Origin of the sequence: Urinicoccus timonensis (genome assembly GCF_900232945.1) — a bacterium.
GTDB lineage: Bacteria > Bacillota > Clostridia > Tissierellales > Peptoniphilaceae > Urinicoccus > Urinicoccus timonensis.
The window spans coordinates 57,672-288,357 of sequence record NZ_OCTU01000001.1 but is presented as its reverse complement, the minus strand read 5'-3'; the positions used below and the strand labels follow the sequence as shown (position 1 = coordinate 288,357).

219 protein-coding genes, 3 tRNA genes, 2 rRNA genes and 9 pseudogenes (2 of these 233 only partly in view) are annotated in these 230,686 nt (G+C 38.2%); 63 read left to right on the top strand and 170 right to left on the bottom strand.

The window, feature by feature from the left end:
* The 6 genes from CS898_RS01340 to CS898_RS01315 form a co-directional block, all read left to right on the top strand.
* Nucleotides 1-642: the 3' portion of an ABC transporter permease gene (locus tag CS898_RS01340; RefSeq protein ID WP_083815389.1), read on the top strand. It extends 27 nt beyond the left edge of the window; 642 of the gene's 669 nt are visible here — the last part of the coding sequence; its start codon lies off the left edge, out of view; its stop codon occupies nucleotides 640-642.
* The gene (locus CS898_RS01335; protein ID WP_099207841.1) at nucleotides 639-1,379 is read left to right on the top strand and encodes an ATP-binding cassette domain-containing protein; all 741 of its coding nucleotides are present in this window, start codon (nucleotides 639-641) and stop codon (nucleotides 1,377-1,379) included. The genes CS898_RS01340 and CS898_RS01335 overlap by 4 nt, the downstream gene beginning before the upstream one ends.
* Nucleotides 1,336-1,992 (top strand): ABC transporter ATP-binding protein, encoded by a 657-nt coding sequence (locus CS898_RS01330; protein ID WP_099207840.1) that lies wholly within the window; start codon nucleotides 1,336-1,338, stop codon nucleotides 1,990-1,992. Before CS898_RS01335 ends, CS898_RS01330 begins: the two co-directional genes overlap by 44 nt.
* Before the next feature lie 43 nt (nucleotides 1,993-2,035).
* Nucleotides 2,036-2,803 carry an ADP-ribosylglycohydrolase family protein gene (locus CS898_RS01325; protein WP_099207839.1) on the top strand — a complete coding sequence of 256 codons (768 nt, stop codon included), beginning with the start codon at nucleotides 2,036-2,038 and terminating at the stop codon, nucleotides 2,801-2,803.
* 95 nt (nucleotides 2,804-2,898) lie between these two features.
* A complete protein-coding gene (locus CS898_RS01320; RefSeq protein ID WP_099207838.1) occupies nucleotides 2,899-3,690 on the top strand; it encodes a stalk domain-containing protein in 792 nt (263 codons plus the stop codon).
* A gap of 122 nt (nucleotides 3,691-3,812) precedes the next feature.
* Nucleotides 3,813-4,346, top strand: coding sequence for a helix-turn-helix domain-containing protein (locus CS898_RS01315; RefSeq protein WP_099207837.1), 534 nt, complete (start codon nucleotides 3,813-3,815; stop codon nucleotides 4,344-4,346).
* 82 nt (nucleotides 4,347-4,428) lie between these two features.
* Here the strand turns inward: CS898_RS01315 and CS898_RS01310 are convergent, their stop codons facing one another.
* Nucleotides 4,429-5,301 carry an NAD(P)/FAD-dependent oxidoreductase gene (locus CS898_RS01310; RefSeq protein ID WP_099207836.1) on the bottom strand — a complete coding sequence of 291 codons (873 nt, stop codon included), beginning with the start codon at nucleotides 5,299-5,301 and terminating at the stop codon, nucleotides 4,429-4,431.
* 133 nt (nucleotides 5,302-5,434) lie between these two features.
* On the opposite strand from CS898_RS01310, the gene CS898_RS01305 reads away from it, so the two are divergent.
* The 8 genes from CS898_RS01305 to CS898_RS01270 all read left to right on the top strand — a co-directional run bounded on the left by CS898_RS01305 (nucleotide 5,435) and on the right by CS898_RS01270 (nucleotide 13,600).
* Nucleotides 5,435-6,127 carry a M48 family metallopeptidase gene (locus CS898_RS01305; protein ID WP_099207835.1) on the top strand — a complete coding sequence of 231 codons (693 nt, stop codon included), beginning with the start codon at nucleotides 5,435-5,437 and terminating at the stop codon, nucleotides 6,125-6,127.
* A 68-nt stretch (nucleotides 6,128-6,195) separates the two neighbouring features.
* Complete coding sequence (locus tag CS898_RS01300; RefSeq protein ID WP_099207834.1) at nucleotides 6,196-6,753, top strand: manganese efflux pump MntP; 558 nt, start codon at nucleotides 6,196-6,198, stop codon at nucleotides 6,751-6,753.
* 105 nt (nucleotides 6,754-6,858) lie between these two features.
* Nucleotides 6,859-7,257, top strand: a complete 399-nt coding sequence (locus CS898_RS01295) for a secondary thiamine-phosphate synthase enzyme YjbQ (RefSeq protein ID WP_099207833.1) — start codon at nucleotides 6,859-6,861, stop codon at nucleotides 7,255-7,257.
* Complete coding sequence (locus CS898_RS01290) at nucleotides 7,258-8,574, top strand: DUF2254 domain-containing protein (RefSeq protein WP_099207832.1); 1,317 nt, start codon at nucleotides 7,258-7,260, stop codon at nucleotides 8,572-8,574.
* Nucleotides 8,575-8,626: 52 nt separating this feature from the next.
* Nucleotides 8,627-10,339 (top strand): putative basic amino acid antiporter YfcC, encoded by a 1,713-nt coding sequence (gene yfcC / locus CS898_RS01285; RefSeq protein ID WP_099207831.1) that lies wholly within the window; start codon nucleotides 8,627-8,629, stop codon nucleotides 10,337-10,339.
* 9 nt (nucleotides 10,340-10,348) lie between these two features.
* Nucleotides 10,349-11,557, top strand: a complete 1,209-nt coding sequence (iadA, locus tag CS898_RS01280; protein ID WP_099207830.1) for a beta-aspartyl-peptidase — start codon at nucleotides 10,349-10,351, stop codon at nucleotides 11,555-11,557.
* A gap of 111 nt (nucleotides 11,558-11,668) precedes the next feature.
* Nucleotides 11,669-13,015 (top strand): MATE family efflux transporter, encoded by a 1,347-nt coding sequence (locus CS898_RS01275; protein ID WP_099207829.1) that lies wholly within the window; start codon nucleotides 11,669-11,671, stop codon nucleotides 13,013-13,015.
* Nucleotides 13,016-13,093: 78 nt separating this feature from the next.
* On the top strand, nucleotides 13,094-13,600 hold the full coding sequence (locus CS898_RS01270; RefSeq protein ID WP_099207828.1) for a GNAT family N-acetyltransferase: 507 nt from the start codon (nucleotides 13,094-13,096) through the stop codon (nucleotides 13,598-13,600).
* On the opposite strand, the gene CS898_RS01265 is transcribed toward CS898_RS01270, so the two are convergent.
* Both CS898_RS01265 and CS898_RS01260 read right to left on the bottom strand, forming a co-directional pair.
* Entirely contained in the window at nucleotides 13,601-14,080 is a 480-nt protein-coding gene (locus CS898_RS01265; protein ID WP_143614547.1) for a hypothetical protein, read from the bottom strand. It abuts the gene before it with no gap.
* A 129-nt stretch (nucleotides 14,081-14,209) separates the two neighbouring features.
* Entirely contained in the window at nucleotides 14,210-14,740 is a 531-nt protein-coding gene (locus CS898_RS01260; protein ID WP_099207826.1) for a methylated-DNA--[protein]-cysteine S-methyltransferase, read from the bottom strand.
* A gap of 73 nt (nucleotides 14,741-14,813) precedes the next feature.
* Between CS898_RS01260 and CS898_RS01255 the strand changes: the two genes are divergently transcribed.
* The 3 genes from CS898_RS01255 (at nucleotide 14,814) to CS898_RS01245 (ending at nucleotide 16,812) form a co-directional block, all read left to right on the top strand.
* Entirely contained in the window at nucleotides 14,814-15,815 is a 1,002-nt protein-coding gene (locus CS898_RS01255; protein WP_099207825.1) for a DMT family transporter, read from the top strand.
* A gap of 33 nt (nucleotides 15,816-15,848) precedes the next feature.
* Nucleotides 15,849-16,550 (top strand): hydroxyacylglutathione hydrolase, encoded by a 702-nt coding sequence (gene gloB, locus CS898_RS01250; protein ID WP_099207824.1) that lies wholly within the window; start codon nucleotides 15,849-15,851, stop codon nucleotides 16,548-16,550.
* Between the two features lie 73 nt (nucleotides 16,551-16,623).
* Entirely contained in the window at nucleotides 16,624-16,812 is a 189-nt protein-coding gene (locus CS898_RS01245) for a hypothetical protein (protein ID WP_234975994.1), read from the top strand.
* A gap of 108 nt (nucleotides 16,813-16,920) precedes the next feature.
* Here the strand turns inward: CS898_RS01245 and nox are convergent, their stop codons facing one another.
* From nox to CS898_RS01215, 6 genes are all read right to left on the bottom strand, one after another.
* Entirely contained in the window at nucleotides 16,921-18,264 is a 1,344-nt protein-coding gene (gene nox, locus CS898_RS01240) for a H2O-forming NADH oxidase (RefSeq protein WP_099207823.1), read from the bottom strand.
* Between the two features lie 186 nt (nucleotides 18,265-18,450).
* A complete protein-coding gene (locus CS898_RS01235; RefSeq protein ID WP_099207822.1) occupies nucleotides 18,451-19,578 on the bottom strand; it encodes a sensor histidine kinase in 1,128 nt (375 codons plus the stop codon).
* Nucleotides 19,575-20,249, bottom strand: a complete 675-nt coding sequence (locus CS898_RS01230) for a response regulator transcription factor (protein ID WP_009431744.1) — start codon at nucleotides 20,247-20,249, stop codon at nucleotides 19,575-19,577. The genes CS898_RS01235 and CS898_RS01230 overlap by 4 nt, the downstream gene beginning before the upstream one ends.
* A 10-nt stretch (nucleotides 20,250-20,259) precedes the next feature.
* Nucleotides 20,260-21,132 carry a 4Fe-4S binding protein gene (locus tag CS898_RS01225; protein WP_009430106.1) on the bottom strand — a complete coding sequence of 291 codons (873 nt, stop codon included), beginning with the start codon at nucleotides 21,130-21,132 and terminating at the stop codon, nucleotides 20,260-20,262.
* Complete coding sequence (locus CS898_RS09870) at nucleotides 21,125-21,283, bottom strand: CD1871A family CXXC motif-containing protein (RefSeq protein ID WP_009430250.1); 159 nt, start codon at nucleotides 21,281-21,283, stop codon at nucleotides 21,125-21,127. The genes CS898_RS01225 and CS898_RS09870 overlap by 8 nt, the downstream gene beginning before the upstream one ends.
* Before the next feature lie 5 nt (nucleotides 21,284-21,288).
* Nucleotides 21,289-22,416: a TlpA family protein disulfide reductase gene (locus CS898_RS01215; RefSeq protein WP_099207821.1), complete on the bottom strand. Its 1,128-nt coding sequence runs from the start codon at nucleotides 22,414-22,416 to the stop codon at nucleotides 21,289-21,291.
* Between the two features lie 147 nt (nucleotides 22,417-22,563).
* On the opposite strand from CS898_RS01215, the gene CS898_RS01210 reads away from it, so the two are divergent.
* Both CS898_RS01210 and CS898_RS01205 read left to right on the top strand, forming a co-directional pair.
* On the top strand, nucleotides 22,564-23,757 hold the full coding sequence (locus CS898_RS01210) for a dicarboxylate/amino acid:cation symporter (RefSeq protein WP_099207820.1): 1,194 nt from the start codon (nucleotides 22,564-22,566) through the stop codon (nucleotides 23,755-23,757).
* Between the two features lie 124 nt (nucleotides 23,758-23,881).
* Nucleotides 23,882-24,130: a hypothetical protein gene (locus tag CS898_RS01205; RefSeq protein WP_099207819.1), complete on the top strand. Its 249-nt coding sequence runs from the start codon at nucleotides 23,882-23,884 to the stop codon at nucleotides 24,128-24,130.
* A 215-nt stretch (nucleotides 24,131-24,345) separates the two neighbouring features.
* Here the strand turns inward: CS898_RS01205 and CS898_RS01200 are convergent, their stop codons facing one another.
* On the bottom strand, nucleotides 24,346-25,044 hold the full coding sequence (locus CS898_RS01200) for a cysteine hydrolase family protein (RefSeq protein WP_009431025.1): 699 nt from the start codon (nucleotides 25,042-25,044) through the stop codon (nucleotides 24,346-24,348).
* Between the two features lie 80 nt (nucleotides 25,045-25,124).
* The gene (locus CS898_RS01195; protein WP_099207818.1) at nucleotides 25,125-25,694 is read right to left on the bottom strand and encodes a biotin transporter BioY; all 570 of its coding nucleotides are present in this window, start codon (nucleotides 25,692-25,694) and stop codon (nucleotides 25,125-25,127) included.
* 99 nt (nucleotides 25,695-25,793) lie between these two features.
* Here CS898_RS01195 and CS898_RS01190 point away from each other — a divergent pair, with 99 nt between their 5' ends.
* Together CS898_RS01190 and CS898_RS01185 are read left to right on the top strand one after the other, a co-directional pair.
* Nucleotides 25,794-27,125 carry a CCA tRNA nucleotidyltransferase gene (locus CS898_RS01190; protein WP_099207817.1) on the top strand — a complete coding sequence of 444 codons (1,332 nt, stop codon included), beginning with the start codon at nucleotides 25,794-25,796 and terminating at the stop codon, nucleotides 27,123-27,125.
* A 68-nt stretch (nucleotides 27,126-27,193) separates the two neighbouring features.
* On the top strand, nucleotides 27,194-28,054 hold the full coding sequence (locus CS898_RS01185) for a polyphosphate kinase 2 family protein (RefSeq protein ID WP_099207816.1): 861 nt from the start codon (nucleotides 27,194-27,196) through the stop codon (nucleotides 28,052-28,054).
* Here CS898_RS01185 and ppk1 read toward each other — a convergent pair.
* Nucleotides 28,051-30,201 (bottom strand): polyphosphate kinase 1, encoded by a 2,151-nt coding sequence (gene ppk1, locus CS898_RS01180; protein ID WP_099207815.1) that lies wholly within the window; start codon nucleotides 30,199-30,201, stop codon nucleotides 28,051-28,053. The two genes, CS898_RS01185 and ppk1, sit on opposite strands and share 4 nt — an antisense overlap.
* The gene (locus tag CS898_RS01175; protein ID WP_099207814.1) at nucleotides 30,188-31,126 is read right to left on the bottom strand and encodes a Ppx/GppA phosphatase family protein; all 939 of its coding nucleotides are present in this window, start codon (nucleotides 31,124-31,126) and stop codon (nucleotides 30,188-30,190) included. Before CS898_RS01175 ends, ppk1 begins: the two co-directional genes overlap by 14 nt.
* A 157-nt stretch (nucleotides 31,127-31,283) precedes the next feature.
* Here CS898_RS01175 and CS898_RS01170 point away from each other — a divergent pair, with 157 nt between their 5' ends.
* Nucleotides 31,284-32,846, top strand: coding sequence for a ClC family H(+)/Cl(-) exchange transporter (locus CS898_RS01170; RefSeq protein WP_099207813.1), 1,563 nt, complete (start codon nucleotides 31,284-31,286; stop codon nucleotides 32,844-32,846).
* A gap of 44 nt (nucleotides 32,847-32,890) precedes the next feature.
* On the opposite strand, the gene CS898_RS01165 is transcribed toward CS898_RS01170, so the two are convergent.
* Genes CS898_RS01165 through CS898_RS01155 form a run of 3 tightly spaced genes read right to left on the bottom strand, consistent with a single transcriptional unit; the run spans nucleotide 32,891 to nucleotide 34,925 of the window.
* A complete protein-coding gene (locus CS898_RS01165; RefSeq protein WP_099207812.1) occupies nucleotides 32,891-33,457 on the bottom strand; it encodes a pyridoxamine 5'-phosphate oxidase family protein in 567 nt (188 codons plus the stop codon).
* Nucleotides 33,458-33,466: 9 nt separating this feature from the next.
* On the bottom strand, nucleotides 33,467-34,351 hold the full coding sequence (locus tag CS898_RS01160; RefSeq protein WP_009431371.1) for a YitT family protein: 885 nt from the start codon (nucleotides 34,349-34,351) through the stop codon (nucleotides 33,467-33,469).
* Nucleotides 34,344-34,925: a DsbA family oxidoreductase gene (locus CS898_RS01155; protein ID WP_159459098.1), complete on the bottom strand. Its 582-nt coding sequence runs from the start codon at nucleotides 34,923-34,925 to the stop codon at nucleotides 34,344-34,346. The genes CS898_RS01160 and CS898_RS01155 overlap by 8 nt, the downstream gene beginning before the upstream one ends.
* A gap of 201 nt (nucleotides 34,926-35,126) precedes the next feature.
* On the opposite strand from CS898_RS01155, the gene CS898_RS01150 reads away from it, so the two are divergent.
* Genes CS898_RS01150 through CS898_RS01135 form a run of 4 tightly spaced genes read left to right on the top strand, consistent with a single transcriptional unit; the run spans nucleotide 35,127 to nucleotide 38,304 of the window.
* Nucleotides 35,127-35,819, top strand: coding sequence for a SagB/ThcOx family dehydrogenase (locus tag CS898_RS01150; protein ID WP_099207810.1), 693 nt, complete (start codon nucleotides 35,127-35,129; stop codon nucleotides 35,817-35,819).
* A 47-nt stretch (nucleotides 35,820-35,866) separates the two neighbouring features.
* The gene (locus CS898_RS01145) at nucleotides 35,867-36,409 is read left to right on the top strand and encodes a flavodoxin family protein (protein WP_099207809.1); all 543 of its coding nucleotides are present in this window, start codon (nucleotides 35,867-35,869) and stop codon (nucleotides 36,407-36,409) included.
* Between the two features lie 12 nt (nucleotides 36,410-36,421).
* Complete coding sequence (locus CS898_RS01140) at nucleotides 36,422-37,726, top strand: aldehyde dehydrogenase family protein (RefSeq protein ID WP_099207808.1); 1,305 nt, start codon at nucleotides 36,422-36,424, stop codon at nucleotides 37,724-37,726.
* The gene (locus CS898_RS01135) at nucleotides 37,723-38,304 is read left to right on the top strand and encodes a DNA-3-methyladenine glycosylase (protein ID WP_099207807.1); all 582 of its coding nucleotides are present in this window, start codon (nucleotides 37,723-37,725) and stop codon (nucleotides 38,302-38,304) included. The genes CS898_RS01140 and CS898_RS01135 overlap by 4 nt, the downstream gene beginning before the upstream one ends.
* Before the next feature lie 277 nt (nucleotides 38,305-38,581).
* Here the strand turns inward: CS898_RS01135 and CS898_RS01130 are convergent.
* Nucleotides 38,582-38,657: transfer RNA gene (locus tag CS898_RS01130), tRNA-Val, on the bottom strand.
* Between the two features lie 108 nt (nucleotides 38,658-38,765).
* Here CS898_RS01130 and CS898_RS01125 point away from each other — a divergent pair.
* Nucleotides 38,766-39,005: a hypothetical protein gene (locus CS898_RS01125; RefSeq protein WP_009431269.1), complete on the top strand. Its 240-nt coding sequence runs from the start codon at nucleotides 38,766-38,768 to the stop codon at nucleotides 39,003-39,005.
* 29 nt (nucleotides 39,006-39,034) lie between these two features.
* On the opposite strand, the gene CS898_RS01120 is transcribed toward CS898_RS01125, so the two are convergent.
* A complete protein-coding gene (locus CS898_RS01120) occupies nucleotides 39,035-39,451 on the bottom strand; it encodes a copper amine oxidase N-terminal domain-containing protein (RefSeq protein ID WP_009431340.1) in 417 nt (138 codons plus the stop codon).
* Between the two features lie 123 nt (nucleotides 39,452-39,574).
* On the opposite strand from CS898_RS01120, the gene msrA reads away from it, so the two are divergent.
* The 4 genes from msrA to CS898_RS01100 all read left to right on the top strand — a co-directional run bounded on the left by msrA (nucleotide 39,575) and on the right by CS898_RS01100 (nucleotide 43,761).
* Complete coding sequence (gene msrA, locus CS898_RS01115) at nucleotides 39,575-40,510, top strand: peptide-methionine (S)-S-oxide reductase MsrA (RefSeq protein ID WP_009430800.1); 936 nt, start codon at nucleotides 39,575-39,577, stop codon at nucleotides 40,508-40,510.
* On the top strand, nucleotides 40,507-41,325 hold the full coding sequence (locus CS898_RS01110) for a tRNA lysidine(34) synthetase (protein ID WP_009430494.1): 819 nt from the start codon (nucleotides 40,507-40,509) through the stop codon (nucleotides 41,323-41,325). Before msrA ends, CS898_RS01110 begins: the two co-directional genes overlap by 4 nt.
* Before the next feature lie 93 nt (nucleotides 41,326-41,418).
* The gene (locus tag CS898_RS01105) at nucleotides 41,419-42,639 is read left to right on the top strand and encodes an FprA family A-type flavoprotein (protein WP_009431732.1); all 1,221 of its coding nucleotides are present in this window, start codon (nucleotides 41,419-41,421) and stop codon (nucleotides 42,637-42,639) included.
* Nucleotides 42,640-42,705: 66 nt separating this feature from the next.
* Nucleotides 42,706-43,761, top strand: a complete 1,056-nt coding sequence (locus tag CS898_RS01100; protein ID WP_099207805.1) for a copper amine oxidase N-terminal domain-containing protein — start codon at nucleotides 42,706-42,708, stop codon at nucleotides 43,759-43,761.
* Between the two features lie 76 nt (nucleotides 43,762-43,837).
* Here CS898_RS01100 and CS898_RS01095 read toward each other — a convergent pair whose 3' ends face one another.
* The 11 genes from CS898_RS01095 to glmM form a co-directional block, all read right to left on the bottom strand.
* A complete protein-coding gene (locus CS898_RS01095; protein WP_141558234.1) occupies nucleotides 43,838-44,692 on the bottom strand; it encodes an IS3 family transposase in 855 nt (284 codons plus the stop codon).
* A complete protein-coding gene (locus CS898_RS01090; protein WP_009430694.1) occupies nucleotides 44,656-45,222 on the bottom strand; it encodes a helix-turn-helix domain-containing protein in 567 nt (188 codons plus the stop codon). The genes CS898_RS01095 and CS898_RS01090 overlap by 37 nt, the downstream gene beginning before the upstream one ends.
* 52 nt (nucleotides 45,223-45,274) lie before the next feature.
* Nucleotides 45,275-48,133, bottom strand: a 23S ribosomal RNA gene (locus tag CS898_RS01085).
* 154 nt (nucleotides 48,134-48,287) lie between these two features.
* Nucleotides 48,288-48,364 (bottom strand) — tRNA-Ile (locus CS898_RS01080).
* Nucleotides 48,365-48,444: 80 nt separating this feature from the next.
* Nucleotides 48,445-49,967, bottom strand: a 16S ribosomal RNA gene (locus CS898_RS01075).
* Together the 16S and 23S rRNA genes with 1 tRNA gene alongside form the textbook arrangement of a ribosomal RNA operon.
* Before the next feature lie 409 nt (nucleotides 49,968-50,376).
* Nucleotides 50,377-51,363: an LCP family protein gene (locus CS898_RS01070; RefSeq protein WP_099207804.1), complete on the bottom strand. Its 987-nt coding sequence runs from the start codon at nucleotides 51,361-51,363 to the stop codon at nucleotides 50,377-50,379.
* A 109-nt stretch (nucleotides 51,364-51,472) separates the two neighbouring features.
* Nucleotides 51,473-51,670, bottom strand: coding sequence for a type II toxin-antitoxin system antitoxin (locus tag CS898_RS01065; protein WP_009430039.1), 198 nt, complete (start codon nucleotides 51,668-51,670; stop codon nucleotides 51,473-51,475).
* Entirely contained in the window at nucleotides 51,670-52,725 is a 1,056-nt protein-coding gene (locus CS898_RS01060) for an SPFH domain-containing protein (protein ID WP_099207803.1), read from the bottom strand. Before CS898_RS01060 ends, CS898_RS01065 begins: the two co-directional genes overlap by 1 nt.
* Before the next feature lie 125 nt (nucleotides 52,726-52,850).
* On the bottom strand, nucleotides 52,851-54,044 hold the full coding sequence (tuf, locus tag CS898_RS01055) for an elongation factor Tu (RefSeq protein ID WP_009431250.1): 1,194 nt from the start codon (nucleotides 54,042-54,044) through the stop codon (nucleotides 52,851-52,853).
* A 102-nt stretch (nucleotides 54,045-54,146) separates the two neighbouring features.
* A complete protein-coding gene (locus tag CS898_RS01050) occupies nucleotides 54,147-54,983 on the bottom strand; it encodes a DegV family protein (protein WP_159459097.1) in 837 nt (278 codons plus the stop codon).
* Complete coding sequence (gene glmM / locus CS898_RS01045; RefSeq protein WP_099207801.1) at nucleotides 54,983-56,320, bottom strand: phosphoglucosamine mutase; 1,338 nt, start codon at nucleotides 56,318-56,320, stop codon at nucleotides 54,983-54,985. Before glmM ends, CS898_RS01050 begins: the two co-directional genes overlap by 1 nt.
* 205 nt (nucleotides 56,321-56,525) lie before the next feature.
* Here glmM and CS898_RS01040 point away from each other — a divergent pair, with 205 nt between their 5' ends.
* From CS898_RS01040 to CS898_RS01025, 4 genes are all read left to right on the top strand, one after another.
* Nucleotides 56,526-57,203: a hypothetical protein gene (locus tag CS898_RS01040; protein ID WP_099207800.1), complete on the top strand. Its 678-nt coding sequence runs from the start codon at nucleotides 56,526-56,528 to the stop codon at nucleotides 57,201-57,203.
* Nucleotides 57,204-57,226: 23 nt separating this feature from the next.
* On the top strand, nucleotides 57,227-58,198 hold the full coding sequence (locus CS898_RS01035) for a copper amine oxidase N-terminal domain-containing protein (protein ID WP_099207799.1): 972 nt from the start codon (nucleotides 57,227-57,229) through the stop codon (nucleotides 58,196-58,198).
* Between the two features lie 64 nt (nucleotides 58,199-58,262).
* The gene (locus tag CS898_RS01030) at nucleotides 58,263-58,802 is read left to right on the top strand and encodes a helix-turn-helix domain-containing protein (protein WP_099207798.1); all 540 of its coding nucleotides are present in this window, start codon (nucleotides 58,263-58,265) and stop codon (nucleotides 58,800-58,802) included.
* Nucleotides 58,736-59,659 carry an IS3 family transposase gene (locus CS898_RS01025; protein ID WP_141558280.1) on the top strand — a complete coding sequence of 308 codons (924 nt, stop codon included), beginning with the start codon at nucleotides 58,736-58,738 and terminating at the stop codon, nucleotides 59,657-59,659. The genes CS898_RS01030 and CS898_RS01025 overlap by 67 nt, the downstream gene beginning before the upstream one ends.
* Before the next feature lie 72 nt (nucleotides 59,660-59,731).
* On the opposite strand, the gene brnQ is transcribed toward CS898_RS01025, so the two are convergent.
* From brnQ to tnpA, 7 genes are all read right to left on the bottom strand, one after another.
* Entirely contained in the window at nucleotides 59,732-61,027 is a 1,296-nt protein-coding gene (brnQ, locus tag CS898_RS01020; protein ID WP_159459096.1) for a branched-chain amino acid transport system II carrier protein, read from the bottom strand.
* A gap of 134 nt (nucleotides 61,028-61,161) precedes the next feature.
* Nucleotides 61,162-61,608: a tRNA adenosine(34) deaminase TadA gene (gene tadA / locus CS898_RS01015; protein WP_009430207.1), complete on the bottom strand. Its 447-nt coding sequence runs from the start codon at nucleotides 61,606-61,608 to the stop codon at nucleotides 61,162-61,164.
* A 9-nt stretch (nucleotides 61,609-61,617) separates the two neighbouring features.
* Nucleotides 61,618-62,124 (bottom strand): NUDIX domain-containing protein, encoded by a 507-nt coding sequence (locus CS898_RS01010; RefSeq protein ID WP_099207796.1) that lies wholly within the window; start codon nucleotides 62,122-62,124, stop codon nucleotides 61,618-61,620.
* On the bottom strand, nucleotides 62,102-62,812 hold the full coding sequence (gene cuyB, locus CS898_RS01005; protein WP_099207795.1) for a cysteate racemase: 711 nt from the start codon (nucleotides 62,810-62,812) through the stop codon (nucleotides 62,102-62,104). Before cuyB ends, CS898_RS01010 begins: the two co-directional genes overlap by 23 nt.
* Nucleotides 62,813-62,823: 11 nt before the next feature.
* The gene (locus tag CS898_RS01000) at nucleotides 62,824-64,275 is read right to left on the bottom strand and encodes a TrkH family potassium uptake protein (RefSeq protein WP_099207794.1); all 1,452 of its coding nucleotides are present in this window, start codon (nucleotides 64,273-64,275) and stop codon (nucleotides 62,824-62,826) included.
* Between the two features lie 9 nt (nucleotides 64,276-64,284).
* The gene (gene trkA / locus CS898_RS00995; protein WP_099207793.1) at nucleotides 64,285-65,673 is read right to left on the bottom strand and encodes a Trk system potassium transporter TrkA; all 1,389 of its coding nucleotides are present in this window, start codon (nucleotides 65,671-65,673) and stop codon (nucleotides 64,285-64,287) included.
* A gap of 198 nt (nucleotides 65,674-65,871) precedes the next feature.
* Nucleotides 65,872-66,345, bottom strand: a complete 474-nt coding sequence (tnpA, locus tag CS898_RS00990; protein ID WP_099207792.1) for an IS200/IS605 family transposase — start codon at nucleotides 66,343-66,345, stop codon at nucleotides 65,872-65,874.
* Nucleotides 66,346-66,822: 477 nt separating this feature from the next.
* Here tnpA and CS898_RS00985 point away from each other — a divergent pair, with 477 nt between their 5' ends.
* Nucleotides 66,823-67,908, top strand: coding sequence for an A/G-specific adenine glycosylase (locus tag CS898_RS00985; protein WP_143614543.1), 1,086 nt, complete (start codon nucleotides 66,823-66,825; stop codon nucleotides 67,906-67,908).
* Complete coding sequence (locus CS898_RS00980) at nucleotides 67,895-68,410, top strand: NUDIX hydrolase (RefSeq protein WP_009430344.1); 516 nt, start codon at nucleotides 67,895-67,897, stop codon at nucleotides 68,408-68,410. The genes CS898_RS00985 and CS898_RS00980 overlap by 14 nt, the downstream gene beginning before the upstream one ends.
* Here CS898_RS00980 and CS898_RS00975 read toward each other — a convergent pair.
* The 6 genes from CS898_RS00975 to CS898_RS00950 are packed head-to-tail and all read right to left on the bottom strand — an operon-like array spanning nucleotide 68,388 to nucleotide 75,779.
* Entirely contained in the window at nucleotides 68,388-69,653 is a 1,266-nt protein-coding gene (locus CS898_RS00975; protein ID WP_099207790.1) for a M18 family aminopeptidase, read from the bottom strand. The two genes, CS898_RS00980 and CS898_RS00975, sit on opposite strands and share 23 nt — an antisense overlap.
* Nucleotides 69,643-70,548, bottom strand: coding sequence for a patatin-like phospholipase family protein (locus tag CS898_RS00970; protein WP_099207789.1), 906 nt, complete (start codon nucleotides 70,546-70,548; stop codon nucleotides 69,643-69,645). Before CS898_RS00970 ends, CS898_RS00975 begins: the two co-directional genes overlap by 11 nt.
* A complete protein-coding gene (locus CS898_RS00965) occupies nucleotides 70,526-72,262 on the bottom strand; it encodes a bifunctional homocysteine S-methyltransferase/methylenetetrahydrofolate reductase (protein WP_159459095.1) in 1,737 nt (578 codons plus the stop codon). The genes CS898_RS00970 and CS898_RS00965 overlap by 23 nt, the downstream gene beginning before the upstream one ends.
* Before the next feature lie 10 nt (nucleotides 72,263-72,272).
* A complete protein-coding gene (locus CS898_RS00960; RefSeq protein WP_159459094.1) occupies nucleotides 72,273-74,600 on the bottom strand; it encodes a homocysteine S-methyltransferase family protein in 2,328 nt (775 codons plus the stop codon).
* Nucleotides 74,590-75,207: a vitamin B12 dependent-methionine synthase activation domain-containing protein gene (locus tag CS898_RS00955; protein ID WP_099207786.1), complete on the bottom strand. Its 618-nt coding sequence runs from the start codon at nucleotides 75,205-75,207 to the stop codon at nucleotides 74,590-74,592. The genes CS898_RS00960 and CS898_RS00955 overlap by 11 nt, the downstream gene beginning before the upstream one ends.
* A 26-nt stretch (nucleotides 75,208-75,233) precedes the next feature.
* Nucleotides 75,234-75,779 (bottom strand): phosphatase PAP2 family protein, encoded by a 546-nt coding sequence (locus tag CS898_RS00950; RefSeq protein ID WP_099207785.1) that lies wholly within the window; start codon nucleotides 75,777-75,779, stop codon nucleotides 75,234-75,236.
* An 86-nt stretch (nucleotides 75,780-75,865) separates the two neighbouring features.
* Here CS898_RS00950 and CS898_RS00945 point away from each other — a divergent pair, with 86 nt between their 5' ends.
* Nucleotides 75,866-76,426 carry a hypothetical protein gene (locus tag CS898_RS00945; protein WP_009431065.1) on the top strand — a complete coding sequence of 187 codons (561 nt, stop codon included), beginning with the start codon at nucleotides 75,866-75,868 and terminating at the stop codon, nucleotides 76,424-76,426.
* Here CS898_RS00945 and CS898_RS00940 read toward each other — a convergent pair.
* From CS898_RS00940 to CS898_RS00915, 6 genes are read right to left on the bottom strand one after another with little or no spacing between them, the layout of a single operon-like run.
* Nucleotides 76,408-76,884 (bottom strand): pyridoxamine 5'-phosphate oxidase family protein, encoded by a 477-nt coding sequence (locus CS898_RS00940; RefSeq protein WP_009430559.1) that lies wholly within the window; start codon nucleotides 76,882-76,884, stop codon nucleotides 76,408-76,410. The two genes, CS898_RS00945 and CS898_RS00940, sit on opposite strands and share 19 nt — an antisense overlap.
* A gap of 11 nt (nucleotides 76,885-76,895) precedes the next feature.
* Nucleotides 76,896-77,597, bottom strand: coding sequence for an alpha/beta fold hydrolase (locus CS898_RS00935; protein ID WP_009431072.1), 702 nt, complete (start codon nucleotides 77,595-77,597; stop codon nucleotides 76,896-76,898).
* 4 nt (nucleotides 77,598-77,601) lie between these two features.
* On the bottom strand, nucleotides 77,602-78,276 hold the full coding sequence (locus CS898_RS00930) for a uracil-DNA glycosylase (protein WP_099207784.1): 675 nt from the start codon (nucleotides 78,274-78,276) through the stop codon (nucleotides 77,602-77,604).
* Entirely contained in the window at nucleotides 78,273-79,628 is a 1,356-nt protein-coding gene (locus CS898_RS00925) for a TrkA C-terminal domain-containing protein (protein ID WP_099207783.1), read from the bottom strand. The genes CS898_RS00930 and CS898_RS00925 overlap by 4 nt, the downstream gene beginning before the upstream one ends.
* 9 nt (nucleotides 79,629-79,637) lie before the next feature.
* The gene (locus CS898_RS00920; RefSeq protein WP_099207782.1) at nucleotides 79,638-80,792 is read right to left on the bottom strand and encodes a cation diffusion facilitator family transporter; all 1,155 of its coding nucleotides are present in this window, start codon (nucleotides 80,790-80,792) and stop codon (nucleotides 79,638-79,640) included.
* Between the two features lie 2 nt (nucleotides 80,793-80,794).
* The gene (locus CS898_RS00915; protein WP_009431389.1) at nucleotides 80,795-81,007 is read right to left on the bottom strand and encodes a DUF896 domain-containing protein; all 213 of its coding nucleotides are present in this window, start codon (nucleotides 81,005-81,007) and stop codon (nucleotides 80,795-80,797) included.
* 153 nt (nucleotides 81,008-81,160) lie between these two features.
* On the opposite strand from CS898_RS00915, the gene CS898_RS00910 reads away from it, so the two are divergent.
* Both CS898_RS00910 and CS898_RS00905 read left to right on the top strand, forming a co-directional pair.
* On the top strand, nucleotides 81,161-82,759 hold the full coding sequence (locus tag CS898_RS00910; RefSeq protein ID WP_099207781.1) for a Na/Pi cotransporter family protein: 1,599 nt from the start codon (nucleotides 81,161-81,163) through the stop codon (nucleotides 82,757-82,759).
* Nucleotides 82,760-82,839: 80 nt separating this feature from the next.
* Nucleotides 82,840-83,250 (top strand): helix-turn-helix domain-containing protein, encoded by a 411-nt coding sequence (locus CS898_RS00905; RefSeq protein ID WP_234975993.1) that lies wholly within the window; start codon nucleotides 82,840-82,842, stop codon nucleotides 83,248-83,250.
* A gap of 54 nt (nucleotides 83,251-83,304) precedes the next feature.
* Here the strand turns inward: CS898_RS00905 and CS898_RS00900 are convergent, their stop codons facing one another.
* Entirely contained in the window at nucleotides 83,305-84,630 is a 1,326-nt protein-coding gene (locus CS898_RS00900; protein WP_099207780.1) for a C1 family peptidase, read from the bottom strand.
* The gene (gene htpG / locus CS898_RS00895; protein ID WP_099207779.1) at nucleotides 84,627-86,498 is read right to left on the bottom strand and encodes a molecular chaperone HtpG; all 1,872 of its coding nucleotides are present in this window, start codon (nucleotides 86,496-86,498) and stop codon (nucleotides 84,627-84,629) included. Before htpG ends, CS898_RS00900 begins: the two co-directional genes overlap by 4 nt.
* 232 nt (nucleotides 86,499-86,730) lie before the next feature.
* Here htpG and CS898_RS00890 point away from each other — a divergent pair, with 232 nt between their 5' ends.
* The 6 genes from CS898_RS00890 to CS898_RS00865 all read left to right on the top strand — a co-directional run bounded on the left by CS898_RS00890 (nucleotide 86,731) and on the right by CS898_RS00865 (nucleotide 92,178).
* Nucleotides 86,731-88,026: an ABC transporter substrate-binding protein gene (locus CS898_RS00890; RefSeq protein ID WP_099207778.1), complete on the top strand. Its 1,296-nt coding sequence runs from the start codon at nucleotides 86,731-86,733 to the stop codon at nucleotides 88,024-88,026.
* 10 nt (nucleotides 88,027-88,036) lie between these two features.
* Nucleotides 88,037-88,912, top strand: a complete 876-nt coding sequence (locus CS898_RS00885) for a carbohydrate ABC transporter permease (RefSeq protein ID WP_009430386.1) — start codon at nucleotides 88,037-88,039, stop codon at nucleotides 88,910-88,912.
* A complete protein-coding gene (locus tag CS898_RS00880; RefSeq protein ID WP_099207777.1) occupies nucleotides 88,902-89,723 on the top strand; it encodes a carbohydrate ABC transporter permease in 822 nt (273 codons plus the stop codon). Before CS898_RS00885 ends, CS898_RS00880 begins: the two co-directional genes overlap by 11 nt.
* A 65-nt stretch (nucleotides 89,724-89,788) precedes the next feature.
* A complete protein-coding gene (locus tag CS898_RS00875) occupies nucleotides 89,789-90,871 on the top strand; it encodes an ABC transporter ATP-binding protein (protein ID WP_099207776.1) in 1,083 nt (360 codons plus the stop codon).
* Complete coding sequence (locus tag CS898_RS00870; protein WP_099207775.1) at nucleotides 90,872-91,648, top strand: sugar phosphate isomerase/epimerase family protein; 777 nt, start codon at nucleotides 90,872-90,874, stop codon at nucleotides 91,646-91,648.
* Nucleotides 91,649-91,959: 311 nt separating this feature from the next.
* Entirely contained in the window at nucleotides 91,960-92,178 is a 219-nt protein-coding gene (locus CS898_RS00865) for a hypothetical protein (RefSeq protein ID WP_099207774.1), read from the top strand.
* Nucleotides 92,179-92,267: 89 nt separating this feature from the next.
* Here CS898_RS00865 and CS898_RS00860 read toward each other — a convergent pair whose 3' ends face one another.
* From CS898_RS00860 to CS898_RS00545, 65 genes and pseudogenes are all read right to left on the bottom strand, one after another.
* Entirely contained in the window at nucleotides 92,268-93,122 is an 855-nt protein-coding gene (locus tag CS898_RS00860; protein ID WP_141558234.1) for an IS3 family transposase, read from the bottom strand.
* Nucleotides 93,086-93,454 (bottom strand): helix-turn-helix domain-containing protein, encoded by a 369-nt coding sequence (locus tag CS898_RS10105; RefSeq protein WP_306345821.1) that lies wholly within the window; start codon nucleotides 93,452-93,454, stop codon nucleotides 93,086-93,088. Before CS898_RS10105 ends, CS898_RS00860 begins: the two co-directional genes overlap by 37 nt.
* Nucleotides 93,455-93,637: 183 nt before the next feature.
* Nucleotides 93,638-94,582: pseudogene (locus CS898_RS10100) on the bottom strand (ABC transporter permease family protein); the annotation flags it as partial.
* Nucleotides 94,569-95,258 (bottom strand): ABC transporter ATP-binding protein, encoded by a 690-nt coding sequence (locus CS898_RS00850; RefSeq protein ID WP_070609640.1) that lies wholly within the window; start codon nucleotides 95,256-95,258, stop codon nucleotides 94,569-94,571. The gene CS898_RS00850 and the pseudogene CS898_RS10100, both read right to left, overlap by 14 nt.
* A gap of 100 nt (nucleotides 95,259-95,358) precedes the next feature.
* Entirely contained in the window at nucleotides 95,359-96,336 is a 978-nt protein-coding gene (locus CS898_RS00845) for a sensor histidine kinase (RefSeq protein WP_099207773.1), read from the bottom strand.
* Complete coding sequence (locus CS898_RS00840) at nucleotides 96,323-96,988, bottom strand: response regulator transcription factor (RefSeq protein ID WP_099207772.1); 666 nt, start codon at nucleotides 96,986-96,988, stop codon at nucleotides 96,323-96,325. Before CS898_RS00840 ends, CS898_RS00845 begins: the two co-directional genes overlap by 14 nt.
* Nucleotides 96,969-97,183: pseudogene (locus CS898_RS00835) on the bottom strand (helix-turn-helix domain-containing protein). Before CS898_RS00835 ends, CS898_RS00840 begins: the two are co-directional and overlap by 20 nt.
* 146 nt (nucleotides 97,184-97,329) lie before the next feature.
* Entirely contained in the window at nucleotides 97,330-97,986 is a 657-nt protein-coding gene (locus CS898_RS00830; protein WP_099207771.1) for a DNA-binding protein, read from the bottom strand.
* A 43-nt stretch (nucleotides 97,987-98,029) separates the two neighbouring features.
* A pseudogene (locus tag CS898_RS00825) lies at nucleotides 98,030-103,888 on the bottom strand (helicase-like domain-containing protein); the annotation flags it as partial.
* A 1,771-nt stretch (nucleotides 103,889-105,659) separates the two neighbouring features.
* Nucleotides 105,660-106,625, bottom strand: a complete 966-nt coding sequence (locus CS898_RS00820; RefSeq protein ID WP_099207769.1) for a DNA cytosine methyltransferase — start codon at nucleotides 106,623-106,625, stop codon at nucleotides 105,660-105,662.
* Complete coding sequence (locus tag CS898_RS00815) at nucleotides 106,618-108,339, bottom strand: DNA topoisomerase 3 (RefSeq protein ID WP_099207768.1); 1,722 nt, start codon at nucleotides 108,337-108,339, stop codon at nucleotides 106,618-106,620. Before CS898_RS00815 ends, CS898_RS00820 begins: the two co-directional genes overlap by 8 nt.
* Before the next feature lie 92 nt (nucleotides 108,340-108,431).
* A complete protein-coding gene (locus tag CS898_RS00810) occupies nucleotides 108,432-109,415 on the bottom strand; it encodes a nucleotidyl transferase AbiEii/AbiGii toxin family protein (RefSeq protein WP_099207767.1) in 984 nt (327 codons plus the stop codon).
* Nucleotides 109,408-110,019, bottom strand: a complete 612-nt coding sequence (locus tag CS898_RS00805) for a DUF6088 family protein (RefSeq protein ID WP_099207766.1) — start codon at nucleotides 110,017-110,019, stop codon at nucleotides 109,408-109,410. The genes CS898_RS00810 and CS898_RS00805 overlap by 8 nt, the downstream gene beginning before the upstream one ends.
* Before the next feature lie 73 nt (nucleotides 110,020-110,092).
* Complete coding sequence (locus tag CS898_RS00800) at nucleotides 110,093-110,956, bottom strand: CD1107 family mobile element protein (protein ID WP_099207765.1); 864 nt, start codon at nucleotides 110,954-110,956, stop codon at nucleotides 110,093-110,095.
* Between the two features lie 14 nt (nucleotides 110,957-110,970).
* Nucleotides 110,971-112,554 (bottom strand): stalk domain-containing protein, encoded by a 1,584-nt coding sequence (locus tag CS898_RS00795; protein ID WP_099207764.1) that lies wholly within the window; start codon nucleotides 112,552-112,554, stop codon nucleotides 110,971-110,973.
* Complete coding sequence (locus tag CS898_RS00790) at nucleotides 112,541-112,780, bottom strand: hypothetical protein (RefSeq protein WP_002838498.1); 240 nt, start codon at nucleotides 112,778-112,780, stop codon at nucleotides 112,541-112,543. Before CS898_RS00790 ends, CS898_RS00795 begins: the two co-directional genes overlap by 14 nt.
* Before the next feature lie 14 nt (nucleotides 112,781-112,794).
* On the bottom strand, nucleotides 112,795-115,374 hold the full coding sequence (locus CS898_RS00785) for a C40 family peptidase (RefSeq protein WP_099207763.1): 2,580 nt from the start codon (nucleotides 115,372-115,374) through the stop codon (nucleotides 112,795-112,797).
* Nucleotides 115,375-115,381: 7 nt separating this feature from the next.
* Nucleotides 115,382-117,805, bottom strand: coding sequence for a VirB4-like conjugal transfer ATPase, CD1110 family (locus CS898_RS00780; protein WP_099207762.1), 2,424 nt, complete (start codon nucleotides 117,803-117,805; stop codon nucleotides 115,382-115,384).
* Nucleotides 117,696-118,106, bottom strand: a complete 411-nt coding sequence (locus CS898_RS00775; RefSeq protein WP_099207761.1) for a PrgI family protein — start codon at nucleotides 118,104-118,106, stop codon at nucleotides 117,696-117,698. Before CS898_RS00775 ends, CS898_RS00780 begins: the two co-directional genes overlap by 110 nt.
* Before the next feature lies 1 nt (nucleotide 118,107).
* A complete protein-coding gene (locus CS898_RS00770; protein ID WP_099207760.1) occupies nucleotides 118,108-118,398 on the bottom strand; it encodes a hypothetical protein in 291 nt (96 codons plus the stop codon).
* 9 nt (nucleotides 118,399-118,407) lie between these two features.
* Entirely contained in the window at nucleotides 118,408-119,271 is an 864-nt protein-coding gene (locus tag CS898_RS00765) for a VirB6/TrbL-like conjugal transfer protein, CD1112 family (RefSeq protein ID WP_000466914.1), read from the bottom strand.
* A gap of 10 nt (nucleotides 119,272-119,281) precedes the next feature.
* Nucleotides 119,282-119,362 (bottom strand): Maff2 family mobile element protein, encoded by an 81-nt coding sequence (locus CS898_RS00760; RefSeq protein ID WP_115354505.1) that lies wholly within the window; start codon nucleotides 119,360-119,362, stop codon nucleotides 119,282-119,284.
* 6 nt (nucleotides 119,363-119,368) lie between these two features.
* Nucleotides 119,369-121,015 (bottom strand): recombinase family protein, encoded by a 1,647-nt coding sequence (locus CS898_RS00755; RefSeq protein WP_099207759.1) that lies wholly within the window; start codon nucleotides 121,013-121,015, stop codon nucleotides 119,369-119,371.
* 3 nt (nucleotides 121,016-121,018) lie between these two features.
* Nucleotides 121,019-121,243, bottom strand: a complete 225-nt coding sequence (locus CS898_RS00750; RefSeq protein WP_099207758.1) for a hypothetical protein — start codon at nucleotides 121,241-121,243, stop codon at nucleotides 121,019-121,021.
* Nucleotides 121,244-121,396: 153 nt separating this feature from the next.
* Nucleotides 121,397-122,098, bottom strand: a complete 702-nt coding sequence (locus CS898_RS00745) for a replisome organizer (RefSeq protein ID WP_099207757.1) — start codon at nucleotides 122,096-122,098, stop codon at nucleotides 121,397-121,399.
* Nucleotides 122,099-122,180: 82 nt separating this feature from the next.
* The gene (locus tag CS898_RS00740; RefSeq protein WP_099207756.1) at nucleotides 122,181-123,251 is read right to left on the bottom strand and encodes a PDDEXK nuclease domain-containing protein; all 1,071 of its coding nucleotides are present in this window, start codon (nucleotides 123,249-123,251) and stop codon (nucleotides 122,181-122,183) included.
* A 449-nt stretch (nucleotides 123,252-123,700) separates the two neighbouring features.
* The gene (locus CS898_RS00730; protein ID WP_099207755.1) at nucleotides 123,701-124,222 is read right to left on the bottom strand and encodes a PcfB family protein; all 522 of its coding nucleotides are present in this window, start codon (nucleotides 124,220-124,222) and stop codon (nucleotides 123,701-123,703) included.
* 182 nt (nucleotides 124,223-124,404) lie between these two features.
* Entirely contained in the window at nucleotides 124,405-124,578 is a 174-nt protein-coding gene (locus CS898_RS09865; RefSeq protein WP_062551877.1) for a hypothetical protein, read from the bottom strand.
* A gap of 73 nt (nucleotides 124,579-124,651) precedes the next feature.
* Nucleotides 124,652-126,292, bottom strand: coding sequence for a MobQ family relaxase (gene mobQ / locus CS898_RS00725; RefSeq protein WP_099207754.1), 1,641 nt, complete (start codon nucleotides 126,290-126,292; stop codon nucleotides 124,652-124,654).
* 333 nt (nucleotides 126,293-126,625) lie between these two features.
* A complete protein-coding gene (locus tag CS898_RS00720; protein ID WP_099207753.1) occupies nucleotides 126,626-126,916 on the bottom strand; it encodes a DUF3847 domain-containing protein in 291 nt (96 codons plus the stop codon).
* Nucleotides 126,917-127,070: 154 nt separating this feature from the next.
* Complete coding sequence (locus tag CS898_RS00715) at nucleotides 127,071-127,262, bottom strand: helix-turn-helix transcriptional regulator (RefSeq protein ID WP_009430407.1); 192 nt, start codon at nucleotides 127,260-127,262, stop codon at nucleotides 127,071-127,073.
* A gap of 5 nt (nucleotides 127,263-127,267) precedes the next feature.
* Nucleotides 127,268-127,594, bottom strand: a complete 327-nt coding sequence (locus CS898_RS00710; protein WP_099207752.1) for a hypothetical protein — start codon at nucleotides 127,592-127,594, stop codon at nucleotides 127,268-127,270.
* A gap of 224 nt (nucleotides 127,595-127,818) precedes the next feature.
* Nucleotides 127,819-128,922 carry a helix-turn-helix domain-containing protein gene (locus tag CS898_RS00705; protein WP_099207751.1) on the bottom strand — a complete coding sequence of 368 codons (1,104 nt, stop codon included), beginning with the start codon at nucleotides 128,920-128,922 and terminating at the stop codon, nucleotides 127,819-127,821.
* Between the two features lie 13 nt (nucleotides 128,923-128,935).
* Nucleotides 128,936-129,703 carry an ABC transporter permease gene (locus CS898_RS00700; protein WP_099207750.1) on the bottom strand — a complete coding sequence of 256 codons (768 nt, stop codon included), beginning with the start codon at nucleotides 129,701-129,703 and terminating at the stop codon, nucleotides 128,936-128,938.
* Nucleotides 129,700-130,614, bottom strand: a complete 915-nt coding sequence (locus tag CS898_RS00695) for an ABC transporter ATP-binding protein (protein ID WP_099207749.1) — start codon at nucleotides 130,612-130,614, stop codon at nucleotides 129,700-129,702. The genes CS898_RS00700 and CS898_RS00695 overlap by 4 nt, the downstream gene beginning before the upstream one ends.
* Nucleotides 130,614-130,817, bottom strand: coding sequence for a PLD nuclease N-terminal domain-containing protein (locus CS898_RS00690; RefSeq protein WP_099207748.1), 204 nt, complete (start codon nucleotides 130,815-130,817; stop codon nucleotides 130,614-130,616). Before CS898_RS00690 ends, CS898_RS00695 begins: the two co-directional genes overlap by 1 nt.
* 486 nt (nucleotides 130,818-131,303) lie before the next feature.
* The gene (locus tag CS898_RS00685; protein ID WP_001207345.1) at nucleotides 131,304-131,522 is read right to left on the bottom strand and encodes a helix-turn-helix domain-containing protein; all 219 of its coding nucleotides are present in this window, start codon (nucleotides 131,520-131,522) and stop codon (nucleotides 131,304-131,306) included.
* Nucleotides 131,523-131,832: 310 nt separating this feature from the next.
* On the bottom strand, nucleotides 131,833-133,692 hold the full coding sequence (ltrA, locus tag CS898_RS00680) for a group II intron reverse transcriptase/maturase (protein WP_099207747.1): 1,860 nt from the start codon (nucleotides 133,690-133,692) through the stop codon (nucleotides 131,833-131,835).
* Nucleotides 133,693-134,414: 722 nt separating this feature from the next.
* On the bottom strand, nucleotides 134,415-134,546 hold the full coding sequence (locus tag CS898_RS00675) for a Maff2 family mobile element protein (RefSeq protein WP_000394205.1): 132 nt from the start codon (nucleotides 134,544-134,546) through the stop codon (nucleotides 134,415-134,417).
* 1 nt (nucleotide 134,547) lies between these two features.
* A complete protein-coding gene (locus CS898_RS00670; RefSeq protein ID WP_050265718.1) occupies nucleotides 134,548-134,859 on the bottom strand; it encodes a single-stranded DNA-binding protein in 312 nt (103 codons plus the stop codon).
* Nucleotides 134,860-135,201: 342 nt separating this feature from the next.
* Complete coding sequence (locus CS898_RS00665) at nucleotides 135,202-135,846, bottom strand: ABC-2 transporter permease (protein ID WP_099207746.1); 645 nt, start codon at nucleotides 135,844-135,846, stop codon at nucleotides 135,202-135,204.
* 3 nt (nucleotides 135,847-135,849) lie between these two features.
* The gene (locus CS898_RS00660; protein ID WP_234975991.1) at nucleotides 135,850-136,725 is read right to left on the bottom strand and encodes an ABC transporter ATP-binding protein; all 876 of its coding nucleotides are present in this window, start codon (nucleotides 136,723-136,725) and stop codon (nucleotides 135,850-135,852) included.
* Nucleotides 136,725-137,054, bottom strand: a complete 330-nt coding sequence (locus CS898_RS00655) for a GntR family transcriptional regulator (RefSeq protein ID WP_255348613.1) — start codon at nucleotides 137,052-137,054, stop codon at nucleotides 136,725-136,727. The genes CS898_RS00660 and CS898_RS00655 overlap by 1 nt, the downstream gene beginning before the upstream one ends.
* Nucleotides 137,055-137,257: 203 nt before the next feature.
* Nucleotides 137,258-137,533 (bottom strand): hypothetical protein, encoded by a 276-nt coding sequence (locus CS898_RS00650; RefSeq protein ID WP_099207744.1) that lies wholly within the window; start codon nucleotides 137,531-137,533, stop codon nucleotides 137,258-137,260.
* Between the two features lie 18 nt (nucleotides 137,534-137,551).
* Nucleotides 137,552-138,367: pseudogene (locus CS898_RS00645) on the bottom strand (VirD4-like conjugal transfer protein, CD1115 family); the annotation flags it as partial.
* A gap of 11 nt (nucleotides 138,368-138,378) precedes the next feature.
* Nucleotides 138,379-138,564 carry a transposon-encoded TnpW family protein gene (locus CS898_RS00640; RefSeq protein WP_007894730.1) on the bottom strand — a complete coding sequence of 62 codons (186 nt, stop codon included), beginning with the start codon at nucleotides 138,562-138,564 and terminating at the stop codon, nucleotides 138,379-138,381.
* A gap of 111 nt (nucleotides 138,565-138,675) precedes the next feature.
* The gene (locus CS898_RS00635) at nucleotides 138,676-139,665 is read right to left on the bottom strand and encodes an ORF6N domain-containing protein (protein ID WP_005957950.1); all 990 of its coding nucleotides are present in this window, start codon (nucleotides 139,663-139,665) and stop codon (nucleotides 138,676-138,678) included.
* Between the two features lie 21 nt (nucleotides 139,666-139,686).
* On the bottom strand, nucleotides 139,687-140,010 hold the full coding sequence (locus CS898_RS00630; RefSeq protein ID WP_001222545.1) for a hypothetical protein: 324 nt from the start codon (nucleotides 140,008-140,010) through the stop codon (nucleotides 139,687-139,689).
* Between the two features lie 182 nt (nucleotides 140,011-140,192).
* Nucleotides 140,193-140,951: a phage replisome organizer N-terminal domain-containing protein gene (locus CS898_RS00625; protein ID WP_099207742.1), complete on the bottom strand. Its 759-nt coding sequence runs from the start codon at nucleotides 140,949-140,951 to the stop codon at nucleotides 140,193-140,195.
* A gap of 2 nt (nucleotides 140,952-140,953) precedes the next feature.
* Entirely contained in the window at nucleotides 140,954-142,606 is a 1,653-nt protein-coding gene (gene mobQ, locus CS898_RS00620) for a MobQ family relaxase (RefSeq protein ID WP_099207741.1), read from the bottom strand.
* Between the two features lie 245 nt (nucleotides 142,607-142,851).
* On the bottom strand, nucleotides 142,852-143,181 hold the full coding sequence (locus tag CS898_RS00615; protein ID WP_000712033.1) for a DUF3847 domain-containing protein: 330 nt from the start codon (nucleotides 143,179-143,181) through the stop codon (nucleotides 142,852-142,854).
* Between the two features lie 84 nt (nucleotides 143,182-143,265).
* The gene (locus CS898_RS00610) at nucleotides 143,266-143,682 is read right to left on the bottom strand and encodes a sigma-70 RNA polymerase sigma factor region 4 domain-containing protein (RefSeq protein ID WP_001074478.1); all 417 of its coding nucleotides are present in this window, start codon (nucleotides 143,680-143,682) and stop codon (nucleotides 143,266-143,268) included.
* 265 nt (nucleotides 143,683-143,947) lie between these two features.
* A complete protein-coding gene (locus tag CS898_RS00605; protein WP_000791750.1) occupies nucleotides 143,948-144,532 on the bottom strand; it encodes an MptD family putative ECF transporter S component in 585 nt (194 codons plus the stop codon).
* A gap of 10 nt (nucleotides 144,533-144,542) precedes the next feature.
* Nucleotides 144,543-145,247 (bottom strand): energy-coupling factor transporter transmembrane component T, encoded by a 705-nt coding sequence (locus CS898_RS00600; protein ID WP_000567178.1) that lies wholly within the window; start codon nucleotides 145,245-145,247, stop codon nucleotides 144,543-144,545.
* Nucleotides 145,237-146,754, bottom strand: coding sequence for an ABC transporter ATP-binding protein (locus CS898_RS00595; RefSeq protein ID WP_099207740.1), 1,518 nt, complete (start codon nucleotides 146,752-146,754; stop codon nucleotides 145,237-145,239). The genes CS898_RS00600 and CS898_RS00595 overlap by 11 nt, the downstream gene beginning before the upstream one ends.
* Before the next feature lie 2 nt (nucleotides 146,755-146,756).
* On the bottom strand, nucleotides 146,757-148,466 hold the full coding sequence (locus CS898_RS00590; RefSeq protein WP_000488162.1) for an ABC transporter ATP-binding protein: 1,710 nt from the start codon (nucleotides 148,464-148,466) through the stop codon (nucleotides 146,757-146,759).
* On the bottom strand, nucleotides 148,459-150,198 hold the full coding sequence (locus tag CS898_RS00585; RefSeq protein ID WP_099207739.1) for an ABC transporter ATP-binding protein: 1,740 nt from the start codon (nucleotides 150,196-150,198) through the stop codon (nucleotides 148,459-148,461). Before CS898_RS00585 ends, CS898_RS00590 begins: the two co-directional genes overlap by 8 nt.
* A gap of 140 nt (nucleotides 150,199-150,338) precedes the next feature.
* Nucleotides 150,339-150,857: a ClbS/DfsB family four-helix bundle protein gene (locus tag CS898_RS00580; protein ID WP_000708365.1), complete on the bottom strand. Its 519-nt coding sequence runs from the start codon at nucleotides 150,855-150,857 to the stop codon at nucleotides 150,339-150,341.
* A 50-nt stretch (nucleotides 150,858-150,907) separates the two neighbouring features.
* The gene (locus CS898_RS00575; protein ID WP_000079884.1) at nucleotides 150,908-151,480 is read right to left on the bottom strand and encodes a TetR/AcrR family transcriptional regulator; all 573 of its coding nucleotides are present in this window, start codon (nucleotides 151,478-151,480) and stop codon (nucleotides 150,908-150,910) included.
* Between the two features lie 75 nt (nucleotides 151,481-151,555).
* Nucleotides 151,556-153,394, bottom strand: a complete 1,839-nt coding sequence (locus tag CS898_RS00570; protein ID WP_050139254.1) for a recombinase family protein — start codon at nucleotides 153,392-153,394, stop codon at nucleotides 151,556-151,558.
* A 96-nt stretch (nucleotides 153,395-153,490) separates the two neighbouring features.
* Nucleotides 153,491-154,486 (bottom strand): annotated as a pseudogene (locus CS898_RS00565) (type IV secretory system conjugative DNA transfer family protein); the annotation flags it as partial.
* On the bottom strand, nucleotides 154,479-155,213 hold the full coding sequence (locus tag CS898_RS00560) for a phage antirepressor KilAC domain-containing protein (RefSeq protein WP_099207737.1): 735 nt from the start codon (nucleotides 155,211-155,213) through the stop codon (nucleotides 154,479-154,481). The gene CS898_RS00560 and the pseudogene CS898_RS00565, both read right to left, overlap by 8 nt.
* A complete protein-coding gene (locus CS898_RS00555; RefSeq protein WP_000606600.1) occupies nucleotides 155,210-155,695 on the bottom strand; it encodes a PcfB family protein in 486 nt (161 codons plus the stop codon). Before CS898_RS00555 ends, CS898_RS00560 begins: the two co-directional genes overlap by 4 nt.
* The gene (locus tag CS898_RS00550) at nucleotides 155,688-156,515 is read right to left on the bottom strand and encodes an ATP-binding protein (protein WP_099207736.1); all 828 of its coding nucleotides are present in this window, start codon (nucleotides 156,513-156,515) and stop codon (nucleotides 155,688-155,690) included. The genes CS898_RS00555 and CS898_RS00550 overlap by 8 nt, the downstream gene beginning before the upstream one ends.
* A complete protein-coding gene (locus CS898_RS00545) occupies nucleotides 156,512-157,285 on the bottom strand; it encodes a replication initiator protein A (RefSeq protein ID WP_099207735.1) in 774 nt (257 codons plus the stop codon). The genes CS898_RS00550 and CS898_RS00545 overlap by 4 nt, the downstream gene beginning before the upstream one ends.
* A 299-nt stretch (nucleotides 157,286-157,584) precedes the next feature.
* Between CS898_RS00545 and CS898_RS00535 the strand changes: the two genes are divergently transcribed.
* The gene (locus CS898_RS00535) at nucleotides 157,585-157,917 is read left to right on the top strand and encodes an arginine deiminase-related protein (protein ID WP_234975990.1); all 333 of its coding nucleotides are present in this window, start codon (nucleotides 157,585-157,587) and stop codon (nucleotides 157,915-157,917) included.
* A 142-nt stretch (nucleotides 157,918-158,059) separates the two neighbouring features.
* On the opposite strand, the gene CS898_RS00530 is transcribed toward CS898_RS00535, so the two are convergent.
* From CS898_RS00530 to nhaC, 3 genes are all read right to left on the bottom strand, one after another.
* Entirely contained in the window at nucleotides 158,060-159,433 is a 1,374-nt protein-coding gene (locus CS898_RS00530) for a sigma-54 interaction domain-containing protein (protein ID WP_159459093.1), read from the bottom strand.
* A gap of 106 nt (nucleotides 159,434-159,539) precedes the next feature.
* Nucleotides 159,540-160,457 (bottom strand): agmatinase, encoded by a 918-nt coding sequence (gene speB / locus CS898_RS00525; RefSeq protein WP_099207733.1) that lies wholly within the window; start codon nucleotides 160,455-160,457, stop codon nucleotides 159,540-159,542.
* On the bottom strand, nucleotides 160,441-161,841 hold the full coding sequence (gene nhaC, locus CS898_RS00520) for a Na+/H+ antiporter NhaC (protein WP_099207732.1): 1,401 nt from the start codon (nucleotides 161,839-161,841) through the stop codon (nucleotides 160,441-160,443). The genes speB and nhaC overlap by 17 nt, the downstream gene beginning before the upstream one ends.
* Before the next feature lie 342 nt (nucleotides 161,842-162,183).
* Here nhaC and rpoN point away from each other — a divergent pair, with 342 nt between their 5' ends.
* Complete coding sequence (gene rpoN / locus CS898_RS00515) at nucleotides 162,184-163,518, top strand: RNA polymerase factor sigma-54 (RefSeq protein ID WP_099207731.1); 1,335 nt, start codon at nucleotides 162,184-162,186, stop codon at nucleotides 163,516-163,518.
* Between the two features lie 38 nt (nucleotides 163,519-163,556).
* On the opposite strand, the gene CS898_RS00510 is transcribed toward rpoN, so the two are convergent.
* Together CS898_RS00510 and CS898_RS00505 are read right to left on the bottom strand one after the other, a co-directional pair.
* Nucleotides 163,557-165,323 (bottom strand): ABC transporter ATP-binding protein, encoded by a 1,767-nt coding sequence (locus tag CS898_RS00510; protein WP_099207730.1) that lies wholly within the window; start codon nucleotides 165,321-165,323, stop codon nucleotides 163,557-163,559.
* Complete coding sequence (locus CS898_RS00505) at nucleotides 165,310-167,028, bottom strand: ABC transporter ATP-binding protein (protein ID WP_099207729.1); 1,719 nt, start codon at nucleotides 167,026-167,028, stop codon at nucleotides 165,310-165,312. The genes CS898_RS00510 and CS898_RS00505 overlap by 14 nt, the downstream gene beginning before the upstream one ends.
* 120 nt (nucleotides 167,029-167,148) lie before the next feature.
* Between CS898_RS00505 and CS898_RS00500 the strand changes: the two genes are divergently transcribed.
* Nucleotides 167,149-167,223, top strand: a tRNA-Arg gene (locus CS898_RS00500).
* A gap of 157 nt (nucleotides 167,224-167,380) precedes the next feature.
* Here CS898_RS00500 and CS898_RS00495 read toward each other — a convergent pair.
* The 6 genes from CS898_RS00495 to CS898_RS00470 all read right to left on the bottom strand — a co-directional run bounded on the left by CS898_RS00495 (nucleotide 167,381) and on the right by CS898_RS00470 (nucleotide 172,519).
* Nucleotides 167,381-168,457, bottom strand: coding sequence for a M23 family metallopeptidase (locus CS898_RS00495; protein ID WP_099207728.1), 1,077 nt, complete (start codon nucleotides 168,455-168,457; stop codon nucleotides 167,381-167,383).
* 124 nt (nucleotides 168,458-168,581) lie between these two features.
* Nucleotides 168,582-169,469, bottom strand: coding sequence for a diacylglycerol/lipid kinase family protein (locus CS898_RS00490; RefSeq protein WP_099207727.1), 888 nt, complete (start codon nucleotides 169,467-169,469; stop codon nucleotides 168,582-168,584).
* On the bottom strand, nucleotides 169,459-170,046 hold the full coding sequence (locus CS898_RS00485; protein WP_099207726.1) for a cyclodeaminase/cyclohydrolase family protein: 588 nt from the start codon (nucleotides 170,044-170,046) through the stop codon (nucleotides 169,459-169,461). Before CS898_RS00485 ends, CS898_RS00490 begins: the two co-directional genes overlap by 11 nt.
* The gene (locus CS898_RS00480; protein ID WP_099207725.1) at nucleotides 170,039-170,920 is read right to left on the bottom strand and encodes a PhzF family phenazine biosynthesis protein; all 882 of its coding nucleotides are present in this window, start codon (nucleotides 170,918-170,920) and stop codon (nucleotides 170,039-170,041) included. The genes CS898_RS00485 and CS898_RS00480 overlap by 8 nt, the downstream gene beginning before the upstream one ends.
* Nucleotides 170,907-171,758, bottom strand: coding sequence for a ParB/RepB/Spo0J family partition protein (locus CS898_RS00475; protein WP_099207724.1), 852 nt, complete (start codon nucleotides 171,756-171,758; stop codon nucleotides 170,907-170,909). Before CS898_RS00475 ends, CS898_RS00480 begins: the two co-directional genes overlap by 14 nt.
* Nucleotides 171,755-172,519: a ParA family protein gene (locus CS898_RS00470; protein ID WP_099207723.1), complete on the bottom strand. Its 765-nt coding sequence runs from the start codon at nucleotides 172,517-172,519 to the stop codon at nucleotides 171,755-171,757. Before CS898_RS00470 ends, CS898_RS00475 begins: the two co-directional genes overlap by 4 nt.
* A 189-nt stretch (nucleotides 172,520-172,708) precedes the next feature.
* Here CS898_RS00470 and CS898_RS00465 point away from each other — a divergent pair, with 189 nt between their 5' ends.
* From CS898_RS00465 to CS898_RS00450, 4 genes are all read left to right on the top strand, one after another.
* Nucleotides 172,709-173,275: a helix-turn-helix domain-containing protein gene (locus tag CS898_RS00465; RefSeq protein WP_009430694.1), complete on the top strand. Its 567-nt coding sequence runs from the start codon at nucleotides 172,709-172,711 to the stop codon at nucleotides 173,273-173,275.
* Nucleotides 173,239-174,093, top strand: coding sequence for an IS3 family transposase (locus tag CS898_RS00460; RefSeq protein WP_141558234.1), 855 nt, complete (start codon nucleotides 173,239-173,241; stop codon nucleotides 174,091-174,093). The genes CS898_RS00465 and CS898_RS00460 overlap by 37 nt, the downstream gene beginning before the upstream one ends.
* 292 nt (nucleotides 174,094-174,385) lie before the next feature.
* Nucleotides 174,386-174,742 carry a plasmid mobilization protein gene (locus CS898_RS00455; RefSeq protein WP_099207721.1) on the top strand — a complete coding sequence of 119 codons (357 nt, stop codon included), beginning with the start codon at nucleotides 174,386-174,388 and terminating at the stop codon, nucleotides 174,740-174,742.
* A gap of 1 nt (nucleotide 174,743) precedes the next feature.
* A complete protein-coding gene (locus CS898_RS00450) occupies nucleotides 174,744-176,075 on the top strand; it encodes a relaxase/mobilization nuclease domain-containing protein (RefSeq protein WP_099207720.1) in 1,332 nt (443 codons plus the stop codon).
* A gap of 38 nt (nucleotides 176,076-176,113) precedes the next feature.
* Here the strand turns inward: CS898_RS00450 and CS898_RS00445 are convergent, their stop codons facing one another.
* The 32 genes and pseudogenes from CS898_RS00445 to CS898_RS00290 form a co-directional block, all read right to left on the bottom strand.
* On the bottom strand, nucleotides 176,114-178,630 hold the full coding sequence (locus CS898_RS00445; RefSeq protein ID WP_099207719.1) for a Spaf_1101 family AAA-like ATPase: 2,517 nt from the start codon (nucleotides 178,628-178,630) through the stop codon (nucleotides 176,114-176,116).
* A gap of 156 nt (nucleotides 178,631-178,786) precedes the next feature.
* Nucleotides 178,787-178,987, bottom strand: coding sequence for a helix-turn-helix domain-containing protein (locus tag CS898_RS00440; RefSeq protein WP_035112633.1), 201 nt, complete (start codon nucleotides 178,985-178,987; stop codon nucleotides 178,787-178,789).
* Nucleotides 178,988-179,136: 149 nt separating this feature from the next.
* A pseudogene (locus CS898_RS00435) lies at nucleotides 179,137-180,825 on the bottom strand (FtsX-like permease family protein); the annotation flags it as partial.
* Between the two features lie 51 nt (nucleotides 180,826-180,876).
* Nucleotides 180,877-181,227: pseudogene (locus CS898_RS10210) on the bottom strand (response regulator transcription factor); the annotation flags it as partial.
* Between the two features lie 459 nt (nucleotides 181,228-181,686).
* On the bottom strand, nucleotides 181,687-181,944 hold the full coding sequence (locus tag CS898_RS00425) for a hypothetical protein (RefSeq protein WP_099207718.1): 258 nt from the start codon (nucleotides 181,942-181,944) through the stop codon (nucleotides 181,687-181,689).
* A 20-nt stretch (nucleotides 181,945-181,964) separates the two neighbouring features.
* Nucleotides 181,965-184,400, bottom strand: coding sequence for an ABC transporter permease (locus CS898_RS00420; protein ID WP_099207717.1), 2,436 nt, complete (start codon nucleotides 184,398-184,400; stop codon nucleotides 181,965-181,967).
* Nucleotides 184,393-185,073 (bottom strand): ABC transporter ATP-binding protein, encoded by a 681-nt coding sequence (locus CS898_RS00415; protein WP_099207716.1) that lies wholly within the window; start codon nucleotides 185,071-185,073, stop codon nucleotides 184,393-184,395. Before CS898_RS00415 ends, CS898_RS00420 begins: the two co-directional genes overlap by 8 nt.
* Nucleotides 185,074-185,119: 46 nt before the next feature.
* Complete coding sequence (locus tag CS898_RS00410) at nucleotides 185,120-185,980, bottom strand: sensor histidine kinase (protein ID WP_099207715.1); 861 nt, start codon at nucleotides 185,978-185,980, stop codon at nucleotides 185,120-185,122.
* Between the two features lies 1 nt (nucleotide 185,981).
* Entirely contained in the window at nucleotides 185,982-186,632 is a 651-nt protein-coding gene (locus CS898_RS00405) for a response regulator transcription factor (RefSeq protein ID WP_099207714.1), read from the bottom strand.
* A 326-nt stretch (nucleotides 186,633-186,958) separates the two neighbouring features.
* Nucleotides 186,959-187,276, bottom strand: a pseudogene (locus CS898_RS00400) (class I SAM-dependent methyltransferase); the annotation flags it as partial.
* Between the two features lie 51 nt (nucleotides 187,277-187,327).
* The gene (locus tag CS898_RS00395; protein ID WP_099207713.1) at nucleotides 187,328-187,594 is read right to left on the bottom strand and encodes an ArsR/SmtB family transcription factor; all 267 of its coding nucleotides are present in this window, start codon (nucleotides 187,592-187,594) and stop codon (nucleotides 187,328-187,330) included.
* Between the two features lie 135 nt (nucleotides 187,595-187,729).
* Nucleotides 187,730-188,440: a succinate dehydrogenase/fumarate reductase iron-sulfur subunit gene (locus CS898_RS00390; RefSeq protein WP_234975987.1), complete on the bottom strand. Its 711-nt coding sequence runs from the start codon at nucleotides 188,438-188,440 to the stop codon at nucleotides 187,730-187,732.
* The gene (locus CS898_RS00385; RefSeq protein ID WP_099207712.1) at nucleotides 188,437-189,981 is read right to left on the bottom strand and encodes an FAD-binding protein; all 1,545 of its coding nucleotides are present in this window, start codon (nucleotides 189,979-189,981) and stop codon (nucleotides 188,437-188,439) included. The genes CS898_RS00390 and CS898_RS00385 overlap by 4 nt, the downstream gene beginning before the upstream one ends.
* Nucleotides 189,978-190,517: a hypothetical protein gene (locus CS898_RS00380; RefSeq protein WP_009203875.1), complete on the bottom strand. Its 540-nt coding sequence runs from the start codon at nucleotides 190,515-190,517 to the stop codon at nucleotides 189,978-189,980. The genes CS898_RS00385 and CS898_RS00380 overlap by 4 nt, the downstream gene beginning before the upstream one ends.
* Nucleotides 190,518-190,527: 10 nt before the next feature.
* The gene (locus CS898_RS00375) at nucleotides 190,528-191,046 is read right to left on the bottom strand and encodes a DUF6921 family protein (protein WP_099207711.1); all 519 of its coding nucleotides are present in this window, start codon (nucleotides 191,044-191,046) and stop codon (nucleotides 190,528-190,530) included.
* Between the two features lie 16 nt (nucleotides 191,047-191,062).
* Entirely contained in the window at nucleotides 191,063-193,417 is a 2,355-nt protein-coding gene (locus CS898_RS00370; RefSeq protein ID WP_099207710.1) for a heavy metal translocating P-type ATPase, read from the bottom strand.
* Between the two features lie 56 nt (nucleotides 193,418-193,473).
* Nucleotides 193,474-193,785 carry an ArsR/SmtB family transcription factor gene (locus CS898_RS00365; RefSeq protein WP_442478222.1) on the bottom strand — a complete coding sequence of 104 codons (312 nt, stop codon included), beginning with the start codon at nucleotides 193,783-193,785 and terminating at the stop codon, nucleotides 193,474-193,476.
* A gap of 453 nt (nucleotides 193,786-194,238) precedes the next feature.
* Nucleotides 194,239-195,321: a hypothetical protein gene (locus CS898_RS09860; RefSeq protein ID WP_200807598.1), complete on the bottom strand. Its 1,083-nt coding sequence runs from the start codon at nucleotides 195,319-195,321 to the stop codon at nucleotides 194,239-194,241.
* A gap of 149 nt (nucleotides 195,322-195,470) precedes the next feature.
* Nucleotides 195,471-195,956, bottom strand: a complete 486-nt coding sequence (locus CS898_RS09855) for a DUF262 domain-containing protein (protein ID WP_200807597.1) — start codon at nucleotides 195,954-195,956, stop codon at nucleotides 195,471-195,473.
* 480 nt (nucleotides 195,957-196,436) lie between these two features.
* Nucleotides 196,437-197,342: an ATP-binding cassette domain-containing protein gene (locus CS898_RS09945; protein WP_234975986.1), complete on the bottom strand. Its 906-nt coding sequence runs from the start codon at nucleotides 197,340-197,342 to the stop codon at nucleotides 196,437-196,439.
* Nucleotides 197,343-197,595: 253 nt separating this feature from the next.
* Nucleotides 197,596-198,039, bottom strand: a complete 444-nt coding sequence (locus CS898_RS09935; RefSeq protein WP_234975985.1) for an ATP-binding cassette domain-containing protein — start codon at nucleotides 198,037-198,039, stop codon at nucleotides 197,596-197,598.
* 116 nt (nucleotides 198,040-198,155) lie between these two features.
* A complete protein-coding gene (locus tag CS898_RS00340; RefSeq protein ID WP_442478225.1) occupies nucleotides 198,156-198,368 on the bottom strand; it encodes a terminase TerL endonuclease subunit in 213 nt (70 codons plus the stop codon).
* Nucleotides 198,369-198,625: 257 nt separating this feature from the next.
* On the bottom strand, nucleotides 198,626-199,507 hold the full coding sequence (locus CS898_RS00335) for a M23 family metallopeptidase (RefSeq protein WP_099207709.1): 882 nt from the start codon (nucleotides 199,505-199,507) through the stop codon (nucleotides 198,626-198,628).
* A gap of 9 nt (nucleotides 199,508-199,516) precedes the next feature.
* A complete protein-coding gene (locus tag CS898_RS00330; RefSeq protein ID WP_054253891.1) occupies nucleotides 199,517-199,717 on the bottom strand; it encodes a helix-turn-helix transcriptional regulator in 201 nt (66 codons plus the stop codon).
* Complete coding sequence (locus CS898_RS00325; protein WP_099207708.1) at nucleotides 199,710-200,075, bottom strand: DUF3796 domain-containing protein; 366 nt, start codon at nucleotides 200,073-200,075, stop codon at nucleotides 199,710-199,712. The genes CS898_RS00330 and CS898_RS00325 overlap by 8 nt, the downstream gene beginning before the upstream one ends.
* A 622-nt stretch (nucleotides 200,076-200,697) precedes the next feature.
* Entirely contained in the window at nucleotides 200,698-201,216 is a 519-nt protein-coding gene (locus CS898_RS00320; RefSeq protein ID WP_099207707.1) for a hypothetical protein, read from the bottom strand.
* 227 nt (nucleotides 201,217-201,443) lie between these two features.
* Nucleotides 201,444-202,790, bottom strand: a complete 1,347-nt coding sequence (rlmD, locus tag CS898_RS00315) for a 23S rRNA (uracil(1939)-C(5))-methyltransferase RlmD (RefSeq protein WP_234975983.1) — start codon at nucleotides 202,788-202,790, stop codon at nucleotides 201,444-201,446.
* 155 nt (nucleotides 202,791-202,945) lie between these two features.
* Nucleotides 202,946-203,413, bottom strand: coding sequence for a DUF4342 domain-containing protein (locus CS898_RS00310; RefSeq protein ID WP_099207706.1), 468 nt, complete (start codon nucleotides 203,411-203,413; stop codon nucleotides 202,946-202,948).
* A gap of 105 nt (nucleotides 203,414-203,518) precedes the next feature.
* On the bottom strand, nucleotides 203,519-204,688 hold the full coding sequence (locus CS898_RS00305; RefSeq protein ID WP_099207705.1) for a GNAT family N-acetyltransferase: 1,170 nt from the start codon (nucleotides 204,686-204,688) through the stop codon (nucleotides 203,519-203,521).
* Between the two features lie 20 nt (nucleotides 204,689-204,708).
* Nucleotides 204,709-205,626, bottom strand: coding sequence for a DMT family transporter (locus tag CS898_RS00300; RefSeq protein ID WP_099207704.1), 918 nt, complete (start codon nucleotides 205,624-205,626; stop codon nucleotides 204,709-204,711).
* Nucleotides 205,627-205,749: 123 nt separating this feature from the next.
* Nucleotides 205,750-207,936, bottom strand: coding sequence for a 5'-nucleotidase C-terminal domain-containing protein (locus tag CS898_RS00295; RefSeq protein WP_099207703.1), 2,187 nt, complete (start codon nucleotides 207,934-207,936; stop codon nucleotides 205,750-205,752).
* A gap of 24 nt (nucleotides 207,937-207,960) precedes the next feature.
* Nucleotides 207,961-208,482 (bottom strand): YcxB family protein, encoded by a 522-nt coding sequence (locus CS898_RS00290; RefSeq protein ID WP_099207702.1) that lies wholly within the window; start codon nucleotides 208,480-208,482, stop codon nucleotides 207,961-207,963.
* 173 nt (nucleotides 208,483-208,655) lie between these two features.
* Here CS898_RS00290 and CS898_RS00285 point away from each other — a divergent pair, with 173 nt between their 5' ends.
* Nucleotides 208,656-209,012 (top strand): YccF domain-containing protein, encoded by a 357-nt coding sequence (locus CS898_RS00285; RefSeq protein ID WP_009431781.1) that lies wholly within the window; start codon nucleotides 208,656-208,658, stop codon nucleotides 209,010-209,012.
* A 59-nt stretch (nucleotides 209,013-209,071) separates the two neighbouring features.
* Here the strand turns inward: CS898_RS00285 and mnmA are convergent, their stop codons facing one another.
* Nucleotides 209,072-210,172 carry a tRNA 2-thiouridine(34) synthase MnmA gene (gene mnmA, locus CS898_RS00280; RefSeq protein ID WP_009431279.1) on the bottom strand — a complete coding sequence of 367 codons (1,101 nt, stop codon included), beginning with the start codon at nucleotides 210,170-210,172 and terminating at the stop codon, nucleotides 209,072-209,074.
* Between the two features lie 11 nt (nucleotides 210,173-210,183).
* Nucleotides 210,184-211,305, bottom strand: coding sequence for a cysteine desulfurase family protein (locus tag CS898_RS00275; RefSeq protein ID WP_099207701.1), 1,122 nt, complete (start codon nucleotides 211,303-211,305; stop codon nucleotides 210,184-210,186).
* Nucleotides 211,306-211,424: 119 nt separating this feature from the next.
* Between CS898_RS00275 and glpK the strand changes: the two genes are divergently transcribed.
* The 4 genes from glpK (at nucleotide 211,425) to CS898_RS00255 (ending at nucleotide 216,163) form a co-directional block, all read left to right on the top strand.
* On the top strand, nucleotides 211,425-212,912 hold the full coding sequence (gene glpK / locus CS898_RS00270) for a glycerol kinase GlpK (protein WP_009431895.1): 1,488 nt from the start codon (nucleotides 211,425-211,427) through the stop codon (nucleotides 212,910-212,912).
* Nucleotides 212,913-212,960: 48 nt separating this feature from the next.
* Nucleotides 212,961-214,550: a gamma-glutamyltransferase family protein gene (locus CS898_RS00265; RefSeq protein ID WP_099207700.1), complete on the top strand. Its 1,590-nt coding sequence runs from the start codon at nucleotides 212,961-212,963 to the stop codon at nucleotides 214,548-214,550.
* Nucleotides 214,551-214,614: 64 nt separating this feature from the next.
* A complete protein-coding gene (locus CS898_RS00260) occupies nucleotides 214,615-215,502 on the top strand; it encodes a fructose bisphosphate aldolase (protein WP_009431580.1) in 888 nt (295 codons plus the stop codon).
* A 49-nt stretch (nucleotides 215,503-215,551) separates the two neighbouring features.
* Nucleotides 215,552-216,163 (top strand): arginine deiminase-related protein, encoded by a 612-nt coding sequence (locus CS898_RS00255; protein WP_099207699.1) that lies wholly within the window; start codon nucleotides 215,552-215,554, stop codon nucleotides 216,161-216,163.
* A gap of 31 nt (nucleotides 216,164-216,194) precedes the next feature.
* Here CS898_RS00255 and CS898_RS00250 read toward each other — a convergent pair whose 3' ends face one another.
* The 6 genes from CS898_RS00250 to CS898_RS00225 all read right to left on the bottom strand — a co-directional run bounded on the left by CS898_RS00250 (nucleotide 216,195) and on the right by CS898_RS00225 (nucleotide 223,022).
* Nucleotides 216,195-217,688, bottom strand: a complete 1,494-nt coding sequence (locus tag CS898_RS00250; RefSeq protein WP_099207698.1) for a recombinase family protein — start codon at nucleotides 217,686-217,688, stop codon at nucleotides 216,195-216,197.
* Nucleotides 217,681-219,351: a recombinase family protein gene (locus CS898_RS00245; RefSeq protein WP_099207697.1), complete on the bottom strand. Its 1,671-nt coding sequence runs from the start codon at nucleotides 219,349-219,351 to the stop codon at nucleotides 217,681-217,683. The genes CS898_RS00250 and CS898_RS00245 overlap by 8 nt, the downstream gene beginning before the upstream one ends.
* Nucleotides 219,351-221,021: a recombinase family protein gene (locus CS898_RS00240; protein WP_099207696.1), complete on the bottom strand. Its 1,671-nt coding sequence runs from the start codon at nucleotides 221,019-221,021 to the stop codon at nucleotides 219,351-219,353. The genes CS898_RS00245 and CS898_RS00240 overlap by 1 nt, the downstream gene beginning before the upstream one ends.
* Before the next feature lie 100 nt (nucleotides 221,022-221,121).
* Nucleotides 221,122-221,343, bottom strand: a complete 222-nt coding sequence (locus CS898_RS09850) for a hypothetical protein (RefSeq protein ID WP_000924587.1) — start codon at nucleotides 221,341-221,343, stop codon at nucleotides 221,122-221,124.
* A gap of 477 nt (nucleotides 221,344-221,820) precedes the next feature.
* Complete coding sequence (locus tag CS898_RS00230; RefSeq protein ID WP_099207695.1) at nucleotides 221,821-222,231, bottom strand: sigma-70 family RNA polymerase sigma factor; 411 nt, start codon at nucleotides 222,229-222,231, stop codon at nucleotides 221,821-221,823.
* A 269-nt stretch (nucleotides 222,232-222,500) separates the two neighbouring features.
* Complete coding sequence (locus tag CS898_RS00225; RefSeq protein WP_306345819.1) at nucleotides 222,501-223,022, bottom strand: hypothetical protein; 522 nt, start codon at nucleotides 223,020-223,022, stop codon at nucleotides 222,501-222,503.
* Nucleotides 223,023-223,210: 188 nt separating this feature from the next.
* Here CS898_RS00225 and CS898_RS00220 point away from each other — a divergent pair, with 188 nt between their 5' ends.
* The 5 genes from CS898_RS00220 to CS898_RS10205 are packed head-to-tail and all read left to right on the top strand — an operon-like array spanning nucleotide 223,211 to nucleotide 225,735.
* Nucleotides 223,211-223,612, top strand: coding sequence for a helix-turn-helix domain-containing protein (locus CS898_RS00220; RefSeq protein WP_004026815.1), 402 nt, complete (start codon nucleotides 223,211-223,213; stop codon nucleotides 223,610-223,612).
* Nucleotides 223,613-223,620: 8 nt separating this feature from the next.
* Nucleotides 223,621-224,169, top strand: a complete 549-nt coding sequence (locus CS898_RS00215) for an ImmA/IrrE family metallo-endopeptidase (protein WP_099207694.1) — start codon at nucleotides 223,621-223,623, stop codon at nucleotides 224,167-224,169.
* Nucleotides 224,170-224,177: 8 nt separating this feature from the next.
* The gene (locus CS898_RS00210; protein ID WP_099207693.1) at nucleotides 224,178-224,660 is read left to right on the top strand and encodes a ligand-gated ion channel; all 483 of its coding nucleotides are present in this window, start codon (nucleotides 224,178-224,180) and stop codon (nucleotides 224,658-224,660) included.
* Entirely contained in the window at nucleotides 224,653-225,549 is an 897-nt protein-coding gene (locus CS898_RS00205) for a virulence RhuM family protein (protein WP_234975982.1), read from the top strand. Before CS898_RS00210 ends, CS898_RS00205 begins: the two co-directional genes overlap by 8 nt.
* Before the next feature lie 9 nt (nucleotides 225,550-225,558).
* Nucleotides 225,559-225,735: a hypothetical protein gene (locus tag CS898_RS10205; RefSeq protein WP_234975981.1), complete on the top strand. Its 177-nt coding sequence runs from the start codon at nucleotides 225,559-225,561 to the stop codon at nucleotides 225,733-225,735.
* An 86-nt stretch (nucleotides 225,736-225,821) separates the two neighbouring features.
* Here the strand turns inward: CS898_RS10205 and CS898_RS09925 are convergent.
* From CS898_RS09925 to CS898_RS00190, 4 genes and pseudogenes are all read right to left on the bottom strand, one after another.
* A pseudogene (locus CS898_RS09925) lies at nucleotides 225,822-225,987 on the bottom strand (sigma-70 family RNA polymerase sigma factor); the annotation flags it as partial.
* A 9-nt stretch (nucleotides 225,988-225,996) separates the two neighbouring features.
* The gene (locus tag CS898_RS00200) at nucleotides 225,997-227,733 is read right to left on the bottom strand and encodes an ABC transporter ATP-binding protein (protein ID WP_099207692.1); all 1,737 of its coding nucleotides are present in this window, start codon (nucleotides 227,731-227,733) and stop codon (nucleotides 225,997-225,999) included.
* Nucleotides 227,726-229,447 (bottom strand): ABC transporter ATP-binding protein, encoded by a 1,722-nt coding sequence (locus tag CS898_RS00195; protein WP_099207691.1) that lies wholly within the window; start codon nucleotides 229,445-229,447, stop codon nucleotides 227,726-227,728. The genes CS898_RS00200 and CS898_RS00195 overlap by 8 nt, the downstream gene beginning before the upstream one ends.
* A gap of 37 nt (nucleotides 229,448-229,484) precedes the next feature.
* On the bottom strand, nucleotides 229,485-230,686 hold the 3' portion of the coding sequence (locus CS898_RS00190; RefSeq protein WP_099207690.1) for an MATE family efflux transporter. The gene runs 151 nt beyond the window's last position; the window shows 1,202 of its 1,353 coding nt (coding positions 152-1,353); its start codon lies off the right edge, out of view — the gene reads right to left on this strand; it ends in the stop codon at nucleotides 229,485-229,487.

Sequence of the window (230,686 nt, the reverse complement as noted above, 5' to 3'; positions counted from 1 at the left end):
CTGGGACGTGATCTTTATAGTCGAATAATGATTGGTTCTTTTTATTCTATAGGCCTGGCGATCCTATGCCTAGTTTGTGTTTGCTGCCTTAGTCTCTTACTTGGGGGACTGGCAGGCATGGAGCTGGGGTTGGTCAGTAAGACTATTTTAACTTTTGCAGATATCCTGTACTGTCTACCTTCGATTCTTTTAGCCCTGGTCTTTGTTGGATTGTTTGCTAATTCTGTCTGGACAGTCATTCTGTCCTTTGTCCTAAGCTGGAGTGGAAAATACATTCGCTATATACGAGGGCTTGTAATTGATATCCGCAGGCAAGAATACATTCAACTCGCCTATCAAAGAGGATGTGGCAAGATGCAGACCCTACTTCGACACATTCTCCCAAACTTAATGATTGCCCTAACCTCACTCTTTATTACAGACGTAGGAAGAATTGTTCTAAGCATTTCAGGACTGTCTTTTTTAGGGATTGGTGTTCAACCACCTCAAGCAGAGCTTGGGACAATTTTATATGACGCCAAGCAGTATTTTATGGGCAGCCCCTGGCTCTTACTTCCGCCGGGACTGGCGATTACAATCATTCTCATGGCTTCGCAGGGCCTAGGTGGTCTTTTTCAAAAGCGTTGGGAGAAAGTATTATGATTCAAATTAAGGACCTATCTGTTTATTTTCAAGACCTATGTTTGCTAAAGTCGATTAACTTAACCATTGAGAAGGGGCAATTCTATTGCCTGGTAGGAGAAAGCGGCGGGGGCAAATCTTTACTTAGCAAGGCGATTTTAGGGACCCTACCAGAAACCATGAGGACACAGGGATCCATTCAAAGAGAAAGTGAAAAATTAGACTTTATCCTACAAAATCCTAGGGGAAGTCTCCAATCTCAAGTTACAATTAAGCGGCAACTCCACCATCTTTTAACTTCCTATGGATATCCCCAAAAAGATTGGGAGGGGCTCATTTACAAGATGTTGGCCTCCGTTCAATTGGACCACCACAAGAACCTTTTAGACAAAACCCCCCTCCAACTGAGTGGGGGTATGTGTCAAAAACTTGCCCTGGCTTGTGCACTTTTTTCCAAACCGGACTTTTTAGTAGCCGATGAAGTAACCAGTGCCTTGGACCAAGAGAGTAGGCAAGAGATCTTAGACCTGCTCTATAAATTTTACCAAGATAATCAAGTAACCCTCTTGTGCATAACCCATGACCTAGATGTAGCGGAAAAATACGCAAGCCATCTAGGAATTATCCACCAGGGAGCCTTAATTGAGTCTGGAGAAAAAAGAAAGATCTTAGCCCACCCTCAAAAAACCTATACGAAGGAGTTGATCCAAAGCTTTGAAGAGCACAAATCTTTTATTAAAAGTGGAAAACCTATCTAAGGCCTATGGAGACAACAGGTTGTTTTCCAACCTATCCTTTTCTTTATATGAAAAAGAACGCTTGGGTTTATTGGGAAAGAATGGGACCGGGAAGTCTACTCTGGCCAAAATTCTGATTAAATATGAAGAGCCCACAGCAGGTAAAATCTATCTCTATGGGAAACCAGCTCAAGACTATTCAAAAGAGGCTTGGTCTAAAAAAGTTCAATACATTGGACAGTACACAAGAAACACTCTAGACCCGACAAAGACCATTGAGGCTTGCTTGAAAGAACCTTTAAACAACTTTAAAATTGCAAACAAGCAAGAACAAAATCAAATCATCCAAGGATATTTAGAAAAACTTAATTTAGATAGTTCAATTTTAAAGAAACGCCCATTAGAGTTGAGTGGGGGTCAATATCAAAGAATTTGTATTGCCCTGGCCCTACTTCCCAAGCCGGCACTTATTATCTGTGATGAAATGACGGCCAGTTTGGACAAGATTTCAGAAATAGCCATTTTAAAATTTTTCCGAGAAGAAGTAGATAAGGCCTTGATTGTTATTTCCCATGATCCCTATGTTGTAAACTATCTTTGCCATAACACCCTTCGACTCGAAAATTTTAAATAAAAAAAATAGGGTAAATAGATTTGTAGAGAAAGGAAGGGATAAAATGGCACAATTAAGAGATGGAATCTATGGCCTGGCAGTGGCGGATGCCTTGGGGGTTCCCTATGAATTTAAGAAAAGAGGGACTTTTACCTGTAAGGATATGGTGGGTTTTGGGACCTGGAATCAAGAGGCGGGAACCTGGTCGGACGACACCAGCATGACCCTGGCTACCTGTAAGTCCATCCGGGACAAGGCTTGTATTGACTTGGAAGACATCCGCAGAAATTTTGAAAGCTGGCTCTATAAGGGGGACTTTACGGCCAATGGGGAGACTTTTGATGTGGGGACCACCACCCAGGAGGCCATAAGCCTGGGCCATGGCTTGGATGATTTTTATTCCAACGGCAATGGGTCCCTGATGCGGATTTTGCCCCTGGCCTTTACCAAGGCGACGGACCAAGAAATCCGGGATGTGTCTGCCCTGACCCATAGCCACGAAATCGCCCAAAAGGCCTGCGTGGACTATGTCCATATTGCCCGAAAATTAATGGCTGGAGAGGGTCTGGGCCTCAAGATGGACCAGGAAGAGGACCAAGTAGAATCCAGCGGTTTTGTCCTCCATACTCTGGAAGCCTCTCTCTGGTGCCTTGCCCGGACGAGCTCCTACAAGGAGGCAGTTCTAAAGGCCATTAACCTGGGAGACGACACCGACACCACCGGGGCTGTGACAGGAGGTCTGGCTGGGATTATCTATGGCTATGAGGCCATTCCTAAAGACTGGATCGACCAATTGAAAAATAAGGACCTAATCGAGGCTTGCTTGTTTTAGCCCTATTGAATTGGTTAGAAGTTGAATTTATCCTGATAAAGTGATATCCTAAGCCTAGAAGAAAATACTTATTAAAAAAAGAAAGAAGGGATTCAATGAAAAAGAAAAACCTGGCCGCCTTAGCTCTGGCCCTAACCTGTCTACCAGGTTTGGTTTTTGGTCAAAAAGACTTGAAGATTCAAATTAATGGAAAAACGGTAGAAAGTAAGCCTGCTGCCTTTGTAGAGGATAACCGGACCCTGGTCCCCCTACGCTTTGTAGCAGAAAACTTGGACTACCAGGTAACCTGGTTCCATACTAGCCAAGAAATCCTCATTAGCAAGGAAAATCCAGAGCAAAAAAGCTTAGACCGGGTAATCTATTTAAAGTTGGGGCAAAAGGAAGCCTTTGTCCTGGCCCAAGAAGACCTGGACGCTATTTATAAGGCTGGAAGTGAAGAAAAACACCAAAGAGAAAAAATAATCCAAGCCCTGGCTCGGGCAAAAAAAGTCCCCCTAGATGTGAAACCTGTCATCCGGGAAGAAAGAACCTTCGTCCCTCTCAGGGCCGTAGTTGAGCTTCTACAAGAAAAGATTTCTTGGGACCAAGAAAACTACACCATCAAAATCCAAGCCAAGGAAGTCAAGACCGATGAAGAAATTGCCTATACCATGTTGTATACCAAATTGTCCTCGGATTACAAAAAGCCACCCTACAAGCTATTTGTAGTAGAGGCAGATGACCTTAATCCACCCATTAAGACTAATTTTTACCGCTTTGACCTAGTAGAAGACCATCCCAGTCATAGGTTGACCCTGGTCCGCTATGGAGTGGACTTAAACAAGGGCCACTTCTATTCCTATGATGTAAGCTCGGACCAATGGATTTTGGATCCTAAACTTAACTAAAAGAGAAATGAAATGGCTAAAAATAGCCCCGCAACCAAAAGTTGCGGGGCTATTTGCTTGTAGGCTGGGACCATTTTTGCTATAGTAAGGCTAGAAAATGACTTTGAATAAGGAGGCATCAGATGTACGGAAAGAAAATTAAAGAAAAGAGACAGGCTTTAGGTCTATCCCAAGAAGACCTAGCTCAAAAATTAGATCTTACCCGGCAGGCGATTTCCAAGTGGGAAATGGACAAGGCCCAGCCCACCATGACCAACTTAAGGCAATTGGCCCGGGTCTTTGATGTAGATATGGCCTACTTTATTGGTCATGGTGAAGAAGAAAATAAGGAGTCAGCCCAAGGACTAGGTCTTTGGAGACAGTTTGTGGACTTCTTAGTCTGGATGATTTATTGTTTAATAGGCTTTGTCTTTTTCTTTTTTTATTATTATCTTTTTATGGAAGACTATCTTAAGAAAAATCCCTGGGACATGCCATGGTTGGTCCTAACCATCTATATGATGGTGGCTCTGATTTCTTTTCCACAAGCCAATAAATATGTAGGAGACCGGCTGGCAGACCTGGACTACAATTCATTTAGGTTACTGGGTTTGCCCTTAACCTATCTTTGTGGTCCGGGAATTTTGGTCTACCATTTACTAAAAAAACAGGACTAAAGCATGTTAAGATAAAAGATAAACAACAAGAAAGGCAAGAGAAAAAAGCTCCCCAAGGGGAGCTTTTAAACGTTTTACAGATTTATTTACAGGCTTGGATGCCGGTCAGGCAACCGTCACTAACAGCGGTGGCCACTTGTTTAACAGCCTTGACCCTTAGGTCGCCGGCAAAGTAAAGGCCTTCTAAGGAAGAGGCTAAATCTTCTTTGACAAAGGATCCTTCAAGGTGAGCTAGGTCTTTTAAGTAGCAGGTATTTCCATTTTGCCCAATTTGGACATAAATTTCTAAGCCTTGGGGGTCTTGGACGCCTTGGCCTGCAAAGCTTGCTTCCAGGCAAAGGCCGTCTTTAACCTTGACAGACTCCAACTGGGCAGATGTATGAACGAAAATATTGGGGGAATTTTTAATTTGTTCCCTAAATTCGTGGATGCAAAGCAGGTCTTCTTGGACTTGGATGATGTGGACTTCCTTGGCATACTTGGCCAGGTAAAGAGCTTCTTTACAAGCTCCGTCAGATCCACCGTTCATAAGGACTATTTTTCCTTTGATCTGGTCTTCCTGACCTAGAGGCCAGTGGTGACAGGGAATTTCTTCCTCTTGCTTTAGGGGCAGGTCTTTTAAGCTGGACCCCGAGGCGCAAATAACCTTTTTAGCCCGGTAGCTGTCTTTATTTGTTTGGACAAGAAAGCCTTGGTCATCTTTTTTTAGAGAGAGAACTTCTTCGTAGTGGACAGGGATTTGGGCCTGGGCCACTTGATCAGCTAATTTTTTTGCAAAACTGGGTCCGGTTTCGTCCTTTTCCAAAGAAAGGTAGTGGCTTACTTTAGAAACATTTGCAATTAAACCACCAATTTTATCTTTTTCAAGAAGCAAGACATTCTTGCCTCTTGCTTTTACATATAAGGCTGCACTAACTCCTGCAGGGCCGGCGCCTATAATGATAATATCAATCATATTTATATAACCTCCAGTCACTCTTCATTATGATAGTTTTTTAAAAAAAGTGCAAGGTCAAGAAAGAATCTTTTAGAGTTTATTTTTTTCTTATATTTCTCTTATAATAGAAGGAGGAAATAAAGGAGAGGACATGAAGGAAAAAATAAATTTCTACGGCTACCCCATTGACCTGACCTATGGCAAGGGACAAAAGAATATTTACTTACGGATTCATCCCAGTCAAGGAAAAATTTCCCTATCCTTGGACCAAAGGCTAGGAAAACAGGGGGCCTTGGCTTTTTTAGAGGATAAGAAGGACTGGCTCTTTCAGAGGATTTCTCCAGGCCAGGTCCTGGAGGACCCGGCCTATATAGGGGGTGAGAGGCATTTTTTATGGGGAAGGACCTATCCCTTAAGGATAGTCTTGGGCCAGAAAAGAAACCAGGTGGATCTAAGGGAAGGTGAACTGCTCATGAGTCTGAAAGAAGACCTGGACCGGGAGGGGAGAGAGGCCTTGCTTTTGGAATTTTACCGGAGCCAGGTCAAGGCCCAGGTTCCGGACCGACTGGCCTATTGGTCAAAAATCCTGGGCCTTTATCCCAAGGACTGGAGGGTGAAAAAGATGACCAGTCGTTGGGGGACCTGTAATCCACGAGACCAGAGGATTTGGCTCAGTCTCTACCTGGCCCAAAGACCCTACCAGGCCCTGGATTATGTCTTGGTTCATGAGTTGGTCCACTTCATGGAAGACCACCACAACCAGGCCTTTTACGCCTACCTGGACCAGTTTTTTCCACAATGGAAGGAAGTGGAGAAGTCCTTAAACCGGCCTCTAAAGGGCTAGGAGGCTTGAATTATCTTCTGGCAACTTATATAATAGAACAAGATTTTGTCTAGAGAGTGGGGGAAGGAATGGATTTTATTACATTATTGGTAACAGCAGTGGGCCTATCTATGGATGCATTTTCTGTGGCCCTGTGCAAGGGTTTGACAGTGAAGAAAGCCCAGGTCAAGCAAGGGCTTATTGTGGGCCTTTACTTTGGCTTTTTCCAAGCCTTTATGCCCCTTATCGGTTATTTTTTCGGCGCTCGTTTTTACCGGACCATCCAAGCCTGGGACCATTGGATTGCCTTTATTCTCCTGGCTATTTTAGGCCTTAACATGATTCGGGAGGCGGATAGCCAAAAAGACCTGCCTGGGGGTTTTTCCTTTAAGGAGATGTTACCCTTGGCCATTGCCACCAGCATTGATGCCTTAATTATCGGGGTGAGCCTTGCAGTTTTAAAGGTCAATATCTACCAATCAGCCTCCTTTATTGGGCTATGTACCTTTCTTTTGTCTTTTGTGGGCTTTTATCTGGGCCATTATTTCGGGCAAAAATGGGAGAAATGGGCCCAGGTCTTGGGGGGAATTCTCTTGATTTTAATAGGAAGCAAGGTTTTATTGGAACATTTGGGTTATTTGCCTTAAGTACATCGGAAGATGTGCTTATTTTTTTACCATTTTATCTGGAAAAAGGATATAATAAAAGAAGATAAAAATCTTAAAATAAGTTTATTGGAAGGGAGATGGGACATGTTAAAAAGCTACCAGCTGAAAACAAAGAGAGAAGAAATGATAGATATTACTGGACTGGTAGAAGATTGCTTGGAAGAATCTGGGGTCCAAGAGGGGATTTGCCTGGTCTATTGCCCCCACACCACTGGGGCCATTAGTGTCAATGAAAACACAGACCCAGCCGTTCAAGAGGATATTTTTTTAGCCCTGCAAGAAAACCTTCCAGACAATCCAAACTTTAGCCACCTGGAGGGAAATTCCAGGGCCCATCTCTTGTCCAGTCTCTTTGGAGCCAGTCAAGGCTTCATCATCCAGGACGGTAGGCTCCTTTTGGGGACTTGGCAGGGAATTTATTTTCTAGAATTTGATGGACCCAGAACCAGGTCCTTTTATGTAAAGATCTTAGGAGGCAAGTAAATGAAGGCAAAAATTACCCTTTGGTACAACAACCATAGAAATGGAATCAATACAACAAAATTTACCTTTTTATCCTTTGTCTTGCTAGTGGTTGTCTGGATTGTAGATATCCAGTATCCGGACTTAAATAAGGCAATTCCGAAATTTTTTCTCCTGACCAAGGATGTGTCCAAGGGCTTTTTATCCAATCTGTCTGGAGTCTTCCTAACTGTTACCACCTTTACCCTAACAACCATCCTAACGGTTTTAACCACCTATGCATCTAATTTCACTCCACGGGTTGTACAAAAATTCATCGATAAGCCCCATGTTTTGAGTTTGATTGGAGTTTTTGTTGGAGGCTTTTTTTATACAGTCTTATCCCTTTTAATCATCCAAGATGTGGCAGAGGACCAAAAACTTTTAGCCGGAAGTTTGGGGATTATCTATGCCATCTTAAGTATGGTTTACTTTATGAAGTTCGTCCATAAAGTACTCTATTCCATCAAGGAAGTCAACGTCATCCAGGATGTCTACGAGGAAGCGGAAAAGCTAATCCAAGAGGAATCCGACCTGCGGAAGAAATCCACCCGTTATTTGGAGGATGAAATCCAATCGGGTTTTCCCATCTATTCCTTGGAAACTGGCTATTTTTACGATTTAAATGAAGATGAGCTCTTAAAGATCCTGACCAAGTATCCTTGTGAACTAGTAACCAAGGTCAAGATAGGGGAATATGTCCTAAAAGACATGGAAATTGCTGAAATTCACAGTAAAAGAGGAACAGGCCTCCCCCAAGGCCAGGACCAAGAAGATTGGTTAGATGCCATTGCCAAGACCTTTTTGCTCAATCCGGCTAAAAATGACCAGGCAGACTACCACCACGAAATGACCAATTTGGTGGAAATTGCCCTGCGAGCCATTAGCCCTGGAATCAACGACCCCAATACGGCCATCAACTGTATTGGTAAGATTTGTAACCTCCTGGGCCAGCTATTTTCTACCAAAAATAATTTTATCCTATTAAAAAATCAAGATGACTCTAATGTGGTCTATGTAGCCTATTCTGTAGAAGAAGAACTCTATTTAACCTTTTATCAATTAATCCACTATGGCAAGGAGGACCCCTCCATTGCCAAGGCCATTTTAGAGGGAATCCTCCATATGTACCTCAATGCAAATGATGAGGTCAAGGCCAGCATCGCCAGCTATTACCATGATTGCTACCAGGTCTTTTATGACTCCTTGACCAATAAGAGGGACCGGGAAAAAATTCAAGACCTCTATCAAAACTTCAAAAAGCAGGAAGAAAGAAATTCTAGGAATTCCCCCTCTTAAAAGGGGTTGATATAGATATAAAGAAAAAGGTCAATGACCAAGGAGGAGAAAAATGACAAAGAAAGACTTGACTAAATTCAAGACCCCCCATACCTATGCCATTATCTTTGTGGTGGTTTTACTTTGCTGGGGACTGACTTTTTTAATCCCTGCTGGGAAGTTTTCAACCCACGAAGTGGAATATACGGATGCCAATGGGGAAACAGCTAGCCGGACGGTCTTACAAGCCGAAACTTTCCGCTATATGCACCCCTTAAATACAGACTTTTTGGCCAGTCAACTACCGGCCTTGGCCCAAGACCAAGCCAAGTTGGAAGAACTGGACTTGGATCAAGAAGCCCTGGGAGCATTTTTGAAGACAGATGCCAAGGACTGGACCCAAGAAAGCTTGGACGAGCTGGGCTTAAGTGATGACGTTCTCTATGGTCTCTATGGGGACCAAATTTATGATCAAACGGTGAAGCTCAATAAAACAGCTGGTGTTTGGGGAACGGAAGATTTTAATGGCTTTGGTTTTCTAAACTACCTCTTTGAAGGGCTGGTATCCGGGGACAAGTATGGGTCTGCTGTAGGGATTGTAGCCCTCTTGTTGGTCGTTGGTGGATCCTTTGGAATCATCATGGCTACTGGAGCCATCGATGCAGGAATCTATGCCGTAATTGACAAGACCAAGGGCTTGGAACGCTTTGCTCTACCGATTTTATTCTACCTATTCTCTCTGGGAGGAGCCACCTTTGGCATGTCGGAAGAGGTCATTCCTTTTTCCATGGTCATGGTGCCCTTTGTTATCGCCTTGGGCTATGACTCCATTGTGGCTGTAACGGTTACCTTTGTGGCCTCCCAATTGGGAAATGCTGTTTCTTGGATGAGCCCCTTTAGTGTGGCCATTGCCCAAGGGATTGCTGGAATTCCTGTCTTATCTGGAGCTGGATTCCGCCTGGTTTGTTGGCTTGTGGTAACGGGTCTTGGTGCAGCCTATACCATGGTCTATGCCGAAAGAATCCGGAAGAACCCAGAAAAATCTGTCATGTATAGTTCAGACAATAAGTTTAGGACCCAATTGCAAGAGGACGATTCTGCCCGGGACTTCCAAGTAGGCCACAAGTTAATTTTACTAGAAATGCTCCTGGTCCTCATTTGGATTGTTTGGGGAGTAATGAAAAAGGGCTACTACATTCCTGAAATTGCATCCCAATTCTTTGTGATGGGTCTTGTAGCCGGTTTGACTGCTGTCATCTTTAAGCTCAACAACTTAGGGATTAATGACATTGCTTCTAAGTTCCAATCTGGAGCTGCCGACTTGGCAGGAACAGCTGTCGTTGTAGGGATGGCCAAGGGGATTTTAATCGTCTTGGGAGGCAGTGATGCCAATAGTTTTTCAGCCTTAAATACTATCCTCTACTCCATTGGAAATGCCCTTCGGGGAGTTCCAAAAACAGCAGCTGCCATTGGTATGTATGCCTTCCAATCCTGCTTCAACCTAGTCGTTACATCCAACTCAGGCCAAGCCGCCTTGACCATGCCCATTATGGCACCCCTGGCCGACCTGGTAGGAGTTTCCAGGCAAATTGCCGTTTTGGCCTATCAAATGGGAGCAGGATTTATGGATGCCTTTACACCGGTTTCTGCCAGCTTAATTGGAGTTTTAGGAGTTGCTGGTATTGATTGGTCCAAGTGGGCCAAGTTCCAAATCAAGATGCAAGGATTTTTCTTCCTTATTGGTTGTATTATCTTGATTATTGCCGTCGCTATGAATTTCCAATAGGAGGTTATTATGGTTAAAATCATTCGAAATGTTCATGTTTATAGTCCTCAAGACTTGGGAATCAAGGATGTCTTGGTTTTGGGAGATAAAATTGCAGCCATTGAGGATGAAATTAAAATTGACCTGGGAGGTCTGGTAGACCTGGAAGAAATCGACGGGAGTGGAAAAATCTTAACACCGGGCTTTATTGACTGCCATGTCCACATCCTAGGAGGGGGCGGAGAGGGAGGCTTCTCCACCCGGACTCCAGAAATTACCCTATCTACCTTGACTTCTGCTGGGGTTACCAGTGTTGTGGGAACCCTGGGAACCGATGGAATTTGCCGGGACATCAACGCCCTTTTGGCCAAGGCTAGGGGCCTGGAGGAAGAAGGGGTTTCTTCCTATATCTATACAGGGGCCTATCAAATTCCCACCCCCAGCCTAACAGGGGATGTCATGAAGGATATCATGGCCATTGACAAGGTCATTGGTGTAGGGGAAATTGCCCTATCCGACCACCGGTCCAGCCAACCCACCTTTGAAGAATTTGTCCGTCTGGCAGCCAATGTCCGGGTGGCGGGCATGTTATCTGGTAAGGCTGGAATCATAAATATCCACATGGGAGATGGAAAGACCAACCTGGACTATCTCAACCGGGCTGTAGAAGAAACAGAACTCCCCATTTACCAATTCCTGCCCACCCATATGGGTCGCAATCCTGATCTTTTTGAAGAGGGGATTAAATATATGAAAAAGGGCGGCTACTGCGACTTTACCGGAGCTGACGACCCTGACCTTTGGGAAAGAGAGTACGGAGAAGTACGGATTTCCAAGGCCTTAAAGAGGATTATAGACGAAGAAATTTCCTATGACCTCTTTACCTTTACCTCAGATGGCCAAGGATCTTTCCCCATGTTTGATGAAAACAACAACTATATTGGCCTGGGCATGGGAAAATCCTCTTGTCTCTTAGAAGCCATCCAAGAATGTGTCTTTAAAGAGGATATCCCCTTGGAAATCGCCTTGAGGGGCCTGACAATCAACCCGGCCAAGATTTTAAAACTCAAGGGCAAGGGGGAAATCCTTCCAGGCTATGATGCAGACTTCAACCTCTTGGATGAAAAAACTCTTGAAATTCACAGTGTTTTTGCCAAGGGAAAAACCATGGTCCAAGATCGGAAATTAAAAGTCCTGGGGACCTTTGATCCAGGACAAGAAGGCTTTCCCAAGGCCTAGCCTTTGGAGAGATAGAGGGCCTGTCAGCAGGCCATGAAGTATTTTTAGAAAAGTTATAAAAAGGCAAGAAGGGTCCTAAGTAGTAGGGACCCGTCTTTGAAGGAGGTTTAAATGGAGCAATCCTTGGGAAAAAAACTATGGTCTCTTTCCTATCCAACCATGCTGTCTTTTGCCCTCCAGGCTATCTACGACATGGTAGACATGGTTTGGGTGGGGAGGATTTCCAGCAAGGCTGTGGCTGGAGTGACCATATTCACGACAATTTTTTGGATTTTTGACGTTTTAAATGAAATCATCGGGTCCAGTTCTGTGTCTATGATTAGCCAAAGTTATGGCCGTGGAGACCGGAAAAGAACTTTGGAAATAGCAGAGCAAACCATTAGTTTTAAAATACTTATGTCCTTGCTGACTATGGTCCTCTTGCTGGTATTCCTTCAACCTCTTTTATCCCTTTATACAAAAGATCCCGAGGTAATCCAGGCTGCAAAGGACTATGGCTATTTACGGATTTATTTTTTGCCGGTCTTTTTTGCTTCTTTTTCAGTCAATACCATTTTTCGTTGCCAAGGAGATGCCAAGACCCCCATGTATATCATGGGACTGTCCACTCTGGTTAACCTTATCTTGGACCCGATTTTGATGTTTGACACCATCCCCTTTCTGGGCCTCAAGGGCTTCGGTTTAGGAGTTTATGGGGCGGCCCTGGCCACGGTAATTTCCATTTGCCTGAGCTTTTTAGTGGGATTTTTCCTCTTGTTGAAGGGCCACAAGGGAATCTATATTCGCTGGAAGGGACTCTTTCGATTGATTCCCTCTATTGACAAAAAGCTCTTGAAAATTGGGGTTCCCAATGGACTTCAGCAGATGCTCCGCTTTATTTTTAATGCCCTGGCAGTGCATTTTGTGGCTGACTATGGGGTAGATGCCATTTCAGCTTTTGGTATTGCCGGGAAAATCTATAGCACGGCCTTTTTGCCCCTAAATGGCCTGATGATGGGTGGGTCCACCCTGGTAGGCCACTATTTGGGCCAAGAGGACGTCCCCACAGCCCAAAGGGTCTCTAAGATAGCTTCTAGGATGAATGCAGGAATTATGGGGGGTTTTCTTGTGACTGTCCTGGTCTTCCACCAAGGAATTATGGGCCTCTTTATCCAGGATGCCAATGTCAAGGCCATCGGGTCCCAGATGTTGATTTTTTCTTCCTTCTGCTTGCCCTTTTTGGGCTATGGTTTTGGCTGTGGGGTGGCCTTTATGGGAAGTGGCTACAACAGACCCTTGCTCTATTCGGGACTTTTGGCTGACTGGTGCATCCAGCTTCCCCTCCTCTATGGGATTGTTCGGATTTTCCACCTACCCATCTCTTATCTTTTCGCATCTTATATGCCGGCAGACCTGACCATCTTCCTGATCCTTTTCTTTGCCTATAAAAAAGGGTCTTGGACCAAGAAAAGAGTTTAAAAAAGAAGTCCTGTTAGGGGACTTCTTTTTAGGGTATATAGACCAAACAAGATGATTCATCAAAATCAGGAGGTAGCTATGGATATCATACAAACATCGTTAGAAGACTTTAGCATTCGCAAGGCAGAAAGAGGGGACATTCCTACTATCCTCTCCCTCATCAAGGACCTGGCCCAATACGAGGACCTCTTAAAGGACGTCAAGGCCACAGAGGAAATTTTGGAAAAATCCCTCTTTGAGGAAAAAACGGCCCACATGTACCTACCCCTTTACAAGGGCAAGGCCATTGGCTACTTTATCTTTTTCTACAACTTTTCTACCTTTGAAGGTCGACCGGGCCTTTACTTAGAAGACCTCTACATTGACCCCCAATACCGGGGTCGGGGATATGGAAGAAAGTGTCTGTCCTTTATGGCCAAACATGCCTTGGAAAAAGATTGCCGCCGCTTTGAGTGGACCTGCCTCAAGACCAACACCCCCTCCTATGAACTCTATAAGAGCCTAGGAGCCGATGACCACACAGAATGGGTTATCTTTCGCCTAGATGGAGAAGACCTTAAGGCCATGGGGACACCAGACCTTTAATTATTTAAAATAGGCAGAAAAAATCTGGTCCATCCGGTAAAGATCCATTTTTTTGACAGAATACCACTTGCCATTTATGGCAATTTGGTTGCCAGTTTGGGAAAGCTCGATGGGGTCTTTTTGGTTTAGATACAAGTGGATAAAACGAACCTGGCCTCCAGCTTGCCCCTGGAGGTCTTTTGGATGGCCGGAAAATTTTCTGACCTTTTTTCCAATCCAGACCAGGTCCTTTTTATTGTCCACATGGACCAGCTGTTGGTCTGGCATGAGGTAGAGGTCTACAGCCACCAGGTCATCCATATCCAGGTCAACCAAGCGGTATTTGGCAACCCAAAGGCCATGAATCAAATAACAAGCAAAGAAAAAAAGACAGAAAAACAAAAGACGCCTTCTTCGCATCTTTTGCTGTCTCTTTTTTTTACTGATTTTTTGCCGCCTTCTTTCCATAGCCTTTTCCTCTTTCTTTTTTTCTACTACCATCTTACACAATAATGCCCCGTTGTCCAAGACCCTGGGAGAAAATAATGCTTTTGACCTTAAATTTTTAAGGATTTTATTTGACAAAAGAAGAAAAACAGAAGCAAGGTCTTTCTGTTTTTCTATATCAATTTAGAGACCTTTAAAGAGGGCAAAAGAAGGCTGGATGACCTTGTTTTGGATAATCTTTAGGCCCTCGCCTTTCAAAAGAGCTTTTTTTCTTTCCAGTCCCCAGGCATAGCCCCGGAGGAAGTTTTTTCCATCCAAGACCCGGTGGCAGGGCAGGACAATAGCCAGGGGATTTTTGGCCAAGGCAGCTCCTACAGCCCGGGCAGACATTTTTTCCCGTCCATATTTCTTGGCCAGGACCCGGGCCAGGACGCCATAGCTGGTAACCTGGCCATAGGGGATCTCCCTTAAAAGAGTCCAAACATCCCTTTGGAAGGGGGTCCCTTGGGGGGCCAAGGGGAGGCCATCCAAGTCCAGGGGGTCTCCCTGGAAATAGGCCCTAAGCCAGAGGGCACCGGCTTGGAGGTCGGGACTTTCTTTTTCTGGATAGGAGGGGGGCGTTTGGCCATCTAAAAAGTAAATAGAAGAGAGGGCTCCATCCTGGCCCAAAAGGACCATGGGGCCCAGGGGGGATTGGTAAATAAACTGGTACATGGTTATTTCCTTTCTAGGATAATTTCTTATTTTATATTATACTATATAGAGAAGAATAGAAGGGAAACGGTTTATGAATAAGAAGATAAAAGCTACAGGCCAAGCCCTTTTGGCTGCCTGTCTCTATGCCTTAAATATCCCCCTGTCCAAGGTTTTTTTACAGGCCATAGGCCCCATGACCATGGCGGGGTTTTTATACCTGGGAGCCGGCCTTGGCATCGGGCTCATCTACCTATTTTACGACAAAGATAAGGAGGACTTGCTAGACCGAGAGGACTTACCCTACACCTTGGGGATGGTAGTTTTGGACATCCTGGCCCCTATTTTATTGATGATGGGTCTGGTTTGGACAAAGTCAGCCAATGCCTCCCTATTGAATAATTTTGAAATTGTAGCCACCAGCTTGATTGCCTGGATGGTCTTTGGCGAAAAGATTTCCGGTCTCTTGGCCCTGGCCATCTTTCTCATGACCCTGGCCAGTGGGATTTTGTCCTTTGAAGGAGCCCAAAGCCTGGAATTTTCCAAGGGGTCTATCCTGGTCCTCTTGGCGGGCCTGTCCTGGGGCTTTGAAAATAACTGCACTCGGAAGATTGCCCATAAAAATACCTTTGAAATTGTCATGATTAAGGGGATTTGTTCCGGCCTGGGGTCCATCATCATTGCCCTGGTGGCTGGAGAGACCCTTCCTGGCCTGGGAGACTTGTGTAAAATTATGGTCTTGGGTTTTCTGGCCTATGGCTTGAGCATCTTCTTCTATATCCGAGCCCAAGACGTTATTGGAGCTGCCAAGACTTCGGCCTGGTATTCAGTCGCGCCCTTTGTGGCAGTCCTCCTGTCGATAATCTTTTTAAAAGAAGGCCTCAGTGGACAATTCTTAATAGCCCTGGCCATTATGGTTCTGGCCTCGATTCTGGTGGTGGCAGATACCATGAAAAGGGCCCATAGCCACCAACATAGCCATGTCATTTATAGCTATAACCATGGCCATATTGTCAAAAAAACCCTGGTCCACAGCCATAGCCACAAACACTATTTAAGTGGAAACCACCATGACCACCTTCATAAAAATCTGTAAATGGGGTATATAAGGGGTAAAGGAGGAAAGACCATGAAGATTTATGCCATTCCGGCCATGGAAGACAATTATATTTGGTCCATTGACTTGGACCAGGGCCGTATTTTCATTGATCCGGGCCAAGCCTTGCCGGTTCTGGATTTTTTAAAAGACAAGGAAGTCAAGGAAAGTGTGGTTCTTTTGACCCACCACCACTTAGACCACACCGGGGGCCTGGAAGAGTTAAAAGAAGCCCTGCCGGATCTTAGGGTCTATGGGCCCTGGGAAACAAGAGACCTCAATGACACTTGCGTCAAGGATGGGGACCTAGTAAAGGTCTTTAACCAAGAGATAGCCGTCTTGGCCAGTCCTGGTCACACAGAGGCTGGAGTATCCTACCTCTGGCAGGGACATTTATTTCCAGGAGATGCTCTTTTTAAGGCTGGTTGCGGCCGGGTCTTTACCGGAGACTACCGGGCCCAATACGACACCCTGGAGGTCTTTAAGGACCTGCCCGACGACACCTTGGTCTATCCAGCCCACGAGTATTCCTTGGAAAATTTACGCTTTGCCAAGAGCCTCTTTCCTGGGAGTTTAGAAATCGACCAGGCCCTAGAAGAGGTCCGGGACCAAAGACAAGAAGGGAAAAATACCCTCCCCACCACTATAGGGGAAGAGAGAAGGATTAACCCCTTCTTCTTGGCCAAGGATTTAGATGAATTTATTGCCTTCCGCAAGAAAAAAGATACCTTTTAAGGCATAAAAGAGGACTATCTTGGGTCCAGACTATTTGTGGAAGGCGGAAGGGCTATATTGAGTTAAAGGAGATATGTATGAAGACAAGTTTAAAAAGGGCTTTTATCCTCAACATCAAAGGTCTTTTGGCCCTGCTTGTCCTGTATTTTTGCAATACAAGATGAACAAGCCCCATCTAGGAGACATCCTCTGGATGGTCTTTTTGGCTGAGGGGGCCTACTGGGCCACTGTTTTTTGGGCTTGTTTGCCTACAAAAAATTGAGGAGCTAGGGTGTCCTAGACCTCAAGGGGATACTTGTATAAAAGACTCGAAAGCATAAAAAAACCGGGAAGTGGAAACTTCCTGGTTTTTCTTCTTTTTAGACCATTTTTAATCCGCAGACAGGGCTGCCATGGTGATATAGTTGTAGGGTTGGTTGTAGTGGGGCAGGAAGAAAAAGTCGGTTAAGGACAGGCGGTCAATGGTGACTTTTTCTTGGATGGCCAGGCTGAACATGTGGATCATCATGGACATATCATACTTGGACATGAGTTGGGCCCCCTTGATTTGACGGGTATTTTTATCATAGACAATCCGGATGGTAACTTCATAGTTGTCTTCCTTGATAAATTCAGGTTTTTGTAGGGCCTTAAAGTCTGTATAGAGGACGTCCATTCCCAAGGCTTGAGCCCTTTCCACAGTAACTCCTGTGGAGACCATGGATAGGTCAAAGATTTTGATCCCATTGGACCCTTGGACTCCGTTGGCTTCAATGGGGTTGCCACAGACATTGTGGCCGGCAACAATTCCGGACCTTACGGCGTTGGAAGCCAGGGCGATGTAGTCATAGTCATCGATGACATTACTAAAGATGGTGGTACAGTCGCCAATGGCATAGACATTGGGGTCTGAGGTGGCTTGGTGCTTGTCTGTTAAGATGGCTCCCTTGACTCCCAGGTCCAGGTGGCCTTGGACCAGGTCTGTATTGGGCAGGAAGCCACAGCAAATCAAGGCCATATCACAGGGATAGCTTCCCTTGTCCGTTACGACCTTGGAAACCTTATTTTTCCCCTCAAAGGCCAGGACATTTTCACTTAAACGGACATCAACCCGGTGGGACCGGAGATTGTCTTCCATGGCATCGGTAAAGGGCTTGTCATAGTAGGTATTTAAAACCCGGTCAGGTTGGGTAATCATGGTGGTATGGTAGCCTAGGCGTTTAAAGGCTTCGGCCAATTCTACTCCAATATAGCCAGCTCCGACGACCACAACATTCTCCATGGTCCGACCATAGTCATTTTCAATCTTGTCAATCACTTCCTTGGCATCTTGGAAGCGCTTCACTTTTTGAATGTTTTCCAGGTCTAGCCCTTTTAGAGGGGGGATAATGGGTTTGGATCCTGTGGCTAAAACCAACTTGTCATAGGATTCAGCAATTTTTTGCCCATTTTTGTCCAGGGCATAGACAATTTTTTTGTCATAGTCAATGGATTCCACAGGGGTTTCCAGGTGAACCTTGGCCCCCTTGTTTTCCAAGATGGCCTTGGAAGAATAGAAAAGTCCGTCGGGACTTTTAATTTGTCTACCAATCCAAAGGGCCATCCCACAGCTTAGAAAGGAAATATTGTCATTTTGGTCAAAGATAACGAGTTCGTTTTCAGGGTAATGATCCAAAATGGTATTGGCACAGGCCGTACCAGCATGGTTGGCCCCAATTAAAACAATCTTACTCATAATAATAAAACTCCTTTACAAAATAAATAGGTTCAATGATTAGATATTGGCCTAAAAGTCAGCCTATAAAAAAGATAATTCTAGGGTAATTTTACCCCATTTGTGGGACAAACAATCCTTAATTTTGAAAAAAATTATTAAAATAGCTAAAAAAAGAATGCCACTGAGGCATTCTTTTTGCTTAACTTATTTTTTTGGAAGATGGATAGTAAACTCAGTATAAGACCCTAGCTGACTATCAATGGAGATGGTGGCCTGGTGGAGGTCAAGAATGTGCTTGACCAGGCTCAGGCCCAGGCCAGCGCCTCCAAGTTTCCGGCTCCTGGAAGGGTCCACCCGGTAAAAGGGAGTAAAAATTTCTCGGATGGACTCAGGAGCCAGGCCGATGCCCATATCTTTAACAGAAACCAGGACCTGGTCTTGGTCCTCCTTGACTCGGGCCAGGACAGACCCACCGGGCTTGTTGTATTTAATGGCATTTTCCACCAAATTGTAGAGAGCCTGGTAAAGAAGAAGGTCATTGGCATAAACCTGGGCATGGTCTCCTTCTAATTGGAGACAAAGTCCTGTTTTTTCTGCCAAGGGCATAAGGTCACAAAAGACTTCGTCAAAAAGATCATAGAGGTCTACCAGGTCATTTTTTTCCAAATTTTCTGTATCCATAAGGGTCAAGAGGTGGTTGACCAGCTGGGTCATCCTTTGGACCTGGTCTTGGATGTCGGAAAGGATTTCTTCATAGTCACTTTCCTGGTGGTTTTCCAGCTTGTTAAAAACGTCCAGCCTGGTCTGTAAAACGGCCAAGGGAGTCTTGAGCTCATGGGCCGCTGCAGCAGAAAATTGCCTTTGCTGTTGGAAGACCCCATCCAACCTCTTTAAAAGGTGGTTGTAGGATTGGGTCAAATCGGCAATTTCTCCAGGCAGGCCCTGGCTGGGCAGGGGTTTGGACAGGTTTTTCATCTCCCGGTCCTTCATATGGTCAATAAGCCTTTCCAAGGGTTTTAGGCTCCTCCGGGCCAGGAAGTAGGTGGCCAGGCTCCCTAGGACCACCACCAAGAGGGTGGACAAGGTGGCTTGGATTTGGACCTTTTCCTGGGCTCCTTGAAAGAGCTCCTTAACTTCAGGAACAATAATCAGGGTCTGGCCCATGTCTTTGACCTGGTCTTTTAGGATTTGGTCCATAATTTTTTCCTGGAGGAGGTTGAGCTCCTGGTTAATGGCATGTTTTTGTAAAAAATAACTGGCAATGCCTGTGGCCAGGATCATAAGACCCAGGATCAGGGCAAAGCGCATTTTAAGGGAAAGAGGTTTTTTCATTGTTTTTCTTCCAATACATATCCTTGACCGATTTTATTTCGAATGGGGTCAGTTTGGAGGACCTGGCGAATTTTTTTCCTTAGGGAGGACATGTGGACCCGGATGGAATTCGAAAAGGGGTCCACATTTTCGTCCCAAATATGGCTAATGAGGTCTTCCTGGCTGACAATAGACCCCTGGTGTAAGAGGAGGTATTCTAGAATACCTGCTTCTTTGCGGGTGAGCTTGAGGACCTGGCCCTTGGCCTTGGCTGTCCGAGACAGGGTGTCAAAAGAAAGGTCTCCACAGACTAAAAGGGGGTCTTCTTGCTTGAACTTTCGACGGGTTAGGCTCCGGACCCGGGCTTCCAATTCATCAAAAGAAAAGGGCTTGGTTAAGTAGTCGTTGGCCCCCTGGTCCAATCCTTGAACCTTGTCTTCAATTTGGCTCCGGGCCGACAGGATCAAAACTGGTGTGGTTTGGTCCCTTTCCCGGAAGTGGCTTAAAAGGTCCATACCATCCATTTTGGGTAGGGACAGGTCCAAAAGCACCAGGTCATAGGATTCGGTCAGGACCTTGTCCAGGGCAGATAGGCCATCATAGGCCTGGTCCACCTCGTAGCCACTGAGGTGGAGCCCCTTGGCTATGGTCTTACAAAGAGTGACTTCATCTTCAACTACAAGTAAACGCATGGGACCTCCTTTACTTTTGGGGACTTTTTTCTTTCAGGAAAAATCCCCTGTCAATACAAGATTTAGGACAAACAGACTTACAGCGACCACAGCGAATGCACTCGGGGTCATTGATATTTTCCGTGGGGTGGACATTCATTTGGCAGGCCCGGGCACAGGCTCCGCAATGAACACAGGAGGCCAGGTCTACATGGTAGGAAAAGAGGGCGTGGCGGTTGAAAAAGGAGTAGATGGCCCCTAGGGGACACATATACTTGCAAAAAGGTCGGTAGATTAGGACTGAGGCCACAATAACTAAGATTAAAATAAGATTTTTCCACAGGTAGAGCCAACCAATAGCCGACCGCATGGTGGGCCGGAGGAGGACTAGGAAAAGTCCTCCTTCCAAAGTCCCTACAGGACATAAGTACTTACAAAAGAAAGGGGCTCCCTGGCCTAAAAAGTCTGTGACAAAAAGGGGAAGAATCAAGACAAAGACCAGTAAGATAAGGTACTTGGCCTTTCTAAGCCAAAAGTCGCCCCGGAAGGTTTTTATTTTCTTTGAAGGGATCTTGTGGAGCAGGTCTTGGACCAGGCCAAAGGGACACAAGAAGCCACAGACCAGACGACCAAATAGGGCCCCGAAAAAGAGGATAACCCCCAGGACATAGTAGGAAAAGGAGTACTTGTAAGATCCCATCACTGCCTGGAGGGACCCAATAGGGCAGGACCCATAGGCCCCGGGGCAAGAATAACAATTCATCCCTGGGACACAAAGGTGCTTGCCAGGACCCTTGTAAATGGATCCAGTGACAAAGCCGGAAAGGTGACCATTGGTGGTCAGGGCAAAAAGCCCTTGGACCCAGTGGCGGATTTTTTCTGAGAGGGAAAGTTTCTTATCCAATGCCGATACACTCCATACAAATCCTTACGGCCTTTTCAAAGACCACCTGGACCTCGCCCCTTTGCCAGCCCTGGTAGACCATGGCCACTGAGGCCAAGACCAAGACCAGGGCAACTTTTTTGGCCCAAAGGCCATGCAAAAATTCTCTCATAGGGCTTACTTTCCTTGGTCCAGCTTGGCCATTTCTTTTTCTACAATGGCCTTCCATTCATCATAGGTATGGGCTCCACTGTAGGTGTCTCCCACAATATTTCCTTGGCTGTCCACAAAAAAGGTTTCAGGCATGGCATCAATTCCATCTAGACGACCATTCATTTGTCCCTTGTCTGGTACTAGGAAGGGGTAGGAAGCCTTGGTTTTGTCTTGGATCAACTTTGCCTTTTCCAAACTTTCTTCCCGGCCAGGGCTTTTTTCTCCAGTATCGGTTACGACACCAATTACCCCAAAGCCCTTGTCAGCTAAATCTTGGTGGAGCTTGGCCAATTCAGGAATTTCCTTGACACAGGGACCACACCAGGTTGCAAAGACATTTACCATGGTGAGCTTGTTTTTACTTAATTGGTCTGAGCTAAATTCTTTACCATTGATGTCCACTGTTTTAAAGGGGGCAATATTGGCAACATTCTTTCTTAGTCCGGAAGGATAGAAGGCACTGATTCCATCATATTCTTCCATTTGGGATAGACTAACTTGAGTTTTTTGGAAGTCTTGGATAAAGGCGGGGTCAGCCTTGGAGTTAATACTTTGAACATAGATGTATTGTTTGTCAGGGCTTTCTCCTAAAATCTTATGTTGGTCACAAGAGGTTAACTCATCCAATTGGTCCTTCATGGAGGCCTTGTAAACTCCTAGGGCGCCTAGGGGTTTTAAACCCTTGAACCAATCTTCATATTCAGTTCCCACCTTCTTGACGACAGCCTTTTTTTCTTCCTCGTTCATGGCCTTAAATAAAACTTGGGCATGGCCTAGTTCTTTAGGGTTTTTACTATCGGGCATTTCATCGGTGAATAGGCCCAGGTCCAGGTTTTTGGCTTGGTCTTGTAGGGATTGGGGAAGGGTAAAGTTAAGACCTAAACCGGGAAATTCATACTTGTCTTGGTGACCCAAAGAACTTTCACTGGCTATAAAATCAGAGGCCATCATTTGGTCATCAGCTGGAACACTTTCCATGGCTTGGCCTTGTCCAGGAGCATTTCCTGGGGTGTTTTTTGCTTGACATGCCGTTAGGCTAAGTAAACTGGTCATTGCCAAGGATAGGGCAATGCTGGTACGTTTTAAATTCATAAAATCCTCCTAAAATTTATTTTAAGAATACTATACAGGATGGCCTGTTAAATCTCTGTTAAGATTTTAAAATTTTCCAAAGAAAGCTTTATTTCTTATGATATAATAAATTTTACCATAGAAATAAATCTTGAGAGGAGCATATTTATGGAAAAAAAGAAGCAAGGATTTTTTCATTCTCTATTATTTAAGTTATTAGTAGCCATTATCGTGGGGATTCTTTTAGGAAAGTCTGCAGGTCCCTCAGTCATCCAGGTGGTTGACGCCATCAAACAAATTATGGGAGACTTTATCGGCTACATTGTTCCCCTAATCATCCTGGGTTTTATTACCCCGGCTATTGTATCCTTAAAGGAATCTGCAGGAAAGATCCTAACAGTAACCCTGATTATTTGTTACCTGTCCTCAGTGGGGGCTGCTTGCTTCAGTTTCTTGGCAGGCCAGGCCATTATCCCCAACCTCCACATCCAATCAGCCGTAGCCCAAGGAGCCCAAATCCCAGAAGCAGTCTTTAAACTGGAAATTGCTCCCATCATGCCCGTTATGACGGCCTTGATTACAGCCATCTTATTTGGGATTGCAGTGATTTGGACCCAGTCCAAGACCTGGGAAAATCTCTTGATGGAGTTAAATCAAATTGTCCTGACTATTGTAGAAAAAGTTGTTATTACCATCCTGCCAGTTTACATTGCGGCTACCTTTGCAGAATTGGCCTATGAGGGAGTCCTCCTAAGTCAATTCCCCGTCTTTATCAAGGTCATCTTCATCGTCCTTGCGGGACACTTTATCTGGATGGCCCTTCTTTACAGCCTTGGAGGCATCCTGTCCAAGTCCTCTCCCAAGGAGGTCTTTAAGCACTATGTCCCAGCCTATATGACAGCTGTAGGAACCATGTCTTCAGCAGCAACAGTGCCTGTAGCCCTGGCTTGCGCTCGAAAATCCACAGTTTTGGACCCTAAAATTCGGGACTTTGTCATTCCCCTTTGTTCCAACACCCATCTTTGTGGGTCTGTATTAACAGAAACCTTCTTTGTTATGGTGGTTTCCCAAATCCTCTATGGTCAACTTCCCCCAGCCAATTCCATGATTTTATTCATTCTCTTGTTGGGAATTTTTGCCATTGCGGCTCCTGGAGTTCCTGGAGGAACTGTTGTAGCCAGTCTGGGTCTTATTACCTCTGTCCTTCATTTTGACAACACAGGTACAGCCTTGATCCTGTCTATTTTTGCCCTCCAAGATAGCTTTGGAACAGCCTGCAACATTACAGGAGATGGGGCCATTGCCCTAATGGTAACGGGAATCTTTAAAAGAGAAAAGGCCAAACAAGCAAAAGAAGCATAAAACAAGGGACCTCAAGCAAGAGGTCCTTTTTTCATAGAAAAATTGACAAGAGAAGGTCCAGTTTGCTAAACTAAAGCTATAAATAAGGCAAAAATTTTACGGCCTTGGGGAAGGAGAATTTAAGATGACAAAAATTATGAAAAACTTGGAAAAAGTAAGCCTGGCCCTACTTGTCAGCTGGATTTTTAAGGATGCCTGGATTGGCCATGCCCGACCCTTGGGTTTTACCAGCCTATATATCTGTCCCCTGTTGGGACTTTTAGGAGTTTTTGCCTCTATCCGGAATAAAAACCTAGTCTTTGGACTTTTAAACCTGGTCCTAATAGGGAGTTTTTTCCTTATTATGAGCCTGGGCTACCTGGTTTTGGGCTAGGGATAGAAGAGTGAGAGAAATAAAAAATAATTTTGAAATTAATATTGACTATCAAAATGAAATGGTCTATACTAATTATAGAGTAACAAGATTTCTCTATTTAACTTTCTCTCAAACATATACTCTCTAAGGAGAAAAATAGGTGGCCCCAAGTGGAGCCACCTATTTTTGTGTCCAATAAAAAAGCAAGGACCTTGATGCCCTTGCTTTTTAAATTATAGTTCTTTTTGGATGAGGTCAATGGCCTCTTGGGTTTTGACTACATAGGTGTAGATGACATTCATGATTTTAAGCTCAGCATCATGGAGGGCCATATCTGCTGAAGCGCAGGCATCTTCCACAGTTAGGACTTGGAGTCCTTCATCAGCCAGGCCCCGGACAGTGGAAGCAACACATTGGTCGGTTACAATTCCCCCAACCACTACAGTGGTGATCCCCATGTAACGAAGAAGTTGTAGGTAGTTGGTTCCTGTCGTTACGGAATCTGTGGTCTTATTCACCACGATTTCATTTTTAATGGGGGCCAGTTCGTCCACCATTTGGGCGGCCCAAGAGTCTACAGGCATGAGCATGTTATTCCAGCCTTCAGACTTTTGGACTGGGGACCGGTCTTCTCCATCTTCTCTCAAGCAGGCAATCCGTCCAAAGCTAACGGGTAGATTGTTGGCCCGGAAGAAGTCTAGGAGCTTTTTGGCATTGGGGATAGTGGTATTTTCCATGTGGTCAAAATAGGGCTTCCATTGGTCCCAAACGCCGGCGGCCTTAAATTCTTGGGCCTCCTTGCCTTCGAGGTGGCAGAATTCATTTTGCAGGTCAATAAGTAAAAGCATGGTTTTTTTGGGATCAATTTTATAGTCCGGGAAATCTTCCACTTGGTCATAATAAAAAGATACGTATTTACGGTCGAGTTTCATATAAACCTCCTTATGGTTGGGATGTGTCTTTAATGCAAGTATAGCATAGGAAAATTTTAAAGACAATCAATCCCAGACAGCTAGTTTCGATTTAAAGCAGATAGGATTTTTGGCCCTAGGATGGCAGCCAAGAGGGCCTTGACCAGGTCTGGGATAATAAAGGGAACCATGCCAGCCTTGAGGCTGGAAGCCAGGGTCATGGGGAGGCCATTGATCCTGGTTAAAATCAGGTAGAGATAGGGTAAACCTATGGCATAGAGTAAAATATCTGCTAAAATTAAGATAAGGAAGATCTTCCAAGGATTTTTTTCTCCCCGGCTGTACTTAGAAATTAAGTAGGAAATGGGGATAAAGCCTAGGATAAAGCCAAAGGCAGGAGATAGGACCGACTGGGGTCCTCCAGAAAAACCTGCAAAGATGGGTAGGCCCACCAGGCCCAAAAGGGCATAGAGGACGGTGGAAAGTAAGGCCTGCTTGGGCTTTAAGACCAGGCCGGCCATAAAGACGAAGAAGTTTTGCAGGGTAATGGGGACAGGGCCCAGGGGGATGGTGATTAGGGCACCTAGGGCGATTAAGGCGGCAAAGATTGCCGATTCTATGTAGTCTTTTGTTTGACTTTTTTGAGATACAAGTTTATTTTCTGTGTTCATATTCAACCTCCAGAAAATAGTTTAAAACAAGGTAAACTAAAATGTCAATATGGTTTACATATAATTGCTGAGATTTTATAGATTAGGGAAGGGATTAAGATGGACCAAGAATTGGATAAAATTTTAAGAAGATTGGAAGAGGCAGGTTTTGAAGCCTATCTTGTCGGGGGAAGTGTCCGGGATGACTACCTGGGTATCCCGCCAAAGGACATAGATATAACATCTTCCGCCAAGCCGGAAGAAGTAGAAGAGCTTTTTAGGGACTACAAGACCCTGGATATAGGGAAAAAGTACGGGACCATTTCCCTGGTCCTGGACCGGGAAAAAATTGAAATCACCACCTTCCGCCAAGACCTGGCCTATAAGGACCACCGCCACCCGGAAGAGGTTCGCTTTACCCCCTCTCTCCTGGAGGACTTAAAGAGAAGGGACTTTACCATGAATGCCATGGCCAAAAACCGTCAAGGAGAGGTCTTTGACCCCTTCCATGGGAGGGAAGACCTGGACCGGGGCATCCTGAGAATGGTAGGGGATCCCAAGGATCGTTTAGAGGAAGACGCCCTGCGGATCCTTCGGGGCTTTCGCTTTGCCAGCCGCTTTAAGCTCAACCTGGACCCGGACTTTCTCGACGCTGCCAGTCTTTACAAGGAGGGCTTGACCCAGGTATCCCGGGACCGGATCCGGCAAGAGTTTTTTGGCCTTTTATTAACAGACCAACCCTCCTATGGCCTCTTGCTTATGGAAGAAACAGGAGTCCTTAAAATTCTCTTTCCCGACCTCATGGCCACTGTGGGATTTGACCAAAAAAATCCCTACCATAAACAGACCCTCTTTGACCACCTCCTCTGTGTCTTGGACCATACTCCGGTCAAGCTATCCACCCGTCTGGCAGCCCTCTTCCACGACATTGCCAAGCCCCAAAAGGCCTTTTATGGCAAGGATGGCCACCTCCACTTTTATGACCACGACAAGGAAGGGGCCCTTGAAGCTGACCAAATCCTCAAGGACCTGGGAGCTGGAAAAAAATTAAGGGCCAGTGTCCGGGCCCTGATCCAAGACCATATGACAGTGCAAAAAGTCATGACCGACAAGGCCCTTAGACGGCAAATTAAACGGGTGGGCCGGGAAAATGTCCTGGACCTCTATGACTTGATCTTAGCCGATGCTGCCTGTACATCCGGCCCCGGAAGTCTGGCCCCCTTAAGGGCAAGAAAGGCTCGGGTCTTAGACCTCTTGGACGAAGACCTGACTAAAAAGGAAAATTTTCTGGCCATTAACGGCCATGACCTTATGGACCTGGGTTATCCCAAGGGCCCTCTCTTGGGGACCATCCTCAGAGCCTGCCAGGACCTGGTTTTGGAAGATCCTGAAAAAAACACCCAGGAAGACTTAAAAAAATATGTGGAGGAAAGATTTAAAAAACAATCTTGACCAAGATTCTTATCAAAATAAGGCATTATCTTTTTACTTTTGGGTAAATAAAAGCCAAGGAGGCAAGTATGGATACAAGAGATTATTTAATTAAAGCTGGAGAAAAGGTGGACTTGAAAAAAATCCCCACTCGCTATGAGGGGGACTTGGATAAAAAAGATGTGAAGAACCACCTGGTTCCAAAAAATTTAGAAAAACTACAAGACTACCAGGAAAGGCTCTATGCTGAAAATAAGCAAGGACTCATCATTGTTCTCCAGGCCATGGATTCAGGAGGCAAGGATTCCCTAATTAAACACGTTATGACGGGTCTAAATCCTCAAGGCACCAAGGTAGCTTCTTTTAAGCGGCCCTCCGACAGGGAATTGGACCATGATTTTTTATGGAGGGTCAATAGGGAACTGCCATCCCGGGGGGACATTGGTATTTTTAATCGGTCCCACTATGAAGAAGTTATCGTCACCCGGATTCACGACCTGGTAAAAATCCAACCCCTACCAGAGGACTTGATAGACAAGGACCTTTGGCAAAAACGCTTTGACGACATCGTCAACTATGAGAATTATTTACGGAATAATGGCTTTCGGATGGTGAAGTTCTTCCTCCACATTTCCAAGGAAGAGCAAAAAAGCCGCCTGATGGACCGGATTGTTCGCCCGGAAAAGCACTATAAATTTGATAAGTCTGATATTACAGAAAGGACCTATTGGGACAAGTACCAAAGGGCCTATGAAGACCTTTTTGAGCACACCTCAACAAAAGAGGCACCCTGGTATGTGGTGCCTGCTGATCGTAAGTGGTTTTCCCGCTACCTGGTAAGCCAGGTCATTTTGGAAACCCTCCAAGACATGGACCCCCAATTCCCACAATTAAGTAAGGAAGCAGAGGAGTCCTTGGACCATTGGAAAAAGGTCTTGGAGGAATCTTAATTTTTTTGGAAAAAATGAATAATTTTTCGGAACAGCCCCTGGGGCTGGTCTTTTTTTGTCCGGGCTTTTTGATTCTCCAGGCCACTTAAGGCTAATTCATAGCGTTTATTGGCTCTTTCCATAAAATAATCTTGGCAGCTAAAGGGTTCTTTGCCATCTTGAATGGGAACATAGTCACCATTTTCCAGAAGCCGTCGGGCCTTGACATTGTCCTTCCATTGGGTGTCCAGGTAAAAACGACAAAAATCTCTCAGGGCCGGGTCCTGGATGGGACAAGCCACCTCCACCCGTCTTTCCATATTCCGGGTCATGAGGTCGGCAGAAGTGATGTAAATGATTTCGTCATCTCCCTGGCCAAATAAGTAAATCCGAGGATGCTCCAAGTAGCGACCTACAATGCTCCGAACCTCAATATTGTCGGTATAACCCTCCATACCCGGGATGATACAACAAATGCCCCGGATAATTAACTTGACTTGGGCGCCCTTTTGGGAAGCTGCACAAAGCTCTTCCATGATTTCATAGTCTGTCATGGAATTCATCTTTAAGAAAATATAGCCCTTGGGTCCCTTGTCGGCTTCTCGACGGATGAGGTCAATGATGGTGGGCTTGATGGAATAGGGAGACTGCAAGAGGGACTGATAGGACCCATCCAGGACCCCGGTGCAGATGTTAAAGAAAAATTCCGTAGCATCCTGGCCGATTTTAGGATCAGCCGTAATAAAGGATAGGTCGGTATATTGTTTGGAGGTCTTTTCGTTGTAGTTTCCCGTTCCCACTTGGGTAATGGTTCGGATATCATTGCCCTTTTGGTAGCTAATCAAACAAACCTTGGAGTGGACCTTGTATTGGTTAAAGCCATAGACAATATTACAGCCGGCATCATAGAGGACCTGGGAGTTGATGAGGTTGTGCTCTTCATCAAAGCGAGCCTTTAATTCCATTAGGACAGTAACATTTTTCCCGTTTTCAGCGGCCCGGCACAGGGCGTCTACCAGTTGGGAGTGGTCGGCCAGGCGGTAGATGGTAATCTTAATGGATAGGACATTTTCATTGTCAGCGGCTTCATTAATGAGGTCTAAAAAGGAGTTGATGTCTTCATAAGGATAGGAAAGAATCAAGTCATTTTTTTCAATGTAGTCCATGAGAGAGGGCTGGTAGACAGCTGGACCAATGGGCTTGGGCCGGTAGGACTTGTAGTAGAGGTCTTGGGTGGACCTTTCTGGCAAGGCTCCTTCCAAGGCAAAGGCATAGGACATATCTAGGCAGCGGGTGGTGACAAAAAATTGGTCCTTGGAAAGGCCCAGTTCTTTAGCAAGGTAGGAGGTCATGGCTCCAGATAGGGGACGGTCACTTAAGAGGCCTACAGGATTTAACCGGTCCCGTTTTTTCAAGATCTTCTTCATATGGTCCCGGTAGTCTACATTGTCATCAGCATCTTCATCATCAGCTGACAGGTCCCCATTCCGGGTGACCCGAATCAGGGCCACTTCCTTGACTGTGTACTCCTTGAAAAGAGAGGGTGCATAGTAGGCGTGGACCTCTTCGCTTAAAATATACCGGGTTTTTTCGTCATTTAAAAAGATGATCTTTTTGGACTCTTGGGGGATGGCCACCAGGCCAAAGTAGTCCTTTCCATCCCGGTGAAGCCTTAAAATGGCATGGGTGTGGTTGTTGTCAATAAAGGGAAAAGGATTGTGAAAATCCACAATTTGCGGAGACAAGACGGGCTTGATGTGGGACTTGAAAAAAGCCTTGGCTCGGGCTTTTTCTTCCTTGGAGACCTGGTCCATGGTCAAGTGGTAGATGCCCTTTTTCCGAAAGGCTTCTTCCAAGTCTTCCATGGTTTGGTCCTTTGTTTCATAGAGATCCCGAACCCTGGCAAAAATCATATCCAGCTGGTCCTGGGGACTCAGGCCCGTTCGGCGTTCACTGTTGTCTTCGTCTAAGAGGGTATAGTCGCTTAAGCGGCCTACCCGGACCATAAAGTATTCAGTCAAATTGCTTTGGTAGATAGCGATAAATTTCAAGCGTTCCCCCAAGGGGACTCCTGGAGTGGCCCCTTCTTCCAGGACGCGTTCATTAAACTTGAGCCAGGAAAGTTCCCGGTTTTTCATATAGATAGGGGGCTGGTTATTTTTTTCCATGGTCTTGATCTAACCTCCAAATTAAGTAACCTTCACGAATTCCACAATTGCTTACCATGATTTCCTGGCAGGAAAAGACCTTGGCAACCTCCTGGAGGATTAGGATTCCAGGAGTCAGGGTGTGGATTCTAGAGGGGCAAACTCTCAGGACATTTCGGACATACACCGGGTCAAAAGTCATAAGACCCTGGCTAATAGACTTACTTTGGGCCAGGCTAAAGCGGCCTGGAAGGTCTTCTCCGTCAGAGGAAAATTGGTAGTCCACAGGTTCAAACAACTCTGAGCACAGGTTGTTGCAGGCCCGAATGGTGCCACCAACACCTACAATGGGTAGAGAGCCCTTGACCTTGGGCAGGTCCAGGTCCTCTAACTTTCCCCGGATATATTTTTTGATTTCCTTACTTTCTTTCTTGTTAGGGAAAATACGTGAGACAAATTGCCGGTAGAGGGAGAGAGATCCCTCGTCTAAACTGTTTTTATAGAGGACCTTGTCCTTTTTGTGGATTAAAATTTCCGTAGACCCGCCACCAATATCCACATGGATACCTGCATCTAGGTTAAAGGAGGAATGGACCCCCAAATAGCCCAGCTCGGCCTCCATGGGACCGGAAATCAAGTCCACATTTAAGCCCGTGGCTTCCTCCAAGGTCTTTAAGACCTCCTTGGAGTTTTTTACATTCCGAATAGCTGCTGTGGCAAAGGTAAAGATAGCTTCTGCTTGAAAGAGTTTGTAGATGGGCTCATAGGTCTTTAAGACATGGACCAGACGCCAAACTCCCTGCTGGGTCATCTTGTTTCCCTTGATATAGTCAGCTAGGCCAACTTGTGATTTCTTCTTCATTAAAACTCTTGGCCGCCCATCCACAAGGTCATAAATCGTTAGGCGGATGGTGTTGGAACCAATATCTGTTACAGCATATTTCATAGACTTCCCCCTTCCTACTTGTATTTTATCACAGCTGGGGGTCAAGAAATGTAAAGTTCATGCAAAGTTTTACCATTTCTAGAGGCCCTCTAGACTTGTCGACCCTTTCTCCTTTTTTTTCAAAGTGCTATACTATAAATAGATAAAGGAGGCAGCTATGAGAATAGACGATATAAATCAAGATCAAGACCTGGACCTAAAAAGGGCCAAGGGAATGGAAATATTGGGAAAATCCTTGTTAATCGGCATCTTAACAGGCCTGGTGATTAGTGGCTACCGGCTCTTGGGCTCCCGGTTGGGGGACCTCTTTAAAGAGGTCTACCTCTGGGCCAGCCAAAGGCCCCTATATTTTGCCCTGCTGGTCCTAATCCTGGTGGTTTTGGCCATCTTTGTGGACTTTTTGGTCCGGGGAGAGCCTATGATTTCAGGGTCTGGGATTCCCCAAATGGAGGGAATCCTCCACAAAAAAATCCACTACAACTGGTTTAAGGTCCTCCTCTATAAATTTGTTGGGGGGATTATCTGCCTGGCTGTAGGAATGAGTGTGGGTCGGGAGGGTCCCTCGGTGCAAATGGGGGCCTGCCTGGGCCAGGGGGTTTCTGAAAAAAATAAGGATTCTAGAAAATTAGACAACTACTTAATTACTGCTGGAGGATCTGCAGGTCTTTCTGCCGCCTTTGGGGCTCCCCTGGCTGGGGTTTGCTTTGCCCTGGAAGAAGCCCACAAGAACTTCTCCTACTATGTCCTCTTGGGCTGCATGCTGTCTTCTGTGGTGGCGGACTTTATTACCAAAATCGTCTTTGGTATGGAGCCCTCCCTCCAGTTTCGGGAACTGGACCTCCTACCCCTGGAAAACTACTGGGCCTTTGTCCTACTGGGCCTGGCTGTAGGGGTTAGTGGTGTTATCTTTAACCAGGGAATCTTAAGAACCAAGGCCTTTATTGGCAAGCAAAAACTCCCTAGCTTTGTCCCCATGGCCCTGGCCTTTTTACTCAGTGCCGGAGTATCCATCTACCTACCTGTCTTGGCAGGGGGAGGCCACCAAACCATCATGGCCCTAAAGAGTGGAGATTTCGCTATTCTTTTCCTGCTCTTCCTTCTTTTGGTCAAGTATATCTTTACCTTCCTCTGCTTCGGGTCCAATGTTCCTGGAGGGATTTTCTTTCCCCTCTTGGCTATTGGGGCTTTGGTTGGCAGCATTATGGGGAAGATTTTTATCGGCCTGGGAGTGGACCAAAGCTTTTACTTGAACTTTGTCGTCCTGGCCATGGCTGGCCACTTTGCCGCCATTGTCAAGGCACCCTTGACGGGGTTGATTTTAATTTTTGAAATGACCGGGTCCATGAGCCAATTCTTAGGATTGGCCCTGGTGGTCCTGGTGGCGACGGTTACAGCAGACCTCCTAAAGGGAGAACCCATCTATGACGAACTCTTAAAGGGGATCCTTAAAAAGAAAGGCCAGCTGGGAGCTTCCTATTATGAAGAAAACTTCCTGAAGATTACTGTCCATACCGGGAGTCTTTGCTCCAACCAAAGGGTCATGGACTTGGACTTTCCATCCTATGTTTGGATTACAGAGCTCCAAAGGGGCAAGCACCGGATCCTTCCTACTGGGTCCACCGTCCTCCAGGCCGGAGACCTCTTGATCTTTGCTACGGATGAAGGCCACTACCATGATGCAGAAAAAATCCTGGGAGATATGACCCGGGAAAGACCATAAAAAAAGGAGTTAGCTCTAGGCTAGCTCCTTTTTTCTAGTTTTAATTAGTCCATCCTTTGCCATTTCATTTCTTCCCCTTGGGCATCCAATTTTTTTCTCTTGCCATGAATTTCTTGGATATCCAGGGCATAAACTAGGATACGAGATCCACCGACAGCCATGGCTTGGGGGAAAAAGTCCATCTTGTCTCCTGTGTATTTGCGGCAAAGGGCTTCCATGGCCCGGTTGATTTCCTCTGGGTCCCGGACCAGGCGCAGGCGGCCCAGGACATGGGCCGAGGAATATTCCGTAGTAAAGACCCGGCTTAAAAGGAGCCCTACTTTTCCCGGCTCCTGGGCCAGGGCCTGCAACTTGTCCCTGGAAAAGACATCTGGCACCTGGGCATAGGAGACAAAGGACAGGCCATAGGAGTCGCCTTCTTGTAAAAGGTCCAACTTGTAGCCGGCCTTGGCAGAGTGAAAGTAAAGGCAGTTCCCCAGTCGGACCAGGGAAAGGTTGACAGAATAGGTTTGTTTTTTGTCTGGGTCATAGAGGGCCAGGCTCCCGTAGGAACTTTGGTCAATGACCTCTCGGGCAAAGTCTGAGTTCATTTCTCGATCTTTTCTACGCATGGTTTCCTCCTAGACTTGGATGTGGTCAAAGCCCCGGCCCTTGACTTCAACGGTTTCGCTAATGGTCATAAAGGCTTCTGGGTCAATAGAGTCCACAATTTTTCGCACTTGGACAAACTCGTGGTTGTCCACAATACAATAGATAATGTCCATGCCTTGGTTGGTATAGGCCCCACTGCCCTTGATATAGGTAACTCCCCGGTGGAGCTCCTTCATAATAGACTTGGCAATGGGTTTGGACATATTGGTCATGATAAAAATTTGCTTCATTTGGCCTACACCCAGCTGGATCCGGTCCAAGACCTGGTAGGCAATAAAGAGGCCAATGAGGGTGTACATGGCCCGGTTGAAGCTAAAGACAAAACCGGAAATTGTGATGATAACTCCATTAACCCCCAAAAGAACCTTGCTGATGTTGATCCCATAGAGCTTCTTGGCCAAGGCCGCCACAACGTCCAGGCCTCCCTGGCAGGTTCCATTGCGAAACATAATTCCCATGCCCACCCCGTTGAGGATGGAACCAAAGACGCAGCTTAACAAGATATCGTCAGTAATGTGGACATAGGAGGCCAAAAAGTCAAAAAGACTCATGTAAAGGGAAAAAATAAACATGGACAGGGTAGAGTAAAAGATAAAATTCCGGTCCAGGATCTTGAGGGACAAGACCATCAGGGGGAGGTTAAAGAGAAGGACGGAAAGCCCCAAGGGGATACCGAAAACCGTATTTAACAAGACGGAAATCCCTCCAACCCCGCCTCCAATCATTTGTCCTGGTCGTAAAAACAAGATTAAGGCCACGGCACAGAAAAAATTTCCAACCAGGATGGATAGGTACTTGGAGAGAATAACTTTTTTATTGTATTCTCTCCAATGCATGGATTCTTCTTTATTCATACTCTTTTAAGATCTCCTTCATTTCTGCCAAAGAAGTGGAGTGGTCGATAATCCTTTCTTCAGGATGGATGACCATAACGGGGATGGTTTTCAAGCCCTTGTCTGTAAAGAGAGAAAAAGATGTCCAGAGTTTTTCCCTCAATAAGTCCACATCAAAAAGATCGTGCATTTGGTCTGGGTCCAAGCCTACAGACCGGGCCAGGTCATCTAAGAGGTCTTGGTCGGCAATATTTTTTTGGCCAGAGAAATAGGCCTCATAGACCTTTAGGGCAAAGGGAAGGTAGGCCCCCAGCTTATAGGCAGACTGGGCCATTTGGTGGGCCCGGTAGCTATTGTAAAAGTGACTTCTTGGGGCCAGGTGGACACCTTGGAAGACCTCTTCTTTTTTTAGGTCGTCCAGGGTCTTATTCATCTTAATCTTAGTTTCTGGGTCCATTTCAAGACCGGCAACGGGAACCTCCGCCTTTAAAAACCGGGGAAGGGGTTCAATTTCCACGCCGTCTATAGAATTGAGAACCAGGTGCTGCTTGTAGCAGAAGGGGCATAAAAAATCAAAAATTAATGATACTTTCATAGGGATCCTTTCTTTCCTCATTTCCTTTCTTAATATACTTAAGTATAGCATAAAGCCTGGCGAAATTCTTTGAAATTATGGGCCAATCCAGATTCTTTCCAAAAACTTTTCTCAGAAAGGGGAGTGTTCATTTAAGTCTGAAAATGCTACAATGAACTATGAGAAGAAAGAAGATTCCAAAGCGTTTAGAAAGGACAAGCAATGATTCAATCCACATTTCCCTTGACGGCAGAAGAAAAGGGTAAGCAACCCGATTTTATAGATCCAGACTTTTATAAAGGTCGGGAAAGTAAGCTTCCCCCACCAGTCCAAAAAATTTATGAAAGTGACTTTACCGTTCTGACCCGGAAGAGAAAGTCCGGACGGGCCTATTCCAAGGTTATTATGACCCGGAAGCAATTGAGTCACATCCTCTACTACAGCTACCACTTATTTCAAGAGCAAAGAAGCCACCTGCCGGTGCCCAGCGCTTGTAATAGTCGACCCCTGCGGCTCTATGTCTGCATCCTAAATGTTCTGGACCTGGAAAAGGGAATCTACCGCTACCACCCAAAAAACCACAGCCTCTTTTTGGTCAAGCGCTTTACAGATGCTCAAGAAGAGCTAAAGGCCATCTTTTTGGGTCAAAGCTTTGTCCTCCAGGCCTCCTGTCTCATTGGCCTGGGAGCCAACCTAGAAGCAGCAGGCTACAGGTATCCCTCAGAAGCAGAAAAATTTGTCCTCCTAGAAGCAGGCCATGTGGGCCAGCAAATACAATTGGCGGCAGAGTCTTTAAATATGGCTTCTTGCCCCATTGCCCGCTATGAGCAAAGGCTGATAGACGACTTTTTTGAATCCCAAGCCACTCCCATGACCTATGTCTTTTCCATTGGCAGTCGAGGGAGCTTGGACTAGGAATAGAGGAATGGAAAAAGCTAGAAAAATTGTCTTAGGGGGCAGAGATGGAAGAAGTAACCGTTATCTATAGCAGCAAGTATGGAGCCACAAAAAGATATGCAGAAGAACTCCACCGGAGGCATCCAGGGACCCTTTTAGAGATCAAGGACTATAAGGCCAAAAACATATCGGGAGATGTGGTGGTGTTTTTTGCGCCGATTTATGCCTTTGGCCTTTTGAATTTAAGCCTCTTGGAAAGGGATATTAGCCGGATTCGAGATAAAAAAGTGGCCGTTTTTTGTGTGGGAGCCAGTAATTACAACAAGAAAGAATTCCGCCGGCTCTACCGTCACCACTTTGATGGTCCCTTAAAGGACGTACCGGCCTTTTATGGGCGAGGAGCCTGGCAAACAGACAAGATGACCCGGATGGACAAGGCTCTCTTGCGATTTAACTACCACAAGATTAAGAACAAGCGAAAGACCAAACTCCAAGCCTGGGAAAAAGACTTTTTAACCATATATGGGAAGAACTGGGACTGGGTGGATTTTTCCTACCTGGAAGACCTGGAAGAATGGATCCGGGCCCGGGACCCCTTTGATGAGTAAAGGAGGAGGGAAATGGACCTTAAAAACCGTATTAGCAAGCTAAAAATCCTGAAAAAAGAATTACAAAAAAGCCGGTCAGAAATCCTAAAAGCCCTGGAAGCTGACCTGGGCAAGTCCATGGAAGAAGCCTACCTATCCGAATATCTCATGACCCTGGAAGAGCTGGACTATACGATAGCCCAAGTCCCCAAGTGGGCTCGGCCGGACAAAAAGCCCACCCCCTATTATCAATTTCCCTCCAAGGGGGAAATCCACTATAGGCCCTATGGCCGGGTGGCCATTGCTGCCCCTTGGAACTACCCCTTTCTTTTGGCCATGGTGCCAACCATTGGAGCCTTGGGAGCAGGCAACCGGGTGGTTTTAAAGACCTCCCGAAAGGCCCCAGCTACATCCCAAGTGGTCCAGACCATTCTTGGCCGAGTCTATGACCCGGAAGAAGTCCTGGTCTATGGCCTGGACCCTCAAGACCGGGCTCGCTTTATGGCTGAAGACATGGACTTTTTATTCTTTACAGGGTCCACCCGGGTTGGACGGGAAATGGCCAAATTGGCCGGAGAAAAAATGATCCCCTGTGTTTTAGAATTGGGAGGAAAAAGTCCTGTCATCGTCTTTGGGGACCAAGACCTGGAAACCACTGCCAAAAGAATCATCTGGGGCAAGACCCTCAATGCCGGCCAAACCTGTGTGGCTCCGGACTATTGCCTGGTCCAAGAAGATCTCCGGGACTCCTTGATTCAGGCTATGAACCAAGCCATCCAGGATTTTTATGGTCCCAATCCCCTGGAAAGTCCCTACCTGGCCTCCATCATCGACCAAGACCACTTCCGTCGTCTAGAAGACCTGGCCAAGGGCCAGGGCTTAGACATGGAGGGAAAGGCCTGGCCCCAAGGCTTGAAATTTGCCCCTCAAGTCTTTCCAGCAGACCCTTCAAGCCCCTTTATGGAAGAGGAAATCTTTGGCCCCTTCCTACCGGTTTTAACCATTGACGACTTGGAAGACTGCCAAAAGGTCATCAACCTCCACCCCAACCCCCTGGCCCTCTACCTCTTTAGCCAGGAGGAAAAAGACCTGGACTACATCCTGGACACCATCCCCTTCGGTGGTGGGGCCTTTAACGATACCTTGACCCACCTGTCCACCGTAACCCTGCCCTTTGGTGGCGTGGGTCAAAGCGGCATGGGGGCCTACCATGGAAAATACTCCTTTGACACCTTTAGTCGCAAGGTCTCCATCCTAAAGAAGTCTAGAAAAATAGACCTGGATATGCGCTATCCTCCCTATGAAAACTTTGACCCAAGGAAGTTTTTTAAGAAATGAAGAAATTAAGCCTAGACTACTACCAAGCCAACGCCCTGGACCTGGCCCCTGACCTCATTGGCAAGATACTTTGCCACCAGGAAAAAGACCAGGTCCTCATGGGACGGATTATCGAAACGGAAGCCTACCTACAAGACGACAAGGCCTGTCATGCCTATGGAGGGAAAAAAACCCAGAGAACTGCCCCCTTGTTTTTTCAAGGAGGCCACATCTATACCTACTTTACCTATGGGATCCACACCCTCTTCAACATAGTCACCGGGCCTGAAGGAAATGCCCAGGCCGTTTTAATCCGGGCCCTGGACCCCGTCCAAGGAGAAGAAACCTTCTACCAAAGACGCTTTGGAAAAGGCAAGGACCAGGCCACAGGCTACCAAAAGAAAAACCTCTTAAATGGTCCGGCCAAGTTGACTCAGGCCCTGGGCATCAGCCTGGAAGACAATAAAAAGACCCTGGATGGGTCCATCTATCTTTTGGATGATGGCTTTCAAGGCCCTATTGAAGCCACAAAACGCATTGGCATTGACTATGCCCAAGAGGCCGTGGACTATCCCTATCGTTTTATCTTGAAAAAATAAAAAATTAAGGTTGGATTTGTAGGGCGGCCCTTGAAGCCCTAGCCCGAAATCTTTGATTTCGTCGGCAGGTCTCATGCCAAGATTTCCTGTAAAAGCTTCGCTTGAACAGCTAGAAATCGACGGCTGTGTCGCCCTTTTTGCAAACCTAAATTTACAAATGGATGGTGGGATTTTTGGCGGGGTTTTTATAGAAATTTAAGCAAAAATAAGCAAACCCATAAGAATCAAAAAATAAAAATGGCTAGATTGCAAACTTGCAATCTAGCCATTTATAAATTGGTGGACAGTACTGGACTTGAACCAGCGACCCCTACGATGTCAACGTAGTGCTCTACCAGCTGAGCTAACTCTCCCCATATGAAACTACTTCTATTTTACTAAAGCTTTACCAAAAGTGCAAGTCCTTTTCTTTTCATTTTTGGCCAAGAGGGGTATAATGAAAAGATAGACAAGGAGGATGTATGAAAGACAAAATAGGCCCTATTAGCCAGGGCATGCAATTTATACTCATTCTAGGGATGGTTTTTCGGTCCTTGATGGCCGGGCAATTGGACCGGGTCTTTTTTCTTATGCTGGCGGGAACCTTTATCCTGGCCGGTTTTTCTAGCTTTTTAAACTATCTAGAGGAAGGGGACCAAATGTCTCTTTTTTTAGCCTTAAGTCAAGTAATTGCTGGCTTTTTATTCTTTTTTATCCAATAAAAAAACGCCTGAAAAGGCGTTTTTTCAAATTACTTGTTGATAATGACCTTGTTTCCATTGGGGTTCCATTGAACCTTGTAACCCAATTGTTCAGAAATGAAACGAATGGGGACAAAGGCCCGGTCTCCTCGAATTTGGACAGGAGCGTCCAGGTCTAGGGTCTTACTACCCGCGAAGGCCTTGTTACTGCCAACAAATAATTTAAGGGTAGGAAAGTTCTTCCTTTGGATAATAATCGCTTGTTGTTCTTCAATCCAGTCCACCGTAAAGCCCAACTCTTCCGTTATATAGCGCAAGGGTACATACGTTCTACCAGACTCGATGTAGGATTTTGGCTGTGCAGGAACATGTTGACCGTCAATAAAGATTGCCGCAGTACTACTAGCAAAGATTGCATTGGACCATAAACTGATAATGAGAAGAACAAAAATAAATCTTTTTTTCAAGACAGTTCACCTCATTTTCTATAAATTTATTATACATGATTTTTGTCCAGGAAAAAGGGAAAACACCATAGTAACATTAAACTGTAACATACTTGTAATAGAAAAATTTTAGGAGGAAATTCCATGAAAAAAATTGTTTTTGCTGGAGGATGTTTTTGGGGCGTCCAGGCTTATTTTAAACGGATTCCTGGAGTCCTAGATAGCCAGGTGGGCTATGCCAATGGTCAAGGGACAAATCCTGACTACCAGGAAGTTTGCCGGGGCCAATCTGGCTTTGCAGAGGCTGTGGCCTTGACCTACCGGGAGGAGGAAATTTCCCTGGAGGATTTAATCCGCCATCTCTTTCGGATTATTGATCCTACCAGCCTAAACCGTCAAGGCAATGACCGAGGAATCCAATACCGGACGGGGATTTATTTTCTTGACCCGGCAGAGGAGGCAAGAATTCAAAACCAACTGGCCTCTTTGGCAAAAGACTATGCCAACCCCCTACAAGTGGAAGTCAAGGCCCTGGAAAATTTTTATCCGGCTGAAGACTACCACCAAGACTATTTGGATAAAAATCCTCTGGGCTATTGCCATGTGGACCTGACTCTGGCAGACAAGCCCCTGGATGATCTGGCGGAGGAAAAGAAGAAGCTAGGGGCCCTGGGCTACCAAGTCCTAAGAGAAAATGCCACAGAGGCCCCCTTTTCCCATCCCTATTACAAAAAACAAGGACCGGGAATTTTCGTAGATAAATTGACCCGCAAGCCCTTGTTTCTATCCAAGGACCAGTATGAACCGGGCTGTGGTTGGCCCTCTTTTACCAAACCCATTATGGAGGATGCCGTGGACTACCGTCTGGACCGGTCCCATGGAATGGTCCGGCAAGAAGTCCGGTCTCGGTCCTCTAAGGGACACTTGGGCCACGTATTTGAGGACGGACCCCAGGACCAAGGGGGCCTTCGCTATTGTATTAATGGGGCTGTTTTAGACTTTATCCCCTTGGAAGACATGGAAAAAGAAGGATATGGTCAATATATTCAAGACCTAAAGGAGTTGGAAGGAAAATCGTGAAGAAGTCTGTAGGAGAAATCGAAAGAAGTTTAATTAAAAGCTACCGTAAAGAGCTTTGGGTTCGTTTTATTCGGGCAGTAAAGAACTATCAGCTGGTGGAAGAAGGAGACAAGATTGCCGTGGCCATTTCTGGGGGCAAGGACTCCCTGACCCTGGCCAAGCTCTTCCAAGAGCTCCAAAGACATGGTCAGCAATCTTTTGACCTGGAATTTATCTGTATGGATCCGGGTTACCGGCCAGAAGTGAGAAAACAGGTGGAAGAAACCTGCCAGGGCCTGGGGATTCCCGTCAAGGTCCACGACAGCGACGTCTTTGAAGTGGCAGAGAAGATGACAGACGGTGGCGCCCCCTGTTATATGTGCGCCCGGATGCGCCGGGGCAACCTCTACAACCGGGCCCAAGAGCTGGGTTGCAATAAATTGGCCCTGGGCCACCACTTTAACGACGTCATTGAAACCATCTTGATGAATGTCCTCTATAGTGCCAATTTTAAAACCATGATGCCCAAGTTGAAGTCCCAAAACTTCCAGGGCCTGGAGCTTATCCGGCCCATGTACCTGATCCACGAGGAAGACATCATCCGATTTATGCGGTCTACGGGCTATGAAGCCATTGACTGCGCCTGTACGGTAACCCAGAAAAAAGACTCCAGTACCCGCTTTAAGATCAAGCAGATGATTGAGGATATGAAAGAGGACAATAAAAATGTGGAAATTTCCATCTTTCGGTCGGCAGAAAACGTCAACCAAGATGCCATTATTGGTTGGATTGAAAATGGAGAAAAGAAAAGCTTTCTAGATAAGTATGACTCTTAAAAAGAGCCTGAAAGTCTTGAAGAAAAGCCTTGCATAGAGTAAAATGAACTTAAGTTAGTTTGTTGAAGAAATAAAAGCAGAAAGGAAAATTGAATGAATAACCCATTAACTGTAAAAATTAATGATCATTTGACTTATATTGGCGTCAATGACCGCTATACCCACCTTTTTGAAGGCATGTGGCCCCTACCAGATGGAATCAGCTACAACTCCTATCTTTTAGATGGGGGAGACGAAGTTTGCCTGCTGGACTGTGTAAAAATACCTTCTATTGATGAATTTCTTGCTAATATCTACTCTGTCTTAGGAGACCGGGACATTGACTATGTTGTCGTCAACCACATGGAACCCGACCACACCTCTTCTCTACCGGTTTTAGTAGAGCGTTTCCCAAACATTAAGATTATCGGGAACAAGAAAACCAAGGACTTCTTGGACCATTTTTACGACCTGACAGAAAATATCCTGGTAGTTAAGGATGGGGAAGAAGTAGCCATTGGCAATACTTCCTTGACCTTCTACACCACTCCCATGGTCCATTGGCCAGAATCCATGGTGGCCTTTGAAAAATCTACAGGAACCCTCTTCTCCCAAGATGCTTTTGGGGGCTATGGAACCCTAGATGGAGCCATCTTTGATGACGAAATCAACTTTGACTTTTACAAGGACGAAACCATCCGTTACTATACCAACATTGTAGGCAAGTATTCCGGTCAAGTTGTCCGGGCCCTGGACAAATTAAAAGATTTGGATATCAAGACCATCTGTCCTGACCACGGAATTGTATGGCGGAAAAACCCCGGCATTATCGTGGACCTTTACTCTAAACTAGCCAATCAAGAAACAGAAAATGGGGTCTTGTTGGTCTATGGGTCCATGTACGGTCATACAGAAAAAATGGCAGAAATGATTGCCCGGAGCATGGCCGAAGAAGGCATTTCCAACATCCGGATTCGCAACATTTCAGAATACCCCTTGAGCAACCTCATTGCTGAAGCTTGGCGGTACAGGGGAATCCTACTGGGTTGTCCAACCTATAATGTAGGCCTTTTCCCACCCATGGCTAATTTCGTAGCAACTCTAAACAAGCAAAAGATGAAGAACCATATCTTTGGCTACTTCTCCTCCTATTCCTGGGGTGGTGGAGCCGAAAAAGAATTTGCCGCCTTTGCTGAAAAGTGCAAGTGGGACCTTTTAGAAACCACTCCCAATGTCCAAGGTGCTCTTAAAGAAGACGACATTGAAGAATGTATGAAATTGGGTCGAGAAATGGCAGCTGCTTTAAAAAAAGCCTATCCTGACCAATATAAATAAAAGTAAACCTAGTATTCTAAAGGAAAGGGAGTGATCCCTTTCCTTTGCTTGAATCAGGAGGATATCATGAAGAAAAAATGTACACTTCTAGCCCTTTTAGCAGGCCTCTTGGTCTGTCTTCCCATCCAGTCCAAGGCAGTGAGTCCTGTGCGGATTTGGGTCAAGGGAAATTTTGTAAAGTCCGATGTTGCTCCCTATGCCGACCAGCAAAGAACCATGATTCCCTTGCGCTTGGTATCTGAAAACCTGGGCAAAAAAGTGATCTGGAACCAAGAAGACCCAAACATTATCGTCATTAGCAATGAAAAAGAAGGCAAGGACTACCAATCCATAACCATGAGCATAAATGAACGCTTGGTTTTTCTCTACCGTCAAGGAGAGGAAAAACGCCTGATGCTGGACCATGCTCCCCAAGTAAGACAAAATCGGACCTTTGTGCCCTTGAGAAATGTGGCAGAACTCTTTGGAGAAAAAGTCTCTTGGGACCAAGCCAACCAAGTAGCCGTTGTAGGTGAGGGTTATTCTCTGGGCCAAGCAAAAAAGACTGCCAGCTCCAAGGACCTCCTTCCCTACCTCTACGATAATAAAATGGCCCAAGCCAGTTTGGCAGAAAAAATCGCCTATGAAAAAGCCATGGGCCAAAAACCCTCTCCAGACTTTCCCGGCCATAGCAACAAGGATGTCGAAGTGGCCTTGGCCTGGTTGTCCTACCATGCATCCGGTCACTTTAACGACTTTTACATCAAGCCAAGGGCCCTGGACCTTTTAAAGGATGGCGAGCTCAGCTACAGTGTGACTGCTCCTGGAACAGAGCTTGGTGTCTGGACCCAACCAGGAGACCTTACCTATCCAAGAAGATACACCGGACTCTATAATGACGACTGCATGGCCTGTATGGTTCATTTTCACTATTATCCAAACTTTGATGGAAGCATAGATACCTTCCGCTTCCCCCTTCATGACCACTTCATGACGCGGGAAGAGACCATTTCCACCTACCAAGAAATCTTCAACAACCCCATAAGAGTCCCCCTAGGAGACTTCTCCAAGGCAGAAATCCAAGAAATTCTAAATAGGGTAGATGGGGACATTAACATTCAAGACCGTACAGAAGACTACTAAGATGAAAAAAAGCATAAGACCATAAAAAAATCCGCCCTGGATGATGTGTACCCATAAAACTGGACACAATATTTAATTAATTCGTTGTAGTGGATGCTAACCTATACTTTGTAGGTGGCATCCATTTTGTTTTTGATTGAATTCTTTCGTTATTGTAATAATCTATATACTCCTCTATTGCTCTCGAAAATTCGTCAAAAGAGCGATAGCTCTTTTCGTAACCATAATACATTTCATTTTTTAGCCTTCCAAAGAATGTTTCCATAATGGAGTTATCATAGCAATTCCCTTTTCTTGACATGGATTGCTTTATCCCATGTTTTTTAAGTTCATTTACATAATATTTATGTTGGTATTGCCATCCTTGATCTGAATGTAGTATTAAGTTCTTTAGTTTTGGAAATTTTCTAAATGCTCTTCTTAACATAGTAGATATTTGTTTTAAATTAGGACTTAAGGATAAGTCGTAGGAGATAATCTCATTGGTATACATATCAAGTATTGGAGAGATGTAGCATTTACCCCAAGAAAATTTAAATTCAGAGACATCCGTGGTCCATTTTTGTAAAGGTCTATCTGCTTTGAAGTCTCTATTGATTAGATTATCTGCTACTTTACCTATTTTCCCCTGATAGGAGTGGTATTTTTCTTTAGAGCCCTTTCCAAAAAGTTTTCGTTCGTGCATAATCCTTTGTACTTTTTTATGGTTTATGACATAGCCTTGATTTATTAACTCCATATAGACTCTTCGCACTCCATATCTTCCTTTGTGTAGGTGAAAGATTTGGGCTATTTTATCTGCAATCGGACGATTCTTAACTTTTATTTTATCCACTTTATTTAGTTCAAAGTAGTATGTTGACCTCGGCAAATCAATGGCTCTTAAAAGATCCTTTAGTCTGTATCCTTTTTCTTTGAGTTCTTTGACAATCGCTGCTTTTTCGCCTTGAGTTGCGCAGCGTAACGTTCTTCTCTCAAGGCGATCTCTTTTTTTATTATTTCATTCTCAGCCTTCATATATTCATTTTCTGCTCTAAGTCTTATGAGTTCTTCTCTTTCGGATTCATTCAGTTCTTTTGGTTTATGGATATTTTTCTTTTTCATGGTTGTATTTTTAGATTTACGGCCTTTCTTTTTATTCACAAGACCATTATATCCATCCTTTTTATACTTGTTAAGCCATGAATAAAGTTGTCCTTCATTTATTCCATTTTCGATTGCAGTTGCCTTTATTGAATTTCCAGCCAGCACTTTCGACACCATTTCTAATTTTTCATCTGGTGTCCAGTGGATATTATTTCCATGGTTTAAAATTTCTGGGCCATGAAGTTCTTCTAATCTAAACCATTTTCTAATGGAAGCATGAAGGTTTTCTTCTTTGGTCCCATCAGGTGTATCAGGCCATTTCCCTTGCCTATACAACTGTATGCACTCTTTTTTGAACTCATAGCTATATTTCACAAAAATACCCTCCTTACTGGTTTGTCCAGTAAAGAGGGTACATATCAGNTCCTTGGTCAAGTCTTCGGCCGATTAGTACTTCTTAGCTCCACACATTGCTGTGCTTCCACCTGAAGCCTATCTACCTCATTTTCTTCAAGGGGCCTTATTCTTTCGATGGGAAATCTCATCTCGAGGTTGGCTTCGTGCTTAGATGCCTTCAGCTCTTATCCAGTCCAAACGTAGCTACTCAGCTGTGCACTTGGCAGTACAACTGATGCACCAGCGGTTTGTCCATCCCGGTCCTCTCGTACTAAGGATAGCTCCTCTCAAATTTCCTGCGCCCACGACGGATAGGGACCGAACTGTCTCGCGACGTTCTGAACCCAGCTCGCGTGCCTCTTTAATGGGCGAACAGCCCAACCCTTGGGACCTACTTCAGCCCCAGGATGAGACGAGCCGACATCGAGGTGCCAAACCTCCCCGTCGATGTGGACTCTTGGGGGAGATAAGCCTGTTATCCCCGGGGTAGCTTTTATCCGTTGAGCGATGGCCCTTCCACGCGGTACCACCGGATCACTAAGTCCTGCTTTCGCATCTGCTCGAGTTGTCGCTCTCGCAGTCAAGCTCCCTTCTGCCTTTGCACTCTGCGCACGATTTCCGTCCGTGCTGAGGGAACCTTTGAACGCCTCCGTTACTCTTTCGGAGGCGACCGCCCCAGTCAAACTGCCCGACTGACAGTGTCCCGCTTCCGGTTTCACGGAAGTCGGTTAGAATTCTAAGATAAAAAGAGTGGTATCCCACCAATGGCTCCCCATATACTGGCGTACATGGTTCTTTGCCTCCCACCTATCCTGTACAGTTTATCCCAAAATCCAATGTCAACCTACAGTAAAGCTCCACGGGGTCTTTCCGTCCTGTCGTGGGTAAGCGGCATCTTTACCGCTACTACAATTTCACCGGATCCTTTGTTGAGACAGTGCCCAAATCGTTACACCTTTCGTGCGGGTCGGAACTTACCCGACAAGGAATTTCGCTACCTTAGGACCGTTATAGTTACGGCCGCCGTTTACTGGGGCTTCAGCTCAGAGCTTCGCTTACGCTAACTCGTCCCCTTAACCTTCCAGCACCGGGCAGGTGTCAGCACCTATACTTCGTCTTTCGACTTCGCAGATACTTGTGTTTTTGGTAAACAGTCGCTTGGGCCTTTTCACTGCGGCCCCCTTTTACAGGGGCTCCCCTTCTCCCGAAGTTACGGGGTCATTTTGCCGAGTTCCTTAACAAAGGTTCTTCCGCTCGTCTTAGGATTCTCTCCTCACCTACCTGTGTCGGTTTACGGTACGGGCAATGGTATCTCTTAGAAGCTTTTCTTGGCAGTTTGGTTCGTTTAGACTTCTCTACTTGTTTTCAATCCGCATCACACTTTAGCATCTGCAGAAGACGGATTTGCCTATCTTCTTGCCTTTGTGCTTGCACGCCTCACCAACTGGGCGCTCTATTTCCCCTCCTGCGTCACTCCATCATCAACAATACCATCGGTACAGGAATTTCCACCTGTTGTCCATCGACTACGCTTTTCAGCCTCGCCTTAGGTCCCGACTTACCCTGAGTGGACGAGCCTTCCTCAGGAATCCTTGGGTTTTCGACGGGTGAGATTCTCACTCACCTCTCGCTACTCATGCCAGCATTCTCTCTTGTATAGTCTCCACAATGGCTTACGCCTTTTGCTTCGTCGTCTATACAATGCTCCTCTACCAACGTTATACGTTCCACGACTTCGGTATCTATTTTAGCCCCGGTTATCTTCGGCGCAGAGTCACTTGACTAGTGAGCTATTACGCACTCTTTCAATGGATGGCTGCTTCTAAGCCAACATCCTAGTTGTCTGAGTAACTCCACATCCTTTCCCACTTAAATAGTATTTTGGGACCTTAGTCGGTGGTCTGGGCTCTTTCCCTTTCGACAATGAAGCTCATCCCTCACTGTCTGACTCCATAGGCTTTGTTTGGGTATTCGGAGTTTGATAGGCCGCGGTAACATCACATGTCCCTTGGCGATTCAGTGCTCTACCCCCCAAACAGTCTTCCTACAGGCTAGCCCTAAAGCTATTTCGAGGAGAACCAGCTATCTCCGTGTTCGATTGGCTTTTCACCCCTATCCACAGGTCATCCGATAACTTTTAAACGTTACCCGGTTCGAGCCTCCATGTCGTTTTACCAACACTTCACTCTGCCCATGGATAGATCACACGGTTTCGGGTCTACAACTTCAAACTCTTCGCCCTATTCAGACTCGGTTTCCCTGCGGCTCCAAAGTTTTTCTTCTTAACCTTGCTTGAAATCATAACTCGCTGGCCCGTTCTACAAAAAGTACGATATCGTGGCCTAAAACCACTTTATCTGCTTGTAAACATCAGGTTTCAGATTCTATTTCACTCCCCTCCCGGGGTTCTTTTCACCGTTCCCTCACGGTACTATGCGCTATCGGTCACCAAGGAGTATTTAGCCTTAGGGGGTGGTCCCCCTATCTTCCCACAAGGTTTCACGTGTCTCGTGGTACTCTTCGGAGTTCGCTCATTTTGCATTTCATGTACGGGGCTGTTACCCTCTTTGGCGAATCTTCCCAGATTCTTCTACTATACAAAATCAGTCGTTACGCTCCTGGGCTCTTTCCCGTTCGCTCGCCGCTACTTGGGAAATCGAGGTTTCTTTCTTTTCCTCGGGGTACTTAGATGTTTCAGTTCCCCCGGTCTTCCTTCCGGCCACTATGGATTCATGACAGGATGTATGAGGTTTGCTCATACGGGTTTCCCCATTCGGACATCAACGGATTAACGTCTATTTGCGACTCCCCGTTGCTTTTCGCAGCTTATCACGTCCTTCATCGGCTCTTGGTGCCAAGGCATCCACCTGATGCTCTTTCTAACTTGACCTTTGTTTCAGTTTTCCTTAAAACTGTTTTTCTATCCGGTAAAAATGTCTTTTCTTTACTCTCGTTATTGAATAATTTGAAAATCTCATTCTTACTTTTAAAAATTGGAGTATGTAGTTTTCATTGTGCATCTAAACTAAACCGAAGTTTAGTTGTGGTGGACCTGGGTGGACTCGAACCACCGACCTCACGCTTATCAGGCGTGCGCTCTAACCAGCTGAGCTACAGGTCCATGCCAGAGCCAAAAAATCCAGTGTAAGAGTTAAGAAATGTCTTGATTGCTCAAAGGCCACTTCTTTTTGAACTCCTTAGAAAGGAGGTGATCCAGCCGCACCTTCCGATACGGCTACCTTGTTACGACTTCACCCCAGTCATTGATCCTACCTTCGACGCCTGCCTCCAAATGGTTAGCTCGGCGGCTTCGGGTATTACCAACTCCCATGGTGTGACGGGCGGTGTGTACAAGACCCGGGAACGCATTCACCGCGACATTCTGATTCGCGATTACTAGCAACTCCGACTTCATGCAGGCGAGTTGCAGCCTGCAATCCGAACTGAGATCGGCTTTTTGAGATTCGCTTGAGATCGCTCGCTCGCTGCTCTCTGTACCGACCATTGTAGCACGTGTGTAGCCCAAGGCATAAAGGGCATGATGATTTGACGTCATCCCCACCTTCCTCCGATTTATCATCGGCAGTCCCTTTAGAGTTCCCATCCGAAATGCTGGCAACTAAAGGTAAGGGTTGCGCTCGTTGCGGGACTTAACCCAACATCTCACGACACGAGCTGACGACAACCATGCACCACCTGTTTTACTGTTCCGAAGAAATGGTCTATCTCTAGACCGGTCAATAAAATGTCTAGCCTTGGTAAGGTTCTTCGCGTTGCTTCGAATTAAACCACATGCTCCGCTGCTTGTGCGGGTCCCCGTCAATTCCTTTGAGTTTCATGCTTGCGCACGTACTCCCCAGGCGGAGTGCTTAATGTGTTAACTGCGGCACCGAGTTACCCCGACACCTAGCACTCATCGTTTACAGCGTGGACTACCAGGGTATCTAATCCTGTTTGCTCCCCACGCTTTCGTTCCTCAGCGTCAGTTTAAGTCCAGTAAGTCGCCTTCGCCACCGGTATTCTTCCTAATATCTACGCATTTCACCGCTACACTAGGAATTCCACTTACCTCTCCTTAACTCAAGTCTATCAGTTTCCAATGCTTACATGGGTTAAGCCCATGCCTTTCACATCAGACTTGATAGACCGCCTGCGAACCCTTTACGCCCAGTGATTCCGGACAACGCTCGCCCCCTACGTATTACCGCGGCTGCTGGCACGTAGTTAGCCGGGGCTTCCTCCTATGGTACCGTCATTATCTTCCCATAGGACAGAGCTTTACGACTCGAAAGCCTTCATCGCTCACGCGGCGTCGCTGCATCAGAGTTTCCTCCATTGTGCAATATTCCCCACTGCTGCCTCCCGTAGGAGTTTGGACCGTGTCTCAGTTCCAATGTGACCGTTCACCCTCTCAGGCCGGTTACTGATCATGGCCTTGGTAGGCTATTACCCCACCAACTAGCTAATCAGACGCGAGACCATCTTTCACCACCGGAGTTTTAACATTTCTTTCATGCGAAGGAAATGTGTCATAGGGTATTAATCCCGGTTTCCCGAGGCTATCCCCTTGTGAAAGGCAGGTTTCTCACGTGTTACTCACCCGTCCGCCGCTAATCCATTTTATCTTCTCTCCGAAGAGATCTGTTAAAATTTCATCGCTCGACTTGCATGTGTTAGGCGCGCCGCCAGCGTTCGTCCTGAGCCAGGATCAAACTCTCAATTAAAAAGTTTTTTCCATTTTATCGTCTTTAGACTGACTCCGGATTCTTCACTGAAGTTCCGCTTTTTGCTTTTGCTTGTGTGTTCATTCTCTTACACTGTTTAGTTTTTTTGGTTCTGTTTAAACTGATCTCTTTACGAGATAGCTTAATTATTTTACCACCGGTAAAAGGTCTTTGTCAAGAACTTTTTTACAATTTCTTAAAAAGCTTTTTACTTGTGGAAAACAACATGTATTAGTTTACCAAGTCTCCCTGTCTTTGTCAAGAGGATTTTTGGTTTTTCTTTTGCTGCTTTTTCAAAGGGCCTTGGCCTTGTTTTTAGCAGCTTTTATAGTTTACTTAAATTTCAACTTTTTGTCAATAGAAAAACGAGAAAAGAACTTAGAAATTTCTAAGTTCTTTTCTCGTTTTTCTATTCTTGGTTTTCACCGCTATTATTTCCGATACTTTCTGAAGTTTCTTGACTTTGATTTTCAAAAGTCATCTGTCTCCGAGCAGATTCTCTTTCCACAAACCAATAGGAAATATCATCAATCATCTTTTCTTCTCCCTCTAGGGTAGACATATGGATGTTTTCCTTTTCTAGGGACAAGCCAAAATAGGCCAAGTCCACGATTTGCCCATAAGATAAGTCACTTTCGATATTTTCATTTGCAATATCAACTAGTTGGGGCAACTTAAATAGCATGCTTTTGTTTTTCATTTTGTCAAAAAGAGACATGAGAAATTTTTGCTGTTGATTGATTCGTCCAATGTCTTGGTCTGCATAGGCTTTTCGAATCCTTAAAAAGTCCACAGCTTTTTCTCCAGCCACAAGGTGATATCCCTTGGTGAAATTAATGCGTAATGCCGGTTTTACCAGGGTGTCTGTATATTTATAATCCACTGGTAAGTAGACTTCTACTCCACCGACTGCCTGGGTTAATTCTTTTACTGCATTGTATCGAACAATGGCATGGTAGTCGATTTTAATTCCCAGGAAGTCTTCTACTGTTTTTTCCACAAGAGGGTAGCCCCCATGAGACCAAGCATGATTGATTTTCGTCTTGGCATAGCCTGGAATACTAACATAGGTATCTCGAGGAATAGATAGAAGCTGAACTGTTTTTTTAACTGGATCAATTGAAAATACCATAATTGTATCTGATCTAGATCCGTATTCTTCTGCTGTATATTCATTTGTTGCTGTTTCATCGACTCCTAGGATTAAGACGTGAAGAGGTTGGTCTCCCTTAAACGCATTGATTCTAGGTAGGTCTTTAACATCTGTCTGTTGGGATTGATCGCTTCGTACTTTTACCTGTTTTGAGGATTGAGGTTTTAATAGGTTCCCCAAAATGAGTCCTGCCAAAAGCAGGAGAATGGTAAGGACGATAAAGATCCGATAGAGTATTTTCAATTCAAACCTTCTTTCAATAATATGTTTTAATTTATTTTACCTAATTTTAAGCAATACTGCAAGATTGATTCTTCCTTATTTAAAGAAAGAAGGCTGGAAAATTCCAGCCTTACTCTATATCGATATCCAGAGGTTGATCAATTGTTTCCCCTACATACTTCCCATCTTTTTTTCTTTGTTTTACGCATTCCGTTAAAAGATATTCAATTTGTCCATTGATTGAACGAAAATCATCTTCTGCCCAGGAAGCAATTTGTTCATATAACTTCTTTGAAACTCGTAAGGGAATTTGTTTTTTAGCCGTCATTAATAGAGACTTCCCGAATTAATAATGGGGGATACCTCGCTATTACCACAAAGAACCACCATTAGATTGGAGACCATGGCAGCCTTTCTCTCTTCATCCAGGTCAATAACCCCCTTGTCTTCTAATTGGTCTAAGGCCATTTCAACCATTCCTACAGCCCCATCAACAATCATAGATCTAGCATCGATCAAGGCAGACGCTTGTTGTCTAACCAACATGGATTGTGCAATTTCTGGAGCATAGGAAAGATGGGTAATACGGGCGTCTACAATTTCTAAACCCGCAAATTCAACCCTAGACTGGATATCTTCTTTGATTCTTCTTGCAACAACTTCGCTAGACCCTCTCAAGGACCCATCATCAGGTTCTCCGTCTCCTGTCGTGTCAATTTTATAGTTTGGATTTACATCATAGGGATATTGACGGACAATGTTTCTTAAGGCCGTATCTGTTTGAAGAGATAGATATTCTTTAAAATTATCCACATTAAAGACAGCCTTTGCTGTATCCTTAACCTTCCACATGACTGCAATGCCTATTTCAACAGGATTCCCCAAATAATCGTTGATTTTTTGCTTGCTATTATTTAAGGTCATGACCTTTAAAGAAATTCGCTTATCTTCTAAGGCTCCTGGACTTCTCTCTTGTCCCTTGTCTGCTTGACCTAGCTTTTTTATCTCTTTAACATCACCACTTTGTCCCAGTCGAGTACTCGCAGCGGGATTAAAGGCCCTGGCAAAGGGGTGGATAAAGTAAAAGCCTTCTCCTTTTACAGTGCCAATATATTTCCCAAATACGGTAAAGACATAAGCCTCTTGCGGTCTAAGCACCTTTAAACCACATAATATAATCCACGCCAGGCCTATATAGAGGATAGCTAGAATAAAAACCAGTTTTTCAGTAAATCCAGCACCATAATAAGTAATGTAGCCTACATAATTTATTATATAAATAACCGCCAGCACTAGGCCCAATAAGTATCCCAATAGAACATAGATTCCTATTTTACGTCCCTTGAGAATCTTTTCTTTAATTTCTTCTTCTTTATTTTTCATAATCCACCTCCAAGATTTATTTTGATATCAAAATAATATCATATTTTCAATTGGCTAGCAAGGCTTTTTATAAAATAAAAAGACAGGCATCTTTCGATACCTGCCTTGTCAGTTTTTCTAAGCTCTTAGCTTAATAATTTGGATACAACTCCTGCTCCTACTGTACGTCCTCCTTCACGAATTGCGAAACGAAGTCCTTCGTCCATGGCAATTGGGGTGATTAGGGTTACGGTAAAGGTGGCGTTGTCTCCTGGCATAACCATTTCTACGCCTTCGGCTAATTGGATGTCACCGGTTACGTCTGTGGTTCTGAAGTAGAATTGGGGTCTGTAGCCATTGAAGAATGGGGTGTGTCGTCCACCTTCTTCTTTGGTTAATACGTAGACTTCTGCTTCAAATTTTGTATGGGGTTGGATGGTTCCTGGGGCTGCCAGTACTTGTCCACGTTCGATTTCGTCTCTTTGAACTCCACGTAGTAGTACTCCAATGTTATCTCCTGCTTGGGCTTCGTCTAACATTTTCTTGAACATTTCTACTCCGGTTACGACGACGGTTCTCTTTTCTTCGGTTAGACCGACGATTTCTACGTTGTCGTTTACTTTTACTACTCCGCGTTCTACACGGCCTGTAGCTACGGTTCCACGTCCTGTAATGGAGAAGATGTCTTCTACGGGCATTAGGAAGGGGTGTTCTGTATCACGTTTTGGTGCTGGAATGTATTCGTCTACTTCTTCCATTAGTTTTACGATTTTGTCTCCCCATTCTCCGTCTGGATCTTCTAGGGCTTTTAGGGCGGATCCTACTACGATGGGTGTGTTGTCTCCGTCGAATTCGTATTCGCTTAGTAGGTCACGTACTTCCATTTCTACTAATTCGATCAATTCTGGGTCGTCTACTTGGTCTTCTTTGTTTAGGAAGACGACAATCTTTGGTACCCCTACTTGACGGGATAGTAGAATGTGTTCACGGGTTTGGGGCATGGGTCCATCGGCTGCGGATACAACTAGGATGGCTCCGTCCATTTGGGCTGCTCCTGTGATCATGTTTTTAACGTAGTCGGCATGGCCTGGGCAGTCTACGTGAGCGTAGTGACGGTTTGGTGTTTCGTATTCTACGTGGGATGTGGAAATGGTGATTCCACGTTCTCTTTCTTCGGGTGCCTTGTCAATGTTGGCATAGTCTACGAATTCACCGGATCCGTATCTTTTGTTTAATACAAATGTGATTGCTGCTGTTAGGGTTGTTTTACCGTGGTCAACGTGACCAATGGTTCCGATATTTACGTGGGGTTTCGTTCTTTCAAATTTTTCTTTTGCCATGGTTCTCCTCCTATATTTAAGAAATGACTTTATTTTGTTCTTATCATACAATAAATTTGTCTTAAAAGCAACTGTTTATGGTGGTTTTTACAGACCCTACCATTAAAAGCTAATGACAATGCCTCCGTCATCAGCATAGGCCGAGGACAGACCTCCTGTAGGGACCACCACTACATCGTCAAACTGGTAAAGATCCAAGACTTTTTCCTTAAAGAGCTGGGCCTTGTCCTCTGCATTGGAATGACTAATATAGAGGGTGCGTCCTTGACTTTGTCCAGCCACTCGTCCCAGGGCCTTGGCCAGTTTATCCAGAGACTTTTTAAAGCCCCGGTTGAGTTCAAAGAGTTCAATTTCTCCCTTGACTCCCCGCATAATAGGCTTGATATTTAAGGTCTTGGCAATCAGGCCTGCAGACTTTTTAATCCGGCCATTTTTAATTAGGTTGTCTAGGCTTTCCAGGATAAAGAAGGTTTCCATTTCCTGGATAAAACCTTCTCCCTTTTCTACAATTTCTTCAAAGGCCAGGCCTTGGTCCATAAGGCTCTTTATATAATAGGCCAGGTTCGTTTCTCCGGCAGAAGCGGACCGACTGTCAAATACATGGACCCTTGTTTGCGGGTGTTTTTCTTGAAATTCCTTAACTCCCAGGTTGGCTGAGTTGTAGGACCCGGACAATTTGGAACTAATGGTGATAACAAAAATTCCATCTGCTTCTGGATCAAAGGCTTCTTGGTAGTCATAGGGAGAGGGACAACTGGTTTTTACAGCTTTCTTGGATGCATTCATCTCCTCCCGCATCTTTTGAATTTGTCTCCGGTCCTTGTCTACAAAATCTTTTCCTTCTACTTGAATGGTAAAGGGAATGAGCTTAATTCCCAAGGATTCTTCAAGTTGGTCAGTTAGGTCCACACTGGAGTCGCCAACAAGTTGGTAGTTCATCATTCACCTCCCAGTTGTTCTTGGATCAGGTCTGCAAGAACTTGTGCATCTTCCCTCATTTCATCGAGGTTTGTTCCTTCGATCATGACCCGAATCAAAGGTTCTGTTCCTGATGGTCGGATAAGAATCCGTCCATTATCTTCATATTTTTTCTCTAGGGCTTCAATGGATTTTTCTAAAACATCATCTTCTAGATAGGATTTTTTCTTGTGGTCCAAGACTCTTGCATTGACTAAGACTTGGGGGTAACTAGTCATGAGGTCATTGAGGTCGGACAAGGATTTTTGACTTTCCAGCATGACTTCGATTAAGTGAAGACCTGTGGCTAGGCCGTCCCCCGTTGTATTGTAGTCTGTAAAAATAATGTGACCCGATTGTTCTCCCCCTAGGACATAACCATTTTCTCGCATTTCCTCCAGGACATAGCGGTCTCCTACCTTGGCTTCAATAAAGTTCACATCAATGGATTTCAAATATTTCTTCAAGCCCAGGTTGGACATGACGGTTCCTACAACGCCTCCATTTAGTTGGTCTTTTTGGTGGAGGTGGTGGGCACAAATGGCCAAGATATGGTCTCCGTCCACAATTCGTCCCTTGTTGTCTACAGCAATAATCCGGTCCGCGTCTCCATCAAAGGAAAAGCCCAGGTCTGCCTCCTTGGACAGGACTAGGTTTTGGATAACCTTGGGATTGGTGGACCCACAGTCCAGGTTGATGTTTCGCCCGTTGGGGTTGGTATTTAGGGCAAAGACATTGGCTCCTAGAGAGGTTAAAACATAGGGTGCAATCTTGGATAGGGCCCCATTCCCACAGTCTAGGGCAATTTTTAAACCACTTAACTTGTGGGGGCATAGAGATTGGAGGTACCTGGTGTATTGCTTGGCCAAGGAGGGATCCAGGGTCAAGCGACCAAAGCTTTCCGTATTTTCAGGAAATTTCTTGCGCTTTAAGAGGTAGTCTTCCAATTCTTCTTCCACTTGGTCCGGTAGCTTATAGCCATCTTGGGAGAAAAATTTAATTCCGTTATAATTATATGGATTGTGACTGGCCGAAATGACCACACCACAAGTATAGTTCAAAGTTCTGGTTAAATAGGCAACCCCTGGTGTAGGAATGACCCCTACCAGGGTAACATCCATTCCCATACTCATTAGGCCTGTGGCCAGGGCGGCCTCTAGCATATTTGCAGATTCTCTGGTATCTGTCCCAATAAGACAATGACCTTGGTTTTTTCCTAAAACCAGGCCAGCAGCCTTGCCTACATTTAAGGCCAATTCAGCCGTTAGGCCTTGGCCGGCAATGCCACGAATACCATCTGTCCCGAATAATTCAGTCAATATAAAATCTCCTTTTTTCTTTTAGATTCTTTCCTGAACCCATCTAGCCTTTATTATACCATATTTCAAGGCCCTGTAAAATCTCTAAATCAAGACAAGGGCCTTGACCCAAGCTTTTTAAATTCCAGACAAGTTTTTTTTCTTTTGCAGGGCCAGTATGTTATAATGAAAGAAAAGCAATGACTCAATTTGATGGAGGAATCATATGAAAAAAACTCTAGCCATAAGTGGTTTATCCCTGGCTCTTATCTTAACAGCCTGTGGACAAAAGGATAATCAGAACCAAAAGGTACAAAAACCAATTAATACCAGTCCTAAAATTGAAGAATCTTCCCCCAGCTTAAATGAAGAATCTGCCGACAAGGAAGGTGTGAGCCGGGAAGAAGTAAGAAAGCTCATGACCCAGTCTGACTACATCAGCCGAGTTAAATTAACCCAACTTGGAGATGGACAGACAGAATTAACCATCTTGGACAACTACAAGGGTAGTCTATCCAATATTGAATTTACAGAACCCAAAAACTTATCCACCAACAAGGAATACTTAATTTTTTACAAGGATGACGCTGATGGAAATGTTGTGGCCACTAGCAAGGATGCCGTCATTGAAGTCGCAAGCAAAAATGATACTGTCCTGGACTATATTGAAAGAACCTATGCCAAGACAGACCAAACCGAAGACCAATCCAGCCGGAAGACAGAGGAAAAGAAAAGAGATTCTTCTGAAGAAAGCAAGAAGGAATCTTCAAGTAAATCCTCAAAAGATAGTAAGGAATCCACTTCTTCAGAAGAAGGTTCCAAGTCCAAAAAATCTACTTCCAGTGAATCCAAAAGCAAAGAATCAACAAAAACTTCTTCAAAATCCACTACAGATGAAGAGTAAGATGAATATTAAAAGGAGAGAATATGCATAAAAAATTAGCTGGCCTAGGCCTGGCTGCTTGCCTGGTTTTAAGCCAAGGGGTCTATGGGGCCTCAACCATCAAAATCCAATTAAACGGAAAAGAAATCAAGGGGGATGTTGCCCCCCAAGTCAAGTCTGAAAGGACTTTTGTTCCCCTGCGCTTTGTTTCTGAAGCCCTGGGCTACAAGGTTGACTGGTTCCAAGAGGACCAATCCGTTTCCATTGCCAAGGGACAAAAGCAAATCAAGCTTTGGCTGGGGAAAAAGACCCTAGACAGCCAAGGCAAAAAATCCACTATGGATATTGCCCCCTATGCCAGCCATGAAAGGACCTTTGTACCCCTGCGCTTTGTGGCTGAAAACCTAGGAGTCAAGGTAGACTGGGACCAAGAAAAGCAAACAGTTATCTTGACAGATACAGCCTGGCTGGAAAAAAATGTTGCCAAGTCCTTCCTTCAAGGAGTCAACCTAAGCCACTTAAGTCCTGAAGAATTAGCCTATGTGAAAAACTTTGACCAAAAACAACAAGTCCTAGTCCAAGAACTTGCCAACTTCCGCAACCTGGCCTTCCGGGACTTTGACCAAAGCAATAAGATGGAAATGGGACAAAAAATGGCCCAAGTAGGAGCCCAAGTAGTTTCTACTGCCAAGGAAATGGAAGCCCTCCAAGCTCCCACAAAATTCAAGGATAGCCACGAGCTCTTTAGCAAGGTATCCCAAGCTCTTCCCGGAATCGTGGAAGACTACAAGTCTGCCTTCTTAACTGACGACTCCTTAAGCGCTGCCGGTCTCACCAGCAAGTTAACTGACTATTCTGTTGCCATGCGACAAATTGTGGACCAAATGACTGCCACTATTCAAAACCAAGATGTCAAGTCCAACCAAGATGTGGACCAATTTCTAAAAACCAAAGACGACCAACTCTTCCAAGACAAGACCATCAAAAACCTAATGGATAAGATCCTTAAAAAATAATTTTTAAAGCCTGCTTAATGATCTGAACCCCAAAATCCGGAATACGGATGGAGGGGTTTTTTGTATGCCAAAATACACAAAAGAATTTAAAATAAAACTAGTGCTAGAATATTTATCAGGAGAAACAGGCGGGCGTGAAAAGGTAGCTAAAAAATATGATATTCCAGATGGAACTTTGAAAAACTGGATAGAAAAATACAAGTCAGGAGGATTTGATAACTTATCTAAAAAGTTAAAAAACAATAAATTCACTAGTGAATTTAAGTTATCTGTAATACAATATAGGCAAATCAAGAATACTTCGCTTAGAGAGACTGCAGAGCATTTCAACCTTGTAAATGAATCCATAATATACAGGTGGGAGAAAACTTATCAAGAGCGTGGTCTTTCTGGGTTAGAAGATAACAGAGGAAGGCCTAGTAAAGATATGACTAAATCAAATAAAAAGTCTAAACTTAATACTCCAATAAACGAAAGTGAAAGAGAAGAATTAATAAGATTAAGAGAAGAAAATAGACTTCTCAAAATGAAGATAATATACGAAAAAAAGCTACAAGCCTTGCTACTGGAAGAGGAAGCAGAAGCAAGGAAAAGACAAAGATAATCCTCAAGTTAATAAAAGAATATCCAAAAAGCAAGATAAGTGAATGGCTAGAAATAGCTGAGTTACCAAAATCATCCTACTACGAATGGAAAATAAAATTAGAAAATCCAGTAGATAAAGACAAAGAAATTAGAAGGGAAATTACAAGCATAGTTGAAGAATCAAAAGGTAGATATGGCTACAGAAGGGTGACTCAAGTATTACAAAATAAAGGGCTTAATGTCAACCATAAAAGAGTTTTAAAAATAATGAGAGAAGAATTTTTGCTATGCACCAAATTTAAAACTAGATCAAGAAAATATTCATCATACAAAGGGCAAATAGGAAAGGTTGCAAATAATGTTGTAAATAGACAATTTAAAGCAAGTAAACCAAATCAATTATGGCTAACAGATGTAACAGAATTCAGGATAAAAGGTGAAGACAAAAAACTATACCTATCACCAATATTAGACCTATACAACAGTGAAATAATAAGCTATACGCTAGGTTATCACCCAACAATAGAGTTAACAAATACAATGCTAGAAAAAGCATTAGAAAAAAATAGAGACATTAAAGATTTAACTATACACTCGGACCAAGGATTCCATTATCAACATAGCTCTTGGACTAATAAACTAGAAAAAATGAATATTACACAAAGTATGTCAAGAAAAGGCAATTGTCTAGACAATTCTCCAATGGAGAACTTCTTTGGAATCTTGAAACAGGAAATGTTTTATGGGGAAGATTTTAAAAGTTATGAACATTTGATAAATGATATTGAAAAATATATTAAATGGTACAATGAGGATAGGATTAAAACAAAATTAAACGGAATGTCCCCTGTTATGTACAGATTACATTCCGCTTAAAATATTATTAAATTGTTCCGTGTTTACGGGTTCAGGTCAAAATCAAATCCTGGTCTTTTCTTTTATGAAAATTTAAATTCTGGATTCTTCAGAGGTGTCAAGTTCTTTGATTGGCAAGAAACTAAAAATAAGGCCAAATGCCAAGGCAAAGACAAGCCATAAAAAGGTTCCTTGATTTTCTGCTAGATTTTTTTGTAATTGGCCATAGAAATCCACATGAGCAAAAAGTGCTATAAACTTTGATAAAACAGGTACCAAGGCCCCAAAGACCAAGCCAATATAGGTAGATCTTTTTTTGATAAAACGGTCAAATAGGATGGCCAAGATTAAAATAATAGCTACAGGATAGAGGGCTTCCAAGATAGGTCCGGAAACCTTGATAATGTACTCCACTCCTCCAAGAGAAAGGAGAAAGGAAACAAGACTTACCAAGTAAACTAAAAATTTATAGGAAAGTTTATTTCTACTTATTTCTTGGAAATATTCTGCACAGGTTACTGTAAGGCCGATGGCTGTGGTCAAGCAAGCCAGGGTCATGGCCAGAGACAATAAAACCATCCCTACAATCCCCAACATGGAGTTGGTCGATTTAACCAGGAGTTCTACCCTAGATAGGTCCTCCCAACCAAAACTGGAAATGGTAGCTCCTAGATAGATGAAGCCTCCATAGATAAAAGAAAGACCGATTCCAGCAATGGCTGCTGCCTTTTTAGTAAAGGTCATCAGGGCCTGGCCCTCATAACCTATATCTCGAAAGCCTTGAATGACAATGGATGTAAACATTAGGGCTGCTAGACAGTCCATGGTTTGGTAACCTTGTTTAAAAGACGATCCAAAGACTCCGTGAGCCTGAAGGTCCACCGGTTGACCTAGGGGAAAGAGAATTGCCCTTAGGATAATAATCGTTAAAGTCACTAAAAGGGCTGGAGTCAAGTATTTTCCTAAAATATCAATGACCTTACTTTCCGATAGGCAAAAGTAAATCACCAGTAAAAAGAATATTCCATTGACTAAAATACTGGGTATAGAAGGGGCTAGGCTGGCTTGTAAAACCTCCGAAGTAGTGGCTGCTGTTCTTGGTATGGCTAGACCTGGTCCAATACATAGGATAATCAGTAAGCTAAAAAGTTTAGAAAAATTATTTCCAACCCTTTGGCCAATTCCTGAAATCTCTCCTCCCACCTTGGTTGTGGCCAAGACTCCCAGCATAACAAAACCTACTCCTGTTAGTAGGAATCCCAAAGCGGAAATCCACCATTCTGTTCCTGCTTGAATTCCTAAAGTTGGTGGAAAGATTAAATTTCCTGATCCAAAAAACATAGAAAATAAAGCAAAACCTGAAATAATTATCTGTTTGTTTTTCTTCATACCTGCCTCCCCTAAAATAGAATATTTGTTTATTATATCATGTATTTTCATAATATGGAAAGAAATTATAGCTTTTAGGTCAATTTGTCTTCTTTAACTTAAAAAGCCCGGCAAGCAAAACTTAAAACCGGGCTTCACTTTCTTAAATTTTTAAAAAAATCAGTTAAAAGACTGCTACACTCCTCTTCCAAAACTCCTGATTGGACTGACAGTTTATGGTTGGAGGCAGGACTCCTTAAAAGCTGGATGCTAGAGTCCACTGCACCAAAGCGCTTATTTTTTGCCCCATAGACCAGGCGGGAAATCCGAGTGTTGATCAGGGCCCCGGCACACATGCTACAGGGTTCCAAGGTGACATAAAGGCTACAGTCTTCTAACCACCAGGAATCTAGGTAGTTAGCTGCCTGGTTTAAGGCTTGCAATTCTGCATGGTAGAGGGCATTGTTCTTGGCCTCCTTTTGGTTGTAGCCTTGGCCAATAACTAGGTCTTGGTAGACCACCAGGGCTCCAATGGGGACATCTCCACTAAAGCTGGCCAATTTTGCCAGTTCTATGGCTTTTTTCATATAGTATTCGTCCATATCTTCCTCTTACTTTAACCGATCAATGTAGTGGTCATAGGCCCAAACCAATCTTTCTTTCATGGGTTCTGCATAGTCTTGTCCCTGGAGTTTTTCCAAAAAATCTGCCTTGGAATAAAAGCCTCCTCCTGAGACTTCCTCTAATTGGAAGTTTAAGTCTTCGTCTTGTGCTTTTGTCTCTATTAGATAGATATAGGAAAATTTATTCCTTTGCTTTAGGATTCCAAGAAATTCTAGGTCCTCCAGATTTATTTTGAGGCCCACTTCTTCCTGAATTTCTCTTTGGATACCCAGACTAGGGTCTTCATCTTCTAAAAGGCTTCCACAGGTACATTCTAAGTAGTTGGGGTAGTTGACCTTGTTTTTACTCCGTCGAGTGATTAAAATTTTTCCTTCCTGGTTGATAACAATAGCAACGACAACCCTGTAATATTGTCCCTCTTCTAATTGGCTGCCCCTGGGAATAGTTTTTCCCAGAGCCTTGTTTTCTCCATTATAGAGTTTCCACATTTCCATCCAGCTGACCTCCTGCTTGGATAATGGCTTCTTTGGCAAGTTCTAAGGTTGGATCGATACAAACTTGCTGCCAATGAAAGATTTTTTTTGCAAGGGGAAGTTCTGTACAACCTAAAATAAAGGAATCTGCTCCCTGGTCTTGTAAGTCTTGAAAAACTCCCTGGATTGCCTCTTGGGGATAGTTAAAGTTTTTACTCTTAATGGCCTGGTAAATCAAGTCTTGAATGATATTTTCTTGGTCTTGATTGGGAAGGAGGTAGTCCACCCCCTCTTGGTCCAGGGCTTTTTGGTAAAGACCTACCTCCAAGGCTCCCTTGGTCGCTAAGATAGCAGGTTTTTTATAGGGACCTTGGCTTATTTTTTTTGCCACAATTTTTTGCATATGGAGGATGGGGATTTCTAGTTCCCTAGTTAGGTCCTGGTAGTAGTAGTGGCTAGTATTACAGGCAATAGCTAAAAGCCCTGCCCCCATCTTCTCCAGACCCTTGGCCCCGGCCAAAAGTTCCTTATAGGGAGAAGGCCCTTGGTTTAGGATGGCCTGGGTCCGATCTACAATTTGTGGTTTATTGTCAATAAGGATGGGAATGTGGTCTTGGTCTTTCTCAGCCTTGGTGGCCAAGACAATTTTTTCAAAAAGATCTACTGTGGCCAAGGGACCCATTCCACCAAGAATTCCAATTGTTTTCATGAAATTCCTTTCTATATTTGTATTTTCTTCCTTTGCCTTCTGGGGACTAAAATCCCTAAAATAGTGAAGAATTCTAGGCGACCCAGGAGCATTAAGAAGGAAAAATAGAGTTTATAAAAATCTGAAAATTCTGAAAAGTTAAGGCTGGGACCAACCTTGTTGAAACCTGGTCCTACATTACTTAACATAGTTGTTACAGCTGAACAAGAAGATAAAACATCCAAACCCGACATAGTTACCAGGGCTGATGAAAAGACAAAAATCATCAAATAAACACTGATAAAGGCAGTAACCCCCATAACAACCTCATCTTTTAAAGCCTTTCCCTCCAGGGTGATAGGAATGACTGCATTGGGATGGACAACTTTTCCAATTTCTCTGGCAATGAGTTTAAATACAATGGATATCCGGACAATCTTCATTCCCCCTGCAGTGGATCCTGCACAAGACCCTGTAAACATCAAAGCATAGAGGATAAATTTTGAAAAAGAAGGCCATAGGTCATAGTCTGTATTGCTAAAGCCCGATGTGGACATCAGACTGGTTACTTGAAAAAAACTATCTTTCGCTGATTGGCCTAGGGATCCGTAATGGTTACTATAGAGGTTCCAGGTAATTCCCAAAACAGCCACGATAATAATTAAATAATAAAGACGAACCTCATCATTTTTTAAGATTTCTTTATACTTCTTTTGAGAAAGCTGGTAGTAAACAGAAAAATTTGTCCCATAGACAATCATGAAGATACTCATGATTATTGGGATGTAATAGCCTGAATAGGCTCCAATAGAATTGGCCTTACTGGAAAAACCCCCGGTTCCTGCTACCCCTAGGGTGTGGATAAGGGCATCAAAAGGAGTCATTTTTCCTAAAACTAAAAGAACGAATAGGACTACAGTAATTCCAATATATATGATATAGAGTCTTTTGGCTGTGTCGGCAATTCTAGGTTCAATCTTTCCGGCAATGGGCCCGGGGCTTTCCGCTTTAAAAATTTGAAATCCTCCAACTCCCAACCTGGGTAAAAGACTAATGGTAAAAACCAAAATCCCCATACCCCCAATCCAGTGGGTTACAGACCTCCATAGAATCAGGCTCCTAGGAAATAACTCAATATTGGGAATAATAGAGGCTCCTGTAGTAGTAAAACCGGAGACAATTTCAAAAAAAGCATCTACATAGCTTAAATAGTGGCTCAGATAAAAGGGTAGGGCCCCAAACAAGGAAACAATTAACCAGGCTGAACTTACAATAAAAAGCCCATCCTTGGGGGACAAAACCAAATCTACAGCCTTTTTTCTATAAGCCATATAGCCAAAGAAAACCATGAGTATAAGACTTATTAAAAAGTATCTTGTAATGCCATCTTGGTCAAATAAGCTTAAAAATAAGGAGGGTAGTAAAAATAAGGCTTCTATGACTAGAATGACCCCAATCATCCGCCTTGCTATAGAATAATTCATCCAAACCTCCTATTTTTTCCGCCATAACAATTGGTTAAGGATAGTTTTTCGAGTGTTGCCCACTTGGAAGATGGTCTTCATTTCTCCTAACTTGTCGTGAATGCAGAATAAAACTACATGGTCGTAGGGTTTTAAATAGGTATCTCCATTGGGAATAAAAACCTGGTTTTCCCTAACCAAGGCCACAATTAAAAGACCTTCTGGTAGGTTTAAGTCCTTAATAGGTTTGTGGTAAATGGTCAACTCTGGCTTTAAGATCACTTCTGAAAATTCTGCCCGACCATCCAACATTAAGTTGACAGACAGGGAATTTTTACCTCTTAGAACTCTTAAAATCTTATTGGCTGTCATAAAATTAGTATTAAAGACAGCATCAATGGACATTTTTTCCAAAATTCGATTGTAGTTATTTCTAGAAATTTTTGCCACAGACTTATAGATTCCTAATTGTTTCATTAACAAACCTAATAGGAGGTTGGTTTCATCAAAACCCGTTGCTGTGACTACGGCATCAAAGGTAGAGATCATTTCTTCTTCAAGAAGATTGATGCTGGTTCCATCTCCGTGGATAATGGTGGCATTTGGCAAGTTTTCTTTTAAGAAAAGACATCTTTGCTCATTCATTTCAATAATTGTGGTATTTACCTGGCTCTTTTCTAAAAGGAGACCTAGGTAGTAACCCAATTTTCCTCCACCAATGATCATAACCTTGTTAACCACTTGGGTCTTGATAACTCCGGAGTGGTTTTTATCAAACTCTTCAATTTCGTGGGCTTCTCCTCCTACCAGGATGACATCATTGTTTTCCAAGGTCGTTTGACCATTTGGAATAATGCTTTCTCCCTCCCTAGTAATGGCTGTCACTAAAAGGTTGTCGAATCCCTTTAAATCCATAAGTTTTTTTCCTACAAAGGCCTCATCATTGCCAATGTTGAATTCTACCAGACGAACCTTGCCTCCAACAAATTCATCACTGACCAAAAGGTATTTTTTTAATAGGTATTTTTCAATGGATTGAGCTGTTACAGCATCCGGATTAATAATCAAGTCTATGTTTAACTCATCTGCAATAAAGTGGAGGTGTTTATAGTATTCAGGGTCCCGAACCCGGGCAACAGCATAGCGACAACCCATTTTTTTAGCCATGGTACATAGGATAACATTGGCCTCATCATTTTTTGTCACAGCAAAAATCAACTCATAAGAGCCAATATTAATCTCCCTTAAGACTTTGAAGTCTAATGCATTGGCATTTACACTTATGACATCTAATAAATTTGTAACATCATCCACTACCTTTTCATTTTTATCGATGACCGTTACATCTATATTTTCATCAATCATTGCCTTGGCCAATTGATAGCCTAATTTTCCCATGCCAACGATTAAAGCTTTCATTCCATCCCTTCTTTCATTAACAATATTGTTACATAGCCTTCAAGAGTTTTCAATAGCTAGCCCTTATTTATTCAAAATCATAACCACCGGCTTAGCCGGTGGTTTGTTCTGCCCCTATAAGGGGCTGTTACCGGCAGCATTCCATGCTTTGAATTTTCTTACTCGTGCACCAATTTTCACAGCTAGTGCTAAAGCACTTTATTTCTTGCTTTTGTTCACCGGCTCACCCGTAAACGGGTCTATAAATTCTTTCATACTGATTTGATCTGCCATGTAATCTTCTTTCAGCTGGTTTTTGATATAATCTTGTATTTTTTTTGCATTTTTTCCAGCTATATCTACATAGTATCCTCGACACCAAAAATGTCTATTTCCGTACTTATACTTTAGGTTTGCATGACGATCAAAAATAATCAAGCTACTTTTTCCTTTTAAATACCCCATGATTTGGGATATGCTATATTTTGGTGGAATCTCCAACAACATATGGATATGATTGGGGCAACACTCTGCTTCAATAATGTTGATCTCTTTTCTTTCGCATAAATCTCGTAATATCTTTCCTATATCTTGCTTTAGGTTTCCATAGATAATTTGTCTCCTATATTTCGGAGCAAATACTATATGATACTTACAATTCCAAGATGTATGTGATAAACTATTTTTATCCATGTGGATGCCTCCCTTTTCTAAATATGCTACTGCCAGTAACTTATTTAGTATATCATGGGAGGCTTTTTTACTTGAAGCTAAAGCTTATTTTCCTACCACCAGCATAGCTGGTGGTTTTTTCATGCTAAAGCGTACAAGNTCCATTTTATCGTCTTTAGACTGACTCCGGATTCTTCACTGAAGTTCCGCTTTTTGCTTTTGCTTGTGTGTTCATTCTCTTACACTGTTTAGTTTTTTTGGTTCTGTTTAAACTGATCTCTTTACGAGATAGCTTATCTATAATATCAAGCCTAGAATCTTTTGTCAAGAGTTTTTAAAGATTTTTTTAAAAACTTTTTACAAATTCTTCTATCAGTTTTATTTCGCCGCTTTTAAGCGACAACTTCTATAGTATAGCAGGGCTTGGAGGTCGAGTCAAGGATTTTTTTATTTTTTATTCATTTTTTTGAACCTGGCTTCTTATGCTATACTAGCCTTATGGAAAAAGAAATTTTTAGTCAAGAAAATAAAAAAAAGATAGGCCAAGCAATCCATGCCTATTATAGAGAGTTTGGTCGAGACCTTCCTTGGAGGAAGGATCCTTCCTTTTATCCTGTTTGGATTAGTGAGATTATGGCCCAACAAACCCGGATGGAGGTAGTGGTTTCCTACCATCAAAACTTTATGGAGGCCCTACCGACTATCCAAGACTTAGCAGATGTCCATGAAGAGGTCTTGTTAAAACTTTGGGAGGGCCTGGGCTATTACAACCGGGCTAGAAACTTAAAAAAGGCTGCCCAAGAAATTGTCTATATTAGGAAGGAAGTTCCTCAAAGCTACCAAGAGCTCTTGTCTTTGCCGGGGGTTGGCCTCTATACGGCAGCTGCCATTGCTTCTATTGTTTATGGCCAGGCCTATGTGGCCTTGGATGGAAACTTGTCTCGGATTTTTTCCAGACTTTTGGCCTATGATGGGGATATTGGCAGGGCCCAAACTAAGAAGGACCTAACTTCTTTTGGTCAGGAGATTATGGGACCGGACCCTTCGGCCTTTAACCAAGGTCTAATGGATATCGGCTCTAAGATTTGTCTGCCCAAGGACCGGGCCCTCTGCCCTTCCTGTCCCTTGAAGGCCTACTGCCTGGCCTACCAGGAGGGGTCTGTGGCCAAGTATCCTGTCAAGGCTCCTAAAAAAGAGAGAAAGCTTGTAGAACGAACCATTTTTATCCTGGTTAAAAATGGAAACCTGGCTCTGAAAAAGCGACCAAACCAGGGTCTTTTACGGGGGCAATGGGAACTACCAGGAGTGGATTCCTATTTGGATTTGGAAGATGCCAAGGCTTTTTTATTGGAAAAAGACCTGCCCTTTTCTTCTATTAAGAAGGGGCCTTCTAGCAAACACCTTTTTTCTCATATAGAGTGGCGGATGGAATCCTATCTTGTCCAAGTCCGGGACCTGCCCTTTGCCCGGGAGGATGATGGCCTTCAATACTTCTCCCAAGAGGACTTAGACCAAACCATCGCCCTTCCCTCTGCCTTTAAGGCCTTTGTCCAAGAATGGAGGCAAGAAAATGAAAGAATCTAAGGCCTACCAATACTATTTAGACCACCAGGAAGATCTGGCCCTTTACCAGCGGGAGGTCTCTCCCCATTTAACGGCTTCGGCCCTGGTTTTTTGTCCAGAAAAGGAGGCCCTATTAATGGTCAACCACTTGATTTTTCAATCTTGGTCCTGGCCCGGAGGCCATGCTGATGGGGACCGGGACTTGGAGGCCTGCGCCCGACGGGAGGTCTTTGAAGAAACAGGTCTGGAACTTCCTGAGCCGGGACTTTTATTAGATGTTCGACTTCTTTCTGTAAAAGACCATTACCGTAAGGGGGCCTTGGTCCAAGCCCATGACCACTTAAATTTTACCTATGGCTATAAGATAAAAAATCCCCCAAGTCTTCATCCCAAACTGGATGAAAACAAGGGGGTTGCTTGGATTCCTCTTGACAAGCTAGACCAAGAGGTTAGCGAAAACCACATGGTTAAACTCTACCATGAGCTTTTAAATGATTGGCTTAGTCTTCCAAAAAGACCTTAAAGAGCTTTTCATAGTTGATTTGGTCCACCCAGGCACCTAGTTCCCGGTTACTATGCATGGCCAGGATGGGGGTTCCCACGTCTACACCTGGAATAGTCAAGCTGTGTTGCATCAAGGGTCCTAGGGTAGATCCACCCTTGCGGTCGGATGCATTGACAAATTTCTGATAGGGAATGTCATGCTTCCTGCATAGAGACTCAATGACAGCGGATGTGTAGCCTGTTGAGACATAGGACCGGTTGGCCGCCAGCTTAATAACTGGCCCCTTGCCCATCAAGGGTTGGTTGGAGGGGTCGGCACATTCTAGATGGGATGGATGGACGGCATGGGCCAAGTCGGCACTTAGGAGGAAGCTCTTGTGGAGGGCTTGGTAGAATTCTTCCTTGGTCCCTCCTAGGGCATAGACAATCCTCTCTAAAATTTCATAGCTTAAGTTTCCACTGGCTCCCTCTTCTGTAAGGGAGCCTATTTCTTCGTGGTTTAAAAAGGCCAAAAACTTACTCTTATCCCCAGGCTTGGATTGGAAGAGTCCTTGTAAAGAAGCATGGGCACTGGCCAGGTTGTCCAACCTGGGGGCAGAAATTAATTCTTCCCTTAGGCCAATGCTGGAGGATTTTTCCAGGGGAAGGACAAAGAGGTCAAAGTCCAAGAGATCTTGAGATTTAATCCCCAACTCTTCTTCTAAGAATCCAAAGAGGGGGTCTTGGAGCTTGTCTTCTAAGTCTACAAAAATTGGTAAGAGGTCCACTTGGGGGTTGGGAGCAAATTTTTCATTGGCTCCCCGGTTCATGTGGATGGCTAAAGAAGGAATAATGGTTAGGGCCTTCTTGCTATGGACTAGCTTTTCCCTTACTTGACCCTCTTCTTGGTAGTAGACCTTGCCGGCCAGGGTCAAGGGCTTGTCAAACCAAGTGTAGAGGAGGGGACCTCCATAAACTTCTGTATTGATTTGGATGTAGTTTTTCTTTTTAATATGGGGATTGGGCTTGACCCGAAGACAGGGAGAATCCAGGTGGGGCCCAATAATGGCAAAACCTGTTTCCCAGGGTTTCTTTTTCCCTAATTCAAAGGCAAAAATAGCTCCTGGGCTTTTTGCGTAAAATTTCCCTTCCTCTTTACATTGGAAGTCTTGGTCCAAGGGGCAGGCAAGGTAGCCTTGAGCTTTAAGCCTTTTTTCAATTTCTTCCACTCCTTGGTAGGGAGTAGGGCTTTGGTCTATAAATTCCAATAGGTCATTTTTCATCTTTTTCTCCTTCTTCTAACCAGGCCTTAATCCGGCCCATTTCTCTTTGGCCAATTCCCAAACCATGGGCATAGGTCTTATTGAGGGCTTCCAGGTCCCGGTCATGGTTACTAATCTCCATAACTTCCGGACAAATCATTAGGGCCTTATTTTCTTTTTCCATCAATTCAATGACTTGGACTGTTTTATTGTAGTTCTTATAACGGTTAAAAAGGTCTTCTTGTATCTTTTCATTGTCCTTGAAGTTCCGTCTCAAGATGCTTTGCCTAAGGGAGTTTAGGGGTGGTCGAACATAGTCCCTGGTTTTGGTCCGAATGACTAAAATCCGGTCAAACCCATCTTCAAAGGCAATATCAATGGGCAGACCATTATTGATTCCCCCATCATAATAGGTCTTGCCCTGGTAGTGGGTAGGGGGCATAAAAAGAGGTAGGCTGGAAGAGGCCCGAACCTTCATCATAAGGTCTTCCGGGTCCTGGCTATCTTTTTCTGTCCAAAACATGGAGCCTTGATTTTCTTCATAGGCAACAATCCTGTAGCTAGCAGGATTGGAAAAAAAGTCGTCAAAGTCAATGTGGAGAGGGCCTCCTGGTTGGCAGGCCTGACCATAAATGTAGTCACTTTGCATGTAGCCTCCCCCCTTAAAAAAGCTCCTCCAGCTCATGGCATTGGGGTCTGTTGCAAAGTCAGTAAAGCACTTTTTCATAATGTCGGGCCGTCTGGCTAGGTAGTTCACCAGGCAGCTGGATCCTGCTGAGACACCAATAACATAGTTGATAAAGATGCCTTCTTCCAAAAGACAGTTGAGGATGCCGGCAGAAAAAGCACACCGCATCCCACCCCCTTCGATTAAAAGGGCTGTTTTAAATATATTATTTTTCTTTTCCTTGTCCATAGTCTTTCAACAACCTTTCTATGACATGGAGCCTTTGAAAGGGGGTAATGAGGTAAAAACCAGCTACTTCATCCCCGATTTCATTCATAAACTCCAAAGCCCATTGGATGCCCAGGGCCTCCCCTTCTTCCCAGCTTAAACCTTCATGGAAGCTGTCCAAGACTTCTTGGTCTACCTGCATTCCAGAAACCTGGTTATGGAGGTATTGGGCATTTCTGTAGCTTACCAAGGGCATAATCCCTGCTAGAATTGGAACATCTAGTTCTTTTTGGGCACGTCTCAATTGTACTATGGCATTCTTACCCATTATGGGTTGGGTAAAAAACAATTCAACACCGGATTCTATTTTTCTTTTGGCCTTGTCCAGCTCACTGTCGAAATTTTGGGCATTGATGTTTAAGGCTCCGCTGATGGTAAAGGGGTTTTCCAGGTCCCGGTTGAGAGTTTTCACAAAGGCAGCCAGGCGGGCTGAGTTAAATTGGAAAACTGCCTTGACATCTTCCCGGTCCACCGATGGGACTGGATCTCCCGTAATTAGGAGGATATCTTGAATCCCCTCTAGGGAAAGTCCCAGCAAAAGGGCCTTAATGGCATTGATGTTTCGATCTCGACAGGTCATATGAACGACAGAGTCTAGGCCGTAGTCCTTTTTTAAAATCAATGAAGTCAAAGAAGCATCCATCCTAGGACGACCAATGGGGCAATCTGCCAGGGTCACCGCATCTACTTCCATATTCCTTAGGAGGGAAAGCTTTTTAAAATAGTCCCGGGTAGCCTCTTGGGGTGGGTCATATTCCACAACCATAACTTGCTTACCAGATTTTAACTTCTTCTTGAGATTACTTTCTGTCTTTTCTAAAATTTTTTCTTCTTTTTCCAGGTTCTCTAGCTGGTCAGGAACTTCCTTTAAGTGCTGGCTTAGCTCCAGAATATAAGAGGGGTCTGTTCCACAACATCCTCCTAAGTAGCTCAGGCCATAGTTAAGACCCTGGGCCAGGGCCTGGGAAAAATAGCTGGGATTTTCCTTGTATTGGAGACGGCCATCCACCATGGTGGGGTAGCCTGAATTGGGCATTAAACCCAGGGGAGTTTGGAAGGTCGGAAGGCTTTTTACCAGTTGAACCAGGTGGTAGGGGCCGGAAATACAGTTTAGGCCCATGGCTTGAACATGGGGGTTTTTATCTGCTGCTTCCAGGACCTCTTGGGCCAAAACACCCAGCCTGGTTTCTCCAGAGGGGAAGACGGCAAAGCTTGTTATATGCAGGGTATCGGCGTGGCCCTTGCAAAAGCGATCTATGACTTCCAAGAGCTTGTCTGCTTCAGGAAAGGTCTCCCAGAGAAATTTTCGAATTCCCGCCTGGTAAAGGACTTCCGCTACAAAAAGATAGTCCTGGAGATCTGGGGTTTCCATGGGACCTATGGACCCATAGACCTCTGCCTGGTCCTGAAATTTCAGGGCAATTTTTGCTCCGGCTTCCAGGTAGGTCCGACAAAGATCCCTATCGTATTGGATGGGGTTGGCCCCGAAAGTATTGGTCTTGATGGCCTGGGCCCCAGCTTCAATATATTGCCGGTGGATTTCTTCAATAATGGCCGGTTTTTCTATATTATATTCTTCAATAGTAAGGTCAGATGGGGAAATCTTCTGTAAATAGGTCCCCATGGCCCCGTCAAAAATCAAGGGTTTACTTTTGCTTCCTGTGAATTCTGTCAATCGTCTTCTCCTAGTCCTTAAATACATTTTTTGCGATTTCTATATCTTCCTTGGCATCTTTACAATAGTAGTTGGCTCCAATTTCATAGGCATAGGCCTGGGTTAAAACAGCTCCACCCACCATGATCTTGAGATCGGGTCTTTTTTCTTTTAAAAGTTGGATGGTTTCTTCCATGGAGGAAACCGTAGTGGTCATAAGGGCAGAAAGTCCTACCAGGTGGATGTCCTCTTCTTCCACAGTCTGTAAAATTTCCTCCTTGGACACATCTCGGCCCAGGTCATAGACATCATAGCCATAGTTTTCCAAAAGAACCTTGGCTATATTTTTTCCAATATCGTGGATGTCTCCTTTTACCGTAGCCAAGAGGATCTTTTCCCCCTTACCGTCCCCCTTGACTCTTAATTGGTCTCTTAGAAATAAAAAGGCCTCTTGGGCTGCCGATGCAGCTCCAATTAATTGGGGAAGGTAGATTTCCTTTTTTTCATAGTCCTGGCCAATGGCGTCCAGAGCTGGAATTAACTCTTCTGAAATAATTTCCATGGGGTCTTTTTCTTGGATGGCTCCCTTGACATAGTTTAAAAGCTCTGTCTTCTGGGACCGTCTCATGGCCTGGTAGGGTGAAAAGTCCCCTTCTTCCTCTTCCAAACCAGCTGACGTTTCTTTCTTGTCTTCCATAAAGGCAATGTAGCCCATGGCCTTTTCATCTTGGCCCATTAAAAGTCGGTGGGTGTGGATGACCTCTTGGATTCTTGGGTCCAGAGGGTTCACAATGGGCATGCTACAACCCTTAGCCAGGGCAGCTTGCAAGAAACTTGCAGTAACTAGGGACCTCTTGGGTAAGCCGAAGCTGATGTTGGAGGTTCCCATGGTGGTAAGGTAGCCTTTTTTTGTCAGTTTTTCAATGGTTTCCAGGGCCAGCTTGGCTGAATCCTTGTTGGATGCAATGGTTAAGACCAAGGGGTCAATTAAGACATCTCTCTTTTCCAGGCCATAGGATTCTGCTGTCTTGACAATTTTTTCTGCAATTGCCAGGCGTTTGTCCGAAGTCTTGGGGATCCCATCTTCATCCAGGGCTAGCCCCACCACCATGGCCCCATATTTTTTGGCCAGGGGAAGGACAGCATCCAAGGATTCTTGGGTCCCATTGACGGAGTTAATCACAGGCCGGCCTGGAGTCACCATCAAAGCGGCTTCCAGAGCTTCTACATTGGAGGAGTCCAATTGTAAGGGGAGGTCTACCAGGGCTTGGAGGTGGAGGGCCGCCTTTCTTAGGAGGTAGACTTCATCCGTTCCAGGTAGGCTGACATTGACATCTAAGAGGTCGGCTCCCTTTTGGTCCTGTAAAACCCCCAACCTTAAAACTTCTTCCATGTTTTTCTTTTCCAGGCTTTCCTTTAACCTGGTCTTACCTGTGGGGTTGATGACTTCTCCTACATAGCGGGTTTGGTCCAGGTCCACCACCCGGCTAGAGGAAGCCAGGTATTGCTTGATTTCCTTGTTTTGCAGTAAGGCTTCCTTGCCCTTAAAGTGCTTGGCTAGGCCTTGGATGGTTTTTTCCGTGGTCCCACAACAGCCCCCAATATATTGGACCCCCAGGTCCAACATACCTTGGATCCCTTCAATAAAGAGGTCATCTTCCATGTGGTAGTTTCCCTCTTCATCTGGAAGACCTGCATTAGCCTTGACAATCAAGGGCTTGTTGGTCACTTGGTTTATGGATTTTAAGATGGCTTGAATTTCAAAGGGGCCTAGAGAGCAGTTGACTCCCAGGGCGTCCACGCCCAACTTGTCTGCCATAATGGCAAAGGCTTGGGGAGAGACTCCGGAAAAGGTCCGGCCATCTTTTTCAAAGGTCATGGTGGTTAAGAGGGGGCCGTCATAGTGGGCCTTGACAGCCAAAATAGCAGCCCTTAGTTCCAATAAAGAACTCATGGTTTCAATCACCACCAGGTCAAATCCCTCTTCCAGGGCTATTTGGATATTTTGTTCAAAGAGCTCATAGGCCCTTTGAAAGGACATGGTCCCCATGGGTTCTAAAAGTTCACCCAAGGGGCCCATATCAAAGGCCACCTTGGCCTTGGTCCCTGCCGCCCTTTTGGCTATTTGTAAGCCTGTATGGATGGTCTTTCTCAATTCTTCTGGGTCAGGATAATTCCTCCCATGGGCCCCAAAGGTATTGGAGTAGATAATGTCTGATCCTGCTTGGACATAGGCCCTTTGGATTTCTTCAATGACTTCTCCATGGCTGATATTGATACTTTCCGGTCTTTGATGGATGCCCCTTTTTTGGATTTGTGTCCCCATGGCCCCATCTAAAAGGATGATTTTATTTGTCAAAAACACTACACCTTGCCTTTCCTTTTTCTCTACAAGTTTGACGTGAGCAGAAGCTACAGCCGTTGCGATAGCTGGGCTTAATTGGGCTGGCCCCATAGACGGCTAAAACTGTTTTTCTGGGTATTATAATATTTTCCTTGGTCAGCCCCACCCCCAACCTCTTATAGATTTCTAAAAGGTCGGCAAAGTTTCTCTGCATATCATGGGGGATATCCCCATAACCTGGGCTAAATCGATCTGTAATATAGAGGTTTGTCTTTTCCTGGTCCTCCCTTTGGATCCTGTCCAAAGAATCTTCAAGATAGGCTGATAGGGCACCATCCAGAACAAAGGCCAAGGAGGTGTCCTCCAGGTTGGTCCTTTGCAAGAGGACGTCGGCCTCCTTGCCCAGGGTGGCCCCGATAAAGATTAAGTATTGAGAGTCTTCTTGTAAGTCCATCAGGGTTTTTGATGGACCAAAAAAATCCACCCGGTCCATCTTTTTTCGCACAGTCCTAAGCTGGATATTTTTTCGAATCAGGTCCTCACATATTTTTATTTTTTCCTCTAGTGGGTCGTCAATCTTTGGCGTCCTTAAAAAACTGCCAATGGTCTTTCTTGTAATCATATATATCCCCTATTTTTCACTCTATGTTATAATGAAGAAAAAAATCCCTGGTCCTTTTTCTTCTGGCTTACCTTATCTAGCAATTGTTTGGCCATATAGCCACAGGCCAGACCCACCAAGATTCCTCCCAGGATATCTGTGGGAAAGTGGACAAAGAGGTAGAGTCTTGAAAAGGCAATAATCCCTGCCAAGACAAAGGCCCCTAGGCCCCAAGAGGGCTTGTTTAAAAAAATAGCCTGGGCCGAAGCAAAACTCACCATGGTATGGCCACTGGGAAAAGAATAGTCCCTTAGTGGGCCCACCAAGATTTGGACCGAGGGGTCTATCCAGTAGGGCCGCATCCTTTGGAATAGGTTTTTTAAGATTAGGTTGCCAAAAAGGTAGGTCATGGCCATGGCCAGGAGGATACAAAGACCCATCTTCCGACTTTTTTTCCAAAATAAAAAAAGAAGGCCTAGGCAGATCCAAAAGGCCCCTCCTGTAGCAAAATGTGTAATGAAGACCATCAGCTTGTCAAGCCAAGCTTGATGGATTCCTTGTAAGCCATAAAGTATGGTCCATTCCCAAGACATGTTTTCCTCCCTTTTTCCCTAGTTGAATTTATTGTTTTCCTATTGTAACATATTTTTTCCAATCCACCAACTCAAAGGAGCTTTCCATGAAAAACCATCTAGAACTTAATTTCTTTCGCATAGAAGGCCACTATGGTGTTTACCAGGGCTGGATGAAGAAGTCTGATTACTTTATCCGCCGGTCTTGTGGTCTCGCAGCCCTCTTAAATATTTTAATTTATGAAAAAATTCTCCAGGTCCATTCCATTGCTGAAGCTGGTTTTTACTTGGACCAACTGTCCAAGCCCTACCTCCCCAGACCCTGGGGAATTGTCCGTTTTTCAAGCCTCCTGGCTATCCTCAACCGGGTCAGTCCAAAAAAATACCAGCTGGTGACCTTTAAAAAGCCCCTTCAGCTGGATTTTGTCGTTTCCTTTATTCAAGAGGCCCTGGAAAAGGGCCATCCCCTCTTACTTTTAACCTTTAACCACAAGAGTCCTGCCTTCCACAACCACTGGCTTACCATTACAGGACTCAGCTGGGAAGATGGCCAATACCAGGTTATTTGCTCAAACTGGGGCCAAAGGCGGATCTATTCCCTAAATAAGTATTTATCCAAGGCTTCCCTCTATCGGGGCCTGGGATATTTTCAAGAAGTTTCCTCTTGATTTTTCTTTCCACTGGTCTCTTCAAGGGTCATGACAAAAACCTGGGTATGGGCCAAGGCTCGGTCAATATAGTCCAGGCCTTCTTTTTCATAGTCTTTGGAGTATTTTTTAATCAGACCCTCTAGGGCTTGTCTCTTTTCCCGAGGATCTTCCAAGATTTTGACTTGGCCAAAGCAAATTACCGATTCATAGTTGGATGAAAACTTGTCCGGAACCACTTCTTGCCTGTAGACCAGGCTAAAGGATGCCTGGGTCCCGGCACCTATGGCCCGGACCTTTTCTCCTTCTTGGGCTCCATGGAAGTAGATTTTACCTTCTTGGTAGTAGTAATTGAGAGGGATCCCATAGGGCCTAGCCTGGCTATCCAGGATGGATAAAACCCCGTAAGGGGCTTTTTTTAATCGTTCTTGGCACCATTCTTGACTTTGACTCTTATCTTTTCTCCGCATAGGAATCATTTTGCCCTCCTTTACTTGTCTCCTCTTAAAAGATAGGTTAGACCCTCGTCTAACATATTGGTAGTCACCACATGGCCTACATCTTCAAATAGGCTAAAATGGCAGCTTCTAACTCCGGACCCAACCAGGGCTTGGTAAAAAGATTCCTGGATTTGGGCCGGAATGCTCTGGTCCTGACCTCCATTGGCCATATAAAGGACCTTGCCTTGGTAGGATGCCAGGTCCTCCATGGGTAGGTCAATCCCCTCTAGGTCCTGGGGCTTGAGACCATAATGTTGGCCCAAGGCTACAAAGTCAAAGGCTCCATTAATGGCCAGGCCTCCTTGGACGGGATAATTTTTTAAAATCATACCCACAGTAAGGGCCCCCATGGAGTGGCCAGAAAGATAGATTTTGCCTGTCTTTAGATAGTCTTGGATGTCTTGAAATTCATCATTGTTTCTTTGGACCAGGTCCATCAGGGTTCTCCAGGGGATGTCCTCTCCAATATCCAGGTCCGGACTCTGCCTTTGTCCATGGTAGGGGGCATCTGGCAAGTAGGTGTCAAAACCATAGCTAGCAAAAATTCCCCCTCTAAAGATAGAGGATTCTGCACTGGACCCCCAGCCATGGTAGTAGACCATGCTCCCATGAGGGGATGAGTCTGCATATAGGTGGATTACTGGCCGCCCGGCTATATTGATTTTTTCCATTTGAACATGAACTGGTAACATGACTTCACTCCTTAATGGCCCAATCAATGGGGCTTAGCTGGTTGGCTTCTAAAAATTCATTGCTTTTAGAAAAGGGTTTGGACCCGAAAAATCCACGGTAGGCCGACAGGGGAGATGGGTGAGGGGCTTCCAAAATCAAGTGTTTGGGATTATTTAGGAGTTTTTTCTTGCTCCGGGCATGGGCTCCCCACAAGATGTAGACCAGGGCTTGGTCTTTTTTATTTAAAAGAGACAAGATGGCGTCGGTAAAAATTTCCCAGCCAATGTCCTTGTGGCTGGTGGGACTTCCCTGGCGGACAGTCAAGGTAGTGTTTAAAAGTAGGACTCCCTGCTGGGCCCAAGACATGAGATAGCCGGTATGGGCCATGGGGATACCCAGATCAGACTCTAACTCCTTGTAGATATTTTGTAGGCTTGGGGGAATGGGAACCCCCTTTTGGACGCTAAAGGCCATACCATGGGCTTGCCCCTTGCCGTGGTAGGGGTCTTGACCCAGAATTACCACCTTTACATCTTGATAGCTGGTGGTTTGCAGGGCATTGAAAATATCCTCCATTGCCGGATAGATGGGATAATTTTGGTATTCTTCCAATAGGAGCCTACGCAATTCCTGGTAGTAGGGCTTTTCCATTTCCGGACCTAAAAGATCCTGCCAATCGTTGTGGAAAATTTCTTTCATCGACTTCCTCCAATCCATTTCTTCAGCATAGACTGTTGGTCTTTTCGGTAAATCCTATTTAGGAGGTCTTCTCGAAGGCTGGTTTTTTCGAGAATAATCAGGCGGTCGTCCCTTTTAAAGGTCAACTGCCCACTGGGAATAATCAATTGCTTATACCTTAAGACGGCCCCTATAATAACCCCATCGGGAAGGACCATGTCCTTTAGGGCCTTGTCGATAATGGGGGCGTCCTTTAAAAGTTCCAATTCCAAGAGTTCACAAGTTCCTCCTGGCAGGGGGGTAATGTGGATTTTCCCCGGCAGGTGGACCATGCTGAACACCTGGCTGGCAATGGCAATTCTTGGAATCATTTGAACTCCATGGACTACCTTTTCTGTAGCCTTGGCATAGTCCTTGTAGTTTAAAAGGCAAATCGTCTTTAAAAGGCCCACCTCCCGGGCTAAAAGACTCATAACCACATTTTCATTGTCATCTTGGCTGGCACAAATGACCCCTAGAACTTTCCTTGTATCCATTTGGTTGAAGGTTTCCAGGCTGGTGAGTTTAGCCTGGTTAACCAAGGCATTGGGAAGGGCCCTACGCCAAGCCTTGAGGGATTGGTCCTGGGGAATGGTAACAATGCATTCATAGCCTTCATCTTCCAGGCAAAGGGCTAGTTCCTTGACATAGATGGAGTCTCCTAAAAGCCAAAAGACCTTGCCATTGGAATTATCTTGGTCCAGGGCGTCTTGGCGACGGAAGGCCTCCAGGGATCCGTTACCCAGTAAAAAGAGCCGATCTCCCTTTCTCAGGACTGTTTCTCCCTGGGGAATTAAAAAGTCTCCCTTCCGGTAGATGGCCACAATTAAGGTCCCATCTAAAAAGAGGTCCTTGACCTTTTGTCCTATCTTGGGATGGCGGTCTTCCAGGGTATAGGCCCAAATATTTAAGTGGGGATGGAGGTACTTCCTCCGAGGCAGTCCCTGGTCTTCTATGGAAAAGTGGATGATATAGTCTGCCATATTTTCCGAAGGATAGAGGTATTCATCTACAAAATCAAAGGTCTCTGAGATGTTGGTCTTGGTTAAACTGTGGTTTTGAACCAGGACAATGGTATAAGTATCCATTTGCTTTTTGCAAAAATAAGCCTGGAGGATGTTTTCTTCATCATTGTCTCCCAAAATCAGGGTATAGTCCATGTCTCCAAAATGGTCTAAATTTTGATAGGAAAATTCTTCTACTCTTAAGTTTTTATTTTTTGGATAATCCCAGGACTTGCTTTTGCAGAGCCAGTAAACTTCAATTTCTTGGGTTAAAAGGCGTTCCACCAAGTCCAAGGCAATAAGGTTGTCTCCAATTACACAAAATTTCATTCTAACCACCTAGTATTTTAAATCAATATTTACCAAGGCCCTGTAGCCTGGATAATTTTCCTCTAATCTTTCAACCAAGTCCTTCTGGACCCTATCTCTAGATTCCTGGTTGGGATAGTGACCTCCAGAAACCGCTAAGTCCAGGTAGATGGTTTTTTCCCCACTATCCAGGGTGAAGTCATGGTAGCTGTCAACTCCGTCTTTTTCTTGGACAAAGTCATCAACTACAGCTATCATTTTTTCTTCAAAAGGACTTAATCCCCCTACAGGGTCTACATGGATAATAAGGTGGATGTCCATGGCTGCAGAAATTTCTCGCTCAGCCCGGTCTACAATTTTATGGACTTCTAACAAGGACATGGTACTTGGAAATTCCGCATCTAAAACCACAATGGTTTTTTCTGGTCCAAAGCTGTTAAAGATAATATCGTGGACCCCTTGAACATGGTCGTAGGTCATCATCCTTTGCCTAAGTTCCTGGTAGGTTTCCCGACTGGGGCCTTGACCAATTAAGATGCTCATGGTTTCTGAAATAAGCTCCCAACCACTTTTTATGATTAAAATAGAAACCACTAAACCCACGAGTCCATCAATTGCTAGGTCCGTTAAGGCATCTAGGATCATGGAAACCAAGACCACCCCGGTCACAAAGCAATCTCCCAAAGAGTCTGCCGCTGTGGCCTTTAAAGGGGTGGAGTCAATGGCTTCTCCAACCTTTTTATTAAAATGGGCCTGCCAAAGTTTTACCCCAATGGACAAGACCAGGAGGATAAAGCCCAAAAGAGTAAAGTGGGTTTTTTCTGGATTGATAATCCTCTCAATACTGGTTTTAGAAAATTGCAAGCCCACCACAATAACAAAACAGGAAATAATTAAGCCTGTTACATACTCAACTCGACCATGTCCTTGAGGGTGGTCTTCATCCGGGGGTTTATCTGCAAAATGAGTCCCAGCTATGGTAATAATGGAAGAAGTTGAGTCCATTAAGTTGTTCATGGCATCTGCCAAGACAGATACCGAGCCTGAAATAAGTCCAATGACCAATTTGACAATGGTCAACAAACCATTGGACACCAGGCCCACCAGGCCGGCCAAAAGGGATATTTTTGTGCGATTCTCCTCTTTTCTCCCAAAATGGCCCTTTTTTAACACCCATTGAATCATCTTTACTTTTCCTTTTCCCTTTTTAATTTTTCAGGAGTAACATCTTGGCCTGTTTCGTCCACAACCTTGGTATTTAACAGGGTGGAGCGAAAGCTTTTTCTAAAGTCCTCCAGGTATTCTTTTCTCAATCTTGCTTGCTCTTCTTTTTCTTCTGCTGTAAGCTCCCTGGTTTTTTCCAGGCGAGCCAAGGCATTAATTCGATCTAAAGTTTTCATAGTCACCTCTTTTCCATTATACCATGTTTAGGCCTAGTTCTTGGTGAAATCTTCTTGGCTAAAAGTTAATAAAATATTTAATTTTCTTTAATATTCCTTTGAAATCATTGTCTAGATGGGTTATGATTAAAAGAGAATACTTAGGGGGGAATTATGTCCATTTATACGGTTTTTGCCATGTTAGGTGGTTTGGCCTTATTTCTATATGGGATGGATTTAATGAGCGAAGGCTTGGAAACTACAGCCGGTAACAAGCTCCATTCCATTATAGAAAAATTAACATCCTCTACGTCTAAGGGTTTACTGGTAGGTATTGTTGTAACAGCTATTATACAAAGTTCTTCTGCCACAACCGTTATGACCGTAGGGTTTGTAAATGCAGGTCTTATGACAATTCGTCAGTCTGTAGGAATTATTATGGGAGCCAATATTGGGACAACAGTAACAGGTCAGTTGGTGGCTTTAAATATCACTGATTCTGCACCCTTGCTGGCCTTTGGTGGTTTTATTGTCTACAAATTTGTCAACAAAAAGACCATTTCCAGTTTGGGCTCCGTTATTATGGGTCTGGGTCTCTTGTTTATGGGGATGGAGATTATGTCATCATCCATGAGTCCCCTACAAGACAGTCCTGTTTTTTCTAATCTCATGTTGAAGTTTTCCAACCCCATCCTAGGGGTTTTGATTGGCTGTCTTGTTACAGCTCTTATCCAATCATCCAGTGCTTCCATGGGGATTTTGCAAGCTCTGGCCAATAAGAATTTAATTGGCCTATCAGGGTCCATCTATATCATCTGCGGTTTTAATATTGGTACCTGTGTCACCAGTCTCCTCTCTTCCATGGGGTCTAGTGTCAACGCCAAAAGAACCGCCATGGTCCACGTTTTATTTAACCTGATTGGGACCATTCTCTTTATCCTCATGGTTCAGGTACTTCCCATTGAACAATTCATTTTATCAATTTCTAGGGATCTACCAGCAGCCCAGTTGGCCAACCTTCACACCATGTTTAACGTGGTTACCACCATGTTGCTATTTCCTTTTTCTAAGCAATTGGCCAGTTTGGCTACCCGTCTCTTGCCCATGAAGGATGCACCCATGGACTCTATGAGCCTTCGCTACATCAAGCCTAAAAATGTCCATGATGCCAACCTGGTTTTAACAGATGTCCGGGCAGAAGCTGACCGGATGCTGGATATTTCACTAAAGAACTACTATCTAGCCATTGAGTGTTTTTACTATTATGATGAAAATAAACACAATGAAATTCTCCACAATGAAGAAGTCATCAACTATTTAAACTCCCATATTACCAAGTATATTATTGACCTTTTAAGTGAGGCCATGGATGACCAAACTGCATCCTACTTTACAGGTTATATGCGGATTGTTCGAGATATCGAGCGGATTGGCGACCATATTAAAAATATTGCTGAATTCGCTGAAATCAACGAAGAAAGACAGCTTACTTTTTCCGACAAGTGCTATGAAGAGCTGGATGTTTTAAACAAGTCCCTCCTCTCCTTCTATGACCTTGTCACCAAGGAAGAAGACCGAGACCTTCGTCAGTCTAAGTCTAAAGAATTGGATTTAAGTATTTCAAATTATATTGATACCTATCGAGAACTCCACCTAGACCGGATGAAAGAAGGTATTTGTAATCCAGAAAGTGGTTTGGTCTATGAAAAAACCCTCACTGCTTTTGAAAGAATCTCTGCCTATTTGAGAAATATTGGTAAATTAAAAATGTAAGTTTAAAAAATTTTCATAAAAAAAGACCAGGAAATGATCTGAACCCCAAAATCCGGAATACGGATGGAGGGGTTTTTTGTATGCCAAAATACACAAAAGAATTTAAAATAAAACTAGTGCTAGAATATTTATCAGGAGAAACAGGCGGGCGTGAAAAGGTAGCTAAAAAATATGATATTCCAGATGGAACTTTGAAAAACTGGATAGAAAAATACAAGTCAGGAGGATTTGATAACTTATCTAAAAAGTTAAAAAACAATAAATTCACTAGTGAATTTAAGTTATCTGTAATACAATATAGGCAAATCAAGAATACTTCGCTTAGAGAGACTGCAGAGCATTTCAACCTTGTAAATGAATCCATAATATACAGGTGGGAGAAAACTTATCAAGANGAGTATATAGATTATTACAATAACGAAAGAATTCAATCAAAAACAAAATGGATGCCACCTACAAAGTATAGGTTAGCATCCACTACAACGAATTAATTAAATATTGTGTCCAGTTTTATGGGTACACATCATTTTTCCGGCAGGTTCTTTTTATTTTACCATTCCAAAAGCTGTACAAAAAGCATCGTAGGGGCTGTAGCAAATGGGTTCTTGGTCCAGACCCTTTAGGTAGTCCGGGTCTAGGTAGTCCTTGTGGACAATGAGTTCATAGACATAGGCATCAAACCAGGCATCGGTCATGGAAAAGATACCCTTTTTCCCATTTTTCTCTCCCCAGGAGTTTTCTACCTTCCAAAAACGACTTTGGCCGTCTTGAATATTGACTCCGGTAATGTTCATGGCATGGGTGGCCATGGACTGCCGGGAGTCAATCCGGTCGGCCTTGGAAAAATCTCCCGGGTCCACCAGGCTTTCCCGGTAGTTGTAGAGCCTTTCATCCAGGATTCCAGCCTTGCGGTCGCTCATTTTCCCTACATCACAGGCAAACCAGGCTGTCCGACCATCTTCCAGGGACCGGATCATGGCTTTTTTCATTTGGTCTATGGGGACGTTGAGGCCCCTGAGTCCATCAATTTCCAAGAGATTTTTAATTTCTGGATTGATGTAGACCCGGCCATAGGGGTTCCTAGGCCTGGGGTCATGGATGAGGCGGATGAGGTTGTCGTAAAAGCCATCCAGGTACTTGTGGTAAAAGTCTTGGGGGGTCATGTTTTTTTCAATATGGTAGTTTTTGTCCTTGTCCAGGTATTCAAAGTCAAACTTTTGGACGGGACGACCAATACACTTGGCCAGGATAGTATAGACCTTGGCCAGGCATTCTTCCTTGAGCCGGTCCATATCTTCTTCCGGGGCCCGACGGATGTCCATGGCGTATTTCTTAATGACTTCTTCAATCCGGGCAAACATGTCGGCGGAATTTTGGCTGTTAAAGCTTTCTTTCATGGCTGATTTTGGCACCAGGCCGTATTTTTCAACTAGGGCCTTAAAGTATTCAAAGTAGCCCCCATCATCGGTTTTGAAGTTCAGGGCATGGATAACTTCCCGGCTATTAATATCCAGGTCCTTGGTCTTGCAAACCATATCTAAAAAGACATTGGTTTTTTCCAGGTTGTCATAAAAGTAGAGGTAGCTTTCAGAAAGTTCAAACTCTTCCAGGTCCAGGTCCTTCATAATCTTTGGCCGGGCCATATTCAGGGCGGCAAACATCCAACACCGGCCTGTTTGCTTTTGATTGGTGATGTGTTTATGGTCTATTTCATGGTTAAAGACAAAGGAATGCTTGTTGATTTGCCTTTGGTTTTTGCTGGCTTCCCGGATACCTACATTGGAAATGGCTCCTTCAATGATTGCATTGGTCTTGTCTTCCAGGTAGGCTTGGTCAAATTTTTCCAGGAGGTCTTGGGTCAATTCTTTCATTGGTCCTCCTTCATTAAAAGGTCGAAAATCGTCTTTGTATAGTCGCTGGGGTTTTGAAGACCTAGGCCTTCAATTAACCGGGCTTGGTTGTATAGGAGCTTGGTGTATTTTTTCAAGATCTCTTCATTATCTTTTAGGCTTAGAAGTTTTTGGTAGATGGGGTGGTTCTTGTTAATTTCCAAAACTTTTTCCGCTTGGATGTCTTGGCCTTGGGCTTGGAAGATTTTTTCCATTTCAATGGAAACTTCTCCCCGACTTAGGAGGCAAACCGGGTGGTCAGCCAGGTCTTCAGAAGCCTTGATTTCAACCACTTCTCCATCCAAAATCTCTTTCATTTCCTTAAAGAGGCCCTCTTCTTCTTGGGTCTTTTCTACTTTTTCTTCTTTTTCCCTATTGATGGAAACAAAGGCCTTGCCCTTGTAGTCCGTCATGGCCTTTAAGACAAATTCGTCAATGGGGTCCGTTAAATAAAGGATTTCTAGGCCTTTTTCTACCATGGCTTCTTTTTGGGGCAGCTGGTCCATCTTGTCCAGGCTGTCTCCTGTTGCATAGTAGATGGCTTCTTGATCTTCCTGCATCCGGTCCAGGTAGTCGTCCAGGCTGGTGTAGGCTTGGTCCTTGGAGGAAACAAAGAGAAGCAGGTCTGAATACTTGTCTTTTTCCATACCAAAGGACTCGTAGATGGCTGCCTTAAAGGTCAGGCCAAAGGTCTTATAGAAGTTGACATAGTCTTCCCGGCGATTTTTCATCAGGTCCAGGAGCTTGTCCTTGATCTTTCTTTCAATATTTTTAGAAATGATCCTCAGCTCCCGGTCTTCTTGCAAAATTTCCCGGGAAATGTTGAGGTTTAGGTCTTCTGAATCGATGACCCCAGTTACAAAGGAAAAGGCATCCGGTAGGAGTTGTTGGCACTTGTCCATAATCAAAACTCCGTTGGAATAGAGTTTTAATCCCTTTTCAAAGTCCTTGGACCGCCAATTAAAGGGTTCGGAAGAGGGAATATATAGGATACCCCGGTAGTTTACCAGGCCTTCTACCTTGATGTGGATATGGTCCAAGGGTTTGTCAAAGCCGAAACCTTCGTCATGGTAGAAGTTTTCATAGTCTTCTTGGGTCAAGTCCTTCTTATTTTTCTTCCAAATAGGGACCATGGAGTTTAGGGTCTCTATTTCTTGGTAGGATTCATATTTTGGCTCTTGGCCTTCCTGGTCCGGATTTTCAATAGGTCTAGACTTGGTCACTTCCATTTGGATAGGGTAGCGGATGTAGTTTGAATACCGGGCTACCATCTCTTGGATCTTGTAGGTGTCCAGGAATTGGTCGTAGTTTTCGTCTTCTAAGTTTTCCTTTAAATGGAGGGTAATGGAAGTCCCCAGATCCTCTTTTTGGGCCTTTTCAATGGTGAAACCATCCACTCCTGAAGAAGTCCAGAGATAGGCCTGGTCTTGGCCAAACTTTTTAGTCAAGACTTCCACCTTATCAGCCACCAAAAAGGCAGAATAAAATCCAACCCCAAACTGACCAATAAGCTCAGCAGCATCTTCTTGGTCTTCCAGCTTTTTCTTAAAATCCAAAGACCCACTTTGGGCAATGGTCCCTAGGTTGTCTACCAGGTCTTCTTGGTCCATCCCAATGCCGTGGTCCTTGATGGTTAGGGTTCTCTTGTCCTTGTCCGGCAAGATCTCAATGACATAGTCATCCTTGTTAAAGGTCAGATCTTGGTTGGTCAAGGATTCATAATACATCTTGTCCGTTGCATCCGAGGCATTGGAAATCAATTCACGTAAAAAAACTTCTTTATTTGTATAAATGGAGTGAATCATCAACTCCATCAAACGCTTTGATTGGGCTTTAAATTCATAATTCATACTAATCCTCCTTTAGCACTCTCAATGCTTCTCTGCTAATATTTTAGTCTATAGCGTCTCTTTTGTCAAACCAGACTCCTTCCACCTTTTATTTAACTATGTTCATTTTTCTTTTTTCCCTTATTTTTTACAGAAACTTTTTTCTTTCTTAAGTTTCCATAGATTTCCCTATGCTATGATTTTGATGTTGGACTCCCAACAGACTCTCTATTTGAAAGGATGAAATAAACCCATGAAAAAACTTGTAGTACTTTTATCAATTCTTATCTTATCTCTTAGTCTTTTTGCCTGTGGCCAGGCTCCAGAATCTTCTCCTGCCAAGGACGGCAAGGACGGTAAGATCAAAATCGAATACTACCATGTCAATGCCGAAACCCAAGGTGGGATTAGTGTCAAAGAACTGGTTGACAACTTTAATAAAAACAACGACCACATTGAAGTAGTGGCCACCTATAATCCTGATATGTACAAGGGCTTAATGCAAAACCTCCAAGCCAAACAAGCCGCCAAGGAATCTCCAGCTATTGCCCAAATCGGCTGGGCCTTCTTAGACTATTTTTCCAATAACTTTGACTATGTATCTCCCCAAGAGGCCATTGATGAATTTGACAAGGAAGATCCTGATTTCTTAAAAGAAAACTTCCTCCCCAACATCCTAGACCTGGCAAAAAATTCCAAGGGTGACCAAGTTGGGATTCCCTACTCTCTATCCACTCCAGTCCTCTACATTAACCGGGACATCTTAAAAGAATGTGGCCTACCAGAAGCTGGACCTCAAACCTGGCAAGAAGTTAGCCAATTCGCCAAAACCATCAAGGAAAAAACCGGTAAGTATGGTCTTTACATTCAAGAGCCCCAAGATTTTTGGGCCCAACAAGCCCTGGTAGAATCCAATGGTGGCAAGATGATCCAAGACCATAAGGCAAGTTTTGCCGATCCTCAAGGAATCGAAGCCATGGAGCTCTACCAAGCCATGGTTCAAGACGGATCAGCCATCCATATTTCCTGGGACGAAGGAGTTCAATCTTTCGTAGACGGAAACATTGCCATGTGTTACACAACGATTGCCCGTCGTGAACAAATCCAAAAGGGTGCTCAATTCGACGTTGCTGCTGTAAAATCTCCTACCTTTGCAGGAAAAGACCGGTGTGTCCCAGCTGGCGGTTGCTTTTTAGCCATTACAGCTACAGATAAGGACCAAATTAAAGCCGCTTGGGAATTTGAGAAATACCTTTACGGAGTTGAACAAATGGCTACTTGGACCAAGGGAACAGGCTACACTCCTCCACGAAAAGGTGTTGCTGAAGCTGAAAATGGTCTCAAGGCCTTCTTGGAAGAAAATCAAATGATGAAGCCAGCCATTGAACAATCTAAAGACGTCGTGTCTTGGGCCTCCTTCCCTGGAAATGCCGGTCTACAAGCTGAACAACTTCTTTTAGACATGCGGGATGAAATTTTGGCTGGAGCCAATGTTCAAGAATCCATGACCACAACCCAAGAAAAGATTAACAGTTTGTTAGAAAAGTAGTGGTTTGTCCATGAAAGATAAGCTTAAAGCCTACCTCATGCTTTTGCCGGCAGGCTTTTTCTTTCTGGTCTTTGTTCTTATTCCCTTGTTTTATACTTTTTACTTGAGCTTCTTTGACTGGAATATGATCAAGGCCCACAAGAAATTTGTCGGTTTGCAAAACTATCTGGACCTCGTCCAAAGCCCTATTTTTAAAACTGTTTTAGTCAATACCTTCATCTACATTCTTTTACTTTTGATTTTAAACTTTGTTGCCCCCTATATTTTGGCCTATGTCTTAAGTATTGTGGTAAAAAAGCACAAGAACTTTTACCGGGCAGCCTTCTTTTTGCCCTCTTTAATTTCCCTGGTCATTGGGTCTGTTCTTTATACCTGGATCTTAAATCCAGTTTCAGGCCCTATCGCCATTATCCTAAGGCACTTTGACCTAGCCCTTCCTATTTGGTCTAAGACCCAGGGCTTGGTTCTAGTGGTTATTTCTATCATCACCTCCTGGAAGGCCTTTGGCTACAACTTTATTGTCATCCTGGGTGGTCTATCGGGGATTGACGAAAGCATTATTGAGGCAGCCCGCTTGGATGGGGCCAACTCCTTACAACTCTTTCGAGACATTGCCCTTCCAGCTTCCTCGGCAACTGGACTTTACATTTTTATTATGACCATTGTCCAAGGCCTACAATTCGTCTTTACCCCCATCAAGGTTATTACCCAAGGGGGCCCAAGCTACGCTTCTTCTTCCCTAATCTACCATGCCTATCACGAGGCCTTTATCCTCTACCGTACTGGCCTTTCCTCTGCCTTATCCATCTTGACCATGCTTATTTTCGTTTTTCTTTTAATTTTAGAATTCAAGTTTGTAGAAAGAGGTATTTACTATGAAAACTAAAGATCGCCAAGTCCTTCTCCACCTAGTCCTCGTTCTTCTTGTCGTAATTAGCCTCTTTCCCATTGTCTTTGCCCTATCCAACTCTTTTAAAAGCTTGGAAGAATCCTTTAACAACGTCCTATCCTTAATCCCTAAGAGCCCTACCCTCTCCAACTATCTCTATGTTTTTTCCAGGCTTCCCCTCTTTAAAATTATTTTGAACACCTTTACCATTGCCTTTATTGTCACAACAGTAAAAATCGTCACCTCTGTCTTAGCCAGCTACAGCCTAGTCTACTATGATTTTAAGGGAAAAAACTTCATCTACCTGGTTTTTTTAACCACCATGTTCATTCCCTTTACAGTCACCATGATTCCCAACTATTTGATCGTATCCAAATTAGGGCTCACTGACAGTATTTGGGGAGTTATGCTACCTCAATTTGCAGACGTCCTGGGTATTTTTCTATTACGACAATCCATGCGGACCATTCCAAAATCCATCATTGAGGTTGCAAAAATCGATGGTGTAGGAGAAGGGCATATCCTGCTAGATATTATCCTTCCCATCCTTCGTCCCTCCATGATTTCAACAGCCATTATCTTCTTCATTAATTCTTGGAACGAATACGTTTGGCCAGTTTTAATTATTTCCAGCCAAGACCACTACACCCTGTCTTTGGCTCTCCAGATGTTTATATCTTCTGAGGGAGGCACAGAATTTCCCATTGCCATGGCTGTTTCCGTCATTACCATGATTATCCCCTTGGTCTTATTTTTACTCTTCCAAAGGCATATTATATCCACCTTCATCAGTTCCGGTGTCAAATAAAGGTAAAAACAAGCGATAAAAAGACAACTTGTGGCCAAGACCTCCGGCCACGAAAGGAGAAAAGTTTGAAAGATATTGTATTTAAAAATGTTTGTAAGTCCTACCCAGGCAATAAAAATATGGTTCTTGACCACCTAAATCTCACCATTAAAAGTGGGGAACGCCTAGTCCTTTTAGGCCCTTCCGGCTGTGGAAAATCCACAACTCTTCGAATTATTGCTGGACTTTCTGATATCACAAGTGGTCAATTAATCCTAAATCAACAAGTGGCCAATAACCTGGAAGCCAAGGACCGAAACATCTCCATGGTCTTTCAAAATTATGCCCTCTACCCCCATATGACTGTTGCTGAAAACATAAGTTATGGACTTAAAATCAACAAGGTCCCCAAGGAGGAAATTCAGGCCAGGCTCCAAGATGCCTTAACAACCCTCCAACTTGAAGGTCTGGAAGACCGAAAGCCCAAGGACTTGTCTGGTGGTCAAAGACAAAGGGTTGCCCTGGCTCGAGCCCTGGTGAAAAAAACAGACTACTTCCTCCTGGATGAGCCCTTGTCCAACTTGGATGCCCAACTCCGTCTCCATGCCCGAAAAGAGTTGGTTAAAATTCATGAAAAATATCATATGACCCTGATTTATGTCACCCATGACCAAGTGGAAGCCATGACCATTGGCCAAAGAATCGTCCTTTTAAACCAAGGAAAAGTTCAAATGGCAGACACCCCCTATAATATTTATAACCATCCTAAAAATGTCTTTACAGCTAAATTTATCGGATCTCCCTCTATGAATATCATTCCAGCCCAGGTAAAAAACCAAGACCTCTACCTAGGAGACCAAAAAATAGACCTAAGTCCCCAACTGGCCCAAAGCTTAAAGACCTACCCCAAAAAGCAAGTCTACCTAGGAATTCGGCCCGAACACATTCAAATAAAGAAAAACAAGGGCTTGCCAGTAGAAATTAACTACCTGGAAGACTACGGAAACCACCTGGGCCTTTATTTTAAGTTAGGGGGCCAAGAATATGTTGCCATGACAAGAGACCAAGACTACTCCCGTTTTAAAGAAAAGGAAGAAATTCACCTGACCTTTGACACTGAAAAAATTTCCCTCTTTGACATTGATACAGAAGAAAACTTGGAGGCCTAAATGATCTATATCTCAACAAATATGTTCCAACCCCTAAATCTAGAAAAAGTCTATGAAATTGTAGACTCTGTAGATTTTGACTTGGGGATAGAAATTTTTCCCATGTTCCACATCCCTGGTTACCAAGAACTCTTGGATAAAAATAGACAAAGACTGAAAAATTATCCCCTAACCTTCCATGAGCCCTACTACCAAGCAGACCATAGCTATCCGGATGGAGATGTTTTTTTAACCACCCGCCACTACTATGAAAAACTCCTATCCTTTCAAGACCTCAATCCCAAATACATTGTCTACCACTATAATAACCGGAAAATTCAAGATCGAGACCTTATGCTTGAAGCTGCCCGTAAAAATTTAGACGACCTGGGCCAAGAATCCTCCATCCCTCTCTTAATCGAAAATGTCGGAGTTAAGCCCTGGGAAAATGTCCTCTTGGAAGAAGAAGAATTCATAGAAGAATGCCTGGAAAGAAAAGAAAATGTCCTCATTGATATAGGCCATGCCAATGCCAATGCTTGGGACATAGACCGTCTTCTTTCTAAGTTAAAAAATAGGATTCGGTCCTACCACCTCCATAGCAATGACTCCTACCACGACCTCCACCAGTCCATCTTCCACCCCGACATGGCCCCTGACATTCAATTCATTATTCAGCTCATAAAAAAACACACCCCCCAGGCAGATCTAGTTCTGGAATATGGCAAGGACTATGACCAGCAAGTCCAACAAGTCATTCAGGATGCTAAAAGGCTCCATCAACTATGGATAGAATAAGATTCCTTCTTAAAAAACTTAACCCAATAAAAATAAACTTCTTTGATTTGTGGATAAGTTGTTGATATGTTGATAACTTCCTGGAAATTTGCTAAATAGTGCCCTTTCTCCCCAAACTTTTTAGAAATTTTGTGGATATCTATGTGGGTATGGGTATAAGTTAAAAGTTTTTTAAGCTAAAAAGGCCTTTAGATGTGAAATCCTATTTTTCTTCCTAGACAAGGCTTTTAGTGTCTTAACTCCCCTCTTGTCTTTTTCCCACTTTATGCTAGGATATAGATAAGAAGATATTTAATTTTAGGAGGTCCTATATGGGTTTATTTGATGATATGATGGCAGGCAAGGAGATTTTTAAGTCCACAGTAAAAACCTGTAAGACAGGCTATAAATTTATAAAAGATAATGGTCCCAAGGCCATGGACTTAGCCAAAAAATCTGGAGAATCTCTTTCCAATAAGGTTGAAGACTTAAAGAAAGATGAAAGAGTTGGAGACCTTATGAACCGGGTTGACGACCTTTTGAAAAAGTAAGATTTAAAAGTCAGAAAAATAAATAAGAGCTTTAAAAAAGAACCCTAGCCAAAATGATGTGTACCCATAAAACTGGACACAATATTTAATTAATTCGTTGTAGTGGATGCTAACCTATACTTTGTAGGTGGCATCCATTTTGTTTTTGATTGAATTCTTTCGTTATTGTAATAATCTATATACTCCTCTATTGCTCTCGAAAATTCGTCAAAAGAGCGATAGCTCTTTTCATAACCATAATACATTTCATTTTTTAGCCTTCCAAAGAATGTCTCCATAATGGAGTTATCATAGCAATTCCCTTTTCTTGACATGGATTGCTTTATCCCATGTTTTTTAAGCTCATTGACATAATATTTATGTTGGTATTGCCAACCTTGATCTGAATGTAGTATTAAGTTCTTTAGTTTTGGAAATTTTCTAAATGCTCTTCTTAACATAGTAGATATTTGTTTTAAATTAGGACTTAAGGATAAGTCGTAGGAGATAATCTCATTGGTATACATATCAAGTATTGGAGAGATGTAGCATTTACCCCAAGAAAATTTAAATTCAGAGACATCCGTGGTCCATTTTTGTAAAGGTCTATCTGCTTTGAAGTCTCTATTGATTAGATTATCTGCTACTTTACCTATTTTCCCCTGATAGGAGTGGTATTTTTCTTTAGAGCCCTTTCCAAAAAGTTTTCGTTCGTGCATAATCCTTTGTACTTTTTTATGGTTTATGACATAGCCTTGATTTATTAACTCCATATAGACTCTTCGCACTCCATATCTTCCTTTGTGTAGGTGAAAGATTTGGGCTATTTTATCTGCAATCGGACGATTCTTAACTTTTATTTTATCCACTTTATTTAGTTCAAAGTAGTATGTTGACCTCGGCAAATCAATGGCTCTTAAAAGATCCTTTAGTCTGTATCCTTTTTCTTTGAGTTCTTTGACAATCGCTGCTTTTTCGCCTTGAGTTGCGCAGCGTAACGTTCTTCTCTCAAGGCGATCTCTTTTTTTATTATTTCATTCTCAGCCTTCATATATTCATTTTCTGCTCTAAGTCTTATGAGTTCTTCTCTTTCGGATTCATTCAGTTCTTTTGGTTTATGGATATTTTTCTTTTTCATGGTTGTATTTTTAGATTTACGGCCTTTCTTTTTATTCACAAGACCATTATATCCATCCTTTTTATACTTGTTAAGCCATGAATAAAGTTGTCCTTCATTTATTCCATTTTCGATTGCAGTTGCCTTTATTGAATTTCCAGCCAGCACTTTCGACACCATTTCTAATTTTTCATCTGGTGTCCAGTGGATATTATTTCCATGGTTTAAAATTTCTGGGCCATGAAGTTCTTCTAATCTAAACCATTTTCTAATGGAAGCATGAAGGTTTTCTTCTTTGGTCCCATCAGGTGTATCAGGCCATTTCCCTTGCCTATACAACTGTATGCACTCTTTTTTGAATNGTGTACCTAAGGCTACTGGCAATGCAGATAGCTTAAAGGCTTTCTTTTTTATCATTTTTTTAACTTGTTTTGCAGTCATACCTGTGCTTTTTAATAGGGCAATTTCTTTTAAATCCCTATTGTTCCATACGTTAAAAGCACCATAGATAATAAAAGCAAATAGAAGAACTAGAAAGAAATACGCACTATACTCTTCTACAGCAGATTTTATCACTGACTTAGGCGGAAATATTCCTTGAGGATAAATCAACTTATACTCTAAAATATCTGTGTTATAAGATAGTCTTCCTATGTCTATTGAAGACTTCTCGTCTATATTCATAGTAGATAAAATTTCTCTAGTCTTTGTATAAGTATCTCTTGGATGCTTATACCATATTAAGGCTTCTAAACCTCCATTGTTTTTTAATAAGTCTATCTTTTTATCACTATCAGCCATAGTAAGAAACATAGACTTTTCAAAAGAATATCCATAATCATCATAGACTCCAACTATGGTATAAGTTTTATCACTTGCAGTAATTTTAGAGCCTATATCATAATTTTTATTCTTTGTTAAAAATCTTTCTGGCACTAGTAGTTCGCTTGAGTTATTAGGTTTTCTTCCTTTTTTAATTTCATAGCCAGTTAATAGGTTGCTATATTTTCCATTTTCATAAATATTTGCATTTAAATCTGTCTCTATGATTTTATTAAAAGAAATTTTTTCTATATCCGTATCATTTATTAATTTATCATATAGTTTTTCATCAACTTCAGTAATTGCTACATGGTAGTCTCCAATAGTTTTTCTTACGTAGTTATACTTGTCAGTTTTTAACGAGTTGAAAATAAAAATAACAGTTCCTAGTAGCACAACTGCCAAAAGTATGGAAATTTTAATAGCAAAACTGTCTTTCTTATTATTTTTTACAGCTCCATCAGCTAGGTCATTAATAATTTTCATAAGTTCCATCTCCTAAGAAATTTAACCTACCATCTACCATTCTATAGACCTTATCACAAGAATTTGCTACTTTTTCATCATGAGTTATTATCATAATTGTAGAATTTAATCTTTTATTTACAAGTCTGAAAAGTCCTGTGATTTCTTCAGAATTTTTTCTATCGAGATTTCCTGTAGGTTCATCTGCTAAAATGATGGCAGGTCTTGTAATCAAACTTCTGGCAATAGCGACTCTTTGTTGCTCTCCACCTGATAACTGTTTTGGATACCTATCAAGCTTTCCTTCTATTCCTAGTATCGATAAAATTTCCTTTAAATATTCCTCATCTGCCTTTTTATTGTCTAACAAAAGAGGAAGTAAAATATTTTTTCGAACGTTGATGTTTGGAATCAAATTAAAAAATTGATAGACAACACCAATATTTCTTCTGCGAAAGATTGTCATCTCATCTTTGTTAAACTTGGTAATATTTTTATCTTGAATAAAAATATCCCCACTTGTTGGTTTATCAACTCCTGCTAATAGATGAAGCAAGGTAGACTTTCCTGACCCGCTATCTCCAATAATGGCGACAAGATCTCCTTTCTCCATTTCAAAATTCACATTTGATAGAGCGTGTACTTCTACTCCACTATTGTAAGTTTTTGTTAAATCTACTGTTTTTACAATATTCATATTTAGTCCTCCTTATCTTTCTTAGATGATATTAGACTTAAGTGACTGGAAAGTGACTAGAAAAAAATGACTGTGCTTTATTTACACAGCCATAATTAAATCAGTTATAAAATCTCAGTTCAAAGGAATTTGATTTCTTCCCCTTATGATATAAAAGCTCTCCATTTTGTCTTTCCATTACTGATTTTGCCATTGGAAGTCCAATACCATAGCCTTTTGAATTCGGATCCGCTTTATAAAAACGTCTAAAAACTTTTTCTAACATTTGTCGATCTAAGCCTTTAGAAAAATCTTCCACTAATATGCTCTTATATAAGTTCGTATCTTTTAGATGAATTTCTATATGTCTATCTTCTGTTGCTTCTAAACCATTTTTCATCACATTAAATGCCGCTTCATAGGTCCACTTCTTATCGCATATAAGATCAAAGTCATCTCCATAAAGTGGAATTTCAACATTATCATTAATAAAATAATCTTTTAGGTTTTGTATGATATCTTCAATTAATTCTCGAGCAGATATCCTGTCTCTTATCATTTCTATTGTACCTGAATCAAGGGCTGCAAGTTTTAATAAAATATCAGATAGATTGTAAAGTCTAAGAAGATTGTCCCTAAGTCTAGATATATACTCTTTTGCCGATTCATCTTCTTCGTCTTCTAATAAGTCTAGTAATAATAAGGATCCCGTCAATGGAGTTTTTATTTGATGGGCAATGTCCTCAGTATATTCTCTTAAGGTCTCTTTATTTTTCTCAGCATTTTCAGCTATTCTCTTGTTTTCTATAATAATTTTAATAATCTCATCTCTAAGTTTGCCAAATTCATCATCTATAATTTCGTAATTATCAGAGTTTATATCAAGCGAATGTAGTAGGTTAAATATATTATTAATCTTATCCTCAAGAGCTTTTTCTTTTTTCTTTTCAATTTTTCTAATAATTAGAAACAGAATTATATTTATAAGTAAAAAACCAATAAGTGTTAGAATATCAAATCTTGGGTTTAGATAGACTACAAATAAAGACATCAATAAATTTAGGACTATGATAAGTAAAATTCTTTTATTTTTTCTCATTGTCCCACCTATAACCTATTCCTCTAACTGTTTTTATATGCTCTCCATACACGCCAAGTTTATTTCGAAGTCTTTTTACAGTTACAGTTAGAGTATTGTCGTTTACTTCATAAAAATCATAACCCCAAACATAATCTAAAATTCGCTCTCTTAATAGATTTACATCTTGATTTTCTAAGAGCATTTCCAATATAGTAAACTCTTTTAAGTTAAGATCTAGATCTATTCCATCTATTGAAGCTTGTTTTGAAATGAGATCTAAAGATAAATTTTCAAAAGTCAGTTCATCAACCTTTTTTATTCTTCTGCTAAATACATTGTCTATTCTCGCCTTTAAAACAGGGAGAGAAAAAGGTTTTGTAATATAATCATCTGCTCCTTGAGAAAGGCCCTTGATAACATACTCATCTTCGTCTTTTACAGTAAGCATTATTACAGGAAGGTCAGAAAATTCTCTCAGCCACTTTAAAAAATTAAAGCCTGACCCATCTGGGAGATTAGCATCCAGAAGAATTAAATCAACATCCTTAAAATTAAGATTCTCTGTCTGAGAAAGATTGTTATAAATAATAGTTTCAATATTATGCTTGTTTAAGTAAGTTTTAACAGCAAAAGCAATTGTGCTGTCATCTTCAATCATTAATATTTTCAATTCTATACTCCAGTACTTCTGATATATCACATTTAAAATAACTACATATCCTACCAAGTATTTCCATACTCACATTTTCATCTCGTCCCTTTTTAGCTATGGTATGAGGAGTTGTTTGTATGGCTTTTTTAGGTCTAATTTATTAATCTTTTCATCTATTAATTCTTTCCATAATTTATCATAGGAAAACCCTATAACCTTCTCCAATTCTATATTTTACCTTTCTAAATGTATAGATTAACTACCTAATTATAGCATATAACACAGATTTCTTTCAATCACATGATTTACTGCGTTAAACTGAGCAAAAAAAATAAAGGCAGTCCGAAGACTGCCGATATTTACCTCTCTGTTCCTTTGCTATGCTCTTTCTTATTTGATTTAGTTTTGTCATCTGTCTTAAAGCTTTTTATTTGCCCTAATATGGACTTTTTATCTTTATCTTGACTCTTTACTTGTTCTTTTGCTTTTAAGAGCTTAGAAGAGAAAATACGGACATTTTTATGCTCCTTTCCTTTGTTGTCAATGCTTGTTTTTACTTGACCAAATATTTTAACAAAATCTCCTTGTTTTAAACTCTCTAAATCTTTTGTCTTATCTCCATAGGCTGAACAATTGGTATAAACTTTATTCCCATCGTCATCTTTCGAAACAATTGAAAAGTTACTTACCTTGAACTTTTCTCCATTTGCATTTTCTCTTTCAAGATTTTCTACTTGACCTGATATATTACCCACGAGATTTATGAGGTCGTCTTTTTCTTCAAGATCACTGACATTTTCAACAATCTTACCTTGTTCTTTCATATCATCAATCATATAGTCAAAATCTTCGCTTAGTATTGAAATAGTATCATTGTCCATATACTTATCGTAAATCTCATCTAGGACATTTTCATCTTCTATTCCTTTTTCAATCCCTATTAATGCTTTTATAAAATCCTTATAGTTTTCATTTGAAATTTCTTCTAAATTTTCTCTAATATCTTTGTATTCCATATTTTCCTCCTTGTACTAAATAAGGAGAGCCTTTCGCCCTCCTCTATCGTTCTTGTCCTTTTTCACTTTTTTCTTTATTTTTATCTTTTTCCTCTTCTGATTTAAATTTTGATATTTGTCCCAATATTGATGGTTTCTCTTCCCTTGCGTGAAGATTATCCTCTACATCATAAGTTGATTCAAAGTAATCACTATCTTTAAAGTCATTATCATACCTATCTGGTATTCCATCATTGTCAAGATCTTTTGCTAGTGGATCATAGAAGTTTCCATCATCATCTATTTCTAAGCCTAAAGCTTGTTTTAAATCTTCTTCATCTACTGATACAAGATCATCAAAACTAGACATCTTTATGGCTTCAGTCATATCTTTAATAGCTTGTGAGTTAGATATATCTTCCTCTACAAAAGATTCTGTTCTAATAGCTACATTATCTACATACTGAGTCCATGTTTTTTCTTCCAAATTTACCTCATATTGAATCGTGTGCTTACCATCAGGTGTTTCTGTATAGGCAAGTCCTATATGGCTTAAATCAGGATATAGTTTGTCAAAGTCTTCATAGCTATTAGATTCTGAAAACTCATAGTTAGAATAATCAACTATCGCCCTCTTTAAATTTTCTAATAGTGGTGATTGGTTTTCTAATTCTTCTACTTCTCCCATATCTAAAAGTTTATTAATCTCAGCTAGTCTTAGTGTCTTATCCCTTAACTCATCAGCTTTTTCAAATGGTTTAGTTAATTCTAACTTGGCATTTTCTAAAGATTCTTTATAGTTTTCAAGGTTTTGATTTAATCTTTCAAGTCTTGAAGACATTTTTTCAATTGCATTATCAAGCCTTGTTATATTGCCATCAGTGGAGTTTGAAAACTCTCCAAAGTATTCTGCTTTTCCTAGTAGTTTAAAGGTGTGAGTATTAGTCATGAAGTTATAAGAAACTTGTAAGTCTAAATTTCTATATTTACCAATAACCTTGCTATCATTTATCTTTACCTTTTTTATTTCTTCTAATAGCTTCTCTCCAGCTTCTTTCTTATCTAAAATTTTATTTGATCCGAGACTTATTGAAGTAAATTTGCTATCTCCTTCTCCTAATTTTTCAACACTTGCAATATCTTCTTTAACTGCTTGTATTTCCATTTCAGTTTTTAAAATACTTTGAGGATAATATTTATTTACCTTATCTTCAAGTTTATATTTATTAGACTTATAGTTTGCTTCAAGCATTTTTAGCTTTGTAACTTCGTTATCTAAGTCCATCTTTTCTTTAATTAGAGGATTACCAGTAGCTAAAGCCTTAATTTCTGAATAAGATAGACTTGCTTCATCAACATCTTCTGCAACACGCACAGGTGTCTTGCTTGTCATAATTTGGGATATAAATTTCTGCTTATTTTCTATTGTCTGCCACAAATAAGCATCAAAGGTATTCTCTGTTACATATCTAAAGATATTTACCTTATCATTTTCATTGCCTTGACGAACAATTCTACCACTTCTTTGCTCTAGGTCAGACGGTCTCCAAGGGACGTCTAAATCGTGTAAGGCTATTAGTTTGTTTTGTACATTAGTACCTGCACCCATTTTTTGAGTAGAGCCTAATAATACTCTTACTTCTCCCCTTCTTACCTTAGAGAACAATTCATCTTTTTGTTTGTCTGTATCTGCTTCGTGGATAAAGGCTATTTCTTCTTTAGGTATTCCCATATTCACTAGCTTATTTCTAATATCATCATAGATATTAAATTCTCCATCTCCTTTTGGTGTAGACATATCTGAAAATACTAATTGGGTCGATGAATTTTCTTTTGTCTTATCCCAGATCGAAAAGATATTTTTAACGCATACATTTACCTTTGAGTTAGGATCATCAGGAAGTAGTGGATTTATTAACCTTTGATCAAGGGCAAGTTTTTTACCATCATTTGTAATCTTTAGCATATTATCTTCTGTTGGCTCGACTTGATTATTTCTAACTGCGTCAGCTCTTTCTGAAATGGCTTCTAATATTTCTTTTTGTTCCTCAGTAGGTTTTGTTTTAATAACTTCAAAATTTGCTTCTGGTACTGGCAAATTTAACATATCTGAGGTCTTTATATCTGCTACTTCTTTAAACATAGACATCAACTCTGGCAAGTTATAAAACTTTGAAAATCTTGTCTTTTGCCTATATCCTGTGCCTTCTGGAGATAACTCAAAGGTGTTTTCTGTTTCTCCAAAAGTAGAAGCCCAAGCGTCAAAATGTTCTAATCCTCTTGCCTTTAAATCGTCATACTGAAGATATCTTTGCATGGTATAAAGCTCTGTCATTGAATTTGATATCGGTGTACCAGTAGCAAATACAACTCCCTTGCCATTTGTCATTTCATCCATATACCTACATTTCATATACATATCTGAAGACTTAAAGGCTTCACTCTGTCCTATACCAGCAACATTTCTCATCTTGGTATGCAAGAATAAGTTTTTGTAATTATGAGCTTCGTCTATAAATAACTTATCTACTCCTAGCTCTTCAAAGGTTATTACATCATCCTTTTTAAAGTCATCATTTAGCTTTTCAAGTCTTACCAAGAGTTTCTTCTTTGTCTTTTCTAGTTGTTTTACTGTGAAATTTTCCCCTCTATTTCTTTTGTTCTCATCAATAAAGGAAACTATATCATCTATTTGGTCTTGTATATGTCTTACCTGGTATTCCTTAGACATTGGTATTTTTTCAAATTGAGAGTGTCCTATGATGACCGCATCATATTCTCCTGTTGCAATCCTACCAATAAATCTTTTCCTATTTTTAGGTTGGAAGTCTTTTTTATCGGCCACCATAATATTTGCTGACGGATATAACTGCATAAACTCTCTACCAATTTGAGTGGTTAGATGGTTAGGAACTACAAATAATGACTTACTTGCAAGTCCTAACTTTTTAGATTCCATAGCGGAAGCTACCATTTCAAAAGTTTTTCCTGCTCCTACTACATGGGCAAGTAGTGTATTTCCACCATAAAGAGTCCTTGCTATGGCGTTTTTCTGATGTTCTCGTAGTCTGATTTCAGTATTCATTCCATCGAAAGTTAAGTTAGAGCCATCAAATTCTCTATTTCTAATTGAATTGAATTTTTCATTATAAATCTTCTCTAACCTATATCTTCTATCAGGATCTTCAAATATCCAATTCTTAAATTCTTCTTTAATCAATTCTTGCTTTTGACTTGCAAGCATAGTTTCTTTTTTGTTTAATACAGAAGTCTTAGAACCATCATCATTTATTACTTGGTCAAATACCTTTGTATCTTTTAGATTAAGGGCATTTTCAATTAGCTTATAGGCATTCACTCTACTTGTACCATAAGTCATGTTAGCAAGGTCATTAGTTGAGTCAACACTTTTACCTTCAATATTCCATTCACTTGTATGTGGTGAAAACCTAACATTTATATTCCACCTATCATAGCCAGGTGTTTTTAAAAGGTTAAAAGTAAAGTCTTCTATATCTTTTTGAGGTATCCATGTTGCTCCTAACCTTACATTTATATCAGAAGCAGTGAGTTCTTCAGGCATAACTTCTTGTAATTTTTCTCTTTGATATTTGAGTTTGCCTAACTCGTTTAATAATGTATCTTTCTTTTCAGAAGGTACTAAATCTATTACATTTTCAATTTCTCCGATATATGAATTGAGGTAGCCAATTTTTTCTCTGATATTGCCACTTAAATACTCGTCAGCCGATACATATGAAAAATGAAATGGATCGTCATTGTCAAAGTTTTCAAAGGGCATTCTGTTATTTATTAGGTCTGTATCCTTAATATCTAAAAATATCTCGCCCTCAAGTTCACCAATTAAGGTGTCCCTATCTTTGTTAGTGATAGATTCCATATATTCAAAGTCTACATATCCTTTTTGTGAAACAGATAAGACTAAAGCTTCAAGGGAAGTATCTACATGGTCTACTACTTTTGCCTTCGTTATTGTTCTTTTTGAGAATATATCACTCTTAGCTTTGAAATTATCCTCATCATCAAGTATTTCTATTGATGAAACCAAAGGAAAGTTTGAGTCTTCCTTTAAGTCTCTAGTGTTTGATAAGGAGTTAATAAAGCCATGTTTCTTTGAAAAGTTATCATAGACTTCATTTAACTTTGCTTGTGACTCTTTTATTTCTTCATCAGAAAAATCGTCCTTTTGTTTTTCTATTACATCCTTTAAAGCATTCATTACATCAAGATAATCTTTTATTTTTTCTTTATTTTTATCTGATATATTCTGCTTAATTAAGACTGAGTTTTCTCTTAGGTAGACTTCTTCGTCAATAATAGTGTAAGAAAAGTTTTTAACGTCATCTGTTGCTGGAAGACTTAATTCTTCGTATTCCAATAGCTCGACCTCTTCATATTTTGAATTTGAAGATATTTCCTTACTTGCAATATCCATTAAATCCTTTAGATTTTCGTCTTCTTTTTCATCACAAGTAATAGTATTTCCAAATCTACCAGATACTTCTTTCATATCCCCTAATACCATTTGAGGATTATCTACAAAGTATTTATTGTAGGTTAAACCCTTTTTATCAGTTGATAGGTGTATCCAATCGTCATCTCTTTCTATAACTGAATCTCTCTTCTTTAAGAAAATAATATCTGAAGTAACTTCTGTCCCAGCAAGTCCTTTAAATGTTGTATTAGGAAGCCTCATAGCTCCTAAAAACTCACATCTTGCATTAATATATTTTCTAACAGATTCATCTTTTTTATCCATAGTTCCAGATGAAGTTATGAAGGCGATAATTCCTCCATTTCTTACCTTATCTATTGACTTTGCAAAAAAATAATCGTGAATCAGAAAGTTATTTCTGTTATATTCACGATCGTTAACTTTAAAATCTCCAAAGGGAACATTTCCTATTACCAAGTCAAAGAAATTATTTGAGAAGTTTGTTTCTTCAAAACCTTTAATTTGAATATTAGCTTCAGGATAAAGTTCTCTTGCTATTCTTCCGCTTAGACTATCTTTTTCTACTCCATATACTTTAGAGCTTTGCATTTCACTTGGCATATTACCAATAAAATTACCGACTCCTGCAGATGGTTCGAGGATATTCCCAGTCTTAAATCCCATATCCGTTAGAGTCTTATATATTCCATCCATTACCTCTCTAGGTGTATAAAACGATGTTAAAGTAGACTCTTTAGCATTCAAATACTCTTCATTTGTTAGATTTTCCTTTAAAATATTTCTTGCTTCTAACCATTGACCTCCCTTTTCTTCATCGAAGACATCGGCAAGACCTCCCCAACCTAGATAGTCAGCAAGATATGCTTGTTCATACTCTCTTGGACTCCTATTTTCATTTTCAAGTCTTTTGAGCATTTTAATAGCTTTGATATTTTTATCTAGCTTTTCTGATGGTGTAAGGTATTCTGAGTAGATATGATTTTTCAAGTCATAATTTCTAGCAAAACTTATCCTTTCCTTATTAGGTTTATAGCCTAGATTCTTTAAATCTTCTTTACCCCTCAATAAGTTTTCGGCTGCTTCTCTTGGGACATTGTATCTATCCATCATTTGGTCAATTTCAGGATTGTAGTTATCAATAAAGCTTTCTTGCTCTACTTGTCTTTCAATTTGTTTTTCATGCTCAGATAATTTGTATATCTCATAATTTCCACTATCTAAAAGATCATCAATCTTTCTACTTTCTTCAAATGTTTCACCTTTATATAAAGGAAATTCTTTCCCATTAACTTCTACTTTAGTTCCTGTTTCAATTAAGTTAATTCCATCAAAGATATTCTCATCTTCTAAAATAAATTCCTTACCAACCTTTACTGCTAGTTTTTCTGATGTTTGACTTAGATTTTCAAAGATTTCTTCAAGGTATGAATCGTTTCTATATGGAATTACTTCCGAACCCCTAATCATACCTCCCATATATTCCATATTATCTCTAATGGTTACAGTTTTAAGTCCTCCACTTAGTTCATCAAAATCTGTAATGGTAAAGTCCTTATCTTTATATCTAACCTGATTACCTATCTTAAATTTAGGCTCTATATTTTCCTTAGCTTCTTCTTGTAAAGATTTTTCCTCGCTTATTGCAATTTGCTCTTCTAAATATGAAAATTCACGCTCATTTACTTCTTCACCATCACCAAGGTCAATCCTATAGTGTTCGACAACTTCGCCATCTACATAGTGATCAAAATAGAATTTGAAATATCCGATATAATCATCAGTCATTTCTCCAAATTCATTTTCTCCAAGAGTTTGATTATGGTCTTTAACATCAATATCCTTTTGTCTTAGAACATTAATTAAGTCTTTAGTTACTATCTGTCCACTATAATCGGGAACTAATTCGTGGTTTTCATTAAATTCTACAATCCAGTAATCTTTTCTATTTTCAGTGTTTTTGTCATCAAAAAAAGAAGCTTCATCAGCTTCCTTTTCTTGGCTTATTTCATTTTCTAAGCTTCCACGTATTCCTTGATTGCTATTCTCTTCACTGTTGCCATCAAGTTGTTCATCTGTCCTTGGTATTCCTCTGGATTCTCTCTTTTCATCTTCTCTGTCAATCCTTGTGCTTCCATCATCTTGACTTTCTCTCTCTTGATAAAGTCCACTGCCTGATTCTGAATTTCTTTCAGATGGTTCAAAAGTATTTTCTCCTCGTACATTTCCTGAAGTTTCTTCCAGTTCTCCATGTCCTCGCTCCCTACTAGGTAAGACAGTCTTAGAACTGCGTATGTCGGATTCGGATATCTCTCCATAAATTCCAGATCCTTCTCCATCATGTCCAAGGTTTTCTCTTCGATCTTCATTGCTATTTCCTCTGTCGCTTCCATCTGTGAAAACTCGTCCATCTCTACTTCTTGACCTATCATCTCGTCTATATAAATCATTTTGACCTCCTCTATCTTCATTTGTATTTTCTATATCTCTATTATAGTCGGCAGCGGCCCTTTCTGTCAGCAGCCTAACACGATCCATTTCCTTAGATTTTTCTATTGTTCTATCTATAATATCTTCACTAACCCTTGATATTACAAGACCTATCTGCTCTAAAGAAATTGTATTAATCCTAGAAAAATTATTTTTTAAATTTTCCATATCCATAGGATAGAATGTATTAAACCTATTAGCTACCGCATAGGATATTGAGTCTCTTATAAACTTTTCAAAGCTAAGTCTATCCTCTATATCTATTCTCAAATCAGCAAGAGCCAAATTAATATATTCATCTCCATAAATTCGACTTAAAGAAAATATATTTTCATTAAGTGAATCACTAGCTTCAAATGAAGAATCTCTTATTATTTCTTTTAAAGCCTCATTATGGTTTTCGTGGTCAAACTGCCATAAGCTAACCTCATTAATATTCCTATCCATTGATGTGGTCTGACTAATATCAAAGATATATGAAACTTTTTTGTTTGCATCACTTCCAACTAAAATTGGAATACCCTTCTCTCCTCTCATAACAACTCTACCAAAATATTTCTTCCACATATCAAAGGTCGCACAAGCTCTAGCTTCAGGTTCTCTGTTATATATACTTAATTGGCTAGAAAAATCATATTTCTGATTATTGCCTATAACTTTTAAGAGTTTTAAATATTCTTTTTCATCTTGTAAAACTTCATACTTTATTGCTTCTTGTATATTCTTAAAATCATTTACTTGCATTTCCTACCTCCATTCTATGAATTTCTTTTATAATAGCTATTAAAACATCAACCACAATAGAATTGCCGGCCTGCTTATATAGTTTACTTGAGGTGCAATTTTTTCTTCTTGGATGTACTTCCTCTAGCTTATCAATATCACAGTCATCAAAACCCATGAGTCTTAAACATTCTCTTTCTGTTAAATACCTATACTGACCATTTCCAATATCTATTATTCCAGAATTAGGTACTCTCATTTGTTTTGTAGAAATAGTATAAGAAAAATCTTTAATCACTTTGAGTCGCCCTCTAAAACTGTTATTTATGCCTTTATTTAAAAATTTCAGCATATAAGGTTGGGTCATTGTATAAAGTTCACTTACATTCTTTTCTAAAAAATCACTTAGTGGTCTTGTTTCTTTCTTCTCCAATTTATTAAAAGAAAAGTTATTTGCTCCAAGACATGAAACAACAAATATCCTTTCTCTTTTTTGAGGTATCCCAAAGTCCATTGCATTTAAGATTTCATACTTGCTTTCATATCCTAGGCTCTCTAACTCTTTTAGATAAATAAAAAAGGAGTCCCTCATATTTCTATCAAGGACTCCCTTTACATTTTCCCAAATTATCCATTTAGGTTTTTCTTTCATTTCTTTAATTATTCTAATTGTTTCAAATAGTAAGCTTGATCTAGTTCCTGAATTCTTAACTCCTCCCTGCTTTTTTCCTATTCTTGAAAAGTCTTGGCATGGACTTCCATGCATGATTAAATCTATCTTCTCATTATGAGCTTTATATCCTACTACTGATTTTGGCTTATAATCTTCTCCATAAAGTGCGTTGTATGATTTAACACAAGCCTTATCTATTTCTACATAATCAACTACTTCATAAGGTATCTTTAAATTAATAAAAGCTTTTCTAATAGCACCTATGCCACCGAAAAGCTCTAATATTTTTACCTTATTCATTTAGATTATTCTTGTACCTATCTACAAGCTCCCTTATACTATCTTCTATTTCTCTTAAAAAGTCTTCTTTATCTACTTCTCCAGAGCTAATCTTTGCAAATTTCATTTCCCATTCAGAAGTTGTTTCAGCTGATTTAAACTTATCCTCTACAATCGATACAAGCCTATTGCCTTTTTCTGTTACAAGTAGATTTTTCTTATCTCTTCTTATGAGATCCTTATGGATAAGATTTTCAATAATCCCTGCTCTTGTAGCTGGTGTACCTAAGCCTTTTCTCTCCACTTCTATGTCTTTATCCAAGGATTCTACTCCTGCATTTTCCATAGCTTTTAAAAGTGTATCTTCATTATAATGACCTGGAGCTTTGGTGAATTTCTCTGATATATTTTTAGAAGTTAGCTTAATTTTATCTCCAATCTTTATATCTGGTAATTCATTTTCTTGTTTTTCCTTTCTATAAGCCTTTAGATACTTGGTATAACCTTCATCGATTATAGTCTTGCCACTTGCATTGAAGTTAAATTTATCATATTCATATCTGATTTTTCTACTATATTCCTTTAAGTTATCCGAACATGAAGCAAGTAATTTATCCTTAATTAAATTATAGATTTTACTTTCTTTGTCAGATAAGTCTTTGGCTTTTCCAATACCTGATATAGTAGGAATAATTGCATAGTGGTCTGTAACCTTAGATGAATTAAAAATAGACTTGAAGTTTGACTCATTAACCTTAAAATCTTCTTCAAGTCCTTCTAATAATTCTTTCATAGTATTAACCATATCATCGGTTAAATACCTACTATCTGTTCTTGGATATGTGATTAGCTTTTTTTCATACAGACCTTGTGCCAGGTTTAAAGTGTCATTTGCTGAATATCCAAAATATTTATTTGCTTCTCTTTGTAAGGTAGTGAGATCATAAGGCTTATCTGGTTTTGTGCTTATTTCTTTATCTTCTACCTCTGTAATAACTATTTCATCTTCTAGCAAGTTTGATAGTTGCTCTGCAACTTCAATTCTATCAATCCTATCTGATACAAGTTTCAATCCTCCATAAGATAGATCAACTGTATAATATTTTTGCTTCTTAAATAGATTTATTTCACTATCCCTTTTAGCTATTAAATATAGAGTTGGTGTTTGTACTCTACCAACTGAATATGTTTCCTTGTAAATGCAAGAATAAAGCCTACTTAAATTCATTCCCACTAACCAATCAGCAATTGCTCTTGCACTTGCTGATCTATATAAGTCTTCAAAGTTTTCTCCGTCTTTAAGATTTCTAAAGCCATCTTCAATAGCTTTGTTTTCCATTGAAGATATCCAAAGCCTTTGAATCTTCTTCTTACATTTAGCTTGATTATATACAAGTCTAAAAATAAGCTCTCCTTCTCTACCAGCATCACAAGCATTTATAACTGTGTCGATGTTCTTATCGTTTAAAAGTTTCTTTAAAATTCCATATTGTTTTTTAGTGCTTTTAGATACTTCATAAATATATTCTTCTGGGATTATAGGAAGATTTTCTATTGTCCATTTTTTCCATTTTTCGTCTATCTTATCTGGACTTGCCATTTGAATTAAATGACCTACACACCATGAAACAATGTATCCATTCCCCTCATAATATCCGTTTTTTCTTGTTCTTGCTCCAATTACTTTTGCAATTGTAACTGCTACACTTGGCTTTTCTGCTATTACTAACTTCATTAATACCTCCATAAATAAAAAAAGAGCGAAAGATTTCTCTCTCGCTCAAAATATTTCTCCCGAATATTGTCTTGTTTTCGGGAGAATTCTACTTACTTATTAATTTCTTTTTCTAGTTCTTTAAGAACTTTTATAATCTCTTCAAATGTTGAATATTCTCCATAAATCATTTCTGCCATAGCCTTATAATCTTTTTCTATTTCAGAAAATCGGTACTCTCTTGGAACTAACTTTAAACTTCCAACTAATGCATCTTCATACCTAGCCCACTTCCTTGGGTAGAATTTCATTTTAAATTCAGTCACTTTTTTTAATAAATCTTTATCCTCTAATGCTCTGTTTTTATAATCTGATTTTGCTATTTTATATAAGTCATAAAAGTGTCTTGCATATCTGTGGGGCATAGGAGAAGATTCTGGTCTATTCGCTTCATGATGAAGTATAGTTGCCTTTTCCCAAAAAGTTCTCTCTGCTGATACTGTCCTTATATTGGTTTTTTCTTTAAATACGTTTTGATAGGCTTCTCCAATTATTGGTAATATTTCAACATCAATTGCAGGTGTCCATGCTGCAAGACTTCCTATTTCAAGTCTTATATTTTGTGTCAAATAATTAGATTCAAAGATTTTAGGATATTTACATAGAATTGTTTGTGGATCTATTGTATCTATTGAAAATTCAAAATCAAAATCCTTTAAATCTTCTTCTAAAATTTTTACAAATTCATCTCTTAAAAATTCTTCTGTCTTTTCATTAACTGCTTTGTTGAATTTATCTTGCTTGGTATTTGACCTTTCTATCCATGGTTCTTTTTCTTCATATCCTAATACTCGCCAATCTAAGATTAAATCTATATCTTCAGAAAATCTTTCAATCAGTCCAAAACACTTTGAAAGTGATGTTCCACCTTTAAAGGTGAAGAATTCCTTCCATTTGTTTTCATTAAATAGATAGTCTAAGATAAAAGTAACCCAATAATCTTTTTCAATGACTGCTTCAGATATATTTTTCTTTCTTGCAGTATTGACTATTAAAACTCTTAAGTCTTCTTTGTTTCCTATATAAAACTTATTCATTTTTGCCCTCAGAAATTTCTCTTATTACTTCATATATCCATGATGGAACTGATTTTGACTCATTCATTAAGTCTGTTCTTTCTTTTTCACTTAAGTTTTCTCTTATCTTTTGTATAACTTCGTTGGTTATATTTTCTTTACCTAAAGACTTAATTGCTTGAATAACTGTCGCTGTCTTTAGGGACATATTGGCAATTTCTCCTGGATTTACTTTTTTAAATTCTAAAACCGTATCACCAATTTTATATTCTTTATACCTTCCACTAGATATATATTTGTAGTGAGTTGGTACTTGTGTTGAAATTCCTAATAAGTTTAAGGCTGTGCTACTATATGGTGCAATATTCCAATTGTATTTTCTTGCTATGGCAAGTGCTAACTCGTGAATTGATACTGCTTCGTACTCTCCAATTAATTCGCTGTATCTTGGATTGTAATAAAAGCCATCAATGACACGCTTAATTTTATCTTCATTAACCATTCTATTCAATGTCTTTCTAGCAGTTTCATAAGAAGCAATATCTAAAAAGTCATTAGCAAAAAATACTTTATGTGAGTCAAAATCATTTATTTTATCTGATATTTTTTCTGTATATGAACTCATTACAATCCTCCTTTGTCCCAAATATCATATCATATCTGGGACAAAAGTTCAATTGTGCTTAAATTTAATATCCTTATAATAATAATAGTTCATCGTCTTCATCTAAAGATTCTTCGTGAGTTTCATCATCGTCATCATCTTCTGACTCACTAATATAATCCTCATCATCTTCTTCAAAGTCTTCCAACATTTTATCTTCCTTAGATTTAACTACCTTAAAATAATATCCTGCTCCTATAACTCCTCCAATTACAAGTGCAACAATAAGAAATGAACCTATCCCGCTTTTCTTTTCTTCTTTTACTGGAACAGTCTTAGGTTCTTCTTTTTTTACTTCTTCTTTCTTAGGCTCTTCAACCTTTATGGTATTTTTATCTTCTGATTCAATCATATTAAGTAGGTCTTGCTCTCCTACTTCTGTCAATAGCCTTACATTATCTTGATTTGATGAGTGATCCACTATTAGGTGCATAGTTTTTCCACTTTTGGTTTGAAATGTTAAAAATTGTCTTACATCTACTGGATTTTCTTTATCTTTTTCTGTATCACCACTAGGTGTAATATCTTTTCCATTCCTATCTACATTTTCAATTACTGACCCTCTTGCTTTATTTTCCCCAGTCGCAAGATTATTTACTGCCTTTGTATTACCACCTTTTACAAGTGATGTTTTCTTTGGAATATTACTTGAAGGCTTATTTGCTTCACTTGTATTTCCTGGTATTCTTGGAACATCTTGATAAGGGATTTCTTCTTTTGATGGTGTAAAAACATCATCTTTCAACATTTTTTCAAATTCTTCTTTTTGTGGTTCATAGATTGATTCGTTTTGACTTTCTATTTGCCCTTCATTTGTCATTGCAAATGTAGTTGCTGGTACTGTAAATGTAAAAAGGAGTAACGCTATGGCTACTCCTCGTTTAATGCTCTTATTCATTTTTCTATCCTTTCTTATTTTACATTTTTAAATACATAGACTGCTTTTCTAGCATTGTCCCATTCTATTGTTTGGTTTTTACCATCTTTAATATCCCCATGACTTGCTCCAAAAGCTTTGGCAATGTTTGAAATTGATGCATGAATTCTTCCATTTATAATCACTGGCTTAACATCTGAATTGTAGACTTTTCCATCTGAATCTTTCATGACACCAGTATCAATATTTAGTCTTAATGTCTTTTTAGCTAGGATATTATTCTCTTTATTTGAGAAAATAGCTTCACGAGTAGAGTTGTCATACTCAACATTAAAACCTAAAGTATAAGCAATATATCTTACTGGAATCATAGTTCTTCCTTTATCCACATAAGTCTTTACATCCATATAGACTGTTGTCTTACCATCTTTGTTGATAATGTTATAAAAGTTTTTGTCTACTTGGAAAACTGCAAATTCTTTTTCATCTTTAACTTGTTTTTTGTCCAATTGTTTATCTTGCTCTTTCATCTTGTTAAGATCAAATTGATTTAGGATATTCTTGTCATCAGCTTTCAAAAGTTCGTCCCACTTCTTATCTTGAGATTTCTTATCTTCTTTCTTCTCTTTGTTTTCTTTTTGGAGTTTTAGAAGCTCATCTAATTTCTTAGATAAGTCTTGGTTTAGATTTTTGTCTTTTTCATCTTTAGATTGTTTTTCGAGTTCTTCTTTCGATTTTTTATTTGCTTCCTCGATTAACTTCTTTGCTTCTTCAATTTTCTTATCCAATTCTTCTTTTAGCTTTTTAATTTCTTCTTCAGAAGCTTTTTGTTTTTCTTCTAGTCCTTTAATCTTATCTTCTAATTCTTTTTTTGTATTTTCAGAAGATTCTTTTAAACTATCAATAGCCTTTTGAAGCTCTTCAATTTTCTTAAAGCATTCTGACTTAGAACTTTCTGTTTCTTTCTTTTTAGACTCTAAGTCTTTTATCTTAGTATCTTTTTCATCAAGAGCTTTTTCCAAACCCTTAATTTTATTATCTTTATCTTCAATTTCTTTAGTCTTCTTTGCAAGTTCCCCTTCTAAAGACTCAAGCTTTTCTTGCATTTCTTTGATTTTATTTTCGTTTTTATCGGTCTTTTCTTTCTCAGCTTCTAACTCCCATTTTGTAGATGAATAATCTTCTTTTAGTTTTGCATTTTCATCTTGTAATCTTTTTAATTCATCTTTAAGCAGAGTAATTTCTGCTATTAGTTCATCATTATTAGAATTTTTAAGATCCTCAATTTCTTTATTTAATTGAGCAATCTTATTATCTTTATCTCTAATTTCTTCTTCTAGCTTAGTTTTTTCTTGTTTTAGTTTCTCTCCATTATCTTTGCAAGATTCTAACTTTTCCTTTAATTCATCTATCTTTGATTGGTCTTCTTGTTTCTTATCATTTAAGTCTTTGATCTGATTTTCTAAATCATTAATATTACTTATTGAACTTTCTATCACTTTTTTACTACCATCTGTATCATCAGCTTTAGCTAGTACATTAGTAGTTGAAGTTGATGTTAAAACTAATAAAAGAGCCATAAAAAAGGCTCTTAGTCTGTTCGTATTAAATTTCTTCATTATGAATGTTCTCCTTTTCTTTTAATTTTTCTTCTCTTTTTCTATCATTGATTTTCTCCATTAATTCTTCCAAGCTAATATTGTTCCTCCTAAGAGTTACAATTATTTCTTCATTTTCAACTTGTATTTCTTCATCGCAAATTTCCTTGTATTTTGCATTTAAATCTTTCAATTTCTCTTCTATTTTTTTCTTTTTATTCCTAATACTTACAAGTTTTCTGTTCACATAATATCTCCCTTCTATCTTGGTCTTCCAAAACCATAAAAGTGTGATTTCCAATATTTTGAATTTATTGATGTGTATTGAATTGGATCTCCTGCGTGAATCATCATTCCGTTACCTGCGTATATTCCTACATGAGATATTGGTGTCCCACTGTTATATGTTGAGTGGAAAAATATAATATCTCCAGGTTGAGCTTCACTTGGACTTACTGGATTACAATAGTCTTTGTATATTCTCCATGCAGTTGTTCTTGGCATTCTCTTTACACCAGACTTTGTAAATGACCAACATACAAATCCTGAGCAGTCAAAGTTAGATGGTCCACTTGCTCCAAACACATATCTTTTGCCTATATGTTTTTCTGCTTCATTAAATAAGGCTTTGGCAGTAGCTGAATCAAAAGCAAGACCAGGATTTCCAAAGTTTGGATTATCTACTATTTCTCCTAAGTCCCCATTACCTGATCCAAAAACATCTCCCATATTTCCCTTAGCTTCAAGAAGAGCTTCATAATGAACTACATTGTCTGGATAATCTTTAAATATTTCCCTAACAACTTCATCCATTTCTTTTTTCTTTAAAGTTACAATTAACTTTTTATATTCGTACTCTTCTTTTTCATAGCTAGTATAAGGATTACCACGACTATCATATCTAGTTCTTGCTACTGTTCTTGTTCTAATTTCAATTTCTTCTTTAAAATCAAGTTTATACATCTTATCGAAAAGTTCTTTTAAAATTCCTTTTACTTCAGATGCTGATTTTACTTCTCCACATCTTGAAGTTATATAGGATAAAAGCTCATGGGTATTATGACCAATTTCTCCTTCTTTGTTTATAATATATTCGTCATATCCAGGATGACTTGTTTTTACACTTTCGATTTGTGATTGTAGGTCATACTCCATTGATGAAAATTCTTGATTAACTTCACTTAGAACTGTATCTTGTGATAGATATGTTGTTGTCATTACTGAGTTCACTGAGTTACTCAGTCCACTCATCCCAACACTTCCGCCACCAACCATGATTGATAGCATAAGACCTAGTCCTATTACCACAAATAAAACCATCTTACTTTTTCTTACGATTAGCTCTTTAGAAGCTTTACCTAAACTTAAAATAGCTTTTTTAACTCTATCTACCAGTCTTGTTTCGTGCTTTTTAGCTATCATGCTCTTCATTTGTTTTCTCTGGTAAAACTTCTTAAATCTATTTTTCTTTATATAGGCATCTGACTTTTTTAAATCTTCTAATCCATTTTTAAACTCCAACTTGCTTTTTCTCTTTCTTATTTTCTTATCAAGTTTAGATAGCTTTTTTAAGGACTTTTTCTTTTTGTCTATCTTATACTTCCTTATTCCATGCTGAAGCTTAGAGCTTACATTAGCGGCCTTTTCTCCAGATTCTACACCAGTATTATCAGACCCTGAACTTAAATAATCTCTCACTAGCTCTGAAGACTTAGCTCCAGATAATAAAACCCCAGAAGATAGACTTCCTTTAGTTTTATTCTTTAAAATATTATCCTTTAGCTTGCTTTTAGACTTTTCAAGTTCTCCAATCTTTTTATCTGAGATAAAGTCTTTAACATCTTGTGCCTTCTTAGAATCTTTCGTTGAAACTTTCTTAGATTCATTTTTTAAGTCATCGATTTTCTTACGAGTGAATTTATCACTCTCATAATTTTTTCTCTTGTAGTAAGTCTTCTTTTTATTAACTTTCTTTTGTTCTGAAGGTTTAAGGCTTGTTTCCTTTTCATCTTTTATAAATTCTTGATTATTGTCTTTAAACTCAGGATTATCAAAAGTTTTTTCTGTATCAACTTGGCTTAGCTTACTCTCTTTATCTATTTCTTTAGAAAATTTTTCCCTATCCCTAAACTTCTTTTCTTGATAAAGCTTCTGCTTTTGCTTTTTATCGATATTAGTATTACTTTCGCTCTTACTTACTTCATCTTTAACAAGCTTATCTTTTCTATATACTCTCTTGCTTTTCTTTGCTTCGATAGGTTTATCTTCACTTGTCTGGATTCGCTTAGACTCTTTCTCGTTTATTTTGTCTTGGAATTTATCCTTACTATGGATAAGTTTATCCTCATAATTTTTAAGAACTTGTCTTTTACTTGATACCTTCTTATTGCTTATTGGTTGAGCCTTAGCTGAAATATCATCTGTTGTTAGTTTATTAGAATTAATATTTCTACTGTTTTCACTATCAAAATTTACCTTTTTGAAGTCTACATCTAAGTCTTCATCAAGTTTAAAGCTTTCATCTGTCCTTATTTCAAGATTAGCTTGTTTTGTTTCTTCAGCCTTATCCTTATTTTCTAAAACTTCTTTTCTGATTCTTTCCTTGTTTTTAGACTTCTGAAAATCTTTTAGCTTATTTTGTTTTTGTTCTTTAGATGATACATTCTCATGAATAAGTTTAGATTCTTTTTCTGAAATTTTATTTCCGAACCTATCCTTAGTCTTAATAATCTTATTGGTATAATCATCTGAATGAACAAGTTTACTTTCAAGATTCTTTTCAGGAGCGTCCCTATTTCGTATAATTTTCTTTAGAAAATCTTTTTTTAGTTTTTTATCCATGTTGCACCTACTTAGCTTCTTCCGGTTTAGTTGTCATAAGCTTATATAACATGGTGTCTTTAGGGAATTTATCTATAAATGGAACAATAGTATTTCCAAAAAATAGTAATCCCTCACCTGCATTTGAATTAGTAATATAGTTTAACTGATAAGGCGATATTTTTAATTTCTTAGCAAGAATATCTCTATCTCCAGATGCTTGATTTAACATTAGAACAAAGTCTGTATTGTCAAAGATATTTTCAATTTCTTGACTTGTTAAAAGGTCTTTTACGTTTTGAGTTATACCTGTTGGAATACCGCCCCATTTTCTAAATCTTTTCCAGATTTCTACTGAATATGAAGCAGTTTGTGGGTCTTTTAATAAAAGGTGAAACTCATCTATATAGTATCTTGTAGACTTGCTTCCTCTATTTAGGGAAACCTTGTTCCAAACCTGGTCTTGAATTACAAGCATACCTATTTTTTTAAGTTGTGTTCCTAGCTCTTTTATATCAAAACAGAGCAGTTGCCTATTTAGGTCAACATTTGACCTATTATTAAAGACATTAAGACTTCCCTTAACATAAATTTCCATTTCTGTTGCTAGTTTTCTACCGACTCCCTCTTCTTGAGATAGGAGCATATCGTATAAATCTCCTAATATAGGCATATTTTCTGGTTTTGGGTCTTCAAAATATTTTTGATATATCTTTGGTAAGCACCTGTCTATAACAGATTTTTCTGCAGCAGTAAGACCAGATCCTCCTACTACAAGTTCAAGCATAGACATTATGAAGTTTGCCTTATCCTTTAAAGGTGCGTCCCCATCTCCATAGTTCATATTTATATCTAGTGGATTTAGATAGTCCTTTGACTTTGCTGAAACTTTAATAACTTCTCCATTAAATTGTTTTACAAGGTTTGAATACTCGCCTTCAGGATCACAAATAATTACATCATCATCTGTTACAAGAATTGCATTTTCCATCTCTCTCTTTGCCGAGAAAGATTTACCAGAACCTGGTGTTCCTAATATTAATCCGTTAGGGTTCTTTAGTTTCTTCCTATCTGCCATAATCAAGTTTTGGCTAAGGGCATTTAATCCATAGTACAAAGAATTTGCTGAATCAATAAATAGCTCTTCTGTTGTAAAAGGCATAAATACTGCCGTTGATGATGAAGTTAAAAATCTTTTTATTTCGACTTGATTAACTCCTAAAGGTAAGACAGAAACAAGTCCTTGTTCTTGTTGATGAGATAATCTTTTTACCTGACAATTATGTCTGTTTGCAATTGATGATATTTGAGCAATAGTGTTTTCTAATTTTTGATTAGTCCTAGCAAAATTCATCATTACTATGGTAACTACAAAGAGCCTTTCATCTCTATTCTGTAAGTCAGATAACATGGACTTAACATCAGCCCCAAAAGTATTTATATCTGAAGGAATAATATCCATATCATATCCTGCTCGAACTGCTTTCTTTTGTTCTTCGATTTTCATTCTGTCTAGGTCTGTGTTCTTTCTCTTAATAAGTTTAATAGCTTCTGCTTGTTCAACTACATCTATATGAAAAGCTACATAAATATTGTCATCAATATCTAAAAACTCAGATAACATTCTGTCTGATAACTCACTTGCAAGTATTTGAAAATGACTTACAGCTCCAATGAATTTCCCAAATTTAAAATTATTTGCTGGTGTAAAATTAAAGATATTGGGAGTTATATGTGACTTTGTAGACTCTTTCTTCTTCAAATCTTTATATGAAAAATCAAAGTTTTTGTCTGGATTTAACATATCGTGAACAAGTCTTAACCTTTCTTCTCCATCAAGGCTTTCTGCTCTTACTCCCATAGATTTAAAGTTAGATAAAATATCTACTTCAAGTCTATTTAACTTTGCTCTTGCTTGCTCTAGGTTATCGGCTTCTGTGCTAAAGGTTATATACTTCATCTTTTTAAGTCCGTTATTGCCCTTTGCAAGTTGAAGCTTTAACATCTCCCTAAACTCTTTTCTTACATCGTCATAGAAGTCTCCCTTATCAGCAATTTTAATTGCGTCTTGTAGGTCTTTATTTCTTCCTAATTGATTTACATATGAAAGTTCAATGTGGACACTTGGATCAAAAGAATTTAAAAAGTTGGCAAATTGGTTAAAGATTAAATCTCTATCTTCTTCCAATGCCAACTGGTAATTTATATCTTGAAATGAAATTGTCTTTGAATAATTTTTTTCATCTAACTGGCAAATGCCCTCTGGTAACATTCTTATATATGGAATAGTGTCCTCAACAGTAAATCTCTTTTTCTCTTTCTTTAAAAGTACACTTAGAAGACTATTTGTTGGATCTTTCTTTGTTTTTTGGTTTCTTACTTCCTTTCGGTCTTTTTTTAATTGTTTTTCCCTTAGATTTAAGTCGCTGATTTGCTTTTTTCTTTGCTTCAATGTATGCCTCCTTTCTTATTCTCTTAGTTGGTTGATAAAATTTATGAAGATAGAAAAATTTAAAATATTTTTCAAAAGTTAAGGTGTCTTTTTCATATAAGGTTATAAAAAAGATTGGCAGGGTTACTATTAGCATTACAATAATTGAAACATCATTAGGTAGATATTTCTTCATAAATAAATAGGTTGGTATGCCAATTAGTCCTGCCACAGAAAAACCTATAAGTTGTCTTTTAGTTAAGTTAAAGGCAACCTTTGTTTTAATCTTGTCCAAATCTTTTGGTATTGGTACATATGCCATTTTAATCTCCCTCTACTTCTTCTTTGGCAAGTTCAAGTATATGGTCATAATTAGATGTTGTTTCTTCTTCTAGGTAGCTAATTCTTTCTTCTAATTCTTCTTTTTTTTCTTCATTTCTATCATTGTATGCTCCTTGATACATAACAAATTCATTGTGACATCTTCCGAGTCTATTTATTCTCCTCTTTAAGTTTCTAATCTCTTCATTTCTTTTCTTCTCTTTTAAGAATTCATAAGTTCCTCCCAATAAAATTCCAAGTCCCAATAAAGCACAATTTTTCTTTTTTAACATTTATTCCTCCTAGTGTGTATTCATAATACTTTTTGCAACTGTTCCACTCTTAAACATCATAAGTCCAAGTAGTAGAGCATATCCTAATATACTAAACAAGCTTGCGTGAATATCTGTAATCTGTACCGTTCTTATTAAAACGGTGTAGATACCTAAACATACCATCAAAAACAAACCTTGTAGTCCCAAGGCAAAAAGTCCCTTGATATAATTTGTTCCAATCTGACCCCATTCTTTATTTCCCATAGTCGCAAATGGTATGGATGATACTGATGAGTAGACATATATTTCAAACATACGCCCATATACTATTAAGGTAATAGTTAAAGATATACATTGAATTGCAATCCTTACAAGGCTTGTTTCAACTAATATCATTATTAATGCACCAACATCTTTTTCTTTTAATGTATCAACCATTGCAACTATCTGATCTCCTGAAACAGTGGCAGAAGTAGTGATTACCCCTGCCGCTTTGTTTACAAGATTTTGTGCCACATCAAAGACTGCCATTGAAAATTCAAAGGCATGGCTTGCAAGGTAGACTGCTATAAACATCTTTATAATGTATTTAAAAAACTCAAAAGTATCTGTATCATGCATATTATTCTTTTGCATAACCATATTTATGAGTTCAATACATAAAACTGCTGTTATGATAAGACCTGCTATTGGAACAATCACATTATCATTAATGTTCTTTATGAAGTTATACACTTCTCCATTCCAACCCATTGGTGTCTTCCCAACATCAGTTGCAATAACTCCTACCTTGTCATTTATATCTAAGAACATGGACTCAAGATTTGCTTTGATACCTCCGAGTAGCATATCCTTAAAAAATTCAGTTAGCTTGTCAAAGATACCAAACATAGACTTTCTCCTAATTTAAAGCATTTGCAAGTAGTGGAATTAATTTGATACCGATTAGCACAATTCCTCCACCAGCCATAAGCTGCTTTATGCCTAATTAGAGATTGTAAAATACTTGTAGTGTGTCTGTATTTCCTATGAAATTGTAGTAAATATCAATTGTTTGGGTGATTTCTCCATTCACTACTTCTTTTTCGTGAACATAGATTTTTGAGATGAGTTCGTTTAAGGTTTCTTTGTCCAGCTTCTTTATATCCCTATGTTTTTTTATGAGTTCAATCCATTTTTTAACATTAATATCTTCAAGATTTTCTTTTACAATCAATTTTTGATTATCTTCTATTCTTTGGTTTAGATAATCTTGTTCTTTCTGTGATTTTTCAAGAATTTTTTGGAAGTTACTTTCACTTATCTTATTGTCTAGCCAGTCATCATATAATCTTTCAATCTTTTTAGTTAAGTCTTCTACTCTTATTTGATCTTCGTAAATCTTATCCATAATAAATTTTTGTTCTTCTTCATTATCAATTTCTCGTGATCTTTCAAGTGCTTTTATGATTTCTTTTTCGTCTTTTAATGCTATTTCTGCATTTTTTCTAATATCTTTAAGCACTATCTCATAAAGAGTATCGTAATAAATTCTATGTTGACTACATAATGACTTTCCATATCTTCTATAAGTGTTACAAGTGAGTAACTTTTCTCTTTTTTTCGATTTGTTTCTTCCAAGATTTAAAGATTTTCCACAATCGGGACATTTCACAATGCCTGCAAATATACTTTCTTCTCCATTTTTAAATGGTCTTCTCCTGCTCTTTAATTTTTCATTTGCTATATTATAAATATCTTCAGAAATAATTGGTTCGTGTGTATTTTCTACGATTATCCATTCCTCTTTAGGTTTATCGGATAACCAACCTACTTTGAATTTATAATTAACTTTTTGACTAGCAATATGACCAATATAAACTGGGTTTTCAATAATTTCTTTTAGGGTTGTGCAGTCCCACCAATACTCTCCACCATCTACGGTCATTTCTAACTTAGTTTTTTTATTTCTAAGTCCTTTTTTTCTATTCCACCAGGTAGGTGTAGGTATTTTTTCTTCAAAAAGTCTTCTCCTAATTGCCTGGACTCCATAACCACTAAAAGCAAGATCAAAAATTTTTTCAACAATCCATGAAGTTTCATCATCGATTACTAATTTATGTGGATCATCATTGTCTTTCCTATATCCTATTGGAGCAAGACAACCAATAAATTTTCCTTGCCTTGCCCTTGTCATATAGGCAGATTTCATCTTTTTGGAAACATCTCTTGAATAAAACTCGTTTAAAACATTTTTAAAAGGAACTATTTCATTGTTTTCTTGAAAGGTATCTACTCCATCATTTAAAGCTATATATCTGACATTGTTCTTTGGGAAGAAATTTTCTGTATAGTATCCAGTCTGCAAATAGTTTCTTCCAAGCCTTGATAAGTCCTTAGTGATTACTATATCCACTTTTTTATTTTCAATATCTCTAATTAGTCTTTGAAATGATGGTCTATTTGTATTTAATCCAGTATATCCATCATCTATATATACATCGTAAATACTCCAACCCCTTGATTTTACATAGTTTTCTAAAAGTTCCTTTTGGTTTTTTATGCTGGCACTCTCTCCTTTCTGCTCATCATCTTTAGATAGTCTGCAATAAATTGCAGCTTTGAATGAAAAGTGATTTGAATTTGTTTGTATCATTTCCTATTCCTCCTTGTTTGAGTTTTCAGAAATAACACAACTTTCTCTAAAACTATTTTTATTATAGCACTCTTTTTTATTACTATCAATATTATATTTGTTATACTCAATTTCATTGTCCTTACTTATTTTGCTTGATTTTCTTATTAGTCTTAGAAAAGCGTCTGTGTCTGTTCTTCTATTATCATAATTTCTTTTTACAATGTATTTTGTTTGTCTTTTTGTCATAGCTTATCCTTTCATGCAATAAAAAAAGGCGATTAGATTTTTAATTTTCTAATCGCCTTTTAAGTGTCATATTTACATTTTTATTATCTCTGGCATACTTTTATACCTTTTCATACTTAAAGCCTTTAATAGTGGCTTTCCACCTCTTTTTATCTATAAAGATTCTCCTACGTCATAGTTCATTTTTTTATTTCCACCTTGATGTCTTAGTTTATCTTTATCTTCTTCATACCATTTTAAGATTGTCACATAGTGGTTTTGATAGGTCTTACCACTGCTTTCCATGTATCTGGATAGTTTATTTATCATTATTTCTGCGTGTGAGTTTAATTTTTCTTTAAGGTTTTTATATTCTTCTTCGCTTAACCTTACATTTTTGAATTCTCCATAAAAAATGGGGGTGGACTGTTCTTCTCTCCCCTTATCTATACTAACCTTATCTAATCTACCCTTATCTATACTGGGTTGACCACTTGACAACCTTTGGTTAACCAGATGACAACCAACTTTTTCTTCTGAAATATATGCTCCGTTTTCCGTTTGATAAAGCTGTTGTTTCTGATCGATATACATTGTTGGCTTATATCTGTCTTTTCTAATAAAGTTATTTATCTTCCAATGAGTAATGACAATAATTCCCTGATCAAAGACTATCACAAAGCCTTTGGCAATAAGTATTTTTAGGTCATCTTCATTAGCTCCGATAATTTTGATGATTTTCTTAGGATTATTTACAAAACCATCATCATCTGCCCTCATTGATAAATGAAAATATAGGCATTGACTACTTAGTGGCATATCCAAAAATAAGTCGCTATCCACTATCTTTAGTGAAAACATTCTTTTATCTGCCATGCTCTCCTACCTTTCTTTAAATAAAAAAAGACGATAGTTTTTACTTCTACCGCCTTGTGTACATTTATTATGTTTTTAAAATTTATTTTAGTTCGTTTTCAATTTCTTCTATGGTTGGTAATGCTCCCTTTAACCTTTCAGGAATTAAGTTTTGTAGTTGATATTCTGAAATTCCAATAGGCTCTCTTGAGCTTTCAGAAGCATATTTTGCCAATACATTATCCTTTGTCTTACAGATTAAAAGACCTATTGTTTGATTATCCCCATCTCCCTTTAATATATGGTTTACAGATGTTACATAGGTTCCAAGTTGTCCTATATCCGCTGGTTTAAATGCGGAAATTTTAACCTCCACAACTACATAGCAATGTAGCTTAATGTTGTAGAATAACATATCAATAAATTCTTCGGAATTTCCAACTACAAGTCTATATTCTCTGCCCACGAACGAAAAACCTGTCCCTAGCTCCAATAAGAATTTTTGAATATTATCCATCAAAGCGTCTTTCAATTCTTTTTCATCATAATTTTGCCTTATAGATATAAAGTCAAAATTATACGGATCTCTCGTCATTTCATTGGCTAAATCACTTTGTGTAGCAGGCAAATTATTTTTGAAATTTGTTATTGCTTTTCCTTGTCTCTCAAATAGATCTGTATCCAAGAAATTTAAAAGCACAGCTCTGCTCCAGCTATTTTCTAATGTTTTAGATATAAAGAAAAATGCTTTATTCAAATTTCCCTCACATCTATCCATAATATATCTTTGATGTCCCCATGGGATACTAAAAATCATATTAAAATCTCCGCCGACTTTAGATATTTGTAATTCGTCCACAGCTTGTGGACGATTTAATAGCGAATACATTTGATAAAATTTTTTCATATATTTTAAATTAGTAACAGAAAATCCTTTGACATTGGGAATTTCATTTTTTAAATCCGAACTTAATTTTTTATAGAATCCGCTTCCCCATCTGCTTTCTGCCTTTAAGCTAATAATTTCTTCTCCTAAACTATAATAAAACTTTAGCATTTCAGAATTGACCGAAACTGCTGCTTTAAGTTGCCTGCTTGTATATGATTTTTTTATTTTCTCAAGCATTTTTATATATTCACTATCTCCTATAATAGCTAAATCTTTTTTATCCATTCTCATCACTCCAATCTGATTCTTTTTATTTTATTCTATCTCTTTCACCAATGGTGGGAGTTTTAATCTTTTTATCACAATCAGCTTACGGTAAACAAGCTCATTTTATCATTACACATTTAGTTTAATTAATGTGATTATACCAAAAATGTTAAATCTTTTCTATCTCTCCCTCTCTCTCTTTATCTATCTCTATATCTTTCTCTATCTCTTGTCGGACATGGGTTGGACTCATTAAGGACAATGTCCTCTGTTTATTTTGTCTGTGAAAAATTCTTCTTTTAATTTTATCCAATAATATCTTTTGTTTGTTGTCATATCTGCTCCTTTCTTGATTTTCGATAATCGAAATTCTTGATTTCCGATTTTCGGAATTCTGGACTTCTGCTTTTCGGAAGTCTTGTTATTGTGGTTATTTAAGGGTGTAACTTTTCGTTACTCCCTTAGATTTATCTGGTCATATCTTTTTTGCTTGGTTTTACTTTTTCTTTTACTTTCCTTTTGACTTTTTCTTTTGTCTTATCCTTGTTCTTAGATAGGTCTTTGTATTTCTTTATTTGCTTTAGGATACTTTCTTTTTCTTTTTTATTTTCTTTGGCTATGACTTGTTTAAAGGCATATTCCATTACTTTTATGTCTTTGGCTTGGAAGAATATTTCATAGTTTTGGTTTTCTTTGTTTTTCATTACTGAGAAACTTACTCCAAGTTTGTTTAGTTCTTTTTTTAAGCCTTTGAGGTCGCTTTGATCTATGCTTATATTTTCTAGTTGTCCTTTTTTATATAGGTCTTTTATTTTCATTTCATCGCCCATAAGGCTTTTTAGGTTTCCATTGGCTTTCTCTAAAGTATCATTCATCTTTTTTCTTATTTCTTTGTCTAAGTTGATTGATTCTTTTGCTGCCTTTATTGTGTATGTTATTATGGTTTGTGCAGCTTGACCTGCTTCTTTGCTTATTTCTTCGTTTATCATGTTTTATCTCCTTTGTTTGAATTAAAAAAAGGGAATTATAGGCTTTAATTTTTCTATACTTCCCTTTGATTGTTTTTGTTTAGTTGTTGTTGATGGTGGAACGCTTATTTTGATGTTTTTATATATTTCTTAGGTCTTTGTACCTTTTATTGTTTTTCTGCTCTTATTTTGCTTTTCCACCTTTAGTAGTTTATGTGTGTTCTTTTGTCTGATAGATAGTTTTTCATGTTGGAATATATAATCTGTATTTCTTCATTGCTCATCGCTTTTATTTCTTCTGTGCTTTTATATGTTTTGTATGTTCCATCTTGATCTGCTTTTATGAGTTCGTCTATTAGCTCTTGCCTTTTATTCATCTCTATTACCTCCTAGATCTGCCTTTATTTTCTTGGTCATATTATAGCTTGGATAAGATATTTTTACCAGGTCTTATCTTTCTTGATCCATTTTCTTGTTTTTCATCATTTCTCTGTATTGATTGTCTTTAATAACTTGGTCTTGGAATTTTTTAATCTGTGCTATTACACTTGGTTTTTCACCTTGTTTTATTAGCTTATCTATTTCTATGGATAAGTCTATGCCTAATTCTTTGTTTACAAAATCTACTGAATATTTTATATGATTAATTTCCTGGTATTCATCTTTTATCTTGTCTTTTTCTTTATTTATTTCTTCAAGATTTACCATTAAAAGATTTTTTTCTTCATTCCATTTTTTAGGACTTAGTTTTTCCTTATCTGATAGGAGTTTTTTTAATTTCTCGCTTACTACCTTATATTGGTCTATGTCTTTCTTATGTTTGTTATAGAATGTGTCTTTTGTGAATATATTTTTCTTTTGATATTCTTCATAAACTCCTTTTTTGGCTTTGTATATTTCATAGTATAGAATTTTCTTTTCTACATCTTCCATTTCTTTATGAATTGTCTTTGCTTTTTTATTTAGTTTGTAACTATTGGACTTTAAAGTTTCTATTTTTGTTTGTAACTGACCTATGGTTTCTATGTTATTTTTTCTTAAATAACTATATGCACTCGTTAGCTTTTTAAAGTCATATTTTTCTTTATTAGTTTTTGCATATCCTTTTAGATATTTACTTTTTTCTTTTTGAATTTCTGAATAAGTTAATAGATAATTTGTTAGATTGAAAAGTTTAGGGTTGTCTATTACCTTATCCCTTTCTATATCCTTAAATTTTTCATAAGCAGTAGATAAGTTATCTAATAGATTTCCTATCCAACCCTTTAATGTTTTTATCTCTTCTTTTATTGTTTTCACAAGTTCGTTATATTTTCTTATTTCCCTATTATAGTTTCCCTTGTCAGTTTCTATTCCCTTTCTTTCCATTGCACTTGCTGCTGATCCTAAATGGATTGTCGGTAGATAATCTGAATTTTGTCTTTTAAAACTCCTATGGTCTACTCTTTTTTCTATCTTGTTTTTTGCTAGATATTTATTGCAAAGGTCTGAAAAATTTTCTCTCCATTTTTCTACATTGCCTTTATCGTTCCAGGTTGTTAGTTCTACTTTTCTTGTCTTAGGTTTTCCATTTTTGTTTAAAATCTTTTCTCCTTTTTCATCTAGGATATATTCTTTTTTTGACTTTGCTAAGAACTCTCCTTTTTCGTTTATGGGTCGCATTATGGTCATTATATGACAATGGATATTTCCATTTTTATCTTGACTCTCATCATGAATTGCATAATCTACTATCATTCCTTGTGATGTTAGATTTTCTTTTATAAATCTTTCAACTAGGTTTTTATTTTCACTTAAAGTTAATTCTTTTGGTAGTCCTATTATGAATTGTCTTGCTAGTTGTGCATTAGAATTTTTTTCTGCCATTTCTACTTTATTCCATAGGGTAGACCTATCATTAAATTCTTTCGGTATATGATCAGGCAATATTATATTTTTTACTAATACTTTTTCTTTTCTTGTATAGTCATGGGTTACTCCGTCCCATTCATTTTTTATTTTTTCTCCACTTATATATGCTGCACTTGCTACTGCACTTTTGCCTTTTCCTCTTGATATTATGTTTACTGAAAAATGAAAACTGTCTGCCATTTTTATCACTTCCTTTCTTTTTTTGTTGTTTTAGGTGGAGGCTTAATAGATTTTTATATCCTCGTTGTGAATGAGCGTTTTGAAATGATAGAATAGAAAAAGCCGACTACTGAATTAATTTTTGTTGTTTCAGTATGTCGGCTTAATTGTTTTGTTCATTTCAAATTTTAAAAGTCAAGGGCGAGCGTTAGCGAGTTTATTTACCCTTGACTTTTAAAAAGCGAATGATTGTTGCTCCTTGCAAGGGTTTAGCTCCGCAGGACGCAAGCACCCTTTAGGGTGTATAATTGCGCCCTTAGAAAATCTAAGGGAGATTTGATTATTTTATTTTTCTTAATTTTCTCTCATTATTCTTAGTGTTTCTTTAAATTCTTTTGTCTTTGTTGCTTCTTCTAGTAGGATTTTTATTTCTTCATCTGTTAGTTCTTCTGCATTTTCTATAAGGCTTTCTAAGATTGCTCCTCTTGTTATTAGCCTATGAGTTCTTTCTTTTCTTCTTTTTACTATGTCTTGTTTTAATATCTTATTTTCTTGATTTTTTAGTTGCCTTAATCTTTCTTCTGTATCGTCTATTTTATCTTTTATTTCTTTTGACTCTTGTCTTATTTGCTCTAATTTTTTCATACTAATCTCCTTTCTTGTAATAAAAAAGAGATAACATTTCTGCTATCCCTTTCAAAGTTTAACTATTAAAAATATTATATTATCATCTCTAAAATTAGATATGCAAAAAGTGCCTAAAATCATAGGCACTTTAAGAAAATTTTACTCAATATTTTTATTCATATATGAATAATTCATCTACAGTGGTCTCAAGAGCTGTTGCTAATTTAAAAGCAAGCTCAAGAGTTGGATCGTACTTATTATTTTCAATAGCATTAACAGTTTGTCTAGTGACTCCGCATATATCTGCTAATTCTTGTTGCAACAATCCTTTATCGGTTCTAAATTCTTTGATGTGATTTTTCATTTGTCTTACCTATACTTCCTCATATTAATTAGGTAGGAAATATTAAAGGCTATTGATATTATACCGACATAAATTATCGGATTATCTTCAAATCCTATACTAGAATTTTGCTCAAAGAAAATGTTCCAAATTATGTTTAAAATTAGGAATATTATCCCTACCACTAATGCTGTTAATCCAGATTTTCTTACAACATATCCCTTTCTTTCATCTCCTTTTTTAATTAAGGTTACTATCATAATTAAGGTACATACTAGTGAAGCAACCAGAAATAGCCATAACAAACCTATACCAAACATTTGATTTGACTCGATAAATTTTATAAGATTCATATTGACCTCCTTATGTCAAATTCTTTTGACATTATTATATACCCTTTGGCTTCTAATGTCAAATACTTTTGACATTAAATGATGACATTGTGTTTATATAAGTAAAAGTCTTATATCATCATAGAAAGATTCACTTGTTTTCTTTCTTACAATAAAAAAACGACTAGATTTTTTATTTCTAATCGTTTTAAGTTCAAACCCAATTATCTGATTGCATTATTTAATTATAGAGAGTAAATCTCCTTAACCTTATCAACTAATGATTTTACCTTTCCTTCAGAAATAATTCCTTTAAAACTTTCATTATTCTCTATTGCATCTATATAAAAGCGAACAATCATATCGTCACTTCTATTTGGATTCGTAGATAATATTAAATTTTCATCAAGCCATTCATCTATTTGATTAAAATACTCATCGCCTCTTATCTTAAACGTTTTTTCCTTGCTCTCTATTAGTAGGTTGAGTAATTTTTCTACATATTGACTAGCAAGTTTGAGATTATTATCTTCAATATAGTGCGTTGCCAAGGATAAATAAAAATTTAAAACTATAGAAACATTTATTTCAATAAGATTAAAAGTTTCTATTAAATCCTCCACTCTTTCCAAGGTTTCGACCCAATCCTCATCATGCAAACTGCTCTTCATCATAAGAAGAGTGATTAAATCAATTACATTCTTATAAATCATTATTTGTAGTTTTTGATCTGCTTCATTTTCCTTCTTCGTTTTTAAATAAGCTGAAGCCACTAAACAATCTTTTGATATAGATAGCATGTCCGAAGATGGTAAAATATTTAATGCTTCTTCTGATTTTCCTAAACTAATTAAACAGGCTGCCCTCAAGCTCAATGACTGTTCTTTTAATATAGGATTTTTAGAATGCTCGCACACTCTTCTTAGTATATTATTTGTGTATTCTAGATATTCCTCTTTTTTTAAATCATCAGTTGCTAAATCACAATGGTTCAAAATAAACAAAGCCATATAGTATAGGAAGTCAAAGCAAGAATAGTATTGTTTAATTTTAATTTTTATATCTTCTACGATACTATCCATACCTGCATCAGGGACACGATTCTCTAAGTCTATATAAAATTTTTGTATTTGAGCTGAAGATAAATCTGGATCATATCCTATTAATTCATCCACACTTATATTAAAAAAAGTGGCAAGTTTTGGTAGAAGTAAAATATCTGGATAACTTTGACCTGTCTCCCATTTTGATACGGAAGCCTTTGTTACCATCATAAATTCTGCTAATTCTTCCTGAGTTATGCCTCTTTCTTTTCGCTTCTGAAGAATATTTTCTCCAATTTTTAGCATGATATTTTACCTCCTAACTGATTTGCTTTTTGTTTATTATAGCAATCGAAATTACGATACACAGTATAAGCAAAATACTGCCCGTAACAATCGGTACATAATAGTCATCATATCCTATTCCTTTTATAAGGTTCACAGGCTTTCCTATTAATGCGATAGGCATGTATTTAACAATTTCATCGCGAATGGATAATATAAGTTGAATCACAATCCCAGCAGTCGTTAATATTAATGTACCTATAACATTTCCTGAAATTACTCCAGCTAATATTTCTAACGATATTAAAAATAATCCAAATATAAAAGGAAGCAAGGCTGCCATAAGTATATTTCTAATAGGAAATGAAATCCCGAAAAAGTACTTTGTATATAAATAAGTTAGTATAAATGAGCAAAAGTAAGCAATAAACCACAAAATAAAATTATAAAAAATCTTCGATAGCACGACTTGATACCTTGGCAGTCCTTTAGATAATAAATTAATCAAGGTTCCCTTTTGGAATTCATTTGCCATTTGAGTACTTAATATAATGGCTAATCCAAACATACCTATTTGACTAATGTTTTTAAAGAATTGTGTCCAAGAGTCAATTTCTGATGGTGGTGCTACGTTAATATCTATATTTCCTGTAGCTATGGATTGAAGTATCATGGGAGTTAATTTTGCTGTCAAAGGACTTATTAAACCGATGAACAAGAACAGGGTAAAGGTAGAAATCATTTTTTTAGTCCTCGCACCTTCAATAGCTTCTTTCTTTAATAGAGATAAAAATATCCTCATGCTTTCGTCACCTCCAGAAAAATATTTTCTAATGTAGGTTCTTCTATTTTTATTTCTAGAGGAAATATATTTAACTTATATAGCTCATATAAAATATCAAGATCTTTTAATTGATTGTCTTCGTCTGTTAAGTATAAAGTGTCTCCTTTTTCGTTTGTTACCAGATTTAAAAATTTATCTAGTGACTTAAATGCCTTTAGTTCTTCATTCGACTTAAATCTGATTTTAATTGTGTTTTTCCTCTTTATATTTTTTAGTTCATCTATCGAACCTTCTAGTACATTTTTCCCTTTATCAAGCACCACAACATGATCACAGATTGCTTCAACATCCGATAAAATATGTGTTGAAAAAATAACAGTTGTAGAGTCTTTTATCTTTAATATAATGTCCAATATCTCTTTTCTTCCAAGTGGATCAAGGGCGGAAGTTGGTTCATCACATATTAATAATTTAGGGCTATTTAACAACGCCTGGGCAATACCCAAGCGCTGTTTCATACCTCTAGAATAGCCACTAATCCTTTTATTGACATCTCTTAACCCCACCAATTCTAAAAGTTCCTCGCTCTTGTTTTTGATTTCATTTTTACTAAGACCAGTTATAGACCCACATAAATTGAGATATTCTTTTGCAGTCATATAGCCATAAAATTCAGGGACATCTGGAAGGTACCCGATAAATCGATTGGTTTTTGACTGACCAAAGCTAACTTTTTCTCCAAACACTTCAATGGAACCTTCATCAATTTTCAAAAATCCTAAAATCATTTTCATTGTCGTTGTTTTTCCAGCGCCATTTTTGCCTAAAAACCCAAAGATTGTATTTTCAGGAATCGACATGGATAATCCATTAATAATCGTATTTTTACCAAAAGATTTGTGAAGATTGTCAATTTTTAGCGCTTCCATTATTCGTCCTCCCTACCTATTGTCAAGTATAAGATAGGTCCAATAATTTGAATAAAAACAACTATTAAAATCCACATAGTTCTGCTTCCAAATTTATATCTATCGTGTTTTAAAACATGTCTTAAGGAATAAATCATAAGTGCAATTTCTAAAATAATAATAGGTATAAGTATCGGCAAGTATTCTCTAATAATATCTGGCATTTTTTAACCCCCTTTATTTGAATATATCATATCATTTTACTTAATCAACTGTCAAGAAACCATTAATTAACTTATCCTATTTTTATCAACTACAAGTAAACTTTTCTTAAGTATTTATTGTTGAAATTCATTTAATATATTTCTTAAATAAAAAAATACTTATAAGAGTTCTAGTAACCCCCATAAAACATTGATTCCAATACTTTTATAATCTATTATCTTATTTTTCGTCAATATTACAGTTTCCACATATTACGTCATTATACAACCTATATACATATAAAAAAATAAAGGCAGTCCGAATACTGCCAATATTTACCTCTTTGCACCTTTGCTATGGTCTTTCTTATTAGACTTAGTTTTGTCATCTATCTTAAAGCTTTTTATTTGACCAGTCCCTTGATCAACATTTTCTTCAGCTTAATCAAAGCCTAATACTAATTTCGCATAATCCCTAGCTTGGTCTTCTATCCTTAGAGTCATTTGCTATTCCTCATCACTAAAATTATCTTCAAAACTAATAATATCATTAGGAGTGCAAGATAAAGCCTTACATATTCTTTCTAAATTCTTAAATGTAATTGGTTTATCCTTGCCCATTTGTGCCATAACATTTGTTGTAAGCCCTGCCATAGCTATTACATCAGTTTTCTTTAGTCCTTTTTTTGCTAACTGTATCCATAATGGTTTATAGTTAAGTGCCATAATATCCCTCTTTTTCTGTTCATTAGATTTATTTAATTATAGCATAAATATTGATTTCATTCAATCTTACATTGATTTAGTGATTTGTTTTAGAGAATTTGTTGTGTTATTCCGTCCTTATTTTGCCATAAATTGCTTAATACCTTGAGATTTAGCACCAGATAGTGATAGGTAATCCTTTGATGTTATCTCCGGATTTTCCCCCACTTCACACCGTGCATGCGACTTTCACCGCACACGGCGTTCCATCACAAGAAAGATTTTCACGTTTTAACTAAGACTTACACACTTCGTAACAAATTATTTTTTTCTAAATTAGTGGCAATCCTGCCATTTTTCTAAGCTTATTACATTTCTCGATCTGCTTGACCGTTAAGCCAAGCTCTTTTATATATTTTTGGATTGTATCTTCTTTTGTTGCATGGATAAGTATATGAACTGCTTCTGTAACAAGAATTAAGTTGCTATAACTGTCTGTACCGCCTTGTTCAAGCGGTATCTTGTGATGGCAATGTATATCGTTTGGTGTAAGTTTTACACTTGTTACCCCACATCTGCCATATTGAGCTGCAAAGAGCGAGATTCTGTTGTCTGCAAACTCTATACTCTTATCAAGTACAGGATGTCTCATCAACCAAACAAGTGTATCTACATCAATTTGCAGATTTTTATGAATAAAAGCTCTACCCTTTACAGTGTATTTATTTACAACCTTTTTCTTGTGTTTTGCGTCCTTTGTCCTAATATATCCAACTGGAATTAGCGGATGTCCATTAAGGAAGCGAAGCTGTTTACTTTTTCCATATTTTTCTTTGATAAATCCTTTGTTTAGCGTTCCACTGGTTTTAATATCAAGTCTGTTGTTCATCTGCTTTTTAATGTGAAAGGCTATTTTAGCAAAGTCCAAACTTACATTTGTTGCTATTTGGTAGTAATTATGCAAGCCTGAAACAGTGGCATTATACTTGGCTATTGCTTTGTACTGTTCCTTTTCGTTTGCAGGTCTTTTTATATCCGCAACACATTTAGAAATATTTTCTTTTGCATTTTTCAGTGCCTTATCACTTATATGCGACTGTACAACAAACTTTTTGCCTTTTGGTTTAACCTTCAGCTTGAAACCTAAGAACTCCGAATACTTTTGTTTTAGATTTGTTATTTTAGATTTTTCTTCACTTACATTTAGTTTTAATCTGTCTTGCAACCATTTTGTAACTGCCTGATAGGTTCTTTTTGCATCGTAGTAATTACGGCAAAATATCTTAAAATCATCAGCATACCTTACAATGTATATTTCTTTTAGGTTGCTTGTTCTTAAAGCTCTGTAGGTATGGCTTTTTATCTCTGTTCCTTGACTGTTCGTTCTCTGTTTATATGGATAATGCGTGGGCATTGTCAGCCATTGAGAAGAAACCCACCAATCTAATTCGTTCAAGACTACATTAGATAGTAGCGGTGATAATATACCGCCTTGTGGTGTTCCCTTTGTTGGTGTAATTACCTTTTTATCGGGCATAACTATGTCTGCTTTCAGCATTTCCTTAATGATACAAAGTAGCTTTTTGTCTTGGATACCCAAATTCCAAAGCTGCCTTATGAGCTTTGCATGATATACATTGTCGAAAAATCCTTGTATATCAATATCGACTACATAGTGTAAGTGCTGTATCTGCATTAGTCTTGCACATTCTGCAATAGCGTGTTCCGTACTCCTGTTAGGTCGAAACCCATAGGAACTGTCATGAAACTTGGCTTCACATATCGGCTCTAATATTTGCAAGATACATTGTTGTACAATTCTATCTACAATAGTTGGTATTCCTAAAGGTCTAATTTTCCCATTAGGCTTTCGCATTTCCACTCTCTTTACAGGGCGTGGCTTATACCAATGAAACTGTTTTTGTATGAGAGAAATGTATTCTTCTTCATTTAGCCTTGATAGATGTTTTATTGTTCTGCCATCTACCCCAGCCGTATGACTTCCTTTGTTCCCTTTTATACTACGATAGGCAAGTTTAATATTTTCTCTTGAAGTTATCAACTCCATTAAATTTGAAAATACTTTATTATTACCGCTATCTTCATATAAATCATCAAGGACTTTTTGCAAGTCATAGTATTCCGTATAACGGATTTTGTTTTGTTTCAGTGTTTGTTTCGAAGTGGACACAGTCACCATCTCCTTTCGGATTTGATTTTCTTTGTCATACTCGAAGCTGTGTTTGTCTTAATTTCAGTTCTTGTACTTTCCTGTGACTGGTGGCTATCCCTCCACGAACTTATTATTTTCGCTTCATAGGTACTGTGCCACCACTTTCACCGAGATAAAGAATGGTTATATGCTGTTTTTTACAGTCATTTTCCCATTCAACACTTCATTAGCATTAGACTGCTTCCATGCTCTTGGCTTACCACGTTCCGACAATCTTATCTTTGAATACGTTTAGGTTCTTCCTCTAAGCCTGTGTTTAGTTTTCACCATATCGCCTGTAACGATATATGGATTTTCATAACAACCATTCTTACTCATCCACAAACACCCCATCTTTGATGGGAATTGCCGTTAGGCAAATTCAAACGTTTAGACTTGTACATTCGGAAGTACGTCAGTGCTTTGGTATACACATTCTCACCATGCGTATTCGACACCCGACATATAGGTAGCACCGTCCACCTCTGAACAGCTTTCGTGTCTGATGTTAATATCAGTCTTACGGCTACTCTCTGCCGACTTCACCGAGCTTTTGACAATGAAATAGTCTAATATTCATTGCCAATCGGAGTATCAGTGTAGGCATTTCAGGGCGTTACCCCGTCATTCTACCTATCAGATTGCCAGTTCTCCTAAGTTTTGAACTTTCAGTCCTTCGACTTAGTGCATAAGCTTTTCACTTATGAACGTGTCGCACGGTTATCATTACCATAACCTTCCATTAAGTTAATAACTCCCCATGCTCCTAAACCTGCACCAATTGCAGTTACAAGTGTCTTTAAAACTCCAACTCCAGCTGTAAAAAATTCCATATTATTCCTCCTCGTTTTCTTTCTTATTTTCTATTTTATTTAGTGATTTAACTATAAAGTTCTTGTAGACCTTATCTCCTTTTTTGTTTTCTTTGAAATATCCAAAGACATGGATTAGATCTCCTTTTTCAAATTCTTTTGCAATTTCTACCTTTTCTCCATATACTGAGCAATTTGTATATTCTTTGCCCTTTCCATAATTTTTAACAAGAGCAAAATTTGCTACTTGAACACTTTCTCCATCTTTTTCAAATTCTGAAAATTTAGCTTCCTTAACTAAATTTGCATTAATATTTATCATTTCTCTATCCATTAATTTCTTCTCCTTAATCTAAAAATTTCAATTAAAAAAGCGACTGAAATTATATTTCAATCGCTAAATGTCTTATATATTAAATTATTTTAAGTGGGACTTCTTATCCTTACCATTTTAACCTCCTAATTTTGAGTATAAAAAAAGACGATAGAGTTTTTAATTTCTATCGCCTAAGATATTCATCATTTAATGTTTTAATATTTTTCTAATTTAATAAGTTTTTATATCCTTACCACAAGACCATATTTTAGTTTCAGCAACTCTGAATCTTAATATGATCACTTATTATACTTGTTAATTCTATATCTAAAATCTAATACAGATATATAATCATTTATCCTAATTATCTAATTTTAGATTTCCCATTTTCTTTGAATTCAATGCAAAAGACATTATAAATATTACCAAATATATTAGACAAAGTACAATATTTCCTCCTGACTTAGAAAATCCAAGCCTATTTAATGCAAATATTTCTATTGATACTAGCATTATAGACCCAATCAAGCCTAAAACCATCCACAAATCACCTTTCTCTAAATCAATAAAGTACATGGCTAAGTAGAAGATTGATACTAATTGCAAAATAAGACCTAATAGAACATTTAACAAAGATATTAAGTCTGAAGCTCCATAATCAAAATAATGCTTACCTAGATAAATTGATATATAATTCAAAATAATCAACATCAATATAGAAAAGAGAATAATAACTACTTGACTTATATATTTTGATAGTATTATATTTTTACTTTTTATTGGTAGCATGAATTCATATTTATACAATTTTAAATCATAATCTTTTCTTTGAGATAAAAGGATCAACAAACTGTTAGCGAAGATTACTACTGCAAAATACGCAAAAACAACCATTTGTATGTCAGCAAATAAATTTATTAGAATCCATGCTAAAATTAAAAATGCATTCATTATAAAAATGTTTTTAATGTTTTTATAATATATTTCTAACAATAAACCTTTCATATATTAGTCCTCCTTCCATGTTAATATTAATAACATTTCATCAAAATTTGGTTTATTCACAACAAATTCTTTATACTTATTCTTTATCTTCGATATATCTTTTACTAAAATATCTACCCTTCCAAATTCCTTCCTGTATGAAATGATGTCCGTTTTTTCCACTTTTTCTAGTTCTGTATCAGTACAACGAAGTATCCCATAGTTATATAACAATTCATCCTTTTCTTCACTCAACACGACTTTACCATTATCCATAAAAACTATATAATCAGCTATTTTTTCCAAATCTGTTGTAATATGTGATGATATATATACCGAGTGTTCTGGGTTTTCTATAAATTCTAATAATATACATAAAATCTCATCTCTACTTACTGGGTCTAACCCTGAAGTAATTTCATCTAATATGAGAAGTTTTGTTTCATGAGACAATGCTATAGCCAACGATAACTTCTTTTTCATTCCAAATGAAAATTGCTTAGTTTTCTTGTCTATTGGCAAATTAAATCGATTCAAATAATTTTTAAAACTATCTTCTTCCCAATTACTATAATTAAATTTCATTACCTCATTTATCTCATTAGGTGTTAATAATAATGAATAGTTAGGGTCATCTAAAACAACACCTATGTGTTTTTTAATATCTATTTGATTACAATATTCAGTACCAAATATCTCTACTTTTCCCTCATCTTTTTGAAACATTCCAAGTATACAAGAAATAGTAGTACTTTTTCCTGCTCCATTTCTTCCTATGTTTCCTACAATAGATCCATAAGGTACTTCAATATTTATATTTTTCAAAGAAAAATTATTTGTTTTATTCTTTTTATTTAATCCAGATACCCTTAATGCTAAATTATTTTCATATGAATCCATCATTGCCCCTCCTCATATATCTTTTTTATTAAATCTATCAAGTCATCTATTGAAATAGAACTTGATTGTATGCTCTTGACAATTTTCTTTGCTAAATCTTCCACTTCTTTATATGTTTCTATTTTTTGTAATTCAATATTTCTTGCTGATATAAAACTGCCTTTGCCGTGAATAGTTTCAATAAATCCATCTTTTTGTAAATTTTCATAAGCCTTTTGAACTGTAATTACAGCTACCTTAAGATTTCTAGCTAATACTCTCATAGATGGTATAGAATCTCCAGTTTTCAAATCTTCATTCATAATTTGTTTTTTTATCTGATTTTCGATTTGTTCATAAATCGGTTCGCTAGAATCGGTATTTATTATAATATTGATATTGCACCTCCTATTCCAGAAGTGTACTTATGTGTACTTGTCGATTTAATAATACCACCAATAAAAATTTTTTTCAACCCCCTTAATTTCCTAATTTTGAGTATAAAAAAAGACGATAGAGTTTTTAATTTCTATCGTCTATTAATGCCTTATTTTTAGTCTTCTAAAATCGATACTTCAAGGTCTATCGCTTTAAATGTAACAGTTATTCCTACTTCTTCTTTTACTGTTTTTTCAAATAGCTCAGCTATATCATATGGGGACATATCATATATATCTTCATACCATTCATTACTTTCATCGTACATTGTCTCACATATTGCTTCAATATAATTTTTCTTATCCCTTGTGAGTTCTGTATCACTTTCTAAAATAAACTGCTCACCATTTATATTTAATATGATTAAAGATAATTTTCTATTTTCACACATTTTGCTTTCTCCATAAAATCAAATATTTAACCTATTTATTTTATAACTTGACTTTAACTTTACCTTATCTCTATTTCTTAGATACTGTTCCACATCAAACAAGTTCTTCTTATCATAATCTTCCAACAACTTGTAATTCTTATGCTTTGTAATATCAAATTTATCAGATAAGAAAGGTCTTACTCCTCTTAGCTGGTATATACACTTACCACCATCCATTACAGTTATTTCATCTTGGCTCATAAGTTCCTTCCCAGTCTTTTGGTAATTTAGACCAAAAGATTTTTGATTTGATCTTGTTTCTGATGTGTTATATAGGTCTATGGTTTCTTTTCCTAAGGTTTCTGATAATTCTTTTACTGTTGTTTTTTCTTTTCCTCCTAAAAAGAGTGTAGAGTCGCAGTTACCAACTATTGTATCTGCATGGTCTTTATAGATTGCTTTTAATTGAGATTGTGCTTGCAGTATTATGCTTGCTGATATTTCTCTTGAACGAATTGTCGCTATTAGTTTTTCAAATTTAGGAATTAATCCTATATTTGCAAACTCATCAAGTAGACACCTAACATGAACTGGAAGTCTTCCACCATACACATCATCTGCCTTATCACATAGTAGATTAAATAATTGGGAATACATTATTGAAACTACAAAATTAAATGTATCGTCAGTATCTGATATTATTACGAATAGAGCAGTTTTCCTATCTCCAATTTTATCAAGCTCTAGTTCATCTTCGCTCATTAACTCTCTAAGCTCTCTTATATCAAAAGGTGCAAGTCTAGCTCCACAAGAAATTAGAATTGACTTGGCAGTTTTTCCTATAACAACTTGTCAAGGACTTTCTAATCATTTTTATCGACTTTTTGATGTTTTTCTCTCTCCATTTCTCTAATCATTATGCGTTTTAATTTGTCTTGCATTGTTTCCGTTGCATTTTCATTAAAGTGAACAACAACCTCATAAGTTGCCTTTCCAATCTTCTTTATGGTCTTTATTCCTGTATTTTGTTCGTTTTTATTTTCGTGCATATTAGTTTCCCTCCTGTTAGTTGCAATCAAAAAAAGACGATAGAGTTTTATTTCTACCGCCTTTCACAAGTCTTGTAGCTATTCATTTAATAACGCTTTACCATTTACATATTAAATTTTCAAATCCTTATTGTTCAGCATTCCGCCAAACATCGTATGATACATATCCTTGGAAGATTCCTCTATCTTTGTAATACTTGATATTTTATTTCCTGCATCTTTTGATGATGCTCCGCAAAGATAAAAGGCTTCACTGTCTGTTCCATAGTCAATGGCAATATATCTATCGTGATACTTTTTACCTGCAATTTTCATCTTCAGATTGATATTAGGGTAATCTTTTCTAAAATCGTTTAGGATATTTTTTGTCAGCATATCCTTGTTTTTCACATTGTCGCTAAAGACTATAATTTCAACATTGTCTTTTGCAGCTCTTAATAATTCTAAGGTTTTCAAGCCTATATAGTTATCTATTACATAAATGCTTTTCTTTGCAGACTTATATATTTTTGTATAAGCAACATCTGCTTCAATCTTATCTCCATTCATTAAAAGGAAATGCTTGTATGTGTCCGGATCTATAAAATTATCCATAACCTTTTTCAAATCTTCTTTTGTAGCCATTTGCGACTTTATTTCAGCTATATCCTTTGTGTTTTGATTTGTCTGTACTGCTATTTGTACCAATTCTTTTGAGCTAATAAAATCTTGATTTTCGATTATAAAGTCTTTCATCTGCTTAAATGTTCTAATTAAGGCTCTACTTTGCCTAATCGCAAGTTCACCTCTTAATACCGTCATAAGCATATAAATACCTTGTTCTGTAAAGGCATTTGGTAAGTATCTTGAACCGCCCCAACTTGAGGTGAAGTTTTTGCACCTCAAGTTTTCAAATTCATTCTCGGTAAGTTGAAACATAAAATCTTCGCCTTCAAACTTCTCAATATTGTTTTTTACCTGTCTATTAAAGTTTTTTGTTTCATAACCATATATTTCAGCTAAATCTGCATCAAGCATTACTTTTTGCCCACGAATAAGATATATTTTTTCTTGTATAGTTTTATCATCTACAATAACTATCTCTTTATTTTCTTCTGCCATGAAATGCACCTCCAACATTATCTAAATTCTTTTATATTTTTCTACTCCACCTTCAGCTTTTCCGATGTGTTCCACATTTTTTACAAGTCTCTTATTTACATTTTCATAAAACCATCTGCCAATCAATGCCGGCGGTGTTGCGATTAACTCTCTCAAAACAAATTCTTTGCCTTTCGGTAAAGAGCTAATTTTGTTTAATAAGGTAGTATATAGGTCAGCATAGCTTGTATTTTCTTGTAAACTACTACACTTACAATATTCAGTAACGCTTGGGAAACCTCCCTCTATTGCTTTTTTAGTTAAAATTTCAAGTTCTTCATCGGTTACAGTAAATTGAATTCGCATTTATATATCCTCTCCTTATAACTGAGTTTATTACCATATCATTATCATTTTATCATAAATACGATATTTTTTCCATACCACAAATTTAAGCCCTTATACGATGTTTTTACAATTAGCCATAATCTGATACCTATTTTATTATTAACACTCTTAAAAAGCCTTTCCACCGTCTTATACGAGGTCTACAAGTGTTCACCCTTGTCATAATCTTCAAAGGTATATACTTTTGATTTACTGTTTTCCTTTAATTTCCCTTTGTCCTGTTCATACCAATGAACCAAGGTCGCATAATGGTCTTTGTAGTTTCTTCCTGTACTTTGCATATAGGTTGACAGCTTCTCTATCATTTTATCCCTATGACATTGCATTTTATCCTTTAATTTTCCATATTCTTCATCAGTTAAGGAAACATTTTTATATTCTCTATAAAGGGAGGGGGATATTTTTTCTTTCTCCCCCTCTTTTTCTAACTCTATATCTATATCTATCTCTTTCTCTATCTCTATCTCTCCGTTGCAGTTTTGTTGCAAAAGGTTGCAAGGTGTTGCACCAGTGTTGCATTGCAACGCTTTTTGTCCTCTTGATTTCCTCGAACGCCTTGTAGACGCTGTTTCTGAACCTATAAGACTTGGGATTTCTGTTAAAAAATACTCGTCATTTTCTGTGATTATCTCCATCAATCCTTGTGCTACAAGATAATTTACTGTAACCATTACATCATCTTCCGTTTCATCAATCGTTAATGCAAGCTCCTTGATAAAGTCTGTTTCTACTCCGTCATAATACAGCTTCCCACTATCTTTTAAGCTAAGCAAAAGCAATTTGAGGTAAATGATTGTATAGGTATCTCCTCCTGATATTTTTCTTAGCCTTTTGATTCTCTTATCTGTAAAAAAATCTTCTTTCAATTTTAACCAATAGTATCTTCTGTTGTCTGCCATTTTTATCTTTCCTCCCCTTTATTTTTATAATTTTCTTTAGCCTTTTCCTTGGCTTTTTGTTTGTACTGCCCCTTTATTTCCTCTTGCTCTTGGAATTTTTTCAGTTGTGCAATCACACTTGGTTTATCTCCTCTCTTAATTGCCTTGTCTATCTCTATGCTTAGGTCTATTCCATACTCTTCATTGACAATCTTTACTGCATATTTGATATGGTCTATCTGCTTAAATTCGTCTTGAACTTTAGCTTTATCTTTGGTTAGCTCTTGTATCTGATTTTCAAGGCTTGATATTTCTTTCTGCCAATCACTCGACTTTATAGCTGATGTTCCAGTAAATTTTTCTATGATCTTTCTTGCTCTTTGGTATCTGTCTATTTCTTTTTTATGGGAATTGTAAAAACTGTCTTTGAATAGTGTCTTGCTTTTGTATTCCTGATAGACTTCTTTGTTTTCTCTGATAGCGTCTATGCAGCTTACACATTGATTTAGGTCTTTTATTCTTTGTGTTTTATCTTGAATATCACCACTTATCTTTTTACTTTGCTTTGCCAGTTCAAAGACTTTTCCTTGTAGGTCTGCTATGGTTTGAAGATGATTATCTTTCAAATAGTAGATTGCTTTTACAAATCTCTTTAGGTCTGCATTTCCCTTTTTTATCTGTCCGTAGTAGGATAAATTTTTTGTTTTTTCTCCCTGTATCTCGTTGTAGATAGAAATATACTCATAGAGGTTAAAGAGTTCCGCTTTGTTCTCCAGTTCATCTTTCTTGGTCTGTTTATACTCATCGTATTTTGCTTGCAGATTTCCAAGTAAAGAGTCTATCCAAGAGGTGATTTCTTTTATCTTGTTCTTGATGGCTTTTACTAAAGAGTTATGCTTTTTGATTTCTCTATTGATATTTCCTTTGTCGGTTTCGATTCCTTTTTTCTCTAAGGCACTGGCACTTGCTCCCATGTGAATGGTTGGGATTTCTTCTATCCCTTGTCTTTTGTAGGAACGATGATCCACTCTCTTTTCCTGATGATTTTTTTCTAAATACTGATTACAAAGGCTTGCAAAATTCTTTCTCCATTTCTCTGCGTTGCCTTTATCGTTCCAGTCTGTCAGCTCTACTTTTCTTGTTTTGTAATTACCACTTTTTAGTTTTATCTTTTCTCTCTTTTCATCAAGAACATATTCTTTTTTGCTTTTTGCCAGCCACTCTCCTTTTTTATTAATCGGTCTAAGAGTAGTCATAATATGTGCATGGATATTGTTATTTTCTTCATCACTTTCATCATGAATTGCAAGGTCTGCTATCATTCCTTTTGATACAAAATGTTCTTGTATGAAGTCGGTAATGAGTTTCTTGTTTTCTTCAAAGGATAATTCTTTTGGTAGAGCAATGATAAAATTTCTTGCAAGCTGTGCATTGCTTGCTTTCTCATTTAGTTCAACGCTGTTCCATAATGTAGTTCTATCTTTTAATGCTATGGGAACATTCTCCGGCAAGAAGATTTCTGAATGTAAAAGTCCCTTTTTATTATGGTAATCGTGAACTTCTCCGTCCCATTCATTTTTGATTTTCTCACAAGAGATATATGCTGCACTTGCAACTGCCGATTTACTTTTTCCTCTGCTTATCATGGAAATATTAAAGTGAAATGTTTCTGCCACTTTTAAGCTCCTTTCATTTTTTTGTTTGTTTTCAGGTAAAGGAAAAAGCAGACAGGTTATTTTTTGTATCTTTTCCTATCTACTTTATCCGTATGTTTTTATTAAGTTTTGGATTTTTAAAGACTTGCTAAAATCCCTTAGTTTTTCTAAGGGCGCAATTATACACCCTAAAGGGTGCTTTGCGTTCTGCGAAGCTTTTTGCCCTTGCAGGGAGCTTCTGAAAAAACTATGGTTTTTTATTTTATCTACTCTATCTCTGTTTCATCTTCCATATCTTTCCCATTTATCATTTCTTCATAGGCTTGTCTGTATTCTTTTGTGTGAGTAGCAACTTTAAGTAATTCTTCTATCTCATCGTTAGTAAACATGATAGGATTTTTAATGACTCTTTCTACTATCAAGCCTCTTTGTATGAGCCTATGATTTCTTCTTTTTCGTTCCTTTTCGTTTGCAAGTTTTTCTAATTTCTTGCCTTGATTTTGTAATTGTTTCAGCTTCACATCGCACTTTTCTCTTTCTTGCTGAAGTTCAGAAATTTGTTCCTGTACTTCCTGTAATGTGTTTTCTTTCTTCATTTTTCATTCCTCCGTTTTGGTATCTGCTTGTTTCCATAAAGAAAGGTTAAGCACCTTTTTTTGACACTTAACCTTTCCAAGTTTTTAGATTTTATCTTCTAAAATCTTTCTCAGTTTTTCTAAAATCCTATCCCTCCTCCCACTGATTGCTTGATGTGTAACTTTCTCTCTTCTGCTGATTGACCTTAGACTTTCTTCTTTGTAGAAGATGGCTTCCATCAACTCTCGTTCTTCTTTTGAAAGAGTATTTAATGCTCTATGAAGTTCTTCAATTCGCATTTTTACTTCTACAATTTTTTCTAAGTCTATCTTTTCATCTATGATGTTATCTACAAAGTGTCCATCATGATCCAGTGCCGAAAATGGTATTACATTATGCTTCCAATCTTTTCTTTGGAGATACTTTTCATGCTCTGTTATCTTCCAATAGGCTTTGTAGACTTCTTCACTTACAGGTACGGCTTTGCCTTTTACATAAAGGTAATATTCTTTCTTTGCCACTTAGTCATCCTCCTTTTTAAGTTCTCTGTTTTGGTTTTGAGAATAAAAAAGGAGGACTTCTACACTTTGACGTAAAAAGTCCTCTCGGCTTAAAAACTAATGTTTTATATAATTTTCTATTTTGTTGTTTCTGGTAAAGTATTATTGCTATGTGTAAGCAATTCCAAGAATAAAAAAGGATAATTATATCGTTCTGTGAAAACCGAAACTATAAGTTTTGACATAATTATCCCTCCATTATTTTCCCTCCTAAGTAAATTTATTATTAAATCACTCCTGCTTTTTCAAAATGCTTTTTGAGTATCTTTGTTGCAACGAATGCTCCTATGCAAGCAAGAACAAAAGTTATCAAGCCAAATCCTACTGCCCACGAAACTTTGAAATAAGATAATGCTTCATTTATTTGTGCTTCGCTCATTTTCCATTTTGATGCTCTTTCCACAAAAGAAGCTGTCCCGAATAAAATCACAGGAATTACTGTTCCTAAAAAATCTGCTAATGCAAATATCCCATATCCAATAATCATTCGTCCCTTGCTCTCATAATTTCCTATAATCAAATCACATATAATTCCACCGATTACAGCAAAGACTGCATGAGGCAAATGTCCTCCTGACAATGCAATTAAACCAAGAAGCGTTCCTGATATTGTAAATACGCCCTTCTTTTTAACTTTCAAAGCCATAAGTATATAAACGGTAGCAGCTACCATAAAGCTAACTCCTGAAGCAATAAATCCTCCAATCACTGTTGTTGCCATAGCAAATGCAACCACCATGTATATGACAATTCCAATTGCATTAAAGATTCCGATTGTAATAAAATCACGACCATTTAATTTGTTTTTCATAAAAGTCCTCCTAATAAATTTTCTGTATTACTATCACAAGAGCAATCATCAAAGCTCCTAATAGTCCAATCAACAAATCCGCCCATCTAAACCTCAATTTTGTCAATGTAACCCTGTTCTCATCACTATCAAGTCCTCTAATGAGTGCTGAAGCTGACAGTTCATCTGAAATCTTAATCATCCTCATTAAAAGTGGAACAAGCGTATATTCAATATATTTAAATGGATGTAGCAACGGGAAAAATCTACTTGTTACGATTCCTCGAATCTTCATATTCTCTTTTAATGCCTTGAGTTCTATTCTTATAGTTGGTACAAACCTAAGCAAAACACTAAAAGGTATACCAATGCTTCTTGGTACTTTCATTCTATTTAATGCTTCAAGCATTTCACTTACACTTGTAGTCTTTGTTATATATCCACCAAACATAGCAATTAAGGTCATCCTTGATGCAAAGTAAATAAACATATATATTGCAAATACGATACTTGCTTCACGAAACTTTCCAAGCCCTAACTCTATGCAGTATAAAAGCACAAAAAACAAAATAAAGCGTAATGCTCTTTTCCACATACTACTGTATACATACAGAAAAAAGGCAAAGACAATCAGTCCGAAAAGTAGGATTGTATCGCTTATAAAAAAGCTGGTAAAGGAGGCAATTGGAAGTAGAATAAGTTTTATTCTCGGATCGACTGTTTTTCTATCTATCAAGTTCTCTACCTCCTCTCATCTTGTCTAATATGAGAAATTTGTTACTTTCACTCATATCTAAAACAGTTTCTATTTTTCCATCTCCCATTACCCACAGATCGCTTACTGTGTTTGCTAAAAACTCAAAATCATGACTTATTACCAAGACTGTTGTCCCATTTTTTAATTGTTCTTCAATCAATTTTGCCACCGAAAGCATTGAGTCTTTATCACAACCTGATGTTGGTTCATCATAGATAAAAACTTTTGCCTGTTTCATCATTCCACAAGCTATTGTCAGTCTTTGTTTTTCTCCTCTTGATAAAGCAAACGGATGCTTATCAATGTATTTGTCTAAGCCAAGTACACTCAAAATAGACTTTGCCTTTTGAGTATTTTCTTTTTTATCTTTACTTGAAATACCAAGTAGCATTTCATCAAGTACACTTTCCGAAAACAACTGATAGTCTGAATCTTGAAAGACAAAATATGACATATCCATTAAATCTTTATGATTAAGCGACTTATCTTTTCCAGCCCATATTGTTCCCTCTTTTATCTTCTCAAGTCCTGAAATCACTCTTGCAAAGGTGGTTTTCCCGGTACCATTTAAGCCTATAAGACCAATGGCTTTTCCACACTCCATATTGAAATCAAGATGATTTAAAATGTACTGTTTTTGCTTCTTTCCATCCTTAGCTACATTCGGATAGCAAAATCTCAAGCCTTTTCCGTTTATACTTTCATCATTTAATTGATATGAGTCTTTCTTCTCACTTATCCTATATTCTTCTAATTCAAGAGTTCTTAGTCCATTCTCATCCCAAAACTCCCCTTCAAGATGAATAACTTCTTCCCGACTCAAGTCCAGTGCAATTTCTCCATCTTTCACCAAAAGAAAACGGTCAAATAAAGATTTTACATAGTACAAACGATGTTCAATTAGAACAACTGTTGTTCCTTTTTTCTTTAATTTTTCCAAAATTAAAAATAGGTCAAATGTTGCTTTCATATCCAAATTTGCTGAAGGTTCATCTAAAATTAAAACTTTCGGATTCATCGCATAGATACTTGCAATAGCTATCTTTTGTTTCTGTCCGCTTGATAATTCAAAAACAGATTTTCCTTTCAGTTCCTCAATATCCAGTTCTGCATATACTTCTTCTACTCTCTGTTTTATTTCATCTCTTGATTTGCAAATGGTTTGAAGCCCAAAAGCTATTTCTTCATCTGTCGTTGTCGTAAAAAATTGACTTCTTGGATCTTGAAATACAGTCCCTACAATATGCCCTATTTCATGAAGCGATAATTTGCTTATATCTTTTCCGGACGCAAAGGCTTCCCCTTTCATTTTGCCTTTGTAATAATGTGGAATAAGACCATTCATCACACTTCCAAGAGTACTTTTACCACTTCCACTTTTCCCTGAAATTAAAACAAATTCACCTTTTCTAATTTCAAGATTGACATTTTTTAAAGCAGTTCGTCCATCTTCCCATTCATAATAAACATTTTTTAACAAAATCATGATTATACCTCGTACTGAGCTTTCCATAATTTTGTGTAGTAACCATCTTTCTCAAGAAGTTCCCCATGCTTTCCTTTTTCAAGTAAATTTCCTTTTTGAAATACGAGAATTTGGTCAGCTTTTTGAATGGTTTTTAAATGATGAGCCACTACAAGTACAGTTCTATTCTTTGCAAGTTCTGTAATAGCATCTTGTATCAAAGATTCATTTACAGGATCAACATTACTTGTCATTTCATCAAGAATTAAAATAGGTGCATCCTTTAGAAAAGCTCTTGCAATAGATATTCTTTGTCTCTGTCCACCTGATAAAATCCCACCATTTTCTCCAATATCAGTTTCATAACCTTTTGGTAAACTCATAATGAAATCATGTATCCTCGCTTTCTTTGCAGCTTCAATGATTTCTTCTTTCGTTGCTCCTTTTTTACCTACCTTGATGTTTTCTTCAATGGTATTATCAAACAACTGAACATTTTGCATGACAATACTAATACGATCTAAAAGCTCATCATAAGGAATATCCCTTATATCAGTTCCTCCGAGGGTAATTTTTCCTTTATGCACATCATAAAATCTTAAAAGCAAGTTGGTTATAGTAGTCTTTCCACTACCTGATTCTCCAACTAAGGCTGTCATAGTTTTTTCAGCAATAGAAAAGCTCAATTTTTCCATTTTAAATTCATCTTTTTCATAGGAAAAATCTATGTTTTCAAAAGCTATATCATTATCCATCGGAACAATTCCATTCACTTTATCCGGGATTACATCTGCATATAAAATTCTTGAAAGTCTTTCGTAACTATCTACCGCCGAAACATAGTTCATATAGTGTTGTTCCATAGAAGCGAACGGCTTATAAAACTCTTTTGAAATTACTGCAAAGATAATAAAATTAAGTACATCAAGACTTCCCTTTATAACAAGTATTGCTCCTGCAATTAAAAGAACTAAATATCCAATATCCAGTAAAAACCCAAATATAGATAGCTGTTTTGCCTTGAATCTTGAAGCTACTTTGCTTGTTTCTCCAAACTTTTTTGTCTTGTTCATAAGCTCATTATCCAAGCTTTTATTGTTTGAAAAACTCTTTAGTACAGGTATTCCTCTAACATATTCAACAAATAAGCTAACCATATCAAGAAGTGCTGAATTATTCTGATTCTCTATTCTTTCAGATTGCTTAATTGTCAGATATAGAAAGACAAGTGCAATCGGAACAGATACAGCCATTAGAATAGCAAGTTTGAAATCAATACTTGCAAGACCGATAAATACGACTGCACCTATCAAAAAATCGCCAAACATTCTCGACCACATGTGTCCTACAACAAGAGACATATTATCAACATCTTTGTGTAAAATTGTATTGATCTCTCCCAGTCTTTCATTGGTATAAAATCCCAAACTGAATTTTTTCAATTTAATAATCATGCGTTCTCTGATTTGCTGAACAATATCAAAACCTGCACTATGCTTTTTCATATCTGCAACCATATTACAAATGCCTTTGAATACTACAAGTAACCCAATTGCAATAAAACCTTTATATAAACTTGCTAAACTCGTCCCATCAAATATCTGAAACAGTATAGAAAATACGATAACAATCATGGCTATGGAGCTTAGTCCATAAAGGGCAAAGAATACACTTGATATAATCAAATCTCTCTTGCCGGTTTTTGTAAGCAGCTTTAACATTTCTCTAAACATTTTCTGTTACCACCTCTTTCAAATTCCATCTATCTACCTTGTTCTGTGCTTCAACCATATCCTTATAGAACTCACATCTTTTCATCAACTCTTCATGGCTTCCTGCATCAAGAACAACACCCTTATCCATAACTATAATTTGGTCTGAATCTCTAATTGTGTTTAGATGATGAGCAATTGTAATAATGGTTTTATCCTTGCTTAAATCGTCAATTGCTTCGCCGATTAGTCTTTCATTTTCACTATCAACAGCTGCCATTGCTTCATCTAATATTAAAATCGGTGCATTTTTCAGTATCATTCTTGCTATAGAGATTCTTTGTTTTTCTCCACCGGATAACTTAACGCCCATTTCACCTACTCGTGTTTCATATCCATTTGGTAATGCCGAAATAAAATCATGGCATCTTGCTTTTTTAGCAGCTTCTATGACTTCTTCTTTTGTTGCATTTAGTTTTCCGATTGCTATATTTTCAAAAATGCTTAAATCAAAAAGGATAACCTCCTGTTGCACACTACCAATCAACATTGAGATATTTTCTTGCCTATAATCTTTTATGTCTTTTCCATTTATCAATATCTGTCCTTTGTCTGCATCCCAAAATCCCATAAGCAAATTAGATACCGTACTCTTTCCACAACCGCTTGCTCCTACAAAGGCGTTCAAACTATTTTTCTTAAAATTCAAATTGATATTTTTAAGCTCAAAGCTATCTTTTCCGTATGCAAAATTCACATCTTTAAATTCTATGTTTCCAAATTCTAAACCTTGTTCTGTCTTTTTGTTTGGAAGTGGAACTGTTAATACTTTCCCTATCGCCTTTAACGCTTCCTTAAACACAATAGAAAAATGTTGCAATGTAGCTGTCTTACTTATAGAAGCAGTAAAAGCAGACGATAAAATAATGGCAAGGATAAAATTAGGCGTTGTAATATTTCCATGATAAAGAAATATGCTTCCCAAAATCATGACAATAACCACTCCAATTTCCATAAATATGTCAATGAGTCCCATTGGAATTGTAACCATCCCCATGCTCTTTTTAACCCAGTAAATATATTCTCTTGCCGTTTTTAATGTTCTTTCACTAATTTCCTCTTCTTTAGCAAAAGCCTTAATCACAGAAATATTTTTTACATATTCCATTAGCTCTTCTCTCATTCTGTTTTCATGATTGAAGTAAATCGCAAAGTTTTTATCCATTGTTTTCTGTGAAAGAACTTTTACCAAATACATGAGTGGAACTCCGGCAATCATCCCAAGAGCAAGACGCCAATCCACAAAAATCATAGCTACAAAAATAATGGTAGGCAGAAGTGTAACTGACATTATTTCAGGGAGACCATGAGCAAGATATACTTCCACTTGTTCTACATCATGTTGGACAATGTTGGTAAGCTCTCCTGTATTATGTTCTTTAAAGAATCCCAAACTTAGTTTTTTCAGATGACCGATAATATCTAACCTAAGTTCTGTTAATTTTTCGTATGCTTTCTCATGGGCAACCTTTGTTGCAAAATAATAAAACACTCCTTTTAATACAAACGATATAAAGATTCCCAAAAATATATACTTTAAATTACCTTCGTTAATATTGTTTGTAATTAAAGAACTAATCAAAGATACGAGTAAGATTTGTGGTATCAAATCAAATACTATTTTTAAAGCAAGAAGTGAATTGGATAAACCGTTTTTCCCAATCACTTTTTTTCTTAATTCTTTTTCCGGCATGAACAACTCTCCTTTCAAAATTGAATAATATTGAATTTTAATTCAGTATTAAGGTTTAAAGTAAGACTTTGCTGATTACGCAAAGTCTATTTTATCCGATCACTATATTTTTTTAAATTACTGTATCAGCAAATCAAAAATTATAGCACAATCTTTTTCCATTTTCTAATCTTAGTTCTAAACGTTCCAAAAGGGGCAACCGTATTAACATGAATAAACTTATAAACTTCCCATGTCGCTGTTTTAGTAGCTTCATCAGCCCATTTTCTCATATGCGGTTGAAATAATTCTTCTTCACTTAGTGTATCAATCATTGTATAGATAGATATAATATTTTCTTTCAATCGTTTCTTTAATTCTTCTATCGATAAATGAGCATAAGTATCAGTAAACCACTGATATAATTCTCCAAGTTGATTCCATTTAAACATATCCGACGGTGTCTTTACTTCAAAACCGTTTTTCTCATCTTTTTCCCATTTCAAAACTAATGTTGTCCATCCGAGTTGATAAGCAAGATTTTCTGCTGGTGTTCTGTCAACTTCAGGGACTCTCTTATCTTTGAGAGATTCAGGAATAATATCAAATTCAGAAATATACTTTTCAAAACTTTTATTTATCTCAGATTTCAGTTCTTCTTTATCTTTATATATCTTCAAAATATCTCCTCCAAAAATTTAAATTTATCGCATTTAAATATCAAATCAACTTACAATGATTCCACTCCCTTGTAATAACACTTTGCAATAAGTTTTAGCATATCTTTTGCCCACTTTTCACTTTGATAATGCCTTGCTATTTCAAGAAGTCCCTCTGTAAAGTTACTGGCTAAAATATGGGCAAGCATTGGATCATATTCCTGTTTCGATTGTCTTTTTAAACTTACTTCAATATGAACCTGCATTTGCGATATGAGTTTTTGTTTTGCTTCTGTATGCTTTGTACCTGAGCTTTTATCCATTAAAATAATTAACTTCTTACGATCTTTTAAAAGTTCATGAATATAATTTTCTCCAACTTCATCAAACCTTTCAGAAGCAGAACCTTTTTCCAAAGATTCTTCCTCATTAAAAGCTGACTCGAAGTTTATATAAACAGAACTTACTACTGCATCAAACAAAACTGCCTTATTTTTGAAATAGGTATAAATTAGTGCCACAGGAATATCTGCTTCTTTTGCAATTTCTGTTAATTTGGCACCTCTATAATCCTTTTTATAAAATACTTTTTCTGCTGCTTCGAGTATTCTATTTCTAACTTCTTCTTTTAATACTTGTGCCATAGCACACCTCTTTCTATTCCAATACTGAATCTATATTTAATAATAAATTAAAATTCAATATTTGTCAAGATAGATTTAAATATTTGTTTTTATATACTCACTCACCGGTATCCCCACTCTTTTCAAAACCTTTATTTTCTCCTGTTTCTTCTGTTCTCTTCTTGCCTTATATTTATCTTCATACTCTTTCTGTTTTCCGCTTGCTTTTCGTTTCAGGTAATTTTGATGTAGCTTGTCTTTTCTTTTCTTTATTTTTCTTTCTTCTTCCTCAAGTTTTTGTTTTTCTTCATCACTTAACTCCGCCTGTGGCAGTTCATAATTACCTATGAAATTAAAGTAAATTTCTATCTTTTGCTTTGATGTCTGACTTCCTTTTCTATCTCTTTCATGTACGATAATCTTTTCTACAAACTCATTTATCATTGTAGTTGTAAGTTCATCAAAGTTTTCATAACGACTGATAAGAGATATAAATTTTCTTGCTCTGTCTGTTTCTTTTTCATATCTTGATACCTGCTGCTCTAAATCTTTGATCTCTTTGCTTAAAGTTATCTGCTCTGTTTCATATTGATTGTTTAGTATCTCATATCTGCTATTTGGTATTTTGTTAAGGATCATATCTTCGTAAATTCTGCACATAAGTCGTTCGAGTTCCCTAAGTCTGTTTTGGCTTTCCGTTAATCTTACCTTTTTCTTTTCTATCTCTATTTTTTCTTTTTCTTCCATTTCATTTTGAATGGAACAGATAAAGGCTTCATTATCTTCATCAAGGTATTTTTTAATATCTTTTAGTGTGTCTTGTATTAAATTTAAGACTACTTCCGCTTTTATTCTGTGTGCTGATGGACAAAGCATGCCACAAGGTGTTTTAGTATAGGCACTGCAAGTGTAATAGGGTATATTTTTGTAATTGCTTGTTCTATGAACATACATTTTACTTCCACAATCTGCACAATACATCAGTCCTGTGAGTGGGTGATATTCTCCCCAACCGTCAGGATACCTTTTTACATTTCCTCTTATCCTTTGCACATTGTCAAAGGTTTCTTGATCTATAATTGGCTCGTGTGTATTTTCAAAAATAAGCCAGTTATCCTCGGATACATATTTGCTTTTCTTGTCCTTGAAGTGTTTTCTTGTTTTGAAATTGACTGTATGTCCCAAGTATTCCTGTTTCTTTAAAATGCTTGCTATGGTTGAGCTGCACCAACGATAGGGATGTTCAAAGTTTTTGCTTTGATATAGTCCATAGCCTAATTTCTGTTGATGATAGGCTGGTATATCTACTTTTTCACTCTCCAATATCTTTGCTATTCGATACGGACCATTTCCTTGCATGGTCAGGTTAAATATTCGCCTTACTATCTCTGCTGCTTTTTCATCTACTATCCACTTGTTTTTATCTTTTTCATCTTTGATATAGCCATAAGGCGGTGTACTTGCAGTATGTTTCCCACTTTCGCCTTTTGACCTGAAAGTCGATTGGATTTTTCTTGATGTATCTCTTGCATACCATTCGTTCATGATATTTCTAAAAGGGGTAAAATCATCTTCTCTGTAAAAACTATCTACATTGTCATTGATAGCGATTAGTCTTACGCCCTTTTGTCTTAGTATCTCCATACATTGACCGACTTTGAGATAATCTCTGCCAAGTCTGCTCATATCTTTTACAATGATACAACCAATATTTCCTTGATTGACTCCGTTCATCATTGCCATAAATCCCGGTCTGTCAAACTGCGTTCCACTGATTCCATCATCTGTAAAGTGAATGATGTTTGACAAATTATTTTTGCTTGCGTATTCTTCCAATATTTTTTTCTGATTGATGATAGAGTTACTCTCTCCTTGCAGTTCATCATCACGACTTAATCTCTCATAGAGTGCTGTTATCTTTTCAAAATTCCTCATTTTTACCCCCTTTCTCTTAATTTTTCAATAAAAAAAGAATTAAGAAGTACATATTTCACTAAAATAGTGATTAAGTGTTCTCCTTAATTCTATTACTCCTGCTGCCAGCTTATATTTCTTATATTGCTTAACTGCAAAATGACTTGGGTCTTTCTTTTCAAGAGCTTCAAAGAGCCTATCAATTGGGTTCATATAGGTTTCGTCATCTTCTCTAACCTCACTTGCGTCAATCATATCTAAAAGCGTCTTAAAGTTCTTTTCTTCTTCTGGTGCTTCATAATAGATATAACCGATAAGGGCGGTGTAATATAACTTTTCAGCCTTTACCCAGAAATCTTCTCCTGCTTTTTCTCCATCTCCCTTGGTGTTGGCAATAATTGTTTGAACAAGCTTTAAAATATCTTTTTCACTTCTCAAATATGCAAAGGGATTGTATTTCATAGACTTTTTAAAGTTTATTGTGTTTAAAATCTTTATGTCATATCCATTTTCATAAAGCATTTTCCCGCACTCTAACACAAGCGTACCTTTAGGGTCTGTTACTACATAGGAAGAATGCATTTGCATTAGATTTGGCTTTACATAAAATCTTGTCTTACCTGATCCAGAACCACCTATTACTAATACATTTTTATTTCTAGCATATTTAGGGTTTTTAGGTCTTGAGTTCATTGTAAGTCTTTCGGTATTAGTTATTAATACATTGTTTTCAAACTTAGGGTCAATGTATGGAGCAATATCCTTACTTTCTCCCCATCTTGCAGATCCATACTCTTTACCTTGCCTATATTTCTTTTTGTTTTTACCTTTGCTATAAACAATTAGCTTAACAGTAGCAGCAACTGAAATACCTACTAACAAGTCCCTTAGATTAATACTTGGTATATAAGATAAAGTTCCTATATCAGAAATTCCCACCATTATTCTATCAATAATATCTCCTCCTACATAAGAATTGATGTGCTTAGAAAAGATATTTCCAATGTAGAAGAATGATAGATAGGGAATGTTTGATAACATAAATTTCTTTGGGTTGTCTATTTTAATTAAGTTTTTAATATCAGAAAGAATGGCTTCCAATATCTTATTCATCGTAGAAACCTTCACTATCTAATAAAATTAGTAGGTAGTGTCTTCCCTTTGGTGTTATAAATGTTTGTATTCCTACAAGTGTACCTAGTGGATCAACCCATTCTTTTACTTCAAAATATCCCTTGTTCTTATCTGCATAAGGTAAGAGTTTCTTTTTCTTATCTCTGTAAATTAATCCCTTATCCATTAGAAAACTTATAAACTGATTTTGTGGTATTCCTAACTCCTTGGCAGTATTTCTAAAGTTTGTAAGTAGGTTATAATCTACAAATTTGTCATAATAGTCTGCCTTTGGTCTTAATACTTCAATTTCTTCTTCTCTTTCGGCAATAATTCTATTAGCTACTAAAATTGCATCTGCAAGTAGCTCTTCGTTAGTTTTCTTTTCTTGCCCTGCTATATATCCTCCATTTTTTCTAATACTTGGTAAGACTTCTCTTGTTACCCAAGCTTTGAATATTTTTGCTTGTGGTAGTTTTGATGAAAGGATAAGTGAATATAGTCCTGACTCATTAATAATTGAAATATTCTGTATTCCTCCAGGGGTGTTCCATTTCGTTACACCCTTATCTTCCTCGTCTACATGGTCATAAACAGCTTTTCTTGGATTAACATATCCTAACATAGTTGCTACTTCATTTGCTATAAAGAAAAACTCACCATATTTTTCTATAACAGTGAGTTTCCCAAAATTCTTATTTTCAAATGTTTTTAAATTACTTATCATAAGCTTTGCTCCTTATGTTTATTTTTAACTTTATCTTTACTAATGGTGTCCTTAGCCATATCTTTAAACTTATTTATAGTCTTCGTTATTGAATCTTTTCTATCGGCCTTTCTTTCAGAAGCCTTAACTGCTTTTTTAAAGGCGTGTTCCATTACCTTTATATCCTTAGATTGAAAAAACACAGAGTGGTTACCAGTTTCCTTATCTTTCATAACAGAAAACTTCACTCCGTGTTTATTTAAAATTTTCTTTAGTTCTTTTAACTCAGGATCTTTTAGATTAATTTCTTCTAACTGTCCCTTTTTAACCATATCCTTTAGTTTTACTTCTTCTCCATTATTTTTTATTACATTTTTCAAACCACCTTGTTCCTCTATTTGCTTGTGTACTTTCTTTAAGGCATCAAGAATTGCTTTACTTGTTGCTTTGGCAAGTCTTACTTCAAGATTAAGACTTGACCTTGATACTTCTTCATTAATCATCTATTCCACCTCCATATAAAAGTAACTCTTTGTATTTTCTTAACTTCTCTTGATGGATTTTTCTTCTAAAATCTTCTCCCGTAACTTTAACTGGTATTGTCATTTCAAGTATTCTTGAATATATTCTCTGATACTCAAGGTCAATATTAGGGTTTTGAATAATTTCCAATGATAAGTTTGTAGTAAAAATTGTAGGCTTACCCTTTAAGTATCTTGAGTTTATAATGTTATATACTTGTTCTCTTGCATAAGATGTATCTCTTTCAATTCCAAGGTCATCTAAGATTAACAAAGGAATATTAGAGAGGTTATTAATAATTTCATTTGAATCTAGCTTAAATGCTGATTTCTGTATTTGATTTATAACCTGAGATAAATTCATAATCTTAACTTTAACTTGTTTTCTTGCAATTAATTCATTTGCAATAGAACAAGCAAGATAAGTCTTTCCACTGCCAACATCTCCATAAAATAAAAGTCCAACATTGTCTTCCTTCATTTGTTCAAAACTTTTAGCATAATTGTAAGCAACCTTGTAAGCTTGAACTTTTTCATTTAAGAATCTCTCAAAAGTATATTGGTGTTGGTTTGGCGATGAAAAACAATCTCTTTTTAGCGATGATATTCTCGTTAATATTTCTCTTTCTGCATTTTCCTTATCTCTTTTTATTTCACATTCACATTTAATTCTGGGAATAAACTTTGTAAATCCAAGGTCAACTAATTCTCCATCGACTCTTTTACCACATACCTTGCAATAGATATGTCCATTTCTTTCAATATCATTTTCTCTTAATACAAAATCTTTTAATCTTTTCATAAACTCTCTCCTATATCGTAATTCATTTTCCTTGTTGTATTATCATTAATGTTTTTTGCCTGATCATTAAGATACCAATTGATTATCGTTGCCTTGTGGTCTTGATATTCTCTGTTATTTGCTTTCATATATGACGACAACCTATCAATGTATTCATTAATTCTACTTCCTAACTCATTTGTTAAGTCCTTGTATTCTTCATCAGTCAAAAATATGTTTTTATATATTCCATAAGGCTTTTGCCCTTTACTAAAATTATTCTTTCTTAACTCATTATTACTAATATTGTTATAGTTACCTTCCGATTTTCGAAAATCTTGACTTTCGATATTCGAATCTCTTGAATTTCGATTATCGAACTTCTGGAATTTTGTTTTTCGAACTTCTTGATTTTTTAATTCCATATTATTAAATATGCTCATAAAGTCTTTAACATAAATTCTGTTAGGCTTTCCCAGTCCTTGTCTTTTCTTCTCAATCAGTCCTATTCCTGACTTAATATCAAGTTCGGCTATTAATTTATTTGCTTTTTCACTTGCACAATTAAATTGATCTTTTATACTTTCAATTGTGTAATAAATAAAGACTTTTCCATCTTCATCTATCCAGCCATTTTTATATGAAAGACCCATTCGATTAAGCATATATGAATACAAAACTTTAGCTTCAATAGAAATGCTCTCAAAAACTTCATCTTCCATTAATACCATAGGTAACCTAATGAAGTTATACATTTCAGATTGCCTATTATAAAAATAATCAAAATTCATTCCTACCTCCTTTCTTTGAAATAAAAAAGACGACAGAATTATTACTTTCTATCGTCTGAGATTTACATATTAAATTTTTATCACAAAATAAGACTCTTTAAAGAATCCTTAGTTTTATTGGTATGCTATTTACAATACCCATTATTAAAATGGATACTCTAAGCAGCACACCAACTATTTATTTTTTGAGTTTTAAACTTTGGTAGAAGTCTTGAACTCCTTACATTTACATAACTATTTGCCTCTATCACTATTATGACACGAAACCCGGAGCCCCCATCTACCACACCAATATTTTAATGTCCATTACATCCACCAAGGCCCTGGTCTGTTTGGATGCCCTGGTCCCAGAAGATAGGAACAGAGTTGAGGATCGAATCCTGGCCAGTGGCTTGGACCTGGTGGACCTAACCCTGGACCAAATTAGCCAATGTGCTGGAAATGCCTTGGAAGTGGAAGGCCAAAATGGCAAAAGATTTTTAGTCTGCTCCCAAAGAGCCTACCAAAGCCTAAGACCCGACCAGGTCCAGGCCCTGGAAGAAGATCTGGAACTTTTAATTGTCCATATCCCCACTATTGAATACTACGGCGGCGGGTCTGCCCGTTGCATGTTGGGGGAAATTTTTAGATAGAAATTTAGTTTTATACAAAAGGACCCGTTAGGACTAAGAATGTCCTAACAGGTCCTTTTGTATAAAGCGCTTACTATATTTATAGTCTATTATTAACAAGATTCCCTTATTGTCAGGCTTTTTGCGGTTTCTATTTTAGCTCTTATTTTAATTTGTACTTATTGAGCTTATATTGTAACAGAGAAGGAGATATTTTAAGTAAATTTGCTGCACTTGCTAAATTGTCGGTATTAGAAATTGCTTCTTGTATAATATATTTCTCATAGTTATCAACCAAAGCTTTTAAAGAATATTTATGAAGATTCTCCATTACATTAAAATCTAACATATTACTTTTTCTGGATTCTTTTTGCTCTCCTGTATACAGATAGTTGGGCAGGTCATTTACCTGTATTAAGTCATGATCAATAAAATTAAAAATATACTCTATGACATTTTGCAATTCTCGAACATTTCCATTCCAAGGATGATCTAAAAAGATTTGTCGTGCTAAATCAGACAGGCCCCTTACATCTTTCGAAAAAGTTTCATTATATTGTTGTATAAAGTGATTCGTTAAATATATAATGTCATCTTTTCTATCTTTTAAACTTGGTAAATGAAGTTGAAGAACTCCTAGGCGATAGTAAAGGTCTTCACGCAAACGACCTTCTCTTACCTCTTTCAATGGGTCTACATTTAACGCTGCTATTATCCGCACATCAACATTTTTTGCCTTGGTACTACCTATAGGTCTAAATTTTTTCTCTTCGACAACTCGAAGTAGCTTTGATTGCAGATAAACATCCATAGAATTAATCTCATCTAAAAATAGAGTCCCATTATTTGCAGCCTCAAATAATCCCTTTGAATTTTCAGCTCCTGTAAAAGCCCCCTTAACTGTTCCAAAAAATATGCTTTCTAATAGATTTGTAGGAATAGCTGCACAGTTTTGCACTATAAAGGGCTTATGGCATCTATAACTATGATTGTGGATACTTTGTGCAACCATATCCTTACCTGTTCCTGTATTTCCTACAATTAAGACGGGGGATGTAGAATTGCTAATTTGAAGAATACGATTCTTTATATCCTTTAAGGCCGGATCTATTGTAATAATATCATCGACAGTATATAGGTCTTTTTGGGTATATTGACTTTTGTTTAATAGCTTTTTGTACTCATCTTCTTTTAATTTTTTGGAAGTTTCGATGACTCCTATAGCCTTGCCATTACTAATGATTGGAAAATCCGTATTCAAAAAATATGAGGTTTCTCCCTGAAAATTGTCTATTTTTTGTAAACTATCATAAATGATTTTTCCCTCTTTTAGACATTCTAAAACAGTACTTTCATTAGGATTTAAACTTGGATAAACCTCCAAAATATGCATACCAGTTATATCTTCATTAATAAATCCTCCCCTATGCTTGTCATACATAGAAGAATATTCTATAACCCCATTTTCATCCACAATTAATATATAGTGAAATGTCTTATAGTACTGTATTGCTTGATTTAGAGTTTCTTTAAACATTGAATCACCTCCTAACCTTTCTTTCATTGTATCAAGCTAAGTGTACACGTCAAGTTTTAATAAATAAAAAATTGAGAATCCTAGGACTCTCAATTTTTTATTTATTTTATTTTTGATTTTTTCTCCAATAATGTCCCCAACATTCGGTTATAACTTTTCTTGCCGCAAATGTTGAAGTTAGGGAAGAATCTAAACTTGGTGCAACTTCAACAACATCAAAGCCAATAATTGGTAGACAGAAAATTCCCCTTAAGAATTCTAATAATTCTCTGGGTGTTAATCCTCCAAACTGGGGCGTTCCAGTGCCTCCTGCAAACCCTGGATCTAAACAATCGATATCTATGGTTACATATACATGCTTATATTGGCTCATGTAATCTACAACTTCTTTAACAGACTCTTCAATTCCTATTGTTTGGAATCGTCTCGCATTTATAACATGCACAGGGTTATTATTTTTAAACTCTAATTCATCTAATTCAATGGATCGAATGCCCACAAAATAAACGCCATCACTGCCATTTACCTTATCAAGTTCTGTTGCTCTTCGAGCTGGACATCCATGTGATAATGGACTTCCACTAAGTGTATCACACAAATCGAAATGTGCGTCAATATGAATAATTCCAAATTGATCATCCAATACTTTATTTAAAGCACGATGAACAGGAATAGTGACAGAGTGGTCTCCACCTATCATGGTAAAAAATTTCTTTGCCTTTACAATTTCTTCAACTTGTTTTTGAACTTTATCAAATAAAACTTCTTGATTTTCTTCCTGAAAATCTCCCAAATCTTTAATTTTTAATGAGTCCATTAATTCAAAATCTTCTGTAGTTGGTGTTATAGAGTAGCTATATTCACGAATAGACCGTGGTCCATCTGCTGCTCCTTTCCGAACAGATGTTGCTCCATCAAAAGCTTGTCCAAATACAACAATATCTGCATCTTCCATTGCTAAGTCCGGATTGTTTAAACCAGCCCAAAGATCCTTATCTTTAATCATTTCATTTGTTGTTTTCATTACTATCTTCCTTTCTTTTTTTAGTTAATATTTTTATACCTAATACACCAAATACAATAGACATCAAGGGAGAGATTAAGTTAAAAAAGCTATAGGGTAGATAACTTAAGGTTGACACACCTAGAGTTGATGCAACAAAGACTCCACAAACATTCCAAGGAACAATTGGAGAAGTTACAACACCTCCATCAGATGTACACCGAGATAAATTTTTTAAGTCTAAATCATGATGTTCGAATAAATCTTTAAACATTCTAGAGGATAAAATTACTGATAGAGCTTGGTCTCCTGTGCAAATATTTATAGCTGTACTGGCTAAAGTAGCTGAAGCAATAACTGACCATCTTCTTTTAATAAATTGTTCAACTTTTTCAATAATACTAGTTAACATTCCACACTGCTCTAACAAGCCTCCAAAGGACATGGCTGCAATAATTAATGATACTGTATACATCATATTATCAAGCCCACCCTTGGATAAGAGCTTGTCTACTATTTCTACCCCTGAATCTGATAAGTAGCCAAATTGTGCAGCCTCAACAACATCTGGTAAGCTTGCACCTTGAACAAATATTGCAGCAAGGCTCCCTACAGCAAAAGATACCATCAAACCAGGAATAGCTGGAACCTTTAATAAAACTACAACGAGTATTGTTAGGGGAACTAATAGAAGCCAAGGGCTTATTACAAATTGACTGTGGATGCCTTCAATGATGAGGTCTACTTGGCTTTGGTCAAAGCTAGTGCCACTATATTTTGCACCAACAAGGGCAAATAAAATTAAGGCTAGTATCATAGAGGGTATTGATGTATACAATAAGTAGCGAATATGTTCATATAGATTGACTCCAAGAATTCCTGAACCTAGGTTTGTATTTTCTGATAAGGGACTCATTTTGTCTCCAAAGTAAGCACCTGATACTATAGCTCCAGCCGTCATTCCACTGGGAATACCTAACCCATGGCCAATTCCCACTAAAGCAACGCCAATCGTACCTATAGTAGTCCAGGAGCTTCCAGTTGCTACTGCGATAAAAGAACATACCAAAACTGTAGCAACAAGGAAGGATTTAGGAGATAATAGCTCTAGTCCATAGATAATAATTGTAGGTACAACACCTGATAATATCCAAGAACCAATGATCATTCCAATAATCATCAAAATTAGAATTGGTTGGAAAACCAATCCAAGAGAGTGCATAATTCCATCTTCCAATTCCTGCCAAGTCCAACCATGAGCAATTGCAATAAAGCTAGCAACGCAAATAGAGGCTATTAAGGGAAGCATGGATTCTCCATTTCCATATAGATTGTTCAATAGGATTGTGACAATCAAAAAGAAAATTGGAACCAGAGATTTAAAAACCGATATTTCTTTTTTCATTCCAAGTTATTCTCCTTTCTAGAGATAGGGTCATAAACTAAATTTAATTTTCCCAAAGCTTTTATTTAATCTCATCTTAATATTATGCAAGTTTCATGCCAACCTTTTCCTTATTTAAAACATCGCATTTTTAATAGATATTAAAACAAATATTCAAATATTTGTATAAAAAAGGAGATAAAACATTCAAATATTTGAATATTTTATCCTGTCGAATTCTTTAAAAGTCTATCTCTTAAAATTTATTTAAGACACATCAGCTAATCAGCTGTATAAAATCTACTTTTTAGATTATGATATAATTATATAAATCTATTTCTATCGCAAAAAGGAGGTGATTTCATGTCTTTAGAGCTAAATGTTAATCTTAAACAAGTTCAGCAATTACAAATAACCCAAGAAATGCGTTTAGCTATTGAACTCTTATCTTATAATGAGGTAGATTTACTTGAAGCGATTAATCAGGAGGCTTTAGAAAACGTTTTGGTTGAATTTTCCCAACCTAGTGAAATTCCCTTAGAAAAAATCGCCCGAGACCTGGCTTCCTCTAGACCCCTATATTCAAATTTTAAAGAAGAATCGGATCAAAATTTTAGTTTTGAAGATTTCTATCAAGAAAATCCTGGCATTGAAAGAGATTTAAAAGACCAGCTCAGTGGCTTGTCCCTATCCCGTGAAGACTACCTTATTGGACTTTTAATCCTTGATTCTTTAGATGATCGAGGGTATTTTAGAGAATCTATAGCGGATTTAGCCCAAGACTATGGAATTCCTGAATCGTCCTTAGAAAAAATGCTTAAAATTATTCAAACTTTTGATCCTTTGGGTCTTGCAGCTACAAGTCTTGAAGAATGTCTTTGTCAACAAACAAAAAATAGCCAATCCCAATATATAATCCAAAATCATTTAAAAAATTTAGCAGAAAACAAATTAGAATTGATTAAAAAAGATCTAGACATTTCTTACGAAGAGCTCTATCAAATTATTAATGAAATTAAATCCTTAAATCCATCTCCTTTGTATGGTTATGAAAGTCAAAAATCTCAAGCTACTTCTTACATCCATCCAGAATTTTTTTTAAGCGTTGACCAAGCTGGCCTACAATTGACATTTTCTAACTTAGCTGAGAAATCTTTTCATTTTAGTGATAGCTATCTTTCTCTTTTAAGAACCGCCCAGGGTGAAACAGCAGATTACTTAAGAAAAAAATATCAACGGGCTCTATTTTTTCAACAAGCCATTGCTGAAAGGCAAAAAAATATTCGTTTAGTTGTTGAATCTATTGTCTTTTTCCAAAAAAAATTTTTTTCTGGTCAAGGTCCATTAATTCCTCTAACAATGCAAGAAGTTGCTGACCATTGTTCCTTGTCTGAATCAACAGTTTCTAGAGTTACAGACCATAAATATCTTCAATGTCCCCAGGGTATTTTTTCACTAAAGTATTTTTTCCCCTCAGGATTGGACTCTAATAAAGGATCTAGGTCAAAGATAGAAGTTTTGGATTTATTAAAAAAATTTATCTCACAAGAAGATAAGACAAAACCTCTATCTGATGAAAAAATTTCTAAACTTTTTCATGAAGAAGGCATTGAAATCAAGCGAAGAACCATTGCTAAATATAGGGAAGAAATAGGTATTCCTCCATCGAGTCAAAGAAAAAATTTTTTAAGTTCTTAGAGAATAAAAAATCCTAGAGAAAAATCTCTAGGATCTTTTTATTCTTGGGCAAATTGTGAAGTGTAGAGGTCCTTGTAGATCCCATTTTGGGCCAGGAGGTTTTGGTGGTCTCCCTTTTCTACAATATCTCCATCCTGTAAGACTAGGATGGTATCGGCTCCCACAATGGTGGACAGCCGGTGGGCAATGACAAAGTTGGTTCGCCCCTCCAAAAGCCGGTTCATGGCTTTTTGAATCAAACGCTCTGTCCGGGTATCTACCGAGGAGGTGGCCTCGTCTAAAATTAGGATTTCCGGATCGCTTAAAAGGGCCCGGGCTATGGTGAGAAGCTGTTGTTGGCCTTGGGAAATATTGGATGCCTCTTCGTTGAGCTCTGTATCATAGCCCTGGGGCAGGGTTTGGATGAAATTATGGCAATAGGCCTGTTTGGCTGCCTGGATAATTTCTTCTTCTGTAGCTTGGGGTTTACCGTAGGCTATATTTTCCCGGATGGTCCCCTTAAATAGCCAGGTATCCTGGAGGACCATGCCAAAAAAGTCTCGGAGTTGGTCCCGGTGGACCCGGTGGATATCCACCCCATTTAGGGAGATGGACCCTTGGTCCACATCATAAAAGCGCATAAGGAGGTTGACCAGGGTGGTCTTCCCAGCTCCTGTAGGACCGACAATAGCAATGGATTGGCCTCTTTCAACATTTAAGGAGAAGTTCTGAATAACTGGGGCCTTCTTGTCATAGGAAAAGAAGACATCCTTAAAGTCTACCCTTTCAATGGGTCGTTCCAGACTTTCTTCTTGGCATTCAACTTCTTCTTCTACATCTAAAAAGTCAAAAATTCGCTCTCCAGCTGCAATGGAGGCCTGGAAGATATTGGCCATTTCTGCAATTTCTTCAATAGGCCGACCAATTTTCCTTACATATTGGATAACGGCTTGGATGTCTCCAATAAAGAGTCTGGCTTTTAGAACTTCCAGTCCCCCCACAATACAAATAGCCACATAGCCCAGGTTACTGATAAAGGTCATCACCGGCAGCATAATTCCTGTCATAAAGCTGGCCTTGTAGGAAACTTTATAGAGTTGGTCATTGTGGGCAATAAATTCTTTTTCCGATTCTTCTTCATAACCATAGGCCTTGATAAGGTCTGTTGCCGAAAAGCTTTCTTCAATAAAGCCCACCATGGTTCCTAGGCCTTGGGATTTTTGCCGGAAGAATTCTTGAGACCTTTTGGCGATAAACTTGGTGGACACATAGCTCAGTGGCAGGGTCACAATAAAGACCACAGTTAGGGTGGGGCTGGTCTTTACCATCATATAGAGGATACCAATAATCAAAAGTCCCCCAGATAGGGCCCGGTTAATGGATTGTTGGAGGTTTTTCCCTAGAGTTTCCACATCATTGGTCATCCGGGATAGGAGGTCTCCTGTGGAATGGCTGTCGTAAAAGGAAATGGGCAGGTGACGGACTTTTTCTGAAATTTCCTTCCTTAGCTTAAAGATCAAGTCTTGGCTGACATCTACCAGGATCCGGCCACAAATAAAGTCAAAGAGGCCTTGGAGGCAGTAGAGGACTACCAAGAAAAGACAGGTTTTCAGGATAAAGTCAAAATCAACAGCCAGACCTTCTTTCACATCTTGAAAGAGTCTGGTGGTGATTTTCCCCATGTACTTGGGGCTTTGGACCTGGGCATAGACACTAAGCAGGGTGAAGAAAATAGCCAGGGCCAGCTTGGCCTTGTAGACTCCCAGGTAGGCCAGGAGGCGTTTTACGGTTTGAGGGTTCTTTTTCTTCTTTTTATTTTCCTTCATCCTCTGCCTCCTCTCCTTGACTTAGGGCAATTTCCCTATAGACGGGGTTGTCTCTTAAAAGGTCCTGGTGGCTTCCATAGCCCACCATTTCACCATCTTCTAGAACCAAAATCTTATCTGCCGACCGGATGGTAGCCACTCTTTGGGCCACAATAATCACCATGGCATCCTTGGTTTTTTCCAAGAGCCCTTGGCGGACCTTACGGTCTGTTAGGTAGTCCAGGGCTGAAAAGGAATCATCAAAAAGATAGAGCTGGGCCTTGCGGTTCAGGGCCCGGGCAATGGACAGCCGTTGCCTTTGCCCTCCAGAAAAGTTGGTCCCTCCCCGGCTCATTTCTTGGTCCAGGGGGTCTTGGCCTAAAAATTCCAGGGCTTGGGCCTGGCCCAGGGCCTCTCTTAGGTCTTCCTCCAGGGCATTTTGGTTGCTATAGAGGAGGTTTTCTCCCACTGTCTTAGAAAAGAAAAAGTTCTTTTGGGGGACATAGGACATCTGACTTCGGACGTCTTGACTGTTCAGGTCTTGAATATCCTTGCCATTTAAAAGCAATTGGCCCCCTGTGGGATTATAAAATTGCAAAAAGAGCCGCAAGAGGGTGGACTTACCGGACCCTGTCCCGCCAATAACCCCCAAAGTTTCTCCCTGGTCCAGGGAAAAGGACAGGTTTTGGAGGACGGGTCGTTTGGCCTGGGGATAGGCAAAGGTCAGGTTTTTTGCCTCGATATGGACCAGGTCTTCTTTTAGGTCCTGGCTCCCTCCCGTTTCATGGGTGGGGTAGTCCAAAACTTCATTAATCCTTACAATGGATGCCCAGGTTCTGGGAATCATGGTAATTAAAAAACTCAGCATAATCAGGGCCATTAAAACCTGGGTAATGTATTGGATAAAGGCCATGAGTTCCCCTACAGCCAGTTGGTTCAGGCTAATGAGCTGGGCTCCAAAATACATAACCAGGACCAGGGCCACATTGAGGAAGATCCCCAAGACTGGGATGACATTGATGATGATTTTATTGACTTTTACGGCCATTTCATAATAGTCCTGGTTGGCCTCTCTAAAGATTTCTTCCTCCAGGTCGTCTCTGGAAAAGGCTCGGGTTACCCGGATTCCCGTCAGTCTCCGGCGGAAAAGTTGGTTGAGCCGGTCCAGTCTCTTTTGTAGGATGGGAAAATAGGGTACTGCTGACCGGATGACCAGGTAAATTCCCACAGAAATAAAGGGAATTGAGATGGGAAAAACCAAGGAGAGTTTGAGGTTGGTTGTCAGGGCCATAATCAGGCCCCCCACAAACATCAAGGGCCCCCGAACCAGAGGCCTTAGGCCCATAAGGACCATTTGTTCTACTTGGTTTACATCATCTGTAGACCGGGTGATTAGGGAAGAAATTCCAAAATATTCTGTTTCATTGACTGTCAGTCGGTTGATTTTTGAAAACAAATCATAACGAACATCGGCTGAATAGGCCATGGCCACCTTAGATGAATGGTAGGCTGCAGCCCCCCGACAGAGGACTGTGGCCAAAACCACCAAGAGCATAACCAGCCCCATCCTCAAGATATAGTCCGTTTCTCCCTGGGCTACACCAAAATCCACCACCAGGCTCATGAGTCTGGGTAGAAAAAGTTCCCCCAAGGCATTGCCAAAAGTCAGTAAAATGACCAAGGCAATTCGATATTTAAACTTGCCTAAACGGCGAAAGATTTCCATATATTCCTCCTTAGCTAATAGGACTATTTTACACTATTTAGGCCATCAATTCAAAAAAATCAAATTTCAAGGAATTTTATTTTTTAATTTGGTCATCTTGTGCTATAATATATGTATTATGGACCTGTAGCTCAGCGGATAGAGCGCAGCCCTCCGGAGGCTGAAGCGGGAGTTCGATTCTTCTCAGGTCCACCAAAATAAATCGTGCCTGGCATTAGACCAATGTCAGGCACGATTTTTTTATTTTAAGCTTGGCTTTGGGCCCTAAAGGCCTTGTCCAAGCAACCTTCAAGTATTTATTCAATCTCTTCCTATTAAAAAACCTACAGGGAGTCCCTGTAGGTTTTCTCTATTATTGAATATGTTTTAAGGGATCTTCTAAATTCCCTTGATTGCAAACTTCAAAATGTAGGTGGGGTCCTGTACTTCGCCCTGTATTTCCACTTTTGGCTATGGGGTCTCCCTGGCTGACTTTTTGTCCTACTTGAACCTCTAATTGGCTTAGGTGGGCATAGCGGGTAGTGTAGCCGTTGCCATGGTCAATGTCAATGTAGTTGCCATAGCTTCCCGCATTGGTCCTGGCCCGGGTCACAACTCCGCCGTCTGCTGCCACAACCTGGGTCCCTATAGGACAGGCCAGGTCAATTCCCCGGTGAAAACTGCCCCAACGGGGGCCAAAGGGAGAACTTAAGCGACCATTGGTGGGTTTGATAAAGGATCCTGTAGCCCCTTCCTTGGTCCCAATCCGGATGATTTCATCTACAGGTGCTTGGACCAATTCTACTTTTTGGACCAGGTGGTCAATCTTTTCTCCATTGACCCGGACAACCTTGGCATCAACCCGTTCCAGGCCTTTCTTCCCAGCTTGGACCAAGACCTCTTTTCCCTTGGCCAGGGTGTGGTCTTCAATCTTCTGGGTCTTGTAGGAAACGTCCAGGTCATATTGGACCTCTTCTTTGGCCTCAATAGATAGGTTTAACTGGGAGGCTGGTAAGTAAATTTTTCCCGGCACAGGATCTGTAAGTTTCTTTTTATTGGCAGTTAAAAGGTCTTGAAGGTCTAGACCATACTTTTCTGCTTCTTCCTGCCAAGTCCCTTGGCTCTTTACAAGGTAATCTTTCGACAGGTTCCTCAAACGAAGGACCAGGTCTTCCTGGCTCATAACGGCTGGAGCTTTTTCTTCCAGGTCCTTGACCTCAATTTTATTGTTAAAGCGAATAATTTCTTTTTGAACTTTTGCATCTAATTTTGGAAAAACAGCCAGCTCCTTTAAGGCTCGGTGGGCTGCTTCTTTTGATTCCACAAGTCCAAGACTTTCTTGGTCAATAAAAAGCTCTACGGCTTTTGGACTTGTTGCGTGAATGGTTTGACTTCCTAGACTGATGAGACATGTAAGAGCTAGGGCTCCTAGGATAAATTGCTTTTTCAAATAACTTCCTCTTTCTAAATGTTACAAGTTTGTTTTATTTGTTACTTTTTTGTAACTTTTTAACAACGCATACTATTGTAACATATTTTCAGAGGATTACTATTACAAAATCATTACAATCTCTTTACATACTATAAGCCCCATACAGCTGGATCTTTTCTTGGGGTTTTTCCACAATAATCTTCCCCTTTAGAGGCAAAAGCTCTCCATCGATGTTGAAGATTTTTTCTGTTTCTGTTGTAATTTCTTGCCGGTTTTTTTCTTCCAGCTGGACAGCAGGGTCTGTCAGGTGGTTTTTTAAAAAGACCTTGACCAGGAGTCGAAGAATATCCTTGGTCTTATAAACATGGCCTTGAATGTAGTCTAGGTCTGGCTTAAAGGGGCTAGCTTGGTAGGCTACGGGCAATCCTCCACCAAAGTAGGATCCATTGGCCAAAACACTAATAAAAGGCCAGTCCCTATTGTCTTTGGAAAATTTGGAAAAATCTTGCCGGATGGTCTTGAAGATGGCCCTAATATAGGCCAATTTTTTATGGGCTCCTTTTGCCATTTGGTTATAATTTTCAATAACACAGACATCAAAGCCGTAAGAAACGATATTTAAAAAATAATAGTCTTGGATTTTTCCTATATAGATGCCCTTTTTTTCTGCCTTCTTGTAACTTTCCAGCTGGCTAGAAATGGATTTTTTCAAACCCAGAGCATGGGCAAAGTCATTTCCCGTCCCTAGAGGAATAAGGCCAAGATTTCTTTGCCGGGTCTTCATAAGGGCATTGAGGGTCCAAAAATTACTGCCATCTCCCCCTACGGACACCACCAAGTCCACCTGGTCTGCTTGAGCCTGGATGGCCTCCATAGCTTGAGCAGGATCTTCCTTCTCTATATAAAAATCATGTAGGTTATAGAACTTACATGATTCTTGAATTTCTTTTTTTATTTTTTCAGTCCTACCAGTCCCAGCTTGGGCATTGAGGACAAATAGAATCTTTTCGATTTTATTTTTATTCGTCATTGTTTACTTCTTTTTTTAATTCATATCCTTCCTTTAAGATGGCCTCCAGACTTTTTTTATAGGTCTTTTGGGATTCTTGCCCCAAGCCTGGCAGGTTGGTTTCCACCATAAAGCCTGCTCCTTCCATGGCCCCATAGGCCAGACTGGCTGCCACCTTAAGATCAGAAAGGGCATACTTGTGGGCCTTGTCCTTCATGGTTTTTCCTATCCTTAATAGGTCCAAGAGGGTCCGGCAGATGTCTAGGGGAACCTCAATGGCTTCCTGGTAGCCTTTTTCCAATTCTTCTTGGTAGTGGGCTTCTTCCTCCTGGCTTTCTCGGGGAAGCTTATAGGCCCTAAGAACCCGTCCAAAGGCCTGGGCGTCTTTTTGCATCAGGACTTGGAGTCTTTGACAAAGGTCTTGGACCTGGCTGGGGTCTTCCAGGGCCTCTTGCTTGGACAGGTTGTCTACCATCAGGGTCAGGGAGGCAGCCAAGGCTCCTACCAGACCGCAAATGGCTCCTCCTCCAGGATTGGATGTCTTATCCTGGGTCTTGATAATAAAGTCATCTAGTTTGTACTTACTTAATTCAGACATGTAAAACTCCTTCAACCACTAGGCAGGCCCTGCCTCCCACGGTGATTTTTTCTTTTCCTGGCTCTCCTTGGTAGCTGGCGACAAGTTCAGAGGGCCGGTTCATTTCCAGGCCCTGGATGGCCCGAAAGCTCTTTTGGCCTTGGTGCTTGTTGAGATAGTGTAAAAGGGCCCCTGTAGAGGTCCCTGTTGCAGCTTCTTCTGGAATCCCCAAAATAGGGCAGAAGTTTCTTTGGTAGATTTTGCCCCCTTCTTGGCAAAAGGCATGGACAGAATAGTAGTCATATTTTTTGGACAGGTCCACCAGGGCGTCCATATCTGCCTGGATGTCTGCCAGGGCTTGCCGGCTCTTTAGAGGTACCATGAGGTCCCGGATGCCGGTAGATATTTTTTCCATGGGCAGGTCTTCCGGGGCATAAAAATCTTCTTGCCTTAAGCCCAGGGCCCTGGCCATGGCCCCTATATCTTTGACTTGACCAAAGTCTTGGGGGTCTGACTGGGTCATGGTGACTTCTTCCAGGGCTCCATTTTTATAAGTTAAATAAATGGGCAGGTTCCCGGCCTTAGACCGCAAAAGAACCTCCTTGACGCCATTTTCCAGGCCTTCAATATAGTCGTATTGGGCCAGCATATAGAAAGAGGCAATACTTGCATGTCCACAGAGATCTACTTCCTCCACCGGCGTAAAATAGCGGATCCGATAGTCGTTGATATCCAGCCGTTCAATAAAGGCAGTCTCGGACATTTTTAATTCCTCTGCCAGGGCAAGTCTTTCTTGGTCACTGAGACGACCCTGGTCTATCACCACACCGGCGGGGTTTCCTTGAAAAGCCTTGCGGGCAAAGGCATCAAGAATAAAAAACTTATAGTCCCTCATGACCCTCTCCCATCATTTGCTCCATAATTCTTTCCAGGTCATCATTGTTGTAGTAGTCAATTTGGATCTTTTTAACCCGGCCCTGGGTCTTTAAGCGAACCTTGGTACCTAGACATCGGGTCAATTGTTCTTCCACGTCCCGGATGAAAATATCTTTTTTCTCCTGGCTCTTGGGCTTTTTCCCTTCCAGATTTTCCTCTGTTTCCAGGATGGTTTGGCCCTTTTTGATGATGTCTCGAGCCTTGGCCACTTGTTTTTTAGGGTCCTTGATCTTTAAAAGAAGCTTGCCATGGCTAAAGGTCAGGTCTCCCTGGGCCAGGTAGTCCTGAACTTCTTCTTCTAAGTTTAAAAGTCGCAAGAGGTTGGCTATGGAGGACCGGCTCTTTCCAATGAGGTCAGCCAGGTCTTGCTGGGTCAACTTGTGGGTTCCCATCATGGCCTTTAGGGCTTGGGCTTCTTCTATGGGGTTTAAGTCCTCTCTTTGAAGGTTTTCAATTAAGCTGATGGCATCTGCCTGTTGGTCGCTGATGTCCTTAATTAGGACCGGGACCTTGTCCAAGCCTGCCAATTTAGCCGCCCGGTAGCGTCTTTCCCCGGCGATGATTTGGTAGCCATCCTGGGTCTTTCTCAAAATCAGAGGCTGGAGGACTCCATGCTCCTTAATGGATGCTGCCAGTCCCTCTAGCTCTTCCTGGTCAAAGACCTTTCTGGGTTGGTTTTTATTGGGAAAGATTTCTTTGAGGCTAACTAGGTTTGTTTCTTGATCCTTGGTCTCTAGGATGGTTTTTACTTCTTTTGCATCTTTGAAAAAACTATCCAGACCCCGTCCCATACTCATTTCTTAGCTTCTCCTTTCACCATTTCTCGAGCTAGACTTTCATAGGCCTTGGCCCCTGCACTCTTGGGAGCATAGGTAAAGATATCTTGCCCATAAGAGGGGGCTTCAGCCAATTTAATATTCCTGGGAATGGTGGTTTGGTAGACCATGGTGGAAAAATAATCCTTTACATTCTCTACCACCTGGGTGGAAAGATTGGTCCTTCCATCATACATGGTCATGACAACCCCATTTAGGTCTAGGTCCTTGTTGTAGTTCTCCTTAACCAACTGGATGGTGTTAAAGAGTTGCCCAACCCCTTCCAGGGCATAGTATTCGCATTGGATTGGAAGTAGAATTTCCTTGGAGGCAATCAGGCCCATTAGGGAAAGAATCCCCAGAGAAGGGGGAGAATCTATTAAGATATAGTCGTAGCCCGGACATTGTTCTAGGGCATCTTTCAAACGGTACTGCCAGTTTCCCTCAATAGCCAGGTCCATTTCCAGGCCTGCCACATCCCCATGAGAACTTACAATATCCAGGTTTTCTATTTTTGTATGTTGGATCACCTCTTGAGGCTTTTTGCTTCCCTTGATGACTCCGTAGATAGACTTTTCCGGTATCTTATCCAAACCTAAACCACTTGTGGTATTGGCTTGTGGGTCGATGTCTATCACAAGAACCTTCTTCCCCAGTAAGGCTAAAGCCGCACTTAAATTTACAACCGTAGTTGTCTTGCCAACGCCGCCTTTCTGATTAAAAACAGTCATTATGTGGTTCATATTCTACCTCACTTCCTATATTCTAATGATAACAGATTTTGGCCATTTTTTGTAGCTTGAGTCTGGACTTTACCCCTGGATTTTCCCAAAATATTCCCCTATCTTTCCAGATTATTTTCATAAAAAAACCTGCCGGTCTTTTTGATATGTACCCTCTTTACTGGACAAACCAGTAAGGAGGGTATTTTTGTGAAATATAGCTATGAATTCAAAAAAGAGTGCATACAGTTGTATAGGCAAGGGAAATGGCCTGATACACCTGATGGGACCAAAGAAGAAAACCTTCATGCTTCCATTAGAAAATGGTTTAGATTAGAAGAACTTCATGGCCCAGAAATTTTAAACCATGGAAATAATATCCACTGGACACCAGATGAAAAATTAGAAATGGTGTCGAAAGTGCTGGCTGGAAATTCAATAAAGGCAACTGCAATCGAAAATGGAATAAATGAAGGACAACTTTATTCATGGCTTAACAAGTATAAAAAGGATGGATATAATGGTCTTGTGAATAAAAAGAAAGGCCGTAAATCTAAAAATACAACCATGAAAAAGAAAAATATCCATAAACCAAAAGAACTGAATGAATCCGAAAGAGAAGAACTCATAAGACTTAGAGCAGAAAATGAATATATGAAGGCTGAGAATGAAATAATAAAAAAAGAGATCGCCTTGAGAGAAGAACGTTACGCTGCGCAACTCAAGGCGAAAAAGCAGCGATTGTCAAAGAACTCAAAGAAAAAGGATACAGACTAAAGGATCTTTTAAGAGCCATTGATTTGCCGAGGTCAACATACTACTTTGAACTAAATAAAGTGGATAAAATAAAAGTTAAGAATCGTCCGATTGCAGATAAAATAGCCCAAATCTTTCACCTACACAAAGGAAGATATGGAGTGCGAAGAGTCTATATGGAGTTAATAAATCAAGGCTATGTCATAAACCATAAAAAAGTACAAAGGATTATGCACGAACGAAAACTTTTTGGAAAGGGCTCTAAAGAAAAATACCACTCCTATCAGGGGAAAATAGGTAAAGTAGCAGATAATCTAATCAATAGAGACTTCAAAGCAGATAGACCTTTACAAAAATGGACCACGGATGTCTCTGAATTTAAATTTTCTTGGGGTAAATGCTACATCTCTCCAATACTTGATATGTATACCAATGAGATTATCTCCTACGACTTATCCTTAAGTCCTAATTTAAAACAAATATCTACTATGTTAAGAAGAGCATTTAGAAAATTTCCAAAACTAAAGAACTTAATACTACATTCAGATCAAGGTTGGCAATACCAACATAAATATTATGTCAATGAGCTTAAAAAACATGGGATAAAGCAATCCATGTCAAGAAAAGGGAATTGCTATGATAACTCCATTATGGAGACATTCTTTGGAAGGCTAAAAAATGAAATGTATTATGGTTATGAAAAGAGCTATCGCTCTTTTGACGAATTTTCGAGAGCAATAGAGGAGTATATAGATTATTACAATAACGAAAGAATTCAATCAAAAACAAAATGGATGCCACCTACAAAGTATAGGTTAGCATCCACTACAACGAATTAATTAAATATTGTGTCCAGTTTTATGGGTACACATCANAAACCCAGCAAGCACATAAAACAATCCCATTTCATCCCTAATATCTATAATTTTATCATAGATGATTAGGTTCATTTTTAAGAACTATGCTTAAAGCTGTTCTTATACTATTAGTATATGAGCAAGCACAGTAAGTGAGTACCCACTTACGAAAATTGATGAAGCAGAACCTTTATGGACTGCTTCTTTTTTTATCAATTTTACCTTGTTAGGGAGAACCCTAAGACCCCAATGTTTTATGATAAGGAGATATACTATGGATAATAGAAAAAGAAATAATCAACTAAAAATATATTTAACAGATGAAGAAAAAGAAGTTTTTGAAAAGAAAATGAAACTTGCTAATTGCAAAACAATGTCCCATTTTCTTAGGAAATGCGTATTAGAAAAAGAAATTTATATTGTAGACCTAGAACCATTTAGAGATCTCCAATGGTTACTTTCAAATGCAACAAATAATATAAACCAGATTGCAAAAGCTACTAATACAACTGGTGTTATTTACAAAAAAGAAATTGAATCTATGAATAAGCAGATAGAAAAATTATCAAAAGAAATATGGCAGATCCATTCCCTACTTCTTAATAAATCAAAAGAAAGTTCTGGTGACTAGTATGGCAATTACAAAAATACATCCTATAAAATCAACTCTAAATTTGGCAATAGATTATATAACCAAGAGTGAAAAAACTGATGAAAAAGTCTTGGTATCTTCATTTAAATGTCATCCATCTACTGCCCATATTCAGTTTATGAAAACACGAGAAGACAATGATACTAAAGGTACAGTTTTGGCGAGACATTTAATCCAATCTTTTCTACCAGGAGAGGTTGATCCTATAAAAGCTCACGAAATTGGAATGAAATTATGTAAGAAAATTTTAAAAGAAGATTATGAATTTGTGCTTGCAACTCATATAGATAGAGGGCATATCCATAACCATATTATTTTTAATAATGTTAATTACAAGACTGGTAAATGCTACCAGTCTAACAAAAAAACTTACCATAAAATCAGGTATCAAAGTGACGAATTATGTAAAGAAAATAAGCTTTCAGTTATTGATGAATATTATGAAGCTTACAAAAGAAAATATAAAACTGCTGGTAAATCTTGGTACGAATATGATCAAAACAAGAAAGGAAATTCTTGGAAGTCTAAACTACAATTTGATATAGATAGAATGATTAATAAATCTAAATCTTGGGAAGAATTTTTAGAAAATATGAAATCTCTTGATTATGAAATTAAGTTTGGTAAACACATTGCTTTTCGTCATAAAGATAAGCAAAGATTCACAAGGGCAAAGACTATCGGAGAAGATTATGCCGAAGAAAAAATCAAAGAAAGAATAGATTTAGCAACTAAAAATAAAGCTAATCCTATTAAAAAGCGAGTAGGAAATGTTATTGATATATCTACTAATAAAAAAGCTTTATCCTCTAAAGGTTATGAAGTTTGGGCAAGAAAACATAATATCAAAACAATGGCTGATTCAATAATTAAATTAAGAGAACAAGGAATAAATTCAATTACTCAACTCGATGACCTGATCAAGAAATCTGCTGATGATAGACAAGACTTGTTAGATAAAATAAAGAAAATTGAAACTGAAATGAAGAGTTTATCACAAGATATGGAAAATATAAATACTATAAATAAGTATCGTGAAATCTATAAATACCATAAGAAAAATCCTGATGATAAACAATTCGCTGAAGAATATTATAGCGAACTTTCAGTCTACAAAATAGCTGCTAAAGAAATCTTGGAAAGCTATAATAAACTCCCTAATACAAAAGAAATATTAACCAAACTCGATAAATTGCAAGAAAAAAAGAACACCCTTATGCAAGAGTATTCTTTGAATAAAGAACAATTTTCTGACCTTGTTCAGTATAGGAAAAACTATGAAAATTATTATGGAAAGGAGGTAGAGAGGTAGGGATATTTAGCTTCCTTTTCAAGTAAATATCAAAATAATTAATTTATCAAGGCTTCTCTATAAATTAAAATTTTATGTCTAAAAGAATCCATTCCTCCTTCCATGTGATTTATTATTTCTTTTTTTATAGCTACTTCACCAGGATAACCTTGATTTTTCACCCATCCATGTACTCCATCAGAATCCATTACTAACACACAGTCTGACATTGCATTAGTTACAATTGTTGCACTATGAGTTGCAATTATAACTTGTCTATCATTTTTAGTTTTCCTTAGCTGCTGAACAAGATTTTTATAAATATATCTACTATCCAAATTATCCTCTGGTTGGTCAATAACAATCGGTCTGAAATCATTGTTATATTTCCCGTATCCTAATATAAAGTCTAACATTGCTACGACTTTTTGACCTAATGATAAGTTTTTTATATCTTTATAAATCTCTTGAAGATTTTTATTGTCTTCTCTACTATTAATATTAAATAGGATAGTGTATTCTTCAAGTTTTCTAAAGTAGTTTTTAAAATATCCAATCCATGTATCTATATTTTTATCGTCAGTTGCATATATTAATAAATCCGATATTAACGCCTTAGCAATATCAGCATTAATAATGGTTTTATTAGAATCTATTACTTTAAAACTACTTTCTTCTGTAAATTCTAAAAACTCTTTGGGATTTATCCAAGAAGAATCTTTATTTATTGATGATTTCAAAAAATTAATCAATCCTTTTTTATCTATTATATAAAATATAAATCCCTCTAAATTTTCTCTCTTAATATTATATCTATTAATAATACTTAAAAATTTGCTTTTATAAATTTCTTCTATGGGGTACTCAAGCACTAAATCATTTTGAATATAATCGATTTTTAATGTTCCTTTTTGAGTTTCATTAAAAGGATCTAGTACCTTTTTTACATCTTCTCTTCTATTTTTTAAAATACTTTCTATATCTTTTAGAAATTTAGATAAACCTGATTTAGCTTTAATTTTTATTTTATTTTCAAATGGTTCTAACTCTTTATTTTTAAACATCAAATCATAAATAAACCTGTTAATTTCATCTCCGCTTGCATATCTAACAAGATCATTAACAGAATACCTATTATCATAAAGTTCAGATAGGACTTTTGTTTTATTACGTACTTTTTCGATATTGCTAATATCCATCTCTTCAACATTACTACAAGTTATCTTATATACGTTCAAATACTTTTTAAGCATATATTTTTTAATTCTGTCTCTATTAAAATAATATCTTCTTCCATATTGATAAGGTCGTTCCTCTTCAAATCGACTTAAAATATTATCATCATCTTCTTTATAAGGACTTATAAACTCAACAATATACTCATCTCTATCACATTGAAATAATAAATATACGTTCCCATGCTTACAAATAAAATCTAAAAGATTCTCATCATGAACACTTTGTGTCATTACAAAATCAATTGTTTCAAGAACAGTACTCTTGCCAGTTCCTCTTCCCCCTATCAAGCAATTTAAAGAATCTGAAAATTTTACAGTAAAATCTCCATCTTTCTTTTTATTAGATAGAAAACCAGATTCTTCAAACATTACATATAAGCCTTCTATATAAACTTTATTTTTATTCATGTTCTCATAACTTACAGAAATATCAAAATCAATTAAAGCTTCTTTTAACATTTGAAAGTTAATATCACTTCCCTTAATCCAAAAAAAATTATTGTCTAATGTATCAATTGAATGTGAGTCATTGTCAATTAAAAAATTTACATCCTCTCTATAATTTTTCATGAAGTTTTTTGCACCTTTGATTTGATTCTTGTTTTTTAAACCAACAATTCTAGTGTTTTCACTGGAAAATAATTTCTTTTTATACGCCCCACTTAAAAACTTATCTTTATTTATATTAGATGAGTATATATGAGCTATATAAGTTATCGCTCCTAAACTCGAAAAAAAATCCATAACTTCTAAACTAGTAACATATACACCGTCTTTTTCAGAAATCAATTTTTCATCTAACCACTTAATTACTTCCTCTTCATTATTCTTATTGTCATCTAATATTGCTACTACATGAAGCTTGTCAGCACATGATATTTCTATTCCTCGAAATAATATTGTTTCAACATTATATTTAGCTTTTAACTTTTTTAGATGATGTATACATAATTTTAATTTGTCTATCCCCTCAAATGTATTATGATCTGTGACAACAGCTATCTCATATTGATTTATTAATAATTCATGAGCCAGCAATAAAAAAGCATATATTTCTTTTTTGTTTTCAAAAATATTAAAATCTCTACCGAACTTTACATCTCTTTTTCCATTTATGAGAGGTATAATACTTCTTTCATAAATTATATCTTCTAATTTCTTTTCACTTATTTTTTTATATCCATCCGTGCCTAAATTCTCCATTAATTTATAATCATGAGAAGCTGGAGTATGAATATGAAAAATTGACTTTCTAGGAAATCCAAAATTATCCCTAGTACTCTTAATGTGTTTATATGCTTCTATTACTTCACCATAAGTTCTTGTATCTTCAGCCATACTTCTCCTTAATAATCCCTAATGCTTAACAATATTTCTTATATAGAATAATCACTCTGATCTTCTGCAACCATTTTTAAATCAATTGAATTTCCAAGTACCGTTGATGAAAATAACAAATATAAGTAAGAATCTTATTTACCATTTACCTCAACTCTATTTTTTATATTCAATAATATCTCCAATATCACATTGAAAATACTCACAGATCTTTCCTAATGTTTCTAAACTTACATTTTCGTCTCTTCCCATTTTTGCTATTGTCTTGGGTGTTGTTGCTATTGCACATTGTAAGTCTGTCTTTTTCATATTTTTATCTATTAATAACTTCCATAATTTATTATATGAAAATCCCATATCATTCTCCAATTCTATATTTTACCTTTCTAAATGTATAGATTAACTACCTAATTATAGCATATAACACAGATTCCTTTCAATTATATGATTTACCGCGTTAAAATTAGCAAAAAAAGGCTGTGAGTTTAATACTCACAGCCTTTTTCTTATATACTCTTGAAAGTATTATCTGAGTTTTCATTTATTGTTTTAAGACCGCTTTTTATTGCAAGTAAGACACCTGCAATTATAAAGACAAATACTATTAATATAGGAGTATAGTTCATATTTATTAGCAGTTCTTTTATTCCAAAGCCTAATTCATAGTTACTCCTATAGGCTCTAAGTGCAATTCCAATAATAAACATAAAGATATATGCTAAGAAAATATTTTTAAACAATATTTTTACTTCAGCAAATACCATCTTTTCCACTTGTTTTTCTGTCATTCCAGTAGTTGATAGAAGTTTAAAGTCATTTGATCTCGCTCGTAGATTTCCCTTAAAGCTATTATAGGCATTGGAAAGAGCGATTGTTATTAGAATGATTTGAATAGCTAGGTTTAAAAGTCTTTCATTCCTTGTTTGCTCTTTACTTGTTGCTTCTCTTAAAATTTCTGTAGCTGTTCCATGGTCAGACTTTGGTACATAATTTGAAATTACTTTTTCGGCATCTTCAAATACTTTTTTCTTGTTTTTTTCAGCCTTTATTTTTACAAAATAATAGTAAACAGGATCTGATTTATCTATTCCATATTCATCAATAAATTTTTTCATGGTACTTTCACTTGTAAAGATAGATATTTGATTGTCATTATAAGCTTCTAAGTCATAAGGCATTTCATCAATACTTGCGTCAATTTTTATATTTATTGGTTTGCCCTGTGCATTATATTTTAAAGTTACTTTTCCTGTATCCTTATCAGAAATTTTTATATACTCACTAAAAGCATACGGAGTTTTATTATCTTTTCTTATCTTATTAAGTAATAAATAAGATGCATTAGGGATGTTATTTTCTTTTAAAATTTTTTCAAAATCTTCATCTGTTAAAGCATATAAACTTGCATATAGACTATCTTTTGCTATTTCCCCACTATCAAGAGAATTTTTTAAGTCTTTAGAAATAAAGTCTTTATTATCGTCAAGGTAAAACTTCGTGTCATTTCTTTGATATAGGTGAAGCTCTTTTATTCCGTCAACTTTTTCTAAATCAGCTAATAAGTTTTCATCTAAATTCTTATCAGTGTAAATACTTGAATTAAAATTGTAAGGACTTTTATAAGAGTTATATTTTTCGTTCAAAGTTCTATATGATTGGCTAACTAAGACTGTGGTCAGTACAAATGCAGAAAGAGCCATTGAAATTACAATAATTCGATAGGTTGAGCGATAAGACCTGTAATAATCTTTTGCCAAAGTCTTTTCTATAGGTCCATTTATTTTTGATTTTCCTAATTTTATATTTTTTTCTGTAATCCCATTTAAACCTTCTATTATCTTTAATTTTGCACTTTTCCTAGCAGGGATTGTCGCAGATAAATATACTGTCAAAAGCGATAATAAAATAATTATTAAAATAGAAGTAGGATCTAAATAAACTAGGTGAAAATCTGGTGCCTTAAAACTTTCTCCAATTATCTCAGACATATTCTTATAGGATACTGAGTTATTAAGCCACATTAAATACATTAATAAGTTTGCGAAAACCCAGGATAGAAGTGTACCTAAGGCTACTGGCAATGCAGATAGCTTAAAGGCTTTCTTTTTTATCATTTTTTTAACTTGTTTTGCAGTCATACCTGTGCTTTTTAATAGGGCAATTTCTTTTAAATCCCTATTGTTCCATACGTTAAANTTTAAATCACTAGGCACTATTTTTTCAAAAGCTCTTTTTATCTTTGCCTCTAATATTCCCAAAGAAAAAGGTTTTGTTAGATAGTCGTCTGCCCCTAAATTTATGGCTGAAATGATATATGCCTCAAGATCTATAGCAGATAAAACTATAATAGGAATTGATGAAGATTGTCTCGTATATTTTATTATTTCAAGCCCATCTCCATCTGGCAAATTCATATCGAGTAAAATCAAATCCGCATCATCAATAAAATTTTTAGCTTCACTAATTGTGCTTACAGAGAAAACCTCATAATCTTTCTTCAAAGCTATAGAAAGTCCTTTATTTAAATTTTTATCATCTTCAATTATTAATATCTTTTTCAATGAAATGCTCTCCCTTGTATAAAGCTTTGGATACATTATACCATTATCACTTATATTAAAAACAGACCCTTTACGGATCTGCTACTTGTCAATATAAGTTTCAATTCCAGACTTGAATATTACCTTTAATTTCTCCTCGTAAACAACTACTTTATCTACTAATTTTAAAACAAAAATTCAATATAACTGTTTTTTCTAATTCATGATTTACTATAAACTCTAAATTTTTTCAAACTTTTTATAAATAAGGCTTTTGAATCTAATATTAAATTCTCATAGCCTTATAATTTTCTATTTAATCTTCGTTGAAAAAACGGTTCCTGAATAGCTTAAGTGGTCAGTATGAATAAAGTTTCATATTTATAAAAATCTTGTATGTTTAAATATGTTAAATTATTATTTATAATGTAATTTATTATATTATTCTTAAGCACAGAAAAAACAGCTCATAAAAGAGCTGTTTAGATTATTATTTTCTTGTTTTAATCGCATTACTTATATTAGATGACCTACAAACATTGCTATAGGCAGTAATAAGATTAAAAGTAGATTCAATATTATAAACAACTTATCTTTGTCCTTTATCCCAAATATTAAACCTATTAGTCCAATAATTGGGCAGACAAACATTGATGTGAGTCCAGTTGGTCTTAAACTTGTATAGCTTTCAAAGATATCTATTGGCAGTAGATAGGAAATCGCAAAAATCGCGAGTCCAAGTAGAAATAATTTTTTACTGATATTTTTCTTCATATGTTTCTCCTTTTTTGAAATTATATTGTTCGAATTAAATCTATGGTCGGTCTGTCTAAAATTCTCTTTAAAGAAAAATGATAGATGATTAGGTTAATACCATAGACGACTAGCGAAAATCCTAAGAAACTTTTATAGTCATAATATTTTATTAGAGTACTCATTCTTAAATCAGGAGCGATTAATGATATTACAAACATAACTCCTAAGCTCATAATAATAGAAATTGTAAAGGACTTTATCTGTTCTCCAATAAATTCTTTTTGATAGATGTTCTTTAACTCATCTACATCCATTCCACAAGAGTAAAGACTACCGATTTCTTTTTTTCTGCTCATTAGACTTAAATTAATGGATGAGTAGCCGTTAGTGATATTTAGTACAAAGATGATTGATGCAATTCCTATTACAATTTTTATTAGACTTTTCAAATCATTATATTCATTTTTTGCGGTTTCCTCACCTGTTGTGATATTAAAGCGATCTTCAGGCGAGATTTTACTTCTAATCATAGCCTCTACATATTCTTTTACATCTTTGGTATCCGAATCGTTTACCTTCATATTTAATGTATAAGCATAGTTTGTATTTTTTTCATCTCCGGACTCTTCCATAAGTTTAAAATAAGTGTCAAAATCTGTATAAATTTTTACATCGAATGGTCTTGTTTTCGACTTATATTTTCCCAAATCTGTTATCGTCTTTGAAATTTTAATCGTCTTCTTATAATCATTTGGAAAGTTAATATCTAAAGTCTGTGGGTTTTCAAAATATGGAATTCTCTTTGCCTTAGCTATTGGAATAGAAGAATCTTCTTGAATTGTATTGTAGAGGACAAATTCACCCTTCTTTCCTCCAAGTTCTTTTAAATCTTTTTCTTCCAAGGCGATGATAAATCCATCCATACCTTTTGCCTTATATTTTTCTATATTCTTTCTAGCTTCCTCGTCTAATCCAGCTGCCTTTGCTTCCTTTGAGAATTCATTAGTATTTTCCACTTGAACATATTTATCTTTTGAAATATAAGACTTCTCGTTAGGAATTTTATCGACAATTTCTTTTAATATTTTTGGGACTTGGTTGTTTTCACTAAAATAATCAACAGAGAAATTATAGCCATCATCGTAATGAGAAAAATCTCTGTAGTATGTTGAGATTCCTATAGTGATTATAAACACTGAAATTATAATTATCCCTATTGCAGAAATATATCTCTGTGATTTTATTGAAGCTAAGTTGTTAAGTTTTAATTCCTTCCAAAAATCTTTGGATCTTTTCTTCTTTGATTTTGAAAAATCTATATTTCCTCTTATGCCGTCTATAATATTTATTTTAGAAATCTTTTTCGCAGGGGATTTAATAGCTAATGCTACAATCACAAAGGAAACGAAAAGTATTGCTAAACTTAATAATGGATTAAATTTTATAACTTCAAAGGCACTTACTCCTTCGCCTATCGTTATGTTTTTATACAAACAATATATAAAGAAAAATCCTGCAATATGTCCTAAAAGTATTGGAATTGCAGTTGTAATAAGTCCTTCCTTTAGAAGTAACAGATAAATTTGTCCATTGGTAGATCCTATAGACTTGTAAATGGAAAGCTCTCGAATCTTCTTTAGCCCCCAAACCCAAAAGATATTTTTTATAAAAAACACAAAGATTGCTATACATCCAAGAACTGATAGAACAAGAACAGCTTGGCTCATTATATTTTGTAAGGGTTCGTTTTCTACTCCGTAATAGTTTATTAGACTTTCAGAAAATTCTAAAGTAACTTTTTTGCCCAAAGTCTGATTGATTTCTGCTTGAATTTTATCTCTATCTCTATAAGCTTCTTCGAAAGAATTAAACTTTACAAAGGTTCTGAAAGTGGGCATTTTATCTTGTAGCCCTAGAGCAAAATTTAGTTTACTATACTTGTTGTAGACATCTCCGTAAACACCGACTAAAGTAAAGCTTTTGGAGCCTTGGCTCTCAAATTTTTCCCTGTCCGTATTAGCACTTGTGGGACCTATCTCTTCGCCATTTAGAAACCTTTTGCCTAAATCAAGTTCTACACGATCGCCTATTTTAAGTTTATTTTTCTTTACTAGGCTTTCAGATAGTACAATTTCGTCTTCCTTAGTTGCAAATCTGCCTTTAATAAGTCTTGAATACTCTCTCATCCGATTTACAGCTTCGTCTTGGTAATTGACAACGACTAAATCGTCAGCAAGTTTTCCATTATCAGGATTAAGAGACATTTTTCCGACCAAATCTATATCTTCAATGGACTTTAGTTTTTCAAGGTCTTCATTTGAGATCTCGTCTTTAATCTCCCCATGATAAAAGCTTGAAGCCATGTAATAACCATAGTTAGCCCTCATACCTCTATATCCGTAATAAAAAATTACAGTGAAAAACAGACTTACAATAAATAATGAGATGAAAATAGGAAAATTCTTCTTATTCATTTCTTTCATCTCCTACAATTTTTCCATCGACTATTGTAACAATACGATTTGTTTGTAAGGCTATTTCTTCATCATGGGTAATTAGGATAATTGTCTGTTTTAAGGTTCTATTGAAATATTTAAAGATTTCTATAATTTCCTTAGAATTTTTCCTGTCCAAGTTTCCAGTCGGTTCATCTGCCAATATGATAGATGGATTGTAGATAAGACTTCTGGCTATGGCAACTCTCTGCTGCTGACCTCCTGAAAGCTCACTTGGAAAAGAGTCAAGTTTACTTTCTATACCAAGTTTATTTACTATATCTGAAAATTCATCTTGATTTATTTTTCTTTTATCTAGTTTTAATGGAAGTTCTATATTATGACGAACTGTTAAATTTGGTATCAAATTATAAAACTGATAAATTAACCCAACTTTTCTTCTTCTAAAGTAGGCTAATTCTTTTGAGGAATACTTTGAGATGTCGTTACCATCTATATAAACCTTACCATCATCTGGACTATCCACTCCTCCTATGATATGTAGTAGTGTTGATTTACCAGACCCACTTGGTCCAACAATGGCGACAAATTCGCCTCTTTCAATTTCAAGGTTAACACCGTCTAAGGCTATGACCTTAGAATTACCCTCGCCGTATTCTTTTCTTAAATTTTCTACTTTTAATATTTCCATACTTTCCTCCTTAATTTAAGGTAAGTATATAAAAGCAAAGTGATTTTTAGGTGACATTGAAAAATTTTATTTCAAATCTTGCTCCAGCATCAATATTTGAAACAGAAATCTCCCCATTATTTTTTTCTACAATTGTCTTTGCCATGGCAAGACCTATTCCAAAGCCATTTGAGTCGGGCGTTTTATAAAATCGTTTAAAGATTTTTTTCATATTCTCTTTTTCTATTCCTCCGCCATTATCTTCGATTATTAAGCTTGTATAAAGGGGATTTTTATAAGATGAAATTGTGATTTTATCACAAGTCAGTCTATTGTCAGCATTTTTCATAATATTAATCAGAGCTTCTGCCAACCAATAAAAATCTCCATTGATGCTATTTTCTTTTAAATCCGTTCTCTTTTCTACCTTCATAGATTTCTTTAAATTCAAACTATCTAGAGCATAATCTATTAATTCATCTAAACGAATTTCATCTTTTTTCATTAAATCTTTGTTTGCATCTAGGCTTGATAGTTTGAGTAAAATATCTGATAAAGAGTTTAATCTGATTGTTTGTCTTTTTAAAATTCCTATATCATCATTATCTGAAAAGTCCATCTCCAAATTTTCTATGGAAAAAAGCATAGATGTGATAGGAGTTTTTATCTGATGGGCTATGTCTTCGAGGTATTCTATTTGCTTTTCGCTATTTTTGCTGGTTGTTTCCTTGGCTTCTACAATTTCTATAAAAAGTTTATAAATTTTATCTTCTAAAATCGAAAAATCATCTTGCTTCATAGGAATTTTGTAGTCCTGATTTTTCATATTTTCTATTAAATCTATAAGATCATTTATTCTATTTTTCTTTCTTTTTTCTAAAAAATAATAAAAAAGTAAAAGACTTATTATCCAAAATAAATATAGCATCTCAATCCATCCTGTAACCAATTCCTCTGACAGTAGTAATAACTTCTCTATCAATTTTTTCTCTTATTCTCTTAATAGTTGATGTGAGAGTATTGTCATTTACAAACTTATCCCTATCTTCCCAGAACATTTCCAACAGTTGACCTCTAGTATAGACTCGGTGAGGATTTTTAATAAATAAGACCAAAATTTCATATTCAAGGGGAGTTAGCTCTATTTGCTTACCTTTAAAATAAACTTTTGAATCATTTAAATCTATTTTGATATCCTTGTAAGTAATTATTTTGTCTTGACTTAGAGGTATTGTCCTTAAAACCGCATCAATTCTTGCCCTTAATATTGCAAGGGAAAATGGTTTAGTTAAATAGTCGTCTGCTCCTTGATCTAAGGCAGCAATTATAAAATCTTCATCATTTTTTACAGTTGTTACAATAACTCTTATGTCCTTATCTTTTAATCTTTCTATCAAATGTTGACCGTCTTTATCTGGTAGATTTATGTCCAATAGTGCCACATCCATGTCTACATTCATCTTATAGCTTGCTTCGTAAAAAGATGATGCAATCTCTACTTCATAACCATTATTAACTAAATACTTTTCCATTTGTGATGAAATTTCTTTATTATCCTCTATAATCAAAACACTCTTCATTCTAACCCTCTTATGTATCAACTTTGAAATCTAATAAATTAATTTGTTCTGCATCATTTGTCTATAAGCAATTTGATGCTACTAACCAATAATTACATTTATAGTATACCATTATCATTTATATTAAAAACAGACCCTTTACGGATCTGCTTGCTTTTAAATATTTATTTTATTTTCTCAAGAAGAGAAACTGATTCAACTTGTTCATCATTGCCCAAACTTATATTCAAATTATACTCCCTTTTATATTGATTTTTTCTTACGGAATAGAAGAAATTTCTAGATTGCTTATAATCTTGATAGTTTAAACGCAAAAGCAAAATCTGTTAAGATACTTTTTGAGCAATCATTACACCGATCGGTGCAAGACCTCCATATACCAATTTCATTTCAACTACTGAAAACCCATATTCCTCAATAAAATCTTCAAATTGATTTTTATTCCATTCTTGATAAATCTTAAATCCTGAAATAGACATCAAACTCTTTATAATTTTTCTTTGTTTTCCTTCTTTCCATAGAAAGGTAGGAGCAAACAAAATCCCATTAGGTTTTAAAACCCTATATATTTCTTTCATTGCCTCATCTGGCTTAGGCATAATATGAAGTGCATTTGCGATTAGCACACAATCAAATTTTTCATGATATCTGCTCTCCTTAAATTATTTACAACAATCCCCGTCACCGCATCCAAGTCAAGTAAGGGATTCTATAAAGTGTTTGTAATTCATCAATGTCTCACAATTCAAAGAATAGTGATGCCATTTTCCTTCCTTACGATCATTCACAAGGCCGCATCCTACCAATATCTTCATATGATGGGATAAAGTTGGCTGGGTAATTTCAAATCTTTCCAAAAGTTTACACCCGCACTTTTCTCCATCCGACAGCATCTGTACAATTTCCAGCCTGTTCGCATCGCTCAAAGCCTTGCATATCAAAGCCACATCCATTGCATTCATATTGACACCTCACATTGATCATTGTCTATGTTCAATATAATATATACATAGATATTTATCAATGTATTTATTTTAAAAAAGAGAATCAAGTTTTTGATTCTCTTCATACATTCATTATAGCTTTTATCATCCATTTTATTTGCCCCAAACAGCCGCTGCATTCGACCTTACAAGCAGTTCTTCCACAGGCAGACAAATCGGACAAATATCATGACAAGATAACGACTTCCCGCATCCTTCAAAAAATCTCTTCTTATATTCAGCAGAAATCTCATTCAAATGAGTGCTTTCCTGTTCTTCATCCAGAATCCGAAATGCGTTGACTGCAGCAACAGTGCCTGCGAAAGTCCCATTTGCAGAGAAGTTAGGACACACTTCAAGGCAACAGCCACACATCAGACAGCGTGCCGACTGGTATCTCGGTTCATGTGTCCACGAACTCATATAAGCTTCACTTTCAAGCCAAAGGTTCAGTTTTTTCAAATTTTCAAACAGATTTGACCGGTCAACGATCAAATCTCTTACAAGCGGAAATTTGCTTAAAGGTTCCAAGATGATTGTAGAACCTTTTAACGTATGTAGAAATGTAGAGCATGCCAACCTCGGACGTTCGTTAATCAGCATGGCGCAAGCCCCACATTTTCGCACCATACAGCTACATTCCCAGCTGATGGGAGTAACTATATTTCCTGAGTTATCTTTCAAAGGGGTTCTACTGTTCAATTCCTTTAGAACAGTGGCAACAGAGCTGTTTTTGCTTCCGTCATACTCAAATTCCTGCCAATAACTGTCTGATTTCTGACTCTCCTGCCGCCTGATTCTTATTTTATATACCAAGTGAATCACCGCCTTTCTGGAACAGGTACAAAGGAAATCTGTATCTGCTTTCCATCAAATCTGGCTACCGTTGTTTTAAGGTAATCATCGTCATTGCTCTTCGGATAATCCTCCCGCCAGTGTGCACCACGGCTTTCTTTTCTTGCAAGAGCACTCTTTAGAACTGCCATGCCAAGCAATGGAAGATTTCCTGTCAGCGCTTGTACCGTTTGAATCCCATTTAACAACGTATTCTCATTTCTGACAACGCCCATAGTCTCCTGCATCACTTTGTTTAATTGCTTTATTTCTGAAATTTGAGACGCTGGCGGAAAATCTATCTGTGTCGCACAAGATAGATCTACTACATCTGCCTGTTCGCATGCTGATTTTGCCGCAACACGCCCTCCGTATAACGCTCCTAACAGAGAATTTCCACCAAGACGGTTGGCACCATGATATTGGGCACAGCATTCTCCAGCAGCGCAAAGATTCTGAATCGGCGTTCTGTGCTGCTCATCCACCAGAATGCCTCCCATAAAATAGTGAATTCCCGGTAAAACAGACACCGGTTCCTTTCGTATATCTTTATGCAGATAGGTCATACAATCGTCTGCCAGACCAGATAGCTTATTTGAAATAATCTCCTCCGATATTTCCGTCATGTCAAGAAATACCTCTGATTCATGGCTGACCTTCCATATCTCTCTGGCGGTAATATCTCGTGGCATCAGATTTCCAAGCTCCGGGTATTTTTCCTCCATGAAATACCATTGTTTTCCATCTTTCATGGCAAACAACCTGCCACCTTCCCCTCTGGCCGCCTCGCTGATGAGCATGCGTTTTCCACCACATTTCACAGTTGTCGGATGATACTGGATCATCTCGCCATTTGCCAGAGGAACACCAAGCCGGAACAATTTTGCGGTGACTTCTCCTGTATTGCTCAGCGAACCCGTTGTATTTCCAAACAATCCGTGCATACCACCGGTGGCAACAATAACCGCATCCCCCGGTAATTCCACAGTCTCCTGACTGTATTCATCCCTGATTACGCAGCCACAACAAATATTGCCACACAGACGAAGTGTTAGGAAAGAATGATGGCTGAACCGTTCTACCATACCAGATGCTTCTTTCCTGCGAACAGCGTCTATCATAGCTGTCATGATCTGCTTCCCGGTATCGCTCTGTGCAAAAGCAGTCCGTTTCTTTTTCTGCCCGCCAAAATTCCGCAGATCCACATCATTATAGCCACTCATGTTAAATTTAACTCCAAGTTTTAGCAGCCAGTGCACCAGCTCCGGTGCTGCCTGTGTCATTCCCCAAACTGCATTTGGATCTGCCAGACCACATGCTGCCTTTATTGTATCTGTAAAATGTTCTTCGGGACTGTCGTTTTCATCTTTTGTATTCAAAGCTGCGTTGATACCGCCCTCCGCCATAACAGACTGTGCCCGCTCTGACGGAAGGGAGGAAACCAGTTTTACATTGCATCCATTTTCCGCTGCCTGCAAAGCCGCTGAAAGTCCTGCCAGTCCAGCACCTATAATAATAATTGTCTTACTCATAGATATTGCCACCCAATATAATATAAAATAACCGCTCCCGCTATAAAAAGAAGAAGCACCGAAAGGATCAAATAAATATCACTCCTTCGTTCTTTATAACTGATGATTCCCAGTGATACGAGCAATGGGCGGATATTGATAAAAATATGAACAAAGATTGCCGCTACGAACAAAAGCTGAGTTACCATCTTTACAGTTGTAAAAGGGAACAAAATATATGTCCCATTCTGCACCTTTCCAAACAAGCCAATATGGAATAACAGCAGAATCAGTATTGCCATCCCACTGGCTCGTCTCGCCCAAAATATGACGTTTTGTTTCAGATACATTTTTCCTGATTGCTTCGCTGTCTGTAAACTCTGAACCGTCAGGATGACACCAATCACCGTATGCACAACAAGAATACCAACACCAATCCATGCAAGAAGTTTCCCTGCACTACTTCCAACTCCGTTCAGCATAAAGCTGCCCATGATTCCATGAATCATAAAAATGAGAAGCATTAAAACAGACAAAATCGTATTCCATTTTCTCATAAATTCCCGCTCACCTCATTTCTTCGCTGCCCATAATCATATAGTCCATCTGTGTTAGCGTTGTAACGTCAATAAAATCATCCGATGCCAGGAATACATCATACTTTCCACTTACCACTCTTGATAGCATCATTGTGTTACTGTACTCTTTCAGATCTACGAAAAAACCGGCCTGTTTCAACCTATCACATAGTTTCTTAGCATAACTGACAAGCGGATAATCCGTCTCAGATACATATAACCGAAAACTAATGTCCGTTTTCATGAGATCTGTTTCATTTGTTTTCGAATCGTCCAGTGCCAATTCTTTTAATTTATTCCGGGTGTTCTCATTGTCGAGACCATCTGACATCATATTAATACCGAGAACATAAGAGCCTTCCAACTGTGCGGCGGCTTGGGCAGCTTTTTTTGCTTTCGGTGTTACTCCTGTGACTGCATCAATCATAGAGGGCGGTGAGTGCAAAAGTACACCGAAACCTGCAAGAAAAACAATTGTAACTGCTAACAGAATCAATTTCCGTTTCACATTGCCACCTCGTTTCTTATTTTTTTAAAATCCTCATTGCGTTCAAAACGGCAATTATGGTAACGCCTACATCACCAAATACAGCTTCCCACATTCCAGCTATACCCAGAGCACCAAGGATCAGGAACACACTCTTAATTCCAAGGGCAATCACTATATTCTGCATGACAATTTGCTTTGTCACTTTTGCCACATCAATCGCATCCACCAGCTTAGATGGTTCATCTGTCATCAGAACCACATCCGCAGCTTCAATGGCCGCATCTGAACCAAGACCACCCATTGCGATACCAACATCCGCACGAGCAAGGACAGGAGCGTCATTGATACCATCACCAACAAAAGCTAATTTGCTTCCCTGTCTCTTTTTACTGTCTAAAAGCTCAACCTTTTCCACTTTTTGATCAGGAAACAGTTGTGCATAATATTCATCCAACTGCAATTCTTCCGCAACAGCCTTTCCGATTTTTTCATCATCACCAGTAAGCATGACTGTTTTTTCCACACCGATATGTTTCAAATCAGAAATTGCTTTTTTGCTGTCCGGCTTTACTTCATCTGTTATCAGAATGCATCCGGCATATTGACCATCTACCGCTACATAAACCTTTGTACCAACTTTTTCACAGGCTGTGTACTCCACATGCTCTGAATCCATAAGTTTCGTATTGCCGGCATAAACTTTCTTCTTTCCTGCCATGGCACTGATTCCATATCCGGAAATTTCCTTGTAATCAGAGATAACTGATTGGTCAATTTCTTTTCCATAAGCAGAGAGAATGGATTTTGCAATAGGATGGTTAGAAAAGCTCTCTGCCTGGACCGCATACTCCAGAACCTGTTCTTTTGAAAATCCATTGGCAGACAGAATATCAGTCACATTGAAAACACCCTTTGTAAGTGTTCCAGTTTTATCGAACACAATAATGCTGACATTATTAAGCGCCTCTAAATAATTACTTCCTTTTACAAGAACACCTCGTTTAGATGCCGCACCAATACCTCCGAAGAAAGTCAGCGGGATTGAAATGACCAATGCACATGGGCAAGATACCACAAGGAAAACAAATCCTCTGCGAATCCACTCTGTCCAACCTCCACCAAGAAGGATCGGTGGCAGAATTGCCAGAATAGCTGCTAAGATTACAACAACAGGAGTGTAATAACGTGCAAATGTAGTAATGAAATTTTCTGTTGGTGCTTTTCTACTGGACGCATTCTCCACAAGATCAATAATCTTTGAAGCAGTAGATTCACCAAATGCTTTCGTTGTCTTAATCGTTAAAACACCCGTCTGATTCATACAACCGGAAAGTGCTTCGTCTCCTTTATGAACGCTTCTCGGAACCGATTCTCCAGTTAAAGCCCTCGTATCCAGCATAGAATCTCCATCCAATACCACACCGTCTAATGGGATTTTTTCACCAGGCTTTACAATAATAATCTCGCCAATGGCAACACTTTCAGGAGATATGGTAATCAATTCTCCGTTCCTTCTGACTGTAGCACAATCCGGACGTATATCCATTAAATCTGATATAGATTTTCTGGAACGCTCAACAGCCAATGACTGGGAAAATTCACCAATTTGATAGAACAGCATAACAGCAACTGCTTCCGGATATTCACCAATGACAAAAGCACCAATCGTAGAAACGCTCATCAGGAAATGTTCATCAAACACACGTCCCTTTGAAATATTCCTCACAGCTTGCCATACAACATCCCCGCCAAGAATAATATAGGAGACAATGAGAAAAACTAACTCGACAGGCAGTGGCACTTTCGCAAAAACTGGCAATGCCATACCAATACCATAGATTGCTGCGCCAATCGCTAAACGAATCGTCAACTTCTTGTCCTCATTGTTATAGGATTCATTGGCCTCCTGCTTTTTTCCCGGTATATAAGATTCCTGTGCAATTTCGGAAACTTCTACATCTGGCTCATGGCTGTGGACAATCGTTTCAATCTGACTGGCTATTGTATTTGCGGCAACTGGAGCAACATTGATTGTCAACGTCTGCTTCATCAAATTTACAACTGAGGATTGTACTCCATCCAATTCTCCGACTTCTTTTTCAATTTTTGCAGAACAATTCGGACAATCCAATCCTTTTAACGAATAACTCTTTGTAACATTCATAACGGTTTCTTCCTGAACTTCCACATCGGGCTCATGACTATGAACAATCGTTTCAATCTGACTGGCTATCGTATCTGCGGCAGCTGGAGCAACATTGATTGTCAGCGTCTGCTTCATCAAATTTACAACTGAGGATTGTACTCCATCCAATTCTCCGACTTCTTTTTCAATTTTTGTGGAGCAGTTCGGACAGTCCAACCCTTTTAATAGAAATATGCGTTTCATGATAATATCCTTATAATTTGTTTAATTGCTCAATTACTCAACTATAATATTAAAAATTATTGTTTCTGCCAAAGATGCTCAAACCCCTTGTCAATAATCTCTTTCACATGATCATCTGCCAGCGAGTAGTAAACTATCTGTGCTTCTTTACGGAATTTTACCAGATTCGCTAGGCGTAATGCCTTTAACTGATGCGAAATTGCAGATTTTGTTACCCCCAGTAGCACTGCAAGATCACATACACACATCTCACTCTGTTCTAGAGCGTGTAAGATTTGTACTCTAGTTCCATCTCCAAATAGCTTAAACAAAGAAGCCAACTGGATATAATCATCTTTTGGCTGCATCTTGGATTTCACATCATTCACAATATCCTCATGAATTACATCGCAATTACAAATATAAGACGTTTTTGACATATATTCACCTTCAAATAATAATAGTTGAACAATTACTCAACTATTATTGTACTTATTTCTAAATTTATGTCAATAAACTGATGTTAGTTCCCCATAAATTTTACAATTAAAACCAGCTCTTTATTCTTTTCTTAATCTTTTTTCCCAGTATACCGTTTTGGCTTTCTTGTCACACTTCCTATAAATCCCGATTTGTCAATTTCATTAAATATAATTTTTATCTTTCTCAAGTGTATACAGATATGTAATCGGATTCTGTGCCGACCGATTCAACTTCAATCCAGCTATCGACTTTCCAATGTATAATGTTTCATTCTCATCAAACGGAAGTCCCTGTTCGAATCTTTCATCCAGAAAGAATAATCTATTTTCAGTTTGTCCTATTGTTAATAAAGGCAAATGCTATAAAAGAATGTCCTTTAATGCCTTGCTCATCAGCTTCTGACGTTTCTCCATAAACTCTTCAAAGTTTGCAAGTTCATAAGAAACATCACTAGGAAGGTACTTAGCATTTTCACTATTTTCAGTAATCTTCAACCAATCTACAAGTGGTGTCGCATTCTTGGATTCATTCTCTCTACCTTCCAACAATTGAAAGTTTGCTAATGTATTCCTTCTTCTACGCCAATCTTCTTTAGTATCATCATCAATCACTGTTCCATCCGGCAACACTAAGTCTTTAATCTTGCCTTCTTCAAATCCTGTATACGGATGCATATGATCTTGATGGAAACCTTTCTGACTATATTTCAAATTTGGATACATAAGAGATAACAACATAAATGTATAGGCACCAATCTCATATGTGTCAAACATTGCATCAATCTCATCCACAGTATATCTAAGAGTTCTGTCACCTGTGAATCTAATCCCATTTAGATTTTTCATACTAAATGAATTAGATGGTGCTGCCTTCAATGCCTCTCTTATGCTTGTCAGTGCAGAATTTGACGCAGCGCCAAAAATTTGTCTTACCTGTGCAATTACAATATATTTTCTTAATTCAGCTTTACTGCTCGAATCAAAATTACCACCTTTATATCTGTAGTAAACCATAGGCGAAACAGCCACATAAGAAATCATGTTCTCCGAATTAAATCCGAATTCATTTAACAAATCAACAGTATCATTGATAGCTTTTCGGATTGAATCCCAGTTTTCTTTGATTTTTAGTATACTATCTTTTTTGAATGTTTCTACTTTTAATGCTACGGACATATCTAAAAGATACAAACAGGTACGCATTATAAAGTCATTAGAGAACTTGAATCCTTCGCCTTTCTTATTTATTTCAGAAAGCAACTTATCAATTTCATCCCTTGCCTTATCCCAATAAGAAACAATGGTAGAGAATAATAAGTCGCTCTTTGAAAGAACGGTTCCACCAGAATTTACTCTAACGAAAATATCCAATACACTGTCTATCGAATCATCAACTACTTCAAAGTAGTTGATGATTTCATCAGTAACCAGTCTTGTATGCAAAAGAGAAATATTCTTTGTTGCGACTTTGTCGGTTGCCCATCCATTAGGAATGATGACCTCTGTTAATAAATCTTCAGCTGAATACTTAAGGATATCTTTTACAAAATACCAAAGCTTATCGTCCTTATTCTTTGCAGCATCTTCTGCTGTTAAAATTTAAATTCGTAAGAAATGTCTGCTTCATCAGTTTTTTCACTGTGCAAATCAAAGTACAATTCTTTTTTCGGAAATGCATCATCATTCTTCCATCTTTTGTTTGGAAGTTTTCTGCTCATACTTCCTTGCAAAGCTATGTATAGAGAAGTCAATCTCTGCTGGCCATCCAAAACTGCACAGATTGTTTCATCTCCACTACCAACTGGGAACGGCTGTGGTGCAGCCGGATTCTTATACGCATCTCTTTCATGGTAATCTTTTATTAATTCATACATTGAATACTCTTTTTGGTTCACAATAGTCTTCTTAACTCTCCAAAAAAGAAAAGTTCCAATAGGATATCCAAGCATGATAGAATCCATTAATCTTGTAATCTGTGCATCTCCCCACACATATTTTCTTTGAATAGCAGGAAGGTAGACTCTTCTACTATTTGCATCATCTATTATTGTTCTAATGCTTTTCTTTTCGTATGCCATGATTTACCTCACTCATTACTCGTTTTTATCTGTTTTCCATCATTTCAAAGCTTTTTCACACTTTTACTTGTGTGTTTTAGTCAACAAAAATATACATTCCACGTGGCTTGATAGGTCAGTATAGATAAAACTTCATATTCCTAAAAAGCCTAGTATAGGTAAATATGTTGATTAATTTTTATTCTTTATTATCATAGCTACTTCACAAACAATAAACTCCTTTTATATAAATGAAGAGGAAGCCCTGCTAAGGTTTCAGCAAGAACTCTCACATATGAATATACGTTTGTTCTTTGCATGTCAGTAAATCCGTTGATATTCCTTCCAGCTATATTTCTTACAAATAAAAAAGACGATGAAGATATCCTCTCCCCGTCTTTAGGTTTGTCTCTCGACTTAAATATTAAATTTAAAATGTTTATATTACTACCTCCTAAAATTAGCCATAAGAAAAGCACCTACTTTTGTAGATGCTAAAATTTATTTTTTTCTTTCTTCAATGAGCTTATTATATTCTTCCTCTAGTTTTTTTCTTTCCTCTTTAGGTATCTCCATTGCTAGTCTAGAACTTATGGAAGATATTCTAAAATCAAGTAATAAACTATTACTCTCCTTACCATTTATTTTCTTCTTATTTCTATTTTTATATTGTGATAAATTACCTTTAAAATTTTTAGTTTTTTTATCTTCTATAATTAAAAGTGTATCTGCTAGGTTATTTATAAACTCCTCATCATGGCTTACAAATATAAATGGTCTATCATAAGATTTCAATAGATTTTCCAAGCTTTCTATAGCATTTATATCTAAAAAGTTTGTTGGTTCATCAAAAATAAGATAGTTAAAATCAGATGTTAATATTTTAGCCAATTTTACCTTGGCTTTTTCTCCATCACTTAAAATACTTACAATCTTGTAGACATCATTAGTCTTAAATCCTAATCTTGCAAGAACAATCCTAGTCATTGTTTCATCATATATAGACGTATTTATTACATTTGCTAAGATATCAGCGTCTTCTTCTAAAATATCACTCATTTGACTAAAATAACCTATTTTAAGATTTGGATGCACCCATACATTTTCTTGATTTAGAATCATGTTTAAAAGGGTGGTTTTTCCACTTCCATTTTCTCCTATAAGAGCTGTTTTAGAATTGTTTTGTATTTGAAAGTTAGATTTTTCAAATAAAATCTTATTTCCAAACTCTTTATTTAGATTTTCTCCTCTTATCAAGATTTTAGAGTGAAGTTGTTTATTATCTGGAATGGATAGTTGTATTTCTGTTTCTTCTTTAGGTTTTTCTTTTACTTCTAGTTGATCTATTCTGGATTCTACAGATTTTACTTGTTTATCTAGTTTTTTCTTGTTTTCTTGATCGCCCATTTTATGGAGTCTTGCTTCTGAGTTTCCCATCCTTTTAGGCGTGGTTCTTACTTTTGATGATTGGTCTTTTATATTGCTAGCTAAATTTTCAAGTCTTCTTTTTTCTTTTATAAAATTCGAATACTCTTTTTCTTTAAACTTAAGTCTTTTTTCTCTTTCTTCAAGATAGAATTTGTAGTCTCCATTATATTCTTCAATTTTTCCGTTCTTTAATTCTAAAATCTTTTTACAAGTTTTATTTATGAAATCACGATCATGGGAAATTAGAAGATATCCAACTTTTCTTGAATTTAGCTTTTTTTATAAGTTCTTCCTTTTGATTTAAGTCTAAGTGAGATGTAGGCTCATCTATTAATAGAAATTTAAAACTATCAGATAATATACCTGTTAGCTTTAATCTTTGTGCCTCTCCTGGACTATAGTTACCATCAATACTTAGCTGTGATCTAGAATAGATTTCATCAGAAAAGTCGTTGACTTTAACATCATAATTTAATAAATAACCCAGTTCTCTATCCACTCTTACTTGACCAGTATAGTCTTTATCTAAGCCTAATATTATTCTTAAAAGAGTAGTTTTACCCGTTCCATTCTCACCTATTAAGGCTATCTTATCATTTTCATCTATTGATAAACTATCAATTTCAAATAGTCTTCTATCTGGCAAAGTTTTTATTAAGTTTTTTATATATATCATAAATCCTCCTATACTTTTTTGAGAGGATTTCTTTTCCTCTCTTAGTTATTTAGAAAACTATTTGTATTAATCATTTATCTGTACCTCCCTATAATATTTTAAAATATATACCCAATTTAGAAAACTATTATCCCTCTGTCGTCGTATACAGATTCACTTGTATCATTACCACACCTTATAGCCCTATCAAGGGCCATGATTGTAGCAATTACTCCATCTATCTTCTCAGTAGATTTTTCCTTATCTGCTTTTATATTTCCAGCAGGATCAGTTCGTATGAAGATATTATCCATCATCCATCCTAGAACTGGATGTCCTCCATTGGCTATTTTTAAGAGTCAGTTTCAGTAAATCTTTGTTATGAAAAATTTTATTAATATTTCTTCACAATATATTTTAAAAAATAATGATTTCTAAGATTTCTTATCATCCTAGAAGTCTGTTAATTTGATTTTACTTAATTTTATTACCTTGACATCAACGCCACCGCTTCCACATGGCTTGAGTGGTCAGTATTGATAAAATTTGAAATTTCTCAAAAGTCTCGTATGTGGAAATATATCTATATAAATTTTTGATAGTAAATTTATTCTAAAATATTACTCACAATTTGCCCCCTATGAATATATTTTCCTTTATACATAGAATAGTCAAAACCCGAATTAATTTGTCTTGAATCATACCTATTATAATCTTCTATTTTATCTACTTTTATGTCTTTAAACTCAATCGGAAGTCCAGCTGATAGTACAAAGCCTTTTCTATTTTGTACATGAAAATGTATATGAGGTTCCGTTGTATTGCCTGAATTTCCACACTCGGCTAATTTTTGATATCTTTTTACTGTATCGCCTTTTTTTACTAAAAAGCTATTTGGCTTTATATGGCAAATTAGAGAATACTCATTCTCCATATGTTTGATTACAATGTAATTTCCTCTGATATCTCTTATTAAAGGGTCTGTAGAATTATTCCACATAATCTTACTATCTTTGCATTTATTAGATACTTCAACTACTATACCGTCTGCTGGAGCTATTATATCCCTTTGATAACAATAATAATTTTCTAGTTTTTTTCTGTCCCCATTATAACTCTTTAGTTTGTCATCTAACTTTATGAAGTCATAAGCATATCTTTGAGCGTTAATACTCCAAGAGTGTGATAATTCCTTATCCACACCCCCATTAACTACTGTCCATTTCCCTTTGAAGGGTAAGGAGTACTGAATACCGCTTTTATAATTTGAAACACTAGGGACAGGATTGTTTTTTAACGGAATAGCGAACATTGCAAAAAGTTGTCCTAAAGATTGAATGAAAATTGGCAAAGTAAATAATAACTCAAAAAAACCAAATATCCAAAATCCCCATAAAATTTTCCATAATTGACTATCAAAAACAAATCCGAAGAAACCAAATAATCCTACCCATTTAAGATATGATGCTAGTTTAATAAAAATCCTCATAAATATCCCCTATTCATCTATAACGTTAAAAATATCTTCAATACTCACATTAAATATCTTGGCAATATTCCAAGCCAATTCCAAAGATGGATTATAACGGCCATTCTCTAAATTTCCTATAGTTTCTCTTCTAACACCCACTAATTTCGCCAAATCAGCTTGTGTAAAATTATACTTTGCCCTATATTCTTTTATTCTATTTTCAATCATTTCTCATACCTAGCTTTTCTCTAAACTCATAAATTATAATTAATATCGTATATACAAAAATCGATATAGTCCAAGCTAGTATTAAGGCAAATATAAAAGATTCATATAATCCATAATTTAGGACAAAAAATTTATATAGGCTTATTATTACAAAAACTAAATTTCCAGCAAAAAATGAAAATGCGGCAGATTTATTTGTGTAGTCTTCCAACATCTCGTCAATATCAATAAATAGATATTTGAAATGTATTAAAAATGCAAAAAAACATAAAAAAAGTTTATTCTCTATATAGGCCCCTAAAATTCCTAACGCTGATAACAACCCTAGGGATCCATAAATTAGTTTATATTTATTCATAGTTTACTCCTTTGTGGTGTATTTCTATCATTTTGATGAAATTATACCACATTGCTAAACGTAAGACAATTAAAATCATCCTCTTTATATTTCAATTAATCTAAGACCTAATAAAATGAATTAATAATATGAATTTTCATATGTTTATTCTCATAAATCATTATGAGCACAAAAATAGTCTTTTAGGATTTAAAATCAAACCCCAAAAGACTACTATTTAACTACATATTCTTTCTTTTTATATATCTAACTGAAATTCATCTATTCTCCATCCATACCACCCCATGCTTTTAAGCATCTTAGGTAAACCATCAAATCTATTTTAATTTATGAATTCATCTATTATTCTATTCTATAAAACAATAAAATTTTTACTTGCTTGCTTACATTTGTGGGAGATTAGTGAGATTTCTTCACATTATTTCTTCTTATAACCAAAAGACCCGACTTGGTTCGCATTATACTAAAAGACGTGTCGGGTACTGTTAAGTATTATAAAACACATTTAAATCTATTTTCAAATCTTCTATTTCTTATATAATTTTCCAAACTAATTATATATAATTAGTTGTCTATTTCGACTACCTCAAAAATTAATAGCTAGACAAAGAGGAGGTATTATTTAATGATTTCCGTCTAAGTAATCCTCAAGTTGATATTCGTTCCCATCAACTTCTATAAACCATGTGCTATAAGCATCTATATTTAAAGGATTATCATCAACAACATGAGTTTTATAGTAATTTGTATATATGCTGTACACGAGATTCTTTCTTGTGTCATTCTTATCTATTTTCCCATTATAAAAAGAGGTATATACAGTAGATACTTTTGTATCTTTTGCCCAATATTTGCTTGCAATTTCATCCATGTGATTGGTATTTATGAATGGCTTTAATTTATCTATTACTTTTTTTACATCATTAATTTCAAAATTTTCAGATGTAACAAAATTAATATATAAGGATGGTCTTAAAAATTTTATTTGAATCTCACCTATTTTTTTATTTGATGACATCTCTTCTTTAAACAAATGAAACTCTTCACTTTTAACATTTTTTTCTCTAGAACAAGCAGTTATAAATATCAATCCTATCATTAAAGTCACTATTATTAAATGTTTCCTGTTTTTATTTTTCATTTAAAATACAACACTCCTTAAGCTAGATTCCCATAAAGACTAGATAGCGTTAGCAAAACATCTGATAGGGAGTTTAATTTAATTATTTGAAATCTATTAAATTATTTTATTTTATAGCATTCGTCTATAAAAAATTTGAGACTATAAATTAATAATCATATTTATAGTATACCATTACCACTTATATTAAAAACAGACCCTTTACGGATCTGCTTGCTTTTAAAAATTTATTTTATTTTCTCAAGAAGAACCACTGATTCTATATGGACTGTTCCCGGGAACTGGTCAAAGGCGCAGAGTTTTTCCACCCGGTAGCCATTTTCCACGAATTGGTCCAGGTTGTCTTTTTGGGTCTTGGGGTTACAGGAGATGTAGACGATTTTTTGAGCCTGGGCCTTGAGGATGTTTTTCATGGCCTGGGGCAAGAGGCCCACTCTCGGCGGGTCTACCAGGATGGTGTCCACCTGGCCTTGGTAGTCTTCCAGGGCTTTTCCCACATCATCACAGACAAAGGTTATATTATCCAACTTGTTTTTCTTGGCCATTTCCCTGGCATTGTCTACGGCGTCTTGGACGATTTCCACGGCATAGACGCTTTGGGCTTGGCTGGCCAGGATTTGGGCCAGGGTTCCTGTGCCGGAATAGAGGTCAAAGATGGATTTTCCCTGGGTTTGGCCGGCATAGTCCAGGGCTTTTTGGTAGATTTTTTCCACTCCCAGGGGGTTGGGTTGGAAGAAGGAAAAGGGGGTGATTTTAAAGTCCAGGCCCAGGAGTTTTTCATGGATGCCGTCGTCTCCTTTAACATGGATGAGCTGGTCGCAGATGACGGCATCTCCAGCCTGGTCGTTGATGGTGTGGTAGATGGAGGAGATGGTGCAGTCCAGGTCTAGGTCCTCCAAGCCTCGGATATAGTCTTCCAGGTAGATTTCTCCCTGAGACCGGGTGACCAGGTTGACCATGATCCTTTTTTCTCGGAAGCTTTTTCTCAAGACCAGGTGGCGGAGGGTGCCTTTCTTGGCCATCCGATGGTAGTAGGGGACTTTTCTTTCCCGGTAAAAGTTTTGGGTATAGGCTCGGATTGTTTCGAAGTCTTCCGGAGCAATCCGACATCCTGTGGTGTCAACAATTTCGTGCATATGGAAGCGGCGATGGAGGCCTAAAACCAGGGGACCTCCCTTGACTTGGTCGCCAAAGGTGTATTCCATTTTATTGCGGTAGTGCTTGTGGTCTACGGCTTCTTCCAAGCGACTGTCTTGGGTCCAATAGTCTTGGTAGAGGTCTTTTAGCTGGGCTTCCTTGATGGCGTGTTGGATTTCATAGGGGGTTTTTTGGTAGATGCAGCCACCACACCGGCCATGGGCCGGGCAGCCGGGGTCGGTCTCATAGGGGGCATCTTCCAGGATTTGTCTAATTTTGGCCCGGGTGTAGTTGGGCCGTCTTTTCATGGGGATGATCTCCACTTTTTGGCCGGGAAGACCTCCCTTGAAGCGAAAGTTTTGGTCTTGGTCTTTGGCCAGGGACAGATTGGGATATTGGGTTCTTTCTATGGTTACTTCTTTTAATTTTTTAGCCAAGGGCTTGCTCCTTTATTGATTGGATTCCGGGTCTGTGGTCCGGTGACTTATTGTATCTTATTGCTTATTTTACTATGACTGGGGCTAAAGGTCCACTAAAAAAGCGACTTCTGAAGATTCATTCAAAAGTCGCTTTGGTCCTGTAGGTAATAGGCTTATTTTTTTAAGCCGATGTATTCTTTGATGTCGATAATGTCCCCATTGTCCATATAGATTTTGATATTGTAGCTGGTAATGACGGTAGCTCCCAGGCCAATGATGCCGATTAGGGGTTCGATGACAAAGGCAATGGCAGATACGTTTAAGCTGAGGCTTAAAACGGTGTCGCCCTTGCTGTTTTCTACCACCAGTCGGCTGGCATTTCCCCTGTGCCAAATGTCTTTAATGGCTTGGACTACTTGGTCTACAAAGTCTTGGACATTGTCACGGCTTGTATTTTCTTGCTTTTCTTCTCTATCTTCTTGGTTAAAGATGTCTTGGTCCTTGAAACTTCCTTGACCTGCCTTGAGGTTTTCAATGGCTTGGTCTGCATCTCCGTCTACATCTAAAAGAGCTTGGCGGACTTCTTCATAGCTTTTTCCTGTAGCTGCCATAACATAGTCAATTTTTTCCATTGTAATCATAAGCTTCCTCCTTATTTTACAGGTTTGTCTTACAAGCTTATTTTACCCCAATCTTTATGGCCTGAAAAGGGGTTTTGACATTCTTTGACTTTTCTTTATCTTGTCTTAAAAATCGGCGTTGTTGTAGATGGTATAGCCCCCTGGGAAGATTTCTTCCAGGGCCTTAAGGTCGTCCGGGCCTGCTTGGGCCAGGCCTAGGTCTAGGAATTGTCGAAAGGAGATTTCTTTAAAAAGTAAGGGGGCCAGGCAGGCTTGGGGCAGGTAGAAGCTATATTTGGGGTTGGTCCCTGTCCGGTAGACCTTGTCCTCTGTTCGAATTTCAATGGCCCCTTGGTCTTGGTAGTGGGCCTGGTAAAAGGCACAGGGGTCTAAGATCTTGGCCATCAGTCCAATGGCTTGGATGTTGGTCTGGATGTAGCCATTGGCAAAGTAGTGGTGGGACTGGTCGGTGGGGTTATTGAGGATTTGTTCCAGGTTTTTTTGATGGCTGAAAAAGTCCACATACCGGGCTTGGTCCGATTGGGCCCTTAGATGGCTCAAGACTCCCTGGATTCCCAGGGGATGGATGGACAAGAGGTCGGAAAGGACAATGGCATTTTGGGTATAGTTTTCTTCATTGAGGGATTTCCAGTGGTATTTTCCATAGGCAATGAGTTTTTTGTCCAGGAAGGCCCCGATATAGATGTTTTTCAAGTTGTCTTGGAAGTCCTCTTCTTCAATGGCCAGAACCTGGGTCATGCCATGGAGGACTCCTGTGGCATTTTTCCGGAAGGTCAGGGCTTCTTGGGCCTTGATCTCTCTCACGGTGACTTGGTCGGGTTTTTGGGGCAGGTAGCTGGTTTGGACTTGGTATTGGTTCATCTTGCCCAAAAATCCGTAGCCAAACTTGTGGTAAAAGTCTGGCCTAAAGGGCAGGAGGATGGCGGTATGGTTGCCTCTTTCCAGGGCTGTCTTTTCAAAATAGGCCAGGAGTTGTCCTGCAATGCCTCGTCTCTTGTAGAAGGGGTCTACTCCCAGGTAGCCAAAGCCCCCGACTTCTTCCATCTTGCCGAAGATGTTCATTTGAAAGAGGATGTGGCGCATGATGCCCACGACTTTTCCATCTTCTATGGCTCCGAAAAAAAGTTCTTCATTTTGGCCTTCCATCAAGGCTTGGACAGACTGGTCGTAGTCTTGATAGCCTTGGGGTGAAAAGTCTCGGATGCTGGGGTAGGACCGGTAAGAAATCTCCCGGTACTTGTCAAAGTCTTTCAGGGTTAGTTGACGAATTTCCATTTTTCTCTCCTTTTTATTTTTCAGACAGTTTTTCCTTCTCCATCCTGGTTTTGAGTCTTAAGCCTTTCTTTTTTCCCAGGTAGTTCCATAAGGATGACACTGGCCAGCATTAGGAAGGCTCCAAAATAGGCCCTAGGCAGGAGGACTTCCCCCAAGAGGATATAGGCAAAAATACTGGCAAAGACTGGCTCCAGGGAAAAGATAACCCCTACATGGCTGGCCGTAGTATCTCTTTGGGCCAAGGTTTGGAGGATAAAGGCCAATCCTGTACAGAAAACCGATAAGAAGATCAGGGCAAACCAGGTCATTCCACTAGAGGGCAGGCCCGGTTTTTCAAAGATGGCCATCAGGACCAGGTTAATCAAGCCTACAAAGAGGAATTGGTAGGCACTGAGGCTAAAGGCATCTTGGGGGGATTTTCGCACGGTCCTTTCCGTATAGAGGAGGTGGTTGGCATAGGCCACAGCGGCCAAGATGGATACCAAGTCTCCCTTTAGGGTGGACATCTGGATCTTAAAGTCCTCTCCCAGGGTCAAAAAGGCGATCCCGATAAAGGAGACAATAACGCAAAAAATTGTCTTTTTACTGGGGGCCTTGCCATAGTAGAGGGTGGCAAAAATAGGGGTAAAGATCACCATCAAGCTGCACAAAAAGGCTGTATTGGACAGGGTGGTGTACTTAACCCCCATGGTAGAGCCAAAGTAGACGCAAGATAGGATGGCCCCCATGATAAAACTATGTTTTAAAATATCTCCCTTTAAGGGTGCCAGCCGGCCCCGTCCCAAGACCAGGGCAAATCCAAAGGCTATAAAAAACCGGTAGGCATTCTGCCCGTAAACTCTCAGGTCCTCCATGACAATATCCACTAGGTAGTAGGAAAGTCCCCAGGTCAAGGCAACAAAAAGAAGGCTTAGGTCTGCCTTCAACATTTTACTCATAAAATCTCCCCCTATTGACTAATATTTTACTCGATATAGGGGGGATTTTCTAGGCCTTTGTCAAATTCTCTTAGATCTTATAAACATAAAAAGGGAGGGGTTTCCCCCTCCCTTAAGACTAGCTTAGGCTGCTTTCTTGTCAGCGGCCTTCTTGTCTTCTTGTTTTTCTACTTTTTCTTTGGCATCTTTTGGCTTTTCTTGGTCTTTTTTGGTCCAGGTGAAGTTTTCACTTAAGTTGTAAAGGATGCTGGCCAATTCTCCTCGAGTAGCTCCTTGTTTTGGTAGGAAGTTTCCTTCAGGAGTTCCAAAGATTAAACGGCCGGCTACGGCATTGTAAATGGCTTCTCTAGCCCAAGATCCAATTTCCTTGTCGTCCTTGAAGTTTTCAGGTAAAAGAAGGACAAGGGGTTGTTTTTTCAGGTTAAAGACATAGCGAGAAATCATGGATGCCATTTCTTGACGGGTGATTTCTTGGTCTGGTTTGAAGGTTCCGTCTTCAAATCCACTAACAACCTTGTTGGCAGCTGCCCAGTTGACATATTTTGTATACCAAGTGTCGCCTTGGACGTCTTTAAAGACATTTTTGTCAGTTCCTGTTAAGGGAGCTAATTTTTCTTCAAAACGGCCCAGGGTTGTTACAAACATGGCTCGGGTTACCTTACCATTGGGATCAAAGGTTGTCTTAGAAGTTCCTGCAAAGAGGCCTTTTTCTACTGTATAGTTGATTTTGTCCTTGGCCCAGTGCTTGTCAATATCTGTAAATCCAGTGCTTACTGCTTGTTTTTCTTCCTTGGCTGCTTCTACAACTCTACCTTCTACTTTTGCCTTGATGGGAGAGTGTTTTTGGATATATTTTGCTAAAACTTCAGAAAGAAGTGGGTAGGCACCGACTTCCTTGCTGCCCTTAAACATTTCGTATCCGTCGCCACCAACTGCCATAAAGTCGTTAGTTACTAGGCTGTAAGTCTTGTTGAGGTCAAGAGCTTGGCCCTTTACCTTGACATCGAAAACTCTTTGGCCTGGAGCTTGCTTGCTGTCATATTTAAAGGTCATTCCACCAACATGGGGGAATTTACCGACAACTTCAGGAGCCTTGTCTACTCCATATTCTAGGGCCTTGAGGATGGTTTCTCCTGTTACATTAATTTTTACAGGATAGTTGGCAAAGGGGAAGGAAGTAATGACTTGTTCCATGGTAATGTCTCCAGTTGGAATGGACGCACGAATTCCTCCACCATTGGTAATGGCTACATCTGCTCCGGATACATCCAACATGGCGTCTGTTAAGAGGTTGCCCAGGTTGGTTTCTCCTGTACGAACTTTTTCTCTTTCTCCTACTAGGTCTAGGTCTGTCCGGCCCACAATTTTTTCTAGGATGGGTTTGTTGGACTCTTCTACTTTTTTAATCAGGTCTAGGACTTTTTCATCTGGAGTCAAAGTCTTTAGAGTGCTGTAGGGAACTAGGCTGGCATTTTTATCTACCAGTTTATTGTCTTTAAAAGTCAAGGTTACCTTACCTACGTTGTGGAAGTGTTCTCCTGTTTGAGCAATTAGGGTGTCCCCAACCAGTTTTCCTTGGTCTAATTTTGTATGGGAGTGACCATCGATAATGAGGTTAATTCCTTCAACATTTTTTGCTAAAAGATCAGACCGTTGGCTACTGGATTCATCTAAACCTAAGTGGCTTACACAAACAATAGCGTCTACATTTTTTGCCTTAAGGGCTTGGACTTGTTGTTTGGCTACGGTGATATAGTCTAGGAAGTCTACCCCAACAGTATTTAAGGGGTTAGATTTAGTCTTTGTTTCTGGAGTGGCTAGGCCGAAGAAGCCGATTTTCAAACCGTTGATTTCTTTGACATAGTTGTCTCCCAACAAGAGCTTGTTTCCCTTCATGACATTGGCTGCAAGAGTTTGGAATTTACCAGCTTTGGCCAATTCTACCAGGCGGTCAGCCCCGTAGTTGAAGTCATGGTTACCAGGTGCGAAGACATCTGTGCCTGTTTCATTCATTAAGTCTACAATGGATTGTCCCTTGGAAATGGTTGCAAAGGTTGTTCCGTGTAGGGTGTCCCCTGCATCTACCAGGATGGCATTATCAAGGGTAGACTTGAAGGTCTTTAGCTTGGCATAGCCCAGCTCTTCTTTCTTTTGGTCTTCTACTCCACGACCATGGGTGTCGTTGGTGTGAAGAATTGTCACAGTTTTTAATCCAGTGCTTTCTGCTGCTTGGATTGGTCCCAGGTTGATGAGAGATCCCATCAGGACCACAGCAGCTAGAGTCATGGACAATAACTTCTTGTGTTTCATTTTTTCCTCCTTAAGATAAAAAAACTATTTATTACTAAAAAACCCTCTTGGTTTTCTAGGCAGGTTGTTAAAGGGCCCCTGTAAAAGAGCTTGAAAATCTTGCTCCTTTTCCGGGGTCAGAGCATCTTTTGGTAGGTAAAAACCTGAATTCTTCCCCATTTGGAAAATATAGAGATTTTGGCTTGTAAAGATGCGTTCAATATTTTTATAGTCAATCCTCAGGTGGCTTTGACCTTGGTGGATTTCCAGATAGTCTTCATAAAAGCGAACCAGAACCTTGTCTTCTTCTCCTGCTGAGGCCTTGACCTGGCTCTTGTATTCCTTTAGGGTCAAGGGTAGAACGAAAAAAGCCACGGCCAGGGACATCAGCCCTGCTGCCAAAAGACTCCCGGCAGTGAAGGTGCTTCCATCCCGGTAGGATAGAAAGGAAAAAACCAGGCCTGCCAGGCCAACCAGGTAGGCCCATTGGATGAGACGTTTTAAAAGGGCCTTTAAAAATTCCTTGGGGTAGGCCTCTTGGTCTTGGTAAAATACACTTAGTTTCATAAGTCCTCCTTGACTCTAGTATACAGGATAAGGAGAGGTAAAAAAAGTTAAATTTTCTTAAAGGAAAGATGTCAAATTCATGTCAACTTCTTTATACTTCTTGTCAAAGACTTGTCTAAATTGCTTGTTTTTCTTGCTTCTTTTTATTAAGATAGGAAAAAAGGAGGTTGGTCATGAATTGTTTGGGCAATATTATCTGGCTCATTGTTGCGGGTTTTTGGCAGGCCCTGTCCTGGTTTTTTGTGGGGATTTTGTGGTCGATTACAATTGTGGGGATTCCCATTGGTCGTCAATGTTTTAAGTTGGCCCGACTCTCTCTTTGCCCCTTTGGCAAAGAAGTAGCTCACGGACCCAAGGACCATGTCATCTTGAACCTGCTTTGGTTGATTTTCGGCGGCCTAGAACTGGCCCTGGCCTTTCTAGTCCACGGCCTGGCCCTCTGTGTCACCATTATCGGCATCCCCTTTGGCCTCCAATGCTTTAAACAGGCTCGCCTGGCCCTTTTCCCCTTTGGGGCTTCTGTCCGGTAAAAGTCTTGTTGACTTTTCTAAAATAAGCATAAGAAAACTCCAGCCTAGGCTGGAGTTTTTTATTGGTATTGTCTTTTTTCTCCCTGAAAATAGGCTTCATCAATGAGGCCACCTCCCAGGCACTCTTGGCCTTGGTAGAAGACCACGGCCTGGCCCGGTGTGACACCCCGAACCTTGTCTTTAAAATGAACCAGGGCCTTATCTCCCCTTAGGTCCACATGGGCGGGAACATCTTTTTGCCGGTAGCGGACCTTGACGGTACAGTCAAAGCTGTCTCCCGGGGCCTGGCCTTGGATAAAGTTCAGGTCACTGGCCAGGCAGGAATCGGAAAAGAGGTTGGGATGGTTTTTCCCTTGGCCCACATAGAGGGTCTTGGTCTTTAGGTCCTTGCCAATGACAAACCAGGGTTCTCCACTTTCTCCTCCACCACCAATGCCCAGGCCTTGGCGTTGGCCTATGGTATAGTACATGAGGCCATTGTGCTTGCCCATGACCTTGCCATCCAGGGTCACCATCTGACCCGGTTGGTTGGGAAGGTAGTTGGCCAAAAATTCGTTAAAATTTCTCTCTCCGATAAAGCAAACTCCTGTGGAGTCTTTTTTATCTGCCGTTGCCAGGTCCAGGTCCTTGGCTATGGCTCGAACCTGGGCCTTGGTCAGGTCTCCAATGGGGAAGATGGCCTTTTGTAATTGGTCCTGGGAGAGTTGGGAGAGGAAGTAGGTTTGGTCTTTGTTGTCATCTGCCCCTCTTAAGAGGTGGACCTTGCCCTCTGAGTCCCGGCTGGTTTGGGCATAGTGGCCCATGGCAATGTAGTCGGCTCCCAGGTTCATGGCCGAGTCTAAAAAGGACTTAAACTTGATTTCCTTGTTGCACATGACATCAGGATTAGGGGTCCTGTCTTTTTTGTATTCATTTAAAAAGTAGCTAAAGACCCGGTCCCAATATTCCTTTTCAAAATTAATGGAGTAGTAGGGTATGTCCAGTTGGTCAGCAACCCGGGCCACATCTTCATAGTCTCTTTCTGCGGTACAGACCCCAGATTCATCGGTGTCGTCCCAATTTTTCATAAAAAGGCCTATGACGTCATAGCCTTTTTCCTTCAATATATAGGCGGCAACAGATGAGTCTACGCCGCCGCTCATTCCTAGTATTACACGCATCTTTATCTCCTTTAAGCTTTAACCAGGGCTTGGACCAGCTGGTCTATTTCTTCTAGGGTATTTTCTCTTCCAAAGGACAGACGGATACTTTCCAAGCCCCTGTTGGGGTCTTGGGGGTAGATGCTTTCAATGACCCGACTGGGGCCCAGGGCTCCTGCAGAGCAGGCAGACCCTGCTGATACATAGATATCCTCCATGTCCAATTTCATCAATAATTCTTGGGCCGGGACGCCCTTGATCCAGAGGTTTAGGATCTTTGGAGATTCCTGGGCCAGGTGGTTGACTGCAAAGTCCAAACCTCCTTGGCTTAAGCCCTGGATACAGGCTTCTTTTAGGGCCTGGCAGTGGGCCTGGTCTTCTTGGCTTCTTCTATAGGCCATCTCCAGGGCCTTGGCCAGGGCTTGGGCTCCCGGCACATCTACTGTTCCTGCCCTTAGGTTAAATTCTTGGCTCCCTCCCCGGTGGTAGGCCATGAGGGGGGCCTTGAGGTTTTTTGTGGCTAAAAAGCCCATGCCCTTGGGGCCATAGACCTTGTGGCCTGAGCAGGTTAGGCTGGTATAGTAGGTGGACTTTAGGTCCACTTCCTCCAGGGCCATGGCTTGGACTCCATCGATGTGGAAGTAAATATTCCGATCCTTGGCTTCTTGGCCCAGTTGGGTCACAGGCAGGATGGACCCAGTTTCATTGTTAACGGCCATACAAATCCAACCACAGGTCTTTTGGTTTGTAGCTTCCAGGAAGTCTTGGACCTGGATGTTTCCATTCCTGGGGGCTACTTCTATTATCTTAAAGCCCAGGGTCTTGAGGTAGTCCAGGGTCTTTACCACAGCAGGGTGCTCCAGGCTGCTGGTGACAATTTCGTCCTGGCCAAAGGCCTTTCTATGGGCCAAGGACTGGCTCCATAGGGCCCAGTTGTTGGATTCCGTAGCTCCGGAAGTAAAGTAGATATTCCGGTCCTCCAGGCCAAAAATTTCGGCAATATCTTCCCGGGCCTGGCGGAGTTTTCGACTGGCCTTTTTCCCCAGCCGGTAGAGGCTGGAGGGATTGCCGTAGTCTTCTTTTAGTTCTTGGATATAAAGCCTTAAAACTTCCTCATCAAGAGGAGTTGTGGCTGCATGGTCTAAATAAATCATTCTATCACCTTTTTAGTATTATACCACAGCCAGCTTCTTGTCGTTAGCCTTCCTAGGGGCTATTTTTTTCACTACCAGGTCGGGTCTGTGGTACAATAAAGGGGAAAGGACTGATTGAATTGGCATATTTCTTAGCCCTAGATGCTGGCACCACCAGCAACCGGGCCCTTATCTTCGACGAAAGCGGCCAGGTCGTCTCCATGGCTCAAAAGGAGTTCCCCCAATACTTTCCCCAACCAGGTTGGGTGGAGCAAAATCCCATTGACATCTACTCCACCATGTCGGGAGTGGCTGCAGAGGCCTTGGCCAAGGCTTCTCTTGGAGCTGAAGACCTGGAGTCTATCGGGATCACCAACCAAAGAGAAACCACTATTTTGTGGGACCGAAAAACGGGTCTTCCTGTCCACAATGCTATTGTTTGGCAGTGCCGCCGGACGGCTCCCTTAGCCGATGCCTTAAAAGAGGCTGGCTATGTGGATATGATTTTAGAAAAAACCGGTCTGGTTGTGGATGCTTATTTTTCCGCAACAAAAATTAAATACCTCCTGGATAAGATTCCCGACCTGAGAGACCGGGCCAAAAAAGGAGAAATCGCCTTTGGAACGGTGGACTCCTACCTCATGTACCAATTAAGTGAGGGGCAAATCCATAAGACCGATGTATCCAATGCCTGCCGGACCATGCTCTTTAATATTCACAGTAAGACCTGGGACCAAGAACTTTTAGACCTCTTGGATATTCCCAGGGAAATCCTGCCGGAAGTCTGCCCTTCCGCCGGCTATTTCGGATCGACTTCCTCCTCCTTCCTGGGCCATTCCCTTCCCATTACCGGGGTCTTGGGGGACCAGCAGGCGGCCCTTTTTGGCCAATCCTGCCTGGAAGCCGGAGAGGCCAAGGCCACCTATGGCACCGGGGCCTTTGTCTTGATGAATACGGGCCCAGATCCCATTATCTCTAAGAATGGCCTCTTAACCTCCATTGCCTGGGACATCAAGGGTCAAACTTCCTATGCCCTGGAGGGGTCCATCTTTGTGGCAGGATCTGCTGTCCAATGGCTCCGAGACCAAATGGGCTTTATGGCCCATTCCGAGGAATCGGAAGAAATGGCTCTTTCTGTCCCAGACACCAATGGGGCCATCGTGGTTCCCGCCTTTACCGGCCTGGGAGCCCCCTATTGGAACCCCTATTGTCGGGGGAGTATTTTCGGCCTTAGCCGGGGGGTCAACAAAAACCACCTGGTTCGGGCTACCTTGGAGTCCATTGCCTACCTAACCCATGATGTGGTCCAAGCCATGCAGGAGGACAGCGGCTTAAAGAGAAAGCTCTTAAAGGTAGATGGAGGCGCTTCCAACAACAACTTCCTCATGCAGACCCAGGCAGACCTCTTGCAGATTCCTGTCCTAAGACCCCAGTGTACGGAAACAACAGCCCTGGGAGCCTTTCTCATGGCAGGCCTGGGGTCTGGCTATTTTAAAAACTTGGCCGACACGAAAAAAATTTGGCAAAAAGACCGAGAATTTCTCCCTGGTCTGTCTCCAGAACAGAGACACTTGGGCCTAAACCGTTGGCACAAGGCTGTCAACCACTGCTTGAATTTCAACCTGTAAATCCTTGTCACAAGAGGGATTCAATGGTATATTTTAAAGGAGGTTACAATGGATTTTAACCCACATGTCTACCCCTATCCCTCCCGGCGTCCTGTGGTCTACGGCCGGGCCATGACCGCTTCTTCCAACCCCTTGACCTCCCAAGTGGGCCTGGATATTTTAAGGGCCGGAGGAAATGCTGTAGATGCTGCCCTGGCCATGGCTGTGGCCATGACGGTTTTGGAGCCTACTTGCAATGGCTTGGGGTCAGACCTTTTTGCCTTGGTCTACAAGGATGGAAGGCTCCATGGCCTCAATGCCTCAGGTTATGCTCCTGGAAGGGCAAGCTGGCAAACTTACCAGGACCTAGGCTATGACCAGGTCCCAAGTTTTGGGCCTTTGTCCATTAATATTGGCGGGGCGGTAGATGGGTGGATTGCCCTATCCCAGCGTTTTGGTAGGCTTCCCTTCCAAGAAGTCTTTCAACCGGCTATCTCCTATGCCCGAGAGGGCTATCCGGTATCAGAAACCATCTCCGTCCTTTGGGAGAAGGAATTTGAAAAATACCGGGGTTTGGATATGGACCTAGCCCCTCTTTTTGACCTTTACGGGTCTAAGCAAGAGGCCCCCAAGGCCGGTGAAATTTATAAAAATACTGGCTTGGCCCAGACCTTGGACCTCATTTCCAAGACCCAAAGAGGGGAATTTTACGAGGGAAGCCTGGCCCGTGGTTCTGCCCAATACATACAGGACCAGGGGGGCCTGGTGGATTTTGAGGACTACAAAAACTACCACTGCTTTTGGACAGACCCCCTCTCCACCAACTATCGGGGATATAAGATCCACGAGCTTCCTCCCAACGGCCATGGCATTAGTGTCCTTATGGCCTTGGGGGTTTTAAACCAAGCCCCAGTGGGCCAGGAAGAGGACTTTTTACACCGGCAAATTGAAGCCACCAAGTTGGCCATGTCCCTAGCAAGAGACTATGTCTGTGATCCGGACTTTTTGCCCCGGCCCTGCCAGGACCTCTTAAGTCCCAGCTATCTCAAGGACTTGTCTACAATGCTCACAGACCAGGCCCAGGACTTTTCCTGTCTTCCTTCCAGTCCCTCTACCGTTTATTTAACGGCTGCTGACCAGGAAGGCACCATGGTAAGCCTAATCCAATCCAACTACGATGGCTTTGGCTCGGGCCTAGTCCATCCAGATTTTAGTATCAGCTACAACAACCGGGCGGCAAATTTCGTCCTGAACCCCAACCACCCCAATTGCCTGGGGCCCAGAAAGAGGTCCTACCACACCATTATTCCAGGATTTATTACAAAAGATGGACAAGCAGTGGCTAGCTTTGGCGTTATGGGGGCCTTTATGCAGCCCCAAGGCCACGTCCAAGTCCTGTCCAATCTAATCGACAAGGGCCTCAACCCCCAAGCAGCCTTGGACTGTCCTCGTTGGCAGTGGCTAGGGGGAAAGACCTTGGAAGTTGAAAGTGACTTCCCTCCCCAACTTATGAAAAATCTCATAGACCGGGGCCATGACCTGAGCCTAGCCAAGGACTCCTATGCCATGGGTCGGGGGCAAATTATTTTACGTTTAGAAAACGGCATCTACTGCGGAGGTACAGAAAAACGAACCGATGGCCACATCGCTGTCTTCTGACTTGCTTAAGAACTTGCCGTTTGGGTATATAAGAAAAAAATGTGAACAAAGAAAGGATGTATTCATGAACCAAGAAATGAAGGACCAAATAAAAAATGGTAGGGGCTTTATCGCCGCTTTAGACCAAAGTGGAGGAAGCACCCCCACTGCCTTGAAACGCTATGGCGTTTTGGAAGATGCCTATTCCAATGAAGAGGAAATGTTTGACCTGGTCCACCAAATGCGGACCCGGATTATTACCAACCCCGCCTTTACCAAGGATCATATTCTAGGAGCCATTCTCTTTGAACGGACCATGGATTCTGAAATCCAAGGCAAGCCAACAGCTGACTACTTGTGGGAAGAAAAACACATTGTTCCTTTCTTGAAAATAGACAAGGGCCTTGCCGACCTTGAAAATGGCGTCCAAAGAATGAAGCCCAACCCAGGTCTGGATGCCCTTTTAGACAAGGCTATTGAAAAACACATCTTCGGAACCAAGATGCGCAGCGTTATCCAATCCTACAACGAAGAAGCCATTGTAGGCATTGTAGACCAACAATTTGATCTAGCCCGTCAAATCATTAAAAAGGGTCTTGTTCCCATTGTAGAGCCAGAAGTTTCCATTGACTCTCCAGAAAAAGAAAAATGTGAAGCCCTCTTGGTCAAGGAACTGAAAAAACACCTAGACCAATTGGAAGAAGGACAAGATGTCCTCTTAAAATTAACCCTTCCCAACATTCCAAACCTATACCAAGAACTAACCAAGCATCCTAGAGTTTTAAGAGTTGTTGCCCTATCCGGTGGCTATAGCCGGGAAGAAGCCAATGACAAGCTGGCTAAAAATGAAAATGTCATTGCCTCCTTCTCCAGAGGTCTAACCGAAGGCCTATCCAAGCAACAAAGCGATGAAGAATTTACCAAGACCTTGGAAGCATCCATCCAAGATATTTACGAAGCCTCAATGAAATAAAAGGCAAAGACCCTTGGCCTAGGCCAGGGGTCTTTTTTTAGGAGAAATTATGAAGAGAAAACAAGCAAGCCATGAAGTTTTAATGGTGGAGCCCTCTTGCTTTGCCTTTAACCAGGAAACTGCCGTCAACAACCTCTACCAACACCAGGACCAAAAGCCCCTAGACCAGGTCCAAAAACAAGCCCTGGAAGAATTTAAGACCTATGTCCAGGCCCTGAGAGACCGGGGAGTCCAGGTCCATGTTTTTAAGGATTCCCCCAACCCAAGGACCCCGGACTCTATCTTCCCCAACAATTGGTTTTCTACCCATGCTGGAGGCCACCTGGCCATCTATCCCATGTTTGCCAAAAACCGTCAGGCGGAAGTGGATAAGTTTTTGCCCCAGCTGGAGGACCTCCTCTTAAGGGACCTCCCCCAAGGCTCCATCTACCGAAAGACCGACTACCGGGAAAATGGAAAAAAATCAGCCTATCTTGAAGGAACCGGATCCATGGTCCTGGACCGGGTCCATAAGATAGCCTATTGTGCCCTATCCCCCCGGAGTGACCGGGCCCTTTTTGAAAGTTTCTGTCAGGACTTTGCCTATGAAGCCGTCCCCTTCCAGGCCTACCAAGCCCTCTCATGTCAAGCTTATGACAAAAAAGGGTTTATAGTTATGTAATTTAAAAGAGAGTGATTGATCACTCCCTTTGCTACTTCCATATTATGTTCAACACTTCATTTCCTTCACAGAATACTGAGTCTATATATTTCTCCATCAATTCTCTGGTAAGTTTAGTGTTGTCTATTACTTCTTTTTCTTCTTTTGCTTTTTGTATTTTTTCTTTTATTGCTTGTATTTCTTCATCTATCAAATTTTTAGAGTCAATGAATTTTTGTCTATTCATCTTGCCTAATTTATACTTCTCAAAATTTTGCATTTTCTTAGCTTCAAGATCTTCGATAGATTTTTCCATAGGTTTAACTTTTACTTTCTCATCCTTGATTGGATCTTCTAAACCATATTTTTCCTTTATTGCTTCAAATACTTGCTCTTCAAGGCTTCCTGCTCTTGAGTTCTTATGTTTTACATTATTACACTTACATATCCTACAAGTAAAATATGTGTGAACCCTTATAGTTCCATCTTGTCGTTTTCTTTTTGATTGAGTACATCCTAGAATGTGATTACAAGTTGGACATTTTGCAAAACCTTGTAGTGGAGATTTTTTCCTCCATTCATAATCGGTGTTTTTACCTTTCATAAATAGATTCTTCTCCTTAATCTTCTGAACTTTTTCAAAGTCTTCTTTAGATATAATAGCTTCATGGTTATTCTCAACTCTTCCCCATTCTTCTTTTGGTTTGAATTTAAAAGAAGAGGGATTTAACACTGACTTATCTTGCATATTAAAAGTGTAAGTTCCAGTATAATTTTCATTTGCTAATACATCTATTACATTGCCATTAGTCCATGTTGGTCTAGGTTTTTTCGCAGTTCTAATTATTGAATATTCAAAGTCAAGATTGGTTAATTCGCTCTTTCTTTTTGATGGTGTCGGAATTTTTTCTTCATTTAATATCTTAGCTATATTTCTTGAAGATATACCATCAAGTGCAAGTTTGAAAATCTCCTTTACTATCCAAGCTGTTTCTTCATCAACTATGATTTTATGTCTGTCATTAGGATCTTTCATATATCCCAATGGTGGACTCCAAGCTAAAAATTTTCCTTGTTTCTTAAGTGTAGTCATAGATGACTTTACCTTTTCAGAAATATCTTTTGTGTAGAAATCATATAATAGTCCCTTAAATTGAATATCTAAATCTGTTCCATTTCCTTTTTCTTTGTTGCTATCATAGCCATCATTTATGGCAATGAATCTTACTCCTAGGAATGGAAATATATTTTCAAGGTAATCTCCAAGGGTTATATAATCTCTCATAAATCTGGACAAGTCTTTTACAATTATCGTCTGGATATTATTTTTCTTTACATCTTCCAGCATTCTTTGAAAGGCTGGTCTATTTTCATTTGTTCCAGAATATCCATCATCGACATATTCTTCTCTTGTGAAGATCTTAAATTCTTCATTCTTGTCGAGATAATCGTTTAGATATGCTCTTTGGTTTATGATACTTTCACTCTCATCAGTCTTTATCATATCTTCAACGGATAATCTAATATAAAGAGCAATCTTACTCATCGTCTGTTCCTCCTACCAAATTATCTATATTGAATTTAAAGACTATTTCAAATTCGTGTTTATCATAAACTATTATTTTTTCAATTAAGCTATGGATTAAATCACCAGGTAGCTTTTCCAAATTCTTTGAAGCATATAAATCATTTATCCATTTTGTTGATTTTAATCTTTCTTTTTTAAGCTTTGAGATATTAACTTCAATTGCTGAAATCTCGTTATCAAATGTAGCCATATGACTTTGAGCAATCTCTCTTCTTAATAAATACTCATCTCTATCAATCTTACCTAGGCTATATTCTTCATATGCTCTTTGAATGATATTTTCTTCATTTAGATTTTTTCTTTTAAGATTTTCTATGTCTTTCTTAAAAGTATCTATCGCTTTATTAAATCTAGCTTTAATTCGATTAACAAATTTTGTCTTGCTAGTTGTCTTCATAATAAATTCAGAAATTTTATCACTAATAGCCTGATCTAAATCTCTTTCCATGATGAATACTGATTTTTCGGGTTTTATACTTCCGCTAAATCTTTCGTTCTGAAATGAATAGTAAAGTCTATCTCTATTCTTACCATAGATACGCGTTCTTCTATTAAGTTCTTTGCCAGTATTATTATTGATTACAAGACCTTTAAACCTGTTCTCATAGTCCCTATTTTCAAAATTGTGCATTGGCGAACTGAAAACATGATTTTTCTTTCTCTCTCGTCTTTCTCGTAAGATTCTTTCGTGAACTTCCTTAGAAATGATTGCTTCATGTGCATTCTCACAAATTATATACTGACTTTCATCTACAAAATGTTGTTTAATTCCTTTTGCTAGATTTTGTTGCTTAACTCCTTGTACTAAAGTCCCCGTATAAGCTGGGTTTGTAAGCATTTTAGAAATTGTCCCTTTATTCCATTCAGGATCATCGTCTTCTCTGTAAATTCTCCCAGTTTTATAATAAATCATTCCAGGAGCATATCCCTTTTCATTAAAATGCTTTGCGACTTCATATTGGCTTTTGCCTTGAAGAGTTAAATCAAACATCTCTTCTACGATAAATCTAACATTCTCATCGATTACAAGTTTTTGACCTTCTTTAGATTTTTTAATCTTATACCCGTAAGGTGGAACAGATCCAATAAAGTATCCGTTTCTTGCTCTGTTGTGTTTTGAGGTTTTTATCTTAACTGAAATATCCTTAGCATACATATCGTTGATAATATTTTTAAGAGTAACCTCAAAAGATTTCTTTGAATCTGTTTCTTTGACTGTATCCAATTTATCATTAACTGAAATAAATCTAACACCTAAAAATGGAAAAACTTTATCAATCAATCTTCCCATTTCGAGATATTCTCTTCCAAGTCTTGATAAATCTCTGATAATAATGCAATTGATTCTTCTATCCCTAATATCTTGCATCATATTCTGAAATGATGGTCTTTCAAAGTTTGTCCCACTATATTCATAGTCAGTGTAAACTTCTAAAACATCTATATTTTCTTTTAATGCATATTCTTTACAAGATAGGATTTGAGTTTCTATTGAGTATGATTTTTCTCTCCACTCTTCTGTTCTTTCGTTAGATAGTCTTGTATAAATTCCGGCCTTAAAGACTTTTCTTTCTGTCTTTTCACTTTTCTTTTCAATATATCTTTTGGAAGTTCTTGCCATTATAAAACACCTCCAACTAATTGCATTGGAGTCTTGTTTTCAAGAGCATTTCCAAAGACCTTATTTATTGAAATCAAATTCTTCTTTACATCGGACTTACTTTCACTTTCTTCTTTTATAAGAGTCTTCAGTAAGTTAACTGTTTCCAAATTATTGAAGACAAAATTAATCTCATTGTTTTCTCCAATCTCAATCCTATCTATAAAAGATACGATTGTTAGCCTATTTAGGCTACTTAAATCAGTGGGAACAATTTCAGAAAGCAAACTGTCCTTGTTTTTCATCTTTTCTTGCAAGTTGGCAAGTATATTTTTCTTTGTAGCAATTTGTTTCTCTATTTCCCTGATCTTAATAAGATAATTTTTTCTGAACCTTTCAAACTCTTCAGAAGTTATAAGTTCGTCTTCTAAGTCCATATATAAAGATTGTCTAAGTCTTTCATACTTTCTTTTTTCTGAGTTTAAGCTTTCAAAGTCAATATTAAATGTAACTTTTGATACATCTAACTTATTAACTTGACTTAGTAGTTCATTATATTTTTTTAAATAATCTTTAAGTGCAAAAAGAGTCATATCCATTAGATAGTCTTCTTTTATACTATGTCTTGTGCAATCTCCTTTGTTATTATAATGAGAACAAATATAAAAAATATTATATCCATTCTTGGACTTAACCTTTCTTCTAACCATTGAAGACCCACAATCTTTGCAATAAAGCATTCCTGATAAAATATGTGGTATATCTGCCGATTGTTTTACATCTCGAAGCATCATCTTATTAGCCAAAGCATAAATGCTTTTTGAAATAATAGGCTTATGTGAGTCGTTTATTACAATCCAATCTTCTTCATTTACTTCTACTTCTCTCTTAGACTTGTAATTTAGTTTTCTAGTTTTCCCTTGTTCAAGCACTCCTATATAGACCTTGTTTGTAATAATCCTATTGACCATTTTTGCGTCCCATTTAGAGTCTTTAACAATAAAACCAGTAGTATGATTATCGCCAGAATTTTCTTTATGCTTAGATGGTGTTACACAACCTATGCTATTTAAAAAATCTGCAATGGCTTTAGATGAATAACCGTCTATCTTCATATTGAAGATTCTTTCAATTATGTGTGAAACTTCTGTATCAACGACTAACTTATGTTTGTTTTTGCTATCCTTCTTATAACCAAAAGGAGCAAATGCACCAATAAATTCACCATTCTTTCTTTTAATCTCTTTTGAAGATTTAACCTTCATTGAAATATCCCTACAATAAGAATCATTAATAAAGTTTCTTATAGGAAGAATTAGATGTGTATCGCTTACATCTGCATTTTCACTATCATAGTTATCGTTTACGGATATAAATCTTATACCTTTTTCTGGAAATATCTTTTGTAGATATTTACCTGATTCGATATAATCTCTCCCAAAACGGGATAAGTCCTTCACAATAATTGTTTTGAACTTCTTTTCTTCAAGATCTTGAATCATCTTCTTGAATTTTGGTCTGTCAAAATTAGATCCTGAAAAGCCATCATCTACATATTCAGCAACAACTTTAAAATCATTGTCCCTTGCATATGATTTGATAATCTGTCTTTGATTTGAAATAGAGTTACTTTCTGTGCTATCTCCATCCTCTCTCGATAAACGAAGATACATACAAGCAAATTTTTCCATCACAAAACCTCCTTAATTTGTATTTGGGCAAATAGTCATTAAGGAGTTCTTCTACCACTTATATTTTACCGCACCCAAGTTTTTAAGTCAGCACCCCAGCTTATAGTCTTATACAAGCTCTACATAAATAAAGTTCTACAATATCTAGTAAGTCGAGGGACTCTTTATCACTTTGAGTGTAAGTAATTTTTTTAGAATAATCTTCTTTTGATATTTGCTCTTTAGGTTTATATTTCTTCTTTTCTTTTGTATTCATAGGTTTTACCTCACAATATAAAATTAAAGTTTTTTGACATTGACAAGTGCCTTGGATTAGCAACATAGGAATCTCACCTCCGCCTCTATTCAGGATGAGCCGGCTTCAACCTTAGAAGTATCATTATCCTCATTTTCTTCATAGCGAATAGGGTATCCCTCCCTATATTCAAACTCTTACTTATCGCTCCCTTTCTTCTTCCCTTGCTTTTAGCTTAGCAGTACTTGTTTTGCCGAATTATTCAGCAGAAAGATCTTGGCGGATAGGTTATCACGCTCCAAAAATGATTAACGTCTTGTCTTGGTCTATTCAATTGTTAAGGTTCAAAATTTATCGAGAGTTATTAATCTTTTTTTAAATTTGACCATCAGAAAATACTTATCTTGATGAAACAAAATTGTTTAAAATTACCCTCTTATACTTAACAGTGAAAAGAAGTCTTTCTTGGTAACCAATTTTCAAAAATAAATTTGGATAAATAAAAAGATCCAATTCCCACTGCATAAGTAACAGTGAAAATCAGACCCTCTTGGTAACTGTCATCTAAAAGTCTTCTAGCATTTCTTTTAGTTTTTCTAAGACTTTATTACGCCTTTTAATAACGGCTGGATGAGAAATATTCAGTTTAGCAGCTACTTCTCTAATTGTTTCTTCTTTATAAAAAAGACTTTCTATCAAATCCCTTTCAACAGGATTGAGTTTAGAAATAGCTCTTCTTACTTCTTCAATCATTTCCTTTGTTTCGATAATTTTTTCAACATCAAATTCCAGATCTTCTAAATTTTCTTCAAAATTACCATCATGATCATAGGAACAAAAAAAGAAACAGTTATTTAACCTGTCTCTTCTCGTTTGATATTTCTCTTTGTTCAATTCACTATGATAAGCAAGATATACTTCCTTGCTAACAAATACTTTCTTTCCTTCTACAAATAAATAATATTCTTTGTCCATTAATTTTTCCTCCTTGCCCGCATGAATTTCTTTTGTTTGAAAATGAAATTCACACAAGGAGGACTTCTAATTCTATGCATATATTCTCCTGGGCATAAAAAAAGACCGAAAGAAAATAAATTCTTTCAGTCAATAAATGCCAATATTAAATTTAGGTGCAAACCACCCATCATGGATATTATATATGCACTTAAGTACACATAAAATTCGTATATGGTACTTTTTTCATTCGGAAATAGTACGCAATAAGTTCGTCATAAATTAATTTCTTAGATGTTCATTATTTCTTCAATGCTACGACCGTCTTTAAGTTGGCTAATAGCAGTCGGTAAAGTATATCCCCAAATTATTACACCTACCAATGCAATTGCTTCCTTCTTTCTTTGATAATAAACAGTTCTCTCTAAAGACATACTTCTCATACAAGCTTCATCAGTAATCTTTTTTTCAGAAATGTAGTAGTTATAAATAATCTTATGATAGATTTCTCCATACTCTGGATATACTTTTAGCCTGACACAAGCGTCATAAATTATTAAAAGCATAAGCTTGCTATCCATTACATTGGCTACTCTGTTATTAAACTTTTCTTCAACTTTTTCTGGAGCAAATGTAGAAAGATACAAGTAAGCAGATTCTGAAGTTGATCCATAGTTTTCTTTACTCTCAAACATCATAAAATTTGCCCTGCTATCTACTGCCCAGGTAACTTGTCTATATAAACTTAAAATAAGTTTTGCAGCTGAACTAATCTCTTCAAATTTCAAGTTGCTATCTACATACATGTTCATTATATTCTTTAAAGTTTTACTTATTCTCAATCTAATCACCCCAATACAATTTATTTACAATCCTGAATGTTTGTGCTATAATATGAATATAAGTTCAGTTTGTATTATATCTCAAATTGAAAAATAATTCAAGCACTATTGTTCGTATTAAAAGTTATAAATGCACATTAGTACAGGAGGTTAAAGTTATGGCTTTTGCGGATAGATTAAAGGAATTTCGTGAAAAAGAAAAGTTAAGTCAAGCAGATTTTGCAAAAATGATAGGAATAAGTACAAGAACTCTTGTACATTATGAAGACGGAGAAAGATACCCAAGAGATGTCGAGGTTTACAAAAAAATAGCTGAAGTTATGGACTGTGATTACAATTATCTTCTAGAAGAAAGTGACGAGTTTTTAAATCGAGTTTATAACATGGGTGGCAAAAGAGAATTAGAAAAAGCTAGAGCATTAACTGAAGGTCTAAGCTCTTTATTTGCAGGTGGAGAAATTTCTGATGAAGATAAAGATGCTGCTTTTGAAGCTATTACTCGTGCTTATTGGGAGGCTAAAAGAGAAAATAAGAAATACGGTCGTAAGAAAAAAGATTAGGTGATTTTATGAGTATGAATCGCTATATATATGATAAGGTTAATCGACTTATAAAAAAATATAAGACACGAGATCCTATCGAATTAATAGAAGCTTTGAATATTAACCTGGTATATCTACCTAAAACAGAAATACTTTTAGGAATGTACCATTATATTCAAAGGAACAGATTTATTTTTATCAGTAGCAACACAAATTTTAATAGAAAGACTATATTAGCACATGAATTAGGTCACGATCAACTACACAGAGATTATTGTATGAGTGGTGGAGCTTTTCATGACCAAACAGTGCTAAACCCTACAAATAAATTTGAAACTGAAGCTAATATTTTTGCAGCTCATTTATTAATTAGTGATGAAGATGTCCTAGATAACATCAATGATCAAGTTTGTGATTATGAAATCGCTGGAAAGTTAGGTGTAGATATAAATTTACTAAATCTAAAAATTTCTGAGTTAGCAAAAATGGGCAAGTTTAATAAACCAATTAATGTTAATACTCCTCAGGGAGATTTTCTCAAAAACTATCGCCCTGAACATGATGATTATTATTAGGAGACTCTATGGGAATTTTTATTGCAGGATATTTTTTATTAATCCTTTCTGGAATAGTTTTCTACTATCTCATCTCTACCTACTCTGTAAAAATCTCAGCATTTTTAATTGATTTTATAGTTGTAGGTTTAGGATTTTATATATCCATAAAAGATAAGTTAGATAACAAATTAGCTATTCCCCTTTCAATCACAGTAGTAATAATTTATGGAATATTGCTAGTCTTAATAAATCAAAAGCTACCAAAAATCAGTAAACTTTTAAACTATATAATTGCTTTTATAGGATCATCAGTCGCTCTATGGTTGGCACTTGATTTTATAACAAACACTCTAGCCGCTTTTAAAATAATAGGTCAAACTTATCATCAATTACCAATCACAAAAAGTATGATGATAAATTCCTTTATACATTATGTAATTGTATTCTTGATTAGTATTCCAGTGTTTAAAGGTAGAATGAAATTTATACTTGGAGGAAATTATGAGTAAAGAAATGGATAAAAATAAAGATGAAAATCATGATAAAAAAGAACTTCAAATCAGATCTTCCGCTGCTGAATACTTGACTTTTATTGCAGCTAATGGTGATGATGGGGAAGCTATCGAAATTAGATATGAAGATGAAAATATTTGGCTTACTCAAAAGATGATGGCAGCTCTTTATGATGTTAGTGTAGCCACAATAAATGAACATCTTAAAAAAATCTATGCCGATAGTGAATTACAAGAAGAAGCAACTATTAGGAATTTCCTAATAGTTCAAAAAGAAGGTTCTAGAAATGTTTCAAGGGAAACAAAACACTACAACCTACAAGCAATTATTGCAGTAGGCTTTAAAGTAAATAACGAACGTGCAGTCCAATTTAGAAAGTGGGCAAACCAAATTGTAAAAGATTTTACAATTAAAGGTTGGGCAATGGATGATGAAAGGCTCAAGAATTCTGGTACAAAACTTACCAAGGATTATTTCGAAAAATTACTTGTAAAAATTCGTGAGATTAGATTATCTGAGAGAAGATTCTATCAAAAAATCACAGATATTTATGCCACATCTTTAGACTATGATCCATCTGCAAAAGCAACAAAAAGATTTTTTGCCGCTATTCAAAATAAATTGCACTATGCAATTCATGGAAAAACTGCAGCTGAATTAATTGTAGATAGAGCCAATCACAAAACTAAAAATATGGGACTTACTACTTGGGAAGGATCACCAGATTCAAAAATTCATAAATATGATGTAGTCGTTGCAAAAAATTATCTAAACGAAGAAGAATTAAATCAAATGCAAAGAATTGTTTCATCATATTTGGACATGGCAGAACTGCAAGCAGAAAGACATATCCCTATGACTATGGAAGATTGGGAAAAAAGATGAAATGGATTTTTGCAATTATGGGATAAAGAAATTCTAAACGATTCAGGAAAAGTATCTGCAGCTCTTGCAAAAAAGCACGCAGAAAGTGAGTTTGAAAAATATAGAATTATACAAGATAGACTCTACAAAAGTGATTTTGATAAATTCTTGGAATTAGAAGATGATACTAAAAAATTAGAAGAATAACTTAATATACGATTAACGGGGTCTGTAAATAATTTTGTGTATCAACCTAAATCCTGATAAAAGGGTAAGGGTTGATACATTTTTTATGCTTCAATCATCATTTGTGTTGCGACAACTTTTTCTACATCAACATTTTCATCTTCTAGATTATCTTTAAAATTCCCATCTTGATTTAGTGACGAAAAAAAAGAGCAAGTGATTTTTCTTGTCCACCTGCTCTAAATGTTTTTCCTGTTCAAAGACTTTAAATATTTCTTTCTATTAATTATTTAACTTCCATGATTCTGCCTTAGCTTTTGCATTTATAAGGTCAGAATAAAGTCCATTATTTTTAATCAGTTCTTCATGATTTCCACGTTCTACTATTTCTCCATCTTTTAAGACTAAAATCTGGTCAGCATTTCTAATTGTCTTTAGTCTGTGGGCAATCATAATTACCGTCTTATTTTTTGTTAATGATTCTATTGCTTCTTTAAGTTTATCTTCATTTTCTGGATCTATATTTGCAGTTGCCTCATCAAAGATAATTATGTCTGCATCTTTTAGCATAGCTCTTGCAATGGAAATTCTTTGTTTTTCTCCACCAGATAGACTTGCTCCACCTTCTCCGATGATAGTGTCATAGCCTTCTGGTAAAGCTTCTATAAATTCATGACATCTTGCTTTTTTAGCAGCCTGAACTACTTCTTCATGGCTTGCATTTTGTTTTCCAAATTTTATATTATTTTCAATTGTATCTTCAAATAGATATACATCTTGAAATACCATAGAAATAGAATTCATTAAGTTTTCTATCTTATAGTCTTTTATATTTTTTCCACCTATTAAAATTTCGCCAGAATTTACATCCCAAAATCTCGCTATGAGATTACAAAATGTTGTCTTACCAGATCCAGATGGGCCGACAATGGCAGTCATAGTATTTTCTTTTATCTCTGCTGATACATTTTTTAAAATTGGTCTATCATCATAAGAAAAGCTGACATTTTTAAAGACTATATCATGATTTTTTATAGACTCTGTAATACTTCCTTCTCTCATATCAGGCATAGAGTCGATAAAACCTACAGAATCTATAGCATTTTCGCAAGCTCTTAGGATTGCCATGTTTGATCCTGCCCCGATTAAGCCTTCAAAGATAATAAAGGATGCCATAATCATAAGAATTGTTTCAGCAAGTGGAAGTTCACCAGATAAATTTAATTTTAATGATACATAGACCATAGCTACTGTTGTTATTCCCATTACAATTCTTTGGATAACTGTGTAAGGTGCTACAGATATTTCTAAATCTAAAAGTATATTTGATGTATCTTTTATAGACTTTCTCAAAGCTCTGTTATTTTCTCCACCAAGATTATAGGATTTTATAACCTGCATTCCTTGTAAAGTTGCTAATACTTCTTTTGTAAGTCTTGTTTGTGTTTCTGTCATTTTGTCTGCATTAGCTGATGATTTTTTCTCCATCATTGATGTAACGATGAAAAATACTACCACACCTGCTACAGCAACCAGTCCTACCTTTACATTAAAAATTAAAGTTCCAAGGACAAAGACTAAAGTATTTAAAACTCCACCAAGTACAAGAACCAAAAGCATAGGCACCCACATTTCTGCTTGGGAAAGTGAAGATGTAGCAATAGTAGTTAATCTTCCTAGTGAAAAGCTTGAAAAGAACCCCATAGGAACTCTTTTTATCTTTTCTCCTATTTCTATTCTCTTGTGAGCTGCCATAAAATATCCAGCGTGTGTTTGTGCCATTTGTGATGATTTTTGTGTCATTATTTTTCCAACAAGGGATATAACTAATATTCCAAGACAAACAAAGATAGCCTTATAGTCTAAAGTTTTAGAGAAAATATTTACCAACATATAGTAAATTGCACCAAATTGTAGAGCATTAAAGACTGCATGAAAGAATCCAGCCAGAATAGATTTTTTAATATTTGCTTGTTCTTCCTTAGAAAAATTCCATATCTTTTTAAACACCTTAAGCATTTTCATCACCCCTTACATTGGCAGCAACCATTTCCTTATAAAGCTCTGATGACTTTAATAGTTCTTTATGATTTCCATAAGAATCCAATTTACCATCTTTAATAACAAATATCTTATCTGCATCAACAATTGTCTTTAACCTATGAGCGATTATGATTAAAGTTTTACCCTTAACTAGATTTGCCAAGGCGTTTTGTATGAGAGCTTCATTTTCGGGATCTATATAAGAAGTTGCTTCATCTAAAATTACGATTGGTGCATTTTTTAGCATGGCACGAGCAATAGATATTCTTTGTCTTTCTCCTCCAGATAGATGACCTCCACCTTCGCCAACTCTTGTATCATAACCATTAGATAGATTCATAATAAAATCATGGCAGGCAGATTTTTTACATACATCTATAATTTCTTCGTCAGAGGCATTCTTATTTCCAAGCCTAATATTTTCCTTTATAGTCATATCAAAGAGGAAATTGTCTTGGGATACAAAAGAAATAAGTGAAGACAAGTTTTCGAGCGACACATCTTTTGTTTCTACTCCGCCAATTTTAATAGATCCATTATCTACATTCCAAAACCCAGCAATAAGTTTTGCTATTGTGGACTTGCCTGACCCAGAAGGACCAACGAGGGCTGAAACAGAAGATTCTTTTATTTCCATAGAAAGATTATCTATAACCTTATTTTTTCCATCGTAAGAAAAGTCTACGTCTTGAAGTTCTATATTATAGGATTCTATTTTTTCTCCCTTGTCGATATTTTCTAACTCTCTTGAATCTAAAATCTTCCCTATTTCAGAAGTTATAGTTGATATTCTTGACATGTCGTCCATATAGTTCATGATTTTTAAAATGCTAGAAACCGTAGCAAAGGATAAGACGATTAAGGTAATTAAATTTCCTAAATCAATACTTCCATTTATATAAAATAAAATCCCAAAGGGTATGATGGTAATAATTCCCATAGGAGAAAGTAATCTACCTATGGCAACCCTATTCATAGATTCACCCATCCAGTTATAATAAAAGCTTGCATTGTCATAAACTGCATCAGCATATTTTTTATAAGATGATTCGCTTTGATTAAAGGTCTTTATTACTTCTATCCCATTTATATACTCAACAATGGAATTATTCATATGTTGACCAATTGCAACTGACTTTCCAAACATTTCCTTATAATGAGCATTCATAACAGACATCATAATAGACATTCCTACCACAAATGGAATTAGTGATAATAAAGTTAAACGCCAATCTAGTGTAAACATGTAAATAAACAATAGAATAGGTCCTACTAAATTTGCCGTAAATTCTGGCACTAAGTGGGCAAGGGATGTTTCCATAGAATCAACTTGCTCAACTATAATATTTTTTAATTCTCCAGATGATCTTGATAGTACATCTCCCAATGGCATCTTGAAAAGTTTCTTAGAAATATCATTTCTGATTTCTCCTAATGAGTTAAAAGTTGCGGTATGGGAAATACTTGTTGATATTCCTGCTGCCACTTCTTTAATAACAAATGTTATTAAAATATTTATGCATAGTGGAGTATATAAGCTAATATCCCTTATGCCATTAATCAAATTCACAATAATTTTCGCCATGTATATATAAGAAAAAAGCCCAGCCACTACTCCAATTATTGCCAGTAAGATTGACATAAAATATGAGCCTTTTCTTTTATTTACATATTCTTTTACTAAATTCACTTTAAAACCTCCTTTAGTAATATTTTTAAATAGTTTATTATATTTTTTTTATTTCAGAGGGCATTCTATTAAGCTCTCCAATCATCATTGCTATTCCAGCTAAAATCATAATTAAATCTACAAGAGGTTCAGCAAACCATACTGCCTTAACTCCAAATGTCATTGGTAGAATAATCATGGCAGGAACGAATAAAAATAATTGTCTTAGCATGACGATTATGCCTGCCTTTTTAGCATTTCCTATTGCTTGGAAGAATGTTATAGACATAACCATTACTCCATATAAGATAAATATAGAATAGAATAGTCTAAAGTTTCCTACTCCCTGAGTTATAATACTTTCTTCTACTCCAAATAGGGAAAGGATGTTTTTTGAAAATAATAAGACTGGTAGCCAAAATATGGCTGCAAGAACAAGTCCTCCAATGGAGAATACCTTCATTGCCTCCTTTACCCTGTCATATCTTTTTGCTCCAAAGTTTGTACCAACAACAGGTTGCAAGCCTTGACTCATTCCCCAAAGTGGAATAAAGGAAAAGGCATATATTCTTAAAGTTGCTGCCATTAAGATAGCATTTGTATCTCCTCCATATTTAAAGGACATTTTGTAAAGCATGGTCTGCTGAATCATAAATAAAACTTGCATCATCATGGCAGATGTTCCGACAGCAAACATTTCTTTTTTTACTTCTGGCTCAGACTTTATTTTATTTATTTTTACAACTTTACTCTTGTTTTTGAAATAATGTAACGTAATGGCTGCTTGGACAAATTGTGCTGTAATAGTTGCAAGTGCAGCTCCTTCAATTGCATATTTTCCCATTAATTTCATTAGAATGGGATCAAGAATTATGTTTAAAAAAGCCCCTAGCCCCATAATGAGCATTGCTTTTTTCATTAATCCTTCTCCACGCATAACCATGTTTGCTGATTGAGTAAAGTTTACAAATAAAGAACCAATAAAAATTACTCGTAAATATCTGATACCATATTCTTTAATTTCTCCACTTGCTCCAACCATATCTAAAAAATGTGGTGCAAGTAGAATCCCACCTACTGTGATAATAGCTGAGAATAGAATAACCCAAAAGATTAAATTCCCCATAATTTTATCAACTGTTTTTTGGTCGCTCTTTCCTATAGCTCTTGATAAAACCGATGCTGACCCTACACCAATTAGGGTAGATACTCCGCTATTGAAAAAAGTAAGTGGCATAGCGACACCACAAGCTGTCATTG

Bases quoted from the DNA above. Each gene is read 5' to 3' on its own strand.
- CS898_RS01335 (WP_099207841.1), top strand. From the start codon at position 639: ATGATTCAAATTAAGGACCTATCTGTTTATTTTCAAGACCTATGTTTG.
- CS898_RS01325 (WP_099207839.1), top strand. From the start codon at position 2,036: ATGGCACAATTAAGAGATGGAATCTATGGCCTGGCAGTGGCGGATGCC.
- CS898_RS01320 (WP_099207838.1), top strand. From the start codon at position 2,899: ATGAAAAAGAAAAACCTGGCCGCCTTAGCTCTGGCCCTAACCTGTCTA.
- CS898_RS01315 (WP_099207837.1), top strand. From the start codon at position 3,813: ATGTACGGAAAGAAAATTAAAGAAAAGAGACAGGCTTTAGGTCTATCC.
- CS898_RS01310 (WP_099207836.1), bottom strand. From the start codon at position 5,301: ATGATTGATATTATCATTATAGGCGCCGGCCCTGCAGGAGTTAGTGCA.
- CS898_RS01305 (WP_099207835.1), top strand. From the start codon at position 5,435: ATGAAGGAAAAAATAAATTTCTACGGCTACCCCATTGACCTGACCTAT.
- CS898_RS01300 (WP_099207834.1), top strand. From the start codon at position 6,196: ATGGATTTTATTACATTATTGGTAACAGCAGTGGGCCTATCTATGGAT.
- CS898_RS01295 (WP_099207833.1), top strand. From the start codon at position 6,859: ATGTTAAAAAGCTACCAGCTGAAAACAAAGAGAGAAGAAATGATAGAT.
- CS898_RS01290 (WP_099207832.1), top strand. From the start codon at position 7,258: ATGAAGGCAAAAATTACCCTTTGGTACAACAACCATAGAAATGGAATC.
- yfcC (WP_099207831.1), top strand. From the start codon at position 8,627: ATGACAAAGAAAGACTTGACTAAATTCAAGACCCCCCATACCTATGCC.
- iadA (WP_099207830.1), top strand. From the start codon at position 10,349: ATGGTTAAAATCATTCGAAATGTTCATGTTTATAGTCCTCAAGACTTG.
- CS898_RS01275 (WP_099207829.1), top strand. From the start codon at position 11,669: ATGGAGCAATCCTTGGGAAAAAAACTATGGTCTCTTTCCTATCCAACC.
- CS898_RS01270 (WP_099207828.1), top strand. From the start codon at position 13,094: ATGGATATCATACAAACATCGTTAGAAGACTTTAGCATTCGCAAGGCA.
- CS898_RS01265 (WP_143614547.1), bottom strand. From the start codon at position 14,080: ATGGTAGTAGAAAAAAAGAAAGAGGAAAAGGCTATGGAAAGAAGGCGG.
- CS898_RS01260 (WP_099207826.1), bottom strand. From the start codon at position 14,740: ATGTACCAGTTTATTTACCAATCCCCCCTGGGCCCCATGGTCCTTTTG.
- CS898_RS01255 (WP_099207825.1), top strand. From the start codon at position 14,814: ATGAATAAGAAGATAAAAGCTACAGGCCAAGCCCTTTTGGCTGCCTGT.
- gloB (WP_099207824.1), top strand. From the start codon at position 15,849: ATGAAGATTTATGCCATTCCGGCCATGGAAGACAATTATATTTGGTCC.
- CS898_RS01245 (WP_234975994.1), top strand. From the start codon at position 16,624: ATGTATGAAGACAAGTTTAAAAAGGGCTTTTATCCTCAACATCAAAGG.
- nox (WP_099207823.1), bottom strand. From the start codon at position 18,264: ATGAGTAAGATTGTTTTAATTGGGGCCAACCATGCTGGTACGGCCTGT.
- CS898_RS01235 (WP_099207822.1), bottom strand. From the start codon at position 19,578: ATGAAAAAACCTCTTTCCCTTAAAATGCGCTTTGCCCTGATCCTGGGT.
- CS898_RS01230 (WP_009431744.1), bottom strand. From the start codon at position 20,249: ATGCGTTTACTTGTAGTTGAAGATGAAGTCACTCTTTGTAAGACCATA.
- CS898_RS09870 (WP_009430250.1), bottom strand. From the start codon at position 21,283: ATGAGAGAATTTTTGCATGGCCTTTGGGCCAAAAAAGTTGCCCTGGTC.
- CS898_RS01215 (WP_099207821.1), bottom strand. From the start codon at position 22,416: ATGAATTTAAAACGTACCAGCATTGCCCTATCCTTGGCAATGACCAGT.
- CS898_RS01210 (WP_099207820.1), top strand. From the start codon at position 22,564: ATGGAAAAAAAGAAGCAAGGATTTTTTCATTCTCTATTATTTAAGTTA.
- CS898_RS01205 (WP_099207819.1), top strand. From the start codon at position 23,882: ATGACAAAAATTATGAAAAACTTGGAAAAAGTAAGCCTGGCCCTACTT.
- CS898_RS01200 (WP_009431025.1), bottom strand. From the start codon at position 25,044: ATGAAACTCGACCGTAAATACGTATCTTTTTATTATGACCAAGTGGAA.
- CS898_RS01195 (WP_099207818.1), bottom strand. From the start codon at position 25,694: ATGAACACAGAAAATAAACTTGTATCTCAAAAAAGTCAAACAAAAGAC.
- CS898_RS01190 (WP_099207817.1), top strand. From the start codon at position 25,794: ATGGACCAAGAATTGGATAAAATTTTAAGAAGATTGGAAGAGGCAGGT.
- CS898_RS01185 (WP_099207816.1), top strand. From the start codon at position 27,194: ATGGATACAAGAGATTATTTAATTAAAGCTGGAGAAAAGGTGGACTTG.
- ppk1 (WP_099207815.1), bottom strand. From the start codon at position 30,201: ATGGAAAAAAATAACCAGCCCCCTATCTATATGAAAAACCGGGAACTT.
- CS898_RS01175 (WP_099207814.1), bottom strand. From the start codon at position 31,126: ATGAAATATGCTGTAACAGATATTGGTTCCAACACCATCCGCCTAACG.
- CS898_RS01170 (WP_099207813.1), top strand. From the start codon at position 31,284: ATGAGAATAGACGATATAAATCAAGATCAAGACCTGGACCTAAAAAGG.
- CS898_RS01165 (WP_099207812.1), bottom strand. From the start codon at position 33,457: ATGCGTAGAAAAGATCGAGAAATGAACTCAGACTTTGCCCGAGAGGTC.
- CS898_RS01160 (WP_009431371.1), bottom strand. From the start codon at position 34,351: ATGAATAAAGAAGAATCCATGCATTGGAGAGAATACAATAAAAAAGTT.
- CS898_RS01155 (WP_159459098.1), bottom strand. From the start codon at position 34,925: ATGAAAGTATCATTAATTTTTGATTTTTTATGCCCCTTCTGCTACAAG.
- CS898_RS01150 (WP_099207810.1), top strand. From the start codon at position 35,127: ATGATTCAATCCACATTTCCCTTGACGGCAGAAGAAAAGGGTAAGCAA.
- CS898_RS01145 (WP_099207809.1), top strand. From the start codon at position 35,867: ATGGAAGAAGTAACCGTTATCTATAGCAGCAAGTATGGAGCCACAAAA.
- CS898_RS01140 (WP_099207808.1), top strand. From the start codon at position 36,422: ATGGACCTTAAAAACCGTATTAGCAAGCTAAAAATCCTGAAAAAAGAA.
- CS898_RS01135 (WP_099207807.1), top strand. From the start codon at position 37,723: ATGAAGAAATTAAGCCTAGACTACTACCAAGCCAACGCCCTGGACCTG.
- CS898_RS01125 (WP_009431269.1), top strand. From the start codon at position 38,766: ATGAAAGACAAAATAGGCCCTATTAGCCAGGGCATGCAATTTATACTC.
- msrA (WP_009430800.1), top strand. From the start codon at position 39,575: ATGAAAAAAATTGTTTTTGCTGGAGGATGTTTTTGGGGCGTCCAGGCT.
- CS898_RS01105 (WP_009431732.1), top strand. From the start codon at position 41,419: ATGAATAACCCATTAACTGTAAAAATTAATGATCATTTGACTTATATT.
- CS898_RS01100 (WP_099207805.1), top strand. From the start codon at position 42,706: ATGAAGAAAAAATGTACACTTCTAGCCCTTTTAGCAGGCCTCTTGGTC.
- CS898_RS01065 (WP_009430039.1), bottom strand. From the start codon at position 51,670: ATGACGGCTAAAAAACAAATTCCCTTACGAGTTTCAAAGAAGTTATAT.
- CS898_RS01060 (WP_099207803.1), bottom strand. From the start codon at position 52,725: ATGAAAAATAAAGAAGAAGAAATTAAAGAAAAGATTCTCAAGGGACGT.
- tuf (WP_009431250.1), bottom strand. From the start codon at position 54,044: ATGGCAAAAGAAAAATTTGAAAGAACGAAACCCCACGTAAATATCGGA.
- CS898_RS01050 (WP_159459097.1), bottom strand. From the start codon at position 54,983: ATGAACTACCAACTTGTTGGCGACTCCAGTGTGGACCTAACTGACCAA.
- CS898_RS01040 (WP_099207800.1), top strand. From the start codon at position 56,526: ATGAAAAAAACTCTAGCCATAAGTGGTTTATCCCTGGCTCTTATCTTA.
- CS898_RS01035 (WP_099207799.1), top strand. From the start codon at position 57,227: ATGCATAAAAAATTAGCTGGCCTAGGCCTGGCTGCTTGCCTGGTTTTA.
- CS898_RS01030 (WP_099207798.1), top strand. From the start codon at position 58,263: ATGCCAAAATACACAAAAGAATTTAAAATAAAACTAGTGCTAGAATAT.
- brnQ (WP_159459096.1), bottom strand. From the start codon at position 61,027: ATGAAGAAAAACAAACAGATAATTATTTCAGGTTTTGCTTTATTTTCT.
- tadA (WP_009430207.1), bottom strand. From the start codon at position 61,608: ATGGACGAATACTATATGAAAAAAGCCATAGAACTGGCAAAATTGGCC.
- CS898_RS01010 (WP_099207796.1), bottom strand. From the start codon at position 62,124: ATGGAAATGTGGAAACTCTATAATGGAGAAAACAAGGCTCTGGGAAAA.
- cuyB (WP_099207795.1), bottom strand. From the start codon at position 62,812: ATGAAAACAATTGGAATTCTTGGTGGAATGGGTCCCTTGGCCACAGTA.
- CS898_RS01000 (WP_099207794.1), bottom strand. From the start codon at position 64,275: ATGAATTATTCTATAGCAAGGCGGATGATTGGGGTCATTCTAGTCATA.
- trkA (WP_099207793.1), bottom strand. From the start codon at position 65,673: ATGAAAGCTTTAATCGTTGGCATGGGAAAATTAGGCTATCAATTGGCC.
- tnpA (WP_099207792.1), bottom strand. From the start codon at position 66,345: ATGGATAAAAATAGTTTATCACATACATCTTGGAATTGTAAGTATCAT.
- CS898_RS00985 (WP_143614543.1), top strand. From the start codon at position 66,823: ATGGAAAAAGAAATTTTTAGTCAAGAAAATAAAAAAAAGATAGGCCAA.
- CS898_RS00980 (WP_009430344.1), top strand. From the start codon at position 67,895: ATGAAAGAATCTAAGGCCTACCAATACTATTTAGACCACCAGGAAGAT.
- CS898_RS00975 (WP_099207790.1), bottom strand. From the start codon at position 69,653: ATGAAAAATGACCTATTGGAATTTATAGACCAAAGCCCTACTCCCTAC.
- CS898_RS00970 (WP_099207789.1), bottom strand. From the start codon at position 70,548: ATGGACAAGGAAAAGAAAAATAATATATTTAAAACAGCCCTTTTAATC.
- CS898_RS00955 (WP_099207786.1), bottom strand. From the start codon at position 75,207: ATGATTACAAGAAAGACCATTGGCAGTTTTTTAAGGACGCCAAAGATT.
- CS898_RS00950 (WP_099207785.1), bottom strand. From the start codon at position 75,779: ATGTCTTGGGAATGGACCATACTTTATGGCTTACAAGGAATCCATCAA.
- CS898_RS00945 (WP_009431065.1), top strand. From the start codon at position 75,866: ATGAAAAACCATCTAGAACTTAATTTCTTTCGCATAGAAGGCCACTAT.
- CS898_RS00940 (WP_009430559.1), bottom strand. From the start codon at position 76,884: ATGATTCCTATGCGGAGAAAAGATAAGAGTCAAAGTCAAGAATGGTGC.
- CS898_RS00935 (WP_009431072.1), bottom strand. From the start codon at position 77,597: ATGTTACCAGTTCATGTTCAAATGGAAAAAATCAATATAGCCGGGCGG.
- CS898_RS00930 (WP_099207784.1), bottom strand. From the start codon at position 78,276: ATGAAAGAAATTTTCCACAACGATTGGCAGGATCTTTTAGGTCCGGAA.
- CS898_RS00925 (WP_099207783.1), bottom strand. From the start codon at position 79,628: ATGAAATTTTGTGTAATTGGAGACAACCTTATTGCCTTGGACTTGGTG.
- CS898_RS00920 (WP_099207782.1), bottom strand. From the start codon at position 80,792: ATGATTCAATGGGTGTTAAAAAAGGGCCATTTTGGGAGAAAAGAGGAG.
- CS898_RS00915 (WP_009431389.1), bottom strand. From the start codon at position 81,007: ATGAAAACTTTAGATCGAATTAATGCCTTGGCTCGCCTGGAAAAAACC.
- CS898_RS00910 (WP_099207781.1), top strand. From the start codon at position 81,161: ATGTCCATTTATACGGTTTTTGCCATGTTAGGTGGTTTGGCCTTATTT.
- CS898_RS00900 (WP_099207780.1), bottom strand. From the start codon at position 84,630: ATGAAAGAATTGACCCAAGACCTCCTGGAAAAATTTGACCAAGCCTAC.
- htpG (WP_099207779.1), bottom strand. From the start codon at position 86,498: ATGAATTATGAATTTAAAGCCCAATCAAAGCGTTTGATGGAGTTGATG.
- CS898_RS00890 (WP_099207778.1), top strand. From the start codon at position 86,731: ATGAAAAAACTTGTAGTACTTTTATCAATTCTTATCTTATCTCTTAGT.
- CS898_RS00885 (WP_009430386.1), top strand. From the start codon at position 88,037: ATGAAAGATAAGCTTAAAGCCTACCTCATGCTTTTGCCGGCAGGCTTT.
- CS898_RS00880 (WP_099207777.1), top strand. From the start codon at position 88,902: ATGAAAACTAAAGATCGCCAAGTCCTTCTCCACCTAGTCCTCGTTCTT.
- CS898_RS00870 (WP_099207775.1), top strand. From the start codon at position 90,872: ATGATCTATATCTCAACAAATATGTTCCAACCCCTAAATCTAGAAAAA.
- CS898_RS00865 (WP_099207774.1), top strand. From the start codon at position 91,960: ATGGGTTTATTTGATGATATGATGGCAGGCAAGGAGATTTTTAAGTCC.
- CS898_RS10105 (WP_306345821.1), bottom strand. From the start codon at position 93,454: ATGGTGTCGAAAGTGCTGGCTGGAAATTCAATAAAGGCAACTGCAATC.
- CS898_RS00850 (WP_070609640.1), bottom strand. From the start codon at position 95,258: ATGAATATTGTAAAAACAGTAGATTTAACAAAAACTTACAATAGTGGA.
- CS898_RS00845 (WP_099207773.1), bottom strand. From the start codon at position 96,336: ATGAGAAAAAATAAAAGAATTTTACTTATCATAGTCCTAAATTTATTG.
- CS898_RS00830 (WP_099207771.1), bottom strand. From the start codon at position 97,986: ATGGAATACAAAGATATTAGAGAAAATTTAGAAGAAATTTCAAATGAA.
- CS898_RS00820 (WP_099207769.1), bottom strand. From the start codon at position 106,625: ATGAATAAGGTAAAAATATTAGAGCTTTTCGGTGGCATAGGTGCTATT.
- CS898_RS00815 (WP_099207768.1), bottom strand. From the start codon at position 108,339: ATGAAGTTAGTAATAGCAGAAAAGCCAAGTGTAGCAGTTACAATTGCA.
- CS898_RS00810 (WP_099207767.1), bottom strand. From the start codon at position 109,415: ATGAATAAGTTTTATATAGGAAACAAAGAAGACTTAAGAGTTTTAATA.
- CS898_RS00805 (WP_099207766.1), bottom strand. From the start codon at position 110,019: ATGAGTTCATATACAGAAAAAATATCAGATAAAATAAATGATTTTGAC.
- CS898_RS00800 (WP_099207765.1), bottom strand. From the start codon at position 110,956: ATGAATAAGAGCATTAAACGAGGAGTAGCCATAGCGTTACTCCTTTTT.
- CS898_RS00795 (WP_099207764.1), bottom strand. From the start codon at position 112,554: ATGAAGAAATTTAATACGAACAGACTAAGAGCCTTTTTTATGGCTCTT.
- CS898_RS00785 (WP_099207763.1), bottom strand. From the start codon at position 115,374: ATGGATAAAAAACTAAAAAAAGATTTTCTAAAGAAAATTATACGAAAT.
- CS898_RS00775 (WP_099207761.1), bottom strand. From the start codon at position 118,106: ATGGCATATGTACCAATACCAAAAGATTTGGACAAGATTAAAACAAAG.
- CS898_RS00770 (WP_099207760.1), bottom strand. From the start codon at position 118,398: ATGTTAAAAAAGAAAAATTGTGCTTTATTGGGACTTGGAATTTTATTG.
- CS898_RS00765 (WP_000466914.1), bottom strand. From the start codon at position 119,271: ATGTTTGGTATCTTTGACAAGCTAACTGAATTTTTTAAGGATATGCTA.
- CS898_RS00755 (WP_099207759.1), bottom strand. From the start codon at position 121,015: ATGATACAAACAAATTCAAATCACTTTTCATTCAAAGCTGCAATTTAT.
- CS898_RS00750 (WP_099207758.1), bottom strand. From the start codon at position 121,243: ATGACAAAAAGACAAACAAAATACATTGTAAAAAGAAATTATGATAAT.
- CS898_RS00745 (WP_099207757.1), bottom strand. From the start codon at position 122,098: ATGGCAGATAAAAGAATGTTTTCACTAAAGATAGTGGATAGCGACTTA.
- CS898_RS00740 (WP_099207756.1), bottom strand. From the start codon at position 123,251: ATGGATAAAAAAGATTTAGCTATTATAGGAGATAGTGAATATATAAAA.
- CS898_RS00730 (WP_099207755.1), bottom strand. From the start codon at position 124,222: ATGATAAACGAAGAAATAAGCAAAGAAGCAGGTCAAGCTGCACAAACC.
- CS898_RS09865 (WP_062551877.1), bottom strand. From the start codon at position 124,578: ATGAATAAAAGGCAAGAGCTAATAGACGAACTCATAAAAGCAGATCAA.
- mobQ (WP_099207754.1), bottom strand. From the start codon at position 126,292: ATGGCAGACAGTTTTCATTTTTCAGTAAACATAATATCAAGAGGAAAA.
- CS898_RS00720 (WP_099207753.1), bottom strand. From the start codon at position 126,916: ATGAAAAAATTAGAGCAAATAAGACAAGAGTCAAAAGAAATAAAAGAT.
- CS898_RS00715 (WP_009430407.1), bottom strand. From the start codon at position 127,262: ATGAAAAATCACATCAAAGAATTTAGAACCGATAAAGGATTGTTGCAA.
- CS898_RS00710 (WP_099207752.1), bottom strand. From the start codon at position 127,594: ATGAATCTTATAAAATTTATCGAGTCAAATCAAATGTTTGGTATAGGT.
- CS898_RS00705 (WP_099207751.1), bottom strand. From the start codon at position 128,922: ATGCTAAAAATTGGAGAAAATATTCTTCAGAAGCGAAAAGAAAGAGGC.
- CS898_RS00700 (WP_099207750.1), bottom strand. From the start codon at position 129,703: ATGAGGATATTTTTATCTCTATTAAAGAAAGAAGCTATTGAAGGTGCG.
- CS898_RS00695 (WP_099207749.1), bottom strand. From the start codon at position 130,614: ATGGAAGCGCTAAAAATTGACAATCTTCACAAATCTTTTGGTAAAAAT.
- CS898_RS00690 (WP_099207748.1), bottom strand. From the start codon at position 130,817: ATGCCAGATATTATTAGAGAATACTTGCCGATACTTATACCTATTATT.
- CS898_RS00685 (WP_001207345.1), bottom strand. From the start codon at position 131,522: ATGGCACTTAACTATAAACCATTATGGATACAGTTAGCAAAAAAAGGA.
- CS898_RS00675 (WP_000394205.1), bottom strand. From the start codon at position 134,546: ATGGAATTTTTTACAGCTGGAGTTGGAGTTTTAAAGACACTTGTAACT.
- CS898_RS00670 (WP_050265718.1), bottom strand. From the start codon at position 134,859: ATGGATAGAGAAATGATAAATATTAATGCAAATTTAGTTAAGGAAGCT.
- CS898_RS00665 (WP_099207746.1), bottom strand. From the start codon at position 135,846: ATGAAAGGTTTATTGTTAGAAATATATTATAAAAACATTAAAAACATT.
- CS898_RS00660 (WP_234975991.1), bottom strand. From the start codon at position 136,725: ATGGATTCATATGAAAATAATTTAGCATTAAGGGTATCTGGATTAAAT.
- CS898_RS00650 (WP_099207744.1), bottom strand. From the start codon at position 137,533: ATGTGTGAAAATAGAAAATTATCTTTAATCATATTAAATATAAATGGT.
- CS898_RS00640 (WP_007894730.1), bottom strand. From the start codon at position 138,564: ATGCACGAAAATAAAAACGAACAAAATACAGGAATAAAGACCATAAAG.
- CS898_RS00635 (WP_005957950.1), bottom strand. From the start codon at position 139,665: ATGGCAGAAGAAAATAAAGAGATAGTTATTGTAGATGATAAAACTATA.
- CS898_RS00630 (WP_001222545.1), bottom strand. From the start codon at position 140,010: ATGCGAATTCAATTTACTGTAACCGATGAAGAACTTGAAATTTTAACT.
- CS898_RS00625 (WP_099207742.1), bottom strand. From the start codon at position 140,951: ATGGCAGACAACAGAAGATACTATTGGTTAAAATTGAAAGAAGATTTT.
- CS898_RS00615 (WP_000712033.1), bottom strand. From the start codon at position 143,181: ATGAAGAAAGAAAACACATTACAGGAAGTACAGGAACAAATTTCTGAA.
- CS898_RS00605 (WP_000791750.1), bottom strand. From the start codon at position 144,532: ATGAAAAACAAATTAAATGGTCGTGATTTTATTACAATCGGAATCTTT.
- CS898_RS00595 (WP_099207740.1), bottom strand. From the start codon at position 146,754: ATGATTTTGTTAAAAAATGTTTATTATGAATGGGAAGATGGACGAACT.
- CS898_RS00590 (WP_000488162.1), bottom strand. From the start codon at position 148,466: ATGTTTAGAGAAATGTTAAAGCTGCTTACAAAAACCGGCAAGAGAGAT.
- CS898_RS00585 (WP_099207739.1), bottom strand. From the start codon at position 150,198: ATGCCGGAAAAAGAATTAAGAAAAAAAGTGATTGGGAAAAACGGTTTA.
- CS898_RS00575 (WP_000079884.1), bottom strand. From the start codon at position 151,480: ATGGCACAAGTATTAAAAGAAGAAGTTAGAAATAGAATACTCGAAGCA.
- CS898_RS00570 (WP_050139254.1), bottom strand. From the start codon at position 153,394: ATGAGGAATTTTGAAAAGATAACAGCACTCTATGAGAGATTAAGTCGT.
- CS898_RS00560 (WP_099207737.1), bottom strand. From the start codon at position 155,213: ATGATAAGTAATTTAAAAACATTTGAAAATAAGAATTTTGGGAAACTC.
- CS898_RS00555 (WP_000606600.1), bottom strand. From the start codon at position 155,695: ATGATTAATGAAGAAGTATCAAGGTCAAGTCTTAATCTTGAAGTAAGA.
- CS898_RS00550 (WP_099207736.1), bottom strand. From the start codon at position 156,515: ATGAAAAGATTAAAAGATTTTGTATTAAGAGAAAATGATATTGAAAGA.
- CS898_RS00545 (WP_099207735.1), bottom strand. From the start codon at position 157,285: ATGAATTTTGATTATTTTTATAATAGGCAATCTGAAATGTATAACTTC.
- CS898_RS00535 (WP_234975990.1), top strand. From the start codon at position 157,585: ATGTCCATTACATCCACCAAGGCCCTGGTCTGTTTGGATGCCCTGGTC.
- CS898_RS00530 (WP_159459093.1), bottom strand. From the start codon at position 159,433: ATGTTTAAAGAAACTCTAAATCAAGCAATACAGTACTATAAGACATTT.
- speB (WP_099207733.1), bottom strand. From the start codon at position 160,457: ATGAAAACAACAAATGAAATGATTAAAGATAAGGATCTTTGGGCTGGT.
- nhaC (WP_099207732.1), bottom strand. From the start codon at position 161,841: ATGAAAAAAGAAATATCGGTTTTTAAATCTCTGGTTCCAATTTTCTTT.
- rpoN (WP_099207731.1), top strand. From the start codon at position 162,184: ATGTCTTTAGAGCTAAATGTTAATCTTAAACAAGTTCAGCAATTACAA.
- CS898_RS00510 (WP_099207730.1), bottom strand. From the start codon at position 165,323: ATGAAGGAAAATAAAAAGAAGAAAAAGAACCCTCAAACCGTAAAACGC.
- CS898_RS00505 (WP_099207729.1), bottom strand. From the start codon at position 167,028: ATGGAAATCTTTCGCCGTTTAGGCAAGTTTAAATATCGAATTGCCTTG.
- CS898_RS00490 (WP_099207727.1), bottom strand. From the start codon at position 169,469: ATGACGAATAAAAATAAAATCGAAAAGATTCTATTTGTCCTCAATGCC.
- CS898_RS00485 (WP_099207726.1), bottom strand. From the start codon at position 170,046: ATGTCTGAATTAAGTAAGTACAAACTAGATGACTTTATTATCAAGACC.
- CS898_RS00480 (WP_099207725.1), bottom strand. From the start codon at position 170,920: ATGAGGGACTATAAGTTTTTTATTCTTGATGCCTTTGCCCGCAAGGCT.
- CS898_RS00475 (WP_099207724.1), bottom strand. From the start codon at position 171,758: ATGAGTATGGGACGGGGTCTGGATAGTTTTTTCAAAGATGCAAAAGAA.
- CS898_RS00470 (WP_099207723.1), bottom strand. From the start codon at position 172,519: ATGAACCACATAATGACTGTTTTTAATCAGAAAGGCGGCGTTGGCAAG.
- CS898_RS00455 (WP_099207721.1), top strand. From the start codon at position 174,386: ATGGATAATAGAAAAAGAAATAATCAACTAAAAATATATTTAACAGAT.
- CS898_RS00450 (WP_099207720.1), top strand. From the start codon at position 174,744: ATGGCAATTACAAAAATACATCCTATAAAATCAACTCTAAATTTGGCA.
- CS898_RS00445 (WP_099207719.1), bottom strand. From the start codon at position 178,630: ATGGCTGAAGATACAAGAACTTATGGTGAAGTAATAGAAGCATATAAA.
- CS898_RS00440 (WP_035112633.1), bottom strand. From the start codon at position 178,987: ATGGGATTTTCATATAATAAATTATGGAAGTTATTAATAGATAAAAAT.
- CS898_RS00425 (WP_099207718.1), bottom strand. From the start codon at position 181,944: ATGAAGAAAAATATCAGTAAAAAATTATTTCTACTTGGACTCGCGATT.
- CS898_RS00420 (WP_099207717.1), bottom strand. From the start codon at position 184,400: ATGAATAAGAAGAATTTTCCTATTTTCATCTCATTATTTATTGTAAGT.
- CS898_RS00415 (WP_099207716.1), bottom strand. From the start codon at position 185,073: ATGGAAATATTAAAAGTAGAAAATTTAAGAAAAGAATACGGCGAGGGT.
- CS898_RS00410 (WP_099207715.1), bottom strand. From the start codon at position 185,980: ATGCTATATTTATTTTGGATAATAAGTCTTTTACTTTTTTATTATTTT.
- CS898_RS00405 (WP_099207714.1), bottom strand. From the start codon at position 186,632: ATGAAGAGTGTTTTGATTATAGAGGATAATAAAGAAATTTCATCACAA.
- CS898_RS00395 (WP_099207713.1), bottom strand. From the start codon at position 187,594: ATGAATGCAATGGATGTGGCTTTGATATGCAAGGCTTTGAGCGATGCG.
- CS898_RS00385 (WP_099207712.1), bottom strand. From the start codon at position 189,981: ATGAGTAAGACAATTATTATTATAGGTGCTGGACTGGCAGGACTTTCA.
- CS898_RS00380 (WP_009203875.1), bottom strand. From the start codon at position 190,517: ATGAGAAAATGGAATACGATTTTGTCTGTTTTAATGCTTCTCATTTTT.
- CS898_RS00370 (WP_099207710.1), bottom strand. From the start codon at position 193,417: ATGAAACGCATATTTCTATTAAAAGGGTTGGACTGTCCGAACTGCTCC.
- CS898_RS09855 (WP_200807597.1), bottom strand. From the start codon at position 195,956: ATGGCATACGAAAAGAAAAGCATTAGAACAATAATAGATGATGCAAAT.
- CS898_RS09945 (WP_234975986.1), bottom strand. From the start codon at position 197,342: ATGGGCGATCAAGAAAACAAGAAAAAACTAGATAAACAAGTAAAATCT.
- CS898_RS09935 (WP_234975985.1), bottom strand. From the start codon at position 198,039: ATGATATATATAAAAAACTTAATAAAAACTTTGCCAGATAGAAGACTA.
- CS898_RS00335 (WP_099207709.1), bottom strand. From the start codon at position 199,507: ATGAGGATTTTTATTAAACTAGCATCATATCTTAAATGGGTAGGATTA.
- CS898_RS00330 (WP_054253891.1), bottom strand. From the start codon at position 199,717: ATGATTGAAAATAGAATAAAAGAATATAGGGCAAAGTATAATTTTACA.
- CS898_RS00325 (WP_099207708.1), bottom strand. From the start codon at position 200,075: ATGAATAAATATAAACTAATTTATGGATCCCTAGGGTTGTTATCAGCG.
- CS898_RS00320 (WP_099207707.1), bottom strand. From the start codon at position 201,216: ATGAAAAATAAAAACAGGAAACATTTAATAATAGTGACTTTAATGATA.
- CS898_RS00310 (WP_099207706.1), bottom strand. From the start codon at position 203,413: ATGATTACAATGGAAAAAATTGACTATGTTATGGCAGCTACAGGAAAA.
- CS898_RS00305 (WP_099207705.1), bottom strand. From the start codon at position 204,688: ATGGAAATTCGTCAACTAACCCTGAAAGACTTTGACAAGTACCGGGAG.
- CS898_RS00300 (WP_099207704.1), bottom strand. From the start codon at position 205,626: ATGAGTAAAATGTTGAAGGCAGACCTAAGCCTTCTTTTTGTTGCCTTG.
- CS898_RS00295 (WP_099207703.1), bottom strand. From the start codon at position 207,936: ATGAAACACAAGAAGTTATTGTCCATGACTCTAGCTGCTGTGGTCCTG.
- CS898_RS00290 (WP_099207702.1), bottom strand. From the start codon at position 208,482: ATGAAACTAAGTGTATTTTACCAAGACCAAGAGGCCTACCCCAAGGAA.
- CS898_RS00285 (WP_009431781.1), top strand. From the start codon at position 208,656: ATGAATTGTTTGGGCAATATTATCTGGCTCATTGTTGCGGGTTTTTGG.
- mnmA (WP_009431279.1), bottom strand. From the start codon at position 210,172: ATGCGTGTAATACTAGGAATGAGCGGCGGCGTAGACTCATCTGTTGCC.
- CS898_RS00275 (WP_099207701.1), bottom strand. From the start codon at position 211,305: ATGATTTATTTAGACCATGCAGCCACAACTCCTCTTGATGAGGAAGTT.
- CS898_RS00265 (WP_099207700.1), top strand. From the start codon at position 212,961: ATGGATTTTAACCCACATGTCTACCCCTATCCCTCCCGGCGTCCTGTG.
- CS898_RS00260 (WP_009431580.1), top strand. From the start codon at position 214,615: ATGAACCAAGAAATGAAGGACCAAATAAAAAATGGTAGGGGCTTTATC.
- CS898_RS00255 (WP_099207699.1), top strand. From the start codon at position 215,552: ATGAAGAGAAAACAAGCAAGCCATGAAGTTTTAATGGTGGAGCCCTCT.
- CS898_RS00250 (WP_099207698.1), bottom strand. From the start codon at position 217,688: ATGAGTAAGATTGCTCTTTATATTAGATTATCCGTTGAAGATATGATA.
- CS898_RS00245 (WP_099207697.1), bottom strand. From the start codon at position 219,351: ATGGCAAGAACTTCCAAAAGATATATTGAAAAGAAAAGTGAAAAGACA.
- CS898_RS00240 (WP_099207696.1), bottom strand. From the start codon at position 221,021: ATGGAAAAATTTGCTTGTATGTATCTTCGTTTATCGAGAGAGGATGGA.
- CS898_RS09850 (WP_000924587.1), bottom strand. From the start codon at position 221,343: ATGTTGCTAATCCAAGGCACTTGTCAATGTCAAAAAACTTTAATTTTA.
- CS898_RS00230 (WP_099207695.1), bottom strand. From the start codon at position 222,231: ATGGACAAAGAATATTATTTATTTGTAGAAGGAAAGAAAGTATTTGTT.
- CS898_RS00225 (WP_306345819.1), bottom strand. From the start codon at position 223,022: ATGAACATGTATGTAGATAGCAACTTGAAATTTGAAGAGATTAGTTCA.
- CS898_RS00220 (WP_004026815.1), top strand. From the start codon at position 223,211: ATGGCTTTTGCGGATAGATTAAAGGAATTTCGTGAAAAAGAAAAGTTA.
- CS898_RS00215 (WP_099207694.1), top strand. From the start codon at position 223,621: ATGAGTATGAATCGCTATATATATGATAAGGTTAATCGACTTATAAAA.
- CS898_RS00210 (WP_099207693.1), top strand. From the start codon at position 224,178: ATGGGAATTTTTATTGCAGGATATTTTTTATTAATCCTTTCTGGAATA.
- CS898_RS00205 (WP_234975982.1), top strand. From the start codon at position 224,653: ATGAGTAAAGAAATGGATAAAAATAAAGATGAAAATCATGATAAAAAA.
- CS898_RS00200 (WP_099207692.1), bottom strand. From the start codon at position 227,733: ATGCTTAAGGTGTTTAAAAAGATATGGAATTTTTCTAAGGAAGAACAA.